The sequence below is a fragment of the candidate division WOR-3 bacterium genome, from assembly GCA_013177935.1.
GTDB lineage: Bacteria > Hydrothermota > Tepidihabitantia > Tepidihabitantales > Tepidihabitantaceae > Tepidihabitans.
Map to the genome: position 1 here is coordinate 519,044 of JABLXZ010000001.1, position 195,738 is coordinate 714,781.

Sequence of the window (195,738 nt, forward strand, 5' to 3'; positions counted from 1 at the left end):
TTATTCCATCCTCTTCAGTTCCGACACCAGCACAAAGCGACGTACCATAATAAAAATTGTACTGATTGCGTAGCGAGTCACGTTCCTGCCATACTGCTTCAACATTTGTTACAATGATGCAGAGTGTAACTACTGCTAATGCGGCTTTAAAGTTTCTCATCTTCAACCTCCTTTCTTTTTATTGTTCCCGAATTGCCGCATTTTTTAGTTACAGGACTCCAGCCCGTTTCTGGACTGGAGTCGCACCCTGCCACCAATCACCTCACCGGATTTGTTGTAAAACTGGAAATCACAAGATGGGACGAGTAGAGTAGAGTAGAGTAGAGTAGGTCGGTCATCATAATTCTACGCCGGAATATTATACAACAAAAACCTGTCCTGTCAAGGTGCAGGAATTTGCTGGTGCAAGCAAAGTAGAACAATCGGACTTGACTCGCAAACAACAATTACTATCATTTTGCAAATGAAAGAACAGATTTCCCTCCCGGTTTATTTTCCCCGTACCGGTAGCAAAAACACCACTCAAACTATCGCGCTTGCCTTAATCCGCGCCCGGGAACTCGATATCAAACACATTGTTGTCGCCTCCACCACCGGCAAGACAGCGCTTGCGCTTCTCTGCCAGACAAAAAATCGGTTCAATGTCGTCTGCGTGACCCATCATTGCGGTTTTGCCGAACCCGGCAAGTCAGAACTTTCTTCAGCAACCGAAGCCCGCCTGAAAGCATCCGGGGTATCGGTTTTACGCACCACTCATCTCTTTGCCGGAATTGACCGTGCCCTGCGCCTCAAATTCGGCGGCGCATACCCGGCAGAAATCGTCGCCAGCACATACCGCACATTGGGCGAAGGTGTTAAAGTGGCGGTGGAAATTGCGGTTATGGCGCTTGATGCTGGTCTTGTTCCCTATGGAAAAGACCTCATCAGTATTGCCGGCACCGGTTCTGGGGCTGACACCGCCATTGTTATCCAGCCGGCTCATTCCAACCGATTCTTTGAGACCAGGGTAAAAGAAATTATCTGTAAACCAAGAAATTTTTAATAGGAGTTCATTATGAGTGAATGCCCTTTTTGCGCGATTGTTGCCGGTAAGGCACCCTGTCGTAAAGTTTACGAGGACGAGCACACCTTGGGGTTTCTTGACCTCTATCCAATTTCCCGGGGTCACTGTCTTGTTATCACCAAAAAGCATATCCGCTGGTTTACCGACATCGAACCCCAGGACAATATCGCCGGGCCCTTTCTCCGTGCCTGCTACATTGTTGCTCGAAAGGTTAAAAACGCCTTTGATTGCGAATACATCACAATGCTCATTCGGGGTACGAGGGTACCTCATCTCCATATGTTAATTGTCCCAACTATCAAAAATGAAGAGAACATCCTTGACAAAACGCTCAACCTTCATCACTTCTGTCAGTCGCGCCTGAAACCACAGTTTTCTGAAGCCGAACTGGATGCCATCGCCGAAAAAATAAGGGTTTCCCCGATATAAACCTATTTAGAAAATGCGGGGCGGCAATCCGCCCCGCATCTTTGTTAGCATCAACCGCTTTCTCTTTTATTCCACAACCAGTTTCCGGGTCACGCTGTATTTCCCAGCAAGTTTCACAAGATAGACACCACTGGGTAACATCCCCAAATTCACCGTCGCCTGTTCGTTCCCCAGCGGCTGACAGAAGACCATCCTGCCCGTAGCATCAAAAATCTGCAGCTGCATCCCTGCCGCCGCACCGGAAATGAACAGCACACCTTTACCGCGTACCGGATTGGGCGCAATGGTAAGCGAACCCACCGCTTCCTGCATCTTGCCCATTACTCCTTCCCTTTCCGGGGTATCGGCAAAGAGCGTATCCGCAGAAACATAGCACCACAACTCCGGGGTCTTATTGCCTTTCAGGGCAAAGAAAATCCCATCCTCATAAAGAACAATGTCGCCGCCGCCTTTCACCCGCTTTTTCCGTCCGGTCGAGCCAACTGAAGGCATTGTATCCAGTTCCACCCAGGAGTCGCCCAGCGCATCATAACGCCAGAATTCGCAGGTGTTGCCGCCTTTGAGCGCATAGATTGCATCGTTGTACCAAGCACCAGAACTGCCATCCTTACACTTCTTGGTCTTCCCTAACCTTCCGACGAAAGGCATCCCGGATAAGGGTTGGCTGAACCAGGTATCAGCAAGGACATCGTACTTCCACAACTCATGCACCTTGGATTTGTGGGCATAGATGTAAAACTGATTTTGCCCGGGTTGTGCCTGATAAACAATCCAGGATCCCCGGTCCCATCTTCTGCCGGTTGCGGTTAAAGGTGCGGGTGCGCGTGTCTCCCATACACCGGAAACGGTGTTAAATCGGTAAAACTCATCGGTATAACCTTTCAGGAGATAAACATAACCGGTATCGGTATGAGGCCTTTTGATATAAACCATATCGGCGCCCGCCTTTACCCGTTTACCACTGGAACCGGCAGGCACATTCTCCAGCTGTAGCCAGGTGTCAAGTTCTACATTGTAAGCCCAGAACCCTAAAGTGTTGTTACCCTTGGTGGCATAAATATAGTCACCACCCGCCACCCCTACTGAAGCCCGGCGTGGTGGTCTGCCTTCAGCACCCAAAGGCATTGACTGTAACTGATGCCAGGTGTCGGCTAACGGGTCATAGAGATAAAAGTCACCCACCTTATTCCCTTTCAGGACAAACAGACAGCGCGTTCCACTCACCCGCTTTTGCGTCAGCCAACCGCCATCGCTGACCCCTTTATTGGAAGGCGCGAGCGGCACCGGTCTCACCTCGTGCCAGCCATAAGGCCAATGGGGAATCAGCCGAACCACAAAACTGGCACTGCGCACATCGTTATCCGGAAATGTGTCGTTGCTGCAGAATGTTGAACAACGGATCGTCCAGGTTCCAGGTGCGCCACTCACAAGATACGCCGGAAAATAAACAATCGTGTCCCGTTGATTGGCAAGACTGGCTATTGTTAGTGACTCATTATAAACGAGCGTGCCCGCGGCATCAAACATCTTGAAATAGGCGACAAAATTCGCTGGATAGTCTCCCCGATTCCACCAGCGTGCCCTTGGGTTAACAACCGCACCGCTATCAATTGTACCACTGGGCGCCTGAATCTGAAACATCTCGATATCCGTGGTGTAAAGTGTAAAAGTTCCTTCCAGCACATTGTTTGTTGAGTTTTTATCCAGGATTGCGGTAGTTGAACAACGCACCGTCCATTGACCAGTACCATTCACCACAAAACCGGGAAAAATTAGCGTACTATCCGCACCCGGGGCTAAATTGGCAACATCAAGCGACTCCGAATAAACCCGATTGCCTGAGGGATTGATAAGGAAACAGAACAACCGAAAGTCCACATTATTGTTAGCCCCGAAATTGCGAGCGACCACCCGGGGCGTCACGGTAGTTCCCGGCATAATCAATCCTGATGGTGATAAAATCGAAGACACCCCGGCATCAACCATTTCCCCCCGGATGTAATACACATCGTTCTCGCCATCGTAATTGTCATACCAGACAATGTGCAGATCATCAAACTCGCCCGCTGTCAAAGACGGATAGTAAAGGCCGGTCTGAGCCCGATTGGTCAACTGCATCACTTCGCTCCAGCTGCCCGCCTGTTTCTGCCGGCAGAGGATTTCGAAACGGGTTGGCGAGCTTTCGGTATAGCCGCGCCAGACTACACTCACTATCCCATCAGCCTCACAAACAACCGGGTCGTACTGATTACCGTTGGTATAGGTGCTGACAATCTCGGTTGTCCCCCAGCCCGAACCGGTTTTTGCCCGATAAAACACCCGGTCGTAAGTAGAACCCGGAACATCGCCGTTCCAGACAACATAAACCGTTGACCCTTCGCTGTTCACCGCAACCGTCGGGGCAAACATATTGGCATTGGCGTTAACATCCGACACCTGTTCAATATCCCGCCAGGTTCCAGTACCGCTGCGCCAGCGGTAAAAAACCTGCCAGTAACCAGCCACTTTTTTCCGCCAGACAACATAGACACTATCTGCCCGGTCAACCGCAACCGAAGCCTCTATACTTGAATCGCTCGGGAAGTTATCAACGATAGTAACAGCACTCCACCCGGTACCAGGGGTATACTCAATATGTTTAATTCGGAAATAGGTCGGGTTCGAAGCGTCTCTGCCATACCAGACGATATGGACATTATTACCTCCGGGCCGACAGGCAATTGATGGGTAGTAGTTAAGATAATTACCACCGGGGTTGTGAAGATAAACCGAATCTCCCCAGGTGCCGGTCGCGACATTCCATCTTTTATACCATATCCCGTAGTTAGGTGATGTCGAATGATACCAGGTAATATGGACATTGCCCGAATCGTCACAGGCAACTGCCGGCCGATAAACCGCAACCGATTGATTGGTCACCTGGGCAATTGGACCCCAAGTGCCGTTTGCTTTTGTCCATTTTCGATAAAAAACCTGATTGGTTCCGGTTCGGTTGTCATACCACACCACATGAACATTACCGAAGGTATCGGTTGCCACGGTATGTTGGTAACCATAACCCATATACTGAGTTGTGGCATCGTCCGAAAGATTAACTGGCCCAGCCCAGCCATCGATTCCCGCGGCTGGAATTCCGTTGCTGCTGGCACTCATTACCATTAACCCCAGCAGCGTGATGACTATACCACTCATTTTAACCTCCTTACTTTATGACCTATCAACACTCTCAGTTACCGGCAAGCCGAATTTTCCTGGGATAGACAGGATGTAACCCTACATCTAAACTTTACCTGTTTCCTACCTCTTGTCAATTAAATTTTTTATAAAGACTTGTTAAAAAAATCCCGCACTCCCTGCAGAATTTACCCGCAAACCATAACAACTTTAATTTCCCTTACCATCCCCGATACTACCCCGGGGTTAGTTATGGAAAATCACGCCTCGTGTGTTTAACCCATTAAAATACATAGTATTATGTGAAAAGTCTGGTTTCTGGTAAGTATACTTATAAGTATACACGCCCTGAACATTCCCGGGAACAATTATCTATGCCTTATTAACCTTCTAACATCCGGGTTTTGCTCTCAGATTAATAAAGACCTCTCTGCATCCAATGCGATACCCACCATCTCTATCCTGCAACACCCTGTTACCTCAGAACATCTTTTCCTTGACAATCCGTCCTATCTAATAGAATATTTATAGGTGTCCAAATTTTATTTGCAGGTTTACGGCTGCCAGATGAATCAGTACGAAGCCGAACTCGTACGCAACATCCTAAAACAGGCGGGATTTACCGAAACCGAGAAAGAAGAGGAAGCCGATGTCCTCTTAATGGTTACCTGTTCAGTCCGCGAGCACGCTGAACAACGCGCCCTGGGAAGACTGGCAGCATTTCAATCGTACAAAAACAGAGCGCCCGAAAAGATTGTGGGCGTTCTGGGCTGTGTTGCTCAGAATCTCAAACAAAGGTTAATCACCGAATATGGTGCGGATATTGTTGTTGGACCTGATGGGTACCGCCATCTCCCGGAAATGATAAACCGCCGGCAGAGCGGTAATCCACCTCAACTCTGGGTCCAGTTTAGCGAAGAGTGCTATTCCGACATTCACCCCCTAATCCGAAACGGGGTAACGGCAAATGTCACAATAATGCGCGGCTGCAACAACTTCTGCTCTTACTGTATTGTCCCTTATGTAAAAGGACCAGAGCGCTCCCGGCCCTTAGAAAGCATTTTAACCGAAATAAGACAGCTGGCGCGTCGCGGTGTCAAGGAGGTAACGCTTCTGGGACAGAATGTACTTGCCTATCAGGACCGGGAAATTAATTTTTCTGAACTATTAACCTATGTGTGTGCGGTTGAGGGTATCGAACGGGTCCGCTTTCTAACCTCGCATCCCCGCGACCTGTCAGAAAAAATCGTCGAGCAGATAGCCCATTTGCCCCGAGTCTGCCCGCAGTTTCACCTCCCGTTACAGTCGGGCTCAAACCGCATCCTGGAACTGATGAACCGTGGCTATACCCGCGCAGAGTACTTAGAGAAAGTGCAAATGATAAGAGAAAAACTGCCCGGGGTATCGCTTACCACCGACATCATCGTTGGATTCCCGACTGAGGACGAAAGTGATTTTGCCGCAACAATGGAAATCGTCCGAACCGTTAGATTTGACTTTGCCTATATGTTCAAATTTTCGCCCCGGCCTGAAACGCGCGCCGCCGAAATCAAACCTTTAGTGCCCGAAGCCATTGCCCGGCGCCGCCTTACCGAACTGATTAAGTTGCAAAACCAGATTACCCTCGATTCCAATCGGGCAATGCTCGGCAGAACTTACGAATTGCTGATTGAAGGACTGAGCCCGCGCGGTCAGGGAAGTCTGGGCAGAACCCCTCAGGGCAAAGTTGTCATCCTTGACGAAGAAATTCCACCGGGTACTCTGGTCTCAACCGTGGTCAAAGAAATTCGCGGCTGGACACCAGTTGGACAGGTACTCGATGGGAAAAAAGTCCCGGTTACAGGAGGTTGTTAAATGGTTACTTTTAGAATCATTCTTATCCTGCTTGCCTTTGTAATCCTTTTTATCCTGGGCTGGCAAAATCAAACCACCGCGACGGTCCAGGTGTTCTGGCGCACCTTTTACAATGTTCCCCTTGCCTTTGTCATGCTTTACTCTTTTGCCTTTGGTGCCCTCTGTGTTGGCATCTTTACAATTATCTCGGAAATCAGGTTACGCACCAAACTGCACCAGCAACGCAAAGAGATTGAAGCCTTAACCGAAGAACTTCGCAACCTGCGCAATGCGCCCCTGGACATAATTTCTTCTCCCAAAGAAACCACCCGGACCGAAATCCCCATCTCTGATTCAACCCAAAAAGGAGCATAGATATATGTACCCCCTTTTAATTGTTATTCTTGCCCTTTTAGTTGTCGCTCTTTACCCGGTCATTCGCGACTTCTTCCGCCAGCGCCGCACCACCGTGCCCGCCTATGTTGAAGGTCTTAAACTGCTACTCGATGGCAAGGTCGAAGAGGCGGCACAAAAGTTAAAACAGGCGGTGGAAGAAGATACGGGTAATGTCGATGCCTATATCCGACTCGGTACCATTTTCCTCGAAAAGGGCGACATTGAAAGGGCGCTGCGCATCCACGAAAGCCTTGCCCTGCGCCGCAATTTAAAACCGGAAGAAGAAAGAGCGGTTTTTCGGGCGCTGGTTAAAGACTACATAAAGATTGGCCGAAAGGTAAAGGCGATACCGTTACTTGAAGAGTTAATTCGCGCCGACCGTAATGATATCACAAGCCGCGCGACGCTTCTGGAACTGTACATCGAAAACAACTCCTGGGATAAGTGCGAAGAGATTCTCAAAGATTTGCAAAAAGGCGACCCCAGCCGGGCGAGCCGACTCTACGCCCTTTATGGCTACTCCTATGGCAGGGTTAATCCAAAAGCGGGCATAAAATGGCTCAACGACGCCCTGAAACTCAATCAAAAGTCCATTATTGCCCGAATTCTACTCGGTGACCTGTTATTAAGCCAGGGCGAAGTTGACGAGGCGATTCGGGTGTGGAAAGAGGTCGTGGAAGTAGCGCCCGAAAAAAATTACCTGGTCCGGGAACGGTTAGAACGGGCGTACTTTGAAATTGGCCATTATGAAGAAATCACCAACCTCTACCGCCGCTTGCTCGTACGGGTCCCGCAGGATACCGGACTGGTTCTGGCGTTAGCCGAAATCTACGCTAAAATGGAAAAGTTAAAAGAAGCCCGCACCATCCTCGAAAAGGCAACGAAAAATGGCGATGCGGCGACCCGCATTTTCCTCGCACAGATTCTGCTGCGTGAGGGCGAAACTTCCCGGGCGTTATCCGCGCTCAATGAGGCAATTCAAAAGTTAACCGTTAACAACCGGCACTGTGACAATTGTCGTGCTCCAATCAGTCAAACTGAGATTCGCTGCCCAAATTGTGGCACCTGGCAGAATAATGTAACATAAATCACCTGAAACGGTAACACGCTCCTCAATGGCAGAAAAACTAACCCCGCTATTGACCCAATACCACCGAATTAAAGAACGCTACCCGGAAACCCTGCTGCTCTTTCGGGTCGGTGATTTTTATGAAATGTTTTATCAGGATGCGGAAACTGGTGCCCGGGCACTAAATCTTACCCTTACTTCCCGGTCGCACGGTCCCAACCATCGTGTTCCCCTTGCCGGCATCCCGGCAAAATCGCTCGACACCTATGTTGCCCGTCTTGTTGAACAGGGGTTCAAGGTTGCGGTGTGTGAGCAACTTGAACCACCGAACCGGGGCAAACCGGTTGTTGCCCGTGATGTTGTCGAGGTCATCACCCCTGGTACGCTGGTGCGTGACACCCTGCTCAATGAAAGTCGCAACAACTATCTGATGGCACTTTCCCCGGGTTCAATCTGGGGAGTCGCTTTTGCCGACCTGTCAACCGGTGAATTTTATGTTGCCGAAATTCCCCCATCGTCTCTGGGTGAAGAAATCACCCGCATTTCCCCTTCCGAAGTTCTCCTTCCCCAGAACTGGACCGGCGAACTACCTGCTTACCTTCCGGCACGAATAACCAGAATGGACGATTACTTTTTTACACCCGAGTTTGCCTTTGAAAAACTCACCTCCCATTTTGGCGTTGCCAACCTTGCCGGTTTTGGTGTTGACCACCTTACCGAAGCAATTTGTGCCGCCGGTGCCATTCTTGAGTACTTAGAGCAAACCCAGTGCACGACATTACCGCACCTCCATCGTATCACCCCCTATCACAACACCGATTTTTTGCTCATCGACCGCATCTCGCGACGCAACCTTGAACTACTGGAAAAACTCCATCCCCAAAACAAAGGCGACCGCGAAACCGGAACGCTCTTCTGGCTTCTTAACCGAACTTGCACCCCAGCGGGCACCAGACTGCTGCGGCGCTGGCTTCTCAGCCCCTTACTCTCGGTTGAAAGAATCAATGAGCGTCTTGACGCTGTTGCCGAATTACAGGCACCTGCTTCGCCGCTCGAACAACTTCAACAACTCCTCAACAAAATCGGCGACCTCGAACGGGTCGCTTCCCGTATCGCCTTAGACCGCGCCACCCCGCGTGATTTAGCTGCACTCCGTTCCTGGTTAATCGTTATTCCAGAAATAAAACAACTACTAAATGATTGCTCCACCCCGCTTCTGAAACAGTCCCGCGATGCCATCCCGGACTTTACCCCTCTGGTAAACGAACTCGAGCGCGCCTTATCCGATTCACCCCCAACCACCATCACCGAAGGCGGTATCTTCCGCTCCGGCTATAACCAGGAACTGGACAACCTTCGGGAACTCACCCAGCATGGCAAAGAGTTCCTTGCCCGGTTGCAGGAATCCGAACGGACCCGCACCGGTATTCCTAACCTCCGCATCGGCTACAACTCTGTTTTTGGCTACTACATAGAAGTCACCAAATCCTACCTGCGTCTTGTACCAAGTGACTACATCCGGAAACAAACCGTTACCGGCGGTGAGCGTTTTATCACCCCCCAGTTAAAAGAGTACGAAACCAGAATCACCAACGCCGAAGAGCGCATCAAAACCCTTGAGTACGAACTTTTTATCGACCTGCGCGATCGCATCAAACCGCACTGTAACAAAATCATCGAATTAGCAACCGCCCTTGCTACAATGGATGTCCTTGCCGCTTTTGCCCGACTTGCCCGCGAGAAAAACTACTGCCGCCCGGTTATTGACAGCTCAACCACCATCGAAATCAAAGCAGGCCGCCATCCGGTAGTGGAAACAATTTCCAGCGAACCCTTCATCCCCAACGACACTTACCTTGACACAACCAGCAATCAAATCTTAATCATCACCGGTCCCAATATGGCGGGGAAATCCACTTACTTACGCCAGACCGCACTGATTGTTATTATGGCACAAATCGGCTCCTTTGTTCCTGCCCGCTCCGCCCGAATTGGCGTTGTCGATAAGATATTTACCCGTATTGGCGCGTCCGACGACCTGGCGCGCGGCGTTTCCACCTTCCTTGCCGAAATGAATGAAACCGCCAACATTTTGAATAATGCCACCTCCCGCAGTTTAGTAATCTTAGATGAAGTGGGCAGAGGAACCGCCACTGAAGACGGTGTTGCCATCGCCTGGGCAACGGTTGAGTACCTCCACGGTGATGAAAAGTTCTGTCCCCGAACCCTCTTTGCCACCCATTACCATGAACTCACCCGGATTCCTGACCATCTCCCCCGGACAAAAAATTTCAGTTTTCTGGTTCGGGAAAAAGGTGATGAAGTCATCTTCTTAAGGAAAATTCACCCGGGTCCGGCTGATAAGAGTTACGGCATAGCGGTTGCTAAACTCGCCGGTTTACCCGAACGCGTCATCCGTCGAGCACGAGAACTTTTGACCTTCTTCACCAGAAATGAGCAGATAAATTTTGAGCAGTTAACAACCTCCCTTGAAAAACCTATCGTGGCTGATGCTTCCTTTTCTCATCCGGTGCTCGAACGGTTGCGCGAATTGAACATCAACGAAATTTCGCCCCTTGAAGCGCTCAACCTGCTCGCCGAACTCATCCATCTCGCAAAAAATAATTAAATCACTCAATTAAACTAACCGTAATAACCATCACAACAGAAGACCCGGCAAGGATTGTCGCACTCGTATAACTCACATAATTTCAACGCAATAATCAATAAACATCGCGAGAAATAAAACTTTTATAAAATCTTAGTTTTCGCTTATCCGATTGTTCAACTATCAGTTTTATAAAAACTTATGAAATTACGCTGTGTTTTTATTTATGGAACACATATTGCTTATCTAAAATTAGGAAAGGGTAACGGGATGGCCCAGGTTAAGGGGTTACATCCGAAGGAGCGATAAGTTTATGGGCCATTCCGTTGCCTGCGGGATAGTTGTAAACAAACAAACGAGGGGGTGAAAAATGTTTGCAGAACTACTTACCGTCGAACGCAATGACCTTATGCGTGACCTATTGGCAACTTACCCATATAAGCCTTATCTCTGGGCACTGGGTAAAGAAAGAGAAGGCGCCGTCGACAACTATATCTTATCCCAGATAAATGAAGCGGTAAAAGCCGGCGGTATCGCCCGCACCTATTATCTCGATGGCAAGGTACAAGGGCTGTGCGTAATTAAACCCGACCATCTTGCTACCCGAGAACTCAACATTCGGTCCTATCGAATAACCCATCTCCTCGCGATGGGAAAGCCAGATGTTCAGATGCTGATCAAAAATCTCCTCATCCGGGAAACACTGAGAACATTGCCGAAAAACAGTTGTGTTGTTGCCCGTTGTCCGTATTCAGACCTGACCTCAATCAATGCCCTGGAAAGTTGCGGCTTCTTCACAACTCACACCGCCTTAGTGCTCGCAAAAGATTTGACAAACAACGACTGGCTAACCACACCAGCCGAAGATTACGAGGTTACTCCTTTAGACCCAAACTACATCGACAATTTTGACGAGTCGGTTCTTGACATTCCCGAAGGGGTTCTGGGCTGGGATGTCAACCTGCCCCGGCGTGTTTTAAGTAAAGTCCATCGTGATTGGTTGCGCACCTATGCCGCACCGACTCCTGTAACTGCGGTGCAATCAAAGGCAACTGCTTCTGCCACTAAATCGAACGGTGTAAACCAAGCGGTATTTGCTGCTGTTGACCACGGTCGCATCGTCGGTATCGTCGCGGAACGGACGAAACCTTATGCCTCTCACGCATTCGGTTTTAATGTTGGTAGTATCGACATCCTAACCACCGCGCCTGAGTACCGGGGCAACGGTGTTGCGACCAAACTGCTCAAGGAGTCGCTGAATCAGTTTGCCCAGAATGGCGTTCGCGTCGCTGAACTGATAGTACATTCTTCTGACGGTGTTCAGTCCCACTCTTATCAGGAAATGGGGTTCTTCACCGTTGGAACAACCCTGACGCTTGCTTATTGTGGAGGTAAACAACCGGACCGGGCAAAATTGGCACGAATCAGGGGGTAATATTGTAGGAAATTTAAAAAGTACCGCGAGCGGTAATTCAAAAACATCAAGGAGGAAGTATGCGTAAAATGACGGTAGTCGGTTTGGTCGCTTTAGCCCTACTTACACCGCTGAGTGCCCAAACTCTCAGCGGATCAGTTGAGCAGTACCAGAACACGCCCGCGCTTTCAATTCGTGCTTCAATCTGGGGTCAGGTTAACCACCCGGGACAGTACTCTTTCAACAGCTCTGCCGACCTTTTTGAACTGATTTCCGCAGCAGGTGGTCCAACAAGCAACGCCGATATCAACCGCGTCATCGTTTTAAGAGAAAAAGACGGTACCCGGCACCGGTTTAACCTCAATCGCCTCGCTCTATCCGGTCAAAGGTTTTTTATTGCTACTGGTGATGTCGTCATTATCCCGGAATCGTTCTGGAGCAAATTCAAAAATAGCCTGCCGGTAATCACCGCTGCTGCCGCCGTCGCCAATGTTGCTATAACCGCGATAATTCTATCGCAGCGATAGTAAGAGCCGTTAACGGCGTGATGACGACATTCAAATCACCGGCTTCCAGCAAAAAAAGCCCCTCTATACTCATCGTTGACGACGAGTTAGATTTTGCCAATACCATCAGCGACATCCTCTTCGCAAAAGGTTATCAAACACTTGTCGCCAGTTCCGGCTGGGAGGCAATGAGTCTACTTGAGCAAACCACTCCGGATGTGGTTCTGGTTGACCTGCAACTTCCCGACACCAATGGCATCAACCTGTTGCCCGAAATCAAAAAGTCTGCCCCGAATGCCGAAGTCGTCATATTGACGGGCCACGCTACCCTCGAAACGGCAATTCAGGCTTTGCATCAAGGCGCCTTCGGGTACCTGCGCAAACCATGTTCAACCGACCGGTTATTTCTTACGCTGGAAAATGCCCTGCTCCGGCAACAGAACACCAACAACTCACCCACCGCCCTGGGTGAACTCCTCTTTCACTCTGCGCTGCCGGCGTTTACCTTTGACCCGGAAGACGGCACAATTCTAAACTTCAATCCGGCATTCTTCAAATTAACAGAAAACACTACCCTTCCGGCTGCTAACCACAACCTTATTTTTCTCCTAAAAGACAGTGAACAACAGTTGAACTCCTACCTTGCCGCCTTAAAAACCACGAACAGCGCAACCCGATTCGTAAAATTTACTTCTGGTAACCTAACTCGTTATTATCGTCTGCTCGCCTTTCTAACCCCGAAAAATCCCAATCGGGCACTGGGGGTACTGTTTGACATCACCGACCAGTACGAAGCCGAACTCGCAACCCAGCGTCGCTCCGAATACTTCCAGAGCATCTGGGAAAACCTCGCCACCGGCGTGGCAATTATCGATAGCGAATACACCATTCTACAGGTAAACCCCTGGTTTGCCCGTTTTTACGGAACCGCCCCGGATACGCTGATTGGGAAGAAATGCCACACTGTCTTCCATGGCTTTTCCCGGCCCTGCCACCACTACGGTGAAACCTGCCCGATTGTCAATGTCCTGGCATCAGGAACAACCTTTCGAATGAATCATCGACACCAAAAACCTGATGGGACAGTGTGCTACATCGAAATAACCGTCGCCCCTTTACACGACGAAAACAACACCATCGTTGCCTTTTTGATAATTCACAACGACTTCACACCAATAAAACTGGCTCAGGATGAACTGGAAGAAAAAACCCGTGAGTTAGCGGAATTAAACGATGAGTTGCGGACCCAAACCGAAGAACTCAAAAAGGCAAACTTCGAACTGCTCCGCCTCAGCACCGCAAAAGATGAGTTTATCTCCATCGTCTCGCACGAATTGCGCACCCCGCTTACGGTCATCGCCGAGGTGTTAAACCTGTTGCTCGACGGTTCGGCAGGAGCACTGTCGGAAAAACAAAATCAACTAATCGCAGTGGCGAACCGGAACTGTTCCCGACTCACCGGCTTAATCAACGACCTTCTTGATATGTCAAAACTGGAAGTTGGTAAAATAAATGTCAATCCCACAAGATTCGACATCTGCGCACTGGTTGAAGAGGTCAAAAAGTCGCTATTACCTGCCGCTGCCGAAAAAGGACTTACACTGGAAACTACGACACCAGCCGCACCGGTAATGGTCTACGCCGACGAAAAACATATCCACCGTGTTTTGATAAACCTTGTAGGTAACGCAATAAAGTTTACCGAACAAGGTGAAGTTACCATTACCGTTGAGCAAATGGAAAACGAGGCTCTTATCTCGGTAATTGACACCGGAATCGGTATTCCCGAATCAGAACAATCCTGCATCTTTGACAAGTTCTACCAGGCGCGTCACTGCACCGGGTTACGGGTTCCGGGCACCGGTCTCGGACTGGCAATTACCAAAAAACTGCTCGAACTGAACCATAGCACCATCGGACTGGAAAGCAAACCCAATGCCGGCTCCAGATTTTATTTCCTATTGCCGCTAATTAAGTCAGACCAATCAATAGAAGAAAATAAAGAGGTTAACGATGGCTCCAACAATTGAAAGAAACAAAACAGTACTCGTGGTTGACGACGAACCGGATATCAGACTGATTCTGCAAGCCCGTTTAGAAGCTGCTGGCTACCGAGTTGAAACCGCGAGCAACGGTCTCGAAGCGTTAAATCGCATCCGGACCCAGCCTCCGGACTTGGTAATTCTCGACCTGATGCTACCCGGAATGGATGGCTTTGCCGTGTGCGCAATGTTGAAGCGCGACCAGCGTTTCAACCACATTCCTATTATCATTCTCTCTGCCCGTTCGCAGACGCAGGATAAAAAAACAGGTAGTAGCCTTGGAGCTGATGCCTATATAACCAAACCGTTCCAACCGCAGGAGTTGCTTGGCACCATTGAACAACTCATTGAGAGACGGACCACGGCAGTTCCTGAACCCGGCACTGATTAACAATGAACGAAACAAAACTGGTTAAAATTCTACACCAGCAGTTCGGACTTAATGACCGGATGGTAAACGAAATAAAAAAGGAGGCAATGCACACCGGGCAAAGCCTCGAAGAAGTTGCCCTGCGTCGCGGGGTTATTACAAACCGAACAGCACTTTACGAATCTTATGCAAACGAATTAAACATCCCTTACATCGACCTTGACCATTACACTCCGGACCCTCAGGCAATTGCCGCGGTTCCAGCAGAACTGGCGCGCAAGTTTAAAATTATGCCCCTGTTACAACTGAACAGCACCCTGATTATCGCCACTGCAAACCCAGAAGACATCGGCTTAATCGACGAACTCAATCGGCAACTCCATCTCGAAATAAACCCGGTGTTGGCGATGCCAGAAGCGATTGAACAGGCAATCGAACGGTTCTATCCGCCGGAAACACCCCAGCCCCAGATCGACACCGAACTGATTGACCTTGAAGCCGAAGAGGCGCTGAACAGTTGTCGTCTTGACCAGGAGACCGCTTGCCTTGAAGAACTGGCAAACCAGGCACCGGTGGTTCGATTTGTCAACACATTGCTTGAACAGTCTCTTGCCGAACGTGCCTCGGACATCCACATTGAACCCGAAGAAGATGCCCTGATTATCCGGGTTCGAATCGATGGCTTGCTGCAGGAAAGGGGCCGGTTTTCATTAAACCTCCATCCCCTTGTTACCTCCCGGATAAAACTGCTTGCCGGAATGGACATTTCCGAGAAGCGGAAGCCGCAGGATGGTCAGATGGAGTTCAGAACCAACTCCCGCCGCGTTGACATCCGCGTTTCATCGTTCCCGACGATTTACGGCGAGAACCTGGTTCTCCGTTTACTCGACAAATCAAGTGGACCATTATCGCTCACCGACCTGGGAATGGAAGAAACGATGGTTCAACTGTTTCAAAAGTTGATTCATCAACCGCACGGCATCATACTTGTTACGGGACCAACCGGCTCGGGGAAAAGTACCACCCTCTACGCCGTTCTCAACGAGTTGAACACCCCGGAAAAAAACATCATAACTCTGGAAGACCCGGTTGAATATCGGCTACCCGGTGTCAGACAGTGTCAAATCAATGTGCGTGCTGGAGTCACCTTTGCCTCGGGATTACGCGCCATCCTGCGTCAGGACCCGGATATAATTATGGTGGGTGAAATCCGCGACTTTGAAACCGCCGAAATCGCCTTTCAAGCCGCTCTTACCGGCCATCTGGTTCTTGCCACACTCCACACCAACGATGCGCCAAGCGCCCTAACCCGAATGATTGATATGAAAGTAGAACCATTTCTCATCGCCTCGAGCGTCATTGCCATCCTTGCCCAGCGTCTGGTGCGCAAGGTTTGTGACCGGTGTGCAGAAAACTACACCCCGGAACCTGAACTCCTTAAACGCCTGAACCTCGCACCCGGAACCATCTTCCGCCGGGGCAAAGGCTGTCCGGCTTGCGGTAACAAAGGCTATCGAGGCCGGCTGGGAATCTTTGAACTTCTGCCGGTTCTACCCGACATCCGTCATATGGTAATGGAAAACCGCTCCAGCGAAGAGATTGGGGCGGTTGCAATTCGCAACGGGATGAAAACCCTGAGACAGGACGGCATCACTAAAGCCCTCGCCGGTTTAACAACGCCGGAAGAAATACTTAGAGTCACTCAAGACATTTAAAAAATGGGGGCACAGATGTGCCCCCATCGTAAAGCAACCGAGATATCTACTTGACCCAGGGCAAATAAGAAGAAAGTTTCAACACCAGGCCAAGCACGACAATTGAAATCATCGACTGTAATTTCAGGAGGATGTTTAATGAAGGTCCTGCCGCATCCTTCAATGGGTCACCAACCGTATCACCAACAACACCCGCCTTATGCGCATCCGAACCCTTGCCCCCGTAGTTACCCTTCTCAATAAACTTCTTCGCATTGTCCCACGCACCACCGGTATTAGCCATAAAAACTGCGAGACAGAATCCGCTTGCCAGCCCACCAATCAGAAATCCCGCAACACCCTCCGGACCTAAAAGAAGCCCGGTTATCACCGGCGCAATAATTGCGGTCAATGCCGGTGCCACCATCTCCTTCTGCGCCGCCTTAGTGCATATCGTGACCGCCTTCGCATAATCCGGCTTCGCCTTACCTTCCATCAGTCCCGCAATCTCCCGAAACTGCCGTCGCACCTCTTCCGCAATTTTCGAAGCGGTTCTACCAACCGCCTTCAACACCATCGAAGAAACACCCATTGGAATCACCGCGCCAGCAAAAAGTCCGGCAACAAGACGCGGGTTTAACAAAGAAAGGTCAAGCGTCTGGGTATAACCAAGGAACCGCTGGCTGACGATTCGTACCTCATCCCGATACGCCGCAATCAGCGCCAGTGCGGTCAAAGCGGCCGAGCCGATTGCAAAACCCTTACCAGTAGCCGCGGTCGTGTTTCCCAGCGCATCGAGCGCATCGGTCCGCTCGCGCACAATCGGCTCCTGATGGGTCATCTCGGCATTACCGCCGGCATTGTCCGCAACCGGACCATAAGCATCGGTCGCCAGTGTGATGCCGAGTGTTGAAAGCATTCCTACCGCTGATATTCCGATTCCGTAAAGACCCAACCCGGCATTACCACCGCCTGCCAGATAATAACTGAGAATAATCGCCACCACGACAACCAGCACAATCGGCAGCGTTGACCTCATACCCACCGAAAGCCCTTCAATCACCACAGTTGCCGGTGAAGTCCTTGCTTCAGCCGCAATCGCCCGGGTTGGCGCATAAGAGTCCGAAGTGAAGTACTCAGTAAAGAAGCCAATCAGCACACCGGCAACAAGACCCGAAAGTATCGACCAGTAAACCGACCAGTACTGGGGTAAAAGCCACCTGGTGATTAGAAATCCGACAATTGCAGCAAGAATGGACGCACCATAAATTCCCCGGCGCAATGCGGCGAGAAGGATACTCTGTTCTGCCTTCTCACCCGCGCGCACCAGAAAACTGCCGATGATTGAAGAAACAATCCCCACACCGGCAAGCACCATCGGCAACAACACGCCGGCAATTTCAAAACCGGTGCCATTGAACGCCACAACCGAAAGCGCCATTGAAGCGATAATTGAGTCAACATAAGACTCATACAAATCGGCACCCATACCGGCGATATCGCCTACATTGTCGCCAACATTGTCGGCAATCACCGCCGGATTGCGCGGGTCGTCTTCTGGAATCCCTGCCTCAACCTTACCCACCAGGTCCGCGCCAACATCCGCCGCTTTGGTAAAAATTCCACCACCTACCCGGGCAAAAAGCGCCTGAGAACTGGCACCAATTCCGAAGGCAAGCATTGTTGAAGTGATTAACTCTAACTTGTGCACCAGCGGCTCATGGGCATAGACCGCATTCAAAATCAGATACCAGATAGAGATATCAATCAAGCCAAGACCAACAACCACCAGACCCATCACCATACCGGAAGAAAAAGCCACCCGCAAACCAGAGTTTAGACTTTGCTTTGCCGCCCAGGTCGTGCGGGCACTGCAACGCACACCGATTGACATCCCGATAAATCCGGCAAGTCCGGAAAAGAACCCACCGGTCAAAAAGGCAAAAGGCACAAACGGCGACTGCAACTTCAAAAGTGCCAGAATACCCAGAAGGACAAACACCACCGCAAAGAAAAGACTGACACCCTTATACTGCTGCTTCAAATAGGCGGTCGCACCCTCTTTAACCGCCCGGGCAACCTCTTTCATCGGCTCGGTGCCTTCGCTTTTCCGTAGACTGCTTACCGCCAGATACAGTGCAAATCCCAGCGCCAAGAGCGCGCTTGCTGGAGCAATCCAGAATGTTGGTGCCATAAATTAAACTCCTTTCTTTATAAAATTCACCATCCCAATATTAACTTTTCCCCGGTGCGAGAGTCTGAATATAATACAACCATTTTCTACTGTCAAGAAATGTATGGAACAGGAAAGCAATTGACAACCAGCCATTAAATGTTAAATTAAATTGAAAAGGAGGCATAATGAAAAAAGCACTGCTAATCCTGACCCTGTTTTTCGCCACAACCCCCGTGCCGATAGCGGCTCATAACATAACAATTGACAGCGATGAAATCCCGCTTGTCATTGACGCTTATGGCAGATACCGGCAGAACCAGTCCCTTTTCTACTGGACACCGTTTGACTCCACCCGGCAGGTCTGGGATTTAACCCGCTACCCTGGGCAACTGCGCGCCCGGGTTGGCTTACGCGACTACACCGAAGGCAGATATCCGGCACCGGACACGATGGAAAACGACCCACCGGACCCTGATGTGTGTGAATTTGACACCCTCGGCAACAACGCCGAATCCGAAGCGTATTTGTACTTAGATGAGTTCGGGCTTTATGGCGACGGTATCGACTTCTCCCAGCAAGGTTTTCGCTTCATTGGTAACTATCGGCCCGATGGCGTCATCTACAACCTGCCGATGTACTTTGGTGCCAGCTGGATAACTGCCTGGTCCTGGCAGTACGAAATTTTTCCCGGCATACCTTATCAGGCAACTGAACAGCACCAGAAACGGATTGTTGCCAGAGGTAAGGTAAAAGTGCCGATGTCCGGTGAATACTTCTGGCCCTGCCTCGTAATCAGAGATTATATGGTTTACTCCGACAATATGGGCACCAATGACCGGCGCTGGATTTACGAATGGGTTGTACCGGGCCACTTCTGCGGTGCCAACGGTGTTGCCGCGGCACTGAGCCAGAACGGTGCTTCACCCGACTTTGTAACCGTCGAAACCTTTATGCAACTGGACACCCTCTACATTCCAGGCTGGGACCTCTATCCCCCAAGATTCGGCGCTACCACAATCTGGACCGACACATCCTTTACTGGTCCATTTGTCGTCTCCTCGGTTATCACCGACAACGATGCGGTGGGCGAAGAGTCGCTCTTCTACCGCGTCAACCTCGCGCCCACCTGGACTTCAGTTCCTGCCGACTCCCAGCGCGGCAACACCTACTATTTCACCATCCCTCAGGTTACCGCACCCGCGCGCATCGACTACTACATCTGGGCAATGGACGAGTTCTGTGCTGACAACGACATTGAATTCTGGACCACTTTCCCGTTCTGCTCGCCCGAAAGCACAATGATTACCTTCAATGTCAGCCTCACAGGTCAGGAAGAGTTTAAACCACTGCTCCCGGGTCAAGCGCAACTGACCATCACGCCCAATCCGGCAAAAGATATTGCCCTGTTCCGGCTTAACCATCCCTATGCCCGCACCGCCCGAATTGAAATCTACCGTGTTGACGGCACCCTGCTAAACTCCCTGACACTCCAGCCCGAATCCAAAGGAACACTCTCTGCCTCCTACTTGACCCAGCACCTTGCTGCCGGCACCTACTTCTACCGCTGCCTTGCTCCCAGCTTCACCCAGACCGGCAAATTTACCATCTCAAAATAGGGGGAAAAATGGAAATAAAAACGGTCCCGATAGAAAAACCGGCAGAAATCAACCTCATTCTCGGCCAATCCCACTTCATCAAAACGGTCGAAGACATCCACGAACTCCTTGTCACCGCCATCCCTGGTGTAAAATTCGGCATCGCCTTCTGCGAATCTTCCGGACCCTGCCTTATCCGCCACACCGGCACCGACCCCGAACTTGAACAACTTGCAGTCAAAAACGCCCTTGCCATCGGCGCGGGCCACTCATTTATCATATTCCTCGGCAACGCCTACCCCATCAACATCCTCAACGGCTTAAAACAGATTCAGGAAGTGTGTACCATCTACTGTGCCACTGCCAATCCGGTCAAAGTTGTCATTGCTGAAGACGAAACCGGTCGGGGCATTCTTGGCGTCATTGACGGCGAAAAACCAAAAGGGGTTGAAACTGAAAAAGAGATTGCCGAACGCAAAAACTTCTTGCGAAAAATCGGCTACAAACAGTAGATTCGGGCCTTTCGTGCTAACTGCGGGTAGATTGAATTATATCTAACTAAGTGGCTACTTCTTTTCTCAAAAAATTATAGTTTTGGCATTAACCGCCAGAAGTTAAAAGAAAGCTTTTATACCACCACAATTAAACTTGTTGTTAGATTAAGAATTATTTCGGCATTAAGCCGGGGTAAATAATTTAAGCGGGAGCGACTCTGTTAAAATAAACTAAAGGTTTCCTGCGGTATCTTGTTCTCTTACTTCCTCATAACAACTATAAAGGTACAAAGACAGAGTTTTGACAGAATTAACTGTTAAAATAGAAACATGCCTCAGCATTTCTTGGTTATATTGAGCTAATCTACCATGACGGTCCGCCATTCTATTGCTGATTCCGGATACGCCAGCAACGATAGCAGTTAGACCACCTAAAACTTTCTTTATATCATTTGCTGTATTTTCTGCTGTATTCAGTTTAATAATCAGCTTTGCTACATCCTTATAAAGTCGAGGCAAATCACCCGTGAAGGTGTATTTTTCTCCTTTAATCTGAAGGTAAATATACAAAAGCAAACCTTCTAAAAAAGATCGCGCACTTGTAATCGCACCTGTGAAGTCACCATTTTTAATCCTGTTATCGCATTTTTCAATGTTTTCTCTAATAACCTCGTTATCCAGTTTAGATATTTCAGGTACCTCTATAGTTTCAACGGCGGTAGATACTAACATCGCTCTTCTATCATTGATTTCTAATTTATATCCATCGTACTTAAGATATTCATTAATACGATCTCTAAGTTTATATAACAAATCTTCTTTTCCAATAAAATTTCGGGGATTAAAATAAGCCTCAAATACTTCATTAATCCGTTCCTGTTCATTTAATTCCCGAAGCCTCGTTTCAGTATAATCCCTCCTAGAAGGGAAACCACGCCCATAAGTATCATTAAATCCCAATGAATTAAAAAAACTTACTAACTTAGGTCCACTATTATAAGCAGATATTTTTTTATCTCCAGTAATAACATCTCTTAAAAATTCCAAAGTTTCCTGTGAAATTTTAACTTCCATAAAACTCCTTTTTTTATCTTGTCTTCTTTGCTCACTCTATAATCCTCATCGTCAATCTCGCTGTAATTGAGATTGAGGTGGTTTTTATCTTAGAACTCAAGCAAAAACCTTTTCTGGTTTTGAATTTATACTTGTTTGCCATCACTACCTCTCTTGATAGATGTACTTTTCCAAAAATAATAGTATACTCTCACCCTTCGCCTGTCAAGACCCCGACATCATCAGAATGCCCTTTGTGAACGGGTATCGGGTATAAAATTCAGGCACTGAGTTGTAATAGGACATTGGTTTAAGCGTAGTACATATTGCCGCTCCAGCATTCCAACCCATTTAGCTTACGGGCTTTATGTCGAAAATTGCGCCTGTTATGTGAACCATAAAATTTTCCACCTTCCATAATGTTAACCATCATTAAATCCGTCACTTAATCGTGTTAAACTTTGCCCCTGTCACCCCACGGATAAGGGTTCAATAAGTCGGTCGGGAAACCGCTCCGGGAGTCGCTCCCAGAGCCGTCCCTCAACTCAGTTGCCGAATGCTTTTCACCACCCCATCTGAGTCTGCCTCTTCATCGGTATCCACAATTATAACCCATTCAAAATCAGATGGTTATACTGCCGTGGTATCTGGCGCCATTTAAATGGCTATCACGGCACAGGTTCCGGTTTCTGTTTCGGTACCGGTGTCAGCCGCTATCGGTTATACTGTTTGGGAGAAAAATTTCCGGTCAATTTTAACCCCAATTTTGGATAAAGAAGCCTGATGAAAAATCCCCTTGTTTTCCCTCTTGACTTTCGCTTGTCCATCTTTATCCTGAAATGGTGATGTTTCGCAGGTTAACAGTTGTTCTTCTTGCTGTTTTCTCTCTTGCCCTTGCAACCCGCATCTGGACACCCGAAGAACTGAATCGCCATCTTTTGATGTATCAACCTGCCTGGTCCTGCCGCCCGGAAACGCTCCTTTTAGGACCACGGCGGTTTAACTATCTGCACCGGATAAAACTTTTGTGCGAATTTCTTGTCCGCTATCAGGTAAGCGACTCCACATCACCGGACTATGGTGGCATAATTGAAGCCGAGCACCTGCCAAATATCATTGAAACCGACAACACCCAGGAGGCGCTCTGGGTCTGGACCCGCTGGTATGAACTCACCGGCAGGGACGAGTATCGGCAGAACATCAACCGCGCCTGGCATTACATCCTGAACCATCCCGCATATCAGGAGCATCAGGGCAGTCCGGCAAACATCTGGTATGCGGTCTGGAACTGCGGTCTGGGAATGTGGGCAGAGGCGCTTTATCGCCGGGTTTATCAGGACTCATCCTACCTTTTCTACGGGGACTCGTGCCGGAACTTTTATCTCACCCATCCGCTCAATCCGGCAAACTACCTTGAGAACTTTGTTACCGCCCAGAGTTCGGGAATGGCTTACGACTATGCCCGGGAAAGAAACGACCCGGTTCTGAAGGACACCGCGCTCGTGCGGGGAATGAGAGTTAAAAACTGGATTGAAGAGAGTGCCCGGAACCGATTGGGTTTTCAAAACTGGGCGATGTGTGGTGGCACCGCTTTCTGGGGTGTTGCAAAAACATTCGGTCAGGAGGACACGATTGCAGGCAGGCAGTGGCTTTTGACCTATGCCGAATCTTTGCCCGGGTTTTACCCTACCGGCACCTGGAACTGCTCGCACAACATCTGGCTCGCCAATGCCTATCGGGCAGCAGCGGAGTTGACCAATAACCCCACTTATTTTATCTACCATCAGTACCTCACCGACACCCTTTTGATGAAGGACACCGACCTTGACGGTGGTATTCCGGCAACCTGGACCGACCCGAACATACAGGACCAGACCTGGGTCTCAACCTATCTTGACTTTATGGGAATGGACCGGCTTGTGAGCCCGGTTTATGACCAGGATTTGGCGCTATTGCAATTTATTGACCCGGAACTCGGGCGTCTTTATCTCGTAGGAGAAACAATAGATGTCCGATTACCGATTGCCAATGTCGGTAGAAACAACTCTACTTTAGCAACCCTGACCCTGTTTGTTGCCAATGTGCCGGTTGACTCTACAACTGTACCGGCGCTACCCTTCCTTGCCACCGACACCTTTGCCTTCTCTCACCTGGCCCTTAACACATCTGGTCCGCTCGAACTGCGTGCGGTCTTGAGCCCGGACCAGAACCCGGCAAATGACACGATTCGTCAACCGCTTAAAGTGTATAAACATTGTACCGTTACCGGCACCTTAATCGACTCGCTTAACCGTAGCCCGGTAACAGCGAAAATAAGAGCGCAACTTTTCGGTAGAAACGAAATCTGGGACTCAACAACCACCGACTCTGCTGGCAACTTCTCTTTGACCCTGATTGACTCGATATTCGCCTTAACCATAGAACCACCGCCACCTTATCACCACTTTACCCAGAACATCCGGTTTAATGCCGATACAAGCATCACCCTTTATGCCCAGCCCGCTGCGGTGCTGATTGTCAATAACGACACCCTGAGTAATTACACCGGCTATTACACCACAACCCTTGACACACTTGGCGTAACCTACTGCGTCTGGCTGAGAAGGAGTCAGGGACCACTTCCGGGCGCCTTACTTGACCGGTTGCAAAACCGCACCGTCATCTGGTTTACGGGCAACAGCCGATACCAGACCGTGCCGGTTTTGGACCAGGATACGCTTAGCCAGTTTCTCAGCCAAGGTGGAAATCTTTTGCTTACCGGCCAGAACATCGCTGAGGACCTTGCCGGCACCGTATTTCTGGAAAGCATTGCAGGCTGCCGGTTTGACTCTTCCGGTTATTCAGGATTTTTGGTTTTCGGCAACCGGGCAGATTCGGTCGGCAGAGAGGTGATCGGCAGCGCAACCGCAGGTGGCAATGGCGCCAACAACCAGACATCAAGGGACATCATTGAGCCGGTTAACAATAGCCGGCTGTTTCTTGTTTACGACACCACAACCAATCTTGGTGCAGGAGTGAGAAACCAGTTGAATTCGGGTGGTCGGGTAATAGCACTTGGTTTTGGTTTTGAAGCGGTCAATAGGCCCGCATCCCGACCCAACTACTTCACCCGGGTGCAGTTGATGAACACGATGCTCCAGTGGCTGATTTACGGCACCGGCATTGCGGAAACACCCGGGATTAAAGCCCAGCCCCGGGCATCACTTACCGCCTTCCCGACAGTTTTCCGGCAACACCTGCACTTATATTCTTCGCAACCGGTAACTGTTACAATTTTTGACCTCTCGGGCCGTACTGTTCTCTCAACCCGAATTCCTGTGGGAAAGACCCGATTAAAACTGTCCAGTCTTGGTGCTGGTGTTTACTTCCTGCGCAGCGGTGATACGGCTCCCATCTCATTGGTGAAAATAAAATAAAAACCGCAACTTTTTCACCTTCTTTGTGGTCTAATAAATGACGATGACAGACAGTATAATTTGACTTTAAGGCAAAAATAACATAAACTTTTTATGGATATGCAGGAAAGATTTACCGAGAGGGTTCGCAAAGTAATGTCTTATGCCCGGCAGGAGGCAATAAGGCTCCATCACGACTACATCGGCACCGAACACATCTTACTGGGCATTGTCAAAGAGGGTGAAGGCGTTGCCGCGGTTGTCCTGACCAATTTAGGTATTAACCTTGATGACCTGCGTCGGGCAGTGGAAAATGCGGTTCCTGCCGGATTTGAAACGCTCGTTTTAGGCGAAGTGCCGCTGAACCAGGAGGCAAAATCGGCGCTCAACTTTGCGGTTGATGAAGCCCGCAAGATGAACCACACCTATGTCGGCACCGAACACCTCCTTCTTGGACTTCTGCGCGAAGAGCGTGGTGTTGCCTGTCAGGTACTCCAATCTCTGGGCATTGATATCGAACTGGTGCGTCAGGAGACGATTCGCCTTTTGAGCGGTGATAAAGGACCGGCCGGTGCCAAAACCCGTTCCAAGACCCCGGCGCTGGACTACTTTTCGCGTGATTTGACCCAGCTTGCCCGCGAAGAGAAACTGGACCCAATCATTGGCAGAGAAAAGGAGATTGAGCGCATTGTCCAAATTCTTGCCCGGCGCAAAAAGAACAACCCGGTTCTAATCGGCGAAGCCGGGGTGGGCAAAACCGCAATTGTTGAAGGGCTTGCCCAGCGCATCGTTGCGGGCAGGGTGCCCAATGTTTTAAAGAACAAACGGGTCCTGGCGCTGGATATGGCAGCGATTGTTGCCGGCACCAAGTACCGGGGTCAGTTTGAGGAGCGGTTGAAATCAATTTTGAATGAGATTCAGCATCATGGCGACTGCATCATCTTCATTGATGAAATCCACACGATTGTCGGCGCCGGTGCAGCAGAAGGCGCAATTGACGCATCAAGCATCCTGAAACCGGCGCTTGCCCGCGGTGAGATTCAGGTGATTGGTGCCACAACCCCGGAAGAGTACCGCCGCTACATTGAAAAGCACTCCGCCTTAGAGCGCCGGTTCCAGAAGATTATGGTTGAACCGCCCACGGTCGCGGAAACGGTTCAGATTCTCCAGGGGCTCAAAGAGAAGTACGAACTGCACCACAATGTCACCTATGAGGATGCCGCGCTTTACGCTGCCGCCTACCTTGCTGACCGCTACATTACCGACCGCTATCTGCCGGACAAGGCGATTGATGTGATTGATGAAGCCGGCTCCCGGGTAAAACTGCTGCGGCCGGTAATCAATCCGGAACTGGACGAAATTGAAAGCAAGATTGAGAAAATCACCCGCGCCAAAGAGGAGGCGGTGCGGCGTCAGGAGTTTGAGCGCGCCGCGGAACTGCGCGACGAGCAGAAGAAGTTGACCGAATACCTCAAGCGGAAACGCAAGGAGTGGGAAAAGAAGGGCAGTTTCCCGGTTGTTACCGAAGAGGACATCGCCTATGTCGTTTCGTCCTGGACCTCCATTCCGCTTGCCAAACTGGAAGAGAAGGAGTCTTCCCGGCTGTTGCGAATGGAAGACGAACTGAAACAGTGGATTGTCGGACAGGATGAGGCGATTACCGCGGTTGCCAAGGCAATTCGGCGCTCCCGTGCCGGAGTCAAAGACCCGCGCCGGCCCATCGGCTCATTCATCTTTTTAGGCCCGACCGGTGTGGGCAAAACCGAACTGGCACGGGTTCTTGCCCGTTTCCTGTTCGGCGATGAGAACGCCCTGCTGCGGTTTGATATGTCCGAGTATATGGAGAAGTTCAATGTTTCGCGGCTTGTGGGCGCACCCCCGGGCTATGTCGGCTATGAAGAAGGGGGCCAGTTAACCGAAAAAGTACGGCGCAAACAGTACTCGGTCGTGCTGTTTGATGAGATTGAAAAGGCGCATCCGGATGTGTTCAACATCCTGCTCCAGATTCTCGATGATGGCCAGATTACCGACTCCCTGGGCAGAAAGGTCAACTTCAAAAACACCGTGATTATTATGACCTCAAACATCGCCTCAACCGAAATCCGCGGTCTGTCCGGTATCGGTTTTACCCCGGCAACACCCGAGGTGAACTACGAAAACATCCGGGACAAAGTTATGACCGAGGTAAAGAGGGTGTTCAGACCGGAGTTCCTCAATCGGGTTGATGAGGTAATTGTGTTCCGGCCCCTGGATAAGCCGCAGATGGAGGCGATTGTCGATATCCAGTTGCGGGAACTCTCCCGGCGTCTGGAAGAGAAAAAGATTACCATCGAATTGACCCCGGCGGCAAAAGAGCTTCTGGTTCAGGAAGGGTTTGACCCGCAGTACGGTGCCCGACCAATAAAACGGGCACTGCGCCGCCTTCTTGAAGACCCGCTTGCCGAAGAACTGCTCCGCGGTGGTTTAGCAGAAAACACCACGATTATCGTGGACCGGGATGGCAACCGATTAATCTTCCGGGAATCACCTAAGGGAGCCGAAGCGCCAATCAAAGAATGAGCTCCCTGTTTCTGGCGCTTTTGCTCGCCACCCAACCCGTTTTAGATACCAATCGCATCGTCCTGCTTGACATTACCGCCCAAACCAGCCGCACCGACCCCGGTCTGGTTATTCGTACTGCGGGATTAACTCCGAAATCGGTTTACACCGTCAACGGTTTCCGGACCGCGTTAGCCGAAGCCATCAGAAAGATTTACGAACTCGGTTTTTTCGCGCAAATCGTAGCAGAAACAACGATGATTGCTGACGGCGTCAAACTGAACTTTATCCTTGAAGAGTACCCGAAACTGAAATCGGTGCAGTTTGAAGGTTATCGCCTGGTCAAGAAAAAGGACCTGCAGTCAAAGGTAAAACTGCGCGAAGGCGAAATCCTGACCGACAAAAAGATTTTTGACCTGAAGCAGGAACTCCTTAAGATGTACAAACAGAAAGGGTTTCTCCTCGTCGAAATCAAGCCTGAAAAATCACCCCCGGATTCAACCGGTGCTGTTGTCCTGACCTATCAGATTGACGAAGGTGACCCGGTACGCATCCGCAAGATTGAAATCTACGGCAACGAAAATTTTACCGACCTGCAGATTAAAAAGAAACTGACCAACAAAGAGAAAACCTGGTATCGTAAAGGGCAATTAAAGGAAGAAGAGTTCGCCAAAGATTTGGACCGGATTGTCGAATTTTACAAACAACGCGGCTTTATTGAAGCCCGGGTCCTTGACTACGATATGAAGTACGACCAGGGCTGGGTGGACATTACCATCTATCTATCCGAAGGTAAAAAGTACTTTTTCGGCAACTTTACATTTCAGGGCGATTCGGTCATTGCCCCGGAAAGACTCAAACAACTGGTACGCTACCGACCCGGTGCGGTCTACAACACCAAACAGGCACAGGCGACCCTGAGCGACATCTATTCACTCTATGCCGAAGAGGGCTATATTTACGCCCAGGTTTCACCGGTCGAACAGATTAGCGCCGACACCGTACACATCACCTATGAAATCATCGAAGGAATGCCGGCGTTTATACGACTGGTCCAGATTGAAGGCAACCACCAGACCCTGGACAAGGTTATCCGCCGGGAAATCAGCTCTTTACCCGGTTACCCGTTCAAACGGTCTGAGGTGCTGCGCAGCCAGCGCGACATATTCAATCTCGGCTTCTTCGAAGATGTTGCCCTTGACTATCGCCGCGTTGACACCCTGGGCGCCATTGACCTCATCTACAAGGTCAAGGAAAAGAGTTTCTTTGGCACCATTGGCGCTGGTGTTTCCTATTCGGCGCAAGACCAGTTTACCGGCTATGTTGAACTCCAGCAACCCAACCTGTTAGGACGAGGCTGGCGCACCAACCTCAAACTGGAAAAAGGGAGCAAGAAAACCAACTTCCAGTTGAGTTTTACCGAACCCTGGCTGTTTGACACCCCGACCTCTGCCGGTTTTGATGCCGTTTATCTAACCCGGGACTACGACTATTACAACAAACAGGAAATCAGTGGCGGCATCTCGTTTTCCCGCCCGTTACCCCTTGACTACACCCGTGCCTATCTCGGTTTAAGAGTAAGCGACGCCTATGTTCCCCCTACCTCTATCAGTTCCAGTTACAAACCTTCAAAACTGTTCAATGTTTATCGAGACACAGTACATAAAACATCCTTTGTTCCATCTATCACCTTAACGCGCGACTCCCGCGACTACATCTACAACCCACTAACCGGTTCCGCAATAACCTACGCACTTGACCTTTCCATTGGTGACATCCGCTTCCAGCGCCACACCATCGACATCACCCAGCATCTACCCCTTTTCTGGAAGTTCGGCTTAAAGGGCAGAGCCCGTTTCGGCTACATAACCGGCTTTTCAGCGACTGATACCGTACCACTTTACGAAAGGTTCTATCCCGGTGGTACCGGTCCGGATGGTATTCGCGGTTACGGCGAACGCACGGTTGGACCTTTCGACTCTGGTTATCCGGTTGGTGGCAGAATGCTCTCCATCTTTTCTCTTGAATACAAACTGCGACTCAATCCCCAGCTTTCCTTCCTTGCCTTTTTTGATGCCGGTAACACCTGGGACCGGGTAAACCAGTTTAACCTTTCCGACCTGAAACGGGGTGCGGGCATTGGTGTCCGATTAGAAATTCCGATGCTCGGACTAATCGGTTTTGATTTTGGTTACGGGTTTGATAAAGCCCGACCGGGCTGGGAACCTCATTTCCAGTTAGGAACCACCTTTTAACCCTTTTAATCTCCCGCTGATAAAAGGCAGCCCGTCCAAACAATCACTGTATCTTTACCATCCGGACTTTTCGGCTTTCCCGCGGACCAACAAGAAAGTACACACCCGGCGCAAGCCTGTGAATATCATTGCGCCCCCTGATTAACCGCATCACCTTTCTACCCATCGGGTCAACGACATCGGCAAATTCCATTCCGGTAAGAGTTACCGCATCTCTTAACATTATCGTGTTAAAATTACCGGTAAATTCGACAACCGGCACCTCCGCAACCGCCTGCGGATACTGCTCAATCGGTCCAAGCGGGTCAAGATTGCGTCCCCTCAAACCAGAGTAGTCAATCGGGTAACGCCGCGCCCTAAAAACCTGATTCGAAGCCGCGGGTAAAATTCTGCCCTGCTGCTGAGGACCGTATCGCGTCACCGGATTAACATACCTCCAAACCTCGCGGCCATCCGGCGTTACTTCGAAAATTGTTCCGTTCAACCCGCTGCAAATTAGGGTATTACCATTGGGCAGGCGCTGGCAACCGGAAATCAAACTGGAGTACAAACTCTCCGGCGGTGTTGCAACATATTGCCATATCGGTGCCGCAGGTCCATAAGCCGAATCCGCACCAAGATGGTAAAACCCCAGGGAATCCATTGGTGGGACAAACTCGTCCACGGTGGAAAAGGTTGGAACCCGACCATAACCGTTGTTGAAAAGCAAAATGTGCCCGGCACCGGGCAATCCATCTTCAATCCAATGCGCATCGTGCTGACCAAAAAGTGTTTGACCTATTGTTTCCTGACGGCGATAAGTTCGGGGGTTTCCCCAGCGATAAAGCAAATCACCGCCTCTGCCATAGCGGCCACCCGAGTGGCTCCGGGCTTGCTCAATTGTAGTTGAGTGGTCAATCACCCACACTTCAGAAAACTGCCGGCTGCTGATTATAACCTGGTCAAGTTCTGGATTATAGGCGACGCCGTTGCAGTGATTCCAGTCGGCGACCGCCATTCCTGATACAAAGTTCAGGTCAATCAACTCAGGATGCTCACGGGGGTCACCGTAATTGGGTTTAGTTGAATCGTAGTCCTGAATCAGATGGTCCCAGACATGCCACTCCCAGACAATTGAATCTGTTGCCGGATTGACTTCAATTAGGTAGTCGGGCCAGAGTGCGTTATAAATTAGAAGATTGGGATTTCTTCCAGCCGCTATCGCCTCTTCCCGACTCTTCAACTCCCAGGCAATCATCAAGATATTACCGTTTGGGAGCATTATCGCATCGTGATGCTGACAGTAGGTTGAAGTTGAGTAATCAAATGCCCAGACCACTGCACCGTCCCAATCAACCAGTTCTACCCGACCACCAGAACCACCACCCCAGAAAAATACCGGGTTGCCAACCTGGCAGGTCCGTAACAGTAGCCCATTTGGACATAGGTAAACCGACGAGCCTGGCCAATAGTTACCGGTCCAAGAGTGCACCATCATTCCATTGTTGTCGATAAGATAGGCTACATTGTAGTCCATTGGCGCAAACAGGGTGTAACCGGGAAAGTCCGCAGTTGAGTCCCGGAAAATCAGCCCCATCGTTCTGATGTCGGCTGCGTAACCCGGGCTGGCAAACAACAGGAGGCAAAGAACAAAAAGAGCAATACGGACTCGGTTAAACCAAGTCACAAACACCTCCTTTACTTAACAGTTCCACTCAAAGTCCGGACGCTATGCGCCCCTCACCAGCATCAGACTATAACAAAAATGCAGACCGAAGTCAACAAAGCAACGCAGCATAAAAAAAATTTAACGGAGAAAAGAAATCTCTGTTACCCACTTCGCTGCTGCCTGTTGATAATAAATTGACTTAGCAGTTTTGTGTGCTATAATAAATTGGGAGGGATATAAAATGAAAAGACATAAGAACGAATCTGCACTGCTCAACATCGGCATATGGTTTGCCTTAGCAGCAGCCGTCGTCTCAATGGCTGCCGACATCATCGTGAAACCACCTCTTCTCTGGCTGACCCTGATGCCTGCTTACTGTCTTGCCGTATTTGCCTTTCTACACAGTTTAAAGTTCTGGGAGACAAGGCAGGCGTTGTGGTTTCTGGCTCTGGGTTTGATTCTACCTTACATCGCCGAATACCTCGGAACCAACTTTGGTGCCATCTTTGGCAGTCACTGGTTTTCCCGAATCCAGGACCTGCGCCTGCAGGTTGGAGTAATGCTCCCGGGCAAAATACCATTAAACACAATCCTCCTCTGGTATAGCATGCTCTATCTGACATTCTTAACCGGAATCTACCTTGTGGATGCAACCCCCAAATATTTAAGTGCTTACAACACTACTCCTCTGGCAGCGTCGCTCCTTATAACATTGTGGCAGCTGGCTGCAGGTCCGGTAGCAATAACACGAGGTGCTATCGGCTTTGTCAACAAGGGTTTCTATCACGGCATACCGCTGTCGAACTTTGTCGGCTGGTTTGCCACGACCCTGTTTATCATCTCCTTCTTCCAGGCGATAGAACCCAATCTGGCAAATGCCGCCCGCTTTTACGAATCCAAGAGCCCGGTCACTATTCTGCCAATACTTATGCTGGGCGTGAACATCCTGTACAACACGCTTCTTTGCTTCCGGATGGAACTCCTTGGTGCTGCCTGGTTGAGTGTTGCAGTCCTGCTTTTGTTCTCGCTCGCCATTGCCATCCGGTCAAAAAGCCACCCGGCAATTCAACTGGAGGCGTTAACCGCAGCCAAGTAACCTTTTAAAGGTTGACTTGTTTTATAGTTTACTATAATAAAACTGATGGTGTTGTTGCTCATTTTACTTACTACCAGTGTTTCTCTAACCAACCTTGTTCAGCAACAGGACTACCCTGCCGCAGTAGAATACTGCTACCAGCAGTTAAACAGGAAGCCCGATGACCTGCTAACAATCAAAAACCTCGCCCGGGTGTTTAGCCTCTGGCACAAGTATGACTCCAGCCTGTACTGGTGGGAAAGGGCGCTAAAGATTAATCCCGATGATGATTCGGCAATTGTCGGTCGCTGGCAGGCGCTCTATGAACTGAACAAAAACGACTCGTCTCGTATTGACTCAATCCGGCTTGTAATTAAAAATGAGGCGCTCCCCTATTTTCTCGACACCGCCTCTTATCGCAGTCAGGTCCTCGGGTATCAGGGACTGTCCCTTGCCGACACCGCTCTTGCCCAGCGTGCCGCTGGTGTTTTAACCGCGCTCTTCCCGGACTCAGCGCTCGGCTACGAGTTGATTGGTGCAATGTTCTACGACTCACTTTATCCGGTCTGGAACAACGACACCGCCAAGGTACTGGTTATCTCCCGTTTTCTTACCCGCTATCCTGAGACCGAATGGCGCTCAACATTTTACTTCTTTCTTTTAAGTTCGCTTTACGGACTTAAAGACACCATCGGACTGGCGCACATCGCCCAGCAGATGATTACCGACGACAGCCTTGACCCGTTCCGCTACCGCTATGTCGCTGCACTGTTTAACCGGCTACGCTTTCGACCTGAAACCGCTGAACTTTACGCCCGAAAGGCAATCCTATTGGAGCCACAGGCTAAAAAGCCAAAAAACAAACCCCAGGAACAGTGGCAACTGGAATATCCGCCACTCTACGGTCTTGCCCGGGTGGCGCTTGCCGAAGCGCTGATAATCCAGAATCGACACCTTGAAGCCCTACCCTACCTCAAAGAAGCAATCAACCGGTTCCGCTGGGATGTACAGAACGAGATGACACCCGCACCTTTCTACTGCCTCCTGGGCGAAGTGTATGAGCATCAGGGTAAAGTTGACAGTGCGGAACTCGCCTACCTGAAAACGCTTGTTTTTGGCGACTCCCGTAACTATTGGACGGCTCGTGCTGACACCGGGCTTCAAAGGTTGGGCATAAACGGTCCTGAGCAACTGCACCGGGCACGCAAACTTCTGAACTACACCGGACCGGTTTTCACCGATGTAACCGACTCGGTTGGACTCACCGGCAGATATGAATCAAGGGTCGCCTGGGGTGATTACAACAACGATGGATTTGAGGACCTTTTGCTTAATGGCTGTCGTCTGTTCCGTAACGACTCAGGCATTCGATTTACCGATGTAACCGACACAATTGGCATCTCAGGAGTTAAAGGACGGGGTGGCATCTGGTTTGACTTCAATAATGACTACTGGCTCGACCTTTATGTCTGCGGTTCTGATACATTTGACTATCTTCTGAAAAACCATTTCGGTAAATTTACCAATGTTACCGAATCGCTCGGGTCGCCTTCTGACCATTATCCGACCGAAGGCGCTGGTGCCGCCGATTTCAACCAGGATGGCTGGGTTGACCTTTACTGCGCCAACTACGAAAATTGGGAGACTCACACATACTACCCGGACCGGCTTTACAAAAACGAGCAGGGATTTTTCAAAAATGTCACCGAAAGCGCTGGTATTATTCCACCTAACGGCGAAAACCTTGCGGGCCGTGGGGTCAACTGGGCAGATTTCGATGACGATGGCTATCCCGACTGCTATGTCTCAAATTACCGTCTCTGCCCGAACTTCCTCTGGCACAACAAGGGAGACGGTACATTTGAAAATCTTGCCCCAAAATTAGGTGTCGCCGGCAATGAGGTAAAAGGCTGGTATGGGCACTCAATCGGCTCAACCTGGGTGGATTACGACAACGACTCCGACCTTGACCTGTTTGTTGCCAACCTCGCCCATCCCCGCTACATAGAGTTTTCCAACCGCTCAATCCTGTATGAAAACCGGGGAGATAACGCATACCCCCGATTCGTTGACCGGCGGGCACAACTTGGTATCCGCTACGAAGAAACGCACTCGGACCCGGCTTGGGCGGATGTGGACAACGATGGTGACCTTGACCTGTTTATCACCTCAATCTACGAAGGCAGACGCTCCTTCCTATATCTCAACCAACTGATTCCCAATGCCCCTTCTGCCATTGACTTCGGGAACTTCCGATTTTCGGAAGCAACCTACCTATCTGGAACCCGCACTTTTAATGGCTGGGGCTGTGCCTTTGCCGATTTCGACAACGACGGCGACCAGGATTTAGTTGTTGGTTCCGGTTCGGGTTTAAAACTGTTTCGCAATGACACCCGCAACCAGAATCACTGGCTCAAAGTAAAAGTGGTGGGGACCAAACACAACGCCGCGGGCATCGGCGCCCGGGTCACTGTTACTCAGGGGAAAAAACGGTATGTCCGGGAGGTTGAAGGCGGCAAAGGAACCACGAGCCAGAACTCACTCATTCAGCACTTCGGCTTGGGAAAATCAAGTGCGCCGGTAACAGTTGAAGTGCGCTTTGGCATAAATTCTAAGGTGATTCTAAAAGATGTTCATCCGGACCAGCAGATAACCGTTACCGAACCCTGATTAAGTCCAGTTCACTGGTAGGGACCGATGAAAAGATGAGAAAAGGTATTAGTTGACATTATTCACTTTGCCTTTAAAATAAATGCGCTGCCGGGATAGCTCAGTTGGTAGAGCACGGGACTGAAAATCCCGGTGTCCACAGTTCGATTCTGTGTCCCGGCACCTTTTAGCAATAAGCCAACGGAGGACGATTGGCAAAACGAACTTTATCGGCAATCAAGCAGGCGAGAAAAAGTCTGCGCCAGCGCATGCGTAATCGCGCTCGTAAGACCGCCCTGAAAAAGGCGGTCAAACTGGTCCGGGCAGCAAAAACAAAGGAAGAAGCGTTAAAAGCCTTTGTTGCCGCTCAATCGGTAATCGACCGATGTGCCCGGCACCGTGTCATTCATCCGAACACCGCGAGCCGGCTCAAGGCACGCCTGATGAAGCAAATATCCTATCTCTCATAAATTCAGCGCCGCTGCCGGGGTGAACAGGGTGAATGAAAGTCCTTTACATCACCACCGCTTATCCAAGGTCGGAAAGTGATGTTATAACCCCCTGGCTTGTTGAAACCGTTCAGCGCCTTCAAAACAACGGTGTTCAAGTAACTGTATTCACATCTTCTTACAAAGGCTTAGGCAACCAGACAATTTTCGGAACAAGGGTAATAAGGTTTCGCTACTTTTTCGCCCGTTGGGAGAATCTCACCCACGATGAAACCGCCATTGACCGGGTGCGCAAGGGGTTTCTGAACAAAATTCTTGCCCTCTCGTATCTGGTCTGCGGCACAATCGCTATCTGGCGCCTGTGCCGAAATGAGAAGTTTGACATCATCCATATCCACTGGCCCTTACCGCATTTTCTGTTTGGTTATGTTGCGGCAAAGCTGTACCGGGCACCAACCGTTATCAGTTTCCACGGCGCCGAACTGATGGCGGTCCGTCATAAATTCAAAATCCTGCGTCCATTTGTCCGCTGGGCGATTGCCAGGGCAAGCCGAATAACCGCCAACTCCACCTACACCGTTCAGGCAATTCAGTCGATACTGAATCGGCCCGTGGACATCGTGCCATTTGGCGCTGGCTTACCAGAAAATCTCCGCAACCCCACAAACCAACCCCAGAGCCAGAATGAGTACAACATCCTGTTTGTTGGTCGCCTCGTCGAACGAAAAGGAGTCCATCATCTAATTGAAGCCGCGGCGATTCTCAAACAAAAACTGCCGGTGAAAATCAACATCGTTGGCTCGGGTCCGGAAATGAACCGGCTTCAGCAACTCACCCGGCAGCTTAAACTTGAAGACACCGTGCTGTTTCATGGCCAGGTTTCTCCACAACAACTTCAGCACCATTATCAAACCTGTTCTGTATTCGTCCTGCCCGCCGTGATTGACTCCAAAGGTGATACCGAAGGGTTAGGTGTTGTCTTGATTGAAGCGCTTACCTACCAGAAACCGGTAGTGGCTTCGGGCGTTGGCGGTATAACTGACATAATCATCAATGAGAAAACCGGCATCACCGTGCCGCCTGGTGATAGTGCCAAACTGGCTGCGGCGATTGAACGGCTACTTACCGACCGCGAACTCGCATCCCGTCTTGCGGCTGCGGGATACCACCACATTCAGATGAACTACTCATGGACAACAATCGTCCAGCGCCTGATTGGTATTTATCAACAATTACTCGCCGAGACACGCACCTGAGATGCCTTCTCAAAACGCATCGGCAAAAGGAAAACTCAAATGGCTTCGCTACACGCTCGGTACTCTGATTGTGCTCCTTTCCTTTTATTTTCTCATCACCCGACTCGTCCGGGATTGGCGTTCTATCCCGTTTACTGAACTGCACTTCAACCCTTTACTACTCATTTTATCCTACCTCATCCTCCTCTTAATCCACTTTCCGCTCGGTGCCTTTGCCTGGACCTTAATCCTCAATGGGCTGGGTGAAAAAATTTCCCCTTTGCGTGCCCTTGCCATTCTAACGGTTACCCAGCTGGGTAAATATGCTCCAGGAAAGGTATGGTTTACAATCGGCAGAATGTCATTTGCCGCCCGGGACCGGGTGCCAGAAGCCAAGACCCTTATAAGCGTGGTTGTTGAAACCGGATTCCTGCTCCTCGCCGCGGTCTTTCTCTTCGCCATCGCCATCATCTTTTTACCCCGCGCTGTCATACCGCGCGGCGTCTATCTATCCTTTCTGCTCGCGCCGTTAACCTTAATTGTCACCTATCCACCGATTCTCAACCGGCTACTTAAACTACTACTCCCGATTTTTAAACAACCGGTGTTTTCCCTTCGGCTTTCCTATGTCCGGCTTCTTGCTATTCTCGGTGTCTATATTCTCGACTGGTTTTTTCAGGGACTGGGCTGTTTTGTTTTGATAAACTCCTTTTACCCTCTCGGTATTGACAAGTTACCGGTCCTGCTCGGTGGTTATTCAATCTCCTGGATTTTAGGATTTATTATTCTGATAGCACCCGCCGGGCTCGGAGTCCGGGAAGGAATTTATACATTTATATTAAAACTGGTAATGCCCCAGCCTGTTGCTATTATATCAGCGTTGATTACCAGAGTCTGGATGAGCACCAGTGAAGTGGCAATGGCGCTTTTCTGCCTGCCACTACTGCACAAAGGAGGCAAAGATGGCAAAGAAACACCGCAACCGCCAAATTGAAACTAAACCGGCAGCCGTTCCTGCGCGGCACCGTACCGTTGACTTTGACCAGCAACCCTATCCCCGACTTGCAATTTTCACCCTCTTTCTCCTGCCGCTTGTTTTTTATGCCCGATTCCTCACCGGTTCGGTGATGCTCTTCGGCACCGACTTCATCGGTGCCGGTGGTTATGCTGCCCACCAGTTTATGTCCGAATACATCAAGCGGCATCTGACTATCGCCCTCTGGCAACCCCAGATTCTATGCGGTCAACCAACCGTTGCTGCCTTCTTTGGCGACCTGTTCTATCCAACAATACTGCTCCGCCTGCTCTTTCCGGTACATATTGTCTGGGCATGGACCTTCTACATCCACACCTTTCTCGCCGGCCTGGGAACCTATCTCTTCTTAAAAGAACTGAAACTTAACACCATTGCCGCATTTCTTGCCGGTGTCGCCTATATGTTCTCAGGTAGCCTCTTAACACTCGCTTATGCCGGCCATGATGGTAGATTGATTGGCTCCGCGCTTATGCCTGTTGCCCTGTTTTTTCTCTGCCGGGGGATCAATCGGCGCCAGTTTCTTCTGTTTATCCTGACCGGTTTCATACTCGGCTTACAGCTCCTCTCCGGTCATATCCAGAAAGTCTATTACACCGTCCTGCTTCTTATCGCCTACTTCGTTTTTGTCTTCATCCGCACAATTAAACAGGAACACAACCCAAAACTTGCCCTGCGTCTTTTATTATACTTTATCATCGGCTCGCTGTTTGCCGTCTGCCTTGCCGCCATCCAGTATCTGCCGATATACGGCAATCTACCCTATGGCGCCCGCGGCGCGGAGCGCGGCTACGAATTTGCCACCTCCTGGTCAATGCCCATCGCCGAAATCTTTGACCTGCTTACCCCTCACTTCTCTGGCAGCCTCTGGCAATACTGGAGCAAAAACCCGTTCAAACTCCACAGTGAGTATTTAGGTATCCTGCCCCTGATCTTTGCACTGGTGGCAATTTTCCAAATTCGTAAAAAAGCCGAAGTGAAATTTTTTCTTATCACCCTTATTATCACTATCCTGATGGCATGGGGCGGCAACACCCCATTTTATCGTATCCCCTACCACCTTCTACCCGGCATTGCCAAATTTCGTGGTCCGGGAATGATATTCTTCATCGCCGGTTTTTCTATTGCGGTCCTTGCTGGCTACGGCATCAACCACCTTTTAACTTCTGACGAACAAAAAGGGCAAAAAATACGAAAGAGTATTCCCCGCGTCCTTATCTACGGCGGCGCTGTCATACTGCTATTTTTCCTCATCGCCCTGATTGCGCGCGGTTTCCTTGCCGGTATTTTCAACCCCGGCCCACGTCTTCCCCAGTTTGAAGCCAACTACCCGTCATTCACTACCGGCTTACTATTTACCCTCCTCATCTGGATCCTGGGCTGCCTGTTGATTTATCTCCTCAACCGTAACCGACTTGCGCCGCTTCCTTTCACAATCATCGTTGCCCTGATAATGACCCTTGACATCGGCATCTCCCTGAAACTCTGGAACAACAATCAGGGCTACATCCGCTCTTTACCGCCGCCACAGGAGTATTTTGCCCCGGATGAAGTTGTGCGGTTTCTCAAAGCCGACACAACGTTTTATCGCGTTCTGCCCTTGAACTACGAACGCTCCGATGAAGGCGAGCTCTGGCTGCACAACATCTTCTCTACCGGTGGCCAGATACCCAACCCGCTTCAAACCTATCAAGATTTTATCGGTGCAGGCAAAAGTGTGATGTTTCAGGCGAACAATCTCCTTAACCCCAACTTTATGAACCTGCTGAATGTGAAATACATCATCACCTACAATCTGCCCGATGATGCCTCCAGTTACGACGCCCAGACCCAGCAGTTCATCAACCAGTTAAAACTTTACTTCAGCCAGCCCCAGTTCAAAAAGGCTTTTACCGGTGCCCGCTATGCCATCTACGAAAATTCCGACTACCTGCCCCGTGCCTTCATCGTCAAAAACTGGGAAATCGTCCAGAACAAAGACCAGCTCCTTGCCCGCCTTATGCAACCCGACTTTGACCCCGCGCACACCGCCCTGCTCTATGAGAATCCCGGAATGGCTTTAACCCCGGACTCCTCTTACGGCACCGTCCGCATTGCCCATTACGACGCCAACCGTATAATAGTTCAGGCTTCCCTCACAACGCCCGGACTCCTAATCTTAAGCGAGAACTACCATCCGGACTGGAAGGTAATAGTTAATGGCAAACCCGCAAAACTACTCCAGGCTTACCATACCCTCCGCGCGGTTATGCTTACAGAAGGTGAACATCAGATTGAATTCCGCCACCAACCTCGCTATTACACTCTGGGTATTATCCTGACCCTGTTTTCAACACTATTTCTAATTATAATTTTACTGGTCCAGATTTTCCAGAGTCGGCACAACCGGAAGCCAAAGGCTGATGCTCGCTAAAGACCAGCAACTGACCCGAAAAGATTTTTTTCTTGCCCTGTCTGTTTTTGTCATTAACCTGACGGTCCACTTAATTCGCCTCAATTACTGGACCCCGTTGCCCGATGAAATCAACTACGCCCTTTCTGCCCGATACCTCATCACCCATCAAACACTCATCGGCAACGACATTATGTTTTTCCCGCCCCTCTTTGTCTATATTGCCGCACTGCTTCAGAAATCTGGCATCGAACTGCTCCTCTCGGTTCGCTTGATTTCGGCTGTCGCCGGTGCCTTGTTACTTGCCTCTCTATATTTTGCCCTGCGTGCCCATTATCGCCAATTAACTGCACTTATTGCTACCGGTATTGCTTTCTCGTTGTATGCCTTTCATTTATACAGCCGGCTCGGTCAGGTAGAAATTCTGATGCTAATGTTTATCTTGTTCAGTATAACATCGGTTCTCTTTAAAAAAACATTTTGGGCTGGGCTCCTTTTAGGTATGGCACTATGGGTAAAAGAAACCGCATTAGGCTTACTTCTCAGCCTCCTTATTTTTTACCTATTGCAACCCGCAGACCGGAAACGGTCAATCGTCCTAATCTTTGGAGGCATGGCGGCTCCGGTTATATTGCTCATCAGCATCGGGTATATTTCCGGACAGAACCTGCTTTTCGAAATAAGCGCAAGCCGGGGTTACGACATAAATATGCTAAAACTATCACCTTTTACCAACTTTATCGCTACCTCTGCCAACCTTGGCTTCAACCTTTTCCCGAGACTGTTTTACAAATGGGAATTTCTATCATTTATCCTCTTCGCTCCTGTTACCACACTTTTCCTCCTGTCATTGACAATTATCAGGGCTCTGAAACTCCGCCCATTCCCGTTGTTAGTAACCTGCTACCTTTTAGTTCACCTGACCTTCTTTTTCTTTTTCTCCCGCAAGTTCGACTACTACCTCCTGCCCGCCGCGCTCCTGATAACAGCCGCAGCCACCTGTGAACTGTTTGAAAAAGATGTGCCGACCCGATTGCGGTTTATTGGAAAAGTACTGGTTTCTGTGCTGGTAATCTTCAACATTTATGCCAACAATTTTCTCTACTTTAACCGCGGCACCCACCGCTCCTTTGAAACCGCAATCAGTAATATCTCAACCGGAACCGCGGTCGCCACATCACACCCAACGCTCGTTGCTTATCTTTCTCAGCGCTCCGAGAAAAACCTTCAAATCCTCCCCCTTTTCGAACCACGCAGTTATCATCTAAATCAAAAAGCATTGACCGATTCCACTATAACCGCAGTCATTGTTAAAAAGTACTATTATGACCGTTTGCGCAACACCTATCCTGTCGATTGGGACAGTCTTCTGTACCGATTCCCTATTCAGGAAGATTATCTCGACTCAAACTGGTCGCTTTGGCTAATTACCAAAAACCAAATTATCAGGCAATTTAGTTTTCTCAAGGACCTTGCCGAATTTGCCAAGCCCACCGGCGTTGTCGTTCTTCGCCGCCTCCCGGACCATACTAATTGACACCCGGTAGTTTCCTAACTATTCTTAGTTAACAAATGTCGATAATCTTTCTCTTCTGGCTCACACTTTCCTCTAATTTCGCTCAAAACCGGTTGCAGCAGACCACGCCGCACAATCCGGTCGGTAACAAAGTTTCTCCGTACATCACTTTTAACCGAACCCAGCATATGGAAAAAGACACTGTGGACGAACACGATGTCGGTACCGATGCCATCATCGCTCCAGTAGGCACGCTCCACGCCGGCGACACAATCATCCCCCGTGCCACAATTCGTAATCTTGGTACTTCCACCGAACATTACTTTGATGTCCGGTTCCGAATCGGCATTGATTATGACGCCACCGTGATGGTTAACAGTCTGCCTCCATTTTCAGTTATTGAAATAACCTTTCCAATCTGGATTGCACGCACCGGCACTTATCCGGTCAGCTGTTCAACTCAACTGACAGGCGACATCAACCCCGAGAACGACAAAATTACCCGTACAATCACGGTTAGTGAAGTCAAAAATCTAACAATCGAACCGGACCAGAGCGACACCATCCAGTTGGGACAGAGAAAATCCTACCGATTCTATGCCCAGCTTGATGCCGACACCGGTTATATCGTTGAACTAAAGCCACCAACTGATTTATCAGGCTGGACTGCACTCTTGCTTGACTCCAACGACCAAACCCCGCTTACCGATAGCGATGGCGATGGCAACCCGGAACTGGGATTTGTTAGTCCAGGAGAACGCCATTACTTTAATCTGGGGCTCTTAGCACCAACCGCGCTTATTGGTACCCCGGCCGTGCTCAAGGATACAGTTGTCTTCTCACTTTATGGGTTTCTCGCAAACGATACGATAGTTGAAGATAGTGTTCGGCTCAAAATTACTATTAGACCGGAACTGGACATCCACAACTACCCCAATCCATTTAACGGCAGGACAACTTTTGTCATCAGCCTACCTGAACCGGGTGCGGTTACCCTAACTGTTTACCTGCGTACCGGTGAGCAGGTTTGCCGAATTTTTCAGGCTGAGCCATTAGCCGCTGGGGTCCACTTCATCCCCTGGGATGGAAAAAACAATCAAGAACAACCGCTTACTCCAGGTACCTATTATTACCTGCTGGAATATCAAAACGGTAACCGGGTAAAAAAAATCCAGAAAAAACTGGTAATTCACAAAGATTAATGACGCCGATAACTGTTCTTTTAACCATTTTAGCCCTTTTTAGTAACCCAGCCCGTTCCGTTTTTCCGGTTTTAAAAGTCGCTCAGGGCGTAAGGGCGGCAGGAATGGGTGAAGCTGGTATTGGTCTTGCCAACGACGGCAATGCCCTTTACTGGAACTCTGCTGGCTTAGCAAGCTTTTCTGACTACTCAATTTCGCTTTCTCATCAGGAGTGGTTTAGTGATACGAAAGACGAACTGTTCCAGGCGATCCTTCCGGCAAAAACCGGTGCCCTGGGTTTTGGTGTACTCTACTCCCAAACTGGTAGCATTGAACACTGGGACGCAGACAACAACCCAGGCAACACATTTAGCACCTGGAACGGGGTTCTTTCTCTCGGCTACGGAATTAATCTATTCTCTAATTATGCAATTGGTTTCGTTGCAAAAGGTTGCTATGAAAACCTATACCAGAGCCATGGTTACGGTGCTGGTATTGACCTGGGATTTCGGGGACAACCTTTAAAATCCCTAAGTGTGGGCATTGTCGGTCGGAACCTCGGATTGATGGACTACAACGGCATTTACACTTTACCAGCCGAAGTGGGCGCCGGTTTGTCTTACAGCCAGAAAAATTTAACAGCAGTTCTCGATGGCATTTTCTCTTTTGACCAGAAATTCAATTTCCGATTAGGGGTTGAATACACTCCGGTAAAAGAGCTCTCACTCCGTGTCGGATATCGCAGCGGACCCGAGGACATTTCCTCGCTTGGCTACCTCAGTGCTATCAGTGCGGGTATTGGTGTCAACCTAACCAATTTTTCTATTGATTACGCTCTCACCCCGTATGGTAAATTGGGACAGGTGCACCGGCTGGGACTACGCCTGACCCTGGAGCGCAAAGGCCAGGGCGTATTGAGGGTCCGGGTCTTCGATGAAGAGACAACCGAACCGGTCTGGGCAACTGTAACCATTTCCGGAGTAAAGCAGTTCCGGGGAGAAACCGGTCGCAAAGGCGAACTTTTAATTCAAGGGATTTTGCCCGGACAGATTGTCATTAACACAATCGCCAACGGTTATCTGCCCCGAACCGATACAATGCTAATTCTTGGTGACCGAGAACAGTCCGCCGCCCTTACTCTCCGACCGATAAAATACGGCACAATCACCGGCACACTTTACGATGCTACAACCAGCAAGCCAATTTCTGGGATTGTAACTTATCAAGGTGAGGTTTATGGCGAAACACAAACCGACCCGACCATCGGTACATTTGCAATTCGAAATATTCCTGCGGGCAAATACATCATCACAGCTAAGGGACTGGGAAACTACATTGCTCAAACCTGCACCCTTGAGTTACAGGGTGGAAAACTCCTGCGCCACGACTTTTACCTTCTAAAGCGCCTAAAGACGACCCAGCCCAATCCCAACAACAATCTTCAACGAGAATAACCAGCGCTGCCAATTATTGTCACCGTCCCGGAATCATAGTTGGCAACATAAACTTTGCTGTCAGCGGAGTTGGTACATAGCGCAATCGGCCGTTGCCCCACGGCGATCGTCTTCCGTACCGTATTGGTAGCGCAGTCAATCATATTGACCGTTTCTCCATCGTAATTAGCACAGTAAAGTTTATCAACCCAGCCCGCCCAGGTTAGACTACGAGGATGATTGCCCACATTCATCGTCGTAACCAGAGAGTAATTCTGGGCGTTGATAACCGAAACATTGTTACTACCGGAGTTGGCAACATAGATGCGGTTGTCAACTGCGTTGTAAGCAAGCGCCCAGGGTTCGCTGCCAACATTTATCGTCGTAATCACAGCCTGATTGTTGCCATTGATAACGCTTAACTTACCAAAAAGTCGGTTCGCCACCGCAACATTGCCCTGAGCATCGACCACCAGCGCACAGGGCTGATAATCAACCCCAACCGTACCCAGCACCTGATTGGTCGCACCGTCAATGACCGTTACACTGTTGCGCGCAAAGTTAGCGCAGTACACCTTGTTGTACACCGGGTTGTAGACCAGCGCAATCGGACTGGAATCAACCGGTATCGTAGTAAGCACCTCATTGTTAGCGCCGTCAATCACCGTTACCTGGGCATTACGATAATTCGCAACATAGACACGATTATTTGTTGTATTAAAACAGAGCGCCTGTGGGAAACTACCCACATTGACCGTCGTGAGCACCTGATTCGTAGCGCCATCGATTACGGAAACTGTCCCCGCTCCATAATTACTTACATAAATCCGGCCATTTGTTGGGTTCAGGCACAGGTCGTACGGATTGGCACCAACCGAAATATTGGTTATCACCTGATTGCTCGCGCCATCAATCACCGAAACACTCGCGCTGTTATAATTGGCAACGAAAATTTTGTTGTGCAAACTGTCCCAGAGCAACGCCCGGGGCTTTGAGCCAACCGTTACCGTTGCCACTACTGTATCGGGTGTGCCACCGGTACCTGCTACGGTAAATGTTCCACTTGTTCCTTCGCTTGTATGATTGCCACAGTATGCCCGAACCCGCACCAGGGCGTTGTTAGTTGTTGGTGGTGGCACCTGCCAGACAAAGCTACCGGGCACTGTTGTTTTGCCCTGACGCGACCAGTCTGTACCGCCGTTACTCGAGTAGAAAATTACCGTTGACTCCATCCCAAAGGTTCCGCCCGTCCAGGTAATAGTCTGGGTCGAACCAATGGTCCACCGCGCTCCAGGAGCAGGCGAAGTGACCGTAATTGGCGTTGGTGGCAGTGAGTCGTAAACAACATAACGCTGACTTGTTCCAACCGAAGAATCATTGCCCAGATAAGACCGGACCTGAACCCGGGCATTATCGGTCGCAGGACCAGGAACGAGCCAGGTGTAACTACCCGGTGCTGTAGCCCGACCGTGCCGTATCCAATTTGCACCGTCATCTGTTGAATAATACACTGTTGTTGAATCCGGTGCTGAAGGACCACCAGTCCAGGTTACGGTTTGATTGGAACCTTCGCGCCATCTGGTTTGAGAAGTGGGTTCGGTGATTGTTATTGCCGGCAGCCCTTCAATCACCCGGAAGGTCGCGCTGAATCCGGTAGTTGCCGAATCAAGACAGTACGCCCGTACCCTGATTTTTGCCTGGTCTGTGACCGGTGCCGGCACCGTCCATAAAAATCTTCCAGGCCGGGTTGTTTTTCCCTGCCGTGTCCAGACCAAGCCATTGTTGGTTGAATAATGAATCACCGCTGAATCCATCCCAAGAAAAGTACCGCCGGTCCAGAGAACCTCACGGGTTGAACCGATGGTCCATTCTGACAGTGAATCCGGGGAAATCACATTTATCGCAGAGGGCTTTCGTGTATCGTACACCTCAAACTGCGCCGAGGTACCGAGCATCGTATCCCGACTGATATAGCGTCGCACCTGAATCCGGGCACTGTTAGTTGGTGTCAGGTTAATTGGCAGAGTCCAGGTGTAACTGCCCGGAGCGGTTGTTCGGTCAATACGCGTCGGCCAGGTAACACCGTTATTACTTGAATAGTAAAGCACCGTGGAGTCCCCTAACAACCCACCCGTCCACCTTATCGTATAACTTGCTCCGCTCCGCCATCTCGAAGTATCGCTTGGCTCGAGAACTCTAAGCGCCGGACAGACGGAAAAGCGCCACAATGGACCGACAACGGTGTCACCAACCTCATCACGGGCAACCACATACCAGTAATAAGTTGACTCGTACATCAAACCCGGGGGGCTGCAAAAAGTGTCGGGCAAATTCCGGAACACAATTGCTAATGGCACCCTAATACCAAGATAAACATCATAAACAACCGTATCACCCGGGTCCGGGTCTCCACCCTTCCAGGAAAGTTTCACCCTTGCCAGTTGATTAACCGCACCACTTTCGGGCTGAGGACGGCTTGGTACAAAAGGCAAAGTGTTTGCCCTTCGAGTTGTAAACTGGTAAACTGGACCCCAAGCGGTATCACCAAACCGGTCCCGGGCTAAAACCCTCCAGTAATAAGATGTAAGAATCGCAAGGTTATGGGGACGATAGAAGGTGTCGGTAATTCCGGTATCACGCAGCCCGGGTGGGTTTCCTGTCCCGAAATAGATATCAAAGTGCAACCTTTCATTGGTATCGGGATGGGAACAACGCCAGCGTAAAGTTACACCAGTGTCGACATTTACCGCCCCGCTCTCTGGAAAAACCGGCACCGGCCGATTGGGCGGTTTGTCAAACGGATTTCCCCATTTCCGGCAGTTATTGTTACCCAAGAACAGCAGCAAAATGAAAATTAAAATTAAAAGTCGCCTTTGTCCCATATCACCACTGCACGACAAAATACATTCCTATGCCGACCGCCCCGATTCCCAGTGCAACATTGCGAATCATATCCCAGCGCTCGGTTTCCCGACGGTAACTGATGGCGTCCTCTTTACTTGTTGCCTGCTCGTAAAGTCCATAACTTTTTTCTCCCATTATACTGGCAGCTGCACCACCGGCAAGAAATGCGACGCCAGCAATTAACAAAGGTAACTGCCTTCTTGGTAAACGCTGCAAAGTCTCTCGAACATAAGTCGTTTCCCCGACTTTCACCTCAGCATAACCCAACCAGTCAACATACCCTGGTTTTGAACACATCAACGCATACCGGTCCGGTGCCAACCCAATCAGCAAATTACTCACACCAATCTTCCTGCCATTGGCAAGGACATCAGCACCGGTCGGCTTTGTTTCGACACTGAGAAACCCACGCCCCTTTCCCATTTTCACCAGCACCCCAATCGGTCCTGGACTGTTGACCTCGACCAGTTTTGTTGCATCCTCATAACCGGAATAACGGGCTAAAATTGACCGGGAACCAAATGGCACCTTGGACACAACCAGTCCGGTCTCAGTTGTTTTCCCTTTGTAAACCCCATCAATCCATATCTCAGCACCCACCGGGTCCGATGTAATCACCAGCGTTGCCAATCGGGCGGTGATGTTAAAACTCCCATAATATGCCCGGTATCCAGAATGACGCGCCTCAACCGTATGTTTGCCCGGACTCAAATTTTCCAGTTCCAATGGGGTCGTGCCGCGCTCAACATCGTCAATCCTTACTGTTGCGCCGGAAGGCTGCGAGGTTATCCGAACGCTATTACCGGTAACATCAATCTCCACCCGCAGTGCGGGCAAAGATGGTCTGTATTCAGGCTCAGGTAACTTCGCCCCGCACTTCTTACAGAACTTGGCGTCATCCCGGTTCACCGTACCGCAATTCGGACAAACCTTTTCTGCCCAGGCGATGGTAAATATCAAAAGCAGAAGTAAAACTATTTTCATCAAGTTGTATTTTCTCTTCTCCCTCATCCAATCCTCCTTCAATCTACAAACCGGTAACCACACCGGGTACAGAACTGCGCTCCGGGTTCCCGTCTTGCCCCGCACTCCGGACAGGTTGCCCGCCCTCCTGCCACCTTCAATTTAACCCCGTTCTTCGGCTTCAACCTTGTTCCGGCGCGCGGTTCGGTTCCAATCACCACACCACTACGATACTGGTCGCTGTACTCCCGCACCACAACCACACTGTCCAGACCTGTACTACGGAGTAAATTCCGTGCCTCCGCTTCTGTCATACCCGCCAGTTCCGGGATTGCAACCAGGCCCGTGCTCAACCGTATCCTGACCACGCCGCCCTTCTTCATCTTGGTCCCGGCAGAAGGAGACTGTTCCGCCACCTTACCCAGCGCAAAAGTATCGTCCTTATCTGCACCCAGCTCCACCCGAAAACCGGCTTCCTCCAGTTTCTTTCTCGCTTCTGCCTGATAAGCACCCACAACATCAGGAATTGGCTTACCCTGACCGCCGATAAGTAACCATCCCGCTGCCACCGCAAGAACCAGCCCCAACGGCACAATCCATACTGCTGATGAACGACGTGGTTTTTCCTGGGTAATTGGTCCGGTGGCAACAGCAGGTGCTGTCTTGGGTGGAGGAACGGGCCGCGCCGTTGACATCACCGGCTTTGGTACCGCAGCCGCAGGCTTTGGTTCAGTCGGTCGCGAGGGTGGTGCTGTTTTAACCGCTTCCCGAGGTGGTTGCTCAGGCGGTACTTGAACCGGCTTCTTCTCCGGCTCTTTAGGCACTACCGCTAATAGTGCTTTTCGAAACTCCTGGGCAGTTTGAAACCGCTCCTCCGGCTTCTTGGCTAACGCCTTTAATATAACCTTTTCCAGCTCCGGGGAAATTTCGGCACGAATTGAACGGGGTGCGGGTGGCAACTGCTCGATGTGCGCCTTAATCAAATCCGCCCCTAATTCTGCCTCAAACGGCGGCTTTCCGGTTGCCGCTTCATAAAGGACCACACCCAGTGAATACAGGTCAGCCCGGGCATCAACACTCTTTCGCTGTGCCTTTTCCGGAGCGATGTAACGAGCGGTCCCAACCCGGGACACTCCATAATCAATCAAACGCCACACCCCGTCTTCAACCTGAACAACTTTTTTCGGCTTGATATCCCCATGCAATCGGCCCTGACTGTGTGCATGCGCCAGGTCATCAAGAATTGAAGCAAAAATATGCTCCAGCTCAGGGCTGGAAATCACCCGTCGTTCCGCAAGCAAATCAGCGAGTGTTTGCGCTCGCGCCATTCTATTTACAGGATAACAACAACTTAAGAAATGTCAAGGATTTATCCACCACAGTTATCGCACCGCACCCGGCTCAAAATCGGTGGTTGTCTTTAATAACAGATTGCGCGCCAGCGGCGCATAAGGTGAACCAGGAAATTCAAGAACGATTCGCTCAACGGTCGCCCGAAATCGGCTTTCGTCCCGCAGATTGTCGCGATAAATCTCTGCCTGCTTAAGAAGCGCCCGCGCCGCCCGTTCACTCTTGGGAAATCGAGCAATTAATGAGTCCAGAACCGTCAACGCCTCGCGGTATTTCCCCTCCTGACAGAAAATCTGGGACAGAAGAAAAAAAGCTTCCTGTGCCACCGCATCGTTTTCCCGGGTTAACTCCTGTGCCCGTTTTCGGCTCGCCTCAACCGCACCAGCGTCAAGGTCAAACATCGCCTTTGCCAGTTCTAAACACCTATCGCCGCTCAGTGTCAGCACCCCCAGTTCCAGGGCATCATTTGCCAGCAAACTTTGCGGGAATCGGGCATTAACATCCCGAACCAACACCCGAACCGAGTCAAACTTCCCCTGATAGAAAAGAACCTTCGCCTGCAGAAAAAGCACACTGTCATCCGGTGATTCAACTCTTGCCAGCACCTGACGGGCGCTGTCCAGTTGCCTTAAACCGAGCAGCGATGCTGCCAGCCCTACAAGCGCCCCTTTGTCTTGGGGTCTTTTCTTTAAAACATCACAATACCCTTGCGCCGCACCTTTAAAATCCCGCTTCTCCAGCCGGGCGTACTCCGCATATTCAAACCTTGCCGCAACACTGGTGTCCTTTGCCAGAAGCGCCAGCGCCTCATCAATCCTGCCCATCTTACGCAGAACTCTTGCCGCATCCGCACTCAACCCCTGCTCCTCGTAAATTGCCAGTGCCGCGCGCCATGCCCCTTTCTTTTCACACCCCCGGGCAAAATTTACCCTTTCCAACGGGTTCAAACCTTGCTCGATTATCCGCACTGCACCCAGTTCATCACCCGCACCAATCCTAACCTCAGCCTGCGCCCTTAACCGAATCGACTCGTCCTTGATTTTACTCAAAGCATTCAATACCCCCTTAACCTCACCACTCCTGCCATAACTGTTGAGCCGCTCCAGAAACTTATTAACCCGGCGTGGGTCATAATTAACAATTTCAACCAGCTTTTCGGTCGCGGCAACAAACCTGCCTTGCATCTCATATATCTCCACTAACTTTTCGGCATAATCAACTCGAAACCCATTGCGCCGCAATGCCTCTTCAAGATACTGTCCTGCCCAACCCTTTTCACCACCCCGCAGGACCGTTTCCACCAACTCCATAACCCGTCCGGGCCACTTTTCGAAAAATTGCTGTGCCCGCTCCCGCGCCGCACCTTTTTTCTTTAAACCAAGTAGCGCCTCGATTGTGCCCAGAACCACATCACCGTTATCCGGCAGAACACCTTCCAGCCGCTGTAAAATCGTAAGCAACGAGTCAAACCTTCCCAGTTGCCGGCTCACCCTTACTATGCCCAAAAGCGCCTGCCGGTCCAAAGGGTTTTTCTCAAGTGTTGTTTTGTAAACAGTCCATGCCTGCTCAAACTGCCCAGCCTGTTCCAGCATCTGACCTTTAAGCCCATCCTGGGCAAACAGTGGGGCAGTAAAAATTGTTAGTGCAACTATAAGCAGAAAAAACTTAACCGCCTCCCGCTCTGTCTTCTTTTGCCTCATCGTTCCTCCAGAAGCCGCTCAAAATAGGAACGAATCAACCTCTCGTACTCCCTGGGATAACCCTGCTTTAACGCCCGCAACAACTCTTCGCGCAAAACCTTATTGCGCTCCCCGAAATCGTCAGGAAGTTCGGGCAACACCTCAATCCGATACTCCTTTCCTGTCTCAGCCTGCCGCTCCTCCTTAAAACCTTGCTGGCGCAAACTGCGCTCCGCATCAAGCATCCGGGACAGGATACCTTCCTGACGCTCAATCAACTTTCGGTCAATCTGGAGCTCGCTTAGCGCCCGCTCCACCGCCTTCATCTCCTCAACTAACTGGTCCAGCCTGCCGGTTAAACCGGGTCTTTGTCCGCCCATTGATTGGAGCAACCTCTCCAGTTGTTCGCGTAATGCCGCCTGCTGCGCCAGCAACCTTTGCAACTGCTCCATCTGCCCGGCGCTCAAACCCGAAACCGGTATAGGAATCGGGATACCTGACATTCCGGCATTTATCGCCATCTGTTCCGCGGTCATCTGGGAAAGCTGTTCCAACAAACTCTGTAACCCGCCCTTCATTCCGCCGCCCTGCGCCGCCTGTGCCGCAGCATCAAGCACCATCGAAACTGACCGATTCAAACTCATCCGTGCCTGGGTCATCTGCCCTTTTCCTGTACCAGCGGCACCGGCTGATAGCATCTCCGCCGCACTCTTCATATGGTTGATTACCCGGGCAAGTTGCTGCACCATCTCCGGTGACACGATAAGTGTTTGTGCCCCGAGCGCGGCCAGACTTTCCGCCACCAAACGGGTTGCCTCAAGCAACCCCATCTCCTCCGGGGCAAGGTGCGCCGGATTCGCCTTTTCTGCCAGCCTGTTTTCCAGACCCTCCTGTGCCTGCGACACCTTCAACAAGGCGTCCGACGCCGAAATAAGTTTACGCATCACCTCTTCAGAACGACGGCGCTTTAACCCCTCACTCAACCGCTCCAGATTTTCGGCAAGCTCCTTAAAACCGCGCTCCAGTTTCTCGCTCTTCTGCAGCGCCATTTGCTGCTCGCCCCTGCCCAGTTGACTTTGCAACTCCTGCGCCAATTGCTCTAATCCGTTCTGGGCAATCTTTTCGTTAAGCGCATTCAGTGAATCGGCAATTACCGCCTCCGGTAACTCGGCTGCCAGTTTATTTAACTCGGTCCGCAAACTGTCAAACGACTGATTGATTTTTGCCTGCTTCTGCGCCAGCTCCTCAGAAACACCATTTTTTAGTTCTCGGCTTACATCCTCCTGCGTCTTCTGCAACTCCTTTGCCTGCCGCGCCAGCGCCTCAAGCCGCTCCTCCTCCATTATCCTTTTCAACAGCTCCAGAGCACGCTCAATGTTCTCCTTAAATCTCTCCTGCTCCAGTTGCACCCTTTCCAGCACCTGCCGGACATCAGGCGCCCTTTCCCCTAATTTCTGTGCCAGCTCACCAAGCGCCTTCTGCAACTCCTGGGGCAAAACCCGGGAAAGCAACTCCTGCAACTGCTCCAGCCGCTCGCGGGTCTCCGGGACATAACTCATACCCTGAACCATCTCATCAATCGTTCGGGCAATCTCCTGTTTCAGCGCCTCAACCTGACCGAGCAGTTGCTTCTGCTCCTCCAGCAAACCCTCCAGCCGCTTTTTCTCCTCCCAGGACAACTCCCTTGACCTTTTCAACTCCTCGCCAATGCGCGTCAACTGGGAGTTTAACTCTTCCTGCTTCGCCTCCAGTGGTGTTAGCTCCTCCTGGGTTGTTCGGGTCTTTTCCACCGCCGCTGAATAAATCTCGGTCATTGTTGGAAACCGTATTGAGAACACATCGCTTTTCGTCATTTTCGGACCGGAAATCAGGTCGTTGTCTCTTACCTCAACATAGTAGCGCAGCACCTCTCCGGGCAGGAGTCCGGATGAAGAAAGGTTCCAGACATAGAGCGTCGTATCTTCCCGCTCGCCCGAAAATCTCTTCAGTCGCACCACCTCGTTGATACTGTCCTTGCCGTAATGCAGTGTCAAATCGGTCAGCCCGTAATCGTCAATACTGTTTATTCCTAAAAGCACCTGCATACTCATCGGCAGGTCAATATCCCGTCCTGGTCTAAACACCTTGACAAATGGTGCCTCATCCGGCAGGAGCCGCAACTGTATCCGCGCCACCTTCTGCACCGCTTCACCCTGAACCGGCACTAACTCTATCCCGATTTCACCCTCACCCTGCGCCACAAACTCGGCTCTAATCCGGGTCGGCGTTTTCCGGTCAACCGTCACCATTGTTGTCTCCGAAGCAAAAACCAACCTGCCATCCGCAACTGCTTGACTCGCCTCGCCCTCAAGAACCACTCGCGTCCCTTTCAGAACGATTAACTCCTCACCCCGTACTTCGCTTTCAGGCAGACGGACGTACGCGGGCGGTTGACAGCGCAAAACCATCCGGCGCAAAGTCAAAGGTGCGATTAAGCCCACCCGAAACCAGTCTGAACTCTTACCGAGAACCCGAAACCGATAACTCATCCCCTCGCGCACCGCAAAATCTACCCAATTTCCGGACAGAACGATAGAGCGCTGCGCGCCGTTGTCCTCTCTTATTTCCATCCGCACTCGTTCAAAAACCCCCTCAGGTTGCACGTGAACGGAAAAGGTCACCACATCGCCCGCCATAACCATCGTATCGCCTGGCGCAACCTGAAACTTTACTTCTAATCGGCACGGAGTGAAACCATTTTTCAACCCGACCGCAAACCGTTCGCCCCCCACTGCAATAAACCCGAAAAGTGAACCTAACCAGCCGACCGCATACATCCCACACAAAAATATTCGCCACTTAGAAACCAGACTCTTTTTTGGCCTATCGCGCAACAGCTCCTCAACCTGCGCCACCGCCGCATCGCGCAACTCCATTGAATAACCCTCAACGCCTCCCTGATATCTAAGTAACTCCAGAGCGGCAACAACCCGACCTTTTAACTCCGGAAAAACCCGTTCAAGTTTATATGCTACCGCTTTAATTCTAACTTCTTTAAACCAGTCCCAGACAAAAAAGATGGTTAAGGGCGTCAGGAACAAGAGCACCGCCCAACCCGAAAGGAAAAAAAGGGCACTGAGAACTATCCCCATAGCAGCAACACCGATTGCCAGAAAGAAGGTGGACAGTAAAACATTGACGAGCACCGCCCGCTGCGCCCGGCGTATTTCCTTAATTAAAATAGTACCCTCGCCCCTTGCGGGAGAAAGTAGGGTGAAGGGAAAAATCTTGCGCTTCATTTGCCTCAATTTAAATAGTACCCGCAAACCTCTAAGATTGCAACATCAACAGGGCACGACTCTCTTTATCTCTTTACTGCTCCACTATTAAGAAACAAACCTGCAGTACCGCTCAACTTCCTCAGATTTTACCTTCTCCTTTTAACTTGACTTAACTCGGCGACACCTTAACCTTTTTATACCAGAACACAATGGCAAACCCCGCTTTTCATCTCCAGCAAAAAGCCGAACGCCGAATAACTGTTATCGGGATGGTAGTTAACATTATGCTTGTCATCGGCAAACTTTTTGCCGGTCTTATAAGTAACTCCAGTGCGATAATCGCCGATGGCCTGCACTCCTTTTCCGACCTTGCCAGTGACATTGCGGTGCTCTGGGGTATCCGCGCCGCAAAACAACCTCCGGATTATGACCATCACTACGGACACCATCGTTACGAAGCAATCACCGCCCTTGGCGTCGGCATCCTCCTTATCGGTGCCGCCCTATTCATCGCCTACGAAGCGCTCATCACCATCAGCCAGCGCCACACCGCACTGCGCAACTGGCTACCATTCTACATCGCCCTCGCCTCAATTGTTCTCAAAGAAATACTTTACTGGTTCACTCGTGCCGTTGGCAAACGCTATCACAATCAGGCGCTCATTGCCAACGCCTGGCACCACCGCTCTGATGCCTTCTCCTCTATTGCCGCAGCACTTGGTATCCTTGGTGCCCTTATCGGCGGTGAAAAATGGTCTTTCCTTGACCACCTCACCGCGGTCCTGCTTGCCGCCTTTCTCGTGTACATCGGCATTCGCATCGTCCGGGGTGCGCTCCACAAACTTTCGGACCGTGCTCCAGACCAGCAGACGCTGACAAAAATCCACCAGGCAATTAGCGCTATCCCCGGCGTAAAAAGCTTCCACGCCTTCCGTGCCCGTTCTGCTGGTTCGGGTAACAAAATTGAAATGGATGTTCATGTTCTTGTTGACCCGAATATAACTGTTCAGGCTGGACACGAAATCGCCACCCAGGTCGAGGAGCAAATCAAAATTGCCAACCCTGATGTTACCAGCATCGTTATCCACATTGAACCGGAACAGGAGGACGAAGCAACTTAACCAATCCCCATCACTCTTGCCGGATAAACCTGATGCGCCCGTTTCTCCTAAACTCAGTACCCCACCCGTTTCACTGCCAAAACGCGCACCAACCCGGTAACTATCCCGGGGATTACTCCTGGTCTGCCCTGTGCTTTGTAGTAATGTCTATAATAAAATCGGCTAACCTGTTCATTAATCAAATATTACAAAAATTCTACGCCGCAACCGCGTTCGTTCTCCGTTAAAATTTCGACCTTTAAGGCTCTTACATTAATAGAACCCCTATGCATGTTTCACCATTTTCCCCGACTAATTTATCAATTTATTCTCTTTTCTCAAAACCGCCGGTGCTAAAATCCTTGACCTCTGTTCAGATTGGCTTATCCTAAATAGGTGGTCTTTGTTTACATCGCCGCTGCCCTTGCCCTGATAATAAGCATCGTGGTTCTGTTGCTGTATCTTACCCGCTCCCGGCAACCGGCAAGCGACCTGCATCTGCTCCTCCAGCAGTTTGAGTCGCTCCGCCAGCAACAGATTCAGGCGCTTGACAACAACGCCCAGCTCTTGAATCAGCGTTTAAGTGAAATCAACCGGCTCCTTGCCGAAAACACCGGTCAGATTAACACCCGGCTCGACAATGCGGCGCGTATGGTAAGTGATGTTTCCCGTGCCCTGGGCGAACTGTCTCAGGCATCACAGCAAATTTACGAAATCGGGAAAAACATCGCCTCCTTACAGGAAATTTTGCGCGCCCCTAAACCGCGCGGTGTCCTCGGCGAACTTTTCCTGGGCAACCTGCTTCAGGAGATGGTCCCGAACAACTACGAACTACAATACCGTTTTCGTTCTGGTGTCAAAGTTGATGCGGTGGTCCGGCTTGGTAACCGGCTGGTGCCGATTGATGCCAAATTCCCGCTGGAAAACTTCCAGCGCCTGCTCGCCGCTCCGGACGACACCAGCCGGCGCAGTTTACGAAAACAGTTCCTGAACGACATTAAAAAACATATCGACACCATCGCGGACAAATACATCCTGCCCGATGAAGGGACTTTTGACTTTGCCTTGATGTACATCCCGGCAGAAAATGTGTACTACGAAACAATCGTCGCCAATCCCACCGAAGAAAAAGAGACCATTTTGGATTACGCCTTTTCCCGTCGGGTAATTCCGGTTTCGCCGGGAACCATCTACGCATATCTCCAGACCCTGATTCTTGGTTTGCGCGGGCTGGAAATTGACCGCAAGGCAATTGAAATCCTTGACCACCTCAACCGGCTCCAGGCTGAAATCAGCCGGTTTCGGGAAAAGTTTGAGACCATTGGCTCCCATCTAACCAACGCCCACAACCGTTACGAAGAGGCGGCGCGGGAGCTGGTAAGGTTGACCGAAAAGGTTGCGTTAAACATTGATGAAAAGATTGACACAGGAGGTCAAAAATGAAATTGGTGACCATTGTCCTTTTTACCGCCGTGGCTCTCGCCACCGGTAACTGGCAGCAACTTGGACCGAATGGTGCTGCCATCACCGCTTTAACCCCGGTCCCGGGTTATCCTGATGAACTTTACATTGCGGTCGGCAGCTTCCCCACTCTAATATTTCATACCACCGATGCCGGCCTTTCCTGGGGAACCCCGGAAACCATCCCGGACATCATTACCGCCTTGACCATCAATCCGAACAATATCCAGACTCTTTACGCCGGGGGCAAAACCCGGCGGATTTACAAAAGCACCAACGCCGGAGCAACCTGGCAGGTGGTCGCAAATCTGCCCTCATCGTACGACCTCTGGGTCCAGCAGATTGTGGTCAACCCGTCAAACAGCAACGAACTCTGGGCAGCGGCTGAAACCTATTCCGGTGATTCGATCGGTATCTACTTGCTCAACAGCACCGATGCCGGTGCCACCTGGAACCTCAGCCGGGTCATAAACTCTTTTGAAGCCCGTGCCCGACTCCTTGCCATTAACCCGGCAAACCCGGGAACCGGATTCATTGGCGGCTCAGTTGCCAATCGTGCCCGAGTTTTTTACACCACCGACTATGGTGCCTCCTGGCAGGATAAATCGAGCGGATTAGGCGGTAGATGTGCCTATGCCCTTGCGTTTAGTCCCGCAAACAGTTCAACCGTTATCTGCGCCACCGACACTGGCATCTTCCACTCATTTAATCTTGGGTCAGACTGGACACGCCGGCTCACAGCACCGACCTACGCCATCGCCTTTTCTCCAACATCACCTTACTACGCATATGCTGGCGGCGAAAACCTCGTTTACCGTTCAACCGACCTCGGCTTGACCTGGAACGCCGATACCACCCTTTTTACCGGCACAAACACCCGCTGGCTCGCACCGGTCCGTCCCTTAGAAGTTTATGCGGGTAACTCTTACGGAATTTTTTACTCCACAAACGGCGGTTATGACTGGACCTATCGCACCCCGGGGCTGAAACACCTCCGGGTGTTGACGCTCAACTTCTCTATTCCCGAAACGGTATTCGCCTGTGTTGAAGGGGTCGGTGTAATGAAAACATCCGCCCGCAACCAGAACTGGCAACCGTGGGGCAAAAGATTCCCGGGTTCAGCCTGGATTAAAGATGTTGCGGTCAACCCGCGCCATCCCGACACAATAGTCTGTGTCACCACATTTGACTCACGCCTGCACCGAACGATAAACCGCGGTGACTCCTGGGAAACTCCTCTCATCGCGCAACATTTTGAACCACAGGGCATCGCCTATCATCCAGCCGGTTCGGACACGCTTTATACCTGGGGTGGCAAAAGGGACTCCTCTGCTGGACCTCTCAGATTTGCCATTATGCGTTCCACCGACCAGGGCCAAACCTGGAACACAGTAATGTTGCGCGACCCGGGATTGTGCCTGGGAATGTACTTCTCCCGTAATGCCGACACCATCTTCGCCTTCGGGAAAACCGGTTCCGCACCGGCGCTTTTCCGTTCAATTGACCGGGGCAGAAACTGGACATTGACCAACACCGGTATCACCGGCACTCCGGTCACCGACCTCAAACGGTTTCCCGGAAATGGCGCAATCTGGTTCTGCACCACCCCTGCCGGTGTTTTCAAGTCTGAAAACAACGGACTAACCTGGACCACTATTGGACTCAATGGGACGACCTGCGTCCTTCCTGATACCGCAATTTCAACCCGGGTCTGGGCAGGAACCGACACCCAGGGCGTATTTTACACAACCAACAACGGAATCATCTGGAACCGGGATACACTGGGAATAGCCGGCAGAACAAACTCCTTTATTATGCGTCATCCTGACAACACCAGCGCAGTATACTTAGGCGTTTATGGCTTCAGCCTTGCGGGCAAAAATGTGTTTGGGATAGAAGAGCCTGCATTTATCCCTAAAACAAAACCCGAACTACAGATTTTCCCCACCCCGATAACCAGATATGTCCGGATTGTCGCACCCCGTGATATTATCCGTTTAGAGCTTTACAACGCCACTGGCAGACTGGTTCAAATTATTCCAATTCCCCAAAACCACAGCGGACCGCTTCTCTGGCAGCGTCCGGAAAACCTTGGGGCTGGTGTCTATATGCTAAAAGCCCGGGGAAACAACCAACAAGAGATTGTCAAACTTATTCTCCTGCGCTGATGTAAACTGTTGACAGCAGGGCTTAATTTGGCTAATTTTATTAATAAAAAAAGGAGTTGCACTTGGTCAAAATTCGACTTACGCGTCTGGGTGCTCGTAATAAGCCGGCCTATCGAGTGGTCGCGATTGATTCGCGACGGGCACGCGACAGCAAGTACCTCGAAGCGCTGGGACATTACGACCCGCGCCGGAAAATACTGAAACTTAATCTTGAGCGGGTGGACTACTGGTTATCCAGAGGAGCCCAACCCTCTAATACTGTTGACCGATTAATAAAACGTTATCGGAAAATGGTTCCGGCTTCATCGGTTCCAGAAGAGGGTGGAACCGGTGCTCAACCGGACCTCGTTCCGCCTACAGAACCTACAAACTAACAAAGGAGGTAGTATGAATCTGAAGGAACTCATCGAATACATCGCGAAAGCCCTCGTTGACCATCCAGACCGTGTTGAGGTCAAAGAGATCGCGGGCGAAAAGACGCTGATTTACGAACTGCGTGTTGGTCAGGGCGACCTGGGCAAAGTAATCGGCAAAGAAGGTCGCACCGCCAAATCAATCCGGGCGATTATCTCAGCAGCTGCGATGAAGCAGGGCAAACGGGCGCAACTGGAAATTCTTGAGTAGCCCGCTCCCCTGTTTTCTTCAGCGCTGAGTTAAAAAGAGGACGGAATAAGCCGGTGAAAGTCCATATTGTCACCATTTTCCCGGAGTTTTTCTCGGGACCGTTTGATTGCGGACCCACGAGAATTGCCCGGGAAAAAGGGGTTCTTGAAATCAATCTGGTCAATCCCCGGGACTTTACAACCGATTTGCACCGCACCGTCGACGACTACCCGTTTGGTGGTGGTGCAGGAATGGTGATGAAACCAGAGCCAATATGTGATGCGGTCGAATCGGTGCGTACACCTGACTCCCGGGTAATTTTGCTCTCACCGCAGGGCAAAAGATTTGACCAGGCGATGGCACACCGGCTTAAAGAACTACCTCATATCGTCCTTATCTGCGGACGATATAAAGGGGTAGATGAACGCGTCCGGGTCTTGCTGGTTGACGAAGAGGTGTCAATCGGTGACTATGTCCTTGCTGGTGGAGAAGCCGCGGCGGTGGTGGTCATTGAAGCCATCGCCCGGCTTCTTCCCGGTGCCGTGGGCGATGAAGACTCGGTCGCAACCGACTCTTTTGCCCAGGGCTTGCTTGATGCACCTCTTTACACTCGCCCCCGTGAATTCCGGGGTCTTGCGGTGCCTGAAGTTCTCATTTCCGGTAACCATGCTGCGGTGGCAAAATGGCGCCGCGAACAAGCACTGCTCGCCACCGCGCGACGCCGACCCGATTTGTTAAATAAAGTAACCCTGACCCCGGAAGACCAAGAGTTTCTCCGCAAATCTCTGGGAAAGGAGTTTGTTTATGGCACGGAAGCCGAAAAATGATAACGAGCCGTCGACCACTGCTCAACAGACTGCGCCGGTAACATTACCGGAACCGGGTGACCTGGTTGATGTCCACATCCGGATAAAAGAAGGCGACAAGGAACGTATCCAGGTATTTCGCGGAACGGTCATCGCCGTTCGCGGTAAAGGCGCAGGTAAAACCTTCACCGTACGCCGGGTTAGCCGCGGTGTGGGAATTGAACGCATCTTCCCTATCAACGCCCCGGTGATTGCAAAGGTTGACATCCGCCGAAAGAGCAAGGTCCGCCGGGCAAAGCTGTACTACCTGCGTGAAAAAAGTGGCCGCGAAGCGGCGCTCAAAGAACTTAAGCCCGGTGACAAACCTCGACCAGAAACTGTGGCGCAATAACCACCTTGTCTGTGGTGTTGACGAGGTGGGAAGGGGAGCGCTTGCTGGACCGGTAGTTGCTGCTGCAGTTGTACTATCCCCTGGCACCAGAATCCCCGGCGTTCGTGACTCCAAAATTCTTACCCCAACAACCCGAAAGTATCTGGCGGGTATCATAAAACGCCGCGCCCTTGCCTGGTCAATCGGTGCTGCCGGACATCGCTTTATCGACCGCTACAACATCGCCCAGGCAACATTCTACGCAATGCGCCGGGCGGTAATGCAAGTCCAATCCAAACTCGCCCATTCCGGTAACCCGGCACAACTGCTTGTCATCGCTGATGGCTGGGAAATACCTGATTTGCCCCTCCCCTGTCAGGGCATAATTGATGGCGACAACAAGAGTCTATCCATTGCCAGCGCCTCAATCATCGCCAAAGTGTTTCGCGACGAACTGATGGAAAGTTTTGACCGCCGGTTCCCGGGTTATGGCTTGGCTCAGCACAAAGGCTATGGAACCCCCCAGCACATTCAGGCGATCAAACAACTGGGCATCACCTCAATTCATCGCCGGACCTTCGAACCAATTAAAACCATGATTCAAAACAATTCCAGCCCGTCTTCAGCGATTTATGAACAACCCGGATAAAACCGGTAAAAATTACCAAGAGCTCGGTGCAACCGGCGAACAGATCGCCCGCCGTTTTCTCGCTAATAAAGGTTATCGCATCCTAACAACCAATTATCGCTCCCGGCGCGGCGAAATCGATATTGTATGTCAGGACGGCGACACCATTGTCTTCGTCGAGGTTAAAACCCGCTCTTCCGAAAAGTTCGGTTCACCCGCTGAAGCGGTCACCGCGGTCAAACAACACCGTTTGTTGCGACTTGCCCAGGAGTATCTCATCGGGCACAACCTTGAAAATCGACCGGTCCGGTTTGATGTTCTAACCCTGCTCTGTTCTGCTAACAATATTGAAATCGAACATCTAATTGGAGCATTTTGATGCTTGCCACAGTACTCTCCAGTGCCGTACTTGGGGTTGACGGATATCTCGTTTCAGTAGAAACCGATGTTGCTCCTGGTATTCCGGTCTTCAACATTGTGGGCTTGCCCGACACCGCGGTTAAAGAGTCGCAACATCGAGTCCAAGCGGCAATAAAAAACTCGGGCCTTTTCTTCCCAAACCGACGCATCACCGTCAACCTTGCGCCCGCCGATATTAAGAAAGAAGGTCCCTCTTTTGACCTTCCCATCGCCCTCGGCATCCTTGCTGCATCTGGTGTCATCCCCCCTGCGGCGATTGAAGGCTATGTAATCCTTGGTGAACTTTCCCTTAACGGTTCACTACGCCCGGTTCGCGGAACGGTTGCGATGGCGCTTGCCGCACGGGCGGCAAAAGCAAAAGGGATTCTGGTACCCGAACAAAACGCGGTCGAGGCAGCACTCGTTCCTGACCTACCGGTTTTTCCGCTTAACTCCCTTGTTCAAACCATCAACTTCCTGAAGGGTGCTGACACCATTACCCCGCTGAAAACTGATGCCCTAAAACTTTTTGCCCGGGCAGCGCTATTTGATGTGGACTTTGCCGAAGTTCATGGTCATGCCCATGCCAAACGAGCACTGGAGATTGCTGCGGCGGGCGGACACAATGTGTTAATGCTTGGACCACCGGGCAGTGGTAAAACGATGCTTGCCCGACGCCTGCCCACTATTCTGCCTCCCCTTACCATTGAAGAAGCACTGGAAGCGACTAAAGTCCATTCGGTTGCCGGAACACTGCCCGATGGCATTCCCATCGTTGCGACCCGGCCCTTCCGGGCTCCGCATCACAACATCTCAGAATCGGGCTTGATTGGCGGAGGCGCTATTCCGCGGCCAGGTGAGGTGTCCCTTGCCCATAACGGTGTCCTGTTTCTTGATGAACTACCCGAGTTTCACCGTGATGCCCTGGAAGCGCTCCGTCAACCGCTTGAAGATGGTGAAGTGACCATCGGTCGGGCGCGATCCACAATTACCTTTCCTGCCCGCTTTATGCTGGTCTGTGCGATGAACCCCTGTCCTTGTGGGTTTCTTGGTGACCCACGGCATACCTGCACCTGCACACCCTTGAAAGTTCGCCACTATCGCAGCCGGATTTCTGGTCCACTTCTTGACCGCATCGATATTCACATTGAAGTCCCGGCACTAAAATACTCGGAAATTGCCACGCGCCGCCCGAGCGAAAACTCCGCAGCAATTCGGCAACGGGTTGCACAGGCGCGTGCCATCCAGCAAGAACGGTTCCGCACCCTGAATTTGCGTCGTAAAATATATGCCAACGCCCAGATGACACCAGCCCTTATCAAACGTTTTTGCCCGATAACACCACAGGGCGAAGAGATTCTCCGCGCCGCAATTGACCGTCTTGGTCTTTCCACCCGGGCTTATCACCGGATATTAAAGGTTGCCCGGACAATCGCCGACCTCGAAAACTCGGAAACAATCCAACCCAGTCACCTTACCGAGGCGGTGCAGTATCGAAGTTTTGACCGCAGTGTACTGTAAAAGGAAGGAGGAAAACCAATGGAAAGGAGTCCAATGAAAAAACTCACCGAAAAAATCGTAAATAAGCAGGCAAAGGTGGCGATCATCGGCATCGGCTATGTGGGATTACCGCTGGCATTGGAAATTGCCCGCAGCAACTATGACACCATTGGCATCGATATTGACGAAAACAAAGTGCAGGCGGTAAACCGCGGTGAAAGCTTCATCGGCGATGTTCCGTCCAGCGAACTGGCTGAGGTGGTCAAGGCGGGCAAACTTCGGGCAACAAAAAACTATCAGGTGTGCCGCGATGCTGACATCATCAACATCTGCGTGCCGACCCCTTTTACCGCTTCCAAAGACCCTGATGTCTCATACATCATCGAAGCCGGCAAATCTATTGCCCGCTACCTCAAACCGGGCAAGCTTATCGTCCTCCGCAGCACCACCTATCCGGAAACCACGGAAAAAATCCTTTTGCCCATCCTCGAAGCAACCGGTTTAAAAGTTGGTAAAGATTTCTACCTTTCCTTTGCTCCGGAGCGCATTGACCCCGGCAATCGTGTCTGGACAACCCGCACAACCCCGGTTGTCGTCGGCGGCGTTACCCGAAAATGCACCGAATTGACCGCCCTGTTTTACCGCCAGTTTGTTGATAAAGTGGTGCCGGTATCATCACCGCGCGTCGCCGAGATGTCAAAACTACTCGAAAACATCTTCCGCAGCGTCAACATCGCGCTCGTCAATGAACTCGCCCGAATGTGCGACCGAATGGGCAACATTGACATCTGGGAGGTCATCAATGCCGCGGCAACCAAACCGTTTGGCTTTATGCCCTTTTATCCAGGACCGGGCATTGGGGGGCATTGCATTCTGATTGACCCCTACTACCTTGCCTGGAAGGCGCGGGAGTTTGACTTTCACTCCAACTTCATCGAACTAGCAGCTGAGACTAATGAAGCGATGCCCTTCTTCGTCGTTGACCGGCTGTTCGAAATTCTCGGCACAAACGGCGTGGCGGCGAAAAAGGCAAAACTTCTAATACTTGGTGCCGCGTTTAAACGCAATGTTGAGGACACCCGGCACTCACCGGCAATCAAGGTAATGGAACTCCTTCAAGACAAAGTTCAGAAAATTGACTACATCGACCCTTATGTACCGGAGATTCAAATCAACGGCAAAAAGTTCCGGGCGAAACCGCTGACCCCGGCAATAATCCGGCAGGCAGACTGTGTTTTGATTCTCACCGACCACTCCTGTTTCGACTACGACCTGATTCTCAAAGAGAGTAAACTGATTCTTGATACCCGCAATGCGATACACCGCCGCGGGATAAAAAAACTTTACACTCTTGGCTATCGCCGGCAGTAGCCTAACATCCTTTCAGCCACTGTCGGACAGAATCGATTATTCTGGGTAAGGCGGTTTCAACCGGAGCAGAAAGTCCTTCACCTGACGCCACTCTTCCCGGTTGAACCCCCAACAACCAGACCCGAGCACCACAGGTCTCTGTTATCAACCTTGCCAGCATATTCAAAGGCAGCGTATGAGTCGAAAAACCTTTAAAATCCAACCGGTCAAGCTCTTCCGCCGCGAAAATCCTGAACTCTCCCGCTATTGCGCCAAAATCGCAGGCATCGACTAAAAGCACCCGTTCAGGGTTCGCTCGCTCTATTACACCAAGAAAATTCTCAGGAACGGTACCGGCATCAACCGCCCGCACCCCCTGTTCCTGCAAAAGATGGGCAACCCGACAGCCAACACCATCGTCACCCCGCCATTGATTACCGACCCCAACCACCATAACACCGCACTTTGTGTCTTCCATCCCTGACGCTTTGTCCTTGCCTTTACTCAAATGATTTACTTCTTCCTTCGCTGCGCCCGCTCCTTCAATCCCTTCGCCTCCCGCACATAATTCCGCAACCAGGGCACCCGATTTTGGAAACCCTCCCAGGCGATAATCCGTTCACTGTACACACGCACACTATCCGGCTGATTCAACTTCTCCCAGGCATAAGCCATCTTCAACCAGTTTTCGGCAAGTCCGTAGCGATTGTCGGGAAACTGCTTGCGAATGTCCGCCTCCAACCCTCTGGCTACCACAATTGCGTCCTGACATCGGTTCATATCAAGATACACATCCCGCAACAAACGGCGCGCGGCGCGATTATCAGGATACCGTGCAAGAAGCCGCTCACAGCACTTTACCGCGCAGGTATAAAGTTTATCCTCCTTCATCATAAAACCTAATAGGAACTCTGCCATCGGAACCATCAAAACGCCTTTGCGCTGCGCCTCTTTTACCAGCTCATAAGCCCGTTCTCGAGAACCAATCAACCCCAGACCAAAACAGTACCGGTCAGCGGTTGCTTTAAAATATTCAATTACCCCTAACCCGAACCGTGCATCTGCCAGCTCAGGCTCCAATTCCAGCGCCCGTTGCAAACGACCCGGCACCTTGAGCATCGTTATAAATGCCGGCAACTTCCTGTTTTGCCAGCTCAAACAATTTGCCCGATTCAGTTCAGTCAACCCCCAGTACAACCACGCCCGGGCATCGTGCGGTGAACTTTCCAGCCTCTTCCGGCACAACGCTACCACCCGGTCACTTGTCCGATAAAAAGAGTCTAAAAGCCCGGCATTTCCTGAATCGTAGATGAGCATCTGCAAAAGACACGCCTGCCAGAACAGTCCTGCCGGGTCATCCTTGTTCTGACATATTAAACCGCTTACTCTTTGTTGCGCCTCTTGATAATTTTGTAGATAGCACAGATCGCGCGCCCGGATTACCTCATCATCCCCCGCCATTGCCTGCTTAACTGGCGCCGTTGCCACAAAGAACAGCAACAACAACACCGTCAACTTCCCTCTCCCCTTGCGGGAGAGGGTCAGGGTGAAGGTGTTTGCTACAGAAAACAGCACCTACAACTCCGTCAACCGCTTATAAGACAATTGCCGGCGTAAGCACCAGTCCATAACTCACCTAAATCCGCCTGTAGCTACTCCCGCCTCGTGGCAACAACCTCAATTTCAACCAGTGCGCCCTTAGGCAGTGCTCCGACCTCAACTGTTGACCTTGCTGGAAACGGCTCCTTGAAAAAGCGGGCATAAATCTCATTCACCCTAACAAAATCTTTCATATTGGTGATAAAAACCGTTGCCTTAATAACCTGGTCCAACCCACTACCCGCCTTTTCAAGCACCACCTTCAGATTCTTAAAAATCTGTTCGGTTTGCTGCTCCAGCCCTTCAACCAGCAACCCGGTTTTAGGGTCAATGCCAATCTGCCCGGAACACCACACCAGTGAGCCAGCAATTACCGCCTGACTGTAAGGGCCCACCGGCTTTGGTGCCTGGTCACTGAACACCGCTTCTTTCATATCTTCTCCTTTCTTAACACCCGTAATAAAGGTTAAACTCCCAGGGATGAGGTCTTCTTTCTATCGCCTCGACCTCCCGCATCTTCAAACCAATCCACTTCTCAATCGTCTCTTTTTGAAATACCCCTGGTTCAACTAAATAACTATTGTCCCGCTCCAGCTCCCTTAAAGCCTCTGCCAGCGAAGTGGGAACTGGTTTACCGCGCGAACGCATCTCCTTTGTTCCACCCCGCCCGGAAACAGGTAGACCCGGGTCAATCTGCTTCTTTACCCCATCCAGCCCCGCGAGCAGTATTGCTGCCAGTGCCAGATAAGGGTTTGCGCTCGCGTCTGGCACCCGAAACTCAATTGCCATCTTCCTTGTTCCTCTTATGTAGCCGGGAATCCGAATCGCAGCGGTCCGATTGGCAATCCCGAAAAACGCCTCGGTTGGTGCTTCATAACCCGGAACTAACCGCCGATATGAATTTGTGCTGGCATTCGTCAGGGCGCAAAGCGAACGGAGATGTTCAATTATCCCCCCGATAAAATAAAGCGCCAATTGTGACAACCCGGTTGAACTCTTACCATCACCAAAAAGTGAAACTCCGTCACGGCAAAGATACAGATGGATATGCATCCCAGAACCTGGCTCATTGTAGATTGGCTTCGGCATAAATGTTGCGCTCTTTCCCTGCCGGAAAGCCAGATTACGCACCAGATACTTCGTCAAAATCACACCGTCCCCGGCTTTGAACGCCGGCATAAAAACCGGCTCCACCTCCACCTGTGAAAACCTCCCACCCTCATGATGGTGATACTTTACCTCAATCCCACAACTCGCCATCAAGCCCGCCAGTTCCGAACGAAAATCGCTACTCCGGTCAAATGGGGGCGCAACCTCATAGGCGCTGCCCTTAAAAAGTGCCACCCCGGTCTGGTCATCGTGCTTTAACTCATCGGTCTCAATCTTGTAAGTAGCCGATGTTTCATCGGTCCAGAACTCTGCTGAATTAAAAAGGTAGAACTCAAACTCGGGCCGAACCATCACATCATCGCAACCAACCGCATCCTTGATAACCGCCACCGCCTTCTCGAGAATAAATCGCGGGTCATTTCCATAACGCTCGCCGGTTTCGGCGTCGTAAATTTCGGCGAAACAGGAGACCGTCGGCTCTGCGGCAAAAGGCTCAACAAACGCAGAATTCAGGTCCGGCTTCAAAATCATATCGCTCCCCTCAACCTTTCCGAATCCGGCAACCGAAGAACTGTCAAAACCGACCCCGCTCTCCACTATCTCTTCAAACCGTTCTATTGGCAGGGTGATATGACGCAATCTGCCCCACAGGTCACAATACTTTAAATCAAAAAACTTAACCTTCTGTTCACCGACCACATCTTTGATCCTTTTCATAGATGTAAGATTGCCACAAATTCAGTTTCTGTCAACCACTGCCACCTCCTATTTGACATCCGATAGCAGAAAAATACAATCCCCAATGAGGCAAATGTGCCTTTGAGACTCCCTTACTTAGGCGAAATACTGGCGCTGCTCAGCGCCCTTTTCTGGGCATTCGCTGTCATTTTGTTCAAAAAAAGTGGCGAAACCCGACACCCCCTGACCCTCAACATATTCAAAAACCTCCTTGCCACCATTCTTCTTATCCCCACCATCGTTCTTTTCCGTGAACCATTACTTCCCCGATTATCGCTTCACGATTATGTCTGTTTTATTGCCAGCGGTATTCTCGGAATGGCAATTGGTGACACCCTATTCTTCGCCAGCCTGAACCGAATCGGCGCCAGCCTCTCAGCAATCGTCAGTTATATGTATAGCCCGGCACTCGTAATTTTATCCATTTTGCTTCTCAAGGAAACCCTATCCCCATTCCAGTTCATCGGTATCTTTTTGATACTTGCTGCACTTTTAACCGCCACCCGCATTGAACTACCCCAAAACCTCACCCGTGGCCGCCTGTTAACCGGCGTCCTTCTCGGTGTTCTTTCAACCCTTGCCACCGCAATCGGCGTTATCATCATCAAACCGCTTCTTGCCCAAAACTCCATACTCTGGGTAACACTAATTCGCCTTTTTGCTGCACTCATCAGCCTTTTCATCATTACCCTCCTCCTTCCCCAACGCCGGGTACTGCTTTCTTCCCTGTTTATCCGCAAAGGCATTGGCTATCCGATTCTTGCTACTGTCCTGGGCATCTACCTTGCCCTAACGGTGTGGCTGGGTGGCATGAAATTCACCCGGGTATCAATTGCCGCACCCTTAAATCAGCTCAGCAACATCTTTATCTTTATCCTCGCTGCGCTTCTGCTAAAAGAACCAATCACCTTAAGAAAAATCGGCGCCATCGTCATCGCCTTCGCAGGCGCACTTCTTGTTGTGTTCGCATAAACATACCCAGTTAGCCGGGAAATAACCCTGACAGATACACCAGACACAAACCCGGTAAACACCTTCTCTAAAATTACAGAAACCACTTCTCCGAAACGGGCTTTTGAACTGTTATCGGGCATAACCTCATTGATTATCAATGAGATAACGTATACAACCCCATCTTAAATCAGTCCATTAGAGATAATGAAACTGGTAAAAGAAACGACTTAAAACAGGGTGTCGAAGACTATCCCGGGAATTACCCCTGGACTGCTGAGTGGGTACAAAAAGTGATGCTCCGACTTTCCAACTTCTGCGCCATTCAACCCTTCCCAGTAAACCTTATACTTTGTACCCAAATCCGTTTTCACAAATGGTATTGTGTTAGCAGGTGGCAGGATAGTGATTCGAATACAAATTTGCGAAACCCTCTAAAATTTGACAACAGAAAAATCTTAATATATTGTTATATCAACCAAATTTTGGAGGATTTATGAAGACCAAGGAGATTCTTATTATCAGCACTGGTCTAGTGGTTTGTGCCTTGATTCTTGGCATCTTCTTTTATGCAGGTAGAAAAGCCGAAAAGACAATCAGGGTAATCGGCTACGCCAGTAAGGGTTTTGAGTCGGACATTGTCAAATGGACCCTCACCGTTACCAGTAACACATCACTCAACGATGTAACCAGTGGTTATCGTAAACTTAAAGAGCAGGTGAACAGCCTCATTGAAGCGCTGGGCAAAAAAGGGCTTGAAAGCAAAGAGGTCACTGTTCAACCACCATCGGTCAGTCCAATCTGGGAAGATGGCAGACAGACTGGTTATGCAATCCGCCAATCACTTTTTATTATCACCAAAAATGTTAGCCGGGTGGAAAGTCTGGCAAGCGACCCGGACTTTATTTACGAAAAGGGTATCCTTCTGGAAAACTCGGTACTTGAATACAACTACACGAAAATTGACGAGTTAAAGAAAGAACTGCTCGCTGCGGCAACAAAAGACGCCATCAGCCGGGCACAGGAAATTGCGCGTAGCGCTGGTGCCCGAATCGGCAAAATCACCTCTGCCCGTCAGGGTGTGTTCCAGATTACCGAACCGTACTCAACCGAAGTTTCCGACTATGGTATTTACAGCACCGCAACCAAAAATAAGGACATTCGGGTCACCGTAACTGTCACCTTTGCCATCAGATAACAACAAACGACTTTTTTAACGCCGACCATTCTAGACGCTTGACCGCTTTATCTTTTCCTGTTAATCTTACTTAATGAGATGGCTTTTTGGCAAAAAGGAGCCGGGTGCAAAACTCCTCAGCCTCTTGTCATTGTGGCACACCTTTGAAACGGTGGATTTGAACCAGCCCGGACTGGAGGATAAACTTCACGACTTCACAACCCAGCTGGAACAACAGATGGATGAGGCAAAGAGTATTGTTACCAGTCGGGCTCAAGCCGGTACCCCGGACGATATCAACTTCATCTTTGACATCCTGTTACGGATTCCTGCGCCTCCTGCCCAACTTAAAACCCTGCCCTCTGACCCTGATTTTCAATGGGAAAAGGCTGAAACCGGTTTAGGAACTGTTGCCCGGGTTGTGCGCGACATCAGAGTGGCGGTGCAGAAACGGATTGTTGCCCCGTATGAGAAGGAGTTGAGCCGTCGTAAATCCAGTGAAAGAGAAATTTTGCAAAACGAGCTACACTGTCGCTTACAGGAAGTTGACCAGGAATACCGCACCTACCTGACAAAACTCTTGAAACTGTATGAACTTTATGACCACTGCCTGGAGGCACTGGCGCAGGTAGAATCGCCCGCGGCACAGCAGGAAATTGTTAATCGGCTTTGCGCCCCTTCTCCTCAAGAGCGCTTGATCGCTCTGAAAACACTTTCGCGCCGGCATTGGGAACCGAAGAATCTTGAGCAGGCGCTGAATTTTCATCTCGCCCGGATAAAGTTGAGCGATGACGAAACTGAACGTAAGGCAGCCACTAAGACGCTCGAGAAGTTAATCCGAACGATGAGCGATGCCCGAGTACTAAGAGAAGATATTGAACCCAGGCTGGCTGAAGAAGGTTTAACCAACCTTCAGGCACTGGCGCTCATCCGGTTGGCAGAGATTGCCCCTCAAGCAGCACAGGAACGATTTGCCGAACTGTTCCGCAGCGGTGATGAACCGGATGAACTCAAAGTTGCAGCACTCAAAGCAATTGGTGAATCGATTTTGCCCCAATCACCAGATTCGGCAATAGAATTGCTTTTGACCGCACTTGATGACCTTGATGTTGAAACCCGGGTTCGTGCCGCTGCCACCCTTGGCCATCTACCAGAAAAAACCGCGCCCGAATACCGGATTCGGGCCCAGGAACGGTTGATATTTGCCCTCAGGGACGGCGACCTTGAGGTTCGAGAGGCAGCAGCAACGGCGCTTAACCCCAAAACCTATCCTGATGCCGGCACCAAACTTGCCCAGTTCCTTTTAACCGAAACTAACCCCAATGGCAGAGAGTATGCTGCCCGTGCCCTTGGGCTGAACTTTCCTCCTCAGGCAGAAACAACGCCGGCACTGGTCAGGGCACTGACCGATGAAGATGCTGCGGTGCGCAAAGCCGCCGCTGATGCACTTGCCGCTCAAGGCGCAGTTCCCACCGAACCCGAAACCCGATTGCAGTTTCTCTGTGCCCGTCAGGAATGGCAGAGTCTAATTAACGCTGGAAAACCAGCCCTGAACTGCCTTATTCCCCGTTTGCGTGACCAGCGCGAAGAAATCCGGCTCGCTGTGGTTAAAACGCTGGGTAAAATCGGCGCTCCGGAGGCGGTAAAGGAACTCTGCATTGCCCTCTCCGATTCAAGCCGTGAAGTCCGCAAAGCTGCTGCCAATGCCCTTGCCGCGATTGGCGACCCGCAGGCAGCTCCTGCACTGAAAAGTGCCATCAGCCGCGAAGGATTTGCCGAAGTTCGCGCCGAGATGGAACGGGCACTCCGCCGTTTATGTTGACAAACTTTACAAACCGTAAATAAATTGCTAAAATTATTAATATAATGCTTCAAGCGCTCAGGAAGTTGATTCCAACTAAGAGTGAGAGGGAGGTAAGGCGACTGCGGAAAATCGTCGCCGAGATTAATGATATTTACGAATCATATCACAAACTCACTGATGCCGACCTACCCCGCAAAACTGAAGAGTTTATCGCCCGTATTAAGGACGGCGAATCTCTGGACAACATCCTGCCCGAAGCGTTTGCCCTGGTTAAGGAAACCTGCCGGCGGCTGGTTGGCAAACGATGGACCGTAACCAATCAGGAAATCACCTGGGATATGGTGCCGTTTGATGTCCAGTTAATCGGTGGCATTGTTTTACACGAAGGTAAAGTAGCGGAGATGAAGACCGGTGAAGGAAAAACGCTGGTCGCGACTATGCCCCTTTATCTCAACGCCCTAACCAAAAAGGGGTGTCACCTCGTTACAGTCAACGATTACCTTGCCCGCCGTGACCGGGAATGGATGGGACCGATATTTGAATCGCTTGGTTTGACCGTTGGCTACATTCAATCCGGTATGACACCGGAAGAGCGCCGACCCCAGTATGCCTGTGACATCACTTACGGGACTAACAACGAATTTGGTTTTGATTATCTACGGGACAATATGGTCCTAAACTATGAAGATAAGGTGCAACGGGACCACTATTACGCCATTATTGACGAAGTTGATATTATCCTCGTTGATGAAGCTCGAACCCCGCTCATCATCTCTGGACCGGTTGGTTTTTCCAAACAAAAGCAGTTGCAGGAACTGGTGCCGCTCGTCAGCCGACTTTTTCGGGAACAGGATAGACTTGTTGACCGGATTGTCGCTGAAGGAGAAAGGCTTTTACGCCAGGGCAAAAACTTTGAAGCCGGGGTTAAACTCCTCCAGGCGTTGCGGGGTGCACCAAAAAACAAAAATCTGATGCGTCTCCGCCAGCAGGAAGGGGTGATGCGCCTGATTGAACAGGCGGACGGCATCCTGCGCCGGGATAAAAGGCTGCACGAAATTGACCGCGAGTTGTTCTTTATAATTGATGAACGCGACCACTCAGTAGACCTCACCGACAAGGGGCGTGCTGCCCTTGCCCCCAACAACCCCAATCTGTTTGTTTTACCCGACATCGCCAGCGAACTTGCCCAGTGGGATGTTGACCCAACCCTGACTCCAGAAGAACGTGCACGGCGTAAAGAAGAAACCTACCGGCGTTATGCCGAACAGAGCGACCGCTTGGCAAATATTCATGCCCTCTTGAAAGCCTATGCTCTGTTTGAAAAGGATGTTGACTATGTAGTGACGCCGGACGGCAATGTGGTGATTGTCGACGAGTTTACAGGCAGGCTGATGCCGGGACGCCGGTTCTCAGACGGTTTGCACGAAGCGCTCGAAGCAAAAGAACAGGTTCAGGTGCGTGAAGAGACCCAGACCTTTGGAACTATCACCATTCAAAACTACTTCCGGATGTATGAGAAGATTGCGGGGATGTCCGGCACCGCGATGACGATTGCCGCTGAACTTTATAATGTATATAAACTGGAGGCGATAGAGATTCCAACTAACGCGCCGGTACGCCGGATTGACTATCCTGATGTGGTGCTGCGTACAAAAAAGGCAAAGTATCGAGCAGTAGTCGATGAAATTGTCAAATGGCACAAACTGGGCCGACCAATTCTCGTCGGCACCACCTCGGTGCAGGCGTCAGAAGAACTGGACCGAATGCTGCGGCCCACTGGTATCCGCTACTCAATTCTCAACGCCAAAAACCATGAAGCCGAAAGCCAGATTATCGCCCGTGCCGGTGAACCGGGCGCGGTCACCATCGCCACCAATATGGCGGGCCGAGGCACTGATATCAAACTGGGCAAAGGGGTGGTAAAAGGTGAAAGGTGTTATCTAATTTCGGGTGACGGCAAGTGCTCCTACTGGGAAGAAAAACCAGGAAGATGTTACGAAGAGGTACCCTGTGGGTTGTATGTGATTGGTACCGAAAGACACGAAGCCCGGCGCATTGACGACCAGTTGCGCGGTCGCTCGGGCCGGCAAGGCGACCCTGGCTCCTCCCGTTTCTTCATATCGTTTGAAGACGACCTCTTACGTCTTTTTGGAAGCGACCGGCTCGCCAGCATTATGGACCGCTGGGGCGGTAAAGAAGACGAACCAGTCCAGAGCGGACTTGTTACCCGGGTTATCGCCAACGCCCAGAAACGGGTGGAGATTCGCAACGCCGAAATCCGGCGTCATCTTTTAGAGTACGATGATGTAATGAACCGCCAGCGCGAGGTGATTTATACCCTGCGGGATACCATCTTAAAAGAAAAAGATTTAACCCCGGTCTTTACCGATATCGTGCTAGGCTTCACCGAACAACTACTCAATCGGTTCGCAACCGAACGTCACCCTGAAGACTGGGATTGGGCTGGGTTACGCGAAGAGTTATTGAAAACTTTTCTCGCCGACCTTTCGATATCCGAAGCGGAGCGGAGCCGGGTTACTCCGGCGCAGATCAAGGAACATGTCAACAGCATCGCCCAAAACCGCTACGAAGCACTTAAAGAGGAATTGGGGCAAGAACTGTTTTTTGAATGGTGCCGCCGGGTTTTCCTCGCGACCCTTGACGAAGCGTGGCGGGACCATTTACATCAACTGGATATATTGCGTGAAGGAATTGGCTTACAGGCATATGGCCAGAAAGACCCGCTTGTGGAATACAAACAGGAGTCTTTCCGGCTTTTCAGTGAAACAATGCAACAATTTTATCAGAGCGCTTTACGCTTACTTTTCCGGGTTGACCCGAAGAGTAGCAAGGACCGAGTGCAACAGCGCCCTGCTGCGGCGGTGCAAGCCTATAAACCGACAGCCGCGACATCAGTTGAAGGCAGTCCAGAGCCTGCTGCTGCACCGGCAACGGCACCGGTCCGCCGCCAAACGCCGAAAGTAGGAAGAAATGACCCCTGTCCTTGTGGGTCGGGAAAGAAGTACAAACACTGCTGCGGTAAGGTTGTACAAACCGAACCACGCAGTAAAACAGGTGCTAAACCATAAAAAGGAGGAGTAAATGGCAAAAATCCCAACTGGCCGAATCGTTTTATATGCGATTCTCGGCGTCGTCGTCATCGTCCTCGCTGTCGTGATGATAAGAACCCGCTCGCAGGAAGCAAAATTAGGTAAGCGCGTGATGGAGGTCGAGGATGTTCCAAAATTCATCAAAAACATTACCAAGCGCGTTGAGAAACTGGACGGTGAACTGGCAGGCTTGAGTGGTCCCAGTGCTGACCAGGCACGCCAATTGCTTCAGGAAGTACGTACTGGTATAGACGAAATTCAGACGATGAACAACCCCGATGAACTGGGCAAAAAGCGCGACGAAATAATGGACAAACTGACCGAGGCTCAAAAACTGAAACGCAAAGCGGAAAAGGGAGAGTAAGTAAGTTTAATAGAGGGCTGCTCGCTATCGAGCAGCCCTCTTAAAGGAGGCGGCATGAAACTTCGAGTTGTAGTTTGGCTTGTAGTCGGGATTGTCGTGGTCATCGGTGTTCTGTTTCTAATCCTCACCGGTAAAAGCACCCGGAGCAAAAAAGTAACTCTTGAAGACCTCAAGCGTCAGGCGACCCGGACCGAAACCACCGTGAATGAACTAACCGCCCGATTAGCTCAGGCAAAAGCAGTCCCGCTTCCGCCCGAAAAAAAACAGTTGTTATCCGAAGTAGAAAACAACCTTAATCAGGCGCGGGAACTGGTCCACAAGACAAAAAATAGCACCAATCTGCGCGAGGCTGAAGAGGCGCTGCGTAAAGCACATCGGCTCATCCGCCAATCGCGGCGACTCTTGCGTGAAGCAACAAATCCGAAACCGCTGCGTCCTGCTACCGGTCTAACCGGGGCCTGACATTAACTCTTGAGTTAAAACAGACGAAAAAGCAATCGGGGATATTGCGGTACCCCAAGAACTCGTGCTACCGCTTCATCGAGAATTTTTTCCAGCCAAACCTGAATGCGTTTTCTGGGCTTTATCCACCTCGGCTCACCTTTAATTCCACACCGGTCGGCTAAAATCCGTTTTGCATCTTCCAGCGTTCCCAGTGTGTCAACCAGCCCCCAGGCTTTTGCCTGTCGCCCGGTCAGAATTCGACCATCGGCAATTTTTTCCAGACTATCAATCGGGATTGAACGTTCAACACTCACCACCTCAAGAAACTGTCGATACACATCGCTCACCACCCCTTGTAAAAGCCGACGGTCAAAATCGGTCATCTCCCGAAACGGTGACCCGATATCCTTCGCTTCCTTAGACTTTATCACCTCAACCTTCATCCCGAGCTTATCCAGTAACCCACGCACAATTGGCAGCTCCATAATCACGCCAATCGAACCCGTTAAAGTTCCGGGATTCGCAACGATTACTGTTGCCGGTGCCGCAACATAATAACCACCTGATGCGGCAATCGTTCCCATCGAAACCACTACCGGTTTACCACTATCCCGGATCCGTTTTATCTCCTGATAAATTTCATGTGCCGCGGTTACACCACCACCAGGACTTTCAACCCTAATAAGAATCCCTTTTACCGCAGGATTTTTGGAGAGAATCTGCAACTGCCGCACAGTTTCACGAGAATCGGTCAGGGTACCTTCAATCGTCACATAACCTAACGCCCGATTAGAAGAGCTGACAAGCGAGTCCTCTTTCAAACCGGCGATAAAAAAAAGAACCGTGAGGACCGTGGTGAACAATGTTACCACAACTCCACCCACAATCAGAATGATCAAAGTCCGCCGACTCATAAAATTAAAATGGGCCCTAGTGGACTCGAACCACTGGCCCCTGCGTTATCAGCACAGTGCTCTACCACCTGAGCTAAGGGCCCACAATGGTTTATCATACCCAAAAAATATATTATGTCAAGCACGTTTCAATCGCCACCCGTTTACAGTATCTTCAACAACCCAGCCCCGTCGCCTGATCTCATCCCGTAACCGATCGGCACGAGTCCAATCTTTTGCCTTCCTTGCCGCTTCCCGCTCAACCGCCATTTGATAGATATCTGCCGGTATCACATTCTCCTCTTCAGTTTCTTTCAAACCCAACCCAAGAACCCGGTCAAAATCTAATAGGATTTGCCATGCCCTGCGGTCCTGACGGCGATTACCTTCCCGAACTAAATTCCAGACAGTCGCCATCGCCTGGGGCATATTCAAATCGTCCTCAATTGCCGCCTTAAACTCCTTTTTTGCCTGCGCTAACCAGTCTTGCTCATTACCTTCCTGCCAGAACTGGGCATTTCGCCCCAGTTCGCGTAAACCCCGCAACCCATTCTGCGCCGCGCTCAACGCCTCCCTTGTAAAGTTAAGCGGCATCCGATAGTGTGCAGTCAAACACAGGTAGCGAAACGCCAATGGTTCAAACCCCTGCTCTTCCAGTTCGGTTATCGTCACGATATTACCCTCCGACTTTCCCATTCGCGCCTCACCAATTTGAAGAAATGCATTGTGCATCCAGTAGTGAACGACCTCCTTACCGGTAGCGGCAAAGTTTTGCGCCCGTTCATTGGTGTGGTGAATCGGAATGTGGTCAATGCCCCCGGTATGGATATCAAACTCTTCGCCAAGATACTTCATCGACATCGCCGAACACTCAATGTGCCAGCCCGGAAAACCTCTACCCCAAGGTGAATCCCACTGCATCAAATGCTTGGGCTGATTTGTTATCCAGAGGGCAAAGTCCGACAGATTTTTCCGCTCCGGGTCAACCTCTACCCTGGCACCGGCGCGCTGCTCTTCAAGGTTTAACCTGCCCAATCGCCAGTAATCCTGATACTTTGCGGTGTCAAATATTAAACCGACCTGGGTCTTGTAAGCAAAACCGTTCTTTTCAATCCGCTTAATCAACTCAATCATATCGCTGATGTGTTCGGTCGCCCGGCACACGATATGGGGTCTTAAAATGTTCAACTTTGCCGCATCTTGAAAAAATGCCGCCTCATAAAATCGGGCAATCTCTTCGGGGGTCTTACCCTCTCTTCGGGCACCAGCCTCCAGTTTATCCTCACCCAAGTCATCATCAGTCGTCAAATGCCCCACATCGGTAATGTTCATAACCTGGTACACCTTATAACCTAAATACTCAAACACGCGGCGCAGAGTATCGGCAAAAATATAAGCCCGGAAGTTGCCGGTATGGGCGTACCAGTAAACGGTTGGACCACAGGTGTATATCTTAACCTTACCCGGTTCCACCGGGACAAAATCCTCTTTCCTTCTGGTAAGTGTGTTATAAACCTTCATTGTGGGCAATTTTATCCTCAAAGAGCGTGTCGGTCAATTACGGGGAAACCTCAAGCGACTGTCGGGCAAAGGCAGGGAGGTTAAGGGGCGACGGTCCGAACCGCTTGAATCGTTCGTAACCTGCCGCAGCAATCATTGCGGCATTATCGGTGCAGTATCCCGGTCTTGGGAAAAAAAGTTTAAACCCAAGGCGCTGGCTTAAAAGCCCGAGTTGCTCCCGCAGATACCCATTTGCTGCGACACCGCCGGAAACACCAACCACCTCAAAACCCTTGCTTAACACCGCCTCTTCGACACTTTTGGTTACGGAACGAACCGCTGCAACCTGGAATGACGCCGCCACATCGGCTTGACTGGCATCAGGATTGTCCCGTAAATAGTAAAGCACCGCGGTCTTTAATCCTGAAAAACTGAAGTCCAAGCCTCCCGGGTCTGGAACGGGAAACGAAATGTTCGGCGTACCTTGCTTTGCCAGTTTTTCAATTTCTGCACCTCCGGGATAGGGCAATCCTAAAAGTTTTGCCACCTTGTCAAACGCTTCACCGCAAGCATCATCAACCGTTGAACCAAGAACTTGATATACGCACCAATCCTGAACAATCAGCAACTCAGTATGTCCACCCGAAAGAATTGCCGCAAGAAAAGGCGGCTCCAGATCAGGATATTCAAGGCGCAGGGCAAAGATGTGCCCTTCAAGATGATTCACCCCAACAAACGGAACTCCAAGTCCGAAACTCACCGCCTTGGCAAAAGGCAATCCCACCAGTAAAGCACCCAAAAGTCCTGGGGCATAGGTTGCCGCGACAAGATGCAAATCCTCATAACTAACCCCGGCTTTTGCCATCGCCTCACTAACCACTGGCACAATCGTCCTGATATGCGCCCTTGCTGCCAGTTCTGGTACAACACCACCATAAATCGAATGCACCAGTTGCGACGAAACAACACTTGAACAAACCTCTATTCCATCCCTCACCACACTCGCTGCGGTCTCATCGCAGGATGTTTCTATTCCCAGAGTAAGAAAACTCATCGGATGGTAACATCAAAAAGCTGCGGTTCAATCTTCACCATACGGAACCGCTCGGGCAGACTCACATCGGCTCCTAACCGATACGACCCTGGACCTAAACCCGAAATCTTTATCTGAACTGTAATATCCGAAGGTTTAAGCGAGTCAATCCTATTTGCGGGTCCAGCAACCGCAATCTGTGCCTCATTCGGTACCACCTGAACATCAATCGTCGGCGGTGCGACAATTTGCACCGGCAGACCTAAAAATATTCTTGCTGCTTCCTTCTCTAAAACCAACTCCACATCTACCGATTCCGGGATACAGAAAAATCCCCCGGGTGGTGGTACAACCCGCAAACGTCTGATTTCATTCTGCTGCACGGTGCTTAAATCAAGCGTCTCGGTCCAAACCGAAGTATAACTCTGTAACTCCTCTATCGGACCAACCAACCTCACTCCAGATAGAACCTTAATCTGTGATGTCATCATACCTGCTCCAGGATGGTTCTTTGTGGGAACAGAAACCGCTACATCTTTTGCCCGTGCCGGTCCCAGCTTTATCTCAATGATTTCCGGCTCTATCGAACGCACCACCAAACCCGGTGGTAGTTTCAGGTCCGAAGGGTTCAACCGCACCTGTCTCGTTCCAAATTTACCCTCGGGCACAACCGGTTTAAACTCCAGTGCCGACCTTTTCACTCGCAGTAACTCCTTCCCCTTACCACTCAAAACCACCGCAGCAACTTTTGCGTCAACATCGCTAATCACCCGCTCGCTCCTGCCCTTTTCCACCACCTTGACCGGAACATCAACTTTAACCTCATAAGTCCGGTCAAGAACCGCCAGTACCCAGAGAAACAGGGCAAAAACGAAAGCAAGAACCTTTAACGGGATATTCCCGAAAACCAGTCGCAAAACATCCGACATCGATACAATATAAAAATTCCCTGCCGACCTGTCAATTACACCTTATTCTCACTTGACTTTTCCGGTATAAATGCCATCATCTTCTATGGCTGAAACGCTCTATTTCTCTTTTCTTGAAACTGCCCAGCGTTTACCATCGCAACCCGCTTTAATGCACAAAGTGGGCAACAAATTTAGAACAATTACCTATGGCGAATTGAACCGCTTCGTTGACGAAACTGCTGCCGGTCTCCAGGCTCAGGGCGTCAAACCCGGGATGCGGGTCGGCATCTACTCCTACAATAGGCCTGAATGGCCCATCGCCGACCTTGCCGCTATCAAACTGGGTGCAGTGGTCGTGCCCATCTACCACACCCTTTCTGTTGATGCCGTTTGTTACATTCTTAACGAAGCCGAGGTCAGTCATCTGTTCATCGAGAGTCCGGAACTACTCGCACCACTTGTTCCTTGCCTTCCCCAACTCTCCAATCTCCAGCTCATCATAACCTTCTTTGAACAGTTGCCGGGTAACTTCAATGGTAAACCGTTTGTATCTCTGACCAAACTTCGCGAACAGGGTGCTCGTTTCCTAAAACAGCACCCGGATGATGTAAAACCGCACCAAGCCCAGCCCGATGACTTGCTGACAATCTGTTACACCTCGGGCACAACCGGTGAACCCAAGGGTGCGATGCTCTCCCATCGCAATATCCTGACCAACGCCCGGGCAGCGATTGAGCGCTTTAACATTACCGAAAAAGACCGGTTCGTATCCTTCTTACCGCTCTGCCATATGTTTGAACGCACCTGTGGCTATTACACAATGCTCCTTGCCGGAGCAACGATTGCTTACGCTCAATCGATTCAAACAATTCGCGAAGATGTTGCGCAAATCAAACCCACGGTCTTACTTGTTGTTCCTCGGGTTCTCGAAAAAGTTTACAATGCGGTTCAGGAAAAGGTTTTGACCGGACCGCCCCTGCAGCGCCGGCTGATGATTGCCACCCTGAAAACATCAACCCGGTGTGCCATCCTGCGCTCCCAGAAAAAAAACATCCCCTTGGGATTGAAGCTTAAGAAAAAAATCCTTGACCTTCTTGTTGTCAGAAAATTGCGCCGGCTCGGCGGAGGTAGAATTCGCATCATTATGTCCGGTGGCGCACCTCTTGAGCGAAAACTCGCCCGAACCTTCCGGAATCTCGGCTTCAACCTCCTTGAAGGCTATGGATTGACCGAAACCGCACCGGTCGTCTGTGCTGCCGTGCCCGGCGAAGAGAAAGTCGGCACGGTTGGCAAACCTTTCCCCGGTGTCCAGGTAAAAATCGGAGAAAATGACGAAATCCTCGTCCGCGGTGTCAATGTAATGAAAGGCTATTTTAAAAAACCCGAGGAAACCGCTCGAGCAATCGACGCCGAAGGCTGGTTCCACACCGGCGACCAAGGACGATTTGACGCCGATGGCAATCTAATCATCACCGGCAGAATCAAAGAACTCATTGTCAACTCCTATGGTAAAAACATACCGCCGGTCCCAATTGAACAGGCGCTCATTAACTCCAAGTACATTGAACAGGCGGTTGTATTCGGCGACCGAAAACCATATCTTGTCGCATTGATTGTCCCGGCTCGTTTGACCCTTGAAGACTATGCCCGTCAGGAGAAAATCCCTTTCGGTAAATTTGAGGAACTGCTTAACCATCCTAAAATCATCGAACTTTTCCGCACCGAAGTCGCCCGTGCTACCGCCCATTTCGCCTCGTACGAACAGGTACGCAAATTCCGCCTCATCCCCGAACCATTAACAGTAGAAAATAACCTCTTGACTCCAACCCTCAAAGTCCGGCGCCAGCCAACTTATGAAATGTACAAAGACCTGATTGAATCAATGTATCAGGAGGAGTAGATGCTTCATCTGTTTATCATTTCTTTTTTCTTTAGTTCTCTGCCCGCCAATGATATCAACACTCTGTGCGACCGAGCGCAATTTTTCCTCTTCAATCGCCACTTAAACCGCACCTATCTTGACTCCGCCTACACAATTCTCGCCCACTGCCGCACCCTTGATGCCAAGCACGAGCGCACCCTTTACCTCTGGTCCCGAATTCACACCCAGATGGGCGAAGATGCCCGTAATGCCGCCGAAAAAATCCGCCTCTTTGAAAGGGCAAAGGCGATTGCGGAAACGCTCCAGGCAATCAACCCGAACAACCCGGACGGCTATTTGTGGTGGGCAATTCCTCAAGGTAGAATCGGCCAGGTGCGGGGCGTGCTCAACTCCCTTTTTATGGTTCCCGACCTCAAAAAGATGTTCAACAAAACCCTGGAACTTGACTCCGGTTACGCCGCTGCCTATGATGCCTTGGGTGTACTCTATTACGAACTGCCTTCATTTGCCGGTGGTGACTTGAAAAAAGCGGAAAAATTCCTGATTCAAGGGTTAAGGGTCGACCCCAACTACACCGTCATCCGACTCGATCTTGCAAAGGTATACATCAAACAACGCCGTTATGAAGACGCCAAGCGCGAACTTCAGTACATCCTTAAAACATCCAAACCAACTTATCCGGCAGACTACTTTTTAGATGACAAACCCGCCGCCGAAAAACTGTTAGAAGAGCTAACCCAGAAAAAATGCAAGTCCTGAAATTAACTGCTCTTATGCCCGGTCCGGGCGCGGGCTACCGTTGAAGTTTCAATCGGTGTTTCGGCTGCTTTCTCTCCGACCTTTTTAAGGGCATCATTGAGCAATCTGATTTTGGTCGCAACCGATACCCGGCGGTTCACAATCAACCAGAATCGCTCCCTTACTCGGCACAACCCCCCTTCACCGCGCAGGTCGTCATAGACTACCTTTATTCCCAGTTCCTGACACCGCGCTTCCAGTTCAGCAAGTGCCGACTCTTTACCCCTCAACTTGCTTTTGTCTTGATGCATCCCTTTGCCAGCCATCCTTTCTCCTTATACCACTGCAAAGTCCTTTCCGCCCCTTTTCTTAAATCAAACTCCGGCTTAAACCCCAATTCCGTTTCTGCCCTTGGGTCGGTGCAGACCCAGCATTCCTGACATAACTCCCGCACCTTGTCCGGGTTGAAAATCGCCCCTTCCCGATTCAACCATTGATTCAAACCTGCGGCAAGAAATGCCAGCACTTTCGGCAAACGAAAGCATAAAACCCTCTTACCCGTTATTTCCTGCCACACCTTTGCCAGTTCGTAATAACTGTAACAGTTACCGTCCGAAATAAAGAAAACTGCGCCTGAAGGACAGTCTTTCTCTCCGGCAAGAACTGCGGCACGAACCGCATCCTCCACATAAACTAAAGAAAATGTTCCACCCATTATCGGTGCCAAACCGCGGCAAAACATTCGCCACATCAAAAGACCATCGCGGTCTCTGGGACCGTAAACCGCCGGAAACCGCAAAATCACCAGATGTAGACTTTCCTTATATTTTAGCACCGCCCGTTCCGCTTCCAGTTTTGCACGACCGTAAAAACTCACTGGCGTTGGTGCCTCTTTATCACTTAAACTTCTGCCGGTTTGCACCGGACCAGCCGCTGCTACCGAAGAAAAAAGCACAAACCGTTTTACACCCGCCGTGACCGCCACCCTTGCCAGTCGCTCCGAACCCTCGTAATTCACCCGTAAAAAATCTGTCTTCCGTCGTGCCCGCACCACCGCCGCCGTATGAAACACCACCTCAACACCTTCAACTGCCCGGGAAAGCGAATCCTCATCCTCAAGAGAGCCGTAAACCAATTCTAAATCCAGACCTTCCAGCCACTCTAAGTTACTTGTCTTCCGCACCAGACCCCGCACTTCATAACCTCTTTTGAGCAATACAGCGCACAGATGGGAACCGATAAATCCGTTAGCCCCGGTCACAAGCACCTTCATCTCAACTTCGGCACTACCCTCACAAAATAGTCCCGGGCAGCAAGTGCTGCCTCTTTTGGCCTTGTCTCCATCACCAGCCAGGCATTACTGTTAACCAACAAACGCAGATAACGGCGGACATCGGTACTACCCGCACCAAGCGGCAGGTGTTCATCCCTTGTTCCATGATTGTGATGGATGTGCGAATGAAATATCTGCTGTTTATACCTCTGGAAAAACTCAAACTCTTCCTCTTTACGCTCATCGGGCAAAATTGCAATATGTCCAATGTCAAAGCACAGCCCTAAACTGCCGCCCAGTAGTTTGGGTAAAACCCGCTTGGTCGGCGCAAACCTGAACCCGCCGACATTTTCGATGCACAATCTTGCTTTGCCCCGGGCAAACTCTTTCAGCTCGGCAAGCGCCTCAAAAAGCGCATCGTCATAATAGTCCGGAAACTCCTCATGGGTATAACGATTGCCGCCTGTACCCAACCCGTAATGCATATCAAACCCTAAATGCATCACCACATTCCGGGCACCAATCTCCTCAGCCCAGTTTAAAGTTTGCTTCAACTCGGCAACCGCGCATCTTCGTACCCGTCGGCTCGGAATAAAAAACGAAGGACCCTCCAGCGCATGGATTGCCAGTTTTACACCCAGCCGCGCGGCACTTTTTCTAACCTCCTGTCGCTCCCGAATATGGCGTAACTGCTCCCCAAAGCGGATATTACCCAGGTTAATTTCGAGAACCCCAAAACCGGCACCGGCGGCGAACTCAACCGCATCGATTACATCCGAGAAGTCAAAGAGAATTTGAATCCCGAGCCGTCTTCTTAGCCTCTCATCTTCAGGCACAACCGATTATAAGTTTAACTCTGCCTTTGTCAATATGTTCAGCATCGATTCGAACACACGCGCCTTTATTACCCTTCACCAGAATAGAATTGACAGTTCAATTTTCCTGATTAACATAAGTTATGAAGGAGTTAATCGGGCTGTTAACTCTGAGTTCGCTCGGCTGGCTCTGGTTCTCCCTGCTCACATTCGCCATCGCGATAAGTGTTGGTGCAACAGTATTCTGGATATGGATTCTTATTGAAATCCTTACCCGGGAAACCGATGAAAATAACACCCGGCTCATCTGGACCATGGTGGTAATATTTACCCACTGGCTGGGAGCGCTCATCTACTTATTTGCCCGTCGGAGCGAACGAATCAATAAACTCGGGAGGTAAACAATATGTTGAATTGTACACCGGTACCGGTCTGCACTTGCGGACCTTTACCCCATCGTTTCTGGGGAGGACCTTTAACCGGAATCATCGGCTTGGGGCTATTTGTCCTTTGGATATGGGTGTTGATTGACCTTTTGACCAAAGAGACTGACGAAAACAACCAACGCCTTATCTGGGGACTTGTTGTTGGACTCACTTATGTAATTGGTGCCATTTTATACATAATTATTCGCCGGCCCGAACGCATCAAAACCCTGGGAAGATAACACCGCAAGTCGCTTATACTGAGCAAACTTTGGTCGACTTTTGTCTACTTCATCCATCCAATCGGGAGTATTGCTTGACCTTCATTACTTAGCGTATAAAATCACAAAAATGACAGACAGAAATGCGCTTCTCGTTCGCACCATCCTCATCATCATCCTTCTCATCGCCGGTATTGCCATAACGCTCCTTCCTCACTGGCTCCGTTCAGCAAAAAATGTTCAGCCCGTTACCCTCGAAGCCAAGGGCTGGTCTTATACCGGTGCCGCTTCCCCGGACTCGCTCTTGATAATCCACCGCCTGCATCGGGTAATTGACCCGGAACTGGGTACCGACCTGATTAACATCGGTTTACTTGAAACGCTTAAAATTGACACTGCCGGCAATGTCCGGGTTGTGTTCAACCTTACCACCCCTTTTTGTCCCTACATAAAACAACTGGCTAAATCAACCCTTGATACATTAGTGGCAACACCTGGTGTCCGCCGCGTCACCGTGAAATTTGACCCCGGCATTAAACATTAGCCTCTAACCCTGTCCCGAGATGGAAAAAATATTTCTCCGCGCCCTGATGCTCGGTTTATCATCGGGCGCATCCTGCCTTGGTTTCTGCCTACCGGTGGCACTTCCGACCATCGCCGGTGCTCACCGTCCCGGGTTCAAATCTACCGCTTTGAACCTTGCGTTTTTTCTCCTGGGTCGCCTTTTTGCCTATCTCATCTCCGGTCTTATTTTTGGCTTGCTCGGCTCTACCATTTCCCGTTTCGCGCCCTTCCACCGTTTAATTTTACCATTTCTCTATATCGTTCTTGCCGCCCTTCTCATCCTCTATGGCATTACAAGCCTCAACCCCTTTGCCCGTTACACCTTCTGCCGAGTAATTCGTTTTGGCACCGAATCCCGCTGGTTCATCTTCTTGATGGGCATCCTCATCGGACTTTCTCCCTGCCCACCTTTCCTGCTTGCCCTTACCAGCGTCGTTGACATCGGAGGTATCATAAATGGCATCATCTTCTTTCTTTTGTTCTTCTCCGCCACCACGATATTCTTCATTCCCCTTCTCCTTATTGGCATATTCAACCGCTTTGCAACTGTTCGCCTCGCCTCACGCATCCTCGCCATTATCACCGGCTACTACTTCCTCATTATTGGCATCCGCATTTTCTTAGTTTAACCCCTAATAAACTAACCCGCCTTAATTGACACTAAAAAGTATTTTGATAAAATAAGATGTTTTGGAGGGTAAAAAACAAGGCTCTATACTGTGAACGACATAACTTAAAACAAAGGAGGTCCAATGAAGCCAGTAGTGGCTCTATTGCTACTCCTTGTCCTCAATATCTCTGCCTGGGCAGGAGAAGAAGATGCAATTGCGTTAGATAGACCAATCGCAACTCCGATAAATAAAGCGCACCCAACATTCAGTATATCAACCGACGCCATTACCATCCCCCGCCTTATATCTTATCAGGGAAAACTAACCGACACCCTGGGAGTTCCAGTACCGGACGGCAACTACTCATTAACCTTCCGGCTCTACACTCAGGAAACCGGTGGCACCCCTTTCTGGAGCGAAGCTCAGACTGTTCCGGTTAGAAACGGGATTTTTTCGGTACTGTTAGGTGCAGCAATACCAATCCCCCAGGTGCCGGACGCCGGCGATTTATACCTAAGTATGCAGGTGGGCGCAGGTAGTGAATTAACTCCCCGTTTGCGCATTGGTAGTGTTCCCTATGCTTATCTTGCCGAAAGAGCCGGCAACGCCGATGCCTTGCAGGGCAGGGACACCACCTACTTTGCCACGGCAACACACACCCATCCTTATGTTGACAGCGCCCGGATTTCCGCAAACACCTACCAGATTGAAGGCAACAACCTCACCACCCTTGATGCCCGCTGGATTAACGAAGGACAGGCAAACGCCATCACCAGCGCAATGATTCAGGACAACACAATCCTCCGGGCTGATGTGGCAACAAACTTCAAGGCACCCTACTCCGACACCGCCGATTATGCCCGAACCGCACCAGCGGTTGACAGCGCCCGGATTGCGGCAAACTCCTATCGCTGGAACAACAACCTCTGGGGTGCAGTTGACTATCCCAGAGCCGATCGGGCAGACACCGCACTCTATGTTGCCGGTGCCAATGTGGTCGGTGAAGTGGCTTATGCCAACTGGGCAGACACCGCCACCACGGTAACCGGCACAATCACCTTTGCCGATTCGGCACGGATTGCGGCAAACAGCCACAAACTGCAGGGAAAGGACACACTCGCCTTGAGCAGCAAGTTTGTTGACGAAGGACAGACTGCAGGTGGTGACCTGACCGGCACCTATCCAAATCCGACAATCGCCAGCAATGCGATAACATCAGCACAGATACAGGATGGCACGATAGCCGCTGCTGACCTGAGCCAGATGGGCGCTGCCAGTGGCCAGGTGTTAAAGTGGACTGGTAGTGCTTGGGCACCGGCAAACGACAGTGTTGGTCAGGGTGACGACGCCTGGGTGCGTGGTACGCCAGACTCGGTGCTTTATACCATCCGGTATCTGGGAATTGCCCGGGGCGGTGCCAGCAATTATCTTTATGGCAACTACCGCTACACCCACACCAACCTTGGCAACGCTTCAACCACTGGAACAAATGGCGAGGATAAATCCTACTGCACAGTGAGCGGCGGCTATAACAACAGCGCAAGTAACGATTATTCCACGGTCGCCGGTGGCTTAACCAATACCGCAAGCGGTGCCTACGCCGCAGTTGTTGGAGGGAACGGGAATGTCGCCGCTGACACTTACGCAATCGTTGCCGGTGGTCGGTTAAATACAGCGAACGAGTTTTCGGCGACTGTTGGTGGTGGCTATCGGAACACAGCAAGTGGTAGATATGCCACCGTTGCCGGCGGTGAAGCGGATTCCGCAACTGCCGAACACGCAACGGTTGGCGGTGGTTACTATAATAGGGCAACACAGGCTGGAGCGACAGTTGCCGGTGGTAACACGAACAGAGCAAGTGGTGTGTTTGCTACAGTTGGTGGTGGTTTCACCAACACCGCCAGCAACACATACGCCCTGGTTGGCGGCGGTTACTACAATAGTGCATCCGGGTACGCCGCAACCGTTGCCGGCGGCTATAGCAACACCGCAAGCGGTATAAATGCCACAGTTAGCGGCGGATTGTCTAATGTCGCATCAGACACTTGCGCCCTCGTTGCCGGTGGTTACGGTAATAGCGCGGACAGGTATGCTGCAACGGTTAGTGGCGGCACTAACAACAAAGCAAGCGGAAGATACGCGACAGTGAGTGGTGGCGGATATGATAGCGCAACTGCCGACTACGCCACAGTTGCCGGCGGCTATTACAACAAGGCGAATGGCAGGTTCGCAACTGTCTGTGGCGGAAATAATAATCTTGCATCAGACTCTTTTGCCATTGTTGGCGGTGGTGCGCAAAACACCGCAAGCAGGTACGGATCGACAGTTGGAGGGGGCACTTTCAATTTCGCGAGCGGCAGACTCACCACGATTGGTGGTGGCGGATATGATAGCGCAACTGCCGAATACGCTACGGTTGGAGGTGGCTATGCCAACACAGCGAGCGGAAGGTACGCTACGATTGGCGGCGGAAGGAGAAACACCGCAAGAGACACATACGCCATAATTGGTGGTGGTTACTATAATGATGCGTTTGAGTACGCCGCAACAATTGGTGGTGGATACGACAACACAGCAAGTGGCAGATACTCTACAGTCGGAGGCGGTAGCATTAACATAGCAAGCGGCGAATACGCCACCGTTGGCGGGGGAAGAAGCAACTCCGCCGAAACATCCTATGCCACAGTGGCTGGTGGTTTGAACAACGAAGCAAGTAATGAAGCAGCAACGGTTGGTGGTGGAGGAGGAAATACTGCCAGCGGTTATGGCGCTACAATTGCAGGAGGGGCATATAATATAGTAAGCGGCAGGTATGCCACGGTTCCAGGTGGTTATTACAACAACGCTACCGAGTACTGTAGTTTTGCTGCAGGAACATATGCCCGTGCGAACCATACCAACAGTTTCGTATGGGCTGATTCGGCGATTACCCCACTTGATTCAGTTTATACCACGGGTCCGAACCAGTTCCGGGTGCGAGCGCGGGGCGGAGTCTGGTTCTTTTCCAACCGCGCAATGACTTCCGGTGTCTACCTTGCTTCCGGCTCCAACTCCTGGGCATCTGCCTGTGACAGAGCAAACAAAACCGACTTTCAGCCGGTTGACCACAAAGCACTGCTCAAAAAACTGGCTACGGTGCCAGTGCACTACTATCGAATGAAAGACCAGCACGACGGCACAAAGCACATCGGACCGGTGGCGCAGGACTTCTATGCCGCTTTCGGCGTTGGTGAAAACGATAAAAGCATCAATATGGCGGATGCCGATGGTGTGCTCTTCGCGGCAATTCAGGCGCTGTATCAGGAAAACCAGGAACTGCGTCAGGAACTGGAACTCCTGAAGGCAAAACTTAACAACCGGGGGCGGTAATGAAGTACGCGCTTCTTCTACTCGCGCTGACATTTCTTTCTCTTTCTGCCCAGCCTTATCGGTGTGACTGGAGTGTGAGCGGGATTGGCGGCGGTGATATGAGCGGTGGCAACATTCGTTCATCGGTTACCGCGGGTCAGACTGCGATTGGCAGGCTTACCGGTACCAATCTTTTTGCCCTGATTGGCTTCTGGCAGCCTGATGTCCAGGTGGGCATTGCCGAAGAGCAGGAGTCGGTTGTAGGGGTGGGATTAAAGACCAGCCTGGCGCGGCTACCCAATCCGTCTCGTTTGCCATTGCGGCTTGCCTATTCACTCGCTCAAAAGGCGGATGTCCGGCTTGAGATTTTTGACCTTACCGGCAGACTAATTGCCCGACCGGTGAACTCCTTTCAGAATCCGGGCAGATACAGCGTGCTCTGGAACGGCAGGGACACAAAGGGCAGAAAACTGCCCTGTGGTGTGTACTTCTTGCGGTTTAGGGCAGGCGAGCATCAAGAGAAACGAAAACTCATCATCCACTAACCGAGCCATCACAACCTGACAGACAGGGCGGTAAACCCCGTCCTGCCTTACTTTCTAACTGATACCGAATCGGCATTGACATAAACCTGTAATCGTTTACAATTTATTTAGAGGCTCTGGAAGAGATGCAACAGGTCCGGTCTCAGTGTCCCTTCCACTGCACAGGAAAAAAAGGAGTTATATAACCCATCCAAGAAAGGAGGAAAAGATGAAAAACATAACTCCTTTTTTATCTCTTACCCTGTGCCTGTTTACTCTCGCAATGGCACAAGATGACACCAAGGATGCAATAGTAGTAAGCACGGTGGTAAAACAGGAGCCTGTGCTTCTTGCCGACCAGATTACCATTCCTAACCTTATCTCCTATCAGGGGAGACTGACCGACAACTCAGGCAATCCGGTTCCAGACTCAACATATTCCATCACCTTCAGGCTCTTCACCACACCCACTGGTGGCACCGCATTCTGGAACGAGACCCAGACCGATGTTTCCACCCGTTCTGGTTTATTCAACTGCCTGCTTGGAGATATCACGCCGATTCCGTATATTCCTGAAGGTGGTAGTGTCTATCTTGAGATGCAGGTCAACCCTTATGCGCCGATGAGTCCAAGGATTCGGCTGGTGAGTGCAGCCTATGCCTATCTTGCGCGTAAGTCTGATAGTGCCAACTATGCGACCAATGCCCAGCCAAGTGGACCTGCTGGTGGTGACCTTACTGGAACATATCCCAACCCCACGATTGCTAACAATGCGATAACATCGGCAAAGATTCAGGATGGCACGATTGCCAATGCTGACCTTGCCAGTAATGCGGTCACGAGTGATAAGGTTCTTGATGGCACAATCACCGTTGCCGATATCCGGGATACAACAATAACCGCAGCCAAACTCAAGGACGGTGCGGTAACATCGGCAAAGATTCTTGATGCAACGATTGTGGCAGCAGACCTCAATCAGATGGGCGCTTCCAGCGGTCAGGTGTTGAAGTGGACAGGTAGCGCGTGGGCACCAGGGAATGACAGTGTTGGTCAGGGTGATAACGCCTGGGTGCGTGGCACACCGGACTCGGTGCTTTATACTATTCGGCAATTAGGAATTGCCCGTGGCGGTTCAAACAATATGCTTTATGGAACCTACCGTTTCACTCATACCAACCTTGGAGTTGCCTGCACCACTGGAACAATCTCACAGTACTCCTCTTACTCCACGGTTGCCGGCGGATATAGGAACAAGGCAGGTGGCGATGGTGCCACGGTTGGCGGCGGGGCTCGCAATTCGGTAAATAACAATTATGCCACGGTTGGCGGCGGGAGGTTCAACACGGCAAGTGGCGATGATGCCGTAGTTGGCGGCGGGAGGTTCAACACGGCAAGTGGCTATGCTGCCACGGTTGGCGGCGGGTATGCGGACACCGCAAGTGGCGACTATGCCACGGTTGGCGGCGGGAGGTTCAACACGGCAAGTGGCACTTATGCCACGGTTGGCGGTGGGGACCAAAACATGGCGAGTGGCTGGTGTGCCACGGTTGCTGGCGGGCGCGAGGACACATCTGCTGGTAATTACAGTTTTACAACCAATAATAACTCGGTTGTTCCCGGTAGTTACTCCAACTCCGCCGCATTCAACGGTCAGACCGCCACCGCATCAGACCAGACCAGAGTCGGTATATTGTCCAAAGCATCAGGGTCATTTACCATTGACCATCCGCTTGACCCCTATGGTAAGATTCTCAACCACTACTTCATTGAAGGTCCGGAGATGCTGAATATCTATCGTGGTAGCGTTGTCCTTGATGCTAAAGGCAGGGCAGAGGTAATGTTGCCGGACTACTTTGAAGCGCTCAATAGAAACCCGCACATCCAACTTACCGGTGTTGGCAGTGCTGATGTCGTCTATGTTGCCGAAAAGATATCGGGTAATCGTTTTGTGATTGGCGGCAAGCCGGGAATGGAAGTTTACTGGCTTGTTACCGGTGAGCGCAAGGATGTCTCGGCAGAAGTCACCAGGCGGATGATGCCGGTTGAGCAACCCAAGACCGGAGAACTTGCCGGCAGGATGCTGGATGATGAGTTCCTTGCCGGCTGTATGGAGCAACTGGAGCGTGAGGGCAAGGCATCAGGTATTGACTTCCGCACCCCTGGCGGCAGACAGCGCTATGAGCGGATGAAAAGGGCGCTGCAGGAAAAGCCCGAAGAGATAAGGAGGTAAGGTATGGCGCGTATTGGCGCCTGTTTAGCATCGGTACTACTCTCTTTCGTTTTGGTATCTGCCCAGCCCTACCGGTGTGACTGGAGTGTAAACGGGATTGGCGGTGGTGATATGAGCGGTGGCAACATTCGTTCATCGGTTACCGCGGGTCAGACTGCGATTGGCAGGCTTACCGGTACCAATCTTTTTGCCCTGATTGGCTTCTGGCAGCCTGATGTCCAGGTGGGCATTGCCGAAGAGCAGGAGTCGGTTGTAGGGGTGGGATTAAAGACCAGCCTGGCGCGGCTACCCAATCCGTCTCGTTTGCCATTGCGGCTTGCCTATTCACTCGCTCAAAAGGCGGATGTCCGGCTTGAGATTTTTGACCTTACCGGCAGACTAATTGCCCGACCGGTGAACTCCTTTCAGAATCCGGGCAGATACAGCGTACTCTGGAACGGCAGGGACACAAAGGGCAGAAAACTGCCCTGTGGTGTGTACTTCTTGCGGTTTAGGGCAGGCGAGCATCAGGAAAAGAGAAAACTCATCCTGCAATAGCCAAGCCATCACAACCTAACAGGCAGGGCGGTAAACCCCGCCCTGCCTATTTTGCTGGCTGGAGGATAATCGCGGAGTTATTTTACAACCGTCAGCCGCTTTTTCTCCATACCGTATTTTGTTTGTACCATCAACATATAGGTCCCTGTTGTGAGGCAGTTTATCGCAAAACGGTGTGTCCCTTCTAACAGATAACCGTTATAAACATCGGACACCTTCCTGCCAGTCATATCCCAGAGCGTAAGCTGGTATTCTCCTGAACGATAAGCCAATAGCCGAACTGGCTCTCCGCGCCGTAATAGGCTTGGGCTCAAAAGGCGTAAAGTTGCACTCGGTGCCGAGGTAGCGATTGGGACACCAATTCCAGAGGGGTATCGGATTTTCATTGCTAAAAAATCGCTGGGGTCATAGTTTTCATTGTAGACCTGGCCAAATGCGTATAGCACCCCTGATGACGGGGTAGCAATATCGGTAAAACCGCAACTGTAAGGTTCGGGGCAGTACAGCCAGTGCCATTCTTGTGTTCCGTCTGTTTGGTAATTGATGAGAAGGGCATTTGATGAATAACCCAAGCTGTCATATGCACTGCCCGCCACGATAAGTTTGCCCAAACTGTCGTATATAATAGCCGAACCCTCGGAGCAATCATCAAACCCAGTGAGGCGCACCCACAAAAACTCTCCATCCGGACTATACTTGAAGGTAACACAGGAATCTGGAACAATCCAGCCGTTTAAATACTGACACGCGTCACCGGTCCCATATACATTACCGAAATAGTCCACCGCAACACCAGCGCCCCAGTCCTCATTTTTGACATTTAAACGCCGGGTCCAGATAGTATCCCCATTTCTGGTAAACTTGGCGATAAAAAAGTCGAAGGTCCAGTATTCCCAACTGCCGATAGTTCCGCATCCCACTATATTGCCGTCCGGTGTCAAGGCAAGAGCATTTATGCCCTCGCAATCGTTTCCGAAATCGTAGGTCCGTGACCAGAGCAAGTTGCCATTGGCGTCGTATTTACGTAGTAACCAATCTTCATTTCCTCTAACTTCAGTAATACCGCTGGCATAGATATTGAGCGATTCATCAATGGTCACACCCATAAAATAAGACCGGTAGTTTGCTGGGTTTGTGTCAGAACGAACCCACAGCAGGTTACCATTCCGGTCGTATTTGATCAACTCACATCCGGTTGAAGGGTAATAGTAGCCGGCAACTACTACTCCCCCTTCATTACCGACAGCACAACGATTACACACATCGTCTTTTTCGCTGTCATAAGTGCGGGTCCAGAGCGTTTCACCGTCCGGAGTGTACTTAATAATGGTAATTACCGGGTTTGTACCCACATTATCGTCCGAAGTCTGGCCACATAAAATCACATTACCCCAGGGGTCAATTGCACCCGAGGGCCAGTGATCATACTTACCAGTGTCGTAAGAGGTTACCCATTCAATCTGTTGAGCAGAAACCGCAAATACTGCAATCGAGAAGGGCACTATTAAGGACGCCCAGGATGTCATTGTTAATATTCAAGCCTGGCTTGAGTTTTGATAAAAGCCTCGGGCGGAACCTCGAAGGCGTGTTTACCATCTACAAGATGAATCTTCGACCGGCTTCGAGAATAGCCCAGACGATATTGAATGGCTTCACCATCTCCGTGATGTGAAAAGAGGGGCGCGTCATGGATTATATGTATTTCGCCGTCATAGTACTGCCGGTAAAAGCAATGCACATACCACGGTCCGCTATAAGGCCGTATCGTTTTTGAACCCGCCCAGACCCGTTTTTTGGTTTGGTCCGGAATCGGCGTAGCCCAGGACGCTGCCTCAAAACCTGATTCATTCGTGTATTGGGAAACGCTATCAGGTGGTGTTATTTGCCATTGTTCAGCACAGGTAAGATAGCCGCGTGCATGGAGTTCGTCAAGTGTTACCTCTTCAAACTCCGGTCCCGGGCTTCCTTCTGGTTCGCCGTAAATTTCTATAATACACACGACGGAATCTTCTTCTGAACCGGACTCATAGATATAATAATGAGCGGTGCTGGTTCCCTGTGCTACCAGCAATAAGGGGGGGGGTAAAAAGCAGGGTCAGGATGATGTTTTTGATGTTACTCATATATACCTCCTTATGCTTAACTTCGTTTAATCATACAACTAAATTTTACTTTTGTCAAACAGTATTTCACTGGATTGCAAATGATGGGTGGAATGTCAGAGCTTAAGTGGAATTATATCGATGAAATAGGCTATCTACCTATCAACCAATCGGTATTGTGAGTACCGATTTATTCTTAGCTTTAACTCTCAACAAAAATCGCGTAGTATATGGCAGGTCATTTAGAGAGGCTGAATTACGGTTGTTCTATTGTTTAACTTACTCAGATTTCATTAGATAGCGCCATAAGCAATTTAGAATTTCATCGCCAAAACCGTGCTGGCAACAGCCTCATACCGGACAAGGGATATAATCCTGATAAGGATTCAAGGGACGGTTCCCCCAGCGGTTCTGGGAACGGTTTACCAAACCGCTCTGCCAACGACTAACCAATTGATTTACCGAATGATACCCGACACCCATTTATCCTCAATAATTAAATCCACCTTACAATTTCACTTTTCCGCTTCTGCCCTATCCAACTTCCACTCTTCTGCGCTACCTCACTTCTGCTCTAATTTACCCCTGCCCATTTCTTGACCCCTAAGAAAAATTTGTTATAATTTTACAATATACCCTGTAGGGCGTGGGTGCCAGATAAAGAGGCGGCTCCTCTTATGTGTGGGGTCAGGATAACCTCCTGACCCCGTTTTATTTATTGACTTCACAATCCCCTGATTATAATTTTACGATGCATCCAGCCGACCCCAATACGCCTCTTGCCGACCGAATGCGGCCAATATCCCTTGACGACATCGTGGGTCAGGAACACCTCCTTGCCCGCGACAAACCGTTCCGCAAGATGCTGGAACGCGGAGAACTCCATTCAATGATTCTCTGGGGTCCACCGGGCTCGGGCAAAACCACCCTTGCCCGGGCAATCGCCCATTACACCCAGGCGGAGTTCATCACCATCTCAGCGGTCACTTCGGGCGTTGCTGACATCCGCCGCACCGTAAAAATTGCCGAACAGAACCGCCGGATGTTTCAAAAGCAGACCATTTTGTTCATCGATGAAATCCACCGCTTTAACAAGGCGCAGCAGGATGCCCTTCTCCCCTATGTGGAATCCGGTTTACTAATCTTAATCGGCGCCACAACCGAAAACCCATCCTTTGAAGTCATCGCACCCCTTTTGTCCCGCACCCGGGTTTATCTCCTCAACCAGCTCTCCCCGGACAACCTGAAAACCCTGATGCGCCGGGCGCTCCAGTCCGAGCAGGGTCTGGCAGCGCTCAAACCAGCGGTTGACGACCGGGCGCTTGAATACTTCACCATTATCGCCCAGGGCGATGCCCGTGTTGCCCTGACCGCGCTCGAAATCTCGGTCATCTCTGCCGAACCGGACGAAAACGGCATCCGCCGGGTCACGCTGGAACTGGCACAGGACATCGTCCAGCGCAAATTTCTCCTTTACGACAAAAGCGGTGAAGAACATTACAACCTGATTTCTGCCCTGCACAAATCTTTGCGCGACTCGGACCCGGACGCTGCTCTGTACTGGCTGGCAAGAATGCTCGAGGCGGGCGAAGACCCGCTCTACATCGCCCGGCGCCTGGTCCGATTTGCCTCCGAAGACATCGGAATGGCAAACCCCAACGCCCTCTTAATCGCCAACGCTGCCAAAGATGCGGTTCACTTCATCGGAATGCCCGAAGGCAACACCGCTCTGGCACAGGCGGTCATCTACCTTGCTTTAGCACCGAAATCAAATGCGGTCTATCGCGCCTATACAATGGCAAAAAAGGACGCCTTAAACAGTTTGACCGAACCGGTGCCGCTCCATCTGCGCAACCCGGTAACACCCTTAATGGAACAACTGGGCTATGGCAAAGATTACAAATACGCCCACGACTTTCCTAATGCGCAGGTTGACCAGGAGCACTTTCCCGAATCCTTGAAAGGCAGAAAATACTACTTCCCAACCGACCGGGGCTTTGAAGGCGAACTCAAAAAACGGTTGGGCAAACAAAAGCCGGGAAAAGAAAAATAACAAGTAACAATTAGAAAACTAATCAGCGCAGACTTGTAATTAGCCCTATGTTATGTCCTTCTCTATCTGCCGATAATTATCACCTTTCTGGTGCTTGCCTCTTTGCCGGTACCAATCTTTACCAGATAGACACCGGGCACAACACGCCGGTTGTAGATGTCGGTGCCGTTCCAGACTTTGACACCAGCGCCGGATAACTCTTTTATCAGCCTGCCCTGGACATCGTAAATCCAGACCGGTTGCGCGCTGTTAATATGAAGTGGTGTACCAAGCCGGCAAGGATTGGGATACAAGGCTGGCGAAATGAGCGGTTTACCTGCCACCTCTTCAACCGCCAGTATCCGCTGCCACACCTGCTCTGCCCACCAGGCACGCAACGCTAACTGAGTGGTGTCCCTTTGCTGGGGTGGCTGAGCGCTGTCGCCATAGGGCGCGGCGATTACCGCATACCAGAAGGTCAGAACCGAATCGGGCGCAAGGTCAAACGGACCGGTGGCAAAAAGCGCCCTTTTGTCTGCGGGTACCAAATCAATAGAGTCAAAAGGCTCATACTCACGGGTAAAGTAGTTGTAGCCCATCAGGGTCAAATACTGCTCGCCATCGGTTGTTGGGTCACCCTCAATCGTAAGCCGTTTGAATGCGGTCAAGCCGAGGTTGTTGGGCGCCTGTAACAACCGGAGCGCAATCGCACCCGGAACACCGCGTTCCCAATTTTGATGGGGCACTTCAATATTGTCATAATCATAAAAGAAGCCAAGGTTTTTCACCCAGAAGGTATCGCCACCAACCTGAAACCGTTTATTGAGAATCAAGCCGGTCATATCCTCTGAAAAATAGCCGATGTCCGCATCAACCACAATTCCAAAACAAACACCATTGCGGGCGACCCCGGATGCGTTGGCAAGTTCATACTTCAAGAAAAACATATCCCGGGCAATAGAGTCGGAAAAGCCATAAACCGTAACATAGATGTCAATACCCAATGGTCTGCCTGGTACAGTGTGCGCGGCGGGATTGGAATCGCCGGAACCAAACCACAAATCCATCTCCGAGCGGTTTACCTGTGGTGCCATCGGAAACCGGGAAAGTGGCGCAGGCCAATCACCCGGATACTTGTAAATGCGGTCCGCAGAATCTAACGGAGTCTGGCGCCAGTAACGGCAGAGGCTGGGGTGCATTTCAGTCCCGCCCGTGTTCGGGTTGTAGCCCACGGTCACCAGCGTATCTGAACCGACAACCGCACCAATCCAGGGTCCGGCACCAAAGATATACACATTGTGTAGCGGATAGGGCCAGGTGCCGCCACCAACGCCGCTGCCCTGAGTGATGTCAATGCCCCAGCGGCTGTCGTTGTAGAACGGGCAGCGCCAGTTGTTCAGGTCAAACCACTCCATATCGTAGATGGCGAGACATAAGGCGGGCAGGAAAAAGAGCACAACAAACCGTTTCATCAAACACCTCCTTTAAAAAACTGCCCAAACTCGCCCTTTGCAGGCTGATTCAATTATATACCAAACTTCAATTTTGTCAATGCACCGGTCTGAATGCACCTATTATATATACCTATTATATACCTATATCATAACAAGGTGCGAGCCGATACTTTACAGTAAAGCACAGCAGAAAGCCGCCAACCTATAACATTGCAAACTTATTGGACAATCAATTTCCGGGTTATTTCGCCCCGTTTGGTGTCAAATCCGAGAAAATACACCCCAGGATTTATTCCCTTCAGCGAATACTGTGCCGGTTGGGATACCTGATAGGTGCGGATTAGTTTCCCCGTAGCATCATAAAGCCGCAGGTTTTGTATTGAACTGCTGGTTTGAACTGTAAACACATCTTTTGCCGGGTTAGGGAAAACTGTAACATGGGGTTCGCCCGGAGCATACTGCTCCATCTGTTCAATACCGGGAACCAGATCCCGAATAACAGTGATACCTGAATGTGAAGCCACATAGATTTTACTCTGGTTTAGGTTCAGACAGGAAGGGTTAGGATAGCGACCGACCTGAATCGTTGTTAACACCTCATCAGTTGCTCCATCAATCACCGTAATCGAATCACTCCCTAAATTACCACAATAAACTCTGTTGGTTATTGGGTTCCATAAAAGAGCCCCGGGTGAAGTTCCCACCCGCACCGTCGCCACCACCTCATCGGTTACACCATCAATCACCGTCACAGTATTATCCACCTCATTAGCACAGTAAACCTTGTTGTTGGTAGCGTTCCAGACCAGGGCACGAGGCGCCCGACCCACCGGCACCATTGCCACAACCTCATTACTCTCACCATCAATCACCGTCACTGTATCATTATCATAATTGGCACAATAGACCTTGTTGTTCGTGGCGTTCCAGAACAGCGCATAGGGCGACCTTCCCACTGGCACTGTCGCCAGCACCTCGTCAGTTGCTCCATCAATCACCGTAACACTACTACTCCTTATGTTGTAATTGGCACAATACACTTTATTGGTGGGTGTCCAGATTATGCTCCAGGGTTCAATTCCTACCGGAACATTTTTTAGCACCTGGTTTGTTGCACCATCAATCACCGTAACACCATGGATGTTGGTGGTGTAAACCTTGTTATTGATGGCGTTCCAGGTGAGGTCTACACCGTCAGCCGGTATAAACGCTTGGATCCGGTGGGTGGAACAACTAATCGCTATGACCCTTGAGTAGATTATGCCTATACCGAAAAGTTTGTTATCAATGGAATCCCAGGTAAGGAATTTGAGTCGGTCCCCGATAAGAATTTGTTGCAGCACCTCATTCGATGCGCCGTCTATTACCAGAACATCACCCAGACTGGGGGAACAGTAAACCTTATTGTTAGCGGCATTCCAACACAATGATAAGGGCCCATACCTGATTGGAATTGTTGTTTCGATATACTGGGCAAAAATAACTGCAGGTAGAATTCCCCCGTATGTTAAAAATAGCCGCGCAAATATTTTCATCTTCCTCTCCTTTGCCCATCGTTTGGTTCCTCATCAAGTTAAGGCAAGAATAGGCAGGGTTGAGTAGCGCCGAAGATGGGTGTTTCAAATTTGATGAAGTAGATACCCCGGGCAAGTTGTTTCGGGTCCCAGACAAACTCATAACTGCCCGGAGATTGATTTTGGTCTAACAGAGTGGCAACGGTCCTGCCGGCGATGTCAAAAGCGGTAATGCGGACCGAAGCGGCTGTAGGCAATTGGTAGCAGATTTTTGTTCGGGTGGTGAACGGGTTGGGTAATACAGAAAGTGCCCGTTGCTGGTCAAAACGACTTATCTCCTCATTCACGCCGGAATTGACCAGACCGTTGGAGTCAGTTTTAATAACATAGATAGGACCTCCCCACCAAAGTTGTCCCAAAATGACAAAACCACCATCCCTGGTATTTTTAACTGCCCAACCGTACTCCCAGGTTGTGTCAGTGCCATAAAGTCTGCACCAGACTGAGTCGCCATTGGCATCAAGACGGACAAGACCAATAGAAATCGAGTCCCCGGAATGCCCCGTAGCCACTTCCCCAATCATCACAAAACCACCATCCGGTGTTGTAGTGCCACCGCGGAAGAAAACCCAGGGGTCAGGTGGATGGGGTGCTGGCAACCTTCTAACCATCACCGTTTTATCTAAAAGTTTTTCGCCATCAGGGGTGTAAACCTTTAGAAAACCGGCGACAGAGTCTCCAGGATTTCCAGGACCACCCACCGTCCCCTGTATCGCAATGTTACCTTCTGGTGTAAATGCTGAAGTAGACCATGTATAGTCGTAGTCCGGCGGGGTAGGCTCAATCACTATCCAGACCGGTTCACCAAAAGAGTCAAGCCGCATTACATACATCCAATAGTCCCAGTCAAACTCATTCTGCTCCGGGCTTTTAACCTGAAACCCGGCGGTTACCGCACAACCACTTCGCTGTTTTAGGGGATTGTTAGGAGGTGGTGTTGGTCCTTCAACTTGAAACCCAGCCGCGACCACACAACCACCATCAGGCATTGATAGAACATTTCCACCAGTGGCGTACAGTTCGGGCCGAGACCTTGGCCGGTAGATGTGAAGCCACCGGACCGTTCCATCTTGATTAAACCTAACAACGCCGGTTCCAATAACAGTATCGCTGCTGAATTCACCAACGGCAAAACAGCCACCATCAGGAGTGGGGTCAACATCATCAAACCAGTCCATTCCCGGGCCACTGTAAATGTAGCGCCAGATAACCGTACCGCGGTTTGGACTCAACTTGAGCAGTAGCGCATCGGTGATGCCTCTCGCACCGGCACCTTCGTCCAATATTCCGGGAACCAAATAGTTCCCATCAGCGGTCGTATCCACACCCCTATAAGCGAAAGTTCCGGTTTCATACATATTTAACCATTCAATAAATCCAGACGAATCAAGTTTCGCTGTTCTTATATGACATCTATGCCTGCTATCCATTGTCGTTGCTGGTACAAGATAGCCGCCATCCTGAGTCACTGTGATGCCGCCCAGGTCCTGCGCATACCCTGGAGGGAAGCCAAAGAGCCTTTCAAAGGTTATGATTCCGAACACTGACGACGGTAAAAGAAGAATGAAAGTTAAAAGGAAAGGCATTTTCTGGTTCAGGGCAGGGCTGGGAAGCCCGAGCCCTGCCCAAACTGTTTTGTGATGCTCTGAAGCACTATTTCGTAATAACCAGTTTACCATTGGTAACTCCGGAGGTACTGGAAACTTTCCAGAAATAAACACCACTTGGTATTATCGGGTGGTTCCAGATTATGTCAACCACTTCGTTCCGGCATTCTGCTGATAAATAGGCTACCGTTCTGCCGGTAATATCCATAATTAACAGCCTTACCGCTCCGGATGCACATTTAACCGTAAAAATGTGGAAAGTTCGGTGCGGTTGGAGAACAACATTTATCCCGGCGTTCAGATTGGTACTTGTTCCCTGACTACCCTCTTGGTAAGGTGGAGAATTGTGCCGAGAGAACCCAGGAGCCGGAGGAGCTAGCTGCCTGCCGAATTCGGCATAGATGGTATCGTTTTTCGGTAGTAGCCCAGCAAGAGCGGTTCCCTCTCTCACCTTTTGGGGAGTTGAAGTTGCACTGTATATAGTTCCCCTTATCACATCGTAGAAGTTGTAATATTCCGTGCCTCCACCTTCAAGAAACATTGTGCTGTCCCGATAATGAGCGGTCATACAGGCACCATCATACAACCGCCGATAACCAACGATAGGCCTGACATCCCACCAAGTATTGCGTACCGGGTCGTAGTGGTAGATCCAACCCTGGCCGTCTTCGTTGTTTTTTAATCCAATCACCAAACCCATCGGGTATGCAATCGGACTATCCGGAGACATTGGCACCCAGGCAAGTGCCGCCTCTTCTTCTACATGGCCAACAATATCTGCCAGTCTTTCCCAACTACCCCGAATGGGCGCCGAGTTACGGCCAAGCCCTTTGTTTATATAAGGGACGATTTCAAAGATATAACGGAAGAAGTGGCCCCGGTAATAACCCGGAGAAATTTCGTGCTCCTTACCGGTGAAGGCGTAAAGCACAGCATAGGACCTGCCATATATCTCCTGGAATCCACCAAAGCACAGCGCTGCTCCTTCTTCAACCGTTTCAGGAACGGGGGGTCCTTGTACCCAGGCACCGTCTTCTGGATAAAATACCCAGAATTCCCGCGTCTCGTTTCCTCTCAAACAAAGAACCCACCCGTTCTCAGGAAAGGCATAAGGGTCGGGAACAAATGCAATCGCGCCATCTGGTCCAAGTGGAACAAATGGTACTATTCCGTAACTTCTCCATAAGAAGTCATCAATGTCGTATCTGGAAAAAATGTCGTTCCCATAATAGCCGTCCTGCAGGAACCAAACAGACCTTCTGGTCCTTCCATCCTCTTCAGTTGCTATTCCGGCACAAAGTGCACTGCCGGCATAGGCATTATACTGCGGTGGTGGTGGTAAAGGTTCCCAGTAACCTTGAACATTAGCAAAACAGAGAAGGCAAATAATTATTACAAATGCGGCTTTAAAGTTTCTCATCTTCAACCTCCCTTCTTTTTTATTTAATTTATTTCTTCCTATTGCCGCATTTAGTCATAAGACTCCAGCCCGGTTCTGGACCGGAGTCGCACCCTGCCACCAATTACCTCCCCGGATTTGTTGTAAAACTGGAAATCACAATATAAAACGAGTAGAGTAGAGTAGAGTAGAGTAAGTCGGTCATCTTAATTCCTAAGTACTACTATTATACAACAAAAACCTGTTCTGTCAAGTCACCGGTATTTCCCAATGGAAAAAGCGATAATGCCCTATTTTAATATACGAAAAATTAACGAGAAGTGACAAACACCATCACCCAAGAGTCCGGGGGCAGTTCTGGGGATAGCCCCTAACACTCCTTGGCACGCGCCCAGTGCGGTAGCGCGGAAGCCTGATAGCGCGGTAGTCGGAACTGCGCCATGCGGTTCTATCTTATGGGTAATTTATATGGTTATAACCAAACTTCTATCAGAAACTCTATCCCGTCAAATAGACCTGACAATCTAACGACCTGTTTCTGATGCCGCTTATGGTTATGTCTGCAGTTGTGCTTCAAGGTTTGCCATAAACAATAACAAATCTGCTGGCTATTAGACCCGCCGATGTTAATTGACTGCCCTTTCTTTCGGGTTAAAATTGAGCGATGCGTCAATCAACAGCCTACTATCTTTTAGTTGCTTTTCTGGTTTTTGTTTTGCTGACCGGTTGCGGACCACGCGGACAGTCCCCAAAAGAGGCTAAGATTAAGATAACCTTCTGGCATGCGATGGGTGGACCTTTGGGTGATGCGCTGGATGGGATGATTAACGAGTTTGAAAAGGCGAATCCGGATGTTGACATCCAGCCGGTGTCAATGGCAAACTACTCCAGCCTTTCCCAGAAGTTGATGGGTGCGGTGCAGGTGAATGCGCCACCGAACCTTGCCCAGATGTACGAGTCGTGGACCACGCAGTTTTATGCCCTGAACAAACTGGTCATCATTGACTCATTGATTCATAGCCCGGATGGGTTTACAGCCGAAGAACTTGCCGACTTCTATCCCCCATTCATTGAAGGCAACACCTGGGACGGCAAAATCGTCACCCTGCCGTTTAACAAATCACTGCCCGTCTTCTTTTACAATATTGATATGCTTGCCCAATCGGGCTATCAAGAATTTCCCCGCACCTGGGAAGAGTTGCGCACGATGCTTTTGCGTCTCACCGACCGAAAAAACGGCCGGTATGGCGGCGCCGGTTTGGTTAACGAAGGGGTGTTTGGCGCTCTGCTGCTCCAAAAGGGTGGTGAGTATCTGGATGAACAGAACAAAAAACCGCTATTCAACTCCGTGGCTGGAGTTCACGCCGCCCAGTTTCTTGCCGATTTGGTTAACAAAGACTCCAGCGTCTATTACGGCGCGGGCTATGAACCGCAGAACGACTTTCTTGCGGGACGTATCGCCTGCATTCAGAGCACATCGGTTTCCTGGGCGTTTTTAAAGCCTAATTTCACCTTCAAGATTGGCATTGCGCCCCTGCCGATTGCGGATAAGCCAGCGGTTATCGGTTACGGCACCAATATCGGCATCTTCCGTACTGGCACCGCCGAACAAATTCGGGCTGCCTGGCGTTTTGTCAAGTGGTTTACCAGTCCGGAACAGCAGGCAAAATGGGCAACGCTAACCTTTTATGTACCGGTGCGGAAAAGTGCTCTGAACATCCCGGAATATCAGAAGTTGATTCAGGAAACACCCGGACTAAGTGCCGTATTAAAGCAACTTGAATACCTGCGGTTTGAACCGCGCAGTGAAGCCTGGTTTGCCGGCAGAAGGGTGCTGGGTGACGCCCTTGAGAAAATCATCCGCGCCGGTGTTGAACCGAAAAACGCCCTTGACCAGGCTGCCGCTGAGGTGGAAAAGGAGTTGAAGAAGTGAGAAACTTTATCTTTGTGTTGTCTTTGGTGACATTTGCCCTCGCTCAGGTTGTGCCGATAAGATGGGTAACCGAAGATGCCGATGGCGATGGCAAGCCGGACCGTCGGGGCCAGACCGTAACCGTAACCGGTATCGTCACCGCACCGGACAGCATCTTTGACAACCGTTATACCGATATCTATATCCAGGACACCAGTGGCGGTGTCAATGTGTTCAGTTATACGCTGCAGAACGCCGACCTCGGCGACAGCGTACTTGTGAACGGAACAGTGGACTGGTATCGGGGCAAAACCGAAATCTCCGGTGCCACCATAACTTTACTTGCCCGCAATCGGACTTTGCCCCAGCCAAGGGTCATCAACTGCCGGGAAATGAACTCTGAACAGTACGAAGGCGAACTCGTCGCGATTCCCGGTGTGAAAATCAGCAGTCTGTTTCTTGCCGGTAACACAAACTACAACCTTGAAGACTCAACCGGCACAACTCAGGTGCGTATCGACGGCCAGACCGAAATCCCGGGACTTATTCTTTCTCCGGACACATTCACCATCATTGGGATCAAAGGGCAGTACACATCGGACACAACCCAGCCTTTGACCGGATATCAACTTCTCCCCCGTTTTCGCCAAGACTTTTCTGCCAGTGCCGAAGACTATCCCCTTATCACCATCCGTGAAGCCCAGCAGCCCGGACCGGACGGCTTCACACCACTACTTGTTGACCAGTGGGTGCGAGTCAAAGGCAAAATAATCGGTCCGGCACGCATCTTCACCACCGGCAGCGCCAAGAGCCTTTATATCCAGGATGAGACCCGCGGAATAAATGTTTACAACTGCTCCTATCCAGATAACCAGGCACCATTCTTTGACAGCCTTGGCATAGAAATCTCGGTCCTTGGTATGGTAACAGAGTACAACGGCTTAACCGAACTCGCCTCGGGCGTGATGTGGGTCAGTGACACATTTGCAACTCCCATCGCACCAAAACTTCTGCCTTTCAACACCCCGCTTACCGAAACGATGGAGTCCGATTTGTTAACTGTCGTAGGCGATGTCATCTCAGCACCGGTGCGCTCCGGCTCCGGCTACAATATGGTGCTCAAGAACGGCACCCCGGCAATATCAGTTCGCATCTATGACAACACCGGAATTCAGACATCATGGCTGACCACGGGTCGCAGAGTGCGCATCACCGGCATCGTGGGCCAGTACGACTACGAACCACCCTACAACACCGGCTATCAGTTGATGCCAAGATTTCCTGAAGACATCAGCGACACCACCGCCGCCTTTCCCCCAGCGGAACGGCTCCAGATTGACTCCATATTTCCCAACCCGTTTGCCCCGAATGAAGGTGAAGTCGCTACCATTCAACTCAACAGTCCGCGTACCGGCTACCGTATTTCTGTTACGATTTACGACCTCCAAGGCAGGCTGAGAAAGCAACTGTTGAATAACGCACCGGGCGGCTACTACGACCTGAAATGGGATGGTACTGACGACCGGCTCCAGCGTTTGCCCGCAGGAATTTACCTTCTGAACATCAAGGCGTCAAAAGGTGACGGTACAACCGAAACCTTCAATCGTCCAATTGTCCTTGCCGTAAAACTGAAGTGACCGTTGCGCACTTTGGGCTAACCCTTTTGTGCCGAAAATAAGTCTCCCGAAGGCGAAACCAATTTACCCCCTTCTTGCTTTTTTCGCACCGTTCACGCTATATTTTTTAACCGCCTGCCGGGACCTTTACTGGTTTGATTCAGCCGAGTTTGTCCTTGCCACCCGCACCTTTGGCTTGGTTCATCCGCCCGGTTATCCGTTACTCCTCAACATACTCAGTCTTGTCTCTTTACTGCCGGTCTTTACCCTTCCTTTTCGCATCAACCTGATATCGACTCTTGCTGCAGCAGGCTCCTGTTTCATGCTCTTTCACATTATCAACCACCTGACAAAAGATTTGAAAACCGCCCTTTTGAGCGCCCTTATCTGGGCGCTATCGTTTGAACTGTGGCAGCAGGCAACCGCGATTGAAGTGTACGCCCTCCAGGTCTTTCTCTTTGCCTTAACCCTTTGGGCTTTATTACTCTGGCGGGAAACATCTGCCATCAACTACCTCTATTTCTTCTGTTTTAGTTTCGGGCTGGCTCTTGCCAACCATTTGTTCATTTTAATCTGGATTCCAGCGTTTTTGCTGTTGCTCAAAACACCTGCTTTAAAAACAGTTCGTCTTCGTCACTGGTTCTTCCTGATTTTACTTCTGCTGCCCGGACCGCTGCTCTACCTTTCCTTGCTTTTCCGCTCGCAACTACCGCCCTCCTGGGCAGGTATCAATTCCGCAAACGAGTTCTTTCGTTACATCACCGCCGCGGTTTACCGTTACCGCTTCCTTGCCGGTGGTACCGGCTATCTTGTGCAACAGTTTGCTAATGTGCCTCAAACCTTACTCAAACAGTTTACCCTGTTCTGGCTTTTGCTTTTACCGGGTGTTATCTGGCTCTTCAAAAAAAACAGGATTTTGTTTGTTGCCTTACTCACCGGCGCCGTCCTTTCTGTCGGCGCCGCACTCCTCTACAACATTTCGGACAAGGAAGGCTATTTTTTACCGGCATACTTTTGCCTGGCGATTTTTATTGGCACCTCTTTTCAAATTTTCCGGGGAAGCAAAACCCGCCTTACCTTTTTCACCATCATCCTGTTTGCGCTCATCGGAATCGCCATCTGGAACTATCCCCGGCAAAACCGCGCCCATCTCACCGCGCTCTCTGACCTTGCCCGCTCAATAATTGCGGAAATGCCTGACCGTGCCGTTCTCTTTACCGACGACTACAGCCTGTTTCAGGCGCTAAACTGGTACAACATTGTTGAACACCCCAAACATCACATCACCGTCATCAGTGAACACCACCTGGCGTTTCCCTGGTACCTCAAACAGCTCTCCCAGACAGTGCCTGTTCCTGACACCTGCTTTACCCTTGCCCGTACTCTGTGGCAAAAACCATCGGGCATGAACAACACCCGATTTGGCACACTTGCCGCAGAAAGGGTCCAGGAGATTAAGTTTCACCTGCTCCTAAACCTTGCACCCCGACCGGCATTCTACTTTCCCCGGGATTTTTCCAATGTGCTCGAAGGATGGTACGGGTTTCGGTTAAGGTTACACGGACTCACTTATCAGTTTCGCCCTTTTGAAGACACCACACTTGAACCCAACATCAAATTCACATTTCCTGGACCGGATAAATACTCTACAGAAAAATTCTACGACCCCTATGCTGAAGACCTGTGCCGCCGCTTTGCTGCAACCGCCAATCGTCGCGGCATGCTCCGATACGCCCGGGGCGATGAAATAGGTGCCATCGCCGATTTCAATCTTGCATTACAGTACTATCCTGACTATCCTGCCGCTATTGAAAACAAAGGGCTGGTATTTACGCTGGAAGGGAAATCGGACAGCGCCCGATTCTACTTAACAAAATTTATCAAATTAGAGCCTAACTCACCAGAAATCAACAAAGTAAAATCTTTTCTCAATAAGTTAAACAATTAAAAGCAAAATTGCAACCTCATATCAGGCATTACCAACAGATGTCGCACAGTTAGTTATGCTAAATCAATAAGTTATAAAAATAGCACAACACTCCTGCTTCCGTGTCTCACCAATTGTAAGAGAGGAACTGTTTTATAACATATTAAAAAACCCACGCTTATAAAATTGGGTTCGAAGTATAATTTGGGGCATAATCGTTGCACTTATCTTTTTCAGGAGGGAGCGAATTGTATTTTACCAATAAATCCCCCAGAGGGGAAGAAGAATGAGTATTAGCGCCACCGTAGAAAGGGGCGGCAGAATAGAACGCCGCACTTTCAAGGAATTGATTACCCAGGCGCAAAAAATTGCCGGGCAGTACCTGTCAGTAAAAGCAACCCGGCGCCGGGTTTTCTTTTTGCTGGGTGATGCGCTGGTTGCTACTCTCACAATAGCGGTAGTTAATCTCCTTGCCCCCCAACCGGTGATAAGTTTCTCTGTTTCCCAGCCCCAGCGGCTCTTAATCCTCGCCACTGCCAATATCATTCTTACAATCGGTGCCAACTTTGTCCTGCGTAACTATTCACTCGCCTGGGTCACATTCTCCCTCTCCGACTTACGGAAACTGTTTGCCGCCAGTTCGCTGGTAACAATGTGCCAATTTCTCCTGCGTCTCTTTCCCGCATGGCGCGCCCTTTCGCCTGTCAGCCCGGTACTCATCGGATTGATACTTTTCTTTTTCCTTGCTGCCTTTCGGGGCAGCAAAAGGTTGCTCGTTGAACCGCTTTTTACCAGTGTTGAAGGCAAACGAACCCTGCTCGCCATCTCAGCACGCTGTGGTTATTTTATTCCCAACATTTTGCGCCGCTTAACCAACTTTAACTACTACATCGTTGGTATCGTTACCCCGGACCCAAATCAGGTCGGCAACTATGAGCAAGGTATCGAAGTGGTAGGCACAACCGACGATATCGAGGCGATTGTTGAACGGTACCGAATAGAAGTGGTAATGGTGATGCTCGAATCCAACCCGGGATTCAGTTTAGGCGACTTTTATGCTCGACTCCATCAGATTGGCAAAGTTGAGGTAAAAACGATGCCTTCGCTGGTTGACATTCTTGAAGACCGTTCTGACCTCGGCGCCCTTGAAAAACTGTGTATCCACGAACTGACCGGCAGACCTCCGGTAACAGTTGATGTGAATCAGATGCGCCGAATTTTTTCTGGCAAAAGGATTCTCGTAACCGGCGCAGGTGGTTCTATCGGCTCGGAACTGTGCCGGCAACTTGCCCGCTTTAGTCCAGAACTACTGGTCCTGTTTGAGCGCGACGACTCCAACCTGTTTTACATCGAACGCGAACTCCGGATGTTCTACCCCAACCTGCGGATTCAACCTTTCCTCGGCGACATCAATCATACCCAGGACCTGGAGCGGGCATTTGCTGAATCCCGTCCCGAAATAGTGTTCCATGCCGCTGCTTACAAACATGTACCGGTACTGGAATTTCACCCCGAAGAGGCAATTAGAGCCAATGTCTTAGGAACCCATTTTGTTGCCAAAACCGCCATCCGTTACCATACCCGCACCTTCATATACATCTCTACCGACAAAGCGGTCAATCCCACCAGTGTAATGGGCGCAACCAAACGGCTCGGCGAGATGCTCGTCACCGCAATGAACGAAGTGAGCGATATGAAAGTGGTTGTTGTTCGGTTTGGCAATGTCCTTGACAGTCGGGGCAGCGTTTCAACCATCTTTCGCGATGCCATTGTGAAGCGTCAGCCCATCACCGTTACCCATCCGGAGATGAAGCGGTATCTTATGTTAACCAGTGAAGCAGTCACTCTCGTGCTGCAGGCAGCGGCACTGGGCAAAGGTGGTGAGGTCTTTGTCCTTGATATGGGTAAACCGGTGCGCATCTGGGACCTGGCACATCGTATGGTCGAACTTGCCGGCTTAACTCCCAATGTTGACATCCCGATAATCGTTACCGGTGTCCGCCCCGGTGAAAAACTATTTGAAGAACTGTTGACGGCGGAAGAGGGTACTATCGCCACTGAGCACGAGCGTATCTACCGGGCGCGAATTTCTCAAAACCACTCTTACCCCGAACTACTGGGTAAAATATCGGAACTTGAGGCAAAACTGGAATTTCTTAATCCGGACGAAATCAAAAAAGCGTTAACTCAATTTGTCCCTACTTACCGCCCATCGGCGGTTTCAGGTACTATTCCGGCGCGTCCGGTTTCGATTTTCTCCCCTTCCGGAATTGAGAAAGCAGAATAACTGTCAAGCCCAACGCCGCAATTACCGCACCCCACCAGCCCAGAAGGGAGAGCGCGGTAACAATCCCGGCTGCTATCAACACCCCTAAAAATATCCCGAGCAACGCTCGGGGATAAGACATACCCAACAACATCGCAGCAACCGCACCGGTCCAGGCACCGGTAACCGGCAATGGAATACCGACAAAAATCGCCAGACCCCAGAACTCAAATCGCTCAATCACCCCGCTTTTCCTGCGCGTCCGCCTAAATAACCAGTCAAAAAAACGCTTGAAAAGAGTAAACCGGCTGAGGAGTAAAACCATCCGTTCCAGAATAAGTAAAATCAAAATTATCGGCAGGATATTTCCGGCAACCGACAAAACCAGTGTCTTCCATAACGGCAGGTGAAAAAGGTTGTTCCCGATAGGCACCGCCCCGCGCAACTCAACAATCGGCAGCATTGCAACTACGAAAACCACCAGTTCTGGACTCAACCCCTGCGCCCACAACTTTTCGGCAACCCGTTCTCCCGTACTCGCTTCAGCCGGTGTAACACCCAAAATCAAAATCGCCATTAGCAGCCCGCCAAGAAGCAATTTCCGGCTTAACTCTCGAGTTATCTGCCGCACTGGACTATTCATTTACAACAACCCCCTTTGACGCCTTAAAACTATTTCCGTCCCAAATAGCGCTGCAAGAAGCCCATAAATTATTAAACTTCTTCTCGGGTCCACAGAAAATCGTTTATGGTAAACTCCCAATCGGAACTCAAGGGTGTCAACCTCATCGATACTCTCTGCCTTCACAAACCAGCCGCCACTGAGCAGGGCGATTCGGGACATTAAATCCTGATTAAGACCCAGTTGCGTCATTTCAACGCTCTCTTCTGTTACTCGAAACTCAACCGGACCAGCCTTGCTCATTAGCCGATCCTGCTCTCGCACCTCAATATAGACAAAATATCGCCCTGGAGCCAGGCCATCAATTTCTGTTTTGTAACGCCCGAATCCGGTTTCCTGCATCGGGACATCAAAACTACCACCACCGGAATCTTTCACAACCGCTCGCGCATCTAACCCTTCCCAGGGTGTTGCGTCCGGTCTTTGCGCCTGAAGTGTCAGCGTTATTCGCTCACCAGTAAGATAGCTAAGCGCATCCGTCTCAATAATAAACTGCCCGGTATCTTTTTCGCTGAGATAGCGCACTATCCCGGAAAGGAAAATATCAAGCGGTGTTAGTTTATCGGGCGGCGCATCGGCAAGAAATCCCCAGCGCCACAATGGGTATGCCGCAAGATAAACAACCTTTCCTTTACCGGTTCTGCCCGCCACGAGAATCGGTGCTTGATTCTCCTGAGCCGTCATCCACACTGTCGCCCTTTCGTCTTCGACCGTGCCCATCCAGATGCTATTAAATGGCGGCACCGAACTCAAGTTAACACCATTTTCCCTCAACCAGGGCAGAAACAGTCCCGGCTCGGTACTCGCCGGTGTCCACTCCCCGCGCATAAGTTTCCCACCTTTTACCGGTAGTAATCGCTCCAACTGCTCGCCGGCTTGAAACGCATCTCCTGCCAGCACCAACACACCCGCACCCCTTTCAACCCATTCCCGCAGCGCGGACCAGAACTCTTTATCCCGCGGCGTCTCCTCAGCGCCGTCAACAATGAAAACATCGGCACTGTCCAGTGCTCTTCGTTCGCTTGAAAAACCGCCGGTTACCTTAATCGCCGCTTTGACATCAAGCCGAGGGTCTTTTTCCAGTGCTCGTCGGATAAATCTTGTCTGAGGACCAGGATGGTTCGTAATATAGAAAATTGCCAGTCGCGCCGGTTTAACCTCCACCGAACCGGACCGGCGATTGTCCTGATAACTCAATTCACCGGGCAGGCTTTCACCAATAACCTGGACTGTCTTGCGTCCGCTTTCGGTGAAGACCATCTGGAAAAACACATCCTGCTCACTCCAACCCGCACCTAAGGGAACCTCTTTTGTTTGTCCGTCCAGGCGCAACCGGCACCGCTCCTGATTGGCAAATCCGGAACTCGCCAGCCGCACTCTAATCCTAAAGGTATCCCGGGCATAGACAACAGCCGGTAATTCCAGTTCTTCTATTGTCAAATTTCTTCCTCCTTTGGCACCGAAACCCACCGCATATACGGGAACTGTTAACCGCTGAACAACCGGGATCACAGCGCGTTCACCGTTATCTTGACCATCACTGAGCAGTACAATCGCACCCGGATTGGTTTGTCCGACAACTTCGAGTGCCTTTCCCAATCGGGTGCGCTCCTTGCCTAACTTCACCACCTCATCGCGCTGCCCCGATTTTATCGCCGTATCACCAAACCACCAAACCTCCTGCTTAACCCCTTTTATCCTTTCCTGTAAAAGGGTAATTACCTGGTCAACGACCGTGTCTACCCCAGCCATTTCCATACTCTGGGAACGGTCTACAAGAAATACTACGCGGCGGGGCTGGCGATTCCATTGCAGGGTCAGGACTTTGCCAACCCCTATCCAGCCCAGAAGTAGAACTACCAAAAGACGAAGGACAAGCAACCAATAATTCCCTTTCGTCCCTGACTCCCTCAGGTAAAGGAAAAATGCCAGGATTAATAGAATAAAACTAATGGCGATAATCATTGAACCGCTTGGGTATTGATTCTGTTACCATAATCAGTTTTAAACTCTCAAGGGCCGTGTTAAACTCAACCGGTGAACTTATCAGGTCAACGAAACCGTCACTATTGGTATCGCTGACCCCGAACACCGAATAAACACCAGCCGGCACTTTAACCTCAAAAGAGCCATCCACTAAAATCGGTGCCACCGCCTTTGTCTTCTCCTGTTCGAAGAACACCACCCCGCTCGGCACATCTGTTTTGCCCTTAACCAAGACGCCGTTAAAAACTGAATCTGTTGTCCAGAAAGTCCATGCCGGCGTCAAACCGATATTACCTTCCAGGTCCTGAAACCCGGGAAGTAGTAAAAAGTAAAAAACCTGTCCCGGACCAATCGAATCCCGGCAGACAAAATGCACCTCCTGCCAGTTGGGTTCCCAGACCCGATGAAAAAGCGTCTCGAACTCCGCGGGCACAATCAGATAGTTGAGCGGTAATGTAGTATCAACCGGTTCGCTGAATCGGACGATTATACGAGTTCCACGCCAGAGATTGGCACTACCCGGCGCTGGTAAAACCGATACAACCCGGGGAGAAATTGTGTCAATTCGGGTTGACCCCAGAAAACCGGTGCGAAATCGACCCGCATTGCCCGCCATATCCCATACCAGCCCTTGAAGGAGATAACGCTGGGATGTTTGCGGCTCAGTCCACACAAGTACACGCATTCGGTCCCTTCCCATTGAAATCCCTCTTATGCGCAGCCCGGTGATATTCAAACTCTCAGGAGCAAACCTTGCCGGGTCAATTTCTTCATCAAAAACCAGTTCGACCTGGACCCGGCTTCGGGCGTTAACCTCAACGATACGGGGCGGAAATCGGTCCGGACTGGGAGGCAGCATCTTCTTGGCGCACTGCCCGCACAATAGCAGCAATAAACTGAATGATAAAAGATACCTTTTCATCTCATCTCCTCAAGAAATCTGGTTAACTGCTTATAAAGTTTCACCAATTCGGGTTGATGCTCTTTCAGGGCTTTAAGATGCCGTTTAACCGTTATCCAGTCCCCGCGTTTTACCGGTCCGGTCAGACTCGTGACCGCTCCCTGCTTTTTTATGTTTCGAATCACCCCAACAGTTAACGGCATAATAATCTCCCTCGCCTTTTGCGGTGCAAAACCAATCTCCTTGCCAATCTGCTCCACCGCGTAAAACAACGGATGGATAAAATTGCTCCCGAAAACACACATGGCGTGATAAAGTGGTCGAACTTCAGAACAAACAAGCACCGCCTTTCCTTTTAACTGCGCTACCAGTTGCCTGCCCAAGCGCAAACCTTTTTTCGTACCGTCCAGCGCAAAGTATCCTCCGGGCAGGTCTTTTTTCGCCTGCTGACAACTGAAAAAACTCTTGATCGGATGCAGGGCTAAAGTTTCTATACCTCGCTCAGCCGCACCTTTAAAAAGTTCAACCCCATAGGCACCGGAAAGGTGAACTACCAGGGTCCCGGGTTTAATGTACCGCCTTAACCGTAAAAACAGTTTCTGAATCTGCCGGTCCGGCACCGCAAAAAAAATCACATCAACATCCGGCACCAAGTAGCGGGCATCTTCGGTCCGACGCCTTACGGTTAGAACCTTATATCCCAGTCGGGAAAGATGCCAGCCAAGCGCACTACCAACTTTCCCATAACCAACAACTAAAACCCGAATCTCTGCCCTTCTACTCTTTTGCGCTTTTGCCATTTTCCTATAATACCCATTTGACAAACCAAATTCAAGAAGTAAAATATAGTGCGTGATGAACTGGCTCGGTCAAAAAATTTTACTAAATCAGGTGCGCGACACCTTCAACCTCTGGAGGCTTAGATGAAAAGATTTTTGCTGCCCATCATACTGGGTGTCTGTTCTCTTGTTTTTGCAGAAGAAGGGGCAAGGTATCTTATCATTACCACCGACGCACTTGCTCCGGTAATTAAACCCCTTGCCGACTGGAAGCACTATTCTGGTATGCAGTGTAAGGTGGTAAAATTGTCCGAAATCGGCAGTCCGGCTGACACCACCGCAATAAAAAACTATATTAGAAACGCCTACAACAACTGGCCCGTTCGACCGGAATACATCCTCCTGGTCGGGTCACCATCATCTCTTCCCGCACGCTTTTATCGAATCCAGCAAGGGTATGGTTACTATTCCGACAATGTTTATGGCGATATAAACAGCGACCTGTATATGGACATTCCAGTTGGCAGGTTCATTGCCAGTACTGCGTCCCAATGCAGTGTGATGGTCGCAAAAACCCTTGCCTATGAACGATACCCTGACCTTACCGACAGCCTCTGGATGCGCCGTCTCACCACAGTTATCCGCGAAAATAGCGACTCCGACGACACCATTTACTGGAACGACATCCGAATACTCGCCAGCCTCGCGGGCGCTAATGGATTTGTCAGTTGCGACTCTCTCTCCTATTTGCGTGGCCACACCGCGAATAATGTCATTAACTCGGTAAACAACGGCACCGCAATAGTTCTTTATCGGGGCAGTGGTGTCAGTAACTGGTATCAGCCTTTTAGTGTCAACCCTTATTTGACAAACAACGGCAAAAAACTGCCTATTATCCTTTCCATCACCTGTGAAACGATGACTCTGGCACCAGGGGAACAGATGGTTGGTGACTCCTGGGTGAAAGCCGGAACTGTAACTAACCTTAAAGGTGCGGTCGCATTTTTTGGTAACACCCATTCGCTTGCCTCCAGCACCATTACAGTCCGGAAAAGAAGCGCTGTTGCCCGTGCCTTTGCCAGGGCGTTGTTCCTTGAAGGGAAAACTAAACTTGGTCAGGCGATGATTCGCGCCAAAGATTCGCTTTACCGGGCATTCGCCGATGCCGCTGATTACCGTGGTTTTAATCTTCTGGGCGACCCCGACCTTGATATCTGGACTGCTACTCCGAAACTTCCAACCGTTGAGCATCCAACTGTAATCCCGCCCGAGCCTCAGGAACTTGCAGTCCGCGTCTTACTTAATGAACAACCCATTGCCAACGCCTTAGTATGCATCTCAATGGACACGACAATTTATGAATATGGCTACACCGACAATTATGGCGCCATCGCCTTTAACATCAACCCAACCGATACCGGTAGACTGCGCCTCGTGGTAACAGGCCATAACCTCTACCCTTATGATACTCTAATTCCAGTCGGACAGGTTGGCATACAGGAAACACCGGTACTTCTGTCAACAACTAAGGTTATTGCCACACCCCAGGTCTTTCGGCAGACAACTCGCCTGGTCCTCGCCAATTCATCTACCCCAGGCACCGAAATTGTCATCTACGATGCCAGTGGCAGACCGGTACGCACGCTAAAACACATTAAAACTGATGCTATCTGGGATGGCACCGATGACAATGGAACGCCCTGTCCGGCAGGCGCTTACCTTTGCTGGGTCAAAAACGGTACGAGCCCGACAAAAGTTCTGAAACTGAGATAATGCAGTAATCCCGGCATCACCCGCGTAATAAAGAGGTACGCCTGAAACTGGGCAACACTGATAAAAGGGCAATCATTCTCAATTTCTTGACTTGTTTTTCTCTAATGGTACACTGAATATTCTGATAGATTTCTTTGTTATTATGAAGTTAACAACCAACATAGCAGGAGGAATCTAATGGTAATGGTTTTTTGCGAACAGCGTGAAGGCAGTCTAAAGAAAGTTGCTTTTGAAGCACTGCTTGCCGGTTTCAAAATTGCCGAAAAGAAGCAGGATGAACTCACCGCGGTCGTTTTAGGGAAAAACATCTCAACCCTCGCTCAGGAAGTTGTTAAATTCGGCGTTAATAAAGTTATCACCGTTGATGACCCGACACTCGAATTTTACACCCCGGACGGCTATGGCAGTGTCCTGGAGAGACTGGCGCGCGAACACAAACCGTATGCAATCATCCTCAGCGCCACCGCGCTAGGTAAAGACCTCGCCGCCACCATCGCTTCCCGGTTGGAAACCGCGCTGTTATCAGACTGTACCGCAATTGACTTTGATGAAGAGGGAAATGTCGTTGCCACTCGCCCAATCTATGCCGGTAAAGCACTCGCGACCGTTAAAGCGCCGGGAGCACAACCGCTGGTCATAAGCCTGCGACCCCGGGCGGTAGGCGCTCAAGGAGAACTAAACCGCGGCGGGCAGATTGTCGCCGCCCAGTTAACACCCGAAGAGTTGCGAATGAAAGTTGCGGAAATCGTCAAAACAGTTACTAAAACGGTAGAACTGACCGAAGCCGACATCGTCGTGTCCGGTGGTCGGGGAATGAAAGCACCGGAAAACTACGCCCTGCTTGAAGAACTGGCAGCGGTTATTGGCGCGGCTGTGGGCGCCTCCCGTGCTGCGGTCGATGCCGGCTGGCGCGACCACCAATTCCAAGTAGGACAGACCGGCAAAGTTGTAGCACCTTCACTCTATATAGCCTGCGGTATTTCCGGTGCCATCCAGCACCTGGTTGGAATGATTAACTCAAAATGCATCGTGGCAATCAACAAAGACCCTGAGGCGAATATCTTTAAGGTTGCCGATTATGGAATTGTCGGTGACCTGTTTCAGGTTGTCCCTCTTCTCACTGAAGAGTTCAAAAAAATCAAGCAGGGATAGACCGTTATGCCCAACACCGTCCAGACCGATGTTCAGAAGGTAAAACGCGTTCTCGAAATAATTCTCGACACCTCGGCTTCTCCGGTACCGCGCTGCCGGCTGCTCTCTTCTGGATTTGGACCTTCCCACACATTAAAGGTCAAGGAAAACATCACCGGTACCCGCGCCTGTCTGGGTTGTGGGAATTGTGTTGACATCTGCTCGCTTTTGGCACGAGAACCCGCCCGATTAAAACGCACCGCCCAGCGCACCAGCCTCGCCCTCGAAACAATGGTCGGCTCGGACTGCGACCGCTGTTATCAGTGTGTCTTATCCTGCCCCCAGGTTGATACTACAATAAAACATTACATCGTCAGAGAAAAGGCGATTGAACAGATGAGACATCTGCTGTCGCACCTGGCGCCCCGCGATGACTATTATCTTGACGAGTTTTATCAGGAGGCAATCAATGGCTGAAAATATGATTGACATCTATATTATGGGTGAACATCATCGGGTTCCCGATTCATTGACTATCCTTCAAGCGCTTGAGTACGCGGGCTATCGGCTTATTCGGGGTGTTGGCTGCCGGGGTGGTTTTTGCGGCGCCTGTGCCACTGTGTATCGCGTTGTCGGAGATTACCACTTAAAATTCGCCCTTGCCTGCCAGACCAAAGTTGAACCCAATATGCAACTGGCGATGATTCCTTATTTCCCGGCGCATCAGCCGCGCTATCGCCTTTCCGAACTCAAAGGTACCGCCCAGGAGGTGCTCGATATCTACCCCGAAATGTTAACCTGCTACGGTTGTAACACCTGCACCAAATCCTGCCCCCAGGAAATTGATGTCCTGGGCTATGTTTCGGCGATTGTCCGGGGTGATATTCCGCTTGCTGCCGACATCTCGTTTGACTGTATTATGTGCGGACTGTGTGTCAGTCGCTGCCCGGCCGAACTGGTAAAACATCACGCCGCCTTACTCTGCCGGCGCATCTACGGCAAATTTCTCGCCCCCCGCTCCGAACATCTGAAACAACGGATTCAAGAAATCAAATCGGGCAAATTTAATGCTGCCATCGCTGAACTTAAAAATATGCCCCAGGCAGAACTTAAAAAACTTTACGCTAACCGGGATATAGAACCCGAGGAGTAAACAAATGGCTTATCCATCTCCGTTGAATGAACTTGCCACCCGCGTGGCAGAAACAAGACCGGACCGCCTAAATCAAGCCTTTCCCCGCCTGACCGCCGAGGAAAAAGATAAACTGCTCCATGAATACCATCCGGACTACCGTGCCGACACATTCTCCACCCTTCGGGTTGGACCGAACGCCGGCGACCGCACCCCGCGCGAACTTGCCCTCCTCCTTGAGGGCGAAAGCCTGTTAAAAGGAACAAACATCGCGCTTGACCATCCAGACTACGACTGCGATGTCCTGGTAATTGGTGGCGGTGGTGCTGGTTGCGCCGCCGCGCTCATCGCCGAGGACCTTGGAGCAAAAGTACTTGTGGCAACAAAACTCCGTCTTGGTGACGCCAACACAATGATGGCGCAAGGTGGAATTCAAGCCGCCGACAAAGAAAACGACTCGCCGGCAATCCACTATCTCGATGTGCTGGGAGGTGGACATTTTGCCAATATCCCGGAACTGGTGGAAACGCTCGTTACCGATGCGCCGGAAGCAATTCAATGGCTTGAAGAGCTCGGGGTAATGTTTGATAAAAACCCGGACGGGTCAATGAAAACAATTCACGGTGGTGGCACATCCCGCAAACGGATGCACACCGCTCGCGACTACACCGGTGCGGAAATTATGCGTACCCTCCGCGATGAGGTGAAAAGCCGGCCGCAGATTACCGTCCTGGAATTCTCGCCGGCGGTTGAACTTCTCACCGACTCAACCGGTGCAACCACCGGCGCGGTTCTGTTAAACCTGAACCTCAGTGGCAATGCCTTTTCCCGCGATTACCACTACACGGTAGTTCGGGCAAAAACGGTCATTATCGCCACCGGCGGCAGCGGTCGACTTCACTATCAGGGATTCCCAACCTCCAACCATTACGGTGCGACCGGTGACGGTTTAGTTCTTGCCTATCGTGCTGGTGCCCGACTGGCATTTATCGATACGATGCAGTACCACCCCACCGGTGTTGCTTATCCCCAGCAAATCATTGGCCAGCTGGTGACCGAAAAGGTCCGGAGTCTGGGCGCCCAGCTACTTAACATTGACGGACAGCAGTTCATATACCCGCTGGAAACCCGGGATGTGGTTGCCTCAGCGATAATCCGGGAATGTCAGCAAGGCAAAGGAGTTGTAACACCCGGCAACATCTCTGGTGTCTGGCTTGACACGCCAATGATTGAAATTTTGCGCGGTCCAGGCACGGTTAAAAAAGAACTGCCCGCAATGGTTCGTCAATTTGCCCGCTTTGGTATTGAACTGGACAAAGAACCGATTCTCGTATATCCGACTCTACACTATCAGAATGGTGGGGTCGCAATTGACCCTGATTGCCGAACCAATGTTCCATTTCTGTTTGTTGCCGGTGAGGCTTCGGGCGGTGTACACGGCCGCAACCGTCTGATGGGCAACTCACTACTAGATGTCATCGTGTTCGGACGCCGGGCTGGTGCGGCTGCTGCTCAGAACGCCCGGGCAAGAGGTTCTAACCTAGAACTCACTCTCAAACATCTCGAAAAATGGGACCAGGAGTTGCAAAAACAGCGCATCGCTCCGGCAACAAAATCGCCCTTGATTCTGCCCGATTATACAAAAAAGGAGGCTTGATTGGACTTCTCTTTTTCCGAAGATGCCGAAATGATTCGGCAAACGGTTCATGAGTTTGTCCGGCGTGACCTCCTGCCTGTGGAACCAAAATTTCTCAATGTCCGCACCCGAGAAGAACGAGAAGCCATTACCCGGGAAGCCACTCAAAAAATAAAAGAAATGGGACTGTACAGTGCTGGCGTGCCCGAGCAGTTTGGAGGTGGTGGTCTGGGTTTAATTGAAACCTGCCTGATCGCGGAAGAGCTGTCAAAAACTATCATACCGGTTGATTGGGGTGATTTTACCCCGATTCTTTACGAATGCCCGGACAGTCTAAAAGCGGATTATCTTTTGCCGGTTGTTGCGGGTGAAAAGAGTTATGCCCTTGCCTTCCGGGAGCCGGAACATTTTTCCAATCCCGATGATATGTCCGCCACCGCCCTGCCGGATGGTGACAATTACATTCTCAACGGTGTTAAACTACTCTCCCGTCCCGACTTTGACTTCTGCCTCGTCTTTGCCCGAGCGCCCGAGGGTGTTGCCTGTTTCATCGTTGATAACAACACCCCCGGCACCGAAGTCGACTTTGGCGTTACTCCTGCCCGGTTGCTCCTGTCAGAATGTCGTATCGGCTCCGACAAACTCCTTGGCAAACCTGGTGCAGCGCTCTATCTCGGCTATAAATGGTTTCCGCTGTCGCGCATCTCCCGGAGTGCCGCAATCCTCGGGGTCTGCAGCCGCATACTTGAAACATCAGCACAGTATGTCCGGGATTGGAAATCGATGAACGAACCAATCTCTACCCGCAAAGAGTTCCAGCGCAGCCTTAGCGCAATGGCGGCAAACATCGAAGCCCTGCGCTGGCTGGTTTATCGCACCGCCTGGCTCGCCACCAATTCCAGCAGCATTAACTTTGACACAATGATCTTAAAGCTCTATGCCCACAATATCCTCGAGGATACGGTTAACACCTCGGTGCGCATTCATGGCGGCACAATACCTCCCACCCAGCACTGGCTCGTCAAGGCATCACAGGAAGGCGAAGCCCTTGATATGCTCCGGCTGGCGGTAAGCAATGAGGTTATAAACCGCTACACAACCTGAATTGTGACCACCGGTTGAGTACCTTGTCTCGTCCATTACGGGCTCTCCTCCTGACCGTTCTTGTCGGTCTTGTTCTTATCACCCTGTTTGGCATCGCTGTCTTTCTCAAACTCCGCGCCGACCTCCCAACCCCGGAAACCATTCTTAACTTTAAAGCACCCGCCAGCACCCGAATTCTCGACTGTAAAGGTCGTGTCATCGCTGAACTGTTTCAAGAAAAAAGGCGTCCGGTACCGCTCGAAACTATTCCCGCCTGTCTCGTTGATGCGGTTGTTGCAGTTGAGGATAAGCGCTTCTACCATCACTGGGGTATTGACCTCATCCGGGTTGCCGGTTCAATCGTTGCCAACATCCTTCACCCCGGAGACCTGCAAGGCGCCTCTACCATCACACAACAACTTGCCCGTTCTATGTTCCTCACCCCGAAAAGGACCCTCAGCCGAAAATTGAAGGAGATGGTCCTCGCCCTGGAACTGGAACGCCACTATTCCAAACAGGAAATTCTTGAGATGTATCTTAATCAGGTGTGGTTTGGTGGTTCAATATACGGGGTTGCCGCTGCCAGTGAGAAGTATTTTGGTAAACATGTCTCGCGCCTCGACCCGGTCGAGTGTGCGACGATTGGCGCAATGATTGCCAATCCCAGCGCCTACTCTCCTTACTCCCATCCGGAGCGGCTTATCCGACGCCGCAACTTTTTCCTCACCAAACTGTATCGACTGGGCCGTTTGACAAAAGAGGAGTGGGAAAAGGCACTGCAGAGACCATTAAATGTTCAACCCCCGGGTGGTGTTACTAACGAAGCCCCTTACTTTGTTGAAGAAATACGACGCTACTTGATCAACCGCTACGGCTACGACTTCGTTTACAAATCGGGCGCAACAATCTACACTACCCTTGACCTCGACATCCAAGCCGCTGCGAATCGAAGCCTTCTCGGCTGGCTGGACCGTCTGGAATCAGACTACCGTCTGAAACCGACAAAACGATTCTACGACTCAATCGCCAAGTCCGACACCACAATTGGTGAACCCGCTTATCTTCAGGGCGCGCTCGTGGTACTCGATGTTAAAACCGGCGAGGTCCGGGCAATGATTGGCGGCAGGGACTTTCGTGCCAGCGAATTCAACCGGGCAACTCAGGCTTTGCGTCAGGTAGGAAGTACCTTTAAGCCGTTTGTCTTCACCGCGGCGATTGACAACGGGTTAACCGCTGCCGACATTGAAGAAGACAACCCCATCACCCTGAAGATACCGGGCCAACCCGATTACCAACCCCACAATTACGACCAGAAATTTTTGGGTCCGATGACTTTGCGCCGGGCACTGGCTTTATCCCGCAATCTGGTTGCGGTCCGCCTTGCCGCCCGAATCGGTCCAGAACTTGTCGCCCGCTATGCCACAACAATGGGAATTACCCGCAAACTCCCGCCTTATTACTCACTTGCTCTCGGCTCAATCGAACTCACCCTTATGGAAATGACCAACGGTTTCAACACCATCGCCAACCAGGGGGTTCGGGTTAAACCGATAATGATTAACCGTGTTGAGGACCAGAACGGTCAGGTACTTGAAGAAAATCATCCGGAACCAATGCTCGCAATCAGACCCCAAACCGCTTACATAATGACCAGTATGATGCAAAGTGTGGTCAATGAAGGCACCGGCACCGCAATTCGCCAGGTTGGTTTTACCGGACCAGCCGCCGGCAAAACCGGCACCACCGACGATTACACCGACGCCTGGTTTATCGGTTCCACACCAACCCTTACCTGCGGCATCTGGATTGGCTATGACAAAAAAAGAACAATCTTCCGCGGGGCAACGGGTGGCGTTATCGCAGCACCAGTCTGGGGCGAACTTATGAAGCAAATCGCCCAGGACACGATGAGCACATTCCCGGTGCCACCGGACATCAAAACCAGCGCCATCTGTGAGCAGTCCGGCAAACTCGCCACCCCATTTTGCCCCCGCGCCCGCTATGAGGTGTTCATCAGTGGTACCGAACCCACAACCCTTTGTCCCCTTCACAACCGCCCCTGAAACACCGGCGCTCATAAAGATTTATCAAGCACTTTACCGGGCGTTTGGACCCCGGCACTGGTGGCCCGCGGAGACCCCGTTTGAAGTCATTGTGGGCGCCATCCTGACCCAGAACACCGCGTGGAAAAATGTGGAAAAGGCAATCACCAACTTGAAATCTGCCGGGCTATTAGAACTCTATCGATTGAACCGACTGCCCCGGCAAAAAATGGCCTCCCTTATCCGACCCGCCGGTTATTACAACATCAAGGCAAAACGGCTTCGGGCATTGACCGAATGGCTCGAAACTAACGGCGGACTTGAAAGAGTAAAAAGGTTTTCAACGCCGAAACTTCGGACTCAACTCCTTGACATTTACGGCGTTGGTCCAGAAACCGCCGACTCGATTCTCCTGTATGCGTTTAACCGCCCGGTCTTTGTCGTCGACGCCTACACTCGAAGAATTTTCAGCCGCTATGGACTCATATCAGGAAATGAACCGTATGAGCAGTTGAGAATTTGGCTGGAACAACAACTTGTTCCGTTAACCGGCAAGAGCAGGGCACGTGCCGTTGCTATCTTTAATGAATACCATGCCCTGCTCGTGCATCTCGGAAAAACATATTGTCGGCCCCAGCCAATATGTTCGGGCTGTCCGCTTGAGTCCGTTTGACTTTACCTTGATTCCTCCCTAACATACCATTTATGCTGTGGCTCTTACTGCTTCTGACCCAACTGCCACCCGACTCGCTTGCCTCGCCTTCAGACTCGACCCCAGCAGACATCATCTACTACGGTGGTAACCGCGCCCTTTTCCTTGCCTTAAAAAATCAGGTCGTTTTACTTGACTCTGCCTGGATTCGCTACCGGGATATGTCGGTTTACGCCGACTCCATCAACTATCACATCGACACCAAAATTGTCAGCGCCCATCGCAATGTAAAGTTCCGAACCGCAAGCGAAGAGGTTATCGGTCGCGAACTTTTCTACAATGTTGACACCAGAAAAGGAATGATGCGCCACGCTCGCACTCAGGTGGAAAATGGATATCTTACCGCCCGGGAAGTCTGGTTGGTAAAAGAAAAGGTGCTCAATGCCCGCAGTGCCGATTACACCACCTGTGACCGGGAACACCCCCACTACACATTCTTTGGACCCCGGGTCCGCTTGTTGATGGACGATGTCGCCATTACCCAACCGGTTCTGCTCCGTATAGGTCGCATCCCAATTCTTGCTGCACCGTTCTGGATTGTCCCGGTCGCATCTAAAAGAAAATCAGGCCTGATGCCCTTTAAAGTCGGCAATGCCCGGGACCAGGGTTACTATGCCAAAGGCATCTCCTACTACTGGGTTATCAACGACTATGCCGATGCCACTTTCCTTCTCGACTTAATGACGAAAAAGGGGATTCAACTCCGCACCGAAGGAGTGTACATTGTCGACCCTTATGTTCGCGGCTCAATCCAGGGCTCTTATATCCGGGAAATCTGGGACACCCTGAACCCTGGTCGTCCTCGCTACAGCTTCAACCTTGCCAGCACCGGTAATATAACCCCTGGGACCGATTTCACCATCCAGACCGAACTCATCTCGGACACCGCTTATGCCCCGGATTACGCCGAAGACCGCTTGGACTGGCTCAAACAGGAGGTGTACTCCTACGCTGCCCTGCGCCACCGTTTTCCCGCCCTGGGCCGGCTCAACATCCGGGCAGAACGCCGCACCTACTATATGCGGCACTATCAATACTCTTACCTCCCGGCTGGGTCATTCGCCTTCAACACCCGCACCCTGCCCGGTAACTGGGACTTCTCTCCTGCCCTGAGTTTTTCCCGCCGGGTCGAACAGTACGATTCCAGCGGTATTGACACCCTGTTGCGCCAGCGCCTTACCCCTGGAGTTTCCTTCAATCTCACCAGTCCCGAATACCCGTTTGGCAGGCTTGACATCAGCGACCAGTTTTCAATTACCGATTTTTCACGCCGCTCACTTACCGCAGCACCGTTTTCCTCACGTACCTTCAATCACGAAATCACCCTTGCCACATCTCAGAAAATTCTTGGAACCTTCAACACGGCAGAAGGTATCAACTTCAAGCAGAACGACGACCTGCGGGACACAATACCTCTTGAGCCCGATTACTCTTTCTACCTGACCAGCAGTTTCTCGCTCTACCGGGTATTCGGCTTATCATCATCTACCATTCACGGCATCCTTCACACCGTTACGCCGATGATGCAGTTTAACTACCAACCCCGTGTCACCCCCCGGGGACTGTTTGGCAAGATCGAGTTCACCCAACCGGAAAATGCCCTCTTCATTTTGGGTATCAACAATGGCTTTCAGGCGAAAATCGGCGCAACAAAACAGAAGGTTGACTTCGGCACGGCAAACATCACCACCTCATTTGACCTCATCAACCATCGTTTCACGCCATTTAATGGAAACTTGAGCCTTCGTCCCCTTGCCCTTTTCCCGATTGTTGACTCGGGTCCGGTGCGCAATAACCTGGGACTGTACCTGGACGGTAACATCTCATTTAACCCCGACTCAATGCGTTTTGGCCAGGACTTTTCCGCCTTCACCACTTTTCTCTGGACCCACACAATCACCGACACCTTGCGCCACCGGGAAGATGGCTGGGAATTACGCCTCAATCATACGATTGGCAAAAATGTCCATATGATTACCGGCTCTGTGGCATTCTCCTATGCAGGGTGGCGCCTCGGGCTAAATTCCCTCGGTTACAACATCACCCAGCGTCAGGTTACCGACTACTCAATTACCCTTTGGCGCGACCTCCACTGCTGGGAGGCACTCGTAACCCTTTCCGGTCTCGGGAAACAGTGGCGCTACGACTTTGAAGTGAGAATTAAAAAACTTCCGGATGTCCGATTCGGCAAAAGCACCTTCCGCGCCTTCCTGCCATGAGCAAATTAGCAATTTACCTTGCCTCTACCTCTCCCCGAAGGCGCCAGATTCTACGCCACATCGGCATTAAGTTCCGTTTACTCCGTCCTGATTTTGTTGAACCCGATATTAAAACCAGCAACGCGCCCAAAAAGTTTGCCATCACCTGTGCTCTATTCAAAGCCCTATCCACTCTGCGCCACCACAAATTAAAGTCCGGCGTGGTCATTGGTATGGACACAATCGTTGTTCAGGGAAAACGCATTCTCGATAAACCGGCAACAGTCAGCGAAGCAAGAAAAATACTTAAAATGCTTTCTGGCAAACCGCATTATGTTATTACCGGAATTGCTATTATAAAATTACCTGAAAGAAGAGTAATAACTGGCGCTGAATCAACTCGGGTAACATTTCGGACCTTATCAGCCGAAGAGATAAACCGCTACATTTGTACCTCTGAACCTTATGACAAAGCCGGCGCCTATGCCATACAGGGCAGGGCATCAGTATTCATAGAAAGGGTAAACGGCTGTTATCTGAATGTGATTGGGCTACCGGTACCGCTTCTATTGAAACTGCTGAAACAAATTGAACCAAAAGTAAAATTTTAGGGCGATGTCAGCCGGATTTCGACGCGAAAGTTGGCGTCAACCAGATTACGGCCGTTATCCAGAACCAGATAGTAAACCCCGGTTGTCGGAATGGTGTCGTAAAACGGCCTATTGTCATCGGCAAACCGCTGGATTAAAAATTCCGGTTCTTCCTGGCGCTGCCAGCGCCCAAAATTGTCTTCGTCTAAAAAGAGCAGATACACATTCCGGGTGTCGGACCAGGACTGTCCGCTCAAACGGTAGCCTGCCAGTGCGGTATCGGCGCAAAAGGCATAACTGCGACCCTTTACTGCGCCTTCCCAGTAAGCAAAAACCACCACCCGGGGCTTAACAGAAATAACGAGCGAGTCGCGTGTCTTTCTGCCCTCCTGGTCTGAAACCTCAACGCCGATTATCGCAATCCCGGAAGAGTCCGGAGTCCGCCACTTTACGCTGTCACCTCTAATGTCAAGCAACCGCCCACCTGTACACCACCAATGGAATGTTGCTTCCTCTTTTCGTGCCCCTTCCAGTTCGCACCAGTACCAGGTACTCTCCTGGGCGCTTAAACTTGTTTTTCCTACCAGCGCTTTAATTGTCAGCTCAGGGGAAAAAGTAAAACAACTACCGCCTATTGAGACGACGACAAAAAAAATGGTCAACACCGGTAATAGCCAACGGTAAACGGTTCTAATCGGTATCATCTGCTCTCTGAATTATTCACCATCCTTACCCCCTGTCAAGAAAGCAATCATACCTTTGAACTGTTATCGCACCGCTTCAAAACCAAAAGAGACGCAGTTTATAACATAAATCATTCCCAACGGTTAGACGGATAAAAGCCGGTACCCAATTAAACTGAACCCAGCATCGGGAAAAGTATTAAAGAGCAAGCCCGGGGCATACCCCAAGGCAGTTCCGGGTACCGCACTAAAGGCAACCCGTTAGTCGAGTTCAAACCTATCCGGCATAATCATTTATCGGCACAACACCCGGTTTCTTCAGAAGTTACATAGGGAAACCTAAACAGCGGTCACCGATTAAGGTTGATTTACCGCCTTGGTACATTATCATTGTATTATGCTCAACCCCAGAATCATCGCCCTGCTCAATCTTGCCCAGACCGCAGAAAAGGAGAGTTTGGAGCGCTATCTGGAGTTTGCCTTCCAAACCAAAGACCCGGGTGGAAAAGATATGTTCATCCGGCTGGCAATCGATGAGTACCACCACTGGCAGTTGCTCGAAACCCAACAGCGCTCCCTGAATGAAAACGGAACATTTTCCCGGGTTGAAATCCCGTGTTCTCTTCTTGAGCAACTCATCCCCCACCTTTCCGAAAAAGAACTGCTCATCCGGGGCAAAGAAAAACAGAACGAACTTAACGCCTTACAAACCGCGCTTCAGTTAGAAAGATCGGCGCGTGATTTTTACCACCAAGCCCTTGAGCAAACAACAGCAGTTGAACTCCAGCAATTACTTTTACGCCTCGAGCAGATGGAGCAGGCTCATCTTGAATTGATTCAAGCCGAAATCGACCACATCCAGAAAACCGGTTTCTGGTTCTGGTTTGCCGAGTTTACCCTTGAAGGAAACCCTTAACCAATCTTTCTTACCCGCTCCTGAAACTTGATACCCAGTTTTTCCAGTTCACTAAGCACCGGTTGATAAATCTCGGGCACAACCGGAATCTGCACACCGGTAAGCCGCAGTTGACCCTCAAGAGCCATCTTCACCGCAATCGCCGCCGGTAAACTTACCGTCCGCGCCATCGCCGTATCACCATTGGGCTGACCAAAATCTATCAAAGTGGACTCAATAAACTCACCCGGCTTATCAGGATATGCGACTTCAAACTGGTGCTGCAGCACAATCATATCCTTTTCGCCCGGTTTATAGGACATCCGTTCCAGCATCGCCTTGGCAAGAATATCAAGCGTGGAACCGCGCTCAAGCCCGATTGGTTCATCGCTGAAAAGCCCGAGCCAATCCAATCGTTTCATTACGGGACTGTCAAGGCTCAACCCCAGTTTCTTTGCCACATCCTGCCGCAAATCGCCTTCTTCCGGCACAAAATCTCTTAACCACTGCGCGTAAGTCAGCCTCTTCAGGTCGCTCCACTCCCGGTCGTCTTTGAGTAATCCAAGGTTAACAAGCGCCTGCATCGTATCACACCAGCCCGTATTCCGGAATGTCGCCCGCAGCATCGTCTTTATTCCCTTAAGCCCGTAAAGTTCAATGTAGGGCAAAGAGTTACGATTGGGATAAGCCTCAAGCTCTCCCAGCCCTTCAACCACCGTCTTCCAGTAAGAAGAAAAAAGCTGGCTGCTGGGAATAAAAACCTCTTTGCCATCCTTTAAAAAACGGGCATCGTTACGTCCTGCCATTAACACCCCCTTAGGGCTCCAGGAAAACTTGTAGCCCAGAGGGTTGTCATTGGCATCCGGTGCCGGCAGACCGCCACAGGAAGAGACAAAACTTACGACCTTGCCCCCTTCGTTTTTAACCCGGTCGATAATCGCCATCGCCGACATATGGTCAATTCCCGGGTCCAGTCCGATTTCGTTTAAGAAAAGTAAGCCGGCTTTTGCGGCAGGCTCTGAGAACTGGCGCATCGCATCGCCAACATAGGAGGTCGTAACTAAATGTTTTTTCAGGTCCAGACAGTGCCTTGCGACTTTTGCATGATAAATATATGGCAAAAGGCTTACCACGACATCAGCATCGGCCATCAATCGGTGTAACTCAGGCTCGTCATCCACCAAGAGTGGCACCGCCTTGCCCTTCGGATGCCCGGCAATCAAATCCTGCGCCTTGCTTACGGTCCGGGTCGCCACCACGGTTTCAACACCAGGCAACTCCAATAGATAACGGACCATCGGTCTGGAAACAAGACCGGCACCAAGGATTAATACACGCTTATTGCTCTTTGCCATAAAATTATCCCCTTTCTTTCACAAATTCCTCAAGATACTTATAGTTCGGTGTTAACACCCCTTTATGGAGAATCAGTGCCCGTTGTAAAGGTCCTGGCAACACCAGCCGTTCTAACTCAACCTGAAAATCGGTACTGGCAAGTACCGGAATAAATGGCAGCAATGCTTCACCAAACTCCCGGGAAGCATCCGACGCCAGTTCGCAGGGCAGATTGTCAACCGCCATTATTACAATCCCCTGCCCCTCTAAACCATCGGTGACCATTCCGGTCAAAGGGTCGCAAACAAAAAATGGCGCACCCGGGTCGGTGGTTTTTACCGTGATTTCAATTGAACCCTCAATGTCACAGGAGATATCACCGATAATCAGCAATTTGAATCGGTCGGGCTGAAAGTTTTCCCTCAAATACTCTTTTGTCACCAGCCGTGGATAACGACTGTCCCAGTAAATACAATTGACCAGAACCGAAAGATAGGGTAGGTACTGTTCAAATTTTGCCCGATACCGCTCGGGATGATTGAAATATTGATTCAGGTCAAACTTCTCCTCCGGGTTTTTCGGCTCAACCGTATCCTCCTCTTTGAAAACTACCTGATAAATCTGGTCTTTTTTCCCTTCTTTGAGCAAAGCCGGTAAATCCGCCGGAGTCACTAATGTTGTTCCCAGTGCCATTAAAATCTCACCCGCACCGCGGGCAACATTACCGTAGCCGGTAACGCCAATAACCAGTGGCACCAGCTCTTCTGGTAAACCATTGCGCCGCACCGCTTCTCCAATTTGGGCAATCGCCTCCTTTGCCTTATCAACCCGGCGGTACTCGTGCGCCAGTTTTGCCTCCTGAAAAGGCGTTTCCCAGCCCAGGACCTTCAACCTTTGACCCAAACCGGCAATGGTATCTATCATTCCGGCAATCCCGGCAAATCGGCCAAAGAAAACCAGCCTTTTCCCCTGCTCATCGGTAATCTTTTCATAATCCAGCAACGAACAACCCAACTCCATCATTCGCTTCAACATCTTCATATTGTGGGGCTGACCCTTAATCACATGGGCGAAAAACATATAAGTTCCCTGCGGTCGGAAAAAATTGACGGGCATCTCTTTGACACCGAGCACAATCGGACAATCGGCAACATCCTCCCGCACCTCTGCTCCCGCCTGCCGAAACTCCTCATCTGAGAAAATCCGAATCGGCGAACTCTGAACCGCAAACCTCAGCCCGTGTTCAACAATCAACTGGCGCAGCTGGTCCGGTGTCAACGGCACGCGCCGCTCCCAGATGTTTTTATCTTCTCGCCTGATACCGATTACATTCCTTGTCATAATAAGTCTTATATTTTAATAAAAAGCCATTCCAAGTCAAAATATAAAATCGATACTAACCCGGCAAAAGATAAATGGTGCGGGACGCCTCGATTTATCCTGACCAATTTCCTTGACTTTTACTATGCCTTGGTTATTATATTATTGTCGATTGAAAACGGGTTCTCAATCGGCGGGAAAAAGTAGTAACCCGAAGAAAAACAGGCTTGGAACCGTTCAGTTCCGGGTAAGAGCACAGCAAGATTAGATATCACCTTGTGCGAACCCACCTTTTGAACGATTCTCAAGCGAAAACATAACAGGAGGATAGTTATGACAAGGCGCTTGTTCGTGGGCAATCTGCCCTTCAGCGCAACCGAAACTCAGTTAAGAGACCTTTTCGGTCAACATGGCGAAGTGGTTTCGGTGAATATCGTGACCGACCGTTTTACTAATCGTCCCCGTGGGTTCGCCTTCGTGGAGATGGGTACGGACGAAGCGGCTCAAGCCGCTATCGCCGGCCTGAACGGCTATACGCTTGAAGACCGGGCGTTGAATGTAAATGAGGCGCGGGAGCGGACCGAAAGCCGTGGTGGCTTCGGTGGACGCCCTCAGCGTGGTCAGCGTCGAGGCGGTCGCAGCGGAAACAGCGGTGGTTTTTCCAACCGGCGCTGGTAAACGATAGACTAAATACCAAGCGGGCTCAACACTGAGCCCGCTTGACTTTTATATAGGTTTTCTATACTAAACTATGGCTCCACGACTTAACGATGAAACAAAAATCAGGCGGTTAACCGCTGAGGTTTTGCGCTACGCCGCCCAGAAAGTAGAATATGCCGACCTGCTCTATGAAAGGTTGTTGCGGATAGAACTCCAAAAACTTCCCGACCGTGTAATTCAAAAACCGTTCAATGCTAAAGCCCGGGTACAACTGCGCCTCCTGGACGACGGGAAAAAAGTTGAACTAAAAGTCGGGACACTTGAACTGGCATCACTTAAACAGGCAGTTGACGACGGTGTAAAACTCCTGAAACTTACGCCCGCGCCCCCAAAACCGGTATGCCTTGCTCCCATTCCCAATCCGGGCAAAATCCACTACGGTGCTCCCGCCCCCAAAGCATTTCCTGCCGCCCGGATTTTCGCTGCGATTATTGACGGGGTGGAAAGCATCGCTCGTAAGATTGAGCACCAGCATCCGGGAATGGAATTGAAACCGGAATTCTGGTTTTTCTCGCAGCGCGAGGAGAAGGTTATTGCCGACACCGACGGCGTTTTTAAAACTCAGGTTATGCCCCGAACATTCTTTCAACTTTTTACCCGGGTAAAAGGTCCGGATGGAAAAATGACCCAGACTCGAGCCAGGTTGGGTAATCCCCTGCCTAACTCTTTTATTGTTGAACCTGGCAAAAACGGATTTCACCTCAGCCGCCTTGCCGCACGACACATCCGGGAATGGATGGAAAAGACGGTTGAGTTGCAGAACGCTGTAACCCTATCGCCCGAAGAAATTAACTCTCTTACCCACTTAGTATTACACTATACTACCCTCGGCGTCTTCGTTCACGAAGCACTGGGACATAACTTTGAAGCCGACATCGTCAAAGCCGGTGGTTCCGGAATAATTGACCAGGAGGGAAAACCGAAAGGGATGGTAGCGGCTGAAGATGTGAACATCTTAGACGGACCACTACCGGATAAATTTGACCAGGGGTTTGGTACCGAATTTATCGATGATGAAGGAGTCGAAGTCCAGACCAAACTCCTTGCCGAACATGGTGTTGCTCAGGGAATGATATTAAATCGGGAAACCGCGGCTTATTTCGGATTACCCCCTAACGGTGGCGCATTTAGCGAACTGGGTGACCGCAGAATTCCCCGGATGTCAAACACCTTCGTTATGCCCGCCTCTAAGCGCAACTGGCATAAAAAACTTGAGGAACTTATCAGCGACATTCCCCGGGGCATAATCCTCATTGGAACATCAGGTGGTGCCGTATCCAAAGATGGCATGTCTTCCTCGGTACTTATCGGCTATCTTGTTGAAAACGGTAAAATTACCAAAACGGTCAAACCTTCCAACTTTTCTGCCAAAACCCTTTATGCCTTGCGGTATGTTGATGGGTTTGCCGGACCAATTTCAATCGACGATGTCGGTTTCTGTGGAAAAGGACAAACGAAATATGTCGGGGACGGAGGACCAATGTGGACGAGGATAAAAAATAACGAGTTTGTTAGCCTTTCGGTTCAGGGGTAATGTATGGAACTACTCAAATTCAATGAAAAAGTAGCAAAACTGGCAAGAAAGTTAAAACTGGACGATTGTGAACTACTTGTCACCAACAGCCGGGTCCTCAGTGCCCGGATTGAAAATAAAGAAATCACCCTCGAGTTGAAAGAAGACATCTTCGCCGCCGGTCTCCGCATCCTCAAAAGAGGTAAAATCAGCTATGTCCCGATAACTGAACCAAATTTTGACCTTCTGGAACGTGGTATCACAACCGCACTCGTCAAAGCCGCACCTTCTCCTCTGCCATCATTTGCCATAATTGATAACCTGTCCGATGGGCTTTTAAATTTTGACCCGGTGGTTGCCAATCTTTTCAACTCACCGGGTAAAGTACAGGAAATCGCCCGCGAACTTGTCAGCCGAGCTTTCGCCACCGGTAAAATCGAAACGATTGAAGGTGCAATTCAGGTTGAAATTGAACAGCGACTGGTTTCCACCTTACACAGCCCTGATGTCGCTTATGCTGAACGCACCGGTTTTTCTGCTTTTGCCGAAGTGAACTCAAAAGATTTTGACTTTGTAGCAGGAAGAAAGTCTCCTGAAGTAATGGAACAGGTAATCGAACTGGGCGCCCGCGTTGCCCGCAGTTTATCCGACCGGCAAACCAATCCCGAACAGGAAAATATGCGAGGCAAAAAGGTACCGGTAATTCTGCATCCGGTGATGCTTGAAGAGCTCATCCGCCGGCTGGTCGCCGAACATCTTTATGCCTCAACGGTGCAAGAAGGGATGTCGCGCTTGCGGCTTGGTGAACGCGTTGCCCCCGAACAGTTTACACTGTGGGACGACGCGACCGCTCCCTATGATGGCAACACCTTCCCCACCGACGATGAAGGCACCGCCAGCCGGAAAAACCTGATAATTGAAAATGGCATCTTGAAGATGTACCTTTATGACCGAACAACCGCGTTTAAAGATGGGGTCGAATCAACCGGCAATGGCAAAAGACGACCAGTACTGATCGAAGAGGAACATGAAGCACCGGTCCGCTGCACCATCAATGACATTTACCTCGCTCCGGGAAATCAGTCGCTCGATGAAATGGTGAAATCAATTAAACATGGGTTGCTCGTAAAAATGCTACTTGGCTTCCATACCGCGAACCGAACAACTGGTGACTTCACAAACCCACTTTACTTTGGCCAAGTAATAAGAGATGGCGAAATTGTCGCACTCCCGGAACCCGGACGCTGGGCGCTCAAAGGAAACGCCCTTGACTGTCTTAAAACGGTTCAGGCGATTAGCCGTGAAACCAAACCGACCGGCTCGGGAATTCTACCCTGGGTAAAGACGGAACTGACCGTCGCTTAAATGTTGTTGTAGCGAGCGATTCGCAATATCCCCAGCAACTCGCGGAAGGCGCCAAAGTAAAGTACCTGGGTTGCCATCCAGGAACGGTGTACCGCCTCAACCACCTGAGGTCGACTTGCATCGTAAGCGACAATAAGGGTCCGCAGCACAGCGTGCCCGAACACCATACCACAAACAATCCCCAGTAAAAGACCGATGAAATGGTTGAACACACCAAAGCCGAACTCGAAAAGCTGGTTCAATCCGCTGGCAAGTAACAATGCCAACACCGATAAAATGACAAAAATGCCAATAAAACAGACCGCCGGGGCAAGACCGATTATTTGATGAATGGGAATAAAAAGCCGCACCGTGGCAACCAGTGCTCCGATAAAAAGGGCCGTTTCATAGAGAACGAGCGAAAAATCCCTTGTTGCCCTGAGAAATTGAATTGCGGCACCGGTCGCAACAACCCCAATCGTCATTATGTCAATCCAGTTGAACCTCATCCTGCCGAATCGGTTTCTCGCTCAACTAAAGGTCTTTTAAAAAACAGAACCGCCCGGGTTATTATTCCGCTGTGTTCCGACCCGTTAACCGTTGCCACCAGTTCCCACCCTTCTCGTCCTAAATCATTGACATATGCTTCAACCCCCTCCATCGTATCCCGCGGCTTCTTTTCACCCGGCACCTGTACACCCCAGCGTGCCATTTTCAATATCGGACTCAGGTTGATATCAATCTGTAAAAACTTGTATTCCCATTTTGTCATCTTTCAACTCCTTTCTTCTTTAATCCTAATCTGGTAAAATAGCCAGTCAAGGATAACCGGTACCAACTACAGGCTTGACTCCCCTCCTTCTGTGCCGTAATATCCAGACTATGTCTCGTCCCAAGCAACCAGAACCGGATTGGGGTAAAATTACCCAGCGCTATCTCCCCGCTCTGACGCGCACTGCCTCCCGCGTTGTCGCTTTAGGCTGGGCAGAAAAAAATGCGGGGAATTTTTCAATCAGAATCGAAGACTATTTGCTGACCAAAATCACCGGTGGCTCAATGCAACAAGTCGCCCGTGAACCGCGCTCTTCCATCTGTATTGTTCAACCCCAAAAAGTTGGCTGGCGCTATCGGGTATTACCCTCCGGGGTCAAACCAACAAAAGAACTACCAACTCACATCCTGGGACAGCGCATCCTGAAAAGGTTTCGCCCTGCAGAAATAGTGCTTTTCCACACCCATCCCTCAGATATCGTGCGTTTGACCACACTCTTTCCTCAACCCCGAACCCTGCTCCGGAAACTAACTCCATTCATAAAAAATTTTCCAGACGTAGTTACCGCGCTTCCCTTTCTTAAACCCGGCTCACATTCTCTGGCGCGCGCCACCGCCCGAGCATTAAAAAACTACCGTTTAATAATCTGGGTCAATCACGGCGTCATCGCCTCGGGCAAAACGCTGCAGGAAACATTGCGGTTAATCCAGCAACTCAACGCTGTGGCTCAAAAAATTCTTTGCCAACGATAGGACCGCGAATTTGAAAACACCGCGTTTCCCAAAACACCTGCCTGCACCGGATGGCATCGAAACATTTTACGAAGTTCGCTCCCGCGATTCGCACCTTCCACCTGAACAGTTTGCCCGGCTTCCCCGACATCCGATTTACATTATCCTTGACAACCTCCGTAGTGCCTTCAATGTCGGCGCTATCTTCCGACTCGCTGATGTTACCCGCGCCCGGGAAATTCTGCTCTGCGGCTACACCGCACATCCTCCGCATAAAAAACTGGAGCAAACCGCTTTGGGTACAACCAATTCCGTGCCCTGGCGTTGGTTTCAAAACACCGTTAACGCCGTCCTGGAGCTGAAGAAAAACGGGGTGCAAATTGTCGCCCTGGAAACGGTTACCGGCGCCCCCTCTTTTCATCGTTTCACCTACCAATTTCCCGTCGGTATCGTTCTCGGCAACGAAGCACTGGGTGTTTCTCAGCAAGTCTTGGAGCTTTGTGATGGTATTGTCGACATCCCGGTTTTGGGCTATAAGAATTCGCTTAATGTCGCAACCGCTGCGGCGGTTGTCCTCTACGAACTGCTTCGGCAGGGCAACTGGATTTAATCAACCGGCTCAGCCCCAACTCTTCCCATTTTACTCGTTAACTTATTTATTCAACCGGTCTAACCTTAGGAATGTGTGACTTCAAAACCGGCTTCTTATAAAGTCCTACGCCCAGTACAAAACCCTGCCAGACAATAAGCACAAACCCATTCTCCACCCCGGCGTCAATTTCAATAGAACTGCCGTTGATCAGACCTTTTGCCTGCTCATCGTTAACCTCAATTAGATTTTTCTGAGCCGATTTCCCTAAAATCTGCATCGCAAAAGTGGTCGGTTTAACCGAATGAGGAAATAAGCGACAGAGCCGTATCCCCCGGCGTAACGGCTTCAACCTATCAAACTGCATCACTTCTGAAGTCCCGGCAAAAATTGTCTCCTGTTCTTTTATAAGTTCCAGACCTTCCAGCCAGTTAGCCGACAATCCAAACCTCAACCGCAAAAAATCAATCTGCTCCATTTACTGGCTTCCTGATTAGGGCAACAAAAAAAGCTTCGGTGTCGTTATCCTGGGGTAAAATCCGGCAACACCGTTTTACCACTTCAGGAAAAATTTCACCTTCCCATTCCGTTAGTGCCGGTCGTGTTACAAACCCTGGTAGTTCAAACGGCACAATCTCGGCATCAGGATATCGTTTGAGCAACGCTGCTACCACCGATTCATTCTCCTCCGGCGCAATCGTACAGGTAGAATAAACCATCACGCCCCCGGGTTTCAAAGCCTGATAACCGGCACGTATCAAACCCCGCTGGAGTGTTGAAAACCGTTGAATCGCTTTTATGGACCAGCGGTTCAACGCCTCGCGGGTTTTACGGATTGTTCCTTCCGACGAACACGGCGCATCGACCAGAACGCGGTCAAAGAAATTAGAAACCCTCTTTGCGATAGTTAGCCCATTGGTACGGCAAACCGCAACATTCAAACATCCCATCCGGTCAATGTTACCGATCAAACCGCGCACCCGGTCTAACGAAATATCATTGGCAACAATCAAGCCCGTATTGTTCATCATTGCTGCCATCTGCGTTGTTTTGGAACCCGGTGCCGCTGCAACATCAAGAATCCGCTCCCCGGGTTTCGGGTCAAGCACAAGTGCCGGTATCATCGAAGCCGCATCCTGAATATAAATCAACCCGATAAAGTGGCTGATTGTCTTACCCAGACCTTCTCCTTTTCGGGCGACAAAACCAAAAGGATAATAAGGCAGGGGTTCGGGCTGAAAATCGGTTAAAAGCGGCAGGACCTTATCCGGTGTCGCCTTCAAGTTGTTAACCCGGAAAACCGTGGGCAAAGGGGTAGCCATCGTTTCAAGGAAAATATCAAAATCCGGTATAAACTTTGAGTAACGGTAAATAAACTCCTGTGGAAAAAGACGCCTGAGCTCCTTCATCGTTCAGCTGTTGAAACAGCCCCGGACCATTGCTCAAGCCGTTTTAGCGCGGCAAGTTTCTCACCCCGCCCCAGTTTTGCCTCCTTGATTCCATTTTCGAGCAAGGAAATAGTGCGGTCATAATCACGGCGGTTGACCGGATAGGGATAACCATCCTTACCACCATGGGCAAACGAGTAAGTTACCGGGTCCCGAAAAGAAAGTGGTGCCCCATAAACCACCTCAGCCACCAGCGCCAGCGCTCGCACCGTTTTCGGTCCAACCCCAGGTGTAAGTAAAAATTGGGCAAAATCTGCTGGCGGCTTTTCATAGGTACTCACCAGCACCTTTTTCAAATAGGTGGGACTGATGTCCGAATCAAGAATCGGATGCTGCTCCGGCATTTTCAGCCGGGTAACATCCTTCAGGGTCTTTTCCGGAACATCCTTTGCCAGTTCCACCACCACCTGTCTTGCCTTTTCCGCCTCGTGGGCAACCATATTCAACACCGCACCCGCTCGTGCTCCAGTAATCGCCTTATGGGGCTCGTTTACAAAACTTTCCAGACCCTCTGAATACCAGTGATACCTTCGTGCCCAGCGCGTTGTTGCATTCATCCCCTGTTGCACTATCGCCCACTTCCCATCCCTGGTGCTGATGAACATATGGTGGTAAATCTGAAAACCATCCTGCAAGCCGCTGGAATCAACTTTAGCAACCAGACGACTGGTCTGGGTTAAAATCGTCCCATTGACTCCAAACCGTTCGGCATAAAAATTAATCTCCTCTGGTGTCCGGCGCGCTGCCCTGCCCTTTCCACCGCAGACAAAAAATCCCAAATCGTGCTCTAAACCTTTAATCCCTTCCTTCAGGGCACCACAAACTGTTGTTGTCAAACCCGAAGAGTGCCAGTCAAATCCGGCAACACAACCGAGGCTCTGAAACCAAACTGGGTCTGAGAACCGACGCAAAACCTCTTCTGTCCCGAACTCGGCTACGATAACTTCCACAACCGCCCGTACCAACCGCTTCATTCTTTCAAAAAGCCAGGCTGGTGCCGAGCCATAATGCAAAGGCAAATCGACAATGCCGCGCCGCATAAACTGATTGTATGTCGAAACCGTTTCAGGTCAAGAGACCGGGTTTGCCCTAAACTCATCTATTGACAAATGCCGGCGCTTGCTTACAATTCATTCGGCAGTGAACCGAATAACTTTTCAATCCGGACCGGCACAGGCAGTTGCCGGCGGTTCGGGGTTCAAACGGAGCATGTTGCCTTGAATACGGCACATGCAATAAAAGTACTTGGGGCAGTAGCTCAGTTGGGAGAGCGCCAGAATCGCACTCTGGAGGTCGCCAGTTCAAATCTGGTCTGCTCCACTTTTTTCTTTTAAGGAGGGTAGATGGTCATCTTGCCTCGTTATGTATTTCTCACCAAAGGGGTTGGTGTTCATCGGGAGCGTCTTGCCAGTTTTGAGGCGGCATTGCGCGATGCGGGCATCGCTCCTTTTAATCTGGTTCGGGTCTCTTCAATCTTCCCCCCATACTGTCGCATCATTTCACGCACGCGCGGTTTGAATCTGTTGAAACCGGGCCAGGTGCTGTTTGTAGTTATCAGTGATAACGCCACTAATGAACCGCACCGGCTCATCGCCGCATCTATCGGTATCGCTATCCCCAAGGACCCATCGCGCTACGGTTACCTCTCAGAATACCACTCTTTCGGCGAGCGAGAAGAAAAAGCCGGCGATTATGCCGAAGACCTTGCCGCGCAGATGCTTGCCACCACCCTGGGCGTACCGTTTGACCCGGACCTCAGTTACGACAAACGGAAAGAGGTGTGGAAAATCGCCAAAGAGATTGTCCGCACCCAGAACATCACCCAGAGCGCCATCGGCAATAAAAATGGCTTATGGACAACGGTTGTTGCCGCCGCTGTGTTCGTTACCGATGTACCGGAAGATAAGGAAACCGAGACCGAATCTTCGGCCCAACCCCGGGGTTAATACACCTTTTTAATTCGCAACGCCGGATAGTAATGGCTTAAAATCTGGTGGTAGCGGTATCCCTTAAGCGCCATGGCAATCGCCCCATCCTGACACAAGCCAACCCCATGGCCCCAGCCTCGACCTTCAAATGTAAAACGGCGGGCTGAAAGTTTCATTTGAAAATATGTGGATTTCAGACCAAGCGCAAGCCGGAATTGACTGCCACCGACTGCAATCTCACCCCGGTCAGTTTGGAATCGGACCCTTGTAACTCTTTTTTTCAGTCGGTCTTTCTCCAGTCTAAAACCGCGCACTTGGGGTTTGGTTTTCCAACCCTTTAATTGCATTAATACCAATTCTACACTGTCTTGAGGCACACTCTGACGCCAGAAATAGTTTTTACTCGAAGCACAAAATGGCTGTACCCCAGCTCGATTTCCCGGAGTGTCGTAAACTGACCGGAGGTAAGGTTCTGAACCATCGGCAGTAACCCCGCCACAATTCCCGTGATAAAGTGCTACCGCGACCTCGTCGTTAAACATCAGCACCTCACCCTTTGTCTCATCAACCGCCTTGTTTCCAAGACCAACCTCCCTATCCGCCCCTTGATACTCCTGGTCCCGGAGATAACTGTCGTAAAGTTCATAACCCAGTCCGCGTCGCATTTTTAGCCGGGTTAGCGTAAAACTACGGGCGGCAACCGCCTGGGCTTTTACCGCTTCAAATGTCTCAGGCTTAATCGGTCCAATTTCTGCCGGTATTACACCATACAGATACTGCTCAACTGTCAGTCTGTTCACGACCACCATACCGGTATCAGGAATGATAAACGCCCGAATTTCACCTCGATACCTTCTGCCTTCAACATCAATCAGTCCGGTGCTGGAAAAAACCACTGTGTCATTGGTACTTTGCCATAGTGTCGGTGCCCCACGGTAACTTTTCCCATCAATCAACTTCACCGCAATCCGATCGCCCTCCTGGTCCAGCACAACAACCTTTTCCTGAGTAACTTCATACCGTAAACCATTTGTTATTATCAGCAACCCTTGCGCCCCTTTCAGTTTTACGCTGTCTTGTCCAACACTCAATCGCACCCGAACAAAAATCTCCTTGTCCGAAAACAAACGGTGTCGCGTGGGCGTTGAGTAATGGTAACAGGCTATAAAAATTACCAGACTTAGTACGGTAAAACCTCCAACCCCAATCACTTTAACCGGACGAAAAAACCCGATGGAAACTTGCTTTACCGCCATCGCCACCAATTTAACTTCAATCGCTGTGATGTCAAAGATTTGCTAACTGGACAATAACACCAGATTTGTTTAAAATAGCGTATGCAACATCGGGATTTAAGGGTCGCGGACGCAATTCGGGACATCGTCGCCGACATCGTGTTAACAAAACTCTCGGACCCGGCGATTGGCTTTGTTACAATCACCCGTTGCTCTCTTTCCCGGGACCTCCGTAACGCCACCGTCTATTTTTCGGTAATGGGTGATGAAAGCCAGCGCCAGCGCTCCCGCACTCGTCTTGAACACGCCCGAAGGTTTATCCGGCGCCTTCTTGGTCAACGACTTAAGATGAAGTTTTTACCCGAGCTTCACTTCGAACTGGACGAAATTCTCATCGAAGAGCAACGCATCGGCGAAATCCTTGACCAGCTTAACCCTGAGGAGGAAGAAAGAAAATCTCCAGACAATAATGCCAACGAAGACAATACCCCATCTGATGAAAAGTGACGGCAAATATACGGATGCGCGGGCTTTTGAACATCAACAAACCGACTGGAATTTCTTCTTATGATGTAATCCGGCGTCTTAAACCTTTGCTCAAACCGAAAAGAATTGGTCATGCCGGCACCCTGGACCCAATTGGAACCGGCGTATTGCTAATTCTGATAAATGAGGCGACTAAAATCAGCCGTTTTTTGCTCAATCAGCCCAAGGAGTACGAAGCCGAAATTCGGTTCGGGATTCAAACCGATACCGACGACATCACGGGCAAACCCATTGCTACCGCCCCGGTACCACAGATTAGCGCTGAAGAAGCGGAAAGAATCATCGTGAACCGATTCACCGGTGAATTTGAACAGACCCCACCCCGGTTTTCCGCATTGAAAAATGCGGGTACGCCGCTCTATAAACTGGCACGAGAGGGGGTGGAATTTACCCCGCATCCCCGGCTGGTTACAGTCTATGAACTGGAACTGCTCAACTGGCAACCACCCTGCGCCATTATCCGTTGCCTTGTCTCCAGCGGCACTTACATTCGCAGTCTGGCGCGGGACATCGGTTTCGCCCTCAACTCCTGTGCCACCCTGACCGGTCTGACCCGAAAGAAAGTCGGCAATTTCACCATCGAGACCGCGGTCTCGCTTGAAAATCTCGCTGCGCCCGATGCCGACTGGAAAAATTTTCTTATTCCAATTGAACAGGCGCTAACTCAACTCCCCCGGATTACCATAACACCAGAACAGGCGCGGATGCTCCTTCAGGGGAAAATCATCACCCTTCCAGTTTTAAACATAACTTTTCCTGAAACCCCAAAACAGAAACTATCTTTATCCAGCGACTTACCCGATATCACGCTCGCCCTTTCTCCTGACAACAACTTCCTTTCGCTGGTCAAAATATCCGACAACCGAATCAAACCCGTAAAGGTCATTTATGCCGATTGAAAAGAGCCCGCTGGTATTAACCATCGGCAGCTTTGACGGGTTGCATCTCGGCCATCAGGCAATTATCCACCGGGTTCAGGAAATCGCCCGGGAAATTCACGGCATTCCCGGAATGGCAACCTTTCACCCTTTGCCCGCCCAAATTCTCCATCCTGATTTCCCCTACCTTCTGACGACAATTGACGAAAAGATTCCGCTCCTGACCGAACTGGGCATCCAGTTCACCTATCTCATTGAATTTAACCAGCAACTACGCTCAACCGAACCCGAACAGTTTATCAAAAGTTACATCATCCAGCCCCTACAACCAGTGGTTTTAGTTCTCGGAGTGGACCACCGCTTTGGTAAAGATGGCAGGGGCGACATCAACCTCCTCGCATCTCTCTTAAAACCTCATGGTATCCAGTTAGAAACGGTTCCGGAATTTCATCACCTTGGCGCACCGGTAAAAAGCACCCGGATTCGGGAACACCTCGTTTTAGGCCATGTCCGTCTTGCCGCAGAACTTTTGGGTCGACCTTACGCCTTCACCGGCAAGGTTACCAGCGGTTCTGGCACCGGCCGACGGCTTGGTTTTCCAACTATCAACCTGCTCCCGCTCCATCAGGAAAAGCTGTTACCAGCCGAAGGGGTCTATGCGGCTATCGCTGAAACCACTCTGGGTAACTTTGGCGGTGTTCTTAACATCGGCTTTCGCCCGACATTTGGTGGAAACAACCGGACGATAGAAATCCATCTCCTTGATTACCCGCCAAATGCCCCGGAGGTGACAAAGGTTACCGTCCATTTTCTGGAACGCATCCGACCCGAAATCCGATTTGATAGTCCTGAGGCACTCAAGGCGCAAATCAAGCAGGATGTTGCCATCGCCCGCCCGCTCATCGAAAATTCAATTTACCGGGCACATTTCCTCGGTTAACTGACCACAAACAGTTGACAATAACCCATTAACATTTATTATTTACCATTATGATGCCTTTCCTATTAATACTTTCGTTGCTTGAACCGGCACAGATTGTGCCGCCGGACTCATTCGTTTATCCTTTGCGTGTTGACACAATAAACGAACTGGAACTCACCATTTTCCCAGAAGCCCGTAACCCCTTACCGCTCTTTTACAAAATTGACTGGGGCGATGGCGAAACCCTTGACTGGACCGGACCGCTGCGTTCGTTGATTGATATTACCCGTTACCATCGCTATCATTCGACCGGTAAATTCGCCATCCGGGTAATGGCAAAAGACTCCATCGGCAACCAATCAACCTGGAGCCAGCCATGTTCAGTTCAGGTTGTCCCGTCCCTGCTCAAATGGTTTGCGCCGACATCTGGTCCGGTTGTTGCCGCCCCGGCAATTGACGAAATGGGCAATATATACATCGGCGATGAAACCGGTACCTTCTACTCCTTTTCTCCTAACGGTGAATTGCGCTGGACCTTTACCGCCCGAGGCCCGATTTACTCCGCAGCAACAATTCACGCCGGCAAAATCTATATTCCCGCACTCGACTCCCAGCTTTATTGCCTTGATACTGCCGGCAACCTTCGCTGGTCAATAAACCTCGAAAACGAACTGTGGACCCCGGCAACAGTCAACACCGACGGCTCAATTTACATCGTCAACGACAGTGGCACCTTATTTGCCTTGACCCCTCAGGGCAAAATCCGCTGGCGCGTCAATGTCGGAGAAGAAGCCACATCATCCCCAACGATTGCCAGTAATGGACTAATCTACATCGCCACCGACTCGGTATACTGCTTTACGAACCGAGGCAAAAGACGCTGGGCTTTTGGCGCTGCAGAGGAAAGCTATTTCTTTCCGGCACCGGTTCCGGATGAACAAAGTAACATTCGTATCGGCTGTTCCGATGGCTTCATTTACGCCCTGAGGCCCGAGGGCAAGCTACGCTGGCGGATTCCGGTTCCGGATGAGGATGAAATCCGAACCGAAGTTGTTTATGGACCTGATGGTACGATGTACTGGGGCACTGATGGTTACTACCTTTGCGCCAAATCCGACACGGGCCGGACAAAGATTATTTACGAAATGAATGATGTGGTTTGTTCCACGCCCGCAGTAAGTGACAACGGTACGGTTTACATTTTGCCCGATGACGGCACCTTCTACGCCTTCACCGCCTCAGGCCGACTCCTCTTCAAACAGGATATCGCCTGGGAAGACAAGGACCTGTATTACACATCATCACCCACCATCGGGCCTGATGGTACAGTGTATATCGGTTCCTGGGATGGTGGTCTCTACGCCTTTTATGGCGATGCGCCACCCGCCCGTTCCATCTGGCCCCAGTTTCGCCAGAATGCTCAGCACACCGGCACCCAGAGCAAAACCGCCGGGAAAAGGAGGTAATGTCCCGATGTGGCAAATCATCTCCGCTCCGACCCGCCGCTTTCAGGAGTTAAGTAACAAACCGACCTGGACTGCTCCGCTCATCCTTGCCCTGATTTTGCCGCTCTTCATCGCCACCATTGGCAGTTCGTTCCTGCCACGCGCCCGACTCGCAGCCAGCATTGAATCCCGCATCGCCAAGACCAAAGATTTTCTGGATACCCAGGTGGAAAAAGGCAAAATGCCCTCGGACCAGTATGAGGCAGCGCTCAAGCGTATTGAAGAAATGTCCCGTTCCGAAATCGAGTTCTACCAGAACGCCTCCTGGTTGAAACTGTTTTTCCGCTTTTTTGTCCGCAGCCTACCCGCGGTGGTCTGGTCAGGGTTACAAATCGTCATCTGGAGTGCAATCCTCAATCTACTCTTGCCGCTACTCGGCGCCTCATCCAGCTTTGGCCGCACCTTCGCCATCACCACCAACTCCGCGCTCGTCCGCATCCCTGCCTCTCTGTTTCACATCATCATAATCCTTGCCACCGGCAACCTGACCGCTGCCACCAGCCTTGCCCCGCTCGCCGCTAATGCTCCGGTTTATCTCCGGGGAGTCCTCGCCTGCATTGACATCTTCACCATCTGGGAACTGATTCTTGTCAGCCTCGGGCTTAAAGTCATCTTCAACCTTAAAATGAGAAACACCGTTCTGGTCGTATTTCTAATCTGGTTCTGCTATGTCCTCATCATCGCCGGCTTGGTATCGCTCTCCGGTGGTCTGGCGCTGGGATAAATAGTAATGAATTTTATTGCCCTTCTCCTTTTTTTCATCGCCTCATCGTCTGATGACACCCTTTACCTCAGCCTCAATCAGGCGCTCCAAACCGCATTAAAACAAAGCGCGCAGGCAACTGAAGCCAGTGCTGACCGGTTGCAGAGCTGGTTGAGTTTAGGCCAGGGGCTGAACGGCATCCTGCCCGCACCTCAGGTAAACATCACCCGGACCAAAGAAATGTCCGGGCAAGCACTGTGGACCAGTACTCTGACCATCAATCAGGTGTTGTTCGACCCGACGGTATTCGCCGGCTTCATTAATGGCATCATCAACGCCCGTTACTATTCCCTTGACGCCCGGGAAAAAATTGCCGCACTTATCTTTCAAACCACCACCGACTATCTAAACCTTTTAAAGGCTCAACTGCTACTTGATGCCGCCCAAAAAGCACTGAAACAAGCTGCCGAAAACCTCGCCTATACTACCGAACGCCACAACCTTGGTCAGGCATCCCGCATCGACCTCCTGCGCAGTGAGGTATTCTACTCCCGGGCGCAACTCAACCTGTTAAGCGCCCAGAAAAATGTCGCTCTGGCTCAGGAAAAATTACGCGCCACCGCCGGCATCAACCGTCCCCGTCCAATCCGGGCAACCGAAGAACTTAATTCGCCCGCCGATTTTCCCATCACCGACCCCGACAGTCTGCTTTTTGCGATTGAGCGCGTTAATCTCGGTGTCCGGATGAGCCAGAATCTCAATACCGCTGCCCGACTAAACCTCGGTGCCGCCTTTGCCCGCGTCCTGCCTTCAATATCACTCTACCGCTCCTGGGCTACTATTGACACTACCCTGCCCCAAAACTATCGCACTTGGCAGGATAACGCAAACCGTACCGATGGCATCCGCTTTTCCTTCTCGCTCGCTGACATTAAAACCCTGCTCCTTAACATCGGTGACGCCGTTGCCGGTTCACGTCGCGCCCGTGCCGCGCTGGCACGAGCCCGTTTCCAGTTGCGGGCGGCAGCGCAATCCGCGCTCCTTGACCTTGAAGAGGCGAAACTCCGTTACGCCGAGGCAAAACGCAACTTAGAACTCAACCAAGAGCTTTACAACCTTGCCCGCTCGCAATACGAACTCGGTAGCTTTTCCTTAAACGACCTGTTGGAAGTTGAAGTCAACCTCGCGCAAGCCGAGGCTTCCTACCTCGCCGCGCTCTGTGACACCTACATCCAGACCGCCCAGATTGGCTATCTTCTGGGCAAAACCGATATCTTTACTGGAAAGTAATAAGTTGAAGGAGGTGTTGTGAAAAAACCGCTCCGCATCATTTTGGTCGTCCTGGGCGTAATTGTTTTGCTCGTCCTTTTCATCGTCCTGAACCGTTCCCAGCGTTCACCTGGCGTGCTCTGTGAGACTGAAACCGCCGACTACGGTTCAATCCTCTCTAAGGTTACCGCCACCGGTACGCTCCGCGCCCGAACCCAGGTTAACCTACAGGCGCAACTGATGGGTGTGGTTAAAAAACTGCGCATCCAGGAAGGCGACTTTGTCCGGGCTGGTGACACCCTGCTTGAACTTGACCGGCAGACCTATGAAGCACAACTAATCCTGGCACGTGCCCAGTTTACCCAGATAAAACTGAAACACGCCCGAATCGAAAGCCTCTACAGCCGCGGGCTCATCGCGCCCGAGCAGTATGAGGCGTCTAAAGCCGCCTACGAAGCAGCCGAAGCCCAGTTTTTACAGGCACAAGACCAGTTTGACAAAACGGTTATCTGCGCCCCGATCTCGGGCATCGTCTCCCAGTTAAACATCAAAGAAGGTGAAACGGTTGTCATCGGCACGATGAACAGCCCCGGTACCGTACTGATGGTACTTGCCGACCTGTCCGCAATGGAAGCCCTGGTTGAGGTAGACGAAACCGATATTGTCAATGTCGCACCGGGCCAGTTCGCCCAGATTACGGTTGACGCCCTGCCCGACACAACCTTCACCGGTAAAGTCACCCGGGTCGGCTATATGCCGGTACAAAAACTCCTCAGCGCAACCGAAACCGGCACGAATTTTGAGGTTACCATTACCATTGACAGCACCGTGGTATCATCCTTGCGTCCGGGAATGACCTGCCACGCCGAAATCATCACCGCCCGGCTCGACTCGGTGCTCACGGTACCGATTCAGGCGGTAGGCCGGCGCAAAGTGGCGGGTAAAGAGACCGAAACCGTGTTTTTAGTAAAAGATGGCAAGGCGGTTCTCACCCCGGTCAAAACCGGCAAGGCAAGCGATACCGACATCGAAATCGTCGCCGGTATCAATCCCGGTGACGAAGTTATCACCGGTCCCTACAAGGTCCTGACCAAACTCACCGATGGGCAACGGGTCAACGCCCGTCCGGTGCAAACCGATACCCTTGACTGAGGCGTGTTGATCAAAATCGAACAGGTAACCAAAATCTACTCACTGGGTAAAAGTGCGGTGCGTGCCCTTGACGGCATTTCGCTGGCAATTGAAAAGGGCGAATATGTTGCCCTCATGGGACCATCTGGCTCGGGTAAATCGACTTTGATGCACATTTTGGGCTGCCTCGACACACCGACCTCCGGCAAGTACCTCTTCAACGGTGCCGACACATCCCAGCTCAGCGACAACGAACTCGCCCGCCTCCGTAACAAAGAGTTCGGTTTTGTATTTCAGAACTTCAACCTGTTGCCCCGGCTCTCCGCCCTTGCCAATGTTGAACTGCCGATGCTCTACGCCGGTGTTGGGCGTAAAGAACGGCTGCGCCGTGCCACCGAACTGCTCACGATGGTGGGCCTTGGTGACCGGCTTAACCATCGCTCCAACGAACTATCCGGCGGTGAAATGCAACGGGTCGCAATCGCCCGTGCCCTTGCCAACTCTCCCGCCGTTATCCTTGCCGACGAACCCACAGGCAACCTCGACTCCCGAACCGGCAGCGAAATTATGCACCTGTTTGACACCCTGGCACAGGAAGGCAATACCGTCATCCTCGTCACCCACGACAAAACGGTCGCCGACCACGCCCGGCGTACAATAAAACTCAAAGACGGCAAAATCGTTGAGGAGTAATAAATGCCCGTCTGGGAAATTGCCAAACTTGCTCTGACCACCTTCCGCACCAATCGCCTGCGTTCCTTTTTAACCACCCTGGGCATTATCATCGGCGTGATGACCGTCATCGCCATCGTCTCGTTAATTCAGGGTATGAACTACGAAGTGGAACGCCAGATCAGTTCCCTAGGCTCCAATGTCATCTACCTGCAAAAGATAAACTGGGGAATGGGCCGCATCGACTGGGACGAAATCAACCGCCGGCCCGACCTAACCGTTGACGATGCCAACGCCATCGCCCGGCTTCCGATAATTGAACGGGTGGCACCGCTGCGCAGCCGGATGGTCAGTCGCCTGAACTACCGCAACCGCAAGGTAACCAGTATTGAAATGGCGGGTATCACTCCGATTTATGCGACCATTGCCAACTACACGATTGAAACCGGCCGCTTTATCAATTCCGACGACAGTATGCGCAAACGGCCCGTGTGTGTTATCGGTGGTTACATCGTTGACAACCTCTTCCCGGACGAAGACCCACTGGGCAAAAGACTCAACATTGAAGGTAAGAGTTTTACCATCGTCGGCACCTTGGTCCGCAAAGGCTCATTTTTAGGTCAAACCCAGGACAATGTACTTTTCATCCCCCTGACCACCTTTGAAAAAAGCTTCAAACCCCAGGGCGGATTTGGTGCCCTCGCCCACGACCTCGCCATCGTCATCGAACCAAAGAAAAATGTCCCGGTCGAACAGGCAATTGACCGCATCCGCGAACTGATGCGCCGGCGCCACGCTCTTGGCTATGACAAACCGGACGACTTCGGCATCAACACTCAGGAAACGCTACGCGAAATTTACAAAAACATCACCCGCGTTGCCTTCATTGTGATGATTGCCGTTGCCGCGATTTCGCTGCTCGTGGGTGGTATCGGAATTATGAACATAATGCTCGTTGCCGTTGCCGAGCGTACCCGGGAAATTGGCTTGCGTAAAGCCCTGGGAGCCACCACGCGCGACATCCTCTATCAATTTCTCCTTGAATCGGTCTTCCTCGCCCTTGCCGGAGGTGCCGTCGGTATCCTCCTTGGTATCGGCATCGCCAAGATTGTTGAACTCACCGCGCACCTCCGTGCTGCCGCACCGTTCTGGACCATACTTCTCGGCTTTGGTTTCTCGGCACTGGTTGGCATCTTCTTCGGCATCTACCCGGCATCAAGGGCAGCACGACTTGACCCCATCCAGGCGCTCCGTTACGAATAAATTAGATTAACCGTCCATTAAATTTCCCACCTATCACTGTAACCGGTCACGCACATCCGGTATAAGAAATCGATAGAAAACAAATATCCCTTTTCAGGACCAGCGCAATATCGGCTGGCTCCTGCTCAGCAAAAAACGATTTGACCACTCCATAACACAGGGAAACTTAGAAAATTAGCAACGATAAAGCCATTGCTTCTATTTCGTCCACCGTTGCGAACCCAGCAAACGTCAGCACCCTATTGATAATTACACCAGGCGCGCCCTTCACCACCATACTGGATACCACCTCCGGAACGACCCAGGGGACGGTATTAACCACTGCTTCGAACGCTCAACTCACTATTTTTCAAAATGTTATAGAATTCGTTAACTTTTCTCTCCTATGGGGTCTAAACTCTTTAGCCCGGGGATAAAAATATGTAACTGCTGTTTTGTTCAACCCTTTTCTAAACGATTCAATCTCAAACTTTGCTACCTTCTGGACAAAATTATTAGACTCCCAACACAAGAGCATAGTCATCTCATTCAACCCGGCAAAAATGGTAGTTGGCTCCCACCCTGTTCTTTTAAAAACCTCTTTGTCCAACCTGATTAATTAGATATACTGTTTGACCAGAAATTAACCAAATTCGTGCCCGGGTCAAAAACTTGACTCACAGCAAAATTCGTTTATCCTTCTAATAATGAGTACAAAACGTTTTACCGTTAGAACAAGAGCCTGCCCTTACTGCGCTGAGGGCGTAACTCATATCGATTACAAGGACCCACGACTTAAGGACTTCCTGACGGACCGAGGAAAAATCGTTTCTTCGCGCGTCTCCGGCTTGTGCGCCCGTCACCAGCGCCGACTGGCAAAAGCGATTAAACGGGCACGCAATATGGGTCTATTACCCTTCATCACAGTCCATATTTAAGACTAACTATGAAGGTCATTCTCCTCACCGACATCGAACGATTGGGCAAACAGGGCGAAGTGGTTGATGTACGCGATGGCTTTGCCCGCAACTATCTCTTGCCCCGAAAACTGGCAATTGTTGCCGATGAAGCGAATATGCGCCAGCTCGAAAATATCCGTCAGCAGATTGCAACCCGTACTGAGCGTTTGACCAAACGGCTGATGACGGTAAGTGAACAACTGGGACTGGTGACATTAAAAGCAAAAATTCGGATGGGTGCGGAAGGTGCATTCGGCGCCATCACCAATGCCGATATCGCCGACCTTTTGGAAAAAGCGGGCCATAAAATCGATAAGCATGCTATTGTGCTGGAAGAGCCAATAAAAGCGCCCGGCATCTATGACATCCCTATAAAATTAGGACACGAAATAACCGCCACCGTAAAACTCTGGGTCGCCGAAGAAGCGGTGGGTTAAGACCCCATCTTTGATGCCTTTGCAGCCCGCAGGTTCATCTTGTGATTGAAGTTCAGGTTGAAGCGGTTTTGATTGACAATGCAACCAATTCACCGGTTATGCTCTTGCGTGAGGTTAAAGGCAACCGGGTTTTACCGGTTTTTATTGGCGCGGCTGAGGCGTCAACGATCGCCTACGCCCTTGAAGGCATTCAGTATGTACGGCCCCTCACGGTCGATTTGATGCGCAATTTGATTGTCGGAATGAACGGTAAGGTAAGTCGGGTACTCATCACCAAACTGGAAAACGAAACCTTCTATGCGGAACTGGTAATCGAAACGGGCGACCGGTTGATTACAATTGATGCCCGCCCTTCCGACTCGGTTGGACTGGCACTACGCACCGGCGCGCCAATCTATGTTGAAGACACAGTAATGGACAGTGCCGGGCAGTTCCTCTCGCCCGAAGACGAAGATAAACTGCGGGAACTGCGCACCAAATTACGGGGCATCGACCCCGAAGACCTGGGCAACTACCAATTTTAACCCCTTATGATTCCCTCGGTAATTGAACAACTCAAAAGAGGTGTTGACCGCCTGGAAACCGAAGCCGAACTACTTGAACGGCTGGAGCAATCTCGCGCCACCGGTAAACCATTGCGCATCAAACTGGGTATTGATGCCTCGGGTCCGGATATTCATCTCGGCTTTGCCGTGGTGTTGAGGAAGTTAAGGCAATTTCAGGATTTGGGGCATATCGCGGTCTTGATCATCGGCGACTTCACCGGTAAAATCGGCGACCCGACCGGACGTTCGAAAACCCGACCGCAACTTACCGATGAACAGATTAAAGAAAATATGGCACGATACCGGGACCAGGTGTTTAAAATCCTTGACCCGACGCGCTGTGAATTTCGTTACAACTCAGAATGGCTCGACCCGCTTAATGCCACCGATATTGTCAATATCGCCGCCCGTTACACCGTTGCCCGGTTGATTGAGCGCGAGGATTTTAAAAACCGGCTCCAGCAGGGGGTACCGCTATTTGTCCACGAACTACTTTATCCCCTTTTTCAGGGCTACGACTCGGTAATGGTTCAGGCTGATGTTGAACTGGGCGGTGCTGACCAGTACTGGAACCTTTTGGTCGGCCGGGAACTTCAGGCGCGCTTTGGTCAAAAACCCCAGGTCATTATGACAATGCCTTTGCTCGTGGGTACCGATGGCAAGATGAAGATGTCAAAATCGTACGGCAACTATGTCGGCATCACCGAACCACCGCAGGAGATGTTCGGCAAGTTGATGTCCATCCCTGACGAGTTGATTTTAGACTACTTCCGCCTGACCACGACAAAAACCGAACCCGAACTCAATCAGATTGCCCAGCGCTTAAAAGCGGGCGAAAACCCGCGCCACATTAAAGCCGAACTGGCAAAAGAGGTTGTTGCCCTCTACCACTCTCCTGCCGAAGCGGTAAAGGCAGCGGAAGAGTTCGACCGGGTATTTCGGGAAAAACAGGCGCCCGAAGATATCCCTGAATTCCTTATGCCGCCCGAAGGAGTTAACATCGTCGAACTGATTTCTGCCACCGGCATTTTGCCCTCAAAAAGTGAGGCACGACGCAAATTGCAGGAAGGTGCGGTATATCTCGATGGTCAGCGGCTCTCCGACCCGAACTACCTCGTGCGCGTTGCCGACAAACCTGTTATTCTCAAAGTTGGAAAACGCCGGTTTCTCCGCCTTGTTCCCCGCAGACCTTGACTATTTCTCCGGATAGTTTACAATCATAGGAAAGGAGTATCAAGATGAACAATGAAGAAAAACAACCACCCCAGGGACCACCGGTCCAGGTGGAAATTGGTGAAAAAGAGTCCGAGGGGATTTATTCTAACTTTGTTCTTATTGCCCATTCCGGTTCTGAATTCATAATTGACTTTGCTCGCATCCTTCCCGGCTTACCAAAAGCCAAGGTGTTTGCCCGAATTGTAATGACACCGCAGCATGCCGCTCTGCTCCACGAAGCGTTAGCCGAAAACATTAAAAAGTACGAAGCCCGCTTCGGCAAAATAAAACTCCACGGTCAAAAGGAAGATACAGCAAAATCTCTTGGCTTCTAATGGACCGTCCCCGGTGCCCAACTTCCGACCCGGTCTGCCCCAAACAGTAATCCAGATAAGCCAACTTGTCTGGCGCCAGCACGGCAAAGCCTACCTGGTTGGTGGGCCGGTTCGTGACCTGCTTCTCAACCATCCCTGCCCGGACTGGGATATTGCCGTTGACTTCGGATTAAAGGAAAACCGGGCTGCAGTCGAAAGAAAAATGTCCGAACTTCTGGGCGCCGTCGCCCGGCTTCTAAAAGGCAAATTTGTGTTTCATCGCCCTTTCCTCACCGGAACTGTAACCCTGCCGGACCGTACGAAAATCGATATCTGCCACACCCGGCGCGAATCGTACCGCAAACCAGCAACTTTGCCCCGGGTTGAACCGGCCTCAATTGAAGATGACCTTGCCCGTCGCGACTTCACAATCAACGCCCTCGCGCTCGAATTAACCCCTGACGGTGAGAAACTTATCGACCCTTTCTCGGGCCAGGAAGACTTAAACCGCCGGCTCATACGCATCCTCCATCCGCTAAGTTTTGTCGACGACCCGACCAGAATTTTTCGTGCCCTCAGATTTGCCATTCGCCTTGACTACAACATTGAATCCGGCACCCTTTACCTTCTCCGGGCAGCGGTAAGGGAACGCTATCCCGCACTTCTAACACCGGAACGAATCCTCTACGAGGTGCGTTGTATCCTCGCCGAATCTGCTGCCCTGAAGATGCTGGAAGCGCTCCTGAAAGAAAATGTCCTTCAATCTTGCTGGACTAACTGGCGGTTAGACCGCTCACCCCTTCCCGGATTAAAAAAACTCTCCCAGCGCGGCGCCACCTCACAGGAACTTTTCTGCTACCTCCTCAGTTTTCTGCCGGTAAACGAGAAATTCCCCATCACCAGCGAAGAACGTGATACCGCCCGGTTCCTGCGCCATCTCAATCCCTTACGGCATCGTCTGTTGCGCGCCAAAAAGGCAAGCACAATTTATCACATCCTTAAACCCGTACCGGAAACCGTGTTACTTATTATGACGAAACTTGAGCGCCCGGCAATTCAGAATAAATGCAACTTGTTCTTACATCAACTTCGGTTTGTCAAACCCGAAATTACGGCCGCTAACCTGATTGCTCTTGGTATCCCACCCGGTCCTAAAATAGGCGAATTGATGAAACGTTTGCTCACCGCCCGGCTGGACAAAAAGGTCCGGAACCGGGAAGAAGAACTCCGGCTGCTCAAACGCTGGACAAACAAAGGGCGCTGATGGACTGGGGCGAACTTATTCTTTCGGCACCAGCGATTCTCTTCGGATTAACGATTCACGAATTCAGTCACGGCTATGCCGCATTTATCCTCGGTGACCCGACCGCCAAACAGTCAGGTCGACTCACACTCAACCCGCTAAAACATCTTGACCCCCTTGGCACAATTCTACTCTTCCTGCCCTGGACCCGCTTTGGCTGGGCAAAACCGGTTCCCATAAACCCTAACAACTTCAAGAATCCGCTCCGCGACTTCGCAATCTCTGCTCTTGCCGGACCAATATCCAACTTTCTGGTCGCCATCTTCGCCGGAATCGTTGCCCGGATTTTAACTGCGGTCGGCGTAAATGGGTTCGCATGGAAACTATCAGGTTACTTTGTAATCATCAACCTGATTCTGTGCTTTTTCAATCTGATTCCGATACCGCCGCTTGACGGTTCAAGATTAATTTATTATCTTTTACCACCCGAGCTTGCCGCCCGTTACGGCAGGCTGGAACAGTCTAATTTGTTAAGTTTGATTGTGATATTTGTGTTTGGGTTACCGCTTTTCCGTATGGTTGTTTTCCCGATGGTAATGGCGACTGCCCGGCTTCTTCTGGGCGCTGGCATCGGATTCTAAACTTATGGGCAAGAGAAAACGCAACGGCTGGCAGGTCTTCGGCTGGGTCACCATCATCGGGCTGGTGCTGTTTATCTCTGTTAGCCTTTTCTCATCAATCATCGGCAAAAACAGCCCGGCAACGAATTACGGTGGAGTTGTCGGCTACCATCTTGCCCGGGCTTTGATATACCTTCTCGGTGGAATGAGTCCCCTCGTTCCAATCCTCGCTGCCACAGCAATCGTTCTCAAAATAACGAAAAAGAAGCAGTGGCGCCGGTTTGCTGGATTCGGAATTCTGACCCTTGCCGTTCTCCTCAGCGCCGCAATCCTTTCGTTCTATGCCGGGCTGAAAAATCCCCCAGACAACTTCAGCGGCGTACTCGGACACACCTTGAACAACCTTCTTCTGCCCGTTTTTGGGTTAGGCTCACTCGCATTTATCGGTCTGGGGTTTTACTGGGGATTTACCCTCTGGTTTCGTAAACCGAAACCGCTCGATTTCAGCCGCTCGGCATTCATTTTGCTCTTCGGCATATTATTTGAACTATTTCTCGCTTATTTCCAAACCGACAAAATGCTTGCGGGCGCCCTTGGCCAGGCGACTGTTAGTTTCCTTAACAGCCTGTTAGGCGTCGGGACCCTAATCCTGCTCATCGTTTTATTAATTGCGCTCATCATCGCGTCGGGTTTAACCATCCCCGGGCAAAAAGACATCAACACCAAAATAGGTAAACTTTTCTCCAGTATCCGCCAGTTGTTTACCCGCAAACCCAAACAAAAACCAATCATCAGCGTTACCCCGAACCAAACCGATAACCGAGCCCTCGCTGAAAATCTGCAACCCCAGGATAGGGAAAGTTCTGTGCCACCTTCAAGCCCACCTGCAACCACCGAACCAGCAAAACCGGACCAGCCCATCCCGACTACAGTTGTCACGGCACAACCTTTGCGCCCCCGCCTCACGCACCTTAACCTCGATGAATTCCAGAAACAGTTCCTCCAGCGTCTTGACACACCTAAACCAGAAGACAAACTCTTTAAGGACCCGGCAGAGGCAGAAGCCGAAGGACAACTGCTGATGGACAAACTTAAGCAGTTTGGCGTTGAAGGCAAACTGACCGCCATCCTCTCGGGGCCAATGATTACCCGATTTGAACTGGAACCGGCACCTGGTGTCCGTTGTAGCGGCATTGAAAGTCTCGCCGACGACATTGCACTCGCCCTTTCCGCCGAAAGGGTCCGGATTCTTGCTCCGATTCCCGGAAAAAGTGCGGTCGGAATCGAAATTCCCAACAAAGCACGCCGTACCGTTTATCTCAAAGAGGTCCTTACCAGTCCCGCATTCCAGCAGGTTGACTCACCCTTGGGCTTTGCCCTCGGTACAACAATTACCGGCGAACCCTACTGTGCCGACATTCGCCAGATGCCCCATGTCCTTATCGCCGGCACCACCGGCTCGGGCAAATCGGTCTGCATCAACTCCATCATTATGTCAATTATCTACCGCTCAACTCCCGACGAGGTCCGCTTTCTCACCATCGACCCCAAACAGCTTGAACTACCAATCTACAACCCGATACCCCACCTCCTTTCCAAAACAACCACCAATCCCGAACTGGTCGTTGCCGAACTCACCCGAATTGTAAACATTATGGAAGCCCGTTACAGCGAATTTGCCGAGCTCGGGGTTCGAGACATCTCCAGTTACAACATCCGCTGTGAAGAATTGGGAAAAAAGAAAAAACCTTACATCGTTGTGGTAATTGACGAACTCGCTGACCTGATGCAACGCGCACCAACCGAAATTGAAGCCCGTATCATCCGGCTTGCTCAAATGTCCCGGGCGGTTGGCATCCATTTGATACTTGCCACCCAGCGACCTTCGGTTGATGTCATCACCGGGCTAATCAAAGCCAACTTTCCCTGTCGTATTGCCTTTCAGGTGGCAACCAAAGTTGACTCCCGAACCATTCTTGATGCCAACGGCGCGGAATCGCTCCTCGGCCGGGGCGATATGCTCTTCCTACCACCAGGAAAAGGTGATGCCATACGCATCCACGGTTGCTTCGTATCCGAAAAAGCGGCTAAGGGCGTGGTTGACCTCTGGGCAACAAGATACCTCTCCGAAATCCTTTCGGAATTTGTTGACGAACCCGAGAAAAAAGCCCAGGAGATTGTTAAGCAAGAACTCACCGATGTCTTTTATGACCCCCGGTTTGCTGCCCGGGGCAGAAAACTCGAACAGATAAAGACCATTCTCCCGGAAGAAATTCTTGACAACATCCTTGCCCGTCGCTATTATGAACCATTAGAAGAGGAGGTCGGGAAAAGCCACCCGGCCGATAATGGAACGGAGACATTAAACGGTGAATTTGACAACCTTTTTAGCGAGGCAGCACGCCTGGTTGTACTGCACAAAGAAGCATCGGTCTCAATGCTCCAGCGACGACTTGATGTTGGGTGGGCACGCGCCGGCCGTATCATCGACCAGCTCGAGCGCGCCGGTATTGTTGGACCCCATGCTGGAAGCAAACCACGCAAAGTGTTAATTCAAGACGAAGCCGAATTGGCCAAGAAACTGGCTGAGATTTTAAAGCAAAATGAAAGACCCTAAAGTTTACCGTAAGTGGATAAAGGCGATTGTTACCACCATCCCCTGTCAGACCGACGCCGAGGTGATGAGTTTCATTCAGTCGTTATCCGAAGCCAAAACTCATACACCCCAGCCGGAAATAGTGGTTGACGACCACTGGTTCTGTGCCCGACGGTATCATGACCCGGTGTCGCAGGAGAATCTACTTGAAATCTATATCGGGTCCAACAAATCGGGTAATGAGTGGATGGGCTACGACCGCATCGACCCGCGCTGGCTTGATGCTGAAGGCCGAGACCTTGACCGCTGGGAACTCACCCGCGCCTATATGAGACCAAAATACCGCGGGCTTAACTATGCCCCGTTTATGGTCGAACTGGTCCTTGCCCTTTGCAAGAAAAACCGGGGATATTCGGTTGTTGCCTATCCTCGCCATGTCGCGATGCTCGTAACGCTGATTAAAATGGGATTCCGAACTATGGAAGGCAATTACGACGCCACCCTCAAAAGAATTCTTGCCCAGGGGTTACGCTGGTATCGCAACGACACATCCCAGCGCCGGCTTTATTATGCTCAGGAATTCCGCCCCTTCATCATTGAAGGCAGTTTTATAATGGAGAAAAGGGTAGCACCAGTCACACTCTGGGAATTTCTCTGGCAGAAAATCTAATTGCCCTGCGGGACAAACCTGTTAAGTTGACTCGCCCCTAAAATCCCGGCGTCTTCCCGCAATCGCGACAGAACTATCTTAACATTTCGCTGTCCTAAGTAAGGTCGACTAAAAATAGTAGTTTTAACCGCCTGAAGCAAAGGTGTACCCAGCCGGCTCATGCCGCCGCCAATCACAACTATCTCCGGGTCAAGAAGCATTATGGCGTTGTATATGCCAAGCCCAAGAAAATAGCCCATTTCACTGATCACCTGTCGGGCAATCCTGTCGCCCATCTTTGCCGCTTTTCCAATCTCCCGGGGCGTCAACCTCTTTAAATCGTACCCGACCAGCTCCCAGATTCTGCTCCGGTCTTTTGCATCTTGGGGAAATAACACCAGCTGATTGCGTGCGTTAGAAAAATGTGCCCCCTGACGACGCAAAAGCTGCCGGCAATTTCGCACCAGCGCCCGGGCACTGACATAACTCTCCACACAACCATTATTACCACAAAAACAGGCTGGCCCGTGCAGAGAAATTACTGTATGGCCCAGTTCACCGGCAAAAAAATTTGCACCCAAAACCGGCTGATTGTTAGCAATAATCCCGCTACCCACCCCGGTACCAAGAGTCAAAACCAGAACATTGCGACAGCCTTGTCCCGCACCAAACAGCCACTCCCCAATCGCTACCGCATCAGCATCATTCGCACAGAATACATCAAATTTCGTCAGTTTTTCAAGGATGTCCTTAACTGGCGTTTGTGTCCACAGCGGCAGGTTGGGCGAAAAATTCACTACTCCGGACCGACAATCAACCAGTCCGGCGACACCAACCCCGAGCGTTTGTACCGGATAGCTCTGGCTTAATTTAACAACACGCTGAGCTAACCGGACTAAAATTGTCTGGGCGGGTTCTTCGGGATTGGTGTTGAGCCGGCACCGCCGCACAATTTTCCCTTTCTCGTCCACCAGCCCGACTTTGATGTTCGTCCCGCCAATATCAACCCCAATTGCAAATTCCATACGAGGAATTTACCGCTTTGGGCGGCGGCGATTGTAAATCTTCAAAAGCAGTTTTTCATAAGTCGGACTCAACCGGACACCACGCCGTTCCATCACTCGCCGAGCACACTCCACCATTTCAGTTCGACGCCAGTGCCCCTTCTTCCCCCAAGCAAAGGAGGATACCAGTTTTGGTGTCATGCCGGACTCGAACCAGTTGGCAAAAGTGCCGAGCACCGCGCCCGTTGGTAAAAAAGTGCCAATAGCGGTCTTTGCATGGTCCCCAATAAAGCAGCCCAATTTCACCATACCGGTATCAAACCGCCTTGCGCCAATTTTAACCCGCACCGGACGATAATTGTTCTTTAAGTCCGAGTTTGTGGTTAACGCCCCTAAATTGACCCATTCTCCTACATAACTGTGACCCAGAAACCCTTCGTGGTGTTTATTGGCATAGCCCTGAAACACACACTCTTCCACCTCACCGCCAATACGGCATTGTGGCCCAAAGCTGCAGCCCGGTCGGACCAACGCGCCATCAATTACTGTACCGGGCCCGATATAGCAGGGTCCTTCAACAATACTACCAGGACGCACTATAGACCCTTTATCGACAAATACCGGACCCTTTTCCGTAACAACCTGTGCTCCGGGATAGACCTTACCGCCCTTTTTTACAAACACCAAACGCCTTTTTGTCACTAAAGGCAGTTCCCTTATAAGTTCTTGATAGTTAAGTCGAACAATATCCCAGGGATAAAAAACCGCCTCAGCCGCAACCTCTTTTGCCGTAAGCCCCGCTAAATCGGGCAATGCTTTACGACCTGTATGCCGATTCAATCGAAAGCCGATGGTTCTTCCCATCGATGTAAACTTCTCATCGCGACCCTGAATCGGAATCGGCTCAAAAAGAATTACTCCAGCGTACAGGAAAAGTGCCGGCTGATTCACCGCCGCATTCACTTGAAAAGCAGGGTACTTCTCCGCAACCAGTTCGGCGATTTCCTCACGCACCCAGAGAATAAACTTCTCCTTTGGGTAAACCATTTGTAACTTTTCCAGCAGCGGAAAACAACCACACCTCAACTCAAAAATTGCCCTCAGGTCAACTATCGGGCCAAAATTGCACCAGGAATCTCCCTCATAAATACATATCATACGCAAGAATAACCACTACTTTTCGTCTGTCAACTACCAGCAGGAAAAAAGCTTTTATTAAGACTGCGGCTTAAAACACTCCTGTTTTTTATGAAGCGTTATCCACTGCTCATCAATGTACCGCTGAATTTCGGCAATCACCTTGGCGCCTTCTGGATTCTCAAATAGATGCCGAAACCTGCCCTGGGGTTTCAAAAACTCTTCAACTGGCAACTTCTTCGTTGGCTCGTAGTTGATTTTGTAAGAACCGTTTTCAAACTCGTATATTGGCCAGTAGCAGGTATCGGCAGCAAGTTTGGAAAGTTTTACCGTCTCGCCCGGTTGATGGCGCCAACCTAACGGACAGGGCACCAGAACATTTAAGAATGTTGGACCCGGAGTCAAAAGTGCCTTTTGAACCTTTTGTGCCAGATCGCGCCAGAAAAAGACCGTGGTCTGCGCCGCATAAGGTACCTCATGACCAATGACAATATCCATAATATTTTTCCGATGCTGAACTTTACCCGGAAGCACTTTACCGGCTGGAGAAGTTGTTGTATCGGCACCATAAGGAGTTGCCGAGGAACGCTGGATGCCGGTGTTCATATATGCCTCGTTATTGGTACACACATATAGAAACCGGTGCCTTCTTTCCAGAGCGCCCGAAAGTGCTTGTAAGCCAATGTCGTAAGTACCGCCGTCGCCCGCAAAGGCGATTATCGCTATCTCATCATTAATCCGACCGGTCTTGCGCAAAAACCGATATGCCGCCTCAACTCCGGCTGCAGTTGATGCTGCTGTTTCGAAGGCGGTGTGAATCATCGGCACCTGCCAGGCGCTGTGCGGATAAATTGAGGAAAAAATTTCCAGGCAGCCGGTAGCCATCGTTGTTACTACCGGCATACCTGCTGTCTGGGCAGCGAGTAAAATCTGCCGCACCGCCAACGCTTCACCACAACCAGCACAGGCACGATGACCATGGGAAAACAGTTCCTGATTTTTTGCCAGGTCAGTAAGTTTCAACATCCTTCACCTCACTCCCACATAGGTTACTAATTCATCTTTTTTACCGGAAAGGACCTGCTCATAAACCGCAATGGCGTCTTCCGGAGTAAACTCCTTACCACCTAACCCATAAACATAGGAAAAAACCTCGGGTTTCTCAGGTGCGTTGTAAAGTACCGAAGTTACTTCGGTAAATAGCGGACCACCATAGGAGTTCACCGCATCAACCCGGTCAAGTACGCCAATTTTCTTGAATTTGCTAAGACTCTGCTTCAAAAGCTGCCAGACGAGCGGCCGATACACCCGCAGTTTCACCATCCCCACCTTCTTTCCCTGAGCCCGCAATCGGTCAACCGCAACCCGACAGGTGCCGCAGGCTGAACCCATCAAAAGCAAGACCGCCTCGGCATCTTCACATCTGTACTCCTCAAGTACCGGATATGTTCGCCCAAAACGTTTGCCAAACTCCTCCTGTACCGCCTGAATTATTGGCAGCGTCTGATTCATCCCTTCAATCTCACCCCGCTTAAACTCAAAGTAGTAATCCTGCAATGTTGCCGGACCAACCAGAATCGGTTTACGCCAGTCGAGCAGATTGTACTGAGGCTGTCGCACACCGAGAAAATCTCGCACCGCCTGGTCATCTAAGGTCTCAATCCGCTCCTGACAGTGGGAAAGAATGAACCCATCAATTGCGACGAGCGCCGGCAGATTTGCCTTTTCTGCAATTTTCACCGCTTGAATTAGCGTATCATAACCTTCCTGCACCGTCTCGCAGAAAAACTGCATCCAGCCGGAATCCCGCGATGCGACCGAATCGGAGTGGTCACCATGGATGTTTAACGGTGAAGAAAGCGAACGAGAAGCAACCGCCATCACAATTGGCAACCGTAATCCCGCAGCGATAAAAAGCATCTCGTGCATCAAAGCCAGACCCTGTGAAGCGGTTGCGGTCATCACCCGGCAACCACAAGCCGCCGCACCGATACAGGCGGTCATTGCGGAATGTTCGCTCTCCACCGGGACGAACTCAGTATCCACCTCACCATCACTGACATAGTTAGAAAACAACTGAACGATTTCGGTTGATGGAGTAATAGGATAAGCCGCCACCACATCTGGGTTAATCTGCTTCATTGCGTAGGCCAACGCCTCATTGCCGGTCTTCGCCAGAATCATTTTCGCTCCTTTTCCATGGTAATCGCCTTTGCCGGACAAATACTGGCACAGTTTCCGCATCCCTTGCAAAACTCGTAATTAACTCCTATCACCTTACCGTCTTTAATGATAATTGAACTGTCCGGGCAGTATATCCAGCACATCAAACACTGTTTACACTTTTCCTTATCCCATACCGGGCGCACACTGCGCCAGGCACCAGTTTTGTTCTCCTTCACTGCTGCCATATCGGTGATTATTGCACCACATGGCAATTCACGCCATCCCTTGAGTTTCGCCACCTCTCCTCCTTTAATCGACGCCCTTAACTTCCTCAAAAGCGCGCCGGATACTTTTCAAATTGTCCTCTACCAGTTTTGCTCTTCCCCGAAACTTTAATGCAAGCTTTTCTTTTATCGCCTCGAGCATCGGTTCAAGTTGCAACACTCCGGTAACCCGCACCAGCGCGCCGAGCATTGGCGTATTGGGCACATCCCGCCCAATCGTCTCCAGAGCAATTTGGGACGCATCCACAGTATAGACCTTAACTGTCGCGGGTAGATTCTGCCGTTTTCGCAACTCCTCCGGGCTCTCCGTGGTATTAACCAAAAGGATTCCGTTTTCTTTCAACCCTTCAACAACCCGTGCCGGTTCGATTAACGACGAATCCAGCACCACGACAATATCCGGTGTTTTTATTCCGGAATGAGAGTAAATTGGCTCGTCAGCCAGCCGGTTAAAAGCGGTTACCGGCGCACCCATCCGTTCTGGACCATACTCCGGAAATGCCTGAATGAACTTACCGGTATCAAGTGCCGCTTCGCCAAAGAGTAACGCCGCGGTCTTGGCTCCTTGGCCGCCTCGACCATGCCAGCGAATCTCAAGAACTTGACTCATTGTTCCTCCATTTTTCTATTGCCAGAGAAAAACCATTGCCTTTTCACACAATAATGTAGATAGATATTTTACTAATTGATAACTTTAATGTCAAAATTTACTCTAACACTCTTAATATTCCGGCTTTCCTCCCTGCGGCAAAAATTCCAATTTGACACCTTATTTGCCATCTTTTACCCTTTGCCATGAAGTTTACTATTCCGGACACTGGCATCCGTTATGCCGCAGTCCGGGAACTGGTTGCCATTGCAACCGGTATCGCATTGAGTCAGGTATCGGTTCACGCCTGGTGGTTAGCATTAGCCCCAGCACTCCTCGGCATCATACTAACCCGCTGGACTAAAAGATTCTCACTTTATCTCACGCTAATCGCTGCCGCCTTTGTATTTGGCCAAAGCCGCGTACCTCAAACTCCGATTTCCCGCACCTACAGCACATCCACATTTAAGGTCCTTATCACCGAGGAACCATTAATTACCGGTCGGTCAACTGGTGTCCTTCTTCCCCCTTATTCCGGAAAAGTATCGCTCTTATTTAAAGACTCATTAAGTAGCGTGCACTATGGTGACCTGCTCCTGCTCAGGACAAAGATTAAACCGTTCTCATTTCCCCGTAATCCGGTTCTAACTGACTACAACAAAATTCTGTTTCGACAAGGGTATGTGGGCAGCGCCACGGTAAAATCAGGCGCAATAAAAATCGTCAGCCGTAACCACGGCAACCCACTAATCACGCAACTGATTATGCCGGCAAGAAGATATCTCTTCAATCTGTTTAATCGCCTTATTGGTGGTACCGAAGGTGCGCTCCTCCAGGCTATCCTTTCAGGAGAAAAGTCCGGTTTGCCGGAAACGGTTTGTAAGGCGATGTCTGACTCGGGAACGATGCACATTCTGGCGGTTTCCGGGCTCCATGTCAGTATCGTCGTTTTCAGCTTGTGGCTTTTGCTCAATGTCCTGCGGATTCGTGGCTGGTGGCGGTTCGGGCTCTTGACTTTGGGAACTCTCTTCTACATCCTTGTCGTGGGCTGGCGGGCATCTGCGGTCCGTGCCGGTTTTATGACCTGGGCAGCCCTTTTAAGTAGCCCGACTCAGCGCCGTGTTAGCCCCATCTCCAGCCTTGCCGTTTCTGGCATCCTCCTTCTCCTCTTAGACCCTTTTACCCTTTTTAACCCCGGCGCGCAACTTTCCTTTGCTGCGACTGCCGGTCTTATCACTATTCCTCCCCAACTGGAAAGTCTACTCAAAAAAATCACCATCCCACCCCTCCTGAAAAACTGGTTTATTCGCCCGACTCTTGTTTCGGTCGTCGCAACGCTTGCCACCGCGCCGCTTTTACTCCACCATTTCTTTCGATTCCAGCCTTTAACATTTCTTGCTAACATCCTGCTTGTTCCCCTGACAACTGTCATCCTACCGCTCGGCTTTTTGCTCGCCTTTGTCAACCTTATCACGCCAGCAATTGCCGCCCTTTTCGCCGAAACCCTCCGTTTTCTGCTCCAGTTGATGCTCTTAATTACCAATTTATTCAGCAACTTAAAATGGGCAATAGTTGAACCCGGGAAACTGTCCTGGTTCGGTGTGTTTTACCTTTACGGGCTCATCCTGCTCAGCCTTAACTACCGAAAAAATTGGGCAAGAACCGGCTTCCGTCTCAGCCTGCTCGCTGGCTTGTGCTTCCTTGTATGGAAAAGTGCCCTTAATAACCCAAAACCACAGGTAACCTTCCTTGACCCCGGTCGCGGTGATGCCGTACTTCTCGAAGACCACCAGGGAAGAAAACTGCTCATCGATGCCGGCATTGACAACACCGATGTGCTGCGCGACTTTCTTCTCTGCCGTGGTATAAACCGCCTTGATGCCGTCCTGATTACCCATCCTGACCGGGACCATTACGGTGGTCTTCTTGACCTTGAACCAACCCAGAAGATAAACCTCCTGCTTGTACCAACATTAGAAGGTGACAGTTTGTACCAAACCCTGCTGCGCCGGTTGCAACGTTCGGGGACAAAAATCGTTGTTGTCGGAAAGGGCGCATCCCTTGCCGGTTTTGGTTTTAAAGTTGACATCCTCTGGCCCGATGCTGTTACAAAATGGTTCTACTCAAAAAAACTCATACCTACCAATCCGATTTCAATCGTATCCCGGATTGAACAAAACGGTTTCAGGATGCTCTTCACCGGCGACTGTGAATTCCCGGAAGTCATTCATCCGGCCAATCTAAGCGGCACGGTCAACCTGTTGAAATCACCCCATCATGGCAGTCGTAAAGGAAATAAAAAGCAACTGTTTGAACCCCTCAAGCCCGAATATGTTGTTGTAATGGGGCGTTATCCTACTCCAGCAAGACTGGAATCGCTACTTACCACAAGCGGCATTTGCTATATTAACACCCGCGCTGCCGGCGGTCTAACTATGAAAATTCCGCCTAAGATTTCCCGGTTTTCGGTACCCACCTCAAACCGATAGAAACCCGCTGCGCATCCCCTAAAATTCCATAAGAGAGATAAACCGCATCCACTAAAATTGTCAAATTAGCGGCTAAAACCGTTTCGTAACCAACTCCAAACGAAAAACCGGACCAGGTTCCAAGGTGTCCGCCCGATTGATACCCTCCTCTTAAATATACCGCGCCGGTCTGATTTGAACCCAGTGCACGCATATCCAGTTTCCCTTCAACGCCCACCCCGACAGTTGGTCCGTAATCTGGATAGGCAGAGACATCACCTGCAACAAGAATGTAATTCTTATCGAATGGGAGTTTAAAACAGGCACCAGCGCGCAAATTAACCGGCTGGTACTCCCAATCCTGAATAAACCGGCGTGGTGTCCCGATATGAAGCAAACTTGCTCCCATGGTGATGTAACGCAATGGTCGATACAGTGCTCCGGCGTCAAAAGATACCGCGCCACTGGCAAAAGAGTCCAGCCGACTGTAAACAAACTTCGCACCCGCTCCTAATGCAACCCCTTTTAGCGGCTGCCAGGCAACACCAGGTCCTACAACCAAATCGCTCAAACTGAACTTTCCCAGCTCTTCACCCAGTTCACTCCTTCGGGTGTCAAGGGCATTCAAATACCCAGCCCCCAGCCCAAAACCAAACCGCTTGAAAACCGGCACCGTAACCCCACCGGAAACATAAGAAACACCCTGCAACATCTCGCACAAAGTTAAACCCGCATCAAACTTTCGCTCCAGTGCCGGTCCTGCGGGATTGTAAAAAAGGGCATACACATCATCTGCAACTGCGGTAAACGCCTGCCCCAATGCGGTTGGTCTTGCTCCAACCCCAATTTTCATAAATGTGAAACCGGTTGCCGAAGGACCAAGCCAGCCCAAATCGGCGACAACCACAAAAAATAGAGTTAAGGCTTGCACAGATAAAATATATAAAACCGGCTCCGAATTGCAACATAACCCTATTAAAATTTACCGGTTGTTGGATAAGATGGTGCCACCTCACTCTGCCGGGTTAAAAAGCGAAACCCAATCACGGACGCCCGGAAGATTATGACCCCCTCTTGTTGGTAATATTGACTCATTATACCATCGGGACGCGGCTACTGGCACCACAATCTGAAACTTAAAATACCTCTATAACAATGGTCCGGGCACTTCTGCACGATGAAAGACCAACCGCCCCTCAAAACAAAATAAATGTCAAAAGCGATTGAAAAGGCTAAAGGGATGTTAAAACCAAAGGCAAAGGGATAGCGGTATAGGAGACGACCCCCTGGGCCGTTTCGGGGATGGTATCCTAATGCCTATCCTCCATTTTTTCAAGGAATTATAGGAAACGTTAATCAATCTCAGTTTTGGGCTCTAATAGTATCATAAGAACAAGAACTGAAACCTGTTGGGAAAAGGGCAATTTCAATTATCACCTTGCGATTTGCGAAGTTAATTTCACAAGAAGCGGCGAATTACCTCAACCCATTCGGTTTGGAACATATTATTGACAAATAAAAAATTAAAGCAAAACTACTTCAATGCCTGTATCTCGTGCCCGCATTTTCCTGGTCCTGCTTTTCGGTATTGGGGTCGCCTCTTTTGCCTCAATAATCATTCGTGTTACACCCGCCCCCAGCCCGATGATTGCCGCTGGTCGGATGCTCTTTACCAGCATCATTCTCACACCGTTTTTTATCAAAAACCTTCGCACCCATCGCAATGAACTCACCCCGGCACGCTGGCGCTGGGCACTCCTTGCTGGCTTCTTTCTTGCGGGCCACTTTATCCTCTGGATTGAATCGCTCAAACACACCACCGTGGTCAGTTCGGTCGTTCTTGTGGCGATGAACCCGATTTTTGTCGCTCTCATTGCCCCGGTATTTCTTAAAGAACATCTGTCATTACGGGGCTGGTTTGCTATCCTTATCGCGTTTCTTGGCGCCATACTCATTGCCGGACCGACATTGAAATCGACCAGCCTTACCACCGGTAATTTCCTTTCGCTGGGCGGTGCGTTGTGTGCCGCCTGTTATGTAATTTTAGGAAGAAAACTCCGGAGTGGACTGTCCCTGCTCAATTACATCTATCCGGTTTACACCATCGCCGCGCTGCTCCTTCTTCTCTTTGCCCTTGTCAGCCGAACTCCGCTTCTTGGCTACCCGATGAAAACCTATCTACTTGTCCTTCTCCTTGCCTTGGGACCTCAAATTCTCGGTCACACCAGTTTTAACTGGGCGCTGAAGTACCTTCCCGCACCGGTGGTTGCGATGTCCATTCTCGGCGAACCAATCGGCACTACCATCCTTTCTGCCCTTCTTTTACACCAGCCACCAACGCCACTCGAACTTGCCGGTGGACTGCTAATCGGCACCGGCATCTATCTTGTCGCAAGTAAGTCCTGATTCAATCTGAACCCCACCTGCCCGGCATCATCTTTAAACTACTTTACATCAAACCAAGTGCCCGCTCTAAAGCCGATGCGGCGTTTTCATTCAGCGTAGCACACTCCCGGAGAAGGGTTATTGCTTTGCTGTCAGATACCCACTCTTCAAGCCCGGTTTCAATGCGAGACGGCAAATGGCTTTTCAACCTTTCAAGATTTTTTAACGAGCCCTGAAAAAAGTTTGCCGCCTCTTTTAGCGCCCCAGCCGCACTCTTCCACTTTTTAACCAGCCGCTGACAAAAACCGGCCGCAAACATCTGCAGTTCCCAGTAACACATCAGATTAAATGCATTACCTACCGGGTCGGCTCGTCCTCTTTCCAGAATATCCGCCCAGCTGCGAAATGCACTTGCCCCATAATAGTAATTGCTATCAAAACAGGCATGCTGACCCCGCAGCAACTTTACGCCCCGGCTTATCGCCTGGCGTTCCTGCAACTCGCTCTCGGTTTTAATCCGGTCGCCAAAAAACAGCGCTGCCAGCCGCCACGGTGCCTTAAGATTATCAAACCGAATCGGTGGTTCTGGTTCCTCATCCGGTCCTAAAAGTTTTTCCTCTTCCCGGCTCCGACTGCTCCTTGATGACCGTACTAAATAAGAGTCGCCCCGATAACCGTACACGATACCGAACTCGGGCGCCTCTCCTGCACCCCAGACGATACAGCATCTTCCGGCGTCAATCTCAGCCCGCACCCGTTCAAAAAGTTCAACTTCTAACTCGGAATCATCTGCGCCCCGTTCCACCGCCACCAGCTCGGTCTCAACTCCCAGCGCCTGAGTCCCTTCCACCAGCACCTCCCAGTCAAAGGCAACCGGACCGGTGGGCAAAATTTCCGGGTCAATATTAACGACAAATGCGTAGCCGCTCATCCCGGCGACATCGGTAAAATCGCATTTCACCCCCCGGGTCCGCAAAACACTGGTTACCGCGCCGACATAACTCACCCAGGACCAGGGCGGCATCAATTTTACTCTAACAACATTTTCGGTTGCCTGATTACTGTCCATAAACCACCTTATCTTACTCCGTATCCCAATTAGATGTCAACACTATTTTTTCTCTAACCATTGCAGTGGGTCCACCGCTTTACCACCAATCCGCATTTCAAAGTGCAAAACATCTCCGCTCATTCCGATTGTATCACCGGCAACAACTTCGTCACCGCTACGGACCTTTAACTCAATCAGCCGGGAATAAATCGAATGATACCCGCCGCCATGTTCTACAATCACCATCAACCCCTGCCCCATAAAAAAATCGGCATAACTCACCCTGCCCTTCCCAACCGCTCGCACCGCACTGTTACTCTTACAACTGATATCAATCCCGGAATTTTTTGTCTTTGTGCCATACTTCGGATCAACCTGAACTCCAAATTGCCCGACAACAACTCCGGAAACTGGCCAGGGTAATTTTCCTTTTCTCTCCTCGAGCGGATGTTTTTGTGATATTTGCGCTGGCTGTGTCTTTGCCTTTCGTTCCCGACGCGCTCGACCATAACGCGGTGTACCGGTGTAAAGAACTGAACACCCAACCAGCACTGTTATGCCCGCCACAACCAGCAATCTATGCCACACCACTAAAACCTTCTACTATTCTTAGAGCCAAAGTCAACCCTGACCCGGATAAAAAAAGCCACGCCCGGTTACTTCAGGCGTGGCTTTACCCCAGTCGTTATTTATGGGAAAATTCCGCGTTCCTTATACACCTTCTCCAATCGAGTTAGGGCAACAATGTACGCTGCGGTACGCCAGTCTACGCCGTACTTCTCTGCTGCCTCTTTTACCCGATGGTACGCCGGAACTATCTTCTTGTAAAGTTTGCAATCAACCTCTTGCAACTCCCAGTACTCGCTACGCTTATTCTGCAACCATTCAAAATAGGAAACAATCACACCGCCCGAGTTACAGAGAATGTCCGGTAACACATCAATGCCCCGTTTTGCCAGTATTGCATCACCTTCAGGATTGGTTGGGCCATTTGCTCCTTCGGCAACCAGTTTCACATTGAGCATCGGCGCAGTCTCTTCCGTAATCTGGTTTTCGAGAGCCGCGGGAATGAATATGTCTGCCTTTGTACTTAGGAACTCGCTGTGGCTAATTGGCTTTGCCTTGGGATAACCTTTGACACCACCGTGCTTTTGAACATAGCCGGTCAAATCGTCCGGGTCAATACCATCGGGATTGGCAATTGATCCGGTCACATCTTCAACCGCCAGCAACTTCGAGCCAAGCGGTTTCATCAGCCGTGCCGCCCAGGAACCAACATTGCCAAACCCCTGAACAATATATGTTGCACCGTTCAGGTCGAAATTGTGGTCTTTTGCCCATTCCCGGATAAGAAAAACTACTCCCTGACCGGTCGCCTTATCCCGTCCGATACTACCGCCCGATTCAATCGGTTTCCCGGTCACAACATGCAGACAGCGCTGACGCTCATATGCCGGCATCATCGACTGGTAGGTATCCAGAATCCATGCCATGATTTGCGGATTGGTATTGACATCCGGTGCCGGTATATCATATTCCGGTCCGATTGTATTCCCCAGAGCAAATGCAAAGCGTCGCGTAATCCGCTCCAGCTCAGAGAAAGAGTACTGAGACGGGTCCAGTTGAATGCCACCCTTGGCACCACCGAACGGAATGTTGACAATTGCCGACTTCCAGGTCATCCAAGTCGCCAGTGCCCGAACCTCATCGATATCCACTGCCGGGTGAAATCGTAAGCCACCCTTGAATGGACCAAGGGCGTTGTTATGTTGAACCCGGTAACCGGTAAACACCTCAATCCGACCGTCATCCATCTTGACCGGGAAATGAACAACGATTTCGTTCATCGTCGTCCCGAGAATCTTGCGCACCCCGGGGTCAAGATTCATTATGTCGGCGGCACGATTGAACTGGGTGACCACATCCTCATATACACTCCGGCGTTTCTGATTGCCGACCGATTTTGGCAGCATCGCCCGTTTACTGCGGACTGTCGTAATCGTCTTCATTTTTCATCCTCCTGTTAACTTTTCAAAGTTACTGATACTCTTCACAGTGCCAGACACCAATTTCGCTGTTACGAATTGCACACTCTTTTCGATTCTCGCAGTTGGCACAAAGCCCTTTGTACTCGTCCCACTCCCGCATATCCTCAACGGTAGGCGCCACCACCGGAACTACTTCCTCTTCAACCGTTGGTACATAAGATTCAAACTCTTCGCAAAAGACCACTGGCTGTGTCTGATTAAGCCGAAACGAACAGTTTTTAGCATGATTACAGGTTAGACACAACCCGCTAACGACAGTTTCCTTTTCTTTTACTGTCGCCTGCTTTCTTTGTTTTGCTTTCCTTTCCGATATTCTTTTGGTCTTAGTTATAACCGCCATATTCTACCTCCTTAAGGTTTTCGATTTCTTAACTACCATTACCACCTTATTCTTCCTCTCCCTTATTCCCCCAAAACAATAGTTAGCATCTCCTGTGCCATTGCGCATTTATCCTTTCATTTAATTGGGTCTTTTGTTAACTATTTGAAAAATTGTGGCTTAAATATCCGAAACTTTACACAAAAACCTCAACCATTGGTATAAATTAGTGCCGGAATTGGGGTAAAAATACCCGGTGGGGAAAATTTCCCTATTCTTTGATTTTATTTCTCAGGGTTTTTCGGTCTATTCCGAGGATTTGAGCGGCTTTGGTTATATTACCATTGACGCTTAATAGCACCTGCTTAATATAATCCCTTTCCACCTCTTCAAGTGTTCGGTTCAACTTCAACTCGCTTGTTAATGAAAAGCGCATATGCGCAGGCAAATCTGGGACATCAATCGTATCGGAATCGCACATTACCAGCAGGCGCTGAATCAAATTTTCCAGTTCGCGTACATTACCGGGCCATTCGTACCTTCTCAAAATCTGAAGCGCCTCGTCTGAAAATCTCGGTACGCCTCGTCCCATTTCTCGGGCAAACTTTTCTAAAAAGTGGTTGGCAAGAAGTAAAATGTCATCTTCCCGTTCCCGCAGCGGTGGCACCATTATTGTAAGCACATTCAACCGGAAAAACAGGTCCTCACGAAACGCCCCTTTCTGAACAAGATTTAACAAATCTTTGTTGGTCGCCGCCATTATTCTCACATCCACCTTGTATGCTTTAGTATCACCAACCATCCGCACCTCTTTATCCTGCAGAACGCGGAGAAGTTTCACCTGCATCGAAAGACTGGTCTCACTGATTTCGTCAAGAAAAATTGACCCGCCTTCTGCCGTCTGGAAGAAACCAGCCCGGGTCTCATTGGCGCCGGTAAACGCCCCTTTTACATAACCGAACAACTCACTTTCCAATAACCCTTCGGGAATGCCGCCACAGTTAACAGGCACAAATGGCGCCGACGACCGTTTGCTTGAGTAATGAATCGCCCGGGCAACAAGTTCTTTGCCCGTGCCGCTTTCACCGGTTATCAACACGGTCGCGGAAACTTTTGCCGCCCGTTCGATTGTGGCAAAAACGCGCTTCATAACCCGAGACTCACCGATTAAACCAGGGTAGAACCGCTGTACCGAACTTGTCTCAATTCGACTGCATCGACGCAGTCTTAATTTCTCTAGCACCTGCTTTACTGCTTTAAGCAACTCTTCGTCGGTAAACGGTTTAACAAGATACTCCTCGGCTCCGGTCTTAACCGCCTGGACCGCACTTTCCACTGTTGCATATCCGGTGATTACCATTACCTCGGTATCCCGAAAATTCTCCCTGACAAATCTCACCAGGTCAAGCCCACTGGCTCCAGGCATCTTCAGGTCCGTTATCACGAGGTCTACAGGATGGACCTCCAGCACCTTCAAAGCATCAGAAACATTAAGAGCGGTGTAAACTCTGTAGCCAGCAGCCGTTAAATTGCGTTCCAGAACCTCAAGCGTATCCTGAACATCATCAACTACTAATAGGGTTGCCTCAGTTCTGTCTTGACTCATCAATAACCTCACTTTCGTTGAGCGCCCCTCCACCAATTGGTAAGACTACATCAAACCGGCTCCCTTTTCCAGGTTCGCTTTTCACAATAATCTCGCCACCATGAGCGGTAACAATTCCATGCGCTACCGATAGCCCCAGCCCGGTACCTTCACCAGGTGGCTTGGTTGTAAAAAAGGGGACAAAAATCTGTCTCTTTACATCCTCGGTCATACCAACACCGGTATCTTCAACACTTAGGACAACACTCCTATCTTTTGATGCGGTGGCTATCGTCAATTTGCCTCCACCGGGCATTGCCTGAATTGCGTTGACCACAAGATTTACCAGTACCTGATGCAACTGGGAAGGGTCTGCAAAAATCTCGGGCAAATTTGGGCTTAACTCCTTTACAACTTCTATTCCCGCTTTGGCACAGCGGCTGAGCAGGAAATAAAGGCCATCGGTTACCAGTTCGTTTAAGTTCACCCGGGTCCGATTGGGGGGCTTCTGACGAGCAAATAGCATCAGTTTACCAACAACTTCTCGTGCGTGCAATGCGGCTCGAACAATTCGCTCAATATCTCTTTGTGCCTGTTCGGAAAGCCCTGGCACCTTCAAAGCAAGCTGTGCAAAACCCAGGATGTTTGCCAGGGGTTCATTCAACTCGTGGGCAACGCCTGCTGCCAGCTGTCCAATGGTGGCAAGCCGGTCTGCATGCCGCAGTTGTAATTCAAGCCGTGATTTCTCCTGCTTCGCCTCCCAGCGTTCAATAAAAATCCCCAGCTCTCGGGCAATTGCCTCAATTAAACTTCTTTCCTCTTTGAGGAATGGTCCCTCATCGAGCGCCGGTCGCTCTTCGCAATAATTTACCTCCACTACCCCTCGTTTTTTGCCTCGTACCAGAATATCGGCACTCTGCCACGCAACACCACTTCGATAATCTTTGCTAACATACTCAATACCATCAAAGACAATCCGCGCCGAAGCGATATCCGAATAAAGCCAGGCCGCTGGCAGTATCTCGGCGACCGATTTCAACGCTACTGCCGGCTCAATCTTTTCTCGGCCCAGAATTTTGTCCACTGAATAGAGACAGGTCAGCTCCTTCACCCGTTCTCTTAAGGCCGCTTGTGCCTGCCGGTCCGCAATCGCTACCCCTAAGGTTTGCGCTACCCCCTGATAAAATTCAACCTCGTAATTTCGGAAAAAATTCGGCTTTCGACTTTTCAGAAAAACTAAACCATGACTGTCTTCCGCCACTGAAAATGACAGAATCGCCAAAGAACGAAACTCTCCACCAATAACAAAAAACCTATCTTTTTTTATCGCCACCGGCACTGCCGTATCGTTAACCCAGAAGGCACCGTTGCTTGTAAAGCAGGGTTGTGAGGCATCAAACTGTCCTCTTACAAGTTCCCGGTACAACTCAAGCAAATCACCTGCCTCTTCCTCAAGACCTTGGAACAATTCACTCAACTCAGGTTTGTCTCGGGTCAGAATAGTAAAATTAAAATCGGTCTCCGTTCCTTTGCTGAGCACTCCCCGGTAATATCTTATACCCTCATTAACCCGCAACTCTACCTGGTCACACCCCGAAAAATCCATAAACTCCTTCAACACCAATCGGGTAAACTCACTTCGGGGAACACCCATATTTGCCTCGCGAAGAATCCGGCGCGAAAGCGCACAGAACTCCTCGGCAAGCTTGCGGCTATATCCTCGCCCTTTAGTTTGCTGTGACTCTGCCATTTATTTGGTTGTCCGAATCCAGTTTACAATGGAGGCGGCGGGAATCGAACCCGCGTCCGAAGCGTTCAGAGTTCAGGTTCTACATAGTTAGTCAATCTACTTTTTCTCGTCGACCGTCTCGCCGATTGACAGGCAACGGTCAACCAGCCTCAGTTGTAATCCGGTCATCACGCTGAGGCGCCGCGAAGACCTTAATCACCCTTATCGACCCTGCACCGACGCCGGGTGAAACTCGTCGGGCAAGGGGCTACCCGCTTTAGGCAGCCAGTGCGTAGCTGCTGTTGGCAGCTGTCGTTCCTCTGTTAGTATTAACGAGGCAACAGAGGAGCCTCGCTATGCCCCTGAACCCCTCAGTCACTTCGTCGAGACCATTCGCCCCCGTTTTCCCGTGTACTTTTGGCTCCGCTGACAAAAGGGGCACACCTGACCACCGAGTTCCCATAATCTCTCTTCTACCTGAATTATTATATCTTTAAGGGGTTTAAATGTCAATGCGCCATTATCCGGTTGCGCAGTTTTTCAAGGAACTGCCCTGTTGCGGTACGCCGGTCCGGACAGCGTCGAACCTGGATTGGTGCCCCAACATAGAAATACTTTTCCCTCGGTTCGTTTATCGCATTAAAGAACCCAAATCCAACACCCTGAACATTTCCCCGGTCTCCCGGTTCTATTGCCGGACCACAACCCGACCAGACCATTGCACTCCCATCACCTTCAATCACATCCGCCACAAAACCGGGGAAAATTCTCTCCGGAGAAACAATCAAATAAGTGTCCTGGACCATCGTATCGAGCCGCAGGTCATAATCGTTCTCCGTACCCAGTGTATCACGATACTCATAGGAAACATCAAGTTCCACCCAATACCACTCCGCTCCTTCCGACCTGGTCCAGGAAATAACCAAAGTTGAATCCAGGTCCAGAATGTACCTTTCCGGTGGACTGGTAAGCGAAAAGTTCCCGGGCATCGTTACCCGGGCTTGAGCGTTACCCCAGTAATGGACAACCCGCAGCTCATAAGGACGACTGACATCGAACTCCAAAGTATCGCCATACTCATACCTTGTCCAGTTGTAAGACAACACATCCAGCCTCTCTTCATTCAGCGTCACAATCGGCACCATCCGCAAACCCTTTGGATCAAACACCTGTACATAGCGCTCATATTCAACCGAATAGTCGTAATACTCCCCCCGGTACAGATAACCATTCACCATTGGCTCCGAATAGTTTGGGTCAAGACGACGGCAACCAGTTATTACCAGTAGTATCAAAGAGAAGGAAAAAAGGGCGATAGAACTTCGCACAAAATCCATAATCGGCAATTTCATCAAGACCTATTCGAGCCGAATTGGCATTAAAATGAACAGGTCTTCGCCATCCGTTTTTTGCTCGGCTGGTTTCAGAAAAACCGGTGCCATGGGACTGGAAAATTCGATTCGGACTTCTTCAGTCGCAATCTGTTTAATTATATCCATGAGATAGATACCACTAAACCCGATTCGCATCTCATCACCTTCATATTGACAATCGAGCGGTTCCTCAATCTTTCCCAGTTCCGGATTTTCGGCTCGCATCGTGATTAAATTGCTCTGAAACTCTAAGCTTATTGGCTTGCCGATTGTTTGTGAAATCACCACCCCGCGCCGTACTACCGCCAGTAATCCATCACGATTTACAATCGCCTTATGCGGATTATCCTTGGGGATAATCCTTTCGTAGTCAGGGTAGGGACCTTCAATCATTCTTGTCACCAGCACCGTATTTTCGGCAACAAACCCTATGTTCTTGGGGTCAAAACGCACCACCACCTTTTCTACGCCCTGGGGTAATAGTGCAAAAACCTTGGGGGTAACCAGCAGTTTTGCCTTACCTGCCGATTTAACCTTCCGGCTTATCAGCGCCAGTCGAAAACTGTCGGTGGCAACCATTCGTGACTCGTTCTTAGAAATCTCCCAGTTGATACCTGTTAACACCGGCCGGTTTTCATCTTTGCTAACGGCAAAATTACAACCGTTGAACATTTCAAACAGCACCGGGGCAGGAAACTCTAATTCGTTGTCTTCTGGCAAGCTAGGAAAAGATGGAAAGTCTTCAGGCGGGAAATGAACGAATGACACCTTCATCCGGCCGCAGATAACCTTCAAAGTCTTGCCGTCCTCTTCCAGGACAACTGTTGAACCGGTACTTTCCTGGATTAAAGTGTTTAGCTCCCGGCCTCGCACCAGCGCTGCACCTTCACTGCTCTTCCCTTCCAGTCGCACCTTCTTTTTAAGCGCCGTATCACCATCCAAACCGGTTATTGCCAGTTCCCCATCAGCCACCTCCAGCAAAATATTCTGATATATCGGGAATGTGGTTTTGGCCGGAATTATCTGGACAACACTGTTTAGCACCTCAGCCAGAACATTACGGTCCAATTCACAATGCATTCCGCCTCCTTTTTCCATTAATTTCCACTTCAATAGTTCTACCAAGAATTATTGCCCAGTCAAGTTTGCACCAGGTATCCGATTTAAATGAGAAATAAAAAGGGTGCCCCTGTAATAACAGAGGCACCCTTGAGTAAGGCTATTCTTAAACTACGCCCTGGTCCAGCATCGCATCTGCCACCTTGATGAATCCGGCGATGTTGGCACCTTTGACATAGTTCACATAGTTACCTTCCTTGCCGTAAATCACGCACTGCTCGTGAATCGCTTTCATTATGCCACGCAACCGCTGGTCAACCTCTTCACGAGACCAGGATAACCGCAGGCTATTCTGTGACATCTCGAGACCTGATGTCGCAACTCCGCCGGCATTTGCCGCCTTGCCCGGACCGTAGAGAATTTTATGCTCGAGGAAGATATCGATTGCTTCAGGAGTTGAAGGCATATTAGCACCTTCGGCAACCACATAAACGCCGTTTCGCATCAGGTTCTGAGCATCTTTGCCATTGATTTCGTTTTGCGTTGCGCTCGGAAATGCGCAGTGTGCCTTGTGGTTCCAGAGCGGATTGTAATCCAGTTTCGGGTCGACTGGTGTATAGACCACGCCCTTAAACTTATCGGCATACTCCTTAATTCTGCCGCGCCGAACATTCTTCAACTCTTTGACGAACTCAAGTTTTTCCGGCGTGATTCCCGCCTCATCATAAATATAACCGGACGAATCGGAAAGAGTAACCGCCTTGGCACCCAGTTGATTCAGTTTCTCCACCGTATACTGTGCCACATTACCTGAACCGGAAACCAAACACACCTTACCTTCCAGCGTTTCTCCTCTTGTCGCCAGCATCTCCGCCGCAAAATAAACCGTTCCATAACCGGTCGCCTCGGGGCGAATCAAACTGCCACCCCAGTTCAAACCTTTCCCGGTCAGCACGCCGGTGAATTCGTTTCTCAAACGCTTGTACTGCCCGAACATATAACCAATCTCCCGCGCCCCGACGCCGATATCACCCGCCGGCACATCGGTATTGGGACCGATATGGCGGAAAAGTTCGTTCATAAAACTCTGGCAGAAGTGCATCACCTCATTATCCGACTTCCCTTTGGGGTCAAAATCGGACCCACCCTTACCACCACCCATTGGCAATGTGGTCAGCGAGTTTTTAAAAACCTGCTCAAATGCGAGAAACTTTAAAAGCCCGAGGTACACCGTAGGATGGAACCGCAAACCACCCTTGTACGGTCCAATTGCCGAATTCATCTCCACTCGGTACCCGCGATTTACCTGGACTTCACCTTTATCATCCACCCAGGGTACGCGGAAGATAATCACCCGCTCTGGTTCGCACATTCGCTCAAGAATCTTTGCCTTTCGGTACTTGGGATTTTTCTCAAGGAAGTCCCAGAGGGAAGTAACCACCTCTTCGACCGCCTGATGAAACTCGGGTTCTCCCGGGTTTCTTGCTTTGACCCAGGCCATAAACTCTTTTACTCCATCAGACATTTTATCCTCCTGTTTGTTTAACAAAATAGATTTTTACGCTCTCCGGGGTAAACAACCGGAGTTCAATTATAACCTTCCCGTCACGCGTGTCAATAAATTCGGAGAAAAGTTCGCCAATCTATGGGGAAATTTACCCCTCTCCCGAATACAGTGTATATTTAAATCGGGATGTTCTGCCTCTGTAATTCATAAAAAGCCCCTTAATCTTGAGTAAAAAACAAACGGGGAGCCGAATTGGCTCCCCGAGAAACTATGCGATGCCTTAATCTGCAGTCTTCACCTGATAACAGAAAAGCCAGCCGTTGAAGTCATAGGGATAGTCGGGCGAATAAATAACCGAACGGGGCATCAGGTCAAAAATCGCAAACCGGAAGGTCGGCACAAGTTGCGCCTGCCAGGTTCCCTGAAATACACCATCGCCCAGATAATTGAACGGCACCCTGATATAGAAGGGCCAGATTAAAACAAAGGTGTGCAGAAATGCCAGCCCATCTGTGGCGTTGGTGTAAAGAGTAACCGTAACCTGCTCACCCGGCGTAAAGGAAAACAGACTATCAATCGGGAAAAATGTCGCCAGCGGGTCTTTGACCATTAGTTCCCGCAACGAACTCTGCACCCGGAACGAATCGATTCGTACCGTCTGGACTGAATCAGATGCTCCAATGGCAAGCGAAATTTTCTTCAAACGCCAGCCCCGGTCGGTGTCGGTCTCTTTCCCTTCCCGTTTAAATATTGCACAGAGGCGTGCCGTTTCTTTCAGTGATTTATTCCAGAGTAGCAAACTGGTGTCCGGCGGCTGGATGAGGATGTGAATTTCGCCAAAGTTGTGCCTTGACCATTGAACATAGGCTGAATCTTCTACAACTTTAACATCAATTACCGGTTGATCGTGCGTCTGGGGTCCCCGCCACCAGAAAACCGCGGTATCACCGACGGTAAAATACCCGCCACTTGAAGTTGAATCATGACTGGTGCTGGCAGAAAAGTGCACTGTATCCTGCTCCACAAGCGCTTTTATCGCTGCCTTGTCCTTCTCCACATCCTGTTTGTGACAGCCCACTGCGCCCAGGATAAAAAGCAGCCCGAGCGTTAGTAGGAACATTTTTTGCATACTTCCTCCTTTTTATTTTGCAACAACAAACTTGGCAAATTTACTGCCTTCAACATTGATAAAGTAAACTCCAGCACCCAAATCCCGAGTCTCAAGCACCATCTCGGTACCGTCTGCTGGAACGGTAACTTCTTTGATTAATCGGCCGTTCTGGTCGCACAGTCTTACCTTCTTCCCGGGCGCAAGCGCTGAACCGAACTCAAGCCGTATATACCCCCTTACCGGATTGGACCGGATTTTTATCCCTTCTCCAACCGTAATTAAAGCCGGCATTTGTTCTATGCCGGTCGGGTCTCCGATGAAGAAAGGACGAGCCGTAACCGCTGAGTACTCTTCTCCCGCCTTGAACACCGTATATTTTATGAAGCAATTATTGGAACTGATGCTTTCTGGCACTCGCCATTGAAACCTGCCGGCATTGGGCAAACTGTCCGCAATCAAACTCCACGGACCAGCAGAACCGGTTGTGGAAAGTTCCAGTTTCACCCGACTTGACTCAGCCCCGGGCGCTTCGCTCCACCAGTCAATAAACTGCACCGAACCCTGCCAGAATCTTTCACCACCCCGGGGAAACACCGGGAAAATTCGTAAACTCTCCTTAGGAGTCGCTTCCCGATAGGCATAGGCGTAGTTCCGGGAACTGGGCCAGGTACCCTGCTCTACCACCAGGGCAAAGTCGGGATAACCGTTATGGTCAAAATCGGCTCCAGCACGAAATGCCCCGTAATCAAGCACCCGGTTAATGGGCACACTCGCTATCTCGGTCCAGTTCCCCTGACCATCGCCTGCCCAGATTTTGACCGCCCGCTTCTGTAAACCTAAAAGGTCTATAAACCCATCCCGGTTCATATCAACCAGTTGCGTTGCATAAAAAGAGTCTGTGACAGGAAGGTTTCCGGAAAAGTTCTGCCAGACCCGCAGCGCACTATTCCAGCGCCATACCTCTATCCCCTTGGTTTCATTCACAAACGCAAGGTCATCTCCGCCATCGTTATCAACATCGCCCGGGGAAATTCCTGACAACCCGTAATTGGTGCGCGGCAGTCCCGAATCACCCGGATAAAAGTTCCCGGTTCCATCACCAAAATAGACCGCTGGACCAGCAACTGCACAGATGATATCAGGGTTGCCATCCCGATTTACATCCCGGAAATAAAACTCCATATCACAGTTACTGCTTTCTGGCAAACCAAAACTTTTCCGCCAGGTACCATTACCAAGATTGAGAAAAACCCGCAAACCAACACCGTACCCAAACGAACAGGAGCCAATATCCAAGAGTCCATCGTGGTTAACATCGGCAAAGTCGGTATTAAACATTCCCCATACCGTGCCACCCTGAACCAGACTGTCATCCCAGGCATACCACATCCTGCCCGTCCCATCACCTAATGCCACCTCCAGCATATCATCGCCCAGGTCTTCGCCTGAATAGTTGTGATGCATACCGTAACCTACATCCCAATTCCCATCCCAGTTAACATCACCCACCGCAATCCCGCCATAACCAAAATCACCGTACTGATAGAGCGACCAGTTCCCCTCACCATCGCCAAACCAGACCATAACACCGTGCTCCTGAGTGTTAATATAAGGACTACCGTGGTCCCCAATTGAAAGGATGTCCACATTGCCATCATTGTTGATGTCAGCAAACTCCAGTTCGGTCCGGCCTCCTTCAAGTGCCGGATTATTGTAAAAACCGTTACTGGCTGGCAGATAGTTTAACTGTGCCCAGACCAGTACCGGGAAAAAGAAGAAGGTTAAACAACGCATCAAACCTCCTATTTTGGCTTTCTCAAAGCCAGATGCAACTGACCTTCTTCATAGCGAACGATTCGGTAATGTCGGGCAACCGGCATCAGGTAATCGGCGAACAACAACAGTATGCCAATCCCCAAAAGTATCTGGCGCAACAGTCGACCGCTGTTTGCCTCAAAAAATTGGACTCTAAATGGGTTCGCCCACATAAATATCGCCACCGCCAGAATTACAAAAACCAGTATATTCGCCGCCTGCCGCAACCCAAGAAACAAACGCACCCGCTTTATCAAATTAGGGTCAATAATAACCAGTTCCGGCTCCAGCCGTTTAACCGCCTCTTTCAACTCTTGATTGTTATTAATGTTCATGGTTCTGCCTTCTGTTCCTCTTTGGGCTATTTTTGCTGTTATTGCTGATTTCCCGCTCTTGCGGCAGTTCAAGTTTTGTGACCCGGGGTGGTTTACCGTACAACTCCTGATAAACCCGGGGGTAATCTTCTTTGCCACCAGCAAGAAGCAGAGTCAAGGGCATCACATTGCGCGCCTGCTCAATCATTCTACCTACGATATCTCTGATATCCCACTGGGCTGAAGGGTCCTGACGGAGTCGTGACAGATGGTACAACTCCCGGGCGTTCAGCGTAATTAGTACCCGCCTTTGATGAGAGTTCGTCAAAACATACTGGGCAACGAGCGGATTGAAAGCGGCAATCTTGTCATAAACCTCCTCGGTCTGCGCCAGGACTTCTTTAAAACTCTTGTGCTCTTTTAACTCCGCAATTGAAACCGGAATCGTCCAGCCTAAATCCGGGTCGTAAGGCTGGACAGTAATAGTTGCAATCCGATGGCGTTTCAACTGGGCAAAACAGGCGGCAGAAATGACCAGTTCAAATGTCAGGTAGAGGTGCTCAAACTCGCGCAGCACCGCATCGTAAGCCTGCAAATCCTGGCACGCCAGTTTGAAAATCTCCTTTTTCCTTGCCAGGGTCTGCTTCTCCGAACGGGAAAAACATTCCATATAGGAAGCCTGGGAGGCACAATGCATCAGGCAGGCAAGCAGTTTGTTGTCGGCGTTCTGGGTATAGTCAACCAGCGTCACATCCGATGCCGACATCGCAATCAGATTACGCGGCCTGCGGGGAAAAGGTCGGGTCATGAATGTCCGGGCAAACTCCCGCAATCGCGGATAGGTGTTTCGTTCATAATCGGTCGGACCGGTAAATATCAAAAGTGAAGGAGCAACCAGTTCTGCCTGACGGTACAGTTCCTCAGCCAGCGCCCTTACTTCGCTCAACTCATTTGCGGCGAGCCGACGCAACATCAACTCCAGAGTTCGAGCATTCACCGTCATCCCGAGTTGGGTCTGAGTTGCCAGACTGGTTATGTACCGGGCATCCTCCTTTGCCAGATTCTCAATTCTGCCTGGGTCATCCTTCAAATCGGGCCTGGTGGCGGCGATATGTTCCTTCAACCGCTCAAACAGCCGGTGATAGGCTTCGTTCTGAAGCCGAATGATATTGAGATAATCACCTAAAAATTCGGAATTCTGGATTTCGGCGGGAACAACAAACTGATTTTCCAGTTGAACATAACGCTGCGAACGCTCGGTGAACGACGCCAGCCGGTGGTGCTCAATCGCCTCTACCGCCAAACGGGAAACTTCGGTAATGTCAAAATTAAAAACCGCATGCTCGGCGATGGAGTGATGCCCCATTTCGAACACAATCGTACGGTTAGACTGGCGCGCCTTCTTCAACTCACGACGGGCTTCGCTCCGCAACTGCTCAATTGACTTCTGACTGCGACTGATTCGGGCATAAGCCGCGGCGATAACCTCTGGTGTCGGCACCACCCGACGGTTCTTAACTAAACTGTCAATCAAATCGGCATCGATGTTGTAACCGGCAAGTTTAACCTTCATATGTTGATATTATTAAACCCGGCAATTTTGTCAATCAGATTTGTGCTCTTTACCCGCAATTTGCTGCAAGAATACCGTACGAATTGGAAATGGAATCACTATCCCTTCTTCCTGAAAACGGTGGTGTAACTGCTTGATAAATTCATGTTTCACCGGATACTGGGAAACCGTATCCTCCACCCGTAAAAATACTGTAAAATTGATACTAAACTCCCCAAATGTGTGAAAACGGACAACCGGTTCAGCATCCGAAACCCCGCCCGGCACCTCACGCATCACCTTCCGCGCCACATCCAGTGTAACCCTTTCCACCTTTTCAAGATCACTATCGTAACTGACCCCAACCGGAACCGCAACCGCCATACTTTTATCGAGCAGGTCGTAGTTGACCACTACCGCCGCTGCCAGTTTGGCATTGGGCACAATCACCACATTGTTGTTCAACTGCCGGACCGTTGTGTGGCGCCAGGTGATATCGGTAATAAACCCCTCTTCACCGCTTTCCAGTTTTATGTAATCACCGGTTCTTATCTGGCGCGTAAGGATTATGTGCAAACCCGCAAAAAAATTGGCAAGGGTATCCTGAAGCGCAAGCGCCACAGCCAGACCACCAATCCCGAGTGTGGTGATAATTGGCGTAATAGAAATCCCCAATGAGTTCAGTACCACCAGCACACCAAGAATGAAAATGACAACCTTACTTAGATTGGCGAAGATCGATGCTGAAGGAAGTATCCCCTTACCTTTTTCACCATAAAGGTTGATAAACCCCGCTACCGTTCGTGCGATAATTGCGGTGACGGAAAAAATCGTCGCAACCAGCAATATTCGGTGTAGCGTCCTCAAAAACCGGGAAAAAACCGGGAGAAAGAAAAACGCTATGTAGAGCGCAAGGATTACAAATAGAGCAACAATCCACCCCTGGAAAGCATGGATTAAAACATCGTCTCCCTGCCACTTCGTGCGTCGGGCTAATCTTTTCAACCCGTGTCTTATCACCATTTCGCACAACCAGCCAATGAGAAATCCGCAAATTACGATTCCCGTCGGGACAAGAAAATCATTGAAACTCATCAATTAAAACTATCCGCGGTATTTGCCCGGTCAAGAAAAAACCTGCTTGACTCTAAAGAAATTGTGAATAGTCTAATCTTTACCTGTGTATTTGGGAAGAAACTGCTGGTGCATTTCTATAAAGCATTTTGAACATTATGCTGGTAGAAGAGAGGAAAGATGAGTGAAGAACTGATAAAACTTTTCCGTGTTCAGCTCGGAACAAAAAAATACGATGAAATGGAGGCAACCTGGCTGGAACTGCTTCAACTCAACCTGCCGTTTAAAGAGCTTATTGCCCTTGTTGACCTTGTCCAGCGCTGGGCGCCAGAAAAAACACCACCCCTCCTCTGGGTCTTTGCCGATGCCCTAACAGAGCAGAAACGGCACGAGGATGAACTGGTCGTTTTGCGCCGTCTGGTAGAACTAACACCCGATGACAGCAAACTGGCGGCGGAAATTACCGCCTGCTTGCACAAAATCTATCCTGATGAACCGCTTTTGGAGAAAATGCTCCAGAAATCCGGCTTGGGCTATGGAAAACCGTTATCTGAAGCGCTTGACCAGTTCGACCGTTACATCAAACTGGCGCCAGGAAGATTAATCTTTGACCCGCAGCGTGGTCCGGGTAAAGTTAAAAAACTCGACCTGCTGTTCGACCGGGTCACAGTCTTATTCCAATCCGGCGAAGATGTCGTTTTTGACATCCCAACTGCCAGCCGTGCTTTCAGTTTTCCTGCACCCGATGGCTTTTTTGCCCGGCAAGAAAAACAACCGCAACAATTGCAAGAACTGGCAATCAACGACCCGGCATCGGTTATCGTTCTTTTACTGCGGGATACCCGCCAGTGGATGAGTTCGGCGGACATTCAAAAACACCTAATGCCCATTATTGGAACGCAAAATTACGCCAATCTCTGGGAAAAGGCACGGCGTGCTCTATCCCAGCATCCCAACATCGAAGTCCAAACCCGAGCCAACCGTATCTACCGCTGGACCGATGAACCGGTAAAAGAGAAAAAAACGGACGATGTTCTGTCCTCTTCCGAGAAAAAAATATCCTCTACCCCGCGTTTTGACTACTCCGGTCTGTCCACAATGAGTCACGACGCGATTATCGATGCCTATCAGAACCTGCGCACCGCTACTGAAAGGAAAAGAGTACTCAAGGAGATAACGCTCCAGCGGACCGACGATTGGGAAACGGTCTATGCCCGCATTTTTTCCATCACCCCGGACAACACAACCCGCACCATCATCCTGGAAAAACTAAAGGATGAAAGACCAGCCACCTACCAGATGTTAGTGGAGTCCACCCTGACATCGTACCGTATCAATATCGAACCGTTTCTCTTCCTTGCCGAAACAGACATCGGTCCCTATCGCCCGATTCTTACCCGACTTCTTGATTTGCTCGAGACGGAAAAAAATCGCTCCCTAATCAACCGGGTAAAGAGAATTTTAGTGCACAACCACTACCAGATTATCCTTAAAACATTAGCGGAAATCAGCGAAAAAGAGGCGGAAAAACTGTTTGAACGCATCCGCCGCGTTCGCATCTTAGAACCGTACCAGCAGGATGAAATCAGCACCATCTTTCTCAAGCAATTTCCAACGCTCAAAGCCGAACCCGAAGACAACTTCATCTGGAGTACGGTTGCCGGCATCGAAAAAGCGAAGGCAGAACTTAAAAAGTTGACCGAAGAAGAACTACCGCGCACCGCAGAAGAAATCGCCCGCGCCCGCAGTTTCGGCGACCTTTCGGAAAACTATGAATACAAAGCGGCAAAAGAGAAACAGGCGCGCCTGATGGAAAAGATTAACCGCTTACGCGCCGACCTTTCCCGGGCAAAACCCATCGAGCCCGAAAAGATTCAATCTGACATCGTGAAGATTGGTTCTCGGGTAAAACTGCAGGACGAAGAAGGTAAAAATCACGAGTTTTCCATACTCGGACCCTGGGATGCAGACCCGGAAAACGGCATCATCTCCTTTCAGTCGCCGCTTGCTCAGGAACTCATCGGCAAAAAGCCCGGAGATAAAGTCAAGATGGGTGATAAAACCCTGACGGTCACCGAAATCACATCCGCTTTGTAGATGGCAGAGATTGTCAAACTACCTACCAGTGATTTGTATCAAACGCGTTATCTTGAGCTTATTGACCGAGCGGTTCAAACTCTTTTAAATGGCGGTGTCATCATCTTTCCGACCGAGACCGTATACGGCATTGGTGCCGACATCCGTTCTCCTGAAGCGGTACGCCGGCTCTCGGCAATAAAAGAAAGGTCTGCACGACAACCATTACTCATTCACTGCGGTACATTTCAGCAAGCGGCACCGTATGTCCGGGGAATTCCCAATGTTGCCTATCTTCTGGCAAAAAGATTTCTGCCCGGACCTATTGCTCTTATTCTCTCTCCTTCCTCAAATGCGCCAGAGTTTGTAACTGGCGACAGCGGTACTGTGGGAATCAGAGTCGTAAACAACCCTGTATTCTTTGAAATCGTGTCCCGGCTTGGTGCACCGCTTGCCGGTACGAGCGCCAATATCCACGGTCAGCCGGCAACCAATGATTTCAACGCAATTAGCCCGGAAATCGTCGCGCGCGTTGACCTGGCAATTGATGCTGGGAAAACCGGCTCGGGCAGCGCATCAACCATTATCGACCTGACAACGCATCCACCCCGGCTTCTTCGGGAAGGAGATATCAAAAGACAGGAACTGGAACAGACCCTCGGGTTAAAACTTGCGCCTTAATAACGGTACTCTAACTTTAACAGAAACTCGGGTTCAACCCCATCTTTGCCCGGAACACCCGCTTGGTTTTTGTAAAATGCTGCCTGAATCCGCGCCAGAATATAAAACCCGCGCGGCAAACTGAACTCAAGTTCTGGTCCTGCCCGCAACACCTTTTCAACCTCAACATCCACATCGGTTTTTGTTGAATCCCAGCCCCGGGCAGGAAACTGATAATAATAGCGTAGAAAAACGGTATCGCTCATCTGATAACTCTGGCGCAAAAACCCGCCCCGATTGTAATAACCGCGCCGGGTCCAGTCTCCAGCAACCGATGTTTTGAGCCAGGTTAGTGGCGTATAAGAAACCCTTACCCACAACCGGTCCGCATCCGGTCCCAGTTCATGTCCCAAAGGAACCGAATAGTTTTCATACATTATTGAATATATCCGGTGGTAATAGGTAAATGCGGTAATCAGCGCATACTCAGCCCGAATCTCAAACGCTGAAGGTGTCAACAAAAATCCGGCTTGTAAACCCACGCAGTTGGGCGCATCCTTCCTGTTGTTAAACTCATAATTGTCCAGAAACAACTGCCCGTAAATCTTACTCTTTGGCAGATAGAGCGCCGCGTCCCAGCCCAGCAACAGGTTGTCTCCGTGTCCAGAATTGGCAACCGAAAAGTAGAGCGGTAAAAGCGGGTTAAGCATCCCGGTAAAATCCCAGGTGTTCTCATAAGTGTAAACATTAAACATCGCCCCGCCTAACACCAGCCGGTTAAAAAGCGACACTTCAAGCCGCTGCCCGGATAAAAACCGGTGCGTCCTGTTCCAGCGGGAAAGCAGCGCGGTAAAGGCGATAAACTTCAAACTTCTCCCTTTCAAAAGGAGTTGAAAATGGTCCAGCGCCGGCGCCCGGTCTGATAGCATTACGCTTGACAGATACCCGGGACCCCAGAAAAACTCATCCCTGCCCAGTTCCAGCCTTAACCCGGGAAACTTAACACCCAAATACGCCCGCTCCATCTCCCATAAAACCCGGTCCTGCCAGGAAACAACCCTGGCATTAGGATTGTGCCAGCCAGCAGAGTCAAGAATCCTTGGCTCTTTCGGATTAAGCAACACCGGTGCCATCTCATCGTAAAAGAAGAACCGGTCTGCCGGCTTGTTTTCGGCATTTACACCCAACGACACCCTTTGCTTTCCTGGTTCTGCTCGCATCCGGACGAACAAATTGAGTAAAATCAATCGGTTGCCGGACTCGTCCATTTCGGACCAGTCAATTTTAACCACCGGTTTTTTCTGTATCAGTTCCCAGCGCAACCGTTCCCGTGCCGCACGCTGCGCCGCATTTAACCGACAACCGCGGGCAACCGACTCCGCCTCAAAAAAAAGTTTCTCACACTCTTCCCGGGTCCAGGGTCGGCTTGTTGAAGGCAGTGATTTAATCAGCCCTGCGGTTTTCAGTAAATCCAAGCCCTCATAAATTCGGGCATCGGTCGGTACATAAACTCCGCTACCCGCACCGCAAAAAAGCAAAAGCCCGATTAAAAGTGCCATTTAACCTCCCGTGCACAATCGCTCTTGTCTACCGCCCTGCGAATCGGGTGTTTGTTAACTATTTTATCACCCCTAACCAGTCGCGCAAAAGGAATTGGAATCTGCCAATGAGCAGAGACATTCGCGCCATCACCGTATAGCCAAACGATGCGCCGAACCCAATCATCAGAAAAACAATCCCGGTATCTGCCGCCACTTTCAGTGCGCCCTTGTGCTCCCGGGAGAAAAAGAAGTAAAGCACCGAGCAGATAACACCGATGAACGAAATCAGCGCCCAGAGAAAGACATCCCAGCGGCTAAAAATACCCGGTGTCAAAAGTGTGCCCTGAATCTGTTTGATGATGTTCGTCTGGAAAAACGCCGGAATCGCCACGCCTGATGCCCAGCCCAGCACAAAGCCCATCGGTATCCGCACCAGCCAGGAAACCTGGGGAATAAATCGGGTAAAGTAGAAGAGTCCGAGCACAAACGGAATTATGTAAAGCGGCTTCCCCTGCCGGAAAAGCGGCGTAATCAGGTCCGGATACACCGAATTGTACCAGGTAAGAGCAATTGTATAGCCAACCGAAATGCCAACGAACAGATGCTCGCAAAACTTGTAAAATGGGTTGTCTTTCCAGAGAAAGGAGAAAATTCCAAAGGTCAGGATAACCGCCACCCAGGTCCAGATATCAGTGGAGATGTGCATCTTACCTCCTTTTCATTCTCGTGGCAAAAAACGCCACATTACCAAGCACAACCAAAATTAAAATCACCAGATGGGCAAGCGATTGGGAGTCCATTGCAGCAACCCCCGGCATATAAGCCTTACTGTACCCCTTCTTGGCAACCAAGACCTCATATTCAGCAGCGCCCTTCATCCCGGCTAAAAGCCCGGTCAACTGACCGGTTTGCAGATAAGGATAGGCATCCGCGGCAGAAACCGCGGTAACACCGGCACCAACCCGCAACCCATAGCGCGACTGGCCATAAAGCAACCAGTCACCAAATCCGGGCGTGCCCGCAGATATCGCAACCATAAACGGTATATCCCGCAACCGCACCACATCCTGCATCATTGGCAATGAGTCAAGCGGGTGTCCATAGTAGTCAACCGGAAACACATTTTTGATGTTCTCACCCATCCCTAAAATCACCGCATCAACCCCTGCCTTCCAGCCCAGATACACCACATCCTTACCATACTCCTTACCATACTCCGGTGGAATTTCGGTTACCGCCTTGTCTGCCAAACCGGCACCGGTAATCCACAACCCGCACAAAAGCACCTTCACATCCCGCGCAAACGCATGGCGCATCAACGCCACCAGCATCGGATAAAGTTCGGGCATTGACGCCGGGTCAAAGTCCACCGAAATCAAAAGCGTCTTTCCCGGCGGAATCGCATCAACCGCATCAAAAACCGCCTTTGCCCTTGGTCCAGAACTGACACCCAGCCCAAGCGGTTTGAGAAGCGGGAAAAGCACCAGAACCGCCATTACAACAAAGATAATCTTCCGGTCAATCTTCAAAAGCCGTTCCCAGATACTCATCACTTACCTCCTCCCAGCCAGCCCCGTTCAATACCTAATATCACCTTAAGTGAAGTCGCAATCGCGCCCAGCGCCACTCCAAACACAATCGCCCGTTTTGCCGCCATATTCGGCACCGAAAGAATCCATTCCGCCACTTCTGGCAATTTTCCCCAGATTGCCGCACCCACCGGCACCATTCCGAGCATCACAATAAACGCCGCAATCAAAAGCAGTGCCGCCTCCTTGGTGCGCGCCCGGAACGCCCGATATGCCGCTGACGCCATATAAAACGCGAGAATCGCAAACATTGACGCATTCAGCGGCACCAGCATATTCTTAAAAATCACCTCCTGCAAAGGTGAACCGGGCTTCACACCCCAGACCAAGCCGATAACCGCGGTAACCACCAGCGCCACCAGTGTGACAATTGAATACACCCAGCCCGCACGCCGGCGCTGCAACCGGTCAAGATGGTAGAGAATCAAACTCCCCACACCCAGAACCAGCGCAAACGCCGAAACAATCCGAATCCACTTCGTTGTCAGGTCGTAAAAGCCGACCGAAATTGGATGGGGAACAAAAAACTGCACCATCATCACAATCCCCATTATCAAACAAATCGCCAGCGGTATACTCCGACGCACAAAATCCTCCTTTCTTAACCAAGGGGAAGACCGGTACCAGTCAGGTTGATACCGCTCACATTAAAGAAGTTGCTCACCTCTTGGAAAAATTTCAACCCCGGTAATGCCGAAAGCAAAAGCAAAGCCGAACCCAGAACAATCACCACTAAAATCACCAGTTTGCCCATATCCTGACCCTTGAGCGAACCGAGCAGTAAAGGCTCGCGCGACAGATAGGCGCTCGCCGCATAAAGCTCTTCGCCAATCAAAGTGTAGTCGCACGCAGTGATAAAAAACGGCAACTGGAAAACCGAATCGGTTCCGGCAATCTGAATCGCGCCGGTCGTTGCGCCCGTCTCCGCAAGAATTAGCGACTCTGCCCAGAATGTACCAAGAAAAAAGTTCGTTGCCGGCTTCTCCCGCACCATCAGACCGTCCACCGCCGCAGCATAGGCAAACTGCTCCGAAGTCACATAAAAGATGTTATCCGGCTTAAACGCATCGGGTCTGCCTGCCCGGGTGTAAGCCTCCTTCACCACTTCCCGTGCCACGGTATAAACAATCGGGTCCCGGTTCGGCACGAGTAGCGCCGAGTCGTACTGGGCGGTCTTCTTTGCCACTTCACCCAGGATGTTCAGCGAAGCAATTGTGGCGATATCCGCCACCGAACCCAAACCGGGCACATAAACAATCGGCTTACCCATCTCGGTCGCTCTTCCTACCGCCTCTTCAACCGCATCCAAACCCGCGATGCGCCGCACAAACAGATGCCGACCCGCCTTAGCATGCTCAATAAAGTAAATCACCAGGGCGAAAAACAGAATCATCGCAATCAGAATGTTGAGCCGTGCCCAGTTAAACCACTGCGGCTTGCTCACCACCCATTGCGAAGGCTCGCCCCATACCGTATCCGCGCCTAACACCACACCCAGTTGATAGGAGTAACGCACCCCATCACAAACATTCTCGTCGATGTAGCCGTTATCGCCTGCGCCGAGCGTTGCCACAACCTGCGTTGACTCCCGCTCGCAACTCCGTCTTAGCAGAACAAAGTCCGGTGTCAGTTCCGGTGCCAGTTGCCAGCGGATGGTGATACTCTTACCCGCATCATTGGGCGTATCCTGAACAAACGGCACCGGTGGCGCCACCGTGCTCAAAACCAACCACAACAAAACAACTGTGCTACTCATTCCCGCTCCTTTGCTCCCGCATTCTCCTCACACCGACACGGTATTGAATGGCACTTCGGGCACCCATTATGATACTTGCGGCACGCCTGCTCCAGTTCCACCCCGGCAATACTCGCCAGACTCACCAGCCAGGCAAAAACATCGGCAAACTCCTCCTCCTTCTCTGCCTGCCGATTGTGCCGCAGCGCCCGTGCCAGTTCGCCCACCTCTTCCACAAACCAGCGAAAAGTGCCTTCAATGCCGCGCCGGCGGTCCTTAACTAAATAAATCTCACCGATTAACTTCTGAAACTCACCAATCGTCACATCCCAAGTATTACCAAAACGGAAAAAATGTCAAGCGATTCAGCGGGTAAATGTGTTAATACCGCGCTATTAACGCCGAGAATCCGCTCCTGCCCTTTTTCTCAGACGAAACGGCAGTTCAATTCTGCCTGATGAGTTTGACGGTGCGGTTAAACCGCTCGGTCTCAAACCGGCAGTAGTAAACACCACCGGGCAGGGTTTTGCCCCTGTTGTCCCTGCCATCCCATTGCACCTGATATGTGCCCGGACCACGGTGGTTAGACTCAACGGTGCGGATTAGTTTGCCGGTTGCGGTGTAGATGGCAACCTTTACCACCGCATCCTGGTCCAGCCGATACCGAAAGGCAAAACCGCGGACACCAATGCTGGCACCAACGGGCTGAAAGTACTCCAGCGGGTTGCCCGCTTCGGTGACACCAGCAGCAGTGACCACGACACTGTCAAAAGCGATGTCGTTAAACGGGTTCTGGTCACCGACCAGCGCCACGGTGCAGCGTACCGGATAAACCCCAATCCGGCTCGCCCGCCAAATGCTAAACCAGACCGTATCAACCGCACCCGCCGCCAGCGAATCCGGCACACCCTGAATGTAGTCAGTACCAATCCGCATTATCGCCCAGAACTGCACCGGCTCTGTGCCCGAATTTCTGACCACCGCTGCCGGCACAACCACACTGTCCAGCCGCACCA

The 195,738-nt window shown here is 50.5% G+C and carries 164 protein-coding genes, 3 tRNA genes and 1 other RNA gene (1 of these 168 running past the window's edge); 98 read left to right on the top strand and 70 right to left on the bottom strand.

Going from position 1 to position 195,738, the window contains the following annotated elements:
* Positions 1–160, bottom strand: partial view of a hypothetical protein gene (locus tag HPY86_02460; GenBank protein NPV13777.1) — the start only. 1,211 nt of this gene lie to the left of the window's left edge; the window shows 160 of its 1,371 coding nt (coding positions 1–160); its start codon is at positions 158–160; its stop codon lies off the left edge, out of view.
* 303 nt (positions 161–463) lie between these two features.
* Between HPY86_02460 and HPY86_02465 the strand changes: the two genes are divergently transcribed.
* Together HPY86_02465 and HPY86_02470 are read left to right on the top strand one after the other, a co-directional pair.
* On the top strand, positions 464–1,042 hold the full coding sequence (locus tag HPY86_02465) for a hypothetical protein (GenBank protein NPV13778.1): 579 nt from the start codon (positions 464–466) through the stop codon (positions 1,040–1,042).
* A gap of 12 nt (positions 1,043–1,054) precedes the next feature.
* Complete coding sequence (locus tag HPY86_02470) at positions 1,055–1,492, top strand: HIT family protein (protein NPV13779.1); 438 nt, start codon at positions 1,055–1,057, stop codon at positions 1,490–1,492.
* Positions 1,493–1,558: 66 nt separating this feature from the next.
* On the opposite strand, the gene HPY86_02475 is transcribed toward HPY86_02470, so the two are convergent.
* Positions 1,559–4,684, bottom strand: coding sequence for a T9SS type A sorting domain-containing protein (locus tag HPY86_02475; protein ID NPV13780.1), 3,126 nt, complete (start codon positions 4,682–4,684; stop codon positions 1,559–1,561).
* A 513-nt stretch (positions 4,685–5,197) separates the two neighbouring features.
* On the opposite strand from HPY86_02475, the gene miaB reads away from it, so the two are divergent.
* The 9 genes from miaB to HPY86_02520 all read left to right on the top strand — a co-directional run bounded on the left by miaB (position 5,198) and on the right by HPY86_02520 (position 16,619).
* Positions 5,198–6,520 carry a tRNA (N6-isopentenyl adenosine(37)-C2)-methylthiotransferase MiaB gene (gene miaB, locus HPY86_02480; protein ID NPV13781.1) on the top strand — a complete coding sequence of 441 codons (1,323 nt, stop codon included), beginning with the start codon at positions 5,198–5,200 and terminating at the stop codon, positions 6,518–6,520.
* Entirely contained in the window at positions 6,521–6,874 is a 354-nt protein-coding gene (locus tag HPY86_02485; protein NPV13782.1) for a LapA family protein, read from the top strand. It begins immediately after the preceding gene.
* A 4-nt stretch (positions 6,875–6,878) separates the two neighbouring features.
* Positions 6,879–7,982, top strand: a complete 1,104-nt coding sequence (locus tag HPY86_02490; protein ID NPV13783.1) for a tetratricopeptide repeat protein — start codon at positions 6,879–6,881, stop codon at positions 7,980–7,982.
* Positions 7,983–8,010: 28 nt separating this feature from the next.
* Positions 8,011–10,593 carry a DNA mismatch repair protein MutS gene (mutS, locus tag HPY86_02495; protein NPV13784.1) on the top strand — a complete coding sequence of 861 codons (2,583 nt, stop codon included), beginning with the start codon at positions 8,011–8,013 and terminating at the stop codon, positions 10,591–10,593.
* A 349-nt stretch (positions 10,594–10,942) separates the two neighbouring features.
* Positions 10,943–12,007 (top strand): GNAT family N-acetyltransferase, encoded by a 1,065-nt coding sequence (locus tag HPY86_02500; protein NPV13785.1) that lies wholly within the window; start codon positions 10,943–10,945, stop codon positions 12,005–12,007.
* Positions 12,008–12,066: 59 nt separating this feature from the next.
* Entirely contained in the window at positions 12,067–12,513 is a 447-nt protein-coding gene (locus HPY86_02505; protein ID NPV13786.1) for a hypothetical protein, read from the top strand.
* 20 nt (positions 12,514–12,533) lie between these two features.
* Positions 12,534–14,522 (top strand): response regulator, encoded by a 1,989-nt coding sequence (locus HPY86_02510; GenBank protein ID NPV13787.1) that lies wholly within the window; start codon positions 12,534–12,536, stop codon positions 14,520–14,522.
* A complete protein-coding gene (locus HPY86_02515) occupies positions 14,506–14,925 on the top strand; it encodes a response regulator (GenBank protein NPV13788.1) in 420 nt (139 codons plus the stop codon). The genes HPY86_02510 and HPY86_02515 overlap by 17 nt, the downstream gene beginning before the upstream one ends.
* 2 nt (positions 14,926–14,927) lie before the next feature.
* Positions 14,928–16,619 (top strand): type II/IV secretion system protein, encoded by a 1,692-nt coding sequence (locus HPY86_02520; GenBank protein NPV13789.1) that lies wholly within the window; start codon positions 14,928–14,930, stop codon positions 16,617–16,619.
* 46 nt (positions 16,620–16,665) lie between these two features.
* Here the strand turns inward: HPY86_02520 and HPY86_02525 are convergent, their stop codons facing one another.
* Positions 16,666–18,792, bottom strand: coding sequence for a sodium-translocating pyrophosphatase (locus HPY86_02525; GenBank protein NPV13790.1), 2,127 nt, complete (start codon positions 18,790–18,792; stop codon positions 16,666–16,668).
* A 167-nt stretch (positions 18,793–18,959) separates the two neighbouring features.
* On the opposite strand from HPY86_02525, the gene HPY86_02530 reads away from it, so the two are divergent.
* Entirely contained in the window at positions 18,960–20,390 is a 1,431-nt protein-coding gene (locus HPY86_02530; protein NPV13791.1) for a T9SS type A sorting domain-containing protein, read from the top strand.
* A gap of 8 nt (positions 20,391–20,398) precedes the next feature.
* The gene (locus tag HPY86_02535; protein NPV13792.1) at positions 20,399–20,881 is read left to right on the top strand and encodes a hypothetical protein; all 483 of its coding nucleotides are present in this window, start codon (positions 20,399–20,401) and stop codon (positions 20,879–20,881) included.
* Positions 20,882–21,094: 213 nt separating this feature from the next.
* Here HPY86_02535 and HPY86_02540 read toward each other — a convergent pair whose 3' ends face one another.
* Positions 21,095–21,937, bottom strand: coding sequence for an abortive infection family protein (locus tag HPY86_02540; GenBank protein ID NPV13793.1), 843 nt, complete (start codon positions 21,935–21,937; stop codon positions 21,095–21,097).
* A gap of 824 nt (positions 21,938–22,761) precedes the next feature.
* On the opposite strand from HPY86_02540, the gene HPY86_02545 reads away from it, so the two are divergent.
* The 3 genes from HPY86_02545 (at position 22,762) to bamA (ending at position 30,104) form a co-directional block, all read left to right on the top strand.
* On the top strand, positions 22,762–25,332 hold the full coding sequence (locus tag HPY86_02545) for a T9SS type A sorting domain-containing protein (GenBank protein ID NPV13794.1): 2,571 nt from the start codon (positions 22,762–22,764) through the stop codon (positions 25,330–25,332).
* 99 nt (positions 25,333–25,431) lie between these two features.
* Positions 25,432–27,870 carry an ATP-dependent Clp protease ATP-binding subunit gene (locus HPY86_02550; GenBank protein NPV13795.1) on the top strand — a complete coding sequence of 813 codons (2,439 nt, stop codon included), beginning with the start codon at positions 25,432–25,434 and terminating at the stop codon, positions 27,868–27,870.
* Positions 27,867–30,104: an outer membrane protein assembly factor BamA gene (gene bamA / locus HPY86_02555; protein ID NPV13796.1), complete on the top strand. Its 2,238-nt coding sequence runs from the start codon at positions 27,867–27,869 to the stop codon at positions 30,102–30,104. Before HPY86_02550 ends, bamA begins: the two co-directional genes overlap by 4 nt.
* A gap of 43 nt (positions 30,105–30,147) precedes the next feature.
* Here bamA and HPY86_02560 read toward each other — a convergent pair whose 3' ends face one another.
* Positions 30,148–31,770, bottom strand: coding sequence for a hypothetical protein (locus tag HPY86_02560; protein ID NPV13797.1), 1,623 nt, complete (start codon positions 31,768–31,770; stop codon positions 30,148–30,150).
* Between the two features lie 223 nt (positions 31,771–31,993).
* On the opposite strand from HPY86_02560, the gene HPY86_02565 reads away from it, so the two are divergent.
* The 10 genes from HPY86_02565 to HPY86_02610 all read left to right on the top strand — a co-directional run bounded on the left by HPY86_02565 (position 31,994) and on the right by HPY86_02610 (position 44,736).
* Entirely contained in the window at positions 31,994–32,848 is an 855-nt protein-coding gene (locus HPY86_02565; protein ID NPV13798.1) for a carotenoid biosynthesis protein, read from the top strand.
* 45 nt (positions 32,849–32,893) lie between these two features.
* A complete protein-coding gene (locus tag HPY86_02570) occupies positions 32,894–35,497 on the top strand; it encodes a hypothetical protein (GenBank protein ID NPV13799.1) in 2,604 nt (867 codons plus the stop codon).
* 89 nt (positions 35,498–35,586) lie between these two features.
* Positions 35,587–35,659, top strand: a tRNA-Phe gene (locus HPY86_02575).
* A gap of 86 nt (positions 35,660–35,745) precedes the next feature.
* On the top strand, positions 35,746–35,946 hold the full coding sequence (locus tag HPY86_02580) for a 30S ribosomal protein S20 (protein ID NPV13800.1): 201 nt from the start codon (positions 35,746–35,748) through the stop codon (positions 35,944–35,946).
* A gap of 32 nt (positions 35,947–35,978) precedes the next feature.
* On the top strand, positions 35,979–37,181 hold the full coding sequence (locus HPY86_02585) for a glycosyltransferase family 4 protein (GenBank protein NPV13801.1): 1,203 nt from the start codon (positions 35,979–35,981) through the stop codon (positions 37,179–37,181).
* 1 nt (position 37,182) lies between these two features.
* Positions 37,183–38,154 (top strand): hypothetical protein, encoded by a 972-nt coding sequence (locus HPY86_02590; protein NPV13802.1) that lies wholly within the window; start codon positions 37,183–37,185, stop codon positions 38,152–38,154.
* Complete coding sequence (locus tag HPY86_02595) at positions 38,123–40,606, top strand: YfhO family protein (protein NPV13803.1); 2,484 nt, start codon at positions 38,123–38,125, stop codon at positions 40,604–40,606. Before HPY86_02590 ends, HPY86_02595 begins: the two co-directional genes overlap by 32 nt.
* Positions 40,596–42,122 (top strand): DUF2029 domain-containing protein, encoded by a 1,527-nt coding sequence (locus HPY86_02600; protein NPV13804.1) that lies wholly within the window; start codon positions 40,596–40,598, stop codon positions 42,120–42,122. The genes HPY86_02595 and HPY86_02600 overlap by 11 nt, the downstream gene beginning before the upstream one ends.
* A 35-nt stretch (positions 42,123–42,157) precedes the next feature.
* On the top strand, positions 42,158–43,303 hold the full coding sequence (locus HPY86_02605) for a T9SS type A sorting domain-containing protein (GenBank protein ID NPV13805.1): 1,146 nt from the start codon (positions 42,158–42,160) through the stop codon (positions 43,301–43,303).
* Entirely contained in the window at positions 43,303–44,736 is a 1,434-nt protein-coding gene (locus tag HPY86_02610; GenBank protein NPV13806.1) for a PorV/PorQ family protein, read from the top strand. The genes HPY86_02605 and HPY86_02610 overlap by 1 nt, the downstream gene beginning before the upstream one ends.
* Here HPY86_02610 and HPY86_02615 read toward each other — a convergent pair.
* From HPY86_02615 to HPY86_02635, 5 genes are read right to left on the bottom strand one after another with little or no spacing between them, the layout of a single operon-like run.
* Complete coding sequence (locus HPY86_02615; protein NPV13807.1) at positions 44,724–47,597, bottom strand: YncE family protein; 2,874 nt, start codon at positions 47,595–47,597, stop codon at positions 44,724–44,726. The genes HPY86_02610 and HPY86_02615 overlap by 13 nt on opposite strands.
* Position 47,598: 1 nt before the next feature.
* A complete protein-coding gene (locus HPY86_02620; protein NPV13808.1) occupies positions 47,599–48,630 on the bottom strand; it encodes a PEGA domain-containing protein in 1,032 nt (343 codons plus the stop codon).
* Positions 48,631–48,641: 11 nt separating this feature from the next.
* Positions 48,642–49,910, bottom strand: a complete 1,269-nt coding sequence (locus tag HPY86_02625; GenBank protein ID NPV13809.1) for a PASTA domain-containing protein — start codon at positions 49,908–49,910, stop codon at positions 48,642–48,644.
* A 54-nt stretch (positions 49,911–49,964) separates the two neighbouring features.
* Complete coding sequence (locus HPY86_02630) at positions 49,965–51,632, bottom strand: tetratricopeptide repeat protein (protein ID NPV13810.1); 1,668 nt, start codon at positions 51,630–51,632, stop codon at positions 49,965–49,967.
* A complete protein-coding gene (locus HPY86_02635; protein ID NPV13811.1) occupies positions 51,629–54,889 on the bottom strand; it encodes a hypothetical protein in 3,261 nt (1,086 codons plus the stop codon). Before HPY86_02635 ends, HPY86_02630 begins: the two co-directional genes overlap by 4 nt.
* A gap of 191 nt (positions 54,890–55,080) precedes the next feature.
* Between HPY86_02635 and HPY86_02640 the strand changes: the two genes are divergently transcribed.
* The 11 genes from HPY86_02640 (at position 55,081) to HPY86_02690 (ending at position 65,277) form a co-directional block, all read left to right on the top strand.
* Entirely contained in the window at positions 55,081–55,992 is a 912-nt protein-coding gene (locus tag HPY86_02640) for a cation transporter (protein NPV13812.1), read from the top strand.
* Positions 55,993–56,367: 375 nt separating this feature from the next.
* Positions 56,368–57,414, top strand: a complete 1,047-nt coding sequence (locus HPY86_02645) for a DNA recombination protein RmuC (protein ID NPV13813.1) — start codon at positions 56,368–56,370, stop codon at positions 57,412–57,414.
* On the top strand, positions 57,411–59,600 hold the full coding sequence (locus HPY86_02650; protein ID NPV13814.1) for a T9SS type A sorting domain-containing protein: 2,190 nt from the start codon (positions 57,411–57,413) through the stop codon (positions 59,598–59,600). Before HPY86_02645 ends, HPY86_02650 begins: the two co-directional genes overlap by 4 nt.
* Before the next feature lie 62 nt (positions 59,601–59,662).
* The gene (gene rpsP / locus HPY86_02655) at positions 59,663–59,974 is read left to right on the top strand and encodes a 30S ribosomal protein S16 (protein ID NPV13815.1); all 312 of its coding nucleotides are present in this window, start codon (positions 59,663–59,665) and stop codon (positions 59,972–59,974) included.
* Between the two features lie 19 nt (positions 59,975–59,993).
* Positions 59,994–60,224 (top strand): KH domain-containing protein, encoded by a 231-nt coding sequence (locus HPY86_02660; GenBank protein NPV13816.1) that lies wholly within the window; start codon positions 59,994–59,996, stop codon positions 60,222–60,224.
* Positions 60,225–60,277: 53 nt separating this feature from the next.
* Positions 60,278–61,030, top strand: coding sequence for a tRNA (guanosine(37)-N1)-methyltransferase TrmD (trmD, locus tag HPY86_02665; protein ID NPV13817.1), 753 nt, complete (start codon positions 60,278–60,280; stop codon positions 61,028–61,030).
* On the top strand, positions 61,008–61,400 hold the full coding sequence (gene rplS, locus HPY86_02670) for a 50S ribosomal protein L19 (protein NPV13818.1): 393 nt from the start codon (positions 61,008–61,010) through the stop codon (positions 61,398–61,400). Before trmD ends, rplS begins: the two co-directional genes overlap by 23 nt.
* The gene (locus tag HPY86_02675) at positions 61,321–62,028 is read left to right on the top strand and encodes a ribonuclease HII (protein NPV13819.1); all 708 of its coding nucleotides are present in this window, start codon (positions 61,321–61,323) and stop codon (positions 62,026–62,028) included. The genes rplS and HPY86_02675 overlap by 80 nt, the downstream gene beginning before the upstream one ends.
* The gene (locus HPY86_02680; GenBank protein NPV13820.1) at positions 62,012–62,386 is read left to right on the top strand and encodes a YraN family protein; all 375 of its coding nucleotides are present in this window, start codon (positions 62,012–62,014) and stop codon (positions 62,384–62,386) included. Before HPY86_02675 ends, HPY86_02680 begins: the two co-directional genes overlap by 17 nt.
* Positions 62,386–63,927, top strand: coding sequence for a YifB family Mg chelatase-like AAA ATPase (locus HPY86_02685; GenBank protein NPV13821.1), 1,542 nt, complete (start codon positions 62,386–62,388; stop codon positions 63,925–63,927). Before HPY86_02680 ends, HPY86_02685 begins: the two co-directional genes overlap by 1 nt.
* Positions 63,928–63,945: 18 nt before the next feature.
* Entirely contained in the window at positions 63,946–65,277 is a 1,332-nt protein-coding gene (locus tag HPY86_02690) for a nucleotide sugar dehydrogenase (GenBank protein ID NPV13822.1), read from the top strand.
* A gap of 1 nt (position 65,278) precedes the next feature.
* Here HPY86_02690 and HPY86_02695 read toward each other — a convergent pair whose 3' ends face one another.
* The 4 genes from HPY86_02695 to glnA all read right to left on the bottom strand — a co-directional run bounded on the left by HPY86_02695 (position 65,279) and on the right by glnA (position 68,682).
* A complete protein-coding gene (locus tag HPY86_02695) occupies positions 65,279–65,764 on the bottom strand; it encodes a hydrogenase 3 maturation endopeptidase HyCI (GenBank protein NPV13823.1) in 486 nt (161 codons plus the stop codon).
* Between the two features lie 5 nt (positions 65,765–65,769).
* On the bottom strand, positions 65,770–66,831 hold the full coding sequence (locus tag HPY86_02700) for a hypothetical protein (GenBank protein ID NPV13824.1): 1,062 nt from the start codon (positions 66,829–66,831) through the stop codon (positions 65,770–65,772).
* A 77-nt stretch (positions 66,832–66,908) separates the two neighbouring features.
* A complete protein-coding gene (locus HPY86_02705; GenBank protein ID NPV13825.1) occupies positions 66,909–67,289 on the bottom strand; it encodes a RidA family protein in 381 nt (126 codons plus the stop codon).
* 13 nt (positions 67,290–67,302) lie between these two features.
* Positions 67,303–68,682: a type I glutamate--ammonia ligase gene (gene glnA / locus HPY86_02710; protein ID NPV13826.1), complete on the bottom strand. Its 1,380-nt coding sequence runs from the start codon at positions 68,680–68,682 to the stop codon at positions 67,303–67,305.
* Positions 68,683–68,778: 96 nt separating this feature from the next.
* Here glnA and HPY86_02715 point away from each other — a divergent pair, with 96 nt between their 5' ends.
* The 6 genes from HPY86_02715 (at position 68,779) to HPY86_02740 (ending at position 76,571) form a co-directional block, all read left to right on the top strand.
* A complete protein-coding gene (locus tag HPY86_02715) occupies positions 68,779–69,675 on the top strand; it encodes a DMT family transporter (GenBank protein ID NPV13827.1) in 897 nt (298 codons plus the stop codon).
* Between the two features lie 475 nt (positions 69,676–70,150).
* Positions 70,151–70,852 carry an SIMPL domain-containing protein gene (locus HPY86_02720; GenBank protein ID NPV13828.1) on the top strand — a complete coding sequence of 234 codons (702 nt, stop codon included), beginning with the start codon at positions 70,151–70,153 and terminating at the stop codon, positions 70,850–70,852.
* A gap of 73 nt (positions 70,853–70,925) precedes the next feature.
* Positions 70,926–72,653: a hypothetical protein gene (locus tag HPY86_02725; GenBank protein ID NPV13829.1), complete on the top strand. Its 1,728-nt coding sequence runs from the start codon at positions 70,926–70,928 to the stop codon at positions 72,651–72,653.
* 44 nt (positions 72,654–72,697) lie between these two features.
* Positions 72,698–75,724, top strand: coding sequence for a preprotein translocase subunit SecA (gene secA / locus HPY86_02730; GenBank protein ID NPV13830.1), 3,027 nt, complete (start codon positions 72,698–72,700; stop codon positions 75,722–75,724).
* 13 nt (positions 75,725–75,737) lie between these two features.
* Positions 75,738–76,109 (top strand): hypothetical protein, encoded by a 372-nt coding sequence (locus HPY86_02735; GenBank protein ID NPV13831.1) that lies wholly within the window; start codon positions 75,738–75,740, stop codon positions 76,107–76,109.
* A 54-nt stretch (positions 76,110–76,163) separates the two neighbouring features.
* Entirely contained in the window at positions 76,164–76,571 is a 408-nt protein-coding gene (locus HPY86_02740) for a hypothetical protein (GenBank protein ID NPV13832.1), read from the top strand.
* A gap of 14 nt (positions 76,572–76,585) precedes the next feature.
* On the opposite strand, the gene sppA is transcribed toward HPY86_02740, so the two are convergent.
* The 5 genes from sppA to HPY86_02765 all read right to left on the bottom strand — a co-directional run bounded on the left by sppA (position 76,586) and on the right by HPY86_02765 (position 80,908).
* Positions 76,586–77,425, bottom strand: coding sequence for a signal peptide peptidase SppA (gene sppA / locus HPY86_02745; protein NPV13833.1), 840 nt, complete (start codon positions 77,423–77,425; stop codon positions 76,586–76,588).
* 52 nt (positions 77,426–77,477) lie between these two features.
* A tRNA-Ile gene (locus tag HPY86_02750) sits at positions 77,478–77,550 on the bottom strand.
* Between the two features lie 34 nt (positions 77,551–77,584).
* Positions 77,585–78,967, bottom strand: a complete 1,383-nt coding sequence (locus HPY86_02755; protein ID NPV13834.1) for a cysteine--tRNA ligase — start codon at positions 78,965–78,967, stop codon at positions 77,585–77,587.
* Between the two features lie 37 nt (positions 78,968–79,004).
* Positions 79,005–80,000 (bottom strand): tRNA (adenosine(37)-N6)-threonylcarbamoyltransferase complex transferase subunit TsaD, encoded by a 996-nt coding sequence (gene tsaD, locus HPY86_02760; GenBank protein ID NPV13835.1) that lies wholly within the window; start codon positions 79,998–80,000, stop codon positions 79,005–79,007.
* Positions 79,997–80,908: a hypothetical protein gene (locus HPY86_02765; GenBank protein ID NPV13836.1), complete on the bottom strand. Its 912-nt coding sequence runs from the start codon at positions 80,906–80,908 to the stop codon at positions 79,997–79,999. Before HPY86_02765 ends, tsaD begins: the two co-directional genes overlap by 4 nt.
* An 85-nt stretch (positions 80,909–80,993) precedes the next feature.
* On the opposite strand from HPY86_02765, the gene HPY86_02770 reads away from it, so the two are divergent.
* On the top strand, positions 80,994–82,790 hold the full coding sequence (locus tag HPY86_02770; protein ID NPV13837.1) for a long-chain fatty acid--CoA ligase: 1,797 nt from the start codon (positions 80,994–80,996) through the stop codon (positions 82,788–82,790).
* The gene (locus tag HPY86_02775; GenBank protein ID NPV13838.1) at positions 82,791–83,531 is read left to right on the top strand and encodes a tetratricopeptide repeat protein; all 741 of its coding nucleotides are present in this window, start codon (positions 82,791–82,793) and stop codon (positions 83,529–83,531) included. It begins immediately after the preceding gene.
* 2 nt (positions 83,532–83,533) lie between these two features.
* Here the strand turns inward: HPY86_02775 and HPY86_02780 are convergent, their stop codons facing one another.
* Genes HPY86_02780 through HPY86_02790 form a run of 3 tightly spaced genes read right to left on the bottom strand, consistent with a single transcriptional unit; the run spans position 83,534 to position 85,619 of the window.
* Positions 83,534–83,836, bottom strand: a complete 303-nt coding sequence (locus HPY86_02780; protein NPV13839.1) for a hypothetical protein — start codon at positions 83,834–83,836, stop codon at positions 83,534–83,536.
* Positions 83,797–84,783, bottom strand: a complete 987-nt coding sequence (locus HPY86_02785; protein ID NPV13840.1) for an NAD-dependent epimerase/dehydratase family protein — start codon at positions 84,781–84,783, stop codon at positions 83,797–83,799. The genes HPY86_02780 and HPY86_02785 overlap by 40 nt, the downstream gene beginning before the upstream one ends.
* Positions 84,780–85,619, bottom strand: a complete 840-nt coding sequence (locus HPY86_02790; protein ID NPV13841.1) for a sugar phosphate isomerase/epimerase — start codon at positions 85,617–85,619, stop codon at positions 84,780–84,782. The genes HPY86_02785 and HPY86_02790 overlap by 4 nt, the downstream gene beginning before the upstream one ends.
* Before the next feature lie 122 nt (positions 85,620–85,741).
* Between HPY86_02790 and HPY86_02795 the strand changes: the two genes are divergently transcribed.
* The 8 genes from HPY86_02795 (at position 85,742) to HPY86_02830 (ending at position 94,058) form a co-directional block, all read left to right on the top strand.
* Positions 85,742–85,999, top strand: a complete 258-nt coding sequence (locus HPY86_02795; GenBank protein ID NPV13842.1) for a hypothetical protein — start codon at positions 85,742–85,744, stop codon at positions 85,997–85,999.
* A 5-nt stretch (positions 86,000–86,004) separates the two neighbouring features.
* Complete coding sequence (locus tag HPY86_02800) at positions 86,005–86,265, top strand: PLDc_N domain-containing protein (GenBank protein ID NPV13843.1); 261 nt, start codon at positions 86,005–86,007, stop codon at positions 86,263–86,265.
* A 109-nt stretch (positions 86,266–86,374) separates the two neighbouring features.
* Positions 86,375–86,788, top strand: a complete 414-nt coding sequence (locus HPY86_02805) for a DUF59 domain-containing protein (protein NPV13844.1) — start codon at positions 86,375–86,377, stop codon at positions 86,786–86,788.
* Positions 86,789–86,807: 19 nt separating this feature from the next.
* On the top strand, positions 86,808–87,437 hold the full coding sequence (locus HPY86_02810; GenBank protein ID NPV13845.1) for a sulfite exporter TauE/SafE family protein: 630 nt from the start codon (positions 86,808–86,810) through the stop codon (positions 87,435–87,437).
* A gap of 123 nt (positions 87,438–87,560) precedes the next feature.
* Positions 87,561–90,788 (top strand): hypothetical protein, encoded by a 3,228-nt coding sequence (locus HPY86_02815; protein ID NPV13846.1) that lies wholly within the window; start codon positions 87,561–87,563, stop codon positions 90,786–90,788.
* Positions 90,788–91,312 carry a T9SS type A sorting domain-containing protein gene (locus HPY86_02820; protein NPV13847.1) on the top strand — a complete coding sequence of 175 codons (525 nt, stop codon included), beginning with the start codon at positions 90,788–90,790 and terminating at the stop codon, positions 91,310–91,312. The genes HPY86_02815 and HPY86_02820 overlap by 1 nt, the downstream gene beginning before the upstream one ends.
* A gap of 208 nt (positions 91,313–91,520) precedes the next feature.
* Positions 91,521–93,521, top strand: coding sequence for a hypothetical protein (locus HPY86_02825; protein NPV13848.1), 2,001 nt, complete (start codon positions 91,521–91,523; stop codon positions 93,519–93,521).
* A gap of 3 nt (positions 93,522–93,524) precedes the next feature.
* A complete protein-coding gene (locus HPY86_02830; GenBank protein ID NPV13849.1) occupies positions 93,525–94,058 on the top strand; it encodes a T9SS type A sorting domain-containing protein in 534 nt (177 codons plus the stop codon).
* A gap of 77 nt (positions 94,059–94,135) precedes the next feature.
* Here the strand turns inward: HPY86_02830 and HPY86_02835 are convergent, their stop codons facing one another.
* Both HPY86_02835 and HPY86_02840 read right to left on the bottom strand, forming a co-directional pair.
* Positions 94,136–95,560: a hypothetical protein gene (locus tag HPY86_02835; GenBank protein NPV13850.1), complete on the bottom strand. Its 1,425-nt coding sequence runs from the start codon at positions 95,558–95,560 to the stop codon at positions 94,136–94,138.
* Between the two features lie 26 nt (positions 95,561–95,586).
* The gene (locus tag HPY86_02840) at positions 95,587–96,129 is read right to left on the bottom strand and encodes a hypothetical protein (GenBank protein NPV13851.1); all 543 of its coding nucleotides are present in this window, start codon (positions 96,127–96,129) and stop codon (positions 95,587–95,589) included.
* A gap of 782 nt (positions 96,130–96,911) precedes the next feature.
* Between HPY86_02840 and HPY86_02845 the strand changes: the two genes are divergently transcribed.
* The gene (locus tag HPY86_02845) at positions 96,912–98,213 is read left to right on the top strand and encodes a replication-associated recombination protein A (protein ID NPV13852.1); all 1,302 of its coding nucleotides are present in this window, start codon (positions 96,912–96,914) and stop codon (positions 98,211–98,213) included.
* Between the two features lie 62 nt (positions 98,214–98,275).
* Here the strand turns inward: HPY86_02845 and HPY86_02850 are convergent, their stop codons facing one another.
* From HPY86_02850 to HPY86_02865, 4 genes are all read right to left on the bottom strand, one after another.
* Positions 98,276–99,664 (bottom strand): T9SS type A sorting domain-containing protein, encoded by a 1,389-nt coding sequence (locus HPY86_02850; protein ID NPV13853.1) that lies wholly within the window; start codon positions 99,662–99,664, stop codon positions 98,276–98,278.
* Between the two features lie 200 nt (positions 99,665–99,864).
* Positions 99,865–101,181 carry a T9SS type A sorting domain-containing protein gene (locus HPY86_02855; protein NPV13854.1) on the bottom strand — a complete coding sequence of 439 codons (1,317 nt, stop codon included), beginning with the start codon at positions 101,179–101,181 and terminating at the stop codon, positions 99,865–99,867.
* A 38-nt stretch (positions 101,182–101,219) separates the two neighbouring features.
* Positions 101,220–102,899 (bottom strand): T9SS type A sorting domain-containing protein, encoded by a 1,680-nt coding sequence (locus tag HPY86_02860; GenBank protein ID NPV13855.1) that lies wholly within the window; start codon positions 102,897–102,899, stop codon positions 101,220–101,222.
* Entirely contained in the window at positions 102,874–104,247 is a 1,374-nt protein-coding gene (locus tag HPY86_02865; GenBank protein ID NPV13856.1) for a T9SS type A sorting domain-containing protein, read from the bottom strand. The genes HPY86_02860 and HPY86_02865 overlap by 26 nt, the downstream gene beginning before the upstream one ends.
* A 643-nt stretch (positions 104,248–104,890) precedes the next feature.
* Here HPY86_02865 and HPY86_02870 point away from each other — a divergent pair.
* From HPY86_02870 to HPY86_02885, 4 genes are all read left to right on the top strand, one after another.
* Positions 104,891–106,159, top strand: a complete 1,269-nt coding sequence (locus HPY86_02870; protein ID NPV13857.1) for an ABC transporter substrate-binding protein — start codon at positions 104,891–104,893, stop codon at positions 106,157–106,159.
* Positions 106,156–107,775 (top strand): T9SS type A sorting domain-containing protein, encoded by a 1,620-nt coding sequence (locus tag HPY86_02875; protein NPV13858.1) that lies wholly within the window; start codon positions 106,156–106,158, stop codon positions 107,773–107,775. The genes HPY86_02870 and HPY86_02875 overlap by 4 nt, the downstream gene beginning before the upstream one ends.
* Before the next feature lie 28 nt (positions 107,776–107,803).
* The gene (locus tag HPY86_02880; GenBank protein NPV13859.1) at positions 107,804–109,702 is read left to right on the top strand and encodes a DUF2723 domain-containing protein; all 1,899 of its coding nucleotides are present in this window, start codon (positions 107,804–107,806) and stop codon (positions 109,700–109,702) included.
* Between the two features lie 265 nt (positions 109,703–109,967).
* Positions 109,968–111,968, top strand: a complete 2,001-nt coding sequence (locus HPY86_02885) for a polysaccharide biosynthesis protein (protein NPV13860.1) — start codon at positions 109,968–109,970, stop codon at positions 111,966–111,968.
* On the opposite strand, the gene HPY86_02890 is transcribed toward HPY86_02885, so the two are convergent.
* The 4 genes from HPY86_02890 to HPY86_02905 form a co-directional block, all read right to left on the bottom strand.
* Positions 111,910–112,590, bottom strand: coding sequence for a small multi-drug export protein (locus HPY86_02890; GenBank protein NPV13861.1), 681 nt, complete (start codon positions 112,588–112,590; stop codon positions 111,910–111,912). The genes HPY86_02885 and HPY86_02890 overlap by 59 nt on opposite strands.
* Positions 112,591–114,510 (bottom strand): VWA domain-containing protein, encoded by a 1,920-nt coding sequence (locus HPY86_02895; GenBank protein ID NPV13862.1) that lies wholly within the window; start codon positions 114,508–114,510, stop codon positions 112,591–112,593. It abuts the gene before it with no gap.
* Between the two features lie 67 nt (positions 114,511–114,577).
* Positions 114,578–115,537, bottom strand: coding sequence for an Ig-like domain-containing protein (locus HPY86_02900; GenBank protein NPV13863.1), 960 nt, complete (start codon positions 115,535–115,537; stop codon positions 114,578–114,580).
* Positions 115,534–116,316, bottom strand: a complete 783-nt coding sequence (locus tag HPY86_02905) for a DUF2520 domain-containing protein (protein ID NPV13864.1) — start codon at positions 116,314–116,316, stop codon at positions 115,534–115,536. Before HPY86_02905 ends, HPY86_02900 begins: the two co-directional genes overlap by 4 nt.
* 123 nt (positions 116,317–116,439) lie before the next feature.
* On the opposite strand from HPY86_02905, the gene HPY86_02910 reads away from it, so the two are divergent.
* The 10 genes from HPY86_02910 (at position 116,440) to maf (ending at position 128,613) form a co-directional block, all read left to right on the top strand.
* Positions 116,440–118,068: a hypothetical protein gene (locus tag HPY86_02910; protein ID NPV13865.1), complete on the top strand. Its 1,629-nt coding sequence runs from the start codon at positions 116,440–116,442 to the stop codon at positions 118,066–118,068.
* A gap of 177 nt (positions 118,069–118,245) precedes the next feature.
* Positions 118,246–119,220, top strand: coding sequence for an electron transfer flavoprotein subunit alpha/FixB family protein (locus HPY86_02915; GenBank protein NPV13866.1), 975 nt, complete (start codon positions 118,246–118,248; stop codon positions 119,218–119,220).
* Positions 119,221–119,226: 6 nt separating this feature from the next.
* Complete coding sequence (locus tag HPY86_02920; protein ID NPV13867.1) at positions 119,227–119,676, top strand: hypothetical protein; 450 nt, start codon at positions 119,227–119,229, stop codon at positions 119,674–119,676.
* Entirely contained in the window at positions 119,669–120,352 is a 684-nt protein-coding gene (locus HPY86_02925; protein ID NPV13868.1) for a 2Fe-2S iron-sulfur cluster binding domain-containing protein, read from the top strand. Before HPY86_02920 ends, HPY86_02925 begins: the two co-directional genes overlap by 8 nt.
* Before the next feature lie 4 nt (positions 120,353–120,356).
* The gene (locus HPY86_02930) at positions 120,357–121,988 is read left to right on the top strand and encodes an FAD-binding protein (protein ID NPV13869.1); all 1,632 of its coding nucleotides are present in this window, start codon (positions 120,357–120,359) and stop codon (positions 121,986–121,988) included.
* The gene (locus tag HPY86_02935) at positions 121,989–123,071 is read left to right on the top strand and encodes an acyl-CoA/acyl-ACP dehydrogenase (protein ID NPV13870.1); all 1,083 of its coding nucleotides are present in this window, start codon (positions 121,989–121,991) and stop codon (positions 123,069–123,071) included.
* 23 nt (positions 123,072–123,094) lie between these two features.
* The gene (locus HPY86_02940; protein ID NPV13871.1) at positions 123,095–125,113 is read left to right on the top strand and encodes a PBP1A family penicillin-binding protein; all 2,019 of its coding nucleotides are present in this window, start codon (positions 123,095–123,097) and stop codon (positions 125,111–125,113) included.
* Positions 125,052–125,765: an endonuclease III domain-containing protein gene (locus tag HPY86_02945; GenBank protein NPV13872.1), complete on the top strand. Its 714-nt coding sequence runs from the start codon at positions 125,052–125,054 to the stop codon at positions 125,763–125,765. The genes HPY86_02940 and HPY86_02945 overlap by 62 nt, the downstream gene beginning before the upstream one ends.
* A 32-nt stretch (positions 125,766–125,797) precedes the next feature.
* On the top strand, positions 125,798–128,023 hold the full coding sequence (locus HPY86_02950; protein ID NPV13873.1) for an LPS-assembly protein LptD: 2,226 nt from the start codon (positions 125,798–125,800) through the stop codon (positions 128,021–128,023).
* Positions 128,020–128,613, top strand: coding sequence for a septum formation protein Maf (gene maf, locus HPY86_02955; protein ID NPV13874.1), 594 nt, complete (start codon positions 128,020–128,022; stop codon positions 128,611–128,613). The genes HPY86_02950 and maf overlap by 4 nt, the downstream gene beginning before the upstream one ends.
* Here the strand turns inward: maf and HPY86_02960 are convergent.
* Positions 128,610–129,296: a hypothetical protein gene (locus HPY86_02960; GenBank protein NPV13875.1), complete on the bottom strand. Its 687-nt coding sequence runs from the start codon at positions 129,294–129,296 to the stop codon at positions 128,610–128,612. The two genes, maf and HPY86_02960, sit on opposite strands and share 4 nt — an antisense overlap.
* Before the next feature lie 376 nt (positions 129,297–129,672).
* Here HPY86_02960 and HPY86_02965 point away from each other — a divergent pair, with 376 nt between their 5' ends.
* Positions 129,673–130,191, top strand: coding sequence for a hypothetical protein (locus HPY86_02965; GenBank protein NPV13876.1), 519 nt, complete (start codon positions 129,673–129,675; stop codon positions 130,189–130,191).
* On the opposite strand, the gene HPY86_02970 is transcribed toward HPY86_02965, so the two are convergent.
* Positions 130,188–131,525: a saccharopine dehydrogenase gene (locus tag HPY86_02970; protein NPV13877.1), complete on the bottom strand. Its 1,338-nt coding sequence runs from the start codon at positions 131,523–131,525 to the stop codon at positions 130,188–130,190. The genes HPY86_02965 and HPY86_02970 overlap by 4 nt on opposite strands.
* A 4-nt stretch (positions 131,526–131,529) precedes the next feature.
* Entirely contained in the window at positions 131,530–132,846 is a 1,317-nt protein-coding gene (locus HPY86_02975; GenBank protein NPV13878.1) for a hypothetical protein, read from the bottom strand.
* 312 nt (positions 132,847–133,158) lie between these two features.
* Between HPY86_02975 and HPY86_02980 the strand changes: the two genes are divergently transcribed.
* The 3 genes from HPY86_02980 to HPY86_02990 all read left to right on the top strand — a co-directional run bounded on the left by HPY86_02980 (position 133,159) and on the right by HPY86_02990 (position 136,423).
* Entirely contained in the window at positions 133,159–133,503 is a 345-nt protein-coding gene (locus HPY86_02980; protein ID NPV13879.1) for an RNA-binding protein, read from the top strand.
* 73 nt (positions 133,504–133,576) lie between these two features.
* Positions 133,577–135,079: a TldD/PmbA family protein gene (locus tag HPY86_02985; GenBank protein NPV13880.1), complete on the top strand. Its 1,503-nt coding sequence runs from the start codon at positions 133,577–133,579 to the stop codon at positions 135,077–135,079.
* Between the two features lie 3 nt (positions 135,080–135,082).
* Entirely contained in the window at positions 135,083–136,423 is a 1,341-nt protein-coding gene (locus tag HPY86_02990) for a TldD/PmbA family protein (protein ID NPV13881.1), read from the top strand.
* On the opposite strand, the gene HPY86_02995 is transcribed toward HPY86_02990, so the two are convergent.
* Positions 136,420–136,911 carry a hypothetical protein gene (locus HPY86_02995; protein ID NPV13882.1) on the bottom strand — a complete coding sequence of 164 codons (492 nt, stop codon included), beginning with the start codon at positions 136,909–136,911 and terminating at the stop codon, positions 136,420–136,422. The two genes, HPY86_02990 and HPY86_02995, sit on opposite strands and share 4 nt — an antisense overlap.
* Complete coding sequence (locus HPY86_03000; GenBank protein ID NPV13883.1) at positions 136,908–137,174, bottom strand: DUF4177 domain-containing protein; 267 nt, start codon at positions 137,172–137,174, stop codon at positions 136,908–136,910. Before HPY86_03000 ends, HPY86_02995 begins: the two co-directional genes overlap by 4 nt.
* Positions 137,175–137,284: 110 nt before the next feature.
* Between HPY86_03000 and HPY86_03005 the strand changes: the two genes are divergently transcribed.
* Both HPY86_03005 and HPY86_03010 read left to right on the top strand, forming a co-directional pair.
* Positions 137,285–137,926 (top strand): hypothetical protein, encoded by a 642-nt coding sequence (locus tag HPY86_03005; protein NPV13884.1) that lies wholly within the window; start codon positions 137,285–137,287, stop codon positions 137,924–137,926.
* A gap of 10 nt (positions 137,927–137,936) precedes the next feature.
* The gene (locus HPY86_03010) at positions 137,937–138,515 is read left to right on the top strand and encodes an RNA methyltransferase (protein NPV13885.1); all 579 of its coding nucleotides are present in this window, start codon (positions 137,937–137,939) and stop codon (positions 138,513–138,515) included.
* A 46-nt stretch (positions 138,516–138,561) separates the two neighbouring features.
* On the opposite strand, the gene HPY86_03015 is transcribed toward HPY86_03010, so the two are convergent.
* Genes HPY86_03015 through HPY86_03025 form a run of 3 tightly spaced genes read right to left on the bottom strand, consistent with a single transcriptional unit; the run spans position 138,562 to position 140,982 of the window.
* Positions 138,562–138,972, bottom strand: coding sequence for a hypothetical protein (locus HPY86_03015; GenBank protein ID NPV13886.1), 411 nt, complete (start codon positions 138,970–138,972; stop codon positions 138,562–138,564).
* On the bottom strand, positions 138,959–139,903 hold the full coding sequence (locus HPY86_03020) for an RsmB/NOP family class I SAM-dependent RNA methyltransferase (GenBank protein NPV13887.1): 945 nt from the start codon (positions 139,901–139,903) through the stop codon (positions 138,959–138,961). The genes HPY86_03015 and HPY86_03020 overlap by 14 nt, the downstream gene beginning before the upstream one ends.
* Entirely contained in the window at positions 139,900–140,982 is a 1,083-nt protein-coding gene (locus HPY86_03025) for a DUF763 domain-containing protein (GenBank protein ID NPV13888.1), read from the bottom strand. Before HPY86_03025 ends, HPY86_03020 begins: the two co-directional genes overlap by 4 nt.
* Positions 140,983–141,189: 207 nt before the next feature.
* On the opposite strand from HPY86_03025, the gene HPY86_03030 reads away from it, so the two are divergent.
* Positions 141,190–141,262 (top strand) — tRNA-Ala (locus HPY86_03030).
* A gap of 23 nt (positions 141,263–141,285) precedes the next feature.
* Positions 141,286–141,888 (top strand): arginine decarboxylase, pyruvoyl-dependent, encoded by a 603-nt coding sequence (locus HPY86_03035; GenBank protein ID NPV13889.1) that lies wholly within the window; start codon positions 141,286–141,288, stop codon positions 141,886–141,888.
* On the opposite strand, the gene HPY86_03040 is transcribed toward HPY86_03035, so the two are convergent.
* Positions 141,885–143,126: a SpoIID/LytB domain-containing protein gene (locus HPY86_03040; protein NPV13890.1), complete on the bottom strand. Its 1,242-nt coding sequence runs from the start codon at positions 143,124–143,126 to the stop codon at positions 141,885–141,887. The two genes, HPY86_03035 and HPY86_03040, sit on opposite strands and share 4 nt — an antisense overlap.
* 81 nt (positions 143,127–143,207) lie before the next feature.
* On the opposite strand from HPY86_03040, the gene rbfA reads away from it, so the two are divergent.
* The 18 genes from rbfA to HPY86_03130 all read left to right on the top strand — a co-directional run bounded on the left by rbfA (position 143,208) and on the right by HPY86_03130 (position 160,572).
* Positions 143,208–143,612 carry a 30S ribosome-binding factor RbfA gene (gene rbfA / locus HPY86_03045; protein ID NPV13891.1) on the top strand — a complete coding sequence of 135 codons (405 nt, stop codon included), beginning with the start codon at positions 143,208–143,210 and terminating at the stop codon, positions 143,610–143,612.
* Positions 143,609–144,550, top strand: a complete 942-nt coding sequence (truB, locus tag HPY86_03050) for a tRNA pseudouridine(55) synthase TruB (protein NPV13892.1) — start codon at positions 143,609–143,611, stop codon at positions 144,548–144,550. The genes rbfA and truB overlap by 4 nt, the downstream gene beginning before the upstream one ends.
* Entirely contained in the window at positions 144,540–145,469 is a 930-nt protein-coding gene (gene ribF, locus HPY86_03055) for a riboflavin biosynthesis protein RibF (GenBank protein NPV13893.1), read from the top strand. Before truB ends, ribF begins: the two co-directional genes overlap by 11 nt.
* A 53-nt stretch (positions 145,470–145,522) precedes the next feature.
* Complete coding sequence (locus HPY86_03060) at positions 145,523–146,917, top strand: PQQ-like beta-propeller repeat protein (GenBank protein ID NPV13894.1); 1,395 nt, start codon at positions 145,523–145,525, stop codon at positions 146,915–146,917.
* A gap of 7 nt (positions 146,918–146,924) precedes the next feature.
* Positions 146,925–147,680, top strand: coding sequence for a hypothetical protein (locus tag HPY86_03065; protein ID NPV13895.1), 756 nt, complete (start codon positions 146,925–146,927; stop codon positions 147,678–147,680).
* 6 nt (positions 147,681–147,686) lie between these two features.
* Positions 147,687–148,949, top strand: coding sequence for a TolC family protein (locus HPY86_03070; GenBank protein NPV13896.1), 1,263 nt, complete (start codon positions 147,687–147,689; stop codon positions 148,947–148,949).
* 18 nt (positions 148,950–148,967) lie between these two features.
* On the top strand, positions 148,968–150,080 hold the full coding sequence (locus tag HPY86_03075; GenBank protein ID NPV13897.1) for an efflux RND transporter periplasmic adaptor subunit: 1,113 nt from the start codon (positions 148,968–148,970) through the stop codon (positions 150,078–150,080).
* A gap of 6 nt (positions 150,081–150,086) precedes the next feature.
* The gene (locus HPY86_03080; protein NPV13898.1) at positions 150,087–150,752 is read left to right on the top strand and encodes an ABC transporter ATP-binding protein; all 666 of its coding nucleotides are present in this window, start codon (positions 150,087–150,089) and stop codon (positions 150,750–150,752) included.
* Between the two features lie 3 nt (positions 150,753–150,755).
* Positions 150,756–151,994 (top strand): FtsX-like permease family protein, encoded by a 1,239-nt coding sequence (locus HPY86_03085; GenBank protein NPV13899.1) that lies wholly within the window; start codon positions 150,756–150,758, stop codon positions 151,992–151,994.
* 683 nt (positions 151,995–152,677) lie between these two features.
* Positions 152,678–152,911 (top strand): 30S ribosomal protein S18, encoded by a 234-nt coding sequence (locus tag HPY86_03090; GenBank protein ID NPV13900.1) that lies wholly within the window; start codon positions 152,678–152,680, stop codon positions 152,909–152,911.
* Positions 152,912–152,919: 8 nt separating this feature from the next.
* Positions 152,920–153,369, top strand: a complete 450-nt coding sequence (locus tag HPY86_03095; GenBank protein NPV13901.1) for a 50S ribosomal protein L9 — start codon at positions 152,920–152,922, stop codon at positions 153,367–153,369.
* Between the two features lie 41 nt (positions 153,370–153,410).
* On the top strand, positions 153,411–153,893 hold the full coding sequence (locus tag HPY86_03100; GenBank protein NPV13902.1) for a bifunctional nuclease family protein: 483 nt from the start codon (positions 153,411–153,413) through the stop codon (positions 153,891–153,893).
* Between the two features lie 6 nt (positions 153,894–153,899).
* On the top strand, positions 153,900–155,108 hold the full coding sequence (locus tag HPY86_03105; protein ID NPV13903.1) for a tyrosine--tRNA ligase: 1,209 nt from the start codon (positions 153,900–153,902) through the stop codon (positions 155,106–155,108).
* A 44-nt stretch (positions 155,109–155,152) separates the two neighbouring features.
* Complete coding sequence (locus tag HPY86_03110) at positions 155,153–155,464, top strand: DUF3467 domain-containing protein (protein ID NPV13904.1); 312 nt, start codon at positions 155,153–155,155, stop codon at positions 155,462–155,464.
* Between the two features lie 13 nt (positions 155,465–155,477).
* Entirely contained in the window at positions 155,478–156,707 is a 1,230-nt protein-coding gene (locus HPY86_03115) for a CCA tRNA nucleotidyltransferase (GenBank protein NPV13905.1), read from the top strand.
* Positions 156,707–157,327, top strand: coding sequence for a site-2 protease family protein (locus HPY86_03120; protein ID NPV13906.1), 621 nt, complete (start codon positions 156,707–156,709; stop codon positions 157,325–157,327). The genes HPY86_03115 and HPY86_03120 overlap by 1 nt, the downstream gene beginning before the upstream one ends.
* A gap of 4 nt (positions 157,328–157,331) precedes the next feature.
* Positions 157,332–159,923, top strand: coding sequence for a hypothetical protein (locus HPY86_03125; GenBank protein NPV13907.1), 2,592 nt, complete (start codon positions 157,332–157,334; stop codon positions 159,921–159,923).
* Entirely contained in the window at positions 159,910–160,572 is a 663-nt protein-coding gene (locus HPY86_03130; protein NPV13908.1) for a hypothetical protein, read from the top strand. The genes HPY86_03125 and HPY86_03130 overlap by 14 nt, the downstream gene beginning before the upstream one ends.
* Here the strand turns inward: HPY86_03130 and HPY86_03135 are convergent.
* The 6 genes from HPY86_03135 to HPY86_03160 form a co-directional block, all read right to left on the bottom strand.
* Complete coding sequence (locus HPY86_03135) at positions 160,569–161,576, bottom strand: ROK family protein (protein NPV13909.1); 1,008 nt, start codon at positions 161,574–161,576, stop codon at positions 160,569–160,571. The genes HPY86_03130 and HPY86_03135 overlap by 4 nt on opposite strands.
* 9 nt (positions 161,577–161,585) lie before the next feature.
* Complete coding sequence (locus HPY86_03140; GenBank protein ID NPV13910.1) at positions 161,586–162,713, bottom strand: hypothetical protein; 1,128 nt, start codon at positions 162,711–162,713, stop codon at positions 161,586–161,588.
* 57 nt (positions 162,714–162,770) lie between these two features.
* Entirely contained in the window at positions 162,771–163,718 is a 948-nt protein-coding gene (locus HPY86_03145; GenBank protein NPV13911.1) for a pyruvate ferredoxin oxidoreductase, read from the bottom strand.
* A 3-nt stretch (positions 163,719–163,721) separates the two neighbouring features.
* The gene (gene porA / locus HPY86_03150) at positions 163,722–164,876 is read right to left on the bottom strand and encodes a pyruvate ferredoxin oxidoreductase (GenBank protein NPV13912.1); all 1,155 of its coding nucleotides are present in this window, start codon (positions 164,874–164,876) and stop codon (positions 163,722–163,724) included.
* Positions 164,873–165,103 carry a 4Fe-4S binding protein gene (locus HPY86_03155; GenBank protein NPV13913.1) on the bottom strand — a complete coding sequence of 77 codons (231 nt, stop codon included), beginning with the start codon at positions 165,101–165,103 and terminating at the stop codon, positions 164,873–164,875. The genes porA and HPY86_03155 overlap by 4 nt, the downstream gene beginning before the upstream one ends.
* 64 nt (positions 165,104–165,167) lie before the next feature.
* The gene (locus HPY86_03160) at positions 165,168–165,752 is read right to left on the bottom strand and encodes a pyruvate synthase (GenBank protein NPV13914.1); all 585 of its coding nucleotides are present in this window, start codon (positions 165,750–165,752) and stop codon (positions 165,168–165,170) included.
* 185 nt (positions 165,753–165,937) lie between these two features.
* On the opposite strand from HPY86_03160, the gene HPY86_03165 reads away from it, so the two are divergent.
* Positions 165,938–168,220 carry a DUF4131 domain-containing protein gene (locus HPY86_03165; GenBank protein ID NPV13915.1) on the top strand — a complete coding sequence of 761 codons (2,283 nt, stop codon included), beginning with the start codon at positions 165,938–165,940 and terminating at the stop codon, positions 168,218–168,220.
* On the opposite strand, the gene HPY86_03170 is transcribed toward HPY86_03165, so the two are convergent.
* Positions 168,180–169,130, bottom strand: a complete 951-nt coding sequence (locus HPY86_03170) for a PorV/PorQ family protein (GenBank protein ID NPV13916.1) — start codon at positions 169,128–169,130, stop codon at positions 168,180–168,182. The two genes, HPY86_03165 and HPY86_03170, sit on opposite strands and share 41 nt — an antisense overlap.
* 611 nt (positions 169,131–169,741) lie before the next feature.
* Between HPY86_03170 and HPY86_03175 the strand changes: the two genes are divergently transcribed.
* Positions 169,742–170,605: a DMT family transporter gene (locus HPY86_03175; protein NPV13917.1), complete on the top strand. Its 864-nt coding sequence runs from the start codon at positions 169,742–169,744 to the stop codon at positions 170,603–170,605.
* A gap of 43 nt (positions 170,606–170,648) precedes the next feature.
* On the opposite strand, the gene HPY86_03180 is transcribed toward HPY86_03175, so the two are convergent.
* From HPY86_03180 to HPY86_03250, 15 genes are all read right to left on the bottom strand, one after another.
* Positions 170,649–171,653: a hypothetical protein gene (locus HPY86_03180; protein ID NPV13918.1), complete on the bottom strand. Its 1,005-nt coding sequence runs from the start codon at positions 171,651–171,653 to the stop codon at positions 170,649–170,651.
* Positions 171,654–171,695: 42 nt separating this feature from the next.
* Positions 171,696–172,226, bottom strand: a complete 531-nt coding sequence (locus HPY86_03185; GenBank protein NPV13919.1) for a peptidoglycan DD-metalloendopeptidase family protein — start codon at positions 172,224–172,226, stop codon at positions 171,696–171,698.
* 98 nt (positions 172,227–172,324) lie between these two features.
* A complete protein-coding gene (locus tag HPY86_03190; protein NPV13920.1) occupies positions 172,325–173,608 on the bottom strand; it encodes a Glu/Leu/Phe/Val dehydrogenase in 1,284 nt (427 codons plus the stop codon).
* 64 nt (positions 173,609–173,672) lie between these two features.
* Positions 173,673–174,023, bottom strand: a complete 351-nt coding sequence (locus HPY86_03195; GenBank protein NPV13921.1) for a hypothetical protein — start codon at positions 174,021–174,023, stop codon at positions 173,673–173,675.
* A gap of 250 nt (positions 174,024–174,273) precedes the next feature.
* Entirely contained in the window at positions 174,274–175,608 is a 1,335-nt protein-coding gene (locus HPY86_03200; GenBank protein ID NPV13922.1) for a sigma-54-dependent Fis family transcriptional regulator, read from the bottom strand.
* Positions 175,589–177,337, bottom strand: coding sequence for a hypothetical protein (locus HPY86_03205; GenBank protein ID NPV13923.1), 1,749 nt, complete (start codon positions 177,335–177,337; stop codon positions 175,589–175,591). The genes HPY86_03200 and HPY86_03205 overlap by 20 nt, the downstream gene beginning before the upstream one ends.
* Positions 177,338–177,363: 26 nt before the next feature.
* Positions 177,364–177,717, bottom strand: a transfer-messenger RNA (tmRNA) gene (gene ssrA, locus HPY86_03210).
* Positions 177,718–177,825: 108 nt separating this feature from the next.
* On the bottom strand, positions 177,826–178,668 hold the full coding sequence (locus HPY86_03215; GenBank protein ID NPV13924.1) for a hypothetical protein: 843 nt from the start codon (positions 178,666–178,668) through the stop codon (positions 177,826–177,828).
* 6 nt (positions 178,669–178,674) lie between these two features.
* Positions 178,675–179,769 carry a DNA polymerase III subunit beta gene (gene dnaN / locus HPY86_03220; GenBank protein NPV13925.1) on the bottom strand — a complete coding sequence of 365 codons (1,095 nt, stop codon included), beginning with the start codon at positions 179,767–179,769 and terminating at the stop codon, positions 178,675–178,677.
* Between the two features lie 145 nt (positions 179,770–179,914).
* Positions 179,915–181,273, bottom strand: a complete 1,359-nt coding sequence (gdhA, locus tag HPY86_03225; GenBank protein NPV13926.1) for an NADP-specific glutamate dehydrogenase — start codon at positions 181,271–181,273, stop codon at positions 179,915–179,917.
* Between the two features lie 262 nt (positions 181,274–181,535).
* Positions 181,536–182,384: a hypothetical protein gene (locus tag HPY86_03230; GenBank protein ID NPV13927.1), complete on the bottom strand. Its 849-nt coding sequence runs from the start codon at positions 182,382–182,384 to the stop codon at positions 181,536–181,538.
* 12 nt (positions 182,385–182,396) lie between these two features.
* The gene (locus tag HPY86_03235; GenBank protein NPV13928.1) at positions 182,397–184,160 is read right to left on the bottom strand and encodes a T9SS type A sorting domain-containing protein; all 1,764 of its coding nucleotides are present in this window, start codon (positions 184,158–184,160) and stop codon (positions 182,397–182,399) included.
* Positions 184,161–184,168: 8 nt separating this feature from the next.
* On the bottom strand, positions 184,169–184,516 hold the full coding sequence (locus HPY86_03240; GenBank protein ID NPV13929.1) for a hypothetical protein: 348 nt from the start codon (positions 184,514–184,516) through the stop codon (positions 184,169–184,171).
* Positions 184,506–186,068, bottom strand: a complete 1,563-nt coding sequence (locus HPY86_03245) for an FAD-dependent thymidylate synthase (protein NPV13930.1) — start codon at positions 186,066–186,068, stop codon at positions 184,506–184,508. The genes HPY86_03240 and HPY86_03245 overlap by 11 nt, the downstream gene beginning before the upstream one ends.
* A gap of 30 nt (positions 186,069–186,098) precedes the next feature.
* Positions 186,099–187,142: a mechanosensitive ion channel family protein gene (locus HPY86_03250; protein ID NPV13931.1), complete on the bottom strand. Its 1,044-nt coding sequence runs from the start codon at positions 187,140–187,142 to the stop codon at positions 186,099–186,101.
* Between the two features lie 159 nt (positions 187,143–187,301).
* Here HPY86_03250 and greA point away from each other — a divergent pair, with 159 nt between their 5' ends.
* Complete coding sequence (greA, locus tag HPY86_03255; protein NPV13932.1) at positions 187,302–189,218, top strand: transcription elongation factor GreA; 1,917 nt, start codon at positions 187,302–187,304, stop codon at positions 189,216–189,218.
* On the top strand, positions 189,219–189,878 hold the full coding sequence (locus HPY86_03260) for a threonylcarbamoyl-AMP synthase (protein NPV13933.1): 660 nt from the start codon (positions 189,219–189,221) through the stop codon (positions 189,876–189,878).
* On the opposite strand, the gene HPY86_03265 is transcribed toward HPY86_03260, so the two are convergent.
* The 7 genes from HPY86_03265 to HPY86_03295 all read right to left on the bottom strand — a co-directional run.
* On the bottom strand, positions 189,875–191,416 hold the full coding sequence (locus HPY86_03265; GenBank protein ID NPV13934.1) for a hypothetical protein: 1,542 nt from the start codon (positions 191,414–191,416) through the stop codon (positions 189,875–189,877). The genes HPY86_03260 and HPY86_03265 overlap by 4 nt on opposite strands.
* A 58-nt stretch (positions 191,417–191,474) precedes the next feature.
* The gene (locus HPY86_03270) at positions 191,475–192,104 is read right to left on the bottom strand and encodes a hypothetical protein (protein NPV13935.1); all 630 of its coding nucleotides are present in this window, start codon (positions 192,102–192,104) and stop codon (positions 191,475–191,477) included.
* Between the two features lies 1 nt (position 192,105).
* Positions 192,106–192,948: a hypothetical protein gene (locus HPY86_03275; GenBank protein ID NPV13936.1), complete on the bottom strand. Its 843-nt coding sequence runs from the start codon at positions 192,946–192,948 to the stop codon at positions 192,106–192,108.
* A complete protein-coding gene (locus HPY86_03280; protein ID NPV13937.1) occupies positions 192,948–193,574 on the bottom strand; it encodes a hypothetical protein in 627 nt (208 codons plus the stop codon). Before HPY86_03280 ends, HPY86_03275 begins: the two co-directional genes overlap by 1 nt.
* Positions 193,575–193,588: 14 nt before the next feature.
* Positions 193,589–194,743, bottom strand: coding sequence for a hypothetical protein (locus HPY86_03285; protein NPV13938.1), 1,155 nt, complete (start codon positions 194,741–194,743; stop codon positions 193,589–193,591).
* The gene (locus HPY86_03290) at positions 194,740–195,048 is read right to left on the bottom strand and encodes a nucleotide pyrophosphohydrolase (GenBank protein ID NPV13939.1); all 309 of its coding nucleotides are present in this window, start codon (positions 195,046–195,048) and stop codon (positions 194,740–194,742) included. Before HPY86_03290 ends, HPY86_03285 begins: the two co-directional genes overlap by 4 nt.
* A 118-nt stretch (positions 195,049–195,166) precedes the next feature.
* Positions 195,167–195,738: hypothetical protein (locus HPY86_03295; protein NPV13940.1), on the bottom strand; the 572-nt coding region annotated here is incomplete at its 5' end.

Bases quoted from the DNA above. Each gene is read 5' to 3' on its own strand.
- HPY86_02465 (NPV13778.1), top strand. From the start codon at position 464: ATGAAAGAACAGATTTCCCTCCCGGTTTATTTTCCCCGTACCGGTAGC.
- HPY86_02470 (NPV13779.1), top strand. From the start codon at position 1,055: ATGAGTGAATGCCCTTTTTGCGCGATTGTTGCCGGTAAGGCACCCTGT.
- HPY86_02475 (NPV13780.1), bottom strand. From the start codon at position 4,684: ATGAGTGGTATAGTCATCACGCTGCTGGGGTTAATGGTAATGAGTGCC.
- HPY86_02485 (NPV13782.1), top strand. From the start codon at position 6,521: ATGGTTACTTTTAGAATCATTCTTATCCTGCTTGCCTTTGTAATCCTT.
- HPY86_02490 (NPV13783.1), top strand. From the start codon at position 6,879: ATGTACCCCCTTTTAATTGTTATTCTTGCCCTTTTAGTTGTCGCTCTT.
- mutS (NPV13784.1), top strand. From the start codon at position 8,011: ATGGCAGAAAAACTAACCCCGCTATTGACCCAATACCACCGAATTAAA.
- HPY86_02500 (NPV13785.1), top strand. From the start codon at position 10,943: ATGTTTGCAGAACTACTTACCGTCGAACGCAATGACCTTATGCGTGAC.
- HPY86_02505 (NPV13786.1), top strand. From the start codon at position 12,067: ATGCGTAAAATGACGGTAGTCGGTTTGGTCGCTTTAGCCCTACTTACA.
- HPY86_02510 (NPV13787.1), top strand. From the start codon at position 12,534: ATGACGACATTCAAATCACCGGCTTCCAGCAAAAAAAGCCCCTCTATA.
- HPY86_02515 (NPV13788.1), top strand. From the start codon at position 14,506: ATGGCTCCAACAATTGAAAGAAACAAAACAGTACTCGTGGTTGACGAC.
- HPY86_02520 (NPV13789.1), top strand. From the start codon at position 14,928: ATGAACGAAACAAAACTGGTTAAAATTCTACACCAGCAGTTCGGACTT.
- HPY86_02525 (NPV13790.1), bottom strand. From the start codon at position 18,792: ATGGCACCAACATTCTGGATTGCTCCAGCAAGCGCGCTCTTGGCGCTG.
- HPY86_02530 (NPV13791.1), top strand. From the start codon at position 18,960: ATGAAAAAAGCACTGCTAATCCTGACCCTGTTTTTCGCCACAACCCCC.
- HPY86_02535 (NPV13792.1), top strand. From the start codon at position 20,399: ATGGAAATAAAAACGGTCCCGATAGAAAAACCGGCAGAAATCAACCTC.
- HPY86_02540 (NPV13793.1), bottom strand. From the start codon at position 21,937: ATGGAAGTTAAAATTTCACAGGAAACTTTGGAATTTTTAAGAGATGTT.
- HPY86_02545 (NPV13794.1), top strand. From the start codon at position 22,762: ATGTTTCGCAGGTTAACAGTTGTTCTTCTTGCTGTTTTCTCTCTTGCC.
- HPY86_02550 (NPV13795.1), top strand. From the start codon at position 25,432: ATGCAGGAAAGATTTACCGAGAGGGTTCGCAAAGTAATGTCTTATGCC.
- bamA (NPV13796.1), top strand. From the start codon at position 27,867: ATGAGCTCCCTGTTTCTGGCGCTTTTGCTCGCCACCCAACCCGTTTTA.
- HPY86_02565 (NPV13798.1), top strand. From the start codon at position 31,994: ATGAAAAGACATAAGAACGAATCTGCACTGCTCAACATCGGCATATGG.
- HPY86_02570 (NPV13799.1), top strand. From the start codon at position 32,894: ATGGTGTTGTTGCTCATTTTACTTACTACCAGTGTTTCTCTAACCAAC.
- HPY86_02580 (NPV13800.1), top strand. From the start codon at position 35,746: ATGCGTAATCGCGCTCGTAAGACCGCCCTGAAAAAGGCGGTCAAACTG.
- HPY86_02585 (NPV13801.1), top strand. From the start codon at position 35,979: ATGAAAGTCCTTTACATCACCACCGCTTATCCAAGGTCGGAAAGTGAT.
- HPY86_02590 (NPV13802.1), top strand. From the start codon at position 37,183: ATGCCTTCTCAAAACGCATCGGCAAAAGGAAAACTCAAATGGCTTCGC.
- HPY86_02595 (NPV13803.1), top strand. From the start codon at position 38,123: ATGGCAAAGAAACACCGCAACCGCCAAATTGAAACTAAACCGGCAGCC.
- HPY86_02600 (NPV13804.1), top strand. From the start codon at position 40,596: ATGCTCGCTAAAGACCAGCAACTGACCCGAAAAGATTTTTTTCTTGCC.
- HPY86_02605 (NPV13805.1), top strand. From the start codon at position 42,158: ATGTCGATAATCTTTCTCTTCTGGCTCACACTTTCCTCTAATTTCGCT.
- HPY86_02610 (NPV13806.1), top strand. From the start codon at position 43,303: ATGACGCCGATAACTGTTCTTTTAACCATTTTAGCCCTTTTTAGTAAC.
- HPY86_02615 (NPV13807.1), bottom strand. From the start codon at position 47,597: ATGGGACAAAGGCGACTTTTAATTTTAATTTTCATTTTGCTGCTGTTC.
- HPY86_02620 (NPV13808.1), bottom strand. From the start codon at position 48,630: ATGAGGGAGAAGAGAAAATACAACTTGATGAAAATAGTTTTACTTCTG.
- HPY86_02625 (NPV13809.1), bottom strand. From the start codon at position 49,910: ATGGCGCGAGCGCAAACACTCGCTGATTTGCTTGCGGAACGACGGGTG.
- HPY86_02630 (NPV13810.1), bottom strand. From the start codon at position 51,632: ATGAGGCAAAAGAAGACAGAGCGGGAGGCGGTTAAGTTTTTTCTGCTT.
- HPY86_02635 (NPV13811.1), bottom strand. From the start codon at position 54,889: ATGAAGCGCAAGATTTTTCCCTTCACCCTACTTTCTCCCGCAAGGGGC.
- HPY86_02640 (NPV13812.1), top strand. From the start codon at position 55,081: ATGGCAAACCCCGCTTTTCATCTCCAGCAAAAAGCCGAACGCCGAATA.
- HPY86_02650 (NPV13814.1), top strand. From the start codon at position 57,411: ATGAAATTGGTGACCATTGTCCTTTTTACCGCCGTGGCTCTCGCCACC.
- rplS (NPV13818.1), top strand. From the start codon at position 61,008: ATGGCACGGAAGCCGAAAAATGATAACGAGCCGTCGACCACTGCTCAA.
- HPY86_02680 (NPV13820.1), top strand. From the start codon at position 62,012: ATGAACAACCCGGATAAAACCGGTAAAAATTACCAAGAGCTCGGTGCA.
- HPY86_02685 (NPV13821.1), top strand. From the start codon at position 62,386: ATGCTTGCCACAGTACTCTCCAGTGCCGTACTTGGGGTTGACGGATAT.
- HPY86_02690 (NPV13822.1), top strand. From the start codon at position 63,946: ATGGAAAGGAGTCCAATGAAAAAACTCACCGAAAAAATCGTAAATAAG.
- HPY86_02705 (NPV13825.1), bottom strand. From the start codon at position 67,289: ATGAAAGAAGCGGTGTTCAGTGACCAGGCACCAAAGCCGGTGGGCCCT.
- glnA (NPV13826.1), bottom strand. From the start codon at position 68,682: ATGAAAAGGATCAAAGATGTGGTCGGTGAACAGAAGGTTAAGTTTTTT.
- HPY86_02720 (NPV13828.1), top strand. From the start codon at position 70,151: ATGAAGACCAAGGAGATTCTTATTATCAGCACTGGTCTAGTGGTTTGT.
- HPY86_02725 (NPV13829.1), top strand. From the start codon at position 70,926: ATGAGATGGCTTTTTGGCAAAAAGGAGCCGGGTGCAAAACTCCTCAGC.
- secA (NPV13830.1), top strand. From the start codon at position 72,698: ATGCTTCAAGCGCTCAGGAAGTTGATTCCAACTAAGAGTGAGAGGGAG.
- HPY86_02735 (NPV13831.1), top strand. From the start codon at position 75,738: ATGGCAAAAATCCCAACTGGCCGAATCGTTTTATATGCGATTCTCGGC.
- HPY86_02740 (NPV13832.1), top strand. From the start codon at position 76,164: ATGAAACTTCGAGTTGTAGTTTGGCTTGTAGTCGGGATTGTCGTGGTC.
- HPY86_02755 (NPV13834.1), bottom strand. From the start codon at position 78,967: ATGAAGGTTTATAACACACTTACCAGAAGGAAAGAGGATTTTGTCCCG.
- tsaD (NPV13835.1), bottom strand. From the start codon at position 80,000: ATGAGTTTTCTTACTCTGGGAATAGAAACATCCTGCGATGAGACCGCA.
- HPY86_02765 (NPV13836.1), bottom strand. From the start codon at position 80,908: ATGTCGGATGTTTTGCGACTGGTTTTCGGGAATATCCCGTTAAAGGTT.
- HPY86_02770 (NPV13837.1), top strand. From the start codon at position 80,994: ATGGCTGAAACGCTCTATTTCTCTTTTCTTGAAACTGCCCAGCGTTTA.
- HPY86_02775 (NPV13838.1), top strand. From the start codon at position 82,791: ATGCTTCATCTGTTTATCATTTCTTTTTTCTTTAGTTCTCTGCCCGCC.
- HPY86_02780 (NPV13839.1), bottom strand. From the start codon at position 83,836: ATGGCTGGCAAAGGGATGCATCAAGACAAAAGCAAGTTGAGGGGTAAA.
- HPY86_02785 (NPV13840.1), bottom strand. From the start codon at position 84,783: ATGAAGGTGCTTGTGACCGGGGCTAACGGATTTATCGGTTCCCATCTG.
- HPY86_02795 (NPV13842.1), top strand. From the start codon at position 85,742: ATGAAGGAGTTAATCGGGCTGTTAACTCTGAGTTCGCTCGGCTGGCTC.
- HPY86_02800 (NPV13843.1), top strand. From the start codon at position 86,005: ATGTTGAATTGTACACCGGTACCGGTCTGCACTTGCGGACCTTTACCC.
- HPY86_02805 (NPV13844.1), top strand. From the start codon at position 86,375: ATGACAGACAGAAATGCGCTTCTCGTTCGCACCATCCTCATCATCATC.
- HPY86_02810 (NPV13845.1), top strand. From the start codon at position 86,808: ATGGAAAAAATATTTCTCCGCGCCCTGATGCTCGGTTTATCATCGGGC.
- HPY86_02815 (NPV13846.1), top strand. From the start codon at position 87,561: ATGAAGCCAGTAGTGGCTCTATTGCTACTCCTTGTCCTCAATATCTCT.
- HPY86_02820 (NPV13847.1), top strand. From the start codon at position 90,788: ATGAAGTACGCGCTTCTTCTACTCGCGCTGACATTTCTTTCTCTTTCT.
- HPY86_02825 (NPV13848.1), top strand. From the start codon at position 91,521: ATGAAAAACATAACTCCTTTTTTATCTCTTACCCTGTGCCTGTTTACT.
- HPY86_02830 (NPV13849.1), top strand. From the start codon at position 93,525: ATGGCGCGTATTGGCGCCTGTTTAGCATCGGTACTACTCTCTTTCGTT.
- HPY86_02845 (NPV13852.1), top strand. From the start codon at position 96,912: ATGCATCCAGCCGACCCCAATACGCCTCTTGCCGACCGAATGCGGCCA.
- HPY86_02850 (NPV13853.1), bottom strand. From the start codon at position 99,664: ATGAAACGGTTTGTTGTGCTCTTTTTCCTGCCCGCCTTATGTCTCGCC.
- HPY86_02855 (NPV13854.1), bottom strand. From the start codon at position 101,181: ATGAAAATATTTGCGCGGCTATTTTTAACATACGGGGGAATTCTACCT.
- HPY86_02860 (NPV13855.1), bottom strand. From the start codon at position 102,899: ATGGTAAACTGGTTATTACGAAATAGTGCTTCAGAGCATCACAAAACA.
- HPY86_02865 (NPV13856.1), bottom strand. From the start codon at position 104,247: ATGAGAAACTTTAAAGCCGCATTTGTAATAATTATTTGCCTTCTCTGT.
- HPY86_02870 (NPV13857.1), top strand. From the start codon at position 104,891: ATGCGTCAATCAACAGCCTACTATCTTTTAGTTGCTTTTCTGGTTTTT.
- HPY86_02885 (NPV13860.1), top strand. From the start codon at position 109,968: ATGAGTATTAGCGCCACCGTAGAAAGGGGCGGCAGAATAGAACGCCGC.
- HPY86_02890 (NPV13861.1), bottom strand. From the start codon at position 112,590: ATGAATAGTCCAGTGCGGCAGATAACTCGAGAGTTAAGCCGGAAATTG.
- HPY86_02900 (NPV13863.1), bottom strand. From the start codon at position 115,537: ATGAAAAGGTATCTTTTATCATTCAGTTTATTGCTGCTATTGTGCGGG.
- HPY86_02905 (NPV13864.1), bottom strand. From the start codon at position 116,316: ATGGCAAAAGCGCAAAAGAGTAGAAGGGCAGAGATTCGGGTTTTAGTT.
- HPY86_02910 (NPV13865.1), top strand. From the start codon at position 116,440: ATGAAAAGATTTTTGCTGCCCATCATACTGGGTGTCTGTTCTCTTGTT.
- HPY86_02915 (NPV13866.1), top strand. From the start codon at position 118,246: ATGGTAATGGTTTTTTGCGAACAGCGTGAAGGCAGTCTAAAGAAAGTT.
- HPY86_02920 (NPV13867.1), top strand. From the start codon at position 119,227: ATGCCCAACACCGTCCAGACCGATGTTCAGAAGGTAAAACGCGTTCTC.
- HPY86_02925 (NPV13868.1), top strand. From the start codon at position 119,669: ATGGCTGAAAATATGATTGACATCTATATTATGGGTGAACATCATCGG.
- HPY86_02930 (NPV13869.1), top strand. From the start codon at position 120,357: ATGGCTTATCCATCTCCGTTGAATGAACTTGCCACCCGCGTGGCAGAA.
- HPY86_02945 (NPV13872.1), top strand. From the start codon at position 125,052: ATGAGGTGTTCATCAGTGGTACCGAACCCACAACCCTTTGTCCCCTTC.
- HPY86_02950 (NPV13873.1), top strand. From the start codon at position 125,798: ATGCTGTGGCTCTTACTGCTTCTGACCCAACTGCCACCCGACTCGCTT.
- maf (NPV13874.1), top strand. From the start codon at position 128,020: ATGAGCAAATTAGCAATTTACCTTGCCTCTACCTCTCCCCGAAGGCGC.
- HPY86_02960 (NPV13875.1), bottom strand. From the start codon at position 129,296: ATGATACCGATTAGAACCGTTTACCGTTGGCTATTACCGGTGTTGACC.
- HPY86_02965 (NPV13876.1), top strand. From the start codon at position 129,673: ATGCTCAACCCCAGAATCATCGCCCTGCTCAATCTTGCCCAGACCGCA.
- HPY86_02970 (NPV13877.1), bottom strand. From the start codon at position 131,525: ATGGCAAAGAGCAATAAGCGTGTATTAATCCTTGGTGCCGGTCTTGTT.
- HPY86_02975 (NPV13878.1), bottom strand. From the start codon at position 132,846: ATGACAAGGAATGTAATCGGTATCAGGCGAGAAGATAAAAACATCTGG.
- HPY86_02980 (NPV13879.1), top strand. From the start codon at position 133,159: ATGACAAGGCGCTTGTTCGTGGGCAATCTGCCCTTCAGCGCAACCGAA.
- HPY86_02985 (NPV13880.1), top strand. From the start codon at position 133,577: ATGGCTCCACGACTTAACGATGAAACAAAAATCAGGCGGTTAACCGCT.
- HPY86_02990 (NPV13881.1), top strand. From the start codon at position 135,083: ATGGAACTACTCAAATTCAATGAAAAAGTAGCAAAACTGGCAAGAAAG.
- HPY86_02995 (NPV13882.1), bottom strand. From the start codon at position 136,911: ATGAGGTTCAACTGGATTGACATAATGACGATTGGGGTTGTTGCGACC.
- HPY86_03000 (NPV13883.1), bottom strand. From the start codon at position 137,174: ATGACAAAATGGGAATACAAGTTTTTACAGATTGATATCAACCTGAGT.
- HPY86_03005 (NPV13884.1), top strand. From the start codon at position 137,285: ATGTCTCGTCCCAAGCAACCAGAACCGGATTGGGGTAAAATTACCCAG.
- HPY86_03015 (NPV13886.1), bottom strand. From the start codon at position 138,972: ATGGAGCAGATTGATTTTTTGCGGTTGAGGTTTGGATTGTCGGCTAAC.
- HPY86_03020 (NPV13887.1), bottom strand. From the start codon at position 139,903: ATGAAGGAGCTCAGGCGTCTTTTTCCACAGGAGTTTATTTACCGTTAC.
- HPY86_03025 (NPV13888.1), bottom strand. From the start codon at position 140,982: ATGCGGCGCGGCATTGTCGATTTGCCTTTGCATTATGGCTCGGCACCA.
- HPY86_03035 (NPV13889.1), top strand. From the start codon at position 141,286: ATGGTCATCTTGCCTCGTTATGTATTTCTCACCAAAGGGGTTGGTGTT.
- HPY86_03040 (NPV13890.1), bottom strand. From the start codon at position 143,126: ATGGCGGTAAAGCAAGTTTCCATCGGGTTTTTTCGTCCGGTTAAAGTG.
- rbfA (NPV13891.1), top strand. From the start codon at position 143,208: ATGCAACATCGGGATTTAAGGGTCGCGGACGCAATTCGGGACATCGTC.
- ribF (NPV13893.1), top strand. From the start codon at position 144,540: ATGCCGATTGAAAAGAGCCCGCTGGTATTAACCATCGGCAGCTTTGAC.
- HPY86_03060 (NPV13894.1), top strand. From the start codon at position 145,523: ATGCCTTTCCTATTAATACTTTCGTTGCTTGAACCGGCACAGATTGTG.
- HPY86_03065 (NPV13895.1), top strand. From the start codon at position 146,925: ATGTGGCAAATCATCTCCGCTCCGACCCGCCGCTTTCAGGAGTTAAGT.
- HPY86_03070 (NPV13896.1), top strand. From the start codon at position 147,687: ATGAATTTTATTGCCCTTCTCCTTTTTTTCATCGCCTCATCGTCTGAT.
- HPY86_03085 (NPV13899.1), top strand. From the start codon at position 150,756: ATGCCCGTCTGGGAAATTGCCAAACTTGCTCTGACCACCTTCCGCACC.
- HPY86_03095 (NPV13901.1), top strand. From the start codon at position 152,920: ATGAAGGTCATTCTCCTCACCGACATCGAACGATTGGGCAAACAGGGC.
- HPY86_03105 (NPV13903.1), top strand. From the start codon at position 153,900: ATGATTCCCTCGGTAATTGAACAACTCAAAAGAGGTGTTGACCGCCTG.
- HPY86_03110 (NPV13904.1), top strand. From the start codon at position 155,153: ATGAACAATGAAGAAAAACAACCACCCCAGGGACCACCGGTCCAGGTG.
- HPY86_03120 (NPV13906.1), top strand. From the start codon at position 156,707: ATGGACTGGGGCGAACTTATTCTTTCGGCACCAGCGATTCTCTTCGGA.
- HPY86_03125 (NPV13907.1), top strand. From the start codon at position 157,332: ATGGGCAAGAGAAAACGCAACGGCTGGCAGGTCTTCGGCTGGGTCACC.
- HPY86_03130 (NPV13908.1), top strand. From the start codon at position 159,910: ATGAAAGACCCTAAAGTTTACCGTAAGTGGATAAAGGCGATTGTTACC.
- HPY86_03135 (NPV13909.1), bottom strand. From the start codon at position 161,576: ATGGAATTTGCAATTGGGGTTGATATTGGCGGGACGAACATCAAAGTC.
- HPY86_03140 (NPV13910.1), bottom strand. From the start codon at position 162,713: ATGATATGTATTTATGAGGGAGATTCCTGGTGCAATTTTGGCCCGATA.
- HPY86_03145 (NPV13911.1), bottom strand. From the start codon at position 163,718: ATGTTGAAACTTACTGACCTGGCAAAAAATCAGGAACTGTTTTCCCAT.
- porA (NPV13912.1), bottom strand. From the start codon at position 164,876: ATGATTCTGGCGAAGACCGGCAATGAGGCGTTGGCCTACGCAATGAAG.
- HPY86_03155 (NPV13913.1), bottom strand. From the start codon at position 165,103: ATGGCAGCAGTGAAGGAGAACAAAACTGGTGCCTGGCGCAGTGTGCGC.
- HPY86_03160 (NPV13914.1), bottom strand. From the start codon at position 165,752: ATGAGTCAAGTTCTTGAGATTCGCTGGCATGGTCGAGGCGGCCAAGGA.
- HPY86_03165 (NPV13915.1), top strand. From the start codon at position 165,938: ATGAAGTTTACTATTCCGGACACTGGCATCCGTTATGCCGCAGTCCGG.
- HPY86_03175 (NPV13917.1), top strand. From the start codon at position 169,742: ATGCCTGTATCTCGTGCCCGCATTTTCCTGGTCCTGCTTTTCGGTATT.
- HPY86_03180 (NPV13918.1), bottom strand. From the start codon at position 171,653: ATGGACAGTAATCAGGCAACCGAAAATGTTGTTAGAGTAAAATTGATG.
- HPY86_03190 (NPV13920.1), bottom strand. From the start codon at position 173,608: ATGCTGCCAAAATCGGTCGGCAATCAGAAACGCCGGAGTGTATATGAG.
- HPY86_03195 (NPV13921.1), bottom strand. From the start codon at position 174,023: ATGGCGGTTATAACTAAGACCAAAAGAATATCGGAAAGGAAAGCAAAA.
- HPY86_03200 (NPV13922.1), bottom strand. From the start codon at position 175,608: ATGAGTCAAGACAGAACTGAGGCAACCCTATTAGTAGTTGATGATGTT.
- HPY86_03205 (NPV13923.1), bottom strand. From the start codon at position 177,337: ATGGCAGAGTCACAGCAAACTAAAGGGCGAGGATATAGCCGCAAGCTT.
- HPY86_03215 (NPV13924.1), bottom strand. From the start codon at position 178,668: ATGAAATTGCCGATTATGGATTTTGTGCGAAGTTCTATCGCCCTTTTT.
- dnaN (NPV13925.1), bottom strand. From the start codon at position 179,769: ATGCATTGTGAATTGGACCGTAATGTTCTGGCTGAGGTGCTAAACAGT.
- gdhA (NPV13926.1), bottom strand. From the start codon at position 181,273: ATGTCTGATGGAGTAAAAGAGTTTATGGCCTGGGTCAAAGCAAGAAAC.
- HPY86_03230 (NPV13927.1), bottom strand. From the start codon at position 182,384: ATGCAAAAAATGTTCCTACTAACGCTCGGGCTGCTTTTTATCCTGGGC.
- HPY86_03235 (NPV13928.1), bottom strand. From the start codon at position 184,160: ATGCGTTGTTTAACCTTCTTCTTTTTCCCGGTACTGGTCTGGGCACAG.
- HPY86_03240 (NPV13929.1), bottom strand. From the start codon at position 184,516: ATGAACATTAATAACAATCAAGAGTTGAAAGAGGCGGTTAAACGGCTG.
- HPY86_03245 (NPV13930.1), bottom strand. From the start codon at position 186,068: ATGAAGGTTAAACTTGCCGGTTACAACATCGATGCCGATTTGATTGAC.
- HPY86_03250 (NPV13931.1), bottom strand. From the start codon at position 187,142: ATGAGTTTCAATGATTTTCTTGTCCCGACGGGAATCGTAATTTGCGGA.
- greA (NPV13932.1), top strand. From the start codon at position 187,302: ATGAGTGAAGAACTGATAAAACTTTTCCGTGTTCAGCTCGGAACAAAA.
- HPY86_03260 (NPV13933.1), top strand. From the start codon at position 189,219: ATGGCAGAGATTGTCAAACTACCTACCAGTGATTTGTATCAAACGCGT.
- HPY86_03265 (NPV13934.1), bottom strand. From the start codon at position 191,416: ATGGCACTTTTAATCGGGCTTTTGCTTTTTTGCGGTGCGGGTAGCGGA.
- HPY86_03270 (NPV13935.1), bottom strand. From the start codon at position 192,104: ATGCACATCTCCACTGATATCTGGACCTGGGTGGCGGTTATCCTGACC.
- HPY86_03275 (NPV13936.1), bottom strand. From the start codon at position 192,948: ATGAGTATCTGGGAACGGCTTTTGAAGATTGACCGGAAGATTATCTTT.
- HPY86_03285 (NPV13938.1), bottom strand. From the start codon at position 194,743: ATGAGTAGCACAGTTGTTTTGTTGTGGTTGGTTTTGAGCACGGTGGCG.